Here is a 230,686-nt window from a genome sequence, read left to right on the forward strand (position 1 = left end):
CCAAAGTGATTAGGAATGAATATTCAGTTTATTACAATCGCGTATTAACGCACTTACTGAGTATCAAATAATGCCTAAAGTCAATTTATTGAGACCAAGTTAACTTTTTGAGATAAGATTATTGAGACAAGTTAAGTAAATATTCAAATTTTAGTAGATAAAAATCACAATTTAACAGCAAAATATCGGTTATATTCGCTGAATAATGGATTATTTTTATAATGGATGTCGTTTACGATGATTAAATTCCTTAGAAATTTGGCAGTGATACAATGCATTGCGATTACCATTTTGGCTATTGTTCTTTACCTATATTAAATGCTGATCATCACTGCCTTAAGAAAAATAAAGCTGTTTATTTTACCGCACTAAATTGATCAACCAAGTTACGACTTGCTTCATTCATCCCTATAATTTCAACCTGAATGTTATTTTGCAGAAACTTGTTTTGTACCTGATTGAGCATACTGACAGAGGTAATATCCCAAATATGGGCATGGGTTAAATCGATAATGACATGATCAACAGATTCATTAAAATCGAAAAACTGAAAGAATTTTTCTGAACTGCTAAAGAAAATTTGCCCAAAAACTTCATATTTACGGGTCGCGCTGTTCAATAGATGAGACTGGACACGCACTGCATTTTCTAATTTATTGACCAAGAAAAGTGCAGATAAAAGTACACCAATCAACACGCCTAAAGCTAAGTTATGTGTCATCAGTACAATGACCACCACCGCAAGCATCACGCTATTGCTTTGTTTGGGATGTTTTGAAAAATTTTTGACTGAGTCCCAGTTGAATGTAGTAAAAGCCACCATAATCATAATTGCCACAAGTGCAGCCATTGGAATATAAGACAGCCATTCTTTTAAAAAGACCACTAAACACAGTAAAAAAACACCAGCAACCAAGGTCGATAAGCGAGTTCGTGCACCAGAAGACACATTGATAATCGATTGCCCAATCATGGCACAACCTGCCATACCCCCCATAAACCCACTGACCATATTGGCGATGCCTTGCCCACGGCATTCTTTATGACGATCGCCTTCAGTTTGCGTCACTTCATTAACAATTGTAGTTGTCATCATGGTTTCGAGTAAACCCACGGTGGCTAAAGTGATGGCATAAGGAAAAATAATTTTTAAGGTATCCACGTTAAGTGGAATGTCTGGAATCAGAAATAGTGGTAAAGTGTCTGGAAATTTTCCTAAATCACTAACTGTACGCATATCCGCACCCAAAAATAAGGCAACTAAACTTAGTACAATAATGCACACTAAGGGTGAGGGAATGAGTTGACCGATTTTGGGAATATAGGGAAAAAGATAAACCAACCCTAAGCCAAAGGCGACAAATAGATAAGCCGTCAGATCCATACGTTGTAATTCAGGAATCTGTGCCACAAAGATGAGAATGGCCAATGCATTAACAAAACCATAGACGACAGACTGTGAAACAAAACGCATCAGCTTTGCAACTTTAAAATAGCCAGCAAGAATCTGAATAATTCCAGTCAAAATTGTGGTGGCAAATAAATACTGTAAACCGTGATCTTTGACGAGGGTAACCATGAGCAATGCCATCGCGCCTGTGGCTGCGGAAATCATTGCAGTACGTCCACCGAAGAAAGCAATGCTCACTGCAATACAAAATGATGCATACAGACCAACTTGTGGATCTACACCTGCAATTGCAGAAAAAGCAATTGATTCAGGAATAAGTGCTAAGCCCACGACCATTCCAGCAAGTACATCTGTACGAATATTGGAAAACCATTCCGCTTTTTTTAGACTAATCACTACAAACCTTTCATCATTCTTTAAAGATGCGTATGTTAAAACATCTCTTAGTGAAAAAGCAGTTAACTTTGACTTGAAAAAGTCTTCATTTTGTTGAATATTCAAGTTATAGCTGATTTTATAAATTTATGCTTTTTGCAATTTTATGTTTTACGACTTGAAATTGTGATCTGAGCCATTTACAACTTAAACAGTCATATAACAAGGATTAGATATGAAATTATATTATTCACCAGGTGCATGTTCTTTAGCGGCCCATATTTTACTCAACGAAATTAATGTTGATTTTGATCTAGAACGTGTTGATTTAAAAACGCATAAAACAGAAAAGGGCGCAGATTATTACGAAATCAATCCAAAAGGCTATGTACCCGCATTAGAAATCAATCCAGGGTTACTTTTAACTGAAAATGTTGCAGTACTGCCTTTTATTGCACAACACGATCCTAAACAAGATTTGATCCCACCATCAGGTTTGGGACGTGCTAAAGTTTTAGAATGGTTGGGTTATTTAAACTCAGAGTTGCATGATGAATATGCTGTCTTCTTTGATCCAGCAATCACTGAAGATGAAAAAGTACGTGGCTATGCAACCATAGATAAGATGTTGAAATATATAGATGACTATCTTGCCGAGTCTGAATACGATTATTTGGTTAATGACCGCTTTGGTCCTGCTGATGCGTACTTGTTTGTACTGACAAATTGGTCGAATTCAATTCATCATGATCTAACTCCATTTACCAATATTGTGGCATTACGTAATAAAGTTGCTGAACGTCAATCTGTACAGATTGCAATGCGTGATGAAGGTTTAATTCCTTAAGTATAGTGGAATAGAGCTACAAAGCACCTACGGGTGCTTTTTTATTGAATTGATTAAAGTGAAATGGGCAGAAGCAGAAAGAATTAGATATTTATTGTTGATTTTTAATCAATAATGTTTTGTTTATTTTTGCGTTTTTTGGAATAAAAATAAGCTCTATAGTTGCGCCATAAATCAAACGTATTGGCAAAACATAGGTAAACAATGAGTAATATCTTAATCGTAAATGGTGCAAAACAGTTTGCACATTCAAAGGGTGAATTAAACGATACTCTGACTGACTTGGGTAAAGCAGTACTTACCGATTTGGGGCATAGTGTAAAGGTGACACGTACTGATGCAAATTACGATGCTCAAGAAGAAGTGGAGAAATATCTCTGGGCTGATGTAGTGATCTATCAAATGCCAGGTTGGTGGATGGGTGCACCGTGGACCATGAAAAAATATATTGATGATGTTTTTACCACTGGTCATGGCCGTTTATATGCCAATGATGGTCGTAGCCGTTCTAATACTGCCAAGAAATATGGTTCAGGTGGTTTAATTCAGGGGAAAAAATATATGTTGTCATTAACTTGGAATGCACCCTTGCAAGCGTTTGATGATCCTGAGCAATTTTTCCATGGTGCTGGTGTAGATGGTGTTTATTTACCTTTTCATAAAGCCAATCAATTTTTAGGGATGGAAAGCTTAGAAACATTTATTGTCAATGATGTGATTAAAGCACCGCAAATTGCGCAATATGAACAAGCATATCGCCAGCATTTGCAGCAGCTTTTTGCTTAAATTAATTGGTATTTTGAATATCTCATTTAAAAATTTAAGGAGTTTAAAATGTTGACCATTGTGGCTGAAATCCGCGCATATCCAAATGGATTACACAAAGATAAAATTATCCAAGCATTTAAGAAAATCACCCCAACAGTATTACAAGAGCAAGGTTGTCATGGCTATCAGTTATTGGTTGACGCTGATGTTGATGTAAGTTATCAAATCAAGGATTGTGATTTGATTGTGATGCTTGAAAAGTGGGAAAGTATTGAGCTTCTCAATGCACACTTGCAAACTGAGCATATGCAAGCTTATCAACTTGAAGTAAAAGAGCATGTTGCTGATGTTAAAATCCGTATTTTAAACAATGGATTTTAAAATTTATACATTGCTGGATAGATTAAAAATATATAAATCAAAATGTCGAGCTTGATTATTGAATCTAATACTAAAGTCAACCCAGCCGAGTTGGAGCGAAGTAGTTTAGTTTACTTTTGTGGGGGAGTGTTGGCCTTATTGCTTTTGTATGGAAGATACAGAGTATCTTCCATACATTCTTCCCCAGCTTTATGAATCGTTGGTAGATGTGAAAAGTGTTCTATTCAAATTCACCGTAGTCTTTAAAATTAATCTGCTCAAGTTTAAGTGAATAACTGTTCTTTAATTTAGACCAAGAAACTTGCTTAGCTTGATCCTGATTTTCAAACGCACTACCTCCCGTAGTATTTTTAATTTTACCTGTTAGAAAATTGATACTTTTCGCACTGGTTTCACCAGAAGCGCGATGGAAGTAATCTGTATCGTAACCAATTAGTTTAAAAGACTGGTTTTGATAACGAAAAGTAAAAGCGTTGTTATAGACAGACCATGAACCGCAACTGAGCCAATAATGTAAATTAATTTTAACTAATCCATTTTTGATGTTGAGTGGATCGCTTTCACCTAAAGGGTCAGTAAGACAGGGTGATTCTTGATCTCCCTCAGTAGGAAGCAAGGAATTACTTGCAATAAGACGATAGCCTTGAGGGCCTTTAAATAAAATTAATAACTTTCGATTGTTTAAATTCAGCTGAGGATTACCTAATCCCTCATTTGTCACAATATTTTTTGGATCTGTATTTTCAATAATTAAAGCAAGATCCGCTTGTTGATCACCATTTAAATCACCTTGTGCTTTACTCAGTACTTTCCAGTTTTTGGGGACAAATGATTGATAGTCAGCTTTGGTATTGGTGTCTGCCCAAACCAAAGCTGAGCATATTGTTAATGTACAAAATAAAAGTAACCCAGTTTTGTTTTTCATTATTTTTCTCCAATAAATTTAACGCTAAAGTTATGAATAAATTCTTCACTATCCCAAGGGATATTTTCCAAAGTATAGCCTGTCGAAGTTCTCAGTGTTTTCCAAACAATTTTGGCTGGCGTTTCAACTTGTGCAAAGATATTTGGAGTTGTGGTTACTTTGGCTTTGTTGCTTAGAAAGTTAAGGCTGGTTTCTTTTAGTTTGCCACTAATTTTATCTAAATCATAAACATCAAATCCAATGAGGTGGAATTGATTGTTCTTCAGTTTAAACCCATAGGTATACATCAAGCCATATGTATTGCTACAAGATGACATGGTATTGAATAACACATCTAAGCGTTGATTTTCTATCGTCAACGTAGAATCATCTAAAGCATCTTCGATACAGAGTTCTTCTGAACGATAGGTCCAGTTAGAAATTTGCCGACTTAGCTTGAGTTGTAATTGTTGATCTTTTCGAAACAGCACTAATAGCTTTCGATTGTGCTGGTTTTTATTTTTGGGTTGAATGATGATAGCAATATCCTGTCTACCATCCTGATTCAAATCACCCTCTGCTTGAGCAAGAATTTCCCAATTATTTGGAATAAATTTTTGTAATGAGTTGGAAGGTTGATTTGCAAAACTTAGCGATGAATAAGCGATCAGGAGAAGGGTGGTATTTATTATTTTAGTCATGATCTCTCTCAATGAATGTATCAAGATATTTTGAGCCTAAAAGTACTTCGGAAAATCCTTTTAGGCAATTCAAACTATTATTTAAAGAAATAACCTGTTTCAGGTGAGCTTGCATTTGCCATACGTTTACGTGGCATACGACCCGCCAAATACGCTTCACGTCCAGCTTCAACCGCTTTCTTCATTGCTGATGCCATTAAAACTGGATGCTGTGCAGCGGCAATCGCGGTATTCATGAGTACACCATCGCAACCTAGTTCCATTGCAATTGCGGCATCGCTCGCAGTACCTACACCAGCATCAACCAAAACTGGCACTTTGGCATTTTCTTTAATAATTGAAATAGTATGTGGATTTAAAATGCCTAGACCAGAACCAATCAAGCTACCTAAAGGCATAATCGCAACACAACCCATGCTTTCGAGTTCTTGGGCGACAATAGGGTCATCTGATGTATACACCATCACTTCGAAGCCATCTTCAATCAATGTGCGAGCAGCATCAAGTGTTGCTGTTATATTGGGATAAAGGGTTTTCTCATCACCTAATACTTCCAATTTGACCAAGTTATGACCATCTAAAAGTTCACGTGCAAGCATACAAGTACGTACTGCGCTATTGGCATCAAAACAACCGGCTGTGTTTGGTAAAATGGTATATTTTTCAGGAGGAAGTATCGACAGTAAGTTGGGTTGATCTGGATTCTGCCCAATATTTACTCGGCGAATCGCAACAGTCACAATTTCAGCGCCACTGGCTTGAATTGCTAAATCAGTTTCTTGCATATCTTTGTATTTACCCGTACCAACAAGAAGGCGTGATTGAAAAGTACGAGAACCGATAATAAGAGGGGAGTTTTCAGTAGGAAAATCTAGCATGGGAGAGCTCCAAATTAGCCGCCACCGACAGCGTGAATGATTTCAATACGGTCTTTTTCAGTAATAGGGGTAAGTTCAAGTTTACTTTTTGAAATGATCATTTCATTCATTTCTACGGCAAAGCGTTTACCTTCGAGTGAAAGTTCCTGAACCAGTTGTAAAAGATTTTGGCAAGCGGTTTCTTGAGGCTCACCATTTAAGAAAATTTGCATATACATTCCATTCGATTGCGCAAATTGTGAGGTCTAAAATCAAAATAAATTTATTTAGCGTATTTCAATGCGTTCCATGCAAGAACTAGCCAACCTGCAATCATGAGTGCTCCACCAATGGGTGTAATTGCACCTAAACCTCGTGGTAAACCTAGTGCCATGACATAAAGCGAACCGCAGAAAAATAAAATACCGATTTGGATGAGTAAGAAGCTAGCTTTGATTGGAAGTGGTGGAATGACTTTACCGAGAATCGCCAATGCCAATAGACCTAGTGCATGGTAGAAAAAATAATCGGTTGCTGTTTGCCACCATACCAACTGAGCTTCAGTTGCATGAGCTTTTAAACCATGTGCGCCAAATGCACCTAAGATTACTGCAAGCGCTAAATTCAGTGCTGAAATTGCAATCCACATAAGCCAGTCATCTGCATTAATTTGCGCATAACATTAACACAATTTCAAAGCGGGATTAAAGGCAAAATCTATTAAGAATAAAGATTTGACAAAAATATCTGGCAAAATAAAAGGGCATGTCGCCCTTTTATTGAAAATTTAAATTTTATCTTGTATGTAGACAGTTTTGAAGATTTAGTTGGATGACATGGCAACTTTAATTTTGTCCATAGCATTTTTTTCTAACTGACGAATACGTTCAGCAGATACATTGTACTCTGCAGCCAGTTCATGCAAGGTCGATTTATCATCATCTAACCAACGGCGCTGTAAGATGTTGCGTGAGCGATCATCTAACTGTTCCATGGCATTATGCAAAGCTGATGTACTTTGTTCTTCGTAATCTTCTTCTTCGACTAAACGGGCAGGATCATAGCGGTTATCTTCAAGATAAAGTGCTGGTGCAACATGGGTTGAGCCTTCGTCATCGTCATCGCCTTGAGCTTCAAATGCAGCATCATAAGCAGTTAAACGACCTTCCATTTCCAAGACTTGTTCAGGTGTTACATTTAAGTCGTTGGCAATCGATTTTGCTTCTTCAAGTGTGAGTTTTTTACTCGATTTTTTTAGGCTACGTAAATTAAAAAACAATTTACGTTGCGCTTTGGTGGTCGCAATTTTGACAATACGCCAATTGCGAATCACATATTCATGAATTTCAGCCTTAATCCAGTGCACAGCAAAAGACACCAAACGTACACCCATATTCGGGTCAAAGCGTTTGACTGCTTTCATTAAACCGAGATTACCTTCTTGAATTAAATCACCTTGTGGCAAACCATAGCCCGCATAACTGCGCGCAATATGCACCACAAAACGTAAGTGAGACATCACTAACATTTTCGCAGCATCTAAATCTTGATCGTAAAAATAGCGATCAGCTAACTCTTTTTCTTGTTCAGCTGTCAAGATTGGAATCTGATTTACGGTGCTGATATAAGCACCTAAGTTAACACCTGGTGCAGATAAGGACAGGGGCATCAACTGATTGCTGCTGTCACTCATGGGTTCTCCTTATAGGAATTTCGTTGTATAGCTAATGTATTCATCTTAATTCGAATATTGTACATAAGTAAGGAAATTTGGGTATCGAAATGTAAAAATATATGCAAATTTGCAAAAAATAATTTGAATCGAAAATAATTAAGATTCAATTAAGTAATGAAATTCATGCTCTGATCGTTTAGTCAATTGGCAAGTTATCTTATTGATCTCGCAATAACGAGTAATGTCAATTTCGCTGTGCGGATCAGAGGACATTAAGAGAAATATTTGATTAGGCAATGCTCTTTTTAGTTCACGTTTTAACATTAATAGAGGCATTGGGCAGGGTTTGCCCATACAATTTATTTCAATAGGTGTCTGACCTAAAGTTTCATTCATTTTTTGGCAAGATAACAATAGGGTGATGGAACGCATATTTTACCAAGTTTATTGAAACACCCCAACAAAAATTGGAAGATTCTTCAACAAATAAAAAATAATCGTGAAGCTGTTTAAAAAACACGCTTGATATCGAAAATAATTATCAAAAAAAATTCTATTAATTGTCATAAACCCATGTTAAGCTCGTTGCGTATTTAGGATTTATCAGAAACAATTCTTGTTTTGAAACCCTATTACAAGATGGATGTAACCGGGATTTTGTTAATAGTTTTACAGAATGATTACAAGCTTTGAAATTAGAAAATATTTTAAAACTTTGTTTGCTCTGCTGTTTGCAACACCGGGTGGTCCCTTTTTCTTAATAACTGAGGATTAACTTATGACAGCTCGTGAACAAGGCGTAGTTAAATGGTTCAACGACACTAAAGGCTTCGGCTTTATCCAACGCGCAGGCGGTGATGACGTATTCGTTCATTTCCGTGCTATCCAAGGTGACGGTCATCGTTCACTTCGTGACGGTCAACGCGTTGAATTCAGTGTTGTGCAAGGTCAAAAAGGTTTTCAAGCTGAAGAAGTTCAGCCTTTAGACTAATCTTAAATTTTTAAAATTTAAGTGGCGCTCCAATTTCTTATAAATTGGGGCGTTTTTTGTTTATAATGGGCGCAATTAAAAGTGTCTACAGTTAGAGCTCGTATTTATGTCATCAGGTTTCGAAACCCTTAATTTACATCCGCAACTTAAACAAGCGATTGATGCTTTAGGGTTTAAAGAAATGACCCCAATTCAGCAAAAAGTATTGAAATATACTTTAGCAGGTCATGATGCAATTGGTCGTGCTCAAACCGGCACAGGTAAAACAGCAGCATTTTTAGTCAGTATTATTAATGATTTGCTCACAAACCCAATTCAAGAACAACGTTTCCGGGGCGAGCCACGTGCATTGATTCTTGCGCCAACACGTGAACTGGCAATTCAAATTGAAAATGATGCAAAAGATTTGGTCAAATATACCAATCTAAATGTCGTGACTTTGGTTGGTGGTGTAGATTTTGATAAACAAAGAAAGCAATTGGATCAAGGTTTTGTCGATATTTTAGTAGCAACCCCAGGTCGTTTAATCGATTTCACCGAACAAAAAGAAGTTTGGTTAGATCAAATTGAATTTTTAGTGATTGATGAAGCTGACCGTTTATTAGATATGGGCTTTATTCCATCAGTTAAAAGGATTGTGCGTTTTTCTCCACGTAAAGAACAGCGTCAAACGTTAATGTTCTCGGCAACATTTAGCTATGATGTTCTCAATCTTGCACAACAATGGTTATGTGAGCCAGTTACAGTAGAAATTGAGCCTGAAAAGAAAACCAATGCTGATGTGGAACAACGTGTATATGTGGTCGAAAAGAAAGATAAATATCGATTATTACGTGAAATTTTGGCAGATGAACCCATTGAAAAAGTGATGATCTTTGCCAATCGGCGTGATCAAGTTCGTAAACTTTATGACCATTTAAAAGCTGATGGTTATAAGGTGGTGATGCTATCTGGTGAAATAGCGCAAGATAAACGTTTGAAAATGTTGGATCAATTTAAAAATGGTCAACATAATATTATGATCGCAACAGATGTTGCGGGTCGTGGTATCCATGTTGATGGCGTATCTCATGTGGTGAATTTCACTTTACCTGAACAGTCAGATGATTATGTACATCGTATTGGGCGTACAGGTCGTGCAGGTACGCAGGGTGTGAGTATTAGTTTCTTATCTGAAGATGATGCATTTAATTTACCGACTATTGAGAAAGCGATTGGACAAAAATTGCCTTTAACTCGACTAGAAGGTTATTGCTAGGTTTTTTGTTTCTTTATCGGATTGTGCGTAAAAAACCCACTTATTTAAAGTGGGTTTTTTAATGGCTATTTTTAATTTAGAAGACTAAACGGATTAACTTGCTTTACAGCTAAAGGTCAGAGTTGTTTGATAGTCAGTATCTTTTTCAATACCGTAATTTTTGCCCATCACTGAACCTAATACGCCTGCTGCTGCAGTGATCATTTTTCCAGTTTGTTCATCGACTACACCTTTTAAGCTGCCATGGTATTCAGTTTTTTCATCAACCAAGACGGGCGCACCTTTTTTACCACAAGCCTTGTTTGCTGCAGTAATGGCATTGTTTTTTGCCGTAATTTGATCTTTACCTAAGCCAGTAACTTCATACTGGTTATCTGCTTTTTGAATCGCTAAAGTTTGTGTTGGATTTGATGCACATGCTGTGAAGAGTAATGCTGAACTAGCAAGTAAAGTGATCGTTGTTAATTTATTCATATTGATTCTCAAATTCCTGTACTAAAAATTAAAAAGATAGTGCTTTTAAATTAGTTATAATTTGAGCATAGAATGTGGGCTAAATATTGAGAAACATGTATAAATTTTGCAGTTTTTTTTGAGTTTATTGATGATTTGGCTTTATTTTTAAAGCCACAGGGTATTGAAGGCATTTTTTTTGTGAGCAATCATGATCATTGATAACCTAACAATAAGTTGTATGCATTATTGATAGATGCTAAGTAAATTTTGTTGGAGATAGCTTAATGATTTTAGATTATGCTAATCTTGAAACAAGTGAAATTAACTAGATAATAGATAGGTCAATGTCAGATTTAAATTTCAAAGCAGTACATGACAATATTCATCAACGTCAATCAGTCGGTCATTTGGTTGAACCAGCACCTTCACACGAACAACTGAATATTGCATTTAAAGCCGCTTTAACAGCACCCGATCATCATCGTTTAAAGCCAACACAATTTATTGTAGTGGATGTTGAACAACGTGAAGCATTTGGCGCATTACTGGCACAATCTATTGCTGACTTAGGTGAATTAGATCCAGCCCAAGTTGAACGAGTAAAACTTCATCCTTTTAGAGCACCTATTTTAGTACTTGCTGTGACTAAATTCCAAGACCACCCTAAAGTGCCTTTTTTTGAACAAACGCTGAGTTCAGGGGCAGCAATTGAAAACTTTTTATTGTCGATGCAGGCACAAGGTTTCGCAACAATGTGGCGGAGTGGGGCTGTTGTTGAATCTAAATTATTAAAATCAGCATTGGGTTTAGCTGAGCGAGATTTGATTTCAGGCATTATTTATGTTGGCACAGCGGCAAAAGCGATTGCCTCGCGTGCAGAGGTTGAAACAACACAATATGTTCATTTTTGGCAAGCTTGAGTCAAAAAAATATTGATATTTTCAGATTGAAAAAATCATTGGGTTATTAGGATAAGCATTTTAGGATAACAATAAATGTCGGATTTACAATTTAAAGATTTAGTTGAACCTATTGTATTGGGTCAGAAAACAGCATTACGAGTGACTGTACTGGGTGGCGGTAGTTTTGGTACTGCAATGGCAAATACAGCAGTACGTAATGGTTGCGACACCATGATCTGGATTCGTGATGAAAGTATAGCTGCCGAAATTAATGCAACCCATGTAAATAAACGCTATTTACCTGATTTTCAATTGGAGACGGGCTTACGTGCTGAGTCAAATCTAGAAGATGCAGTGCGTGATCGCGATATTATTCTGGTCGCAATTCCAAGTCATTCTTTTCGTGATGTTTTACGTCAAATTAAACCTTTTATCAGTGCGCAAGCCGTTGTTTCATTAACCAAAGGGATTGAAGCAAAAACCTTTAGTTTTATGAGTGACATCATTCGTGAGGAGCTTCCTGAAGTTCCTTATGGTGTTCTTTCAGGGCCAAATTTAGCCAAAGAAATTGTTGCAGGACAACCTGCGGGTACAGTGATTGCCAGTGATAGTGAGTTAGTACGTTATGCCGTACAACAAGCACTGCATAGTGCCTTGTTTCGAGTATTTGGCAGTGACGATGTGCATGGTGTCGAATTGGGGGGGGCACTTAAAAATATTTATGCTGTTGCAATGGGAATGGCGGCAGCTTATAAAGTCGGTGAAAATACCAAGAGTATGATTTTAACCCGTGCCTTGGCTGAAATGAGCCGCTTTGCAGTTAAGTTGGGTGCAAATCCTTTAACCTTCTTAGGCTTGTCTGGTGTTGGTGATCTTTTTGCGACCTGTAATAGCCCGTTGAGCCGAAATTATCAAGTTGGTTTTGCCTTGGGTTCTGGAAAGACACTGGAACAAGCAACATCTGAACTGGGTCAAACCGCTGAAGGGATCAATACCATTGTACAAGTCAATGCACGTGCAAAGGAGTTGGATGTCTATATGCCAATTACAACTGCGTTGTATGAGGTTATTTTTGACGGTGCACCACCACTCAATATTGCTGTTTCTTTAATGAAGAATGGGCATCGTAGTGATGTAGAGTTTGTCCTTCCACATAACGAAGTTTAATGGCATGTTGTTAGGACAATATTTCAAGCTTTAGAGATGGATTTGTAACAAAGCCTCGTTATAATCAGTGCAATATTTAAAAGGAAATCTTATGCAACTGACTTTGGTGCGTCATGGTGAAGCAGCTCCACCCGTCAATGGGGTGGACAGTAAACGACCTTTAACACAACGCGGGCATTTACAAGCAGAACAAACGGCTAATTTTTTAAAACAAAACGTACAGCCTGATGTATTTGTTGTAAGTACTTTATTGAGAGCACAAGAAACATTGGCGCACATACAGACTTACTTCCCAGATGTATCAGTATTAGTCTGTGATAAAATAAAGCCAGATGATGATGCAAAATTAGCAATCGAGTGGTTGTCACAATTGCCATTTGAACGTATTGTTGTGGTATGTCATATGAATGTTGTTGCACATATTGCTGAACAGTTGACACATGAACATTTTAATCCTTTTGCCTTGGCAGAGGCTCGTATCTATGAGCAAACTGTGATTGCAAATGGTCTATCTACACAAGATAAAGCCTTTATTCCAACTGTATAAAAGCATTGTTAAAAGAACTTAACGGCAGAAAACGATAAATGTTGTACTTATGGATGCCTGAAGCCAATGGGGTTTGGCAGTGGTCTCGAGGAAGTGATTGGACTAAATCTTCGACCCTAGAACAATTAATACAAGATATTAAACTTTACCAAGGTGAAGAAGCTGTGGTTTTCTTCCCCAGTCGTGAAGTGCAAATTCTTCAACAGAAATTTAGTAAAACTCAATATAAACAATTGGGTGTAGATGGTGTCAAATATTTATTAGAAGAATATGTGATTTTGCCGATTGATCAGATGAAAGTGTTTTCATACTTTCAACAACCGGATCAGGTTTCAATATTGGGGATTCATCAATATGCTGTCACAACAATGCAGCATTCCTTGTCATTGATTCCGTTAAAAATCGTATCTTTATTACCTGACTTTTTGATGCTGCCCGCACCAGAAGCTGGACAGACGATTTTGGCCAATATCAATGGGCAATTATTGGTTCGAGAAGGTGAGTTTCTTGGTAATTCGATTGATGATATCAGTGTATATTTAGATTTTGCTGATCGAGAAAAAAATTATCTATATAGTGGATTGACAGATGAGCAAGCGGTCAGCTTATTTGCCATTGCTACAGCGGATCAACGTGAGCCTTTTGATTATCAATTTAGTGAAATCAAAAAAACTAAACAACATCCTTATAATGTATTGCCAAAAGCCAAGCAAGCCAATCAAGGTGTTTCTCGTTATTGGCAAGCCTGTGCAGTATTGGTGGTTGTGTTGATCATTGCGCAATTGAGTTATGATGCTTTGCGTTGGATTAAACTAAAGAAAGTTGCGGATCAAACTGCTTTAATTGCAGTGGATCAGTACAAAAAGTGGTTTCCAAATGAGCAACGGATTACAGAAGAGTCTGTAGAGCGTCAGTTTAAAAATAAATTAGCACTTAGTCAGAGTGCCAATACGCAAGCTTTACAATTACTCAGCCGTGTTGGGCCTATTCTGATGCAACATCAGATCATTGCCAGTCGTGTGAATTATGATACAGCTGTGTTAAATATGGATCTGGTGGCGAAAAATGCTGAAGGCTTACAGACCTTGGTAACGCAACTGAATCAACAGGGCTTTAAAGCGGAATTAGGTAATGTTCAGACGCAAGGTGCATCTGTCGTTGGTTTGGTGAAGATACAATAATGAAAACAATGGAAAATGTGCAAAATCGACTGGATATATGGTCTGAGAAAATCGCAGATAATTTAGAAAAAATATCACCACGTGAACGTGTCATGGTTATTTTCACTACGATTTTTGTCATTGTGGCAATTGTGGGTGCGGCATTGTGGTACACCCATAAAGCTGCCGAAAAACAGCAAGCACGTTTAAATCAGATGAAAGATCTTGTGGTTTGGATGCAAAGTAATGTGGTGACTATGAAGCCTGCAGATGACTTGGCTTTAACCACCGCAGATAAAATTCAACGTGTAGCACAACAACAAGGGCTTTCGGTTGCCTCGCAGCAAGTGGGTGAGCAATTTCAGATTATTGCACAACATCAAAACTATGCCGTTTTAGCAAACTTTTTAACCCAAATTGCCCAAATGGGTGTAAGTTTGGAAAAGATGGAGTTAGCCAAAGAAGGTGGGCAGATTAAATTAACAGCGACGGTACAGTAGTAGCGAAAATAAACACAGTTCAAGCATAGCCTTTTCAACATACTGTGCCTATAATATGGCAACTTAAAAAGCAGTAGACTTTTGTAGCTATGATGTATTCACTTGCTCGCCCTTTGTTGTTTTCTTTAGCACCAGAGCGTGCACATGAACTCACATTATCCATGCTTAAATCTGCCCATAGAATGGGGGCGATTCGTCAAACTGTTGCTGCCAAACCAGTCACTTGCATGGGAATTGAGTTTCCAAATCCAGTTGGCCTAGCAGCAGGACTAGATAAAAATGGCGCTTATATCGATGCCTTAGCGGGTTTAGGATTTGGTTTTATTGAAATTGGAACCATTACGCCTAAACCACAAGAGGGCAATCCCAAGCCACGCCTTTTCCGTATTCCCCAAGCCAAAGCAATTATTAACCGTATGGGGTTTAATAATGATGGTGTGGATCAATTGGTTGAGAATGTTAAAGCCGCAAAATTTAAAGGCATTCTTGGTATCAATATTGGTAAAAATGCCACAACACCAGTTGAAGATGCAGTTTCTGATTATTTAGTTTGTCTTGAAAAAGTTTATAACTACGCATCTTATATTACTGTTAATATCTCATCTCCAAACACCAAGAATTTACGTTCTTTACAAAGTGGCCATGCCCTCACTGAACTTTTGGAAACACTGAAAAAACGTCAGTTAGAGTTGGCAGAAGAATTGCAACACTATGTTCCTTTAGTGTTGAAAGTTGCACCAGATCTAGAATCTTCAGATATTGAATTTATTGCATCACAATTGTTGCAGTTTAAAATTGATGGATTGATTGTGACCAATACAACATTATCCCGTGAGGGGGTTGAAGGTTTACCATTTGGTGATGAAGCGGGTGGTTTATCCGGTGCGCCAGTATTTGAAAAGAGCACGGCATGTTTAGCGGCTTTTTCAAAAATTTTGCAGGGGAAAATTCCTTTAATCGGTGTTGGTGGAATTTTATCTGGTGAACAAGCTGTTGCAAAACAACAAGCCGGCGCAAGCTTAGTCCAAATTTATAGTGGTATGATCTATACAGGTCCTATACTCATTAAAGACTGTGTTGACGCTATGATTTAAAATATGAATACCTTAGACATTATTATTCTGATTCTATTGCTCATTGGAGGGCTAAACGGTTTGCGACAAGGATTCGTGAAAGCCTTTGCGAACTTGATAGGATGGATATTTGCACTGATTGTCGGTGCCAAATATGCCAATATCATCGCACCTTCAATGTCTGCACTCAGTCAGGATCCTGTGGTGCAGAAGATTGCTGCATTTGCTTTTATTGTCTTGGTCATTATTGTTTTAACATGGATTGTCACTGCTTTACTTAATCAGATTTTAAAAACTTTAAAACTCGGTCCATTAAATCGTTTAGCTGGAAGTGCTTTGGGTGCCTTGAAAGGTTTGTTCATCGTCCTCATTACTATGCAAGGTTTAGGGCCGTGGGTTGAAAGTTCTCCAACTTGGAAACAATCCAAATTCATTCAGACGCTTTTACCATTTGCACCTTTGGCATCTGAAATCTCTAAAGATGCTGCAAATGAAGCATTACATCATATACATTCAGAAGATCGTTCCGATGATGCTTCTGTAACGAAGACTGATCGATCATCGGATATTCAAAACGATGAAAAATCAGCACATTCGACAAAGAATCCGTTTTATTAGTCCTAGCTGGTCTGCGAGGTAGTTATGTGTGGAGTCGTTGGTATAGCAGGTAAAGCACCTGTAAACCAAATGTTATTTGATGCGTTGACGATGTTACAACATCGTGGGCAAGATGCGGCTGGGATTGTGACTTGTCATAATGGACGTCTTTTTCTAAGAAAAGATAATGGTATGGTACGTGATGTATTTCATACTCGCCACATGCGCGCGTTACTCGGTAACTATGGTATTGGTCACGTGCGTTATCCAACTGCTGGTTCTTCAAGTAGTGCAGAAGCGCAGCCTTTCTATGTAAACTCACCGTATGGGATTACTTTGGCTCATAATGGTAACTTAACCAATGCAGCTGATATTCACGATGACTTATTCAAAACTGACTTACGTCATATGAATACGGACTCAGACTCAGAAGTATTGTTGAACGTTTTTGCTCATGAATTGCAAAAATGTGCATCATTAACGCCAATGCCTGATGATATTTTTCATACGGTTAAACGTGTGCATGAGCGTTGTAAAGGTGCTTATGGCGTCGTTGCAATGATCACAGGGCATGGCATTGTTGGTTTTCGTGATCCGAATGGTATTCGTCCACTTATTTATGGTTCACGTTTAACTGAAAATGGTGAAACAGAATATATCATCGCATCGGAATCTGTTGCAATAACAGCATTAGGATTTAAGGTAGAGCGTGATATTGAGCCTGGTGAAGCGATCTTTATCAATTCAAAAGGTGAATTCTTTTCACAACAGTGTGCTGCAAATTCGCGCTACCGCCCATGTATTTTTGAATACGTTTATTTTGCGCGTCCAGACGCAATAATTGATGGTATTTCGGTATATAAAGCACGTTTGAAAATGGGTGAAACCCTTGCGAAGAAAATTCTTCATGAATGGGGTGATATGCATGACATCGACGTGGTGATTCCAATTCCAGATACAAGTCGTACTTCTGCTTTAGAGTTGGCGAATATGCTGGGTGTGAAATTCCGTGAAGGTTTCATGAAAAACCGTTATATTGGCCGTACCTTTATTATGCCGGGCCAACAACAACGTACCAAATCCGTACGTCAAAAACTCAACCCTGTAGAGCTTGAGTTTAAAGGTAAGAACGTTTTGTTAGTTGATGATTCGATTGTACGTGGTACGACTTGTAATGAAATCATTCAAATGGCACGTGATGCTGGTGCAAAAAAAGTCTATTTTGCCTCTGCTGCACCTATGGTGAAATATCCAAATGTGTATGGTATTGATATGCCAGCAAAAGCAGAATTGATTGCTTCACATCGTAGTGTCGAAGAAATACAGGGAATCATTGGCGCCGATCGTTTAATCTTTCAAGACTTGGATGATCTAAAAGCTGCAGTAAGAACCAGTAAGGTTCCTGTAGTGCAAGAGTTTGATTGTTCAGTGTTTGATGGTGTTTATGTGACAGGTGATATTGATGAACAATATTTAACTGATCTGGAGCAAAGTCGTAGTGATACTGCTAAAAAAGAGAAAGATGGTTATATTGATGTCAATATCGATGCTGCATCTGTTGATTTGAGTGGTATCAAAGAAGAAATGTAATCAACTTTGATTTACATTGAGAAAAAGCGGGAAGTTCCCGCTTTTTTCATTTATAGTATTTTGCAATGTAATGAGGAATTTTACATTGAAAGATGTCAGTCATTATTTGATAAAAAACAAAAATATGTTGTGGTCTGCAAGTATTTGTTTACTTGCGGTCATTTTGACGATTTTTATTCTAAATACTGTTTTAGGGTTGCTAGTTCACTATGCAGACCCAGATCAAGAGATTTGGTGGAATATTCTCAGCCCATACTGTGTAGGCTTGATCATTGTCATTATTGGATGGTCAATCGCATATGAATTTTATGTCTTCCGTACAGGTGGTCATTCACTTGCAAAGCAATTAAAAGCCCGTCGTTTAAGTCAAATTGAAAGCACACCTGAAGAAAGTGTAGCATTAAAACTAGCAGATAAATTTGCGGAGACTTTTGAAATTGATGCACCTACATTATATGTTTTGCCAGATGAAGTTGGGGTTAATGCATTAACTGCTGGATTCCATCCAAGAGATACAGTGATTATCCTGACTTGGGGTGCATTACAGAACTTGGATGAATTAGAACTTTATGGTTTGCTCGGTCATGAGTTTAATCAAATTTTGTCAGGTGAAGCACGTGAAAATACCCGACTTAAAATTTTATATAGTGGTTTAATTACCTTTAGCCAGTTGGGAAGTAAAATCGCAAAACAGGGTTTTAATCGTTATAACGCCAAGGGAAATCAGCATAAATTTGAAACCAGTTTTGTTGCTGTTGGTGGCGTGATTTGGCTGTTAGGTAGTATGGGGATTTTAATTAATCGTTTGATTAAATATTTCACTTTAGGGGGGCGTACTTTTTATAACGATTATAAAACTAAAAAGTTATTGTTAAATAATGCCAATGTACAAACGTTATTACGGATCTATGTGCATCACGCAGGTTCTCAAATTCATAGTGAGTTTTCAGAAGCCATTGCGCATATGTGTTTTGCTAATTCATTAAGTCCGCAAAGTTGGTTAAATATCCATCCAAGTATTGAAGACCGTATTTATGAGTTAAATCCAACACTATTACAGGATTTACAGCTCGAAAATTTAAAAAAATTACGCAGTCAGCCTTTATTTAGTTTGTTGCGACCTTTGGAAGAATCAACAGGGGATGTTTATAACCCGTGGGTATCTCCACAGCCGCTACCTCTGTTACGATTATCGCCGATTAGTTTTGCTTTAAACGATGCAATTAAGCCTTTAAATCCAGAAGTACGCCGTCAAATTGAGCGTTCTGACTTGATTCAGCGCGCTATGCAAACAGCAACGGGTTCTCGTGAGGTGATGGTCGCCATCTTAATGATTCGACAGTATCGCGAATTTATTCCATCTGATGCAGAGGTGAGTCGTGCAATTATTGACTCACTTTTGAATTTAGATGGTCGGGTGCATATTCAAATTTTCCATGATGCCTGTGAAAATCTTGGTAATATGCCTGCGACCAGTGCACGTCAATTTGTGACCAAGCTAGCGAAAATTATTCAAGAAGATGGCGAGATTGGTTTGTTAGATGCATTGCTGATTGAACGTGTAAAGGCTGAATTGCATTTGCTGCCGATGCATACACCCTCATCATTGGAAACGGTGAAGCCGCAAATTGTGCGCTTGATTGATGCATTACTGCACGTACAGCAAATTAACAGTGCCAATCAGCTTGATGTACGTTATGAGATTTTAGAACGGGTTTTGTCTAAGGATGAGTTAGAACTGTTTGAGGAAATCTCAGATGAACCTATTGATTTGGGAGAAATCTTAAATGATATTGCAGGGTTATTATTACGTGATCGCCTAAGTATTTTGGGCGTGGCTGAAATTTGTTTGTGGAATGATCGAATTATTACGCAAGATGAACTAGATGTACTGCAATTGCTGTATTGGCGACTTGGCTTTGCCACAGATGATATCGTAGATCAAATGCAGAAAAAGAATAGTGTGATGATTATTTAACAAATGTAAAGTAAGTTGTAGTGACGTAATCATAGAAAGTATAATAAAAAGAATCAAATGGGAAACGCGAACACCCCTTTTTTCTGAAGTGGTGTTCACGAAACTTTGAATTAACTCGCCATGGCATCGACAGAAAGCTCAGCCACTGTTGGTTTGGCTTTTTCTGCTTTTAAACCTAACTTATTAAACAGTTGTTTGTCTTTACCTTCGCCTGCATTCGGTGTGGTTAATAATTTTTCACCACTAAATAGCGAGTTTGCACCTGCCATAAAGGCTAAAGCTTGATCTGAGTCAGTGAGAGATTCACGGCCAGCAGAAAGACGGATATAGCTGTGTGGCATGATAATACGCGCAACCGCAATAGTACGAATCCATTCTGTGACATCAAGTTTTTCAACATCTGCAAGTGGCGTACCTTCAATTGGGACAAGCATGTTGATCGGTACAGATTCAGGATGAACAGGCAAGGTTGCTAATTCATGTAATAATCCAATACGATCATTACGATTTTCACCCAGTCCAACAATACCGCCACTACAGACTTTCATACCTGCATTACGAACATGATCCAAGGTGTCTAAGCGATCATCAAAAGTACGGGTGCTGATAATATGTGAATAGTATTCACGAGACGTATCTAAGTTATGGTTGTAATAATCTAAGCCTGCTGCATGTAAACGTTCAGCTTGTGATTGGTTAAGCATACCCAGTGTCATGCAGGTTTCTAAACCTAAGGCTTTAACTTCACGCACCATTTCGAGGACATAAGGCATATCACGCTCATGTGGGTTTCGCCATGCTGCACCCATACAAAAACGCGAAGAACCTGATTCAATGGCTTCTTTTGCTTCACTGATTACTTTATCAACCGCAATACGTTTTTCAGCTTCTAATTTTGAATCATAGCGTGCAGATTGCGAACAATATTTGCAATCTTCAGGGCACTTACCAGTTTTAATTGAAAGTAAAGTACTGACTTGGATGGTATTGGCATCAAAGTGTTCACGATGAATTTGCTGTGCTTTGAAAACTAAGTCTAAAAAAGGCTGTTCATATAAAGCTTGAATTTCTTCACGAGCCCAGTCATTACGTACTGTCATTAATTAAATCCATGATAATCATTATCTATCCCTGTATATAATACATAATTCATGCCAATTCTATAGGGCAAAAAAGTACAAATATGATGGTATCTTACGATTAAAATGATCAAGAGTATAGAGAACTAAAATTATAAATATAGTTGCAAAGTTAATCACATTTCTTGTGATTTACTCACAAAATTTTAACTTTAATTTTTGTTAACTTCAGTGTATTGGTTATTAAAATATTCAAAAATTACGAACTTTGTAACGATCTGAAAATTATAATTTGGCACAATTTAAGGGCATAAATGAGCTTGAATTTAGCCTTGTTTAGAGCTTTGCTCTTTAATAGCCCAATCAATATGGACTTGCACAACTTCATCATGTAGGGCTCTATTTTGGGTCAAAGCTGTAATAATTTGGGCTGAATACGGTGCATTACCTAAGCCGATTGCAATATTGCGCATAAAGCTTTGAAAGCCTGTACGTCGGATGGGACTTCCTTCAGTACAGTTGAGGAAGGTTTGCTCATCCCATTGCCATAAATCTAATAAATTAATATTGTCTAAGCCATGACGTGGATTAAAGTCTTCAATTGAGGCTTTTTTGGCAAAACTGTTCCAAGGACAAATCAGTTGACAATCGTCACAGCCAAAAACACGGTTACCAATACCACGTCTTAACTCTTCAGGAATAATTCCCTTATATTCGATGGTTAAATAGGCGATACATCTGCGCGCATCCAGCATATACGGCTCAACGATCGCTTGTGTTGGGCAAATATCGATACAGGCTGAACATGAACCACAATGAGGCGTTGACGGTTCATCAAAGGGTAAATCAAGTGAAGTAAATAATTCACCTAAAACAAAAAAGGAACCCGATTTTTTATGAATCAATAAAGTATGTTTACCCGTCCATCCCATTCCTGCACTTTCTGCCAGTGATTTTTCAAATACTGGTGCCGAGTCCGCAAAGGGGCGAGATTCAAACGGACCAACTTTTTCTTTAATGAGGGTTGCCAAGGTTTTTAACCGACCACGCATGATTTTATGATAGTCACGTCCACGTGCATAACGGGCAATAATGGCTGAATTGGGTTCATCTGGGACATAACGTGGTTTTGGTGTTTCAACCAAATAGTTCATTCGTACACAGATGATACTTTTCGTGCCTGGAACCAATAGTGTGGGATCCGCTCTTTTTTCTAAATTTTCTTCTAAAAACTTCATATCGCCATGGTATCCGCGTTTTAAATATTCTTTAAATCGTGGTAATTCAGCTTGAGCATCAGGACGAGCAATGACACAATCAGCAAAGCCCAGTTGCAAAGCCTGTTGTTTGATCCAAGACTTTAGTTCTTGAAGATCAAGCTGTTGCAAGGGAATGGATTGCAAAGTTAAAGTTGCCGACATAATGAATCAATGCGCTATAAAATAGTGAGAAGAAAAGGACAGAATGATGCATCAGCAAGTTTATCACAGCCGTGAAATACAAGCATGGGAAGCGCGTTGGTTTGCTCAGCAAAATAGCACTTTTGGTTTAATGCAACAGGTGGCTTGGTCGATTGCGCAACACTTAAATATTTTGTTTCAACAAGCTTCTCCCTCAATTACTACTGTTGCGCTGTGGTGCGGTGCGGGAAATAATGCTGGTGATGGCTATTGTGTTGCTCATTATTTGCATCAATACGGTTATCAAGTCGAAATATTTGCAACTGAAGCAGGGCATTCTCAGCAGTTGAAGGCGGCAATTGAATTAGCACAGGCAGATCAACTCAAAATCCATCCACATTTTAATATCCAAAAGCGGTTTGATTGTCATATTGATGCATTGTTTGGTATTGGTTTAAATCGTGATTTGGATGATGCATTGCAAGCGATTATTCAACACTATAATACCCAATCAGGTTTAAAAGTAGCCATTGATATTCCGAGCGGTTTAAGTGCCAATACAGGACAACCTTTACCTGTGGCGGTAAAAGCAGATCAAACATTGACTGTTTTAGGCCTTAAAGCGGGTTTGTTTACAGGACAAGGTCGAGAATATACGGGGCAAATTGAGCTCATTTCAGTCGTCCCAGTAGACTCGCAATTAAAAGCAGTCGCACAGTTGTCACCCAAACAGATCCAATTGCCACAACGCCAAGCGTTTGGTCATAAAGGCAGCTATGGGCATGTTTTGGTAGTTGGTGGGCATGCAGAGATGGGGGGAGCAGTCATGTTAGCTGCTGAATCTGCATTTAGTGCGGGTGCAGGAAAGGTCACGATTGTATGCCATGCCAAACATCACACTGCAATTCTGGCACGCTCTCCTAATATCATGCTGAGAGATATCAATGCTTTAAATGATTTAGATATTCAAGATTTATTAAGCCATGTGGATGCTGTTAGTTTTGGCATGGGTTTAGGACGTGATGCTTGGGCAAAACAACAATTTTCAAAATGGTTTTCACCTATCCACTTAAACCCACCGCTACAAGTGGTTTTAGATGCTGATGCTTTATGGTTTTTAGCTGAACAAGCTGTTCAACTCAATCAACGAACTTACCTGACCCCTCATCCTGGTGAGGCTGCTAAATTATTAAATTGCTCAGTGGCAGAAATTGAACATGATCGTATTGCTGCGATTCAAAAACTTCAGCAAAAATATTCAGGCCAGTGGGTACTTAAAGGTTCTGGAAGTTTGATTTTAGAAAAACATCTATGGATCTGTACTGCGGGGAATGCAGGCATGGGCACTGGTGGAATGGGAGATGTTCTTGCAGGAATGATTGCTAGTTTAAAAGCACAGTTTGATGAAAATATTCATTTACATGAAATTGTCACCTTGCATGCTTTGGCAGGTGATAGGCTCGCAAAAAACGGTATGCGCGGTTTACAGGCACAGCAAATGCGTGATGCTGTCTACTATGTGGTCAATCATTGTGAGGAGTGAGTTTGCGATGAAAGCGGTTAAATTGTTAATTCGTGGTAAAGTTCAAGCTGTAGGTTACCGTCGGTGGTTTGAAAAAGAAGCTTTACAATTGGATTTAAAAGGTTATGTGAAAAACCTAACTACAGGAGAGGTTGAAGCTGTTGTGATCGGAGATGAACAAGCGATTTTAAGTTTGATTCGTCATTGCTATGTTGGTCCGTTACGTGCTGATGTGAGCAGTATTGAACAACAAAACCTTAATCATGGTTTAGACTATACTGATTTTAAGATGATTCGTTAAAGAGATTATTTAGAATAGCAACCACATACTGATATCAATCAATATTACATATGATGATCAACAAAATTTTATTAAGCTGTATTTTGATTTGCGGTATTCATACTGAGCTTGTCGCACAACCAGTAGATGCTGTGACAAATAAGAATAAGATTGCTTTAAAAAATTTGGACTTTAAAACTGTGATGAAGTCTTTTTATCAAAAACAGATCCAATATGTCAAAATCCCTCAATTAGATCAGAGTAACATACAGTATGTCGGGATTAAAAATCCCGAATATACCCATGTCTTTGATCGTGATGATGCTGTAATTGTATTTAGCCCTGCGAGTGCTTATCAAAATGCTCAAAATGAGTTGCGCTATCTTATAAGTACGACAGAAGTTTCGATAGATAAAAATAATGAACTACTAAACTTTTGTGGTGTATGCGCAACATTTACTAAAATCTACCTATTTAAGAAAAATGCTTTAGGTCAATTTGAGTTAGTGAGCCAGAGTCAGGATGAAAATAGTTGGATGAATGCAGATTTTAATTATTTGCCTTATCCGACTGAAAATATAGTTAAAAATATTCGAAAAATTGGTCCGAGAATAAAAGGCTATGTTGAAGAACAAGCCTATAGTCGACAAGGCTATTCAACGAGCACGCTCTATATCATCCCATTTGATGAAAACCCTGCAATGGTCAAATTGGAAGTTGCAGAAATTGGGAATGACAATGAAGTGACAGGAAGTGATAAAATCTACAATACACAAGCTGATTATCGTTTTTTAAGCACTGAGCATGAGGGTTTGTACGATATTGAAATTCACTATTCTGGTACGCAACAAATCTATGTTGGTGATATCGCTAAAATTGTGCCTATAAATGAAACCCATGTTTATCAGTATAATGAAAAACAGCAGAAGTATATTCGAGTGAAATTACATGATTGATAAATATTTAGTTGTTGGAATTGTATTTGCTGCGTGTTTGGTATTGATTATTTATACCCAACTCGATAGTGGAAAAAAAGAAGATAAGTCTTTGTCATTTAAAGCAAAGTTGCAAAAAGAATTTCCAAGTTATACCATTCTTGAACGGAATCAAAATTTCATAATATGTCGAGAAGGGAGTAATCCACGTATCCCTGAAGAGTTGGTGTTGATTCGTGTTGATTCTGAACAGAAGAAAAATTTAAGAACTTCTGGAAAAATGTTAATTGCAACCTATACGAAGCAGCCCAGTATTCGTGAGATTCGAAAAGATACTTTGCCTTATTTAACTTGAGATGGGCTGTACCATCTCAATAAATAAAAACGCTTTGAATTCACCTTTATGACTGATATAGCTTGGGCTTAGACATGGGTAGAGCGAGGCGTTTTGGTGGAGTATATAAATTAACGTCGACGACTACTATTGCGACTCCGCCCACGAGCCATACCGCCTAAAGCATTCAGTACAGCTAGTTTGCTCATACTGCCAGAAGCATGGGCATGGCAAATTGCTGCAGCGAGTGCATCGGCAGCATCTTGTTGGGGTTGGATTGATAAGTTGAGTAACTTCATCACCATCAACTGAACTTGTTCTTTGTCTGCAGCACCATAGCCCACAACAGATTGTTTAATTTGACGAGCTGTATATTCTGCAACTTGTAAGTCTAAATTGACCAATGCGGCAATTGCAGCACCACGCGCTTGCCCAAGTTTTAAAGCAGAATCAGGGTTTTGTGCCATAAATACTTGCTCTACAGCAGCTTCTGTAGGGCCATGAAACTGAACAATGCGTTCAACTCCAGCAAAAATTCGTTTGAGTCGCTCAGGCATTTCAGTTGTTTCAGTGCGAATTGTACCAGCATCAACAAAAGTAAGTTTTTGACCATCTTTTTCAATGATGCCATAACCTGTTAAGCGTGAACCGGGGTCAATTCCAATAATTAAAGGCATAATACTGCTTATCGTAAGTCTTGCTTCAATTATATGATTCTAAAAATGAATTGTAAGTAAAATTTTCACTTAGTTGTATAATCAAAGTACACATCAGTATTATTTCCTATAAGCACAGTGCGAGGGTGCTCATTATTTGTAAAACCTTAGTCAATAAATTGCACAAATATACAAAATCGCTGTTAGAACACAAAATTACCCTTTAAAATTTTTTAACTGCCCATATAAATGATAGAAGCAACGAAATTCATTGTTTTTATATGTGAATTTTCAAGCTCACTTTTAATTTATCTTTGAGATGCCTTGTTTCGATGAAACTTTTTCCTATTATTTTAATTGGTACGATTCTTGAAATTGCTGTATGGATTGGTGTAGCCCAGTTCATTAGCGGTTGGTACGTATTTTTCTGGTTTATCATTGCTTTTGTAATTGGTTTAAACTTGTTGCGCTCAAGTACCGCAACAATTATGCCGCAATTACAACAAATGCAAATGACAGGAATGATGGGGAATGATCCTGCAATTGCCAAAAAAATGGCGACAGCATTTGCGGGTATTTTGTTGATGATTCCAGGTTTAATCACCGATGTCTTGGCGCTACTGGTTATTCTTCCACCTGTACAGAATGCAATTAAAAATGCAGGTATGAAATATATGGCGAAAAAGCAACAAGCCATGATGAACAATATGATGGGTGGAATGGGGGACATGGGTGGTGCTCAAGGTCAAAACCCATTTGCAGATTTGATGCGTCAAATGCAGGATATGCAAAACCAGCAATCTGGGCAACATCGTGATTCAACCATTATTGATGGTGAAGCGCATGAAGTTGAACCGCAGCATAAACAAATTGAATTGAAAGATATAAATAAAAAGTAAAATACAGTCTACGATGTTGAATAGAACGCTGAATCAATGATTCGGCTTTTTTATGCCTGAAATCATAGGGTCTGTGGACAATTCGTCTACGTTTGCGACTATGAGTGTTTTTTAGGCGATACTAGGCACGAAATACGAAATTTAGTCATTCTAAATGATAAGAAACGTCGTTTCGCAAGGTAACGACGTAGAGGCAAAAAACACGCTAGTCCCCGCTGCGCCTTGCGCTGCAAACAAAGCCGTGCTTTGTTCTTGCTCAGGGTTGTGGCTAAAATTATCTCAGCCTTCGTTATGAAACTCGAAAATAGTCTCGCTATTCTCTTCATGCTTTACGACGTATACGTCTCATGCTCAATTTTAACCTACAACGCAAGCCATTTATGAAATGTCAACAAACCCTAAAGCAAGCATAATTTCTTAAACATATTTTTGATCAAACGATATAATCACTGAGTCACAATTTCTAAGATTTTATTATGTCGATGTTATTGACTATTTGTGCACTACACTTTGTTGCACAGTTGAGTCCTGGTCCAGATGTATTACTTGTCGCTAAAAGCTCAGCATCGACAACACGTGCCAATACTTTAAAAATCATTCTAGGCATCTCTGCCGGTGTGGTGGTATGGGTTGCTTTAACTTTGCTTGGTTTTACGGTTTTATTGGAACAATGGCCGTGGATTCAACAGGTCTTGATGCTGATCGGAGGCCTGTTCCTTGCCAAAATGGGCTATGCAATGTTGAGAGGCGGCATTGCAACACTTAAACAAAATACCAATTTAGATGGCGTGATCGAGCAACCCCCTAAAAACTATTTTCTATTAGGGCTTTATACCAATTTAGCTAATCCTAAGATTGTGATTTATTTCAGTAGTGTTTTTTCATTGGCATTGAGTTCAACAGCAGGTGCAGATTTAAAACCGCAATTGGCAGTGATTATTCCCATTCAAACATTTTTAGTTTTCAGCCTATTGATGATGATCATGTCAATTCCTAAAATTAAGCGCATTTATCAAAAATCTGGAAGTTATATCGATATTGTTTCAGGAAGCTTTTTCTTATTATTTGCTATTTTCCTGTGGGTCGATGTTTTGAAAATGTTTTAATGGTCAGGATGTGGTTGAGATTTTAAAAGCTGTTCTTGTGACGGTTGATCATTGCGACTGTGGTTCGGATCTTGAGTGGTATACCGATGCGGATCTAAGGTTTTCATATTATTCTCAGATTGCGTGTATTTACGACTGCGATTTGCACGTTCTCTTAATCCGCCTTTTTTAATCAGCTGTACCAAAATAATCTCCAAAACAATTTCTTTCACTTCGTAGATTATAGCCTGAATCAGTGTGATACAGAATATTGAATGAATGATCCACAATTAGATAGTATTGATTTATAATCATTTATTTTTATTATGTAAATTTAAGTTGTTGAATTTATATAAGAATATATTGAAACAAATTTGTCTTGTCAAAAGATGCGAATCATGTACACTAAAAAAAGAAACAGATTTTTTGCATTACATATATGGATATAATTGTAGTGTAATAATTAAAAACAATAATAGTGCCTAAAAGGAGATCTGAATATGATTCTACAATATCATTGTGCTTGTTGTGATGAAGCGGTCAGTTCAACACAAAAAGTTTGTCCAAAATGTGGCTCTCAACATATTAAAAGCCCATATGGATTATGGACGTTTTGTCTTGTTGCTTGTTTGATTGCAGCAGTAACGTTTAAAGTGGGACATATTTATTTGCAAAATCACAATACAGAAACCCCAGCACAAGTTTCTTTATTAAGTGTGTTACAGCCAGATTCTAAATCAGATGGTCAATAATTCATGTACGTGTAGATGGTAGGTTTAATTGTATAAAGGTTTGATTTTTTAAAAAACAATAAAATTAGATCATGCTAATGATTAAAATAAACAAACCATTAGAGCTGTTTTAAGTTATAAATATCGATAGGATATTTAACATATAGAAATTCAGTGGTGTAGAGGAGGAAAAATTTTGAGGTATTCATCCCGATAACATTAATTCAATAAAAAAGCTCGCATTTGCGAGCTTTTTTAGATTTAGATCTTAGGCTAGAATTACAAATTTGCAGAAGCTTTAAGCGCTTCAACTTTATCTGTCTTTTCCCAAGTAAATGCAGTATCTGAACCTTCTCGACCAAAATGGCCATAAGCAGCGGTTTGCTTATACATTGGTTGAATCAAGTCAAGCATACGTGTGATACCGTATGGACGTAAGTCAAAATGCTCACGAACCAATTGGATAATCAATTCATCAGATACTTTACCGGTATTAAATGTGTTGATCGAAATGGAAGTCGGCTCAGCAACACCAATTGCATAAGACACTTGAATTTCACATTTATCCGCTAAACCTGCTGCAACAATATTTTTTGCAACATAACGGCCTGCATACGCTGCAGAACGGTCAACTTTTGATGGGTCTTTACCCGAGAAAGCACCGCCACCATGACGCGCCATACCACCGTAAGTATCTACAATGATTTTACGACCGGTTAAACCACAGTCTCCCACTGGACCACCAATCACAAATAACCCTGTTGGGTTGATGTGAAATTTAGTACCTGCATGGAACATTTCAGCAGGGATAATTTTTTTCACGATTTCTTCAATCACAGCTTCTTTAAGATTGGCTTGCGAAATTTCAGGATCGTGCTGAGTTGAAAGAACAACTGCATCTAAGCGAACAGGTTTGCCATTTTCGTAGGCAAATGTTACTTGGCTCTTTGCATCGGGGCGTAACCACGGTAGTGCGCCGTTACGACGTAATTCAGCTTGTTTTTCCATTAAGCGATGTGCATATGAAATCGGTGCTGGCATTAACACATCAGTTTCACGGCTTGCATAACCAAACATTAAACCTTGGTCACCAGCACCTTGGTCTTCTGGTTTCTGACGGTCTACACCTTGTGCAATTTCAGGTGATTGTTTACCCACCATGTTAATCACAGCACAAGTTGAACCATCAAAACCTAAATCGGTATGGTGATAGCCAATTCCATTTACGGTATTGCGGACAATAGTTTCAAAATCGACATTTGCAGTCGTTGTAATTTCACCTGCAAGAACGACTGCACCAGTTTTTACTAATGTTTCGCATGCAACCCTAGCGTATGGGTCTTCTTTTAAGATTGCATCCAAGATAGCGTCACTGATTTGGTCAGCCATTTTATCTGGATGGCCTTCGCTCACAGATTCCGAAGTAAAAACAGCATACTCGCGCATGAAAGTCCTATCACAGTAATTTATAAAGACGCAATATGTTACATCGACTTCAGCCTGAGGACTAGCATTACCTGACTAAAATGCATGAATTAAATTCATTTTCATGTGTTTTTAATTGATATGCTCATGAGTAAAATTGATAAAAGATTGCGATTGGGTATTGTTTCTGGGCAAATCACCAAAAGTGTGGCAGTTTGAATTCAAGTTATCATGATTTTTTATCGCGTGAAACGCTTTAGCGAGATCTTGTTCTATTGAATAATGATCAGCATGAAATTTTCAAAATTTAGACTGAATTGGATGGTGAAAGAATGTCCGAATGTAACTGCATCGCTTAAACATAATCAAATTTGTTTTGCTGATGTTGATATGTTCGATGTGAATAAGAAAAAAGACCGTTTTTAACGTTGATTTAAGACTATTCAGTATATTTTTTAATTAATTTGCAACCTAAGCGGATAAATATAGACTTAAGTCTTTACCCTGATCGCTTTTTTTAAGACAATACATCCCAGTTTTTGAATTTTCTATTCATCTTCCTATATTTTAATTTATTGGACTCTGATTTATGACAACCCCGCTGAATGAACGTCGTATAGCTAACGCAATTCGTGTATTGGCTATGGATGCTGTGCAAAAAGCTAATTCTGGACATCCAGGTGCTCCAATGGGGATGGCAGATATCGCTGATGTCGTATGGCGTGAATTTTTAAACCATAATCCAAGCAACCCACAATGGGCAAACCGCGACCGTTTTGTATTGTCAAATGGTCATGGTTCAATGTTGCAATATGCTTTGCTTCATTTAACGGGTTATGATCTTTCTATTGAAGATATTAAACAATTCCGCCAGTTACATTCTAAAACTCCTGGTCACCCAGAATTAGGTTATGCACCAGGGATTGAAACGACAACAGGTCCACTTGGTCAAGGTGTTGCCAATGCTGTAGGTTTTGCACTTGCTGAGAAAACTTTAGCAGCACAATTTAATAAAGAAGATATTCAAGTTGTAGATCACTTCACTTACTGTTTCTTGGGTGATGGTTGCTTAATGGAAGGTATTTCCCATGAAGCATGTTCACTTGCTGGAACATTAGGTCTTGGAAAACTCGTTGTTTATTATGATGACAACGGTATTTCTATTGATGGTGAAGTAGAAGGCTGGTTCTCTGATGATACAGAAGAACGCTTTAAAGCTTATGGTTGGCAAGTACTTCGTGCAGACGGTCATGATGCAGATGCAATTCGAGCTGCAACAGTTGCTGCGCGTGCAGAAAGCTCGAAACCAACGTTGATTATCTGTAAAACGATTATTGGTTTAGGTTCGCCAAACAAACAAGGTAAAGAAGATTGCCACGGTGCGCCACTAGGTAATGATGAAATTACATTAACTCGTGAAGCATTGGGCTGGAAAGAAGAGCCGTTTGTTATTCCTGCCGATGTTTATACAGCTTGGGATGCAAAAGCAAAGGGTTCAGCCTTAGAAGCTGCTTGGAATGACGTTTTTGCAACCTATGCTGCAAAATACCCAACAGAAGCGGCTGAGTTAAAACGCCGTGTCAATGGTGACTTGCCAGCAGAATTTTTGGCACAAGCGGATGCTTATATTGCTGAAGTGAATGCAAAAGGTGAAACCATTGCAACACGTAAAGCAAGCCAAAATGCGATTCAAGCATTTGCCCCTTTACTACCTGAAATCTTAGGTGGTTCTGCTGACTTGGCTGGTTCAAACCTTACACTTTGGAAAGGCGCGAAAGGGGTTGAGTCTGATCCTGCGGGTAACTATGTACATTATGGTGTGCGTGAGTTTGGTATGACTGCAATTGCCAATGGTGTAGCATTGCATGGTGGTTTCATTCCTTATGTAGCTACATTCCTTATGTTTATGGAATATGCTCGTAATGCAGTTCGTATGTCTGCATTGATGAAACAACGTGTGATCCATGTTTATACCCATGATTCGATTGGTCTAGGTGAAGACGGTCCAACACATCAACCTGTTGAGCAAATTGCATCTTTACGTGGTACACCAAATTTAAATACGTGGCGTCCATGCGACACAGTTGAAGCGTCTATTTCTTGGAAATCTGCTTTAACACGTAACGAAGGCCCTACAGCGTTAATTTTCTCTCGTCAAAACTTACCATTCCAAACACGTACTCAAGCTCAGATTGAGAATGTTGTGAAAGGTGGTTATGTATTGGCTGAAGAAAAAGGTGAATTAAAAGCGATCATCATTGCGACCGGTTCAGAAGTTTCATTGGCGATGGAAGCATATGCACAACTTGAGGGTGTGCGTGTGGTGTCTATGCCATGTGCGGAAGAATTTGTTAAGCAAGATGTTGCATATCGTGAAGCGGTATTACCATCAAATATCCGTGCACGTGTTGCAGTTGAAGCTGGACATGTAGATTACTGGTGGAAATTTGTAGGTTTAGACGGCAAAGTCATTGGTATGTCAACTTACGGTGAGTCTGCACCAGCCAAAGATTTGTTCCAATTCTTTGGTATTACCACTGAAGCAGTTGTTGGCGCTGTAAAAGAATTGACAGCTTAATTCTTACATTGTTTAAATATAAAACGCCCCAACAGGGGCGTTTTTTTACCTTTGTTAAATCTTTTAAAATAACAGACAATGGCTTTTTTTCCTTAAAACTGAATTATTAATTCTAGGGTAACAAGCTGGCAACTTTTTAAAAGCGAAATGGCAGCGTAACAGCAACAGTTAGAATAAAACCCCATCCACCTAAATCGAAAACTTTTGATACTGCAAAAGATGCAAAAGCTTGGGTAAATACATTAATCTCCACTCCATCTACAAAAACAAATGATTTAGCTTGGATAGTCGAAGCCAAAAAACATTTAGGTTTAAAAGAAAATACAAGCAAAACGGCTCATAATCCGACAGTTTTAAAATGGCTTAAATCACTTGGTGTCTGGTGGCAAGAAGATGAAACACCATGGTGCGGTACATTCGTGGTGTGGTGTCTAAAATCTGCAGATGTGGCTTATCCAAAAACACTTGTATCATGCACTTGATTATGCGAACTATCGATCTAAACTTACTATAGCTGCTTATGGCTGTGTAGCAATCAAAACTCGCAGTGGAGGGGGCCATGTCTTTTTTGTAGCTGGATGGGAGAGTAAGTCAGGTAAGTTGGTTTGGATTGGTGGAAATCAATCAAATATGGTTTGTTATGCGTTATACATTGAATCTGATTTTCAGGAATTTCGCTGGTATGGTAAAACGAATAGACCGGCTGAGTCGCGGTATAAGTTGCCAGTGTTGAATGGGGTTACTTCTACGAAGGTGACGGAATCGTAAAGGCAAATGCCCTCAATTGAGGACTTCTGTTTCATAAAGTAGGTTTAGGGGGAAGTGTATTTGGTATTAATTTTGCAGATTGAGCTGATACAAGTTCACATGCTTTATTACCAGAGTGCCCCCATTTTGTTACTTTACCCATTTCAATTAAAAATTTTGCTTCACAATAACTATCTTTTCTTGAATTATAAATATTGTATGACACAATTCGTGAATTACTGGAAAGGGTGTAACTACCATCTGGAACATCCCACTGACTGATAAGATCTTGTTCAGCAATTCCAACTTTATTATGCATTCTATCGTTAATTACTTCCCATCGTTCACTCCCAATCTGTTTCTCACCATTTGGCAATACAAAGTGTGTGTATCCTGATAAAACCAAGATCAAAGCAGTTAAACAAAATATTTTTTCATAATTAGCTCTCATTTTTGCATAAAATTATTTGTATGTTAATAACTCAATATTAGTAATTCATAGTTAAAATTAAATGCTGTACTACTATTTACTATTACGAACAGCCCTAGAAAGGCCAAGATATTCTGTTTAATTAATAGTAGGAGCTAAAAAACCAATTTTAAATTCTACGTGCCATGCTTTGTATTTGTAATCTATAGGTTTCCAAGGATATGATGTATTAGACCAATATTCGCCATTAGGTGGAGTATTAGGAAAAATATTAGTATCTAAAGTAGGACGGTTGGGGCCATCAGCACAGTTTTTAGGTACCTTTTGTCCAGAAGGCAATTTCTTCATTTCAAGTTCATGATCTTTTCCATATTTTCTTCGTTCTTGTTCTGGCAATTGTATTTGCCCTATTTTTCTCCAACCATTACTACATTTACGAATTGTTACTAGTTCTTTTATTTTGGGTATGCGCCAGTTATTTTTATCTGCAAAGCCTCCATTGTTATTTATTTGATTAAAGGTGATTTTGAGCTTCTTCCCAACTTTTGAATTTTAAGGGTTCACCTGCACAAGTAGAGCCTGTCCATGTTTGCCCAATTGAACAGCGCATCCATACTAAACCTGTTGCATGATCACGCCATTGTCCTGATTGTATTAATTGTTCATCGGTTTCTGCATAAACACCCATAGAGTTCGCTGAAAAAATGCTGGAATGAACTCTTTAATTTGCATAAGAACAACCTTAGATTGGTTAAATAGTTTCATGTTCTTTTATTTAATGTTCAAGGAATAATTCTCTTTAATTTACATTCACCACTATTCGAAGTAAATGTAGATAAGACATAAAACCCTATTAAAGTTCATTAAGATTCTCAGTGATAAAAAATTTAATTTTTTGTTCTTAAAAAAGTAGACCTTAAGTAGCAATTCGAGAGAATATCTTTGAATTCACTAATATCAACAGTAAAAAAGCAGTGGATGCAGAAAAATTGATTAAAGCATGGCCCTCTAAGTGAGGGCAGATTCGGAAAACGGTCATTATTTTAAATGATTCATGATATTTAATCAGTTTAAGAAATTTGCTTCAAGACCACCCCTTTTGACGATTACGAACATAAGGAAGAAGTGAAGCTAATGCCAATACTGCCAGCACTGCACCAATCCATAAGCCTGAACGTAGACCGTAACCATTCGTAATTGCTAGACCTCCAATATACGAACCGCCACCTAAACCTATATTAATCACGGAGGTGTGGACTGCATTGACCATAGGACCTGGATGCGCAACACTGACAATTCTTGCCATCATTGCTGGATTCATTGGAACACCAGATAATCCAATTAAAATTATTGTGATAATTGCTACGGTTTTATATTCGGCAAATATTGCAAAAGCGAATAAGGAGATACTTAATACGGTTAATCCGATAAGCATGATTTTTAGGCTGTGGTCATGTGCTAAACGACCAGTAATAGTATTTCCCACAATATTAGAAAAACCAAATGCCATTAAAATAAATGGAATAACTTGCATGCTAAATCCAGTGATATCGACTAAAACAGGAACGAAATAACTAAATGCAGCAAAGCTTGCCCCAAGAATTAAGCAACTTGTTGCACATGCTTTCCAGTAAGCTTTATTTTTAAAGGCTTTAATCTCTTCTTCCATTCTGAGTTGCCCACTGCTTTTCACTTCGGGTAAAAGACGTAATAGAGCAATCAGACAAATGAATACCAATACTGCTACTAAACCAAAAGTTACACGCCAGCCCCACTGTTGGTCGATCATAGTCGCAAGTGGGACACCAAATACATTGGAAATCATAAAACCACCAATAACAATAGCTGCTGCTCGTGGGCGATTATGAATAGGAACCATGGCCATACTTGTGGCAAGTGAAAGACTTAAACAACCTGCACATAAGACGCCAGTGATAAAACGGATTGCAATCAGAATATCATGGCTAGAGATAAAGGCACTTAGGCCTTGGATCACTACATAGAGTGCAAAAAGAATCAGTAAGACTTTACGATATTGAACTTTATATTTGAGGAAGAAAAAGGTGAGTACAGGTCCACCTAACATGACACCAAAGGCATAATATGAAATTAAATGTCCAACCTCACCTACACTGATTCCAAAGGCTTGGGATAAAGTGGCGGTCATACCAGCGACCATCAATTCTGCTGTACCAATTGAAAAAATCGCTAGACCTAATATATATACTGCTAATGGCATTTTTTGAATAAATTCCTATTTCTTGAACGTTCATTACAAAATGAAAGGGTTTAGTATCTTTAGCACTAAGTATGCGGTTATAAATTAGCTAAGAGACCATTAACTACATCTTTCAGAAAGCTTTTATCTGAAATATTTTTGTTCAGTACACGCAAACCGTAGTAGCCAGCTAAAAATCCTCGAGCCATTTCAAGGGCAGAGGCTTTGCTACTGAATTCTCCACTTGCTTGTCCTTCGACAAATACTGTGAAGAGAGAGTTCTCTAGGCGCTGTCGATATTCTAGATTCAAGCTGGAAACAACCTGATCTTTATCACCCATTTCTAAAGCAGAGAATAAGACCATGGCTTCGTGCTGTTCTGACTGTGAAAGATCCTCAGCAATCCCCCAAAGTAAAAGGGATCGTAATCTTTCTTTGAACAGTCCTGATTGTGTGAGAATGGATAATTGAGCAGCCATGGTTTGTTCATGGCTATGCAACAAAGCTTGTTCATATAAAGCTTGTTTGCTACCAAAGGCGTTATATAAACTTCCGCGCCCTAATCCAGTAACATCACATAAATTTTGTGCAGAAGTACCTGCATAGCCATTGCTACTAAATACAGTTATAGCAGCATCAATGATTTCTTTATCTTCAAACTGTCTTGGACGGCCTGGATAATTGGATTTGTCATCACTCATGGGTGAGCCTGAGTGGGAGTGAACTATGAGGAATACTAGATATTATGGAACGAGTTGTCAAATATTAAATTAAATTTTAAAAGTAATAGATTACTTATAGATGGCTTTGTTGCTCAAAGGGGTTGGTAAGGTCTGATTCAGTAATATAATTTCCGAATGAATAAGTCTGCACCTAAAACCTATCGTACAACGAATTGGTCTTCTTACAACCAAGCTTTGGTGAATCGAGGGAATCTCTCGAACTGGTTTGATCCTACTACCCAATGGTATGCGCCATTAAAAAGCAAACAAGGATGAAATCAAACCCACTCCGATACAGCAATTCAATGCTGTTTGATGATCAAATTTCTATTTCGTTTAACTTTACGAATGGCCTTGGGATTTATTTAAAACCTCATTCAAAGTTGTGGTTTAGATTGGGCTGCACCAGATTACTCAACTCTTTGCAGAAGACAAAAGCATAGTGATTTGCGATTGGCTATCAAAAAAGCAGTAATGGATTACATCTACTTGTAGATTCTACTGGTTTAAAGTTTTTAGGTGAAGGTGAATGGAAAAGGAAGAAATACCAACCCGATTATCGTCGCCAATGGCGTAAATTACACATAGAGTTAGATGCCAAAATCCTGCAAAGACGTGCAGTTCAGCTCACAACGAACAATCTCAGTGATTCACAGGTAGTCGGTGATTTACTTCATCAAATTTCACAAGAAGAACAAATAGACTCAATCTATGCCGATGGTGCTTATGACACTAAGATTTGCCGTCAATTGATTGCATCTAGAAAAGCTCATGTCGTTATTCCACCAAGAAAGAATGCGAAGCTGTGGAAAGATATAAAAACTCATTCACTAGAAAGAAATGAACGATTAAGCATTTGGGCAGGACGATATGGAAAAATTGGGTAGGCTATCATCGAAGAAGTTTAGTGGAAACTAAGATGCACTGCATCAAACTATTAGGAGATAAACTGACTGCTGGGAACTTACAAAGCCAAGTAAATGAGATTCACGCACGCGTAGCAGTGCTCAATAAATTTAATGAATTAGGTCGTCCATATACTAGAGTTGTGACTTAAATTTGTGTCACTTAGGAAAACTCTAGTTTTTAAGACTATATGCAACAAAGCCGCTAAAACTATAAAAAGATCAATGGAGTTGTTACAAGCAAAAGCATGGCAATATGAATTAAATGATAACCAAATAAATTAAAGTCTTAACACGCTCATCGAAATGTGAGGTTTTTTCTTAAAAAATGTAAGGAATAGATGCTATTTACGCTTAACCAGAAGTATTATGGCACAAAGAACTTAGATCAATTTTTGATATTGGAGTTTTTTTATTTCTGCTTCTCATTTATTATAATGTTGTACAAAACCAATGCTTTTAAATTTTTAATCTATTTTTTGACAAGTTCAGCAATACTCAATAATGTAATTTTTTATTTATATATTAGTTTAAAAGTAATAATTGTTTATCCTTAATCAGATTGAACTTATAATTTTGCTTTATTTTTTTAGGATCAAAAGTGAAAATTTATAAGGGATTTCTTAATCTCATTGGTTGCACATGTTTAATCATCAGCTCTTCAGTGATAGCAAAAACAAGCATTAGTGTTTTTTCACCTAAAAAAGGTGTGATTTGTGATAAATATATTTGTGCTGATAAGAAAGGTGTATCAAAATCCCTTACGGCCAAATATTTAGGGACTAAGAAAGCGAGTAAAGCTTTTTCACAAAGCAATTTTGACACATCAGCATTTACACTTTCTAATGGGGTATTTTGTGATACAAATACAAAAAGATGTCATGTAGATCGATATTTTGAGAACGGACATAGAAGTAAAGTTGATAAAAGCATGACTGATAAGCTTTTTAATTATAAATAGTTCTTTGTCATAAATAACTTAAAGAGCTCGTCTAAAGGTGAGCTCTTTTATGATCGAAATGTGGAAATTAACCAATATAATATTCTTAGCAAAAAAGAAAACCATAAAATAAACCAAGAACAAGGGCGTTACAAAAGGCAAAGCAAATTTAATTTGAAGTTAATGGGCACAAATTGGAACAGATGAAATTTTCTGATTAAAAAGAACCCAATATATAGAAATTATTTTGAGTGAACATAAAATTTTAAAAGAAATAATCATTGAAATTTGTATATTCCCATGATTATGAAATCAATTATTCAATAAATTTTTGTTATCTGATATGAAACAAAATAAGAATGATTATCTACATCAAATTAGATATGATAAGGGCAACTATTAATTTATCAATATAGATGAAATTACAAAAGACAATTGTAGAAATTTTATAACTTTAAAAGACTATGGATTGCATATTTCAAAGATTGTATTTAAGAGTTGAATAAATAATACATGTAAGATTTTTATAATTATAAAACTGTTGATTACAGTTAATAAAGTATCAGAAAAATCATTATGAATTACATTAGTCGTCATAATTGATATAAATAAGACCAAAATTAAAACATAGAATTTGCTATTAAGATATTGATTTGTCATGAAAAACTCATTCTTTAATTGTTATATTGTAACATTTATCTCTAGAGACTTGTATATTAGATATGTCATGAAATGAAAAGAATTATTTATTTGTAGAAATAATAAAGCAAAAATAATCGTAAGTGTAAGTTAATTAATGAAATTTTAACATTAAATTTTAATAACTATAAGCATTTATGAAGAACTTTTATAAATAAAATTAATATATATATAAGAAAACTTGATTATTTTTGTTTTGGGTGTACAATAAACTTAACTAGAAAAAGTCATGTTTGGTAAATCTTCTCTAAGTACCGCAGTATTAGTCATAATCCTTCGTTTTTTTCAGATTTTAAGCTCCATTCTTTATTATTTCGATGTTACAGAATAGTCAATAAAATGGCTAAATTTTTAAAAAATAGGATTTATTATGTCTAATTCAAATGTTATGAAAGGTACTGTTAAGTGGTTTAATGAAGCCAAGGGTTTTGGTTTTATTCAGCCAGAATCAGGTCCAGATGTTTTTGCTCACTTTAGCGAAATCGCTAGCTCTGGCTTCAAAACTCTTGCTGAAGGTCAACCCGTTGAATTCAGTATTGCACAAGGTCAAAAAGGCCCAAATGCTATAAATATTGTTGCTGTATAAGTAATTGTAAATAGTAAAAAGAAAAGCACTAATTAGTGCTTTTTATTTTCTCTTAAAATTAATTTTAAGATTGTTAATAAGTTTAAATTTAGGATGTAAATTGTTAAAAATAAATGATTTAATTGCAAAATCTAAAAATGGTACAGAAATTCTTGTGTCTTTGATTCCTCTAAATAAAATACAAAACACACGTGAAGGCTTTAAAACAGTAGAGGTTGGAAAAAGAGTTCTTCTTTCCTCTGGAATTGAAGTTGATTTGAATTTAGATGGACGGACCTTCTATGCCTCTTTAAATCAACTATTTAAATTAAATGATAGAGTTATTTAAAAAACTCAATTAGTTACTGAAAACTTAGGTGGATTCTTCATTTCTGCCAAAATTTTATTAGGATATCGTAATGCTTAAACATAGTATCAGTGTTAAAGACCAGTTTGGAATTAAATATCTCATTCAGGCAACCGTGGATAATTATTTCGCTAATACCCAATGTTTTTCAAATTTAAAATACATTACAGTTGAAGGCGAAGACATACGACCGAGTTTTGAAATGTTTTTTCAAAGTAAGCTCACTGGTAAAATTTTTAAAATTGATAAAATCTCTTAGTTATAATGAATTTAGTGTTTTAAAGGGGATGAAGAGCAAATACCTTAATTAAAGTGGAAGCAGGTATTTACATCGCTTATTTCAACTTGCATTTTAAAAATATTAGTGTATTTATAACGTATTCAAATTTATTTGAAATTTGTTATTTCCGTGAAAGTGCAACAAAATTGCAACATTCTAAATTATTTAATTGATTTATAAGCAAATTATTTGCCCCAATTGGGGCGGTTTTATTTTGTGAACTTGGTTTGTAAATTAACTAAATTTTAGTAGCAGTTTTTTGCAATAGGTATATAGTTGTGCCATTCATTGGGTATTCATGAAACATGGTGATACATATCCCATAAGTGAGGAAAATATGAGCCTTTATGAACAAATTAGTGATGAAATTACCTTGATGGATGCAGGTGAGCAAAAGTGGATTGGGCAGGATTTGCCGCTTGAATCTATGGTTGCTGTTGAGTTACTGCTACAAGATTTTCAAGAAGATAAGTTGATTAAGATCCGCCGTAAAAACCATGAAAAGCACTCTGGTTTAAAACAGGTTGATCGTGTCTTGGTTGAGAAGTTATAAGTTTAAAAGCCCCGTAAGGGGCTTTGATATTTTAGAAATATTTTGCAGAACAATCGTACAAAAACTGACTCAAGTAAATTAGTTATAAATAAAACTTTGATAATTCAAATGATATTAACCTAGAAAATTTAAGATAAACGATCCATCATATTTTTAATACGTTTTTCAGCATCGCCAAATGAAATATCATGATAAAAATCATCTACAAATGGATGTTCCTTAGCGAGATATGGAATCAAAATAGTTCTTAAATTTCCAGTTTGGGTATGAACAGACATCAGTGTCGAAGAATCACCAAATTTATATTCAGAAAGAAAATTACACAGCGACCAAAAAAGTGATTTCATGATTTTCTTTATTAAAATGATCTTAATAATCTTGAAAACTTTTTTCACCTACAAATACCCATAAGCCAAATTCGAGCTCACAACAACGAATAATAACTTTTTTTAAATACAAGGTATAAAATGGTTAACTTGATCATGGTGTGTAATCACACAAAAGTCATTATGGATAACAGCTAGATTACTTTTAGCTTCCTCTGAAAGAATTGCAAAATAATTGGGATTAGAAAAACAAAGTGTAGGCCATACGGATTGATGTAATTGCCAACATTTTTGACAGGACGTTTTGTATCATATTTTTACGCTACTATTATGAATATGTGCTTGTCCTATGCTTAGCATTTAGCATTCAATTCCCAACTCTGTTTGAATTTGAATATTTGAAGTCAATAATTTATGAACAGGACAACTTTCTGTAACTTTAAGCAGGCGTTTATGTTGCTACTCGGTGAAATCACCTTTAAGAAAAATTTTCCTTGAAATATTATTCTCAACTACTTCAGGGTTTAAAGCTCAATCTAATTGTACATGTTCAATTTTAGCCCTTTATGATTTGAATACATTTCTAAGTTGCTCACAGTACAAGCAGATTATGTAGATAATAGAAATTAAATCGGATTCTGTGCTGTATCTTGAACACCCTTATCGCTAGGTTTATCGGCATACCATGTATGTCCTTGGGGATGGGTGAGTGTCACACGATAAGGTGTCTGTGTACTTTCTACTTGAGCAAGATTTGCCATAAAATGTTCATCAGATAAAAATAGACCAGTATCATCAATATAAAATTTTCGGAAAAGTTTTCAGTTTAATTTATTGCTTTATAAATTTTAGATTTGAATGTGACCTATAGTCAATGTTTTTCTTAATTACTTTTTAAAAAATAAATAATTATAAAACAAAGTCTTGTTTTGTTTTTTTAGGGTTGGATTAAGTTTTTAAAATGGTCATTATAGAATCGTTGCATATATGCAACATATCGTATTATCAATAACAGTGAATTTATACGGGAAGTGTATACACTAATATCCATTCGATAGCGAGAATATAAAGATGAACTTTAAAGCATTAACATTGGGTTTGGCCGTAGCATCAGTTACAACTTTCAGTATGGCAAAGCCTGTAGATTACAAAATTGATCCAACACATACTGCAACAGTATTTACTTGGAATCATTTCGGTTTTTCAACACCTTCAGCAAACTTCAGTGACATTCAAGGTACGATCTCTGTTGATAATGCAAAACCAGCAGACTCATCTGTCAATGTAACTATTCCATTAGCTAGTTTAAATACCAATGTAGCAGCATTAGACGAACATTTAAAAAAGGCAGATTTCTTTGATGCTGAAAAGTATCCAAATATCACTTTTAAAAGTACTAAAGTTCAAGCTTTAGGTAAAAATAAATACAAAATCACAGGTAATTTAACTGTGAAAGATGTGACTAAACCAGTTATTTTAGATGCTGTTTTAAACAAACAAGGTGAACATCCAATGACTAAAGCGCAGTCAATTGGTTTCAATGCAACGACATCATTTGACCGTTCAGCATTTGGTGTTGGAGCATACGTGCCAAATGTAGGTGATAAAATTACTGTAAATATTACAACAGAAGCGTCTGTAGCAAAGTAATATTTAAATAGATCAAAGGCTTATAAGGTGGATATAACTTGCTTTATAGGCCTTTTTTATCGCCTAGATAAAAGTTGCATCAATCTAATCAGTACGGATATCTAAATATTCAATATAACCAGTACCTTCAACTGGACTCCCTTTGAATGTACCTTTGTATTGATAGCTTCCCGCATAGCCTCCAGCCATGCCATATTGAAAATCTGCATTTGTTAGACCATCAATACGTATTAACGAATTTCCATTATTATCATTCACGCACCATGAGAAAGTACGAGGTAAACGCATTGATAAACCATTCGGTGTTATAACACGTTGAGCTTGAAATGCATGGACATTAAAATTAAATCCATTTGAATGAATACTGCCATGATCATCTGTAGAACGAATATATACTCGACGTTGCAATACAAGATTTAATGGGCCAAGAACTTCGACAAGTAGGACTTGAGTTTTCTCATCGATATTTAAAATATGATAAGTAAAATAATTGATATATAAATTTACATCTACTGCACGAGCATATTCATAAGTACAAAGTCCTTGAACTGAGGTTTTCTTACCTTGATATTCAAGAAATCCTTCATATGTACATAATAATGCCCAGTGATCATATAAACCTAATGACATTTGTGCAAAATGTGCAATTTTATCAGTCGCACGAATCTTTAAATCAAAATTGAAATCATGACCTTCACGATGCGCATGAAAATTTGGATATGTGCCTTTTAATAACAAGTCATTCCCAAATTTTAAGGATGAACCATTACTTTCCAATTTACAGTCATTTTCTACACTATAGCCATTAAAGTGTTTGTCTGTACCCACTGCTGTGCCTATTAATACATTTGCTGTATCAAGCGCAGTGGTTTGGATCAAATGTTGATTTCTAAAAATTTTTACACGTGGTTGACCAACCACAATTAAAAGATTCAAAAAATTAAATGGTGCATTAAGATTCGGAATTATAACCCCATAATGAACGCAAGAATATTTTCCTCGTGGTGTATGCGTTGGCGTATTCACCTCAAAAGGTTTTCCGTTGATTGTCTCTGAACAATCGATAAAATTATGTAAAAACTTTGGCGCAGCAATGTGTTTGGGTAATAATCGTTTCATCTAAATGATCCTTAATACTTTATTTGTTAAAATTTACAGTTCTAATGAGATGCCTTGACGAGCACTTTTTATATCCAATGCACTCTTAGAAGTAATTTTAAGATATGATTTTGCAAATATTTTCTGTGATGTCTTGTTTAGGATTATTTCAAAATTTTTAGGTAGATTTATTCCTAGAGGATTGCTTTCTTTAATCGAAAGCTCAGTAAAAACACGTGTTCCCATAATATAATCAAACCACGGACGTGTAACACACCAATTGGCATTTTGATTACTAGCCATATGATGATCATAGTGCCAAGGGATCCGTTTACGCGCATATTCAGGGTCTAGGTGAGATTTTGCATGTACTCGCCAATAATTCCAAATCCCATAATATAAGCCGGCAGTAAAAAATGGTGCAATGGGTAAAAATACAGTTGAAACCGCGGCTATACCTAACAATGCGGTTTTTTCATTATAAATTTCTGCATTTTTAAACATAGATTCACGATATCCTTCATCATGAAACACATGTGTTCTGGCACGTTTATGATGTGCTATATGTGTGAAGAAAGGGCTATTACGGTGTTTACTTGGAAATTCATGCAACCATACCTTATGTGCATACCATTCAAATCCATTCGCAACTAAAAGGCCAATTGGAAAACCTAACATCTCTAATCCTTTTCAATTAAGAAATAAACATCAGTGTAGAAAAGAACAGCTCATTTTTTTTGACTGAAAAGCTAATTCGTTAAATGTCATTAGAATCAAGTTATAGCTAAAAAATTATTTTTGCTTACGCTGGCGATAATAGGATGGCGTTTCATTTGTCCAGCGTTTAAAGGCACGTGAAAAGGCGGAAGGCTCAGAAAAACCAAGTAAATATACAACTTGATCTATGCTTATATTGGGATTCATCAATAGTTTTTTGGCCATTTTTTCACGGTAAGTTGCCAAAACTTTTTCAAAAGTCGTATTCACTTCTTTAAGATCTGCACGAAGTTTTCGTGGCTGCAGCCCTAAATGTTGGGCAATTAATTTTAAATCTAATTGACCTGATTCTAATAAACCGGAGCTGAGTAAGTTTTCTATATCATTAATTAAATAATATTTATCGACAACTTTCACCTGCTGTTTAGCAACATGCTCATGTATTTTTAATAGCATTGGTTCAGCTGATGCTGAAGCTAAGCTCAATATTTCAGCATCAAAAACTATACAGCCGTGCTGCATACCTAAACGAGTAGGGCATTTCCAGATACGTTGATATTCATCTAAGCTCGCACCTTGTTGGTATGGCAACCATATTTCTTTGGGATTAAAATGATTGTTAGTTATATAGTTCAAAAAATTAAGCATAACGCTTATGGCGCATTCTAGATAATGACGAACTGGGTGCTGAAGATTCGTGATCATTGCATTTTGATTTTCAATGTGTAAATGAGCCACAAAAGCATCAGTAAAAATTTTTTGATAACGCAAAGCTCTTTGTAAGCCGTCCCCAAATGTAGGACTACTCATAAAAATGTATTCTAATATTTCGCCTCTAAAAATGGGGAAATGTTCACCTACATGAAGTCCGATATTTTGATCAGCACTGATTTCTTCAGCTATTTCCCAAAAGCGTTGTTGGGTCGAATTATCTCGCCGAATGGTTTTGTCAGGTGGTTGTTCTGATAATCTTATTTGTGAAAATATCCGATTTGCATCCAAATTCATTTTATTTAGGGTGTGATATGTTAACCAGAGGAAAACACCAGAATCACTAGATTTGTTTTGATCCATAAATCAAAAATACCGATTTCAACATATACAATTAATACTCATAGATCAGGCTACAAATGTATAAAAGTCATGAAAATTTAAGCTTGTTTTATCATCTTAGAGAAAGCCATTTGACTGTTCAATGTCATTGCGTGCTAATTTTAATTATTGTTCTACAATCTAATTTAGCTATTCAACAAATACGCCTAACAATCTTTTTAAAATGTCTTTTATTTCTGAGCTGCCTTCTCAACTAGTCGCTTAAAGCTAGGGCATTGCAAATGCGATGGTGCAGGGCAGTCACCTACGTGGCGAAGTATGTCACGGAATGCGATCAATTTATGAATTTGAAGATCAATCTCATCGGCTTTTTGATGAATAACACTTGGAGAAAGATCAAGTGCGCCACGACTATCGAACATTGCTGCGATCTCTTTAAGCGAAAAGCCCGCCGATTTTCCCATTGAAATCAAAGTGAGTCGTAACAGAACTTCAGAAGAAAATTGTCTACGTAATCCATGACGAGAAATTGAGAAAATCAAACCGATTTCTTCATAATAGCGTAGTGCTGAAGGTTTAATTCCACTTTTTGCTGAAACTACACCAATATCAAGAAATTTCATACTTGACCTCAAGTCAACTTGAATTAGTAGTATGTGATTAAACACCACTGCTGACAAGAGCGCAACATGACAGAGCAGACAGAATCGATAAACAAGACCCAAACTGGAATCACCATCACTTTGGCGTTATCCATGCTATTGGCATCGCTGGGGACAAGCATTGTCAATATCGCCTTACCCACACTTGCTGAGGTATTTCTACTGCCATTTAATCAAATACAGGCTATTGTAATTGGATATCTTGTCTCGCTGACGCTCTCTGTTGTCATTGCTGGACGCTTAGGTGATCGATATGGATGTAAGTCTATGCTGATCGTTGGACTGATTATATTCAGTTTGGCTTCACTGCTATGTAGTGTTGCACCTAACTTATTGATATTGGTTGCTTCACGATCATTTCAAGGAATAGGTGCGGCATTCTTAATGACACTTGCAATGGCACTGACACGTCATACCGTCAGTAAATCACAGTTGGGAAGAGCAATGGGAATGCTTGGAACGATATCAGCTTTAGGTACAGCACTTGGACCAGTGTTGGGTGGGTTTCTGCTTGTTGTGAGCGGTTGGCAAGGCATTTTTGGATTACAGTTTATACTTGCGGGTATCGCGATTATTCTGACTTGGGTACTGCTGCCTAATGATTACATTAAAAAAGAAATTCCTGCACTAACTTCTTTGCAACCAGACACGAACATAACACAAAACCTCATGGTTAATTTGCTGGTTGCCGCCGTTATGATGACCACACTTGTCATTGGACCTTTTTATCTCAGTCTTGGTCTAAACTTGAATCAAATACAAGTGGGTTTGATTATGGGGATTGGGCCAGTGGTTGCTATCTTAAGTGGGATTCCATCGGGTCGACTTGTCGATCGTTGGGGCAGTCGCTATATCGTCACTACAGGGTTGATTTTTCTGATTATCGGTAGCTCGATGCTCGCTATCTTACCGAAATTGATGGGTATAAGTGGCTATATTATGCCGATCATTATTTTGACTTCGGGTTATCAACTGTTTCAGGCAGCCAACAATACCATGACCTTGGCAGATGTTCCCAAAGCTCGACAAGGGATGGTATCAGGACTTCTTAGCTTATCTCGTAATATGGGCTTAATTATCGGGGTTTCAGTGATGGGAGCTATTTTTTCATTTGGTGTCGGCACAAATCAACTCACTCAGGCAACGGCTTTAGCAATCATTGATGGGATGCAATTTACCTTTTTGTGTGCTGGAGCATTGATGATTGTGGGGGTGCTCATCAGTTTTGTCTCATTTCGTAGACAATATTGATAAGAAGGATTTGTAGCGTAATCGTATAAAATGAGCTAGATCTAACAAGCCCTTTTAAGGGCTTGTATGCGTTTATTTTTGTTTGGTTTCAATTAAATCACTTAAATTATAACCTAAGCTTTTAGCATAATTTAAATATTCTTCAGTTGTGGCTGGATCAAGCTGTGGAGATCGACTGAGTAACCATAAATATTTTTTGTTGGGTGTACCGATCAATGCAACTTGATAATTTTCATCCAGCTTTAAAATCCAATAATCACCACGCCCCACAGGTAACCAACGAAGTATTTTTGGTAAAAAACTTACTTTTAATTTGGAGTTCGTAGGCGCGTTTTGTACATATGCTTCGCCAATTGATTGTTGAAGCTTGCCATTTTTATCGTAACAACGATTATCTACTTTGATTGAGCCATTTTCATTTAAGGAATAATCAGCAGTAACGTTATAATCGCATTTATTTTGAAAATACATTGGCTTGCGTGCAATTTCATGCCAAGCACCCAGATACCTCTTTAAATCTACATTTTTAACGGTTTGAATCTTTTCATTTTCTGCATAAGCAAATGCCGCAACACTAAGTAATGCTATTCCACCGACGAGCGTTAATATTTTAAACTTGTTGTTCATGACATAGCCCTATATTTAAGTATTTAATATATATATTCATTATGTCGCGCCTGATGCGGGGATATTGTAATTTTGCTTACAAGTCATGTAGTTTTTTCATATAAAAATCTCTTCTAAGCAGTCCAAGTTGTCTTTTTCTTGCGATAATTTCATCATGCTGGTAAGGCAGTATTTCAGCCAATTGATCAACAGTTAAATGGTTGTTTTCAATGAGAAAGCAATCTTGATCTGTTGACCAAGCAGAGGATAACAATTGTTTTGTGTTTGGCTTATTTCTATAGGACATGGGATTAAATTCTTTACACCTTAAATGGCTGACAATCAATAAAATTGCGAGTGATTGAATTTTAACGCTCTGCACTTTTAGCGATATAAATTTGATATATTTATATCAAATTTTGATTTTGTTACTTAATCAAGATTTTAATATGTACTTTAGAAAAACTCAAATTTTAATTGTTATCGATAAATTGAGAGGGTGATATAAGATATAAATAGTTTATGATCAGCTTAACCTAAGAACGATGAAGCAAGTTTATGAAAAAAATAACAATGGTATTATTGCTTATGCTTACAGGTTGCATTACTCCAAATCCTCATAGTTTGGTACTGATGAAACAAGAAAAACCCATTAAAGTCATGCATGAGCAACTGGATGATGAAAATACCAGTAATGAGGTAAATAGAGCATTATTATGTGGTGAATATGAGCGTGTCTATAAAACAGAATACCTGCCTGCTTTAATGAAATATGATAAATCATTAGGGCAAGAAAAACCAAAACAGTACTATTTGGATGAATTAAATAACACCATTTCTCAATATTTAGAACTGAAAAAAATAACCTGTTAAGGCTTTTTAGTTTGTTCAGTATTTATGTTGAGTTTCTTCCATTTTCTGATTTGAACTCTAAAATTGGTAAAAGGGGGCGACAGTGTTGATATGAATCCATTTATACAGTGGCCAGTTGGCAGGTGTGGTTGCCCATTTACGTTGATTTATTTCAAATAGTTCTCCATCTGTTAGATTTTCAATCCAGTCTGTGACTTCTTTGACCTGTTTAGATAATAACCGAGTATTTTCTTTTAATGAATGCTGGGCATGGGTTTGATAAAAATTTTGATATAGACTTGCTAAGTTATTCCATTTATAGCCTTCTTTCGGCATTGAAACGGGGAAACCTGCAAGTTCTTTGCTTTCCCATTCTAATAATAAATTTACCCATCCCAATTGATAGGATAAATTTTGGGCAGGGGTTTTATCTACAGTTGCAACTTTATGATCTTTTAAGTCTTCGGATATTTCTTCAAATTCTGTTAAATATTGATTTAATGAATTATTGATTGCAACAATCAGTTCCTGTTTAGATTGATAGGTTTTCATCTATTCAATATTCCCAAAATAAATACAATACTGTTTATATTTAGTGCAAGTTTAGATCTAATTTATTTTAATTATGAAAAGGGTGGAGCAACTCATTACCGTAGTGAATATATAGTAATGAGTCTGAAATTAATGCCAATAGAAAATGAGTCATTCAAGAAGGCTTGTCTATTGTTTATATTCCGCAGCGATTATTCAAAATTATTTAGCAGCAGCTTGCACATCGCCTTGTGCACTTCTAAACAACTTCCATTCATCAACCACTGTTCCATTTGGAAGCTTACAATATCCTGCTTCATTTCCTAATGCATCTTTTTTAATCTGAGACTCGCCTCCCATTTTTTGACAATACACACTTGCGGGATTAGCCATGCCAAGCGGTTTAGCATTTTGAGTATTTACTTCAGGGGTAGAACAGGCAGAAAGAAGTGTTGTCATGAGCACAGATGTGCCAATATATATTTTATTCATTGCAAATAAAGTCTTTGTTTTAAAGTATGAAGTATAATTAAATTAGCAAGTTTTAATGTATCTACTCTGTATAATCCTGTAGCTCAAAATAATGATGAGTACGACTTAGTATAAAGTTTAATTAAATAATATTATGTATAAATAAAGAAAATCTTTTAAATGTAAATGGTATAGTCAGTTAAATATAATAGTAAGTTAAATATGGGCAACGCAGTATTGATATTACACTTACACCAACACCGTATTTATGGGTGGAGACTAAATAGGGTATAAAAAGCACGAAACAGTAAAGTCTATTTCATGCTGATATAGATAAACAGATTATACATTTAAGTGTTTGATAAAATGCTCTAAAACCAGGGGTGATTTTAATTCTAGATTTGGCGCATATTTTTCATTTTCAGTTCGTAAATGAGGAATATTTAAGGCAGCTTTACGCAATTCACAAGTATGACCAATCAGCCATTTTTCCATATCCTCTGCTGCAACTTCGACATGGAATTGTAGTGCTAAGATATTTTGACCAACTCTAAATGCCTGATTTGTATAAATTGCAGAGCTTGCAAGTAATTCAGCCTGTACTGGCAAGTCAAACGTATCACCATGCCAATGTAAAACTTCGGTATTTACGAGTGGCAATAATGGATTATTTTGAGCCAGATTTAGCTTCAATTGACTCCAGCCAATTTCTTTTTGATGGCCTGCATAAACCTTTGCACCCAAAGCATGTGCAATCAATTGTGCACCTAAGCAAATACCAAGCGTTGGTAAATTCTTGGCTAAACGTTGTTTAAGATAAGTGATTTCATCATTTAAAAAAGGATAATCCTCAGTTTCATAAACACCAATTGGACCACCTAGAACGACGACTAAACCTTCAAATGCAAATGCTTGCTTTAAATCATCTATACCTGCTTCAAAATAACGTATGCGATAGCCCAAATCATAAAAAGTGTCTTCAAGAATACCTAAATCTTCAAAAGCTAAATGTTGAATGGCATAGATTGTCTTCGGCAAAGCGTATGTGGAGGAAGTCATGGTTTTATGATGATTTAACGAGAATATCGCTAATTTATACTAGATTCTATTGGGTTGAAAACTAAATTTATGATGTGATTTGCAACATAGAATAAATACAGTGTTTGCTTGATTCCAAAATGGTCGATTTAACCGAATCATCAGAAACACTTCTTGCTATGAGTATAGCACCTACCAGTTGACATAAGACGCCCCAGGCTTTTTCTTCACTTCCGAGGCGTTGAGTAAATAGGGCATGACCGCGCTGTAATTCTTGTTGATAGCGTTGTTTAATCTCCTCATCAGAACGTGCGACTTCTGTGGCGAGTGTTGGCAGTACACAACCATGATTTGGATGTTCAACATGAGAGAGGGTTAAGTAACGATTGAGTTCAAATTCAATCCATAACTCAGCCTGATTATGGGGATTGCTTTGCCACAGCTGAATGCTATTTTTAAGTTCATTTTCAACCAATGCTTTAAACAAATCCTGCTTGGAAGAAAAATGTGAATAGAATGCACCACTGGTCACGCCAGCAGCTTTCATAAAGCCATCTACACCGGTTGCAGCAAAGCCATCTTTTTTGGCAAGCTGTCCACTGATTTTTAATAGTTCTTTTCTTTTTTCTTCTTTATATCCAGATTTGTATCGCATATTTTCCTCGATCAAATTTTCCTTGACGCTCTTGTAAAACTATAACATAGTGATCGTTATAATAACGATCGTTATGCAAAAAGGGAAGCATGATATGCAAGATGAAATAACAACATCAAATCAGAAAGTTGCATTGATTATTGGAGCAGGTGATGCAACAGGTGGCGCAATTGCGAAACGTTTTGCCAAAGGGGGATATATTAGTTGTATGACCCGTCGCAATGCTGACAAGTTACAACCACTGATTGATGAAATTGAACAGGCTGGCGGGACAGCATATGGTTTTGCATCAGATGCTCGAAAAGAACAGCAAGTTATACAATTAATCGAAGAAATTGAAAGCAATATTGGTGAAATAGAGGTATTAGTTTTTAATATCGGTGCCAATGTTCCATGTAGCATTCTTGAAGAAACAGCGCGTAAATATTTTAAAATATGGGAAATGGCCTGTTTTTCTGCTTTTTTAACTGGTCGTGAAGTGGCGAAACGAATGGTAAGCCGACAACGCGGGACATTGATCTTTACAGGTGCGACTGCTGGTCTACGTGGTGCTGCTTATTTTTCAGCATTTGCAGGGGCAAAGCATGCACTTAGAGCTTTGGCACAGAGTATGGCGCGTGAACTTGGTCCACAGAATATTCATGTGGCTCATGTGGTAGTTGATGGTGCAATTGATACAGATTTTATTAAAAACAGTTTTCCTGATCTTTATGAGAAAAAAGACCAAGATGGTATTTTAAATCCTGAACATATTGCTGAAAATTATTGGCATCTTGCCCAGCAACCGCGTGATGCATGGACGCATGAACTAGATTTACGTCCTTGGATGGAAAAATGGTAAGTTACTTTATATTGGTAAGTAGGCTTGTATGAGTTGGTTAATATAGCTAGATGACTTATCTCGATATAGCGAGAGTAAGAAGTCATGATTTAAGTTTTTTCTAGAATCATTTTTACAGTAGTACGATAAAAATATGATCAGTACAGTTAAGGAATAACACTGAATGAAACAGGTAGAATTTTATTTTGATTTGGGTAGCCCATATAGTTATTTAGGCTTTTATCAGATTCAAAAAATTGCAAAACAAAATCAAGCACAAGTGATCTGGAAGCCGATCTTGCTTGGTGGCATTTTTAAAGCCACAGGGAACAGTAGTCCAATGGCTGTGCCAGCAAAAGCCAGTTATTCGATGATCGATATGGGGCGTTGGTCAAAACTCTGGAATATTCCAATACAAATGAATCCCTATTTTCCAATTAATACTTTAAATCTGATGCGCGTGATTACAGCAGTTCAGCTTTATCAAGCTGAAAAATTCTTAACAGTGTTAAACGCTTTATTTGATGCAATGTTTGGGCATCCGCGTAATTTAAATGATATCAATGAATTTATTACCTTGCTTCAATCATTGGGTTTTAGTACAGAGCAGGTTCAAACTTGGCTTTCAGATGAACAGGTTAAAGCCCAACTAAAAAATATCACAGAAGAAGCCATTGGGCGTGGTGTTTTTGGTGCACCGACATGGTTTATTGGAGATGAAATGTTTTGGGGTGTTGATCATCTTCACTTTGTTGAGATGGAATTGGCTTAATCTTGATAAATACGCTTTTAAATTCTGATTCTATTATTTAGATGCTAGCATGAGAGAATTGCATTGTATTGTGTTACAGCTAGCCATGCCGCACAGTTATTCTATAGAAAGCCAAACTGCATTGAATCAGAAAAATATTTGATGAAGAAAGCTAATCGTAAATATAGAGGATTAAACATAAAAATGCTGTAATAGTGCAAGGATTAGTGCCAAAGTGAATACGGATAAAAGTGTTTGCATGCTGATGCTTGCTGCCATTAATTGATGATCGCCGTTTAATAGTTTGGTTAAGATATATGCGGAAGATGCGGTTGGGATAGAAAAGAAAATCATGATAGCAATCACGGCGGCATGACTTAGCTCAAAAAACTGCAAACAGATAAAGGCAATAAGCGGGATCAGCAATAATCTGATTAGGCTAATGAGCAAAGACTTTTTCAGATAAATTCTGAGGGTCGAAAATTGAATTGCTGTTCCTACACATAATAAGCCTAACATCAGACTACTACTTGAAAAAGCATTTAACAGGTTTGCAAAGCCAGACCAAATAGGGATGTTTAAAAGATTAAATGTAATTCCCAATATACAAGAGCTGATCAGTGGGTTTTTGATTAAAGACCAGAATATATTTTTAATGTTCAGTTGATCTTTATCTGTCAGAGAAAGGATCGAAATAACATTAACTAAGGGAATTGCTATAGCAAGGATATTTACCAAGATACTTTTGATTTCAGCATTATTAAGTGTTGTGGCAATCGAGAGTCCGAGATAGGTATTAAAACGAATCAAGCTTTGGACATATACACCGATCTGGGCAATAGGTGTTCGGTTTAACTTTGCAAACAGATAAACGCCAGCAATGATCATGGCCATAATTAAAAAAATGACTGTAAGAATACTGTTGAGATGCCCCATATTCATATCTGCATTTGCAAGAGAACTAAACAATAAGGCTGGAAATAAAATATAGTAATTTAGCTTTTCTGCGCCATTCCAGAATTTTTCATCAAGTATATGTGACTGGAAAAGATAAAAACCTAAACCAATCAAAGCGATGGATGGGAAAAGAATAGTAATCATTTGTAGCATGATGAACGCTCTATGCAGAACCTAATTCGACCAAGTCCCACCCACTGATTTTTTCATCTGTAAGCTAAACCCAAGTAAATTTTAATCAAGAATATGACTTATGCCTATTCATGGTAAAATGAGTCTTTACTCATGGATAGAGTGGCGATGACATTTACTCAACTGACTATTTTTGCCGTGTTAGCTGAACAGAAAAGCTTTACTGTTACAGCTCAGCGTTTGCAAATTTCTCAATCTGCGATTTCTCATGCAATTAAATGCTTAGAACAAGATTGGTCGGTCACATTGTTTTATCGCAATCATAATGAAGTTGAGTTAACTGAATCTGGCATACGGCTTTTAGTGCATGTGAAAGAAATTTTGAATATTTCTAATGTACTAAAACAAGAAATCTCCGATATACAAGGATTTCATTCTGGAACTTTAAGAATTGGATCTTTTGGTGCTTCATCTTCTAATGTACTTATTCCCTTAATTCTAGAAAAATTTAGTTTAAAATATCCAAATATTGAAGTGTTTATTAAAGAAGGAACGGATAAAGATATTACTCAATGGATTCATGATCGTACTATTGATGTTGGATTTGTAGTTTTACCCGAAGAACGCTTTGATACTTTTCCTGTGATTGAGGATATTTTTGTAGCACTTATTCCAAAGTCCTATGCACGATCACAGCAAAGTGCAGTTCGATTGGATGAATTGGCAGAATATCCTTTTTTAATGACCTCAGCAGGCAGTCAAAACCATGTCACAGAGATGTTTAGAAAAGCCAATCTGAGTCCAAAAATTAAATGTTATTTTTCTCAAATTTTGACCATTATTAATATGGTGAACAATGGTGCAGGTGTTTCAATTGTTGCTGATATGGCATTGAATAAAGAGTTAATGACACTGTTTCCCAATGTGCAAAAATTACCTTTATCACCCAATATTAAGCGGTCTATTAGTCTGGCAGTGAAGAATAAAAAACAGATGAGTCCAATTACGCAGGCATTTATTGATATTGCACAAATGGTTTAGCATTTTATCGTGAACGTTTCGCAGAAGAATAAATGACGAGTCTAAACACAGCATGAATGATTTGATTTATAAATTCATAGAACGTCCTAAAACAGCATTTATACTATGTCGCTGTGTTGCTAACCTATCCTTATGGGCAATTAGTCATATCAAAAATTTTAGTATTTTATGGGTAATATGCTTCTTTGTTTTTACCGCATTTTCTGCATTGTTTTTGTCTGTTTATTTGATGGAATTTGTTGTGAAAAAACCAAGATACAAGATCTACTTTCAACTGTTGTTTTATATACTTTTGATCATTTTATATTTAGCATTGAATACTTATAAATCTGTTTTAGATCAGAAATTTCTTCCACAAAGTTTAGTGATGTCTGTGATTGTGTTTTTCACAATGTTATTGATGATGAATTTAAGAGTCGTGGTTGGATATAGTTTCGAACATATTAAAATGTTATGGAAAAGACCTAAATAATTTTGCTGCTGATCTCAGTATATCTATTTGAACGCATTGGTTTATTCAACTAAACAAACAATACGAAACAGGCAATAAAGGAATGTGTTGATGAATTTAGAAACATTACAAAGGCAAATTTGCAAAAAATATGAATCAAAATATATGGAATTTAATCTGTCGGATAGGGTTGCAATTGCATTACAGAGTCTAGGCCAACAACCGATTTATGCAGTTCGAGTTGCGCTTAAAAAACAAGACAATGTTTCTTGGTTTATTCACTGTGGAGAATATTCTTCAGCTGATGATTTTTATCAACCGCTGCATGCCTCACATTTACAGCAATATTTACCTGAAATTTTACCTTATTTGGCGCTTGAGCACGGTTATCATGTCATTATTGATAAGCATGGCTATGAAGATGTTTGGATGAATCCAACAACCGACTAAATTTAGCGAATCATCGCAATCTGTATAAAATAATGAATGAATTGACAGTTATAAGGATTAAACAGCATCTTAATCATGACTAAAAAAAGCGAACCGAAGTTCACTTTTTTAAAGTGTAAATCAACTATAGAACTTAGAAGAAGCCCATTGCTTTGGTTGAATAGCTAACCAATAAATTCTTGGTTTGTTGATAATGATCAAGCATCATCTTGTGGTTTTCACGGCCAATACCAGATTTCTTATAACCACCAAATGCTGCATGTGCAGGGTAGATATGGTAGCAGTTGGTCCATACACGACCAGCTTCAATCGCACGACCCGCACGATAAGAGGTATGCGCAGAACGAGACCATACACCAGCGCCTAAGCCATACATCGTATCATTGGCAATTCTGATTGCATCATCATAATCTTTAAATGTTGCTACAGAGAGAACTGGTCCAAAAATTTCTTCTTGGAAAATCTTCATACTGTTGTCGCCTTTGAAAATGGTAGGTTCAATATAGAAACCTTGACCGACTTCCTGACGATCGCCACCCCCTGTAAGCAGTTGAGCACCTTCAGCACGACCTGTTGCAATACAACCCAAGATTTTGTCTTGTTGCTCTTGAGATGCCTGAGCACCAATCATGGTGTCTGTGTCTAAAGGATGTCCAGTTTTGATGCGTTTTACACGTTCAACTGCCATTTCAAGGAATTTATCTGCAATACTTTCTTGAACCAATGCACGTGATGGGCAAGTACATACTTCACCTTGGTTTAAGGCGAACATGGCAAAGCCTTCAAGCGCTTTGTCTAAATAATCATCATCTTTATCCATGACATCTTCAAAGAAAATGTTTGGTGATTTACCACCAAGCTCAAGCGTTACAGGAATAATATTTTCAGTTGCATATTGCATGATCATTTGACCAACCGCAGTAGAACCTGTAAAGGCAATTTTAGCAATACGTGGATTGGTAGCCAGTGGGCGACCCACTTCAACGCCGTAACCATTGACAATATTTAAAACGCCTGGCGGTAAAATATCTTGAATGAGTTCTGCAACTACTAAAATACTTGATGGTGTTTGTTCAGCAGGTTTAAGTACAATACAGTTACCCGCTGCAAGTGCTGGTGCAAGTTTCCATGCTGCCATAAGAATAGGGAAATTCCATGGAATGATCTGACCCACTACACCTAAAGGTTCATGGAAGTGGTAAGCAATGGTATCTTCATCAATTTCAGAGATACCACCTTCTTGTGCACGTAAACAACCTGCAAAATAACGGAAATGGTCAATTGCTAAAGGAATATCGGCTGCCAATGTTTCACGAATTGGCTTACCATTTTCCCATGTTTCTGCAACCGCCAGTAATTCTAAATTTTCTTCTAAACGATCTGCTATTTTCAGTAGTACATTTGAACGTATTGTTGGAGATGCTTTGTTCCATGAAGCTTTGGCTTTATGTGCTGCATCTAATGCAAGTTCGATATCTTCCGCGGAAGAACGTGGAATTTTGGTAAAGGCTTTACCATCTACAGGAGAGACATTATCAAAATATTGCCCTTTAACCGGTGCTACCCATTTGCCATCAATAAAGTTTTCATATTGGGCTTTGAACTGTACTTTTGAACCAGGCTGATTTGGATCTACATAACGCATAAGAGTATCCCTTTACTTATATTCATGATCATTAATGATGTGTTTAATATGGCATGTATGAACAATGATTGTTTACATGATGGATTGAGCATAGAGAGTCAAAGGTAGGGAAAAGGTTGGATGAAATCCTAGAGTCATTTGCGCTATGCTTTAATCTTTGGCAATATTTTCTTGTTTATTAGAAAATTGCTAAATATTGGAAAAAATTGGTTTTATTCTACAGCTTTGGTATGAGTTGTGTTGACTCAGGTTAAGCTCACTATGTTAATGTGCTAGAGTAATTTATAAGCAGGTCCGCTGGATAAAAACAACAGAGAAAGGATAGGATATTTTTTAACGAATTACAGAGGAAGTAGCGTATGTTAAGCCAACAAGAGTTATCAAATAAACGGAGTTTAATTGAGCAGTTACGCCAAAGCAGTAGTTTGTCTTTAAAACATGCTGATCAACTCGGACAGAGTATTGCAAGTTCATGGCAACGTTCCAACTCAGCTGCGATTCCCAAAGATCGTGATGCTGCACCTTTGATGAATGTAAAACAAGAAAGAAAAACGCTGTTAGAAAAAGCAATAGAACATTGTCGGGATGAATTAACTCATATCGCAGAACAGTCAGCAATGGTTGCTGCAGTAGGGGATATCGGTAGTACTATTATTTGGTCAGCCGCAAGTGGGCAAATGCGCAATGCTGCAGAACGTGTCCATTTTATTGCTGGTGGACAATGGCGTGAAGATTTGGTGGGAACTAATGCTTTGGCACTGTCATTAAAAACCCAACAATCCAGTTGTGTGTTTTCCAACGAGCATTTTATGTCTTCTGTGCATGACTGGGTTTGTTATGCCTCTCCAATTATAGATCCATATTCCAAACAAGTTTTAGGGGTCATTGATCTTTCAACCACATGGAATCATCACAATAGTTTGGGATTATTGGCGGCTGAGCGCTGTGCCTCGATTATTCAATCGGCATTGCTAGAGTTTCAACAACAACATTTATTTATCCGTGCTTTTGCTGTGCCACAAGTGTTGTTCAATGGCAAGATTGTGGTATTGACACCACGACAAATTGAAATTTTGACCATTCTTGCGTTGTGCCCTCAAGGGATGAATCTGGAAAATTTACATCAAGCGTTGTATGGTGAACGAAAAGTGAGTGTCGGCACATTAAAAGCAGAAATGTCGCAGTTGCGTGATATCTTGGGCGGCATGCTGGGTTCACGGCCTTATCGTTTATTGGCACATGTTGAAGCAGATTTCTTGCAAGCAGAGAATGCTTTAGATGCGGGTTATACCGAATCCGCTTTAAAATTATGTAAAGGTGTATTTTTAGCTAAAACCGAAAGTCCTTTTTTATCTGCATGGCGAGACTGCCTCGAATCACGCCTAAGTGAAGCGATTTTTAAAGCCAATGAAACAGATGCTTTATTAAAACACCTTGCACATTTTCCAGAAGCGATTGATGCCGTTGAACGTCTAATTGAACTTACACCAGACGGGCATCCTGCTCATCAAATTCTAATGAAATATAAAGATGAGCATTGATTTTGCAGGATACTTTTAACTGATCATTTGCTTGCAAAGAAAAATGGATTTGAGCCTTTAAGGTTGCTTTTGAGCTAACCATGAAAAAAGTTGATGATAAACTTCTCTTCTGACTTCTGGTGCCGATAAAACCAAGTCATGTAGTCCATTTTGAATGGTCATGACATTAACATCGCCCTGTATTTTACCTGCATCTCTGACGATGTCTTTGACCTCTAAAATAACATCAGTGCTTTGAGCATCTCGGTTAAATTTCTTAGGATAGGTTGTTCTGTGAGAATGCATCACTAAGGTTGGTACATTGATCTGTACACCTGCATGAATTTCTTTTTGCGCTTCAAAAATTGCATGCACAAAGCTTAAATATACTTTGGGGTAAGTTGGTTTTTTCCACTCTAAGCTGAAATCCCATTCGCCTTGCAAATCTTTATGCAGACTGGTGACATACCATTTATTTAATTCACTTGGAAACTTTAAATTAGGTAAGCGTTTGCCCATTGCGCTGAGTTTGGGGAGGGCTAATTTTTTCTTCCAAGCAGGCATATTAAAGTCATAAAAAGGACTATTGCACCATAAGGCTTGAATAAGGGGATGTTGTGGATAATGTGCTGCATATAATGTTGCGATCAATCCACCTGTAGAATGTCCTGCCAGTAACACCTCAGTGTGGCCTTCCTGACCAATAATCTTTAATGCTTGCGTGATTTCTTCATCATATTCATTCAAATTTAGAACATAATAATATTTTTGATGTGGTAGGTAAGAACGACCATATTTTCTTAAATCAAGTGCATAAAAATCATAATCATGTTGATTAAATTGTTCAGCCATTTCTGTTTGAAAGAAATAATCGATAAAACCATGGATATAGAGCACCGCTTTCTTGGTCGCTTGAGCTGCTTGTTTACGTACCAAAGTCGCAATGACTTTACCATCATAGTCATTTGGTAAGTTTAAGGTTAGTTTTTCATAACCCGTACCAAGGGTATCAGGTTGATATTCAATAGATTGAGTGGTCATAGCGTATTCCTGAATTTTATAGAAAAATGAAATCCGAAAAATTACAGATAGTCTTTTACCAGCGCATAGGATTCATCATATAGTTTTTGTGCCAACTTTATATCTTTGGCCCTGCCTGATTTAAACGCTGGAGTTTGTAAACTCACATAATCACCATTTCGCTTTTCCCATGACGGATCAAAAGCAATTTTTTTAATTAATTCGGCAGGCTTAGATGGTGGAATAAGACCAAGTTTAATGATTGCATATTGCCATTTGGGTAATTCACGATAAATCTCAGAATCTACGCCACCTGGATGTAATGCATTGCTGGTGACATGACTTCCATATAGTTGTTTGGCGAGGATATTACTAAAGAGCAGATTAGCTAATTTACTATTGCCATAGCTCAAAACACCATTGTATTTCTTCACTTGATCCGCGTTAAAGTTTTCAGGTTGGATACGACCTAAAAGATGCATCATTGAAGCCAAATGAATTACACGACCTTGTTGGGCTTTTTGAACCAATGGAAGAAGTTTCAATGTCCAAAGAAAAGGCCCCAGATAATTTACCCCAAACTGTTTTTCAAAACCATCAGCTGTGGCCTCAAGATCAGGTGTCATCATGCCAGCATTGTTGACTAATACATCAATTTTTTCATATTTGGCAATAATTTCATTGGCTGCTTGGTTAATTTGTTTAAGACTATTTAAATCAAGGTGAATTACGTCTACTTGACCTGTACCGAATGACTCTAAATGTTGCTGTGCTGTTTTGGCTTTTTCTAGATTACGACAAGCAATGATCACATGGTGACCATCCTTAATAAAGGTTTCTGCAGTTGCAAGCCCGATTCCGGTATTTGCACCCGTGATGATGATGGTTTTACTTGTTGTTGTCATTGCTGAAATAATCCGCTGATGTTTTAAGCATCATAGTCATAGATTGTGACTTTATCAATATATCTGACAATAATGATTGTCATTTTTTATAAGCGTATAAAAAAGGAATATTACCAAAGTAATATTCCTGAGTATCAAGCACACTTCATTGTATTTGGCCTAAAAGGTTCTCAGGCTGAGTAGAACGAAAGCGGATCATTTTACATTGCTGATTCAAAAATTTTAATGACTTGAGCATCAGTTGCTTTACGTGGATTGGTCAACATACAGGCATCTTTTTGCGCATTTGAGGTCATCACTGCATGATCTTCCGCTTTGACACCCAGTTCAGCTAAGCCAGAAGGGATACCAATAGATGATGATAACTCACGAATTGCATCAATCGCAGCAAAGGCAGCCTCAGTAACGGTTAAACCCTCAGTATTGACACCCATTAATTGGGCAATTTTTGCATAACGGTTTGGGCAGGCGATTAAGTTAAACTCACACACATGCGGTAATAGAATTGCATTACATACGCCGTGTGGAAGGTTATAGAAGCCACCTAATTGATGAGCCATTGCATGTACATAACCTAAAGACGCATTGTTAAATGCCATACCTGCTAAATATTGTGCATATGCCATTGCATCACGTGCTTCAAGATTTTCGCCATTGGCAACAGCAGGGCTTAACCATTCGCTAATCATTGAAATGGCTTTTTCTGCACATGCATCAGTAATTGGGTTTGCAGCAGTTGAAACATAAGCTTCTACAGCATGAGTTAAAGCATCCATACCCGTTGCAGCAGTTAAAGCAGCAGGTTTTGCAATCATAAGTTTAGGATCATCAATTGCAACAAGCGGTGTACAACGCCAATCAACAATTGCCATTTTTACATGGGTATCAGTATTGGTGATAATACAGAAACGAGTCATTTCGGAAGCAGTTCCTGCTGTCGTATTGATTGCGACAAGCGGTGTCATTGGGACTTTACTTTGATCAATCCCTTCATAATCACGAATATGACCGCCACCTGCGGTAACTAAGCCGATTCCTTTTGCACAGTCATGAGAAGAGCCACCGCCCAAAGACACAATAAAGTCACAACCATTATTGTTATATTCGTTTACGCCATTATGTACGTTAATGTCTGTCGGGTTTGGTTCCGCCCCAGGAAAAATATGACTGTCTACCCCAGCATCTTTAAGATATCCAACAATAATGTCTGCAACACCAAATTTGAATAAGCCGGCATCAGTGACGATGAGGGCTTTTTTTGCCCCTAAATTTTGTGCTTTAGCACCGACTTCTTTGGCACAACCTGGACCAAAAAGTGAGACGCAAGGGATGTAAAAACCGTTTGTTTGATCTGCTATATTTTTAAAAGCCATGGTGCGATTCCTTCTACCATTGTTATTTCATCATTCCAGAAAGGTGATGATCACCTTGAGGTTGAGTATCTGTTTTGAGGGCTAGATTGAATACCTACTAAACACCTACCAAACTTTAATAATGCAAACCTTAAACTAAGTGTTTGATATTTTTTATTTAAAATAAAGTAGTGAAGTTTTTCTTTATAATTTTTAAGGTGAAAATTATACTTGAACGTGAGTTTTGATTAAAAAGTACAAAAAGCTATTTTGTTGGGTGTTTTTTGCTCTAACAATTCATTTTATTTTTAAAAAGTGAATCGTTGAGTTTAATTTTGGGCATACATTTTAAAATCCATCAAAAATAGAATGAATTATCAATTTATGAGAATGTGTATTGATAATTAAAAAGTTAAAATTATGTGAAAAATTTGATATTTATATAATAGTTCAGCAGGGGCTTAAATAGACTTTTTAAATATACCTTTACTGTTAAATTATGCTAAATGATAAAAATAAAACAATGATATATATCATTAATAAGTATTATAAAAAATTTAAAAATAAAATTACCTATATTTTTTACGGCTGAGTGAAAATGCTATTGATCAGAATTTTATACATAAAGATTGTTTTTTATGTATGTTTTTTAAACAGGTTGCCACGGTTCGGTAATCTCATATTTTAAGGATAAAAAATGAAAAAAATATTAACGTTAAAAAATATTGTCATAACAAGTTCATTGTTCGCGATTACCAGCATGAGTTTTGCGGGGGAGTATAAACGCTTTTCAGTATCTGCAGGTTGGTTACATGTTATGCCTCAGGGAAAAGCCAATCCCTTTAATATTAATACCAGTGTTAAAAATGGTACTAACGCAACAGTCGGAAGTATCTCTACAACCAGTTTTTTAAACTCAGTTGATCCTAATGCTATGGGGGAAGACTTAGGCGGAGTACCATTTAATCAGAAAGAGGTTTTAACTGAATTTCTCAATGATGCATTTATGCAAACCCTATTGACCGATGGTAAGGGTAATATTTTGCCAGAGGTCGCAGGAACAGCAAATATTCATGGCTTGGAAAATTGGCAAGCTAAGGGAACAGGGCTTGAAGTCGATGATGTAGATACCCTTGGTATGATGTTAAATTATTACATTAATGACAATGTTTCTTTGCAACTCATTGGTGGAATTCCTCCAAAAGTTGATATTAAAGGTAAAGGGGAAATCTTGGCACCCCTCACCGGATTAGCCACCTCGCCAAGTGACCTAGTCGGAATTTTATTTCCAGATGGTATAGATTTAAACCAAGCAATTCCAATCACCAATTTAGGCAACAAATCTAAAGCAGCTTCAGTCCGTGCATGGACACCAGCGCTTGAAGCGCAATATCAGTTTGGTCAGTCTGGTGTCAATAAATTGCGTCCATATATTGGGGTAGGGGTGATGTACTCTCATTTTACTGATATTAAATTGAACTCACAGATCAAAAGTGATCTGGTCGCAGCGGGACACATGATTCAAAACGTTTTAGATGGAAAAGCAGGGGCTGCGTTGGATGGCAAACCTTCCAGTGCAAATCCTTATGTAAGGGTTAAAACGACTGATGCAATTGCACCTATTGTAAGTTTGGGTGCTACTTATGATATTAATGAAAACTGGTTTGGTGTGGCTTCTGTTTCTTATGCCAAGCTCAACAATCAGGCTAAGATTGATGTTGTTGATGCCAAGACTGGTAAGCGACTGATTAATTCCACCACAAAAGTTGATATAGATCCATTGATTACTTATGTTGGTGTGGGGTATCGCTTCTAAAATCAACACTATTTTCCCTAAGAATAGTGAAGATTTTAAATGGTTAGCTTCGGCTAACCATTTTTTATGTTGAGCAGAATGGTCTATGCAAATTTTTTTAGCTAGATGTAGATTGATGAGCAATAAAAAAGCATCCTAAATGGATGCTTTTTTGAGAGTATTGTACAAATCAGAGAATTTATTTCTCTACGATTGCAGTTACACCTTGACCACCAGCAGCACAAATCGAAATAAGTACACGACCTGAACCTTTTTGATTAATCAATTTTGCAGCAGTTGCCAAAATGCGACCACCTGTTGCTGCAAATGGATGACCAGCAGCTAAAGAAGAACCTTTAACATTGAGTTTGCTACGGTCAATTGAGCCCAATGGTGCATCTAGCCCTAAACGTTCTTTACAGAACTTAGGATCTTCCCATGCTTTTAAGGTAGAAAGAACTTGTGATGCAAAAGCTTCATGAATCTCATAGTAGTCGAAGTCTTGAAGCTTAATACCTGCACGAGCCAACATACGTGGAACAGCATAAGCAGGCGCCATCAATAAACCTTCTTTCTTATTCACAAAATCTACCGCAGCAGTTTCAGTGAATGTTAAGTAGGCAAGGACTTCATGACCATTTGCTTTAGCCCATTCTTCAGAGGCTAATAGAACAACTGAAGCACCGTCTGTAAGTGGGGTAGAGTTACCTGCAGTCATTGTTGCAGTATCACCTTTACCAAATGCAGGTTTAAGCTTAGCCAATTTTTCAACTGAAGAATCAGGACGCAAGTTATTGTCTTTGTCTAGACCCATAAACGGCGTGATCAAATCATCGAAGAAGCCTTCATCATATGCTTTGGCCATTTTTTGATGTGAAGATGCAGCAAGTTCATCTTGAGCTTCACGCGGAATACCCCATTCTAAAGCAGTAATCGCTTGGTGATCACCCATAGATAAACCAGTACGAGGTTCACCATTTTTTGGTGCATCCATCAAGTCTTTAACATTGATTTTAGCTAAAGCTTTTAAACGGTCTTTACCTGTTTTTGCAATGTTTAATTCAAGCAATGCTTTACGTAAGCCGTCACCAAATGCGATTGGTGCATCAGAGGTAGTATCCACACCACCAGCAATACCCACTTCAATTTGGCCTAATGCAATTTTGTTTGCAACAAGGAAAGCTGCTTGTAAGCCAGTACCACATGCTTGTTGAATATCATAAGCAGGGGTTTCAGGTGCAAGTTGAGTATTTAAAACACATTCACGTGTCATGTTGAAATCACGGCTATGTTTTAGAACTGCACCAGCAACAACTTCACCTAAACGTTGACCTTGAAGGTTAAAACGTTCAATTAAACCGTTTAAAGACGCAGTAAGCATGTCAATGTTTGACGCTCGGAAATAAGGGCCATTTGAACGTGCAAAAGGAATACGGTTACCGCCAATAATTGCTACGCGACGTACAGTGTTTTGACTCATAATTTTATCCTGCTGACCAGAAGTTTGAGTTTTAGAAGATGAAGCTGTTGTAACTTTTTTTGCCGTCGATGCTGTTGCTTTACTACGTGAAGCAGCTGCTGGCGCACGAGTCGGTTTTTTAGTCGTGTTGGCTGCATTGGCATTTGTAGAATTTGTGTTGCTACTTTTACTCGTACGAGTACGAGCTTTTGATGTATTTGACACAGTTTCTTGTACAGTGCTTTCAGCGTTTGAATTTTCTTGAGTTGTTTTGCTCATAAGGCTTTTCCAAGCATGTTCGCAATATTCTTAGGGCTTACATTAACATAATTGGCTATGACTCGAATTGACTATAATGACATTTGCATATTCTTTCAGGTCAAGTCATCATTTTGGCAACTCAAGTATGATTTAACTGAAACTTATGGGTCATATAGATGATAGCGTTGTTGACGATTCCTCTAAGTCTTGCGCGAAGACCAACGCAAGCCATTTAAGAAAGCGTAACACAGCTAAATATCTGAGATTATACTGAAGTTAAAAGATAGCTTAAGCCCCATACAAAATTAATTTGATGAGAGATAAGAAACATGTCTGACCAATACCAAGCATTTGCTAAATCTCCAATTGGTAAATTTGTCATAAAAAATTTAGGTTTACCATCACCAATCCAGCTAGACCGCTTTGAGTCAGCCACTCCTGTCGTTAAAGGTGCTGTATTATTTGGTGCAGCTCCAAAGAGTCATTTCACTGGTGAAGTTGCGCAGGTTCTTAGTAATATTCATGCCAACACTTATGCAGGGAATAACGCAGAGTTACAACAAGCTGCGGCAAAATCTGGTTTGAATGTGGGCGCTTTTAATGAAGGCGATAAAGAATCAAAATTCAAAGCAGTGATATTTGATGCATCAGGGATTCAAAATTCAGAACAATTACATGAACTACACAAGTTTTTTAATCCTGTTGCCCGTCAAATTGCAACATCAGGTCGTGTAATTATTATTGGTTTAACACCGGAAACTGCACCAACGATTAAACAAGCGATTGCACAACGTGCATTAGAAGGATTTGTTAAATCGGTTGGTAAAGAGTTTAAGAAAGGAATTGCTGCAGATCTTATTCAGGTTGATGCAGATGCTGCACAAAACTTGGAATCAAGTTTACGTTTTGCAATTTCTCCACGTTCAGCATACGTATCGGGTCAAGTGATTCGCGTATCTAAAGGTGATGTGATTGATATCGATTGGGCAAAACCGCTTGCAGGCAAAACTGCACTAGTAACAGGTGCAAGCCGTGGTATTGGTGAAGCGATTGCACATGTATTGGCACGTGATGGTGCACATGTAATTTGTTTGGATGTGCCCCCACAACAAGCAGACCTTGACCGTGTTGCAAGTGAAATCGGTGGTTCTACACTTGCAATTGATATCACTGCTGCTGATGCTGGTGAAAAAATCAAAGCTGCGGCAGCTCAACAAGGTGGTTTAGATATCATCGTACATAATGCGGGTATTACACGTGACAAAACTTTGGCAAATATGAAGCCAGAGATGTGGGATCTGGTGATTAATATCAACTTATCTGCTGCTGAACGTATTAACGATTATTTATTGTCAAATGATGGTTTAAATGTAAATGGTCGTATCGTTTGCGTATCTTCAATTTCAGGTATTGCTGGTAACTTAGGTCAAACCAACTATGCGGCATCAAAAGCAGGTGTCATTGGCTTGGTGAAATTTACTGCGCCTGTGTTAAAAAATGGTATTACCATTAATGCTGTAGCGCCAGGTTTCATTGAAACTCAAATGACCGCGGCAATTCCATTTGCAATCCGTGAAGCGGGTCGTCGTATGAACTCAATGAGTCAAGGTGGATTACCTGTTGATGTTGCTGAAACAATTGCTTTATTTGCATCTTCAGCATCTACAGGATTAAATGGTAATGTTGTGCGTGTTTGTGGTCAAAGCTTATTGGGTGCATAATCACGCATAAGTGAAATCCTGTTTCGTTTAGGGGATTACCGCGAAGAGATTATTTGTGTATTTAAATAACGCTTTCGCTGGCTTTCTCTTGAACGAAATCAGGATGTTTAAGCTGTATCATCCGTTAATTTCCAACTGAAATGTTGGATTTTTTAAATGTTGAATAAGAATTAATTTTTCAAAGGTCCAGTATGAATACTCGCCATTTTAGTCAACTTCCTAAGCCATATTTAGCTTATCCAAAAGTGATTCAGGGTTTAATTTTTAAAAAGCCAAAAGGTGAAAAAGTTCTACCGCAAGTTGAATATGTGGTTGATTCATTCAAAATTGATCCAAATCATTTAAAAGCATATAACGAAGTGTGTGGCTTTAAAAATAATGGGTATATTCCCGCGATTTATTTAGCTGTTTTATCGCAAAGTTTACAAATGCATATGATGACCTCTGAAGCATTTCCTTTTGCAATCTTAGGCTTGGTGCATATTCGCAATCAAATTAAGCAAACACGTAAAATTGGGGTCAATGAACAGCTGACTTTATCTTGTCAATTTGGTGAGCTAAAGCCCCATGATAAAGGGGTTCAGTTCGACTTCATCACAACAGCCAAAGTTGGCGGTGACGTGGTCATGCAAGGATTAACCACCTATCTAGCACGTCAAAAAACCGATGGTTCAGTTACAGAAAAACCAAAAGATAAAAAAGAACCAAATTATCAAGTTCAGGCGGTTTGGGAAGTTTCTGAAAATACTGGTCGTCGTTATGCTATGACATCAGGTGACTTTAACTTGATTCATATCCATGCATTAACTGCAAAAGCATTTGGTTTTAAACAAGCGATTGCTCATGGGATGTGGAGCAAGGCGCGCGTTCTCGCTGGGCTTAAATTACCAGAAGCTTATGAAGCCGATGTATTGTTTAAATTGCCGATGTATTTACCTTCAACAGTAGAATTTTTAACTGTACAAGATGGTACAACAACTGACTTTTTGATTCGTAATCAAAAATCACAAAAACCTCATGTTTCTGGTGTGGTTAACGCTTTATAAGATAAAATATAAAGCCTGAGTCGAGATGATTCAGGCTTTTTTAATTAAAAAAGTTATGATTAAAAAAATAGGATAGGGCAATGAGCAGTTTAACGGACATTATTTTTGCGAGTACGAAAAATTATCAGGGCTATGTGGATGAGCGTTTTCAAGATCTCGCTATTCAATTTAGTCGTTTGCAGGATGGTCGTAGCGAAAATGGTGGTGCTGCTTTAACTGTTTATTTTCAAAATGAAAAAGTTGTCGATATATATACGGGTAAAAAATCAAAAACTGAGCAATGGAATGAGCGAACCTTGTCGGTTTGTTATTCCACAGGGAAAGGTGTACTGGCCACACTCGCACATATTTTAGTGAGTGAAGGTTTCTTAGACTACGATACGCCTATAGTCAATTTTTGGCCTGAATTTGCTCAAAATGGTAAAGAGAATATGACACTGCGTCATATTTTAAGTCATCAAAGTGGCTTATACGATATTCGAAATATTATTGCTGGTGCCCTTGAAATGGCAGATTGGCAGCATATGCTCAAGGTAATGGAGCAGGCCACACCTCGTTTTGCTGTAGGAACTGATATTGCATATCAGGCATTAACATTTGGCTGGTTGGTGGGTGGTGTTTTAGAGAAAGCAACGCATCAATCTTTAACACAGTTAATGCAGAAGTATTTGGTTGAACCCCTACAACTTGATGGTGCCTATTTTGGTGTGCCTGAATCTGAGTTAAATCGTGTGGCGCGTTTAATTCAAAAAGCAGTGCCAGTACAAAAAACAGAAACAAAATCCAGTAAGAGCAAAGCTAAGAAGCATCATAAAACGTCATTTTCAGATAAATTGGTTGAATTAACCGGACAAAATCCGCAAGATTTTTTAGATGCTATGGTACCGAAAGGGATGCGTGATTTTAGTTTCTTTAGTGACCAAGGGCTTCAAGCAATTATTCCAGCGGCCAATGGTGTATTTAGCGCCAATAGTCTTGCAAAAGTTTATGCCATGATGGCAAATAAAGGGGTTTGGGAAGGAAAAGTTTTAATTAGCCCTGAAATATTTACAGAGTTAAGTCAGATCCAATCGATTAAACGAGATCGCGTGATGCCAATTCCTATGAAATGGCGTTTAGGCTACCATCGTGTGATTAGTATGGGTAAACGTGCTAAGCAAGGCTTTGGACATATTGGATATAATGGCTCTGGGGCGTGGTGTGATCCGCAACGAGGGCTTAGTTTTGCCTATACTCATAATTTTGCCATTGGTTCAATCACAGGCGATTATCGTCTTTGGGGACTGACCCAAGAAACATTACGTTGCGCTGATGGTTTACTTAAGGGAAGTAAAGGCTGGTTTTAAATATTAAGATCAAAGCGATTGAAATTTCATAGAAGGTTAGATGGCTGAGTCTTATAGTGCAAAAGAATTAAAAATAAGGACTTTATACAGCGGCATGTAGATCCATCTATATTTTCTTAGGCAAGTAACTCCATTTTTAAGATGGTTTCAACATGATGTTTAAACGAGTGTTGGTCTAAACCTTTTAAGCCAAGTTGATAGATTCCTTCTAAACCACAAACAAAAGCAATCAGTCGCCATGCAATGTCTTGACTGCTGCTGACTGTAGCAATTTTAAATTCTTGTTGGGCGAGCCCATGTTCAATTGCAGTAACCAACGAAGCATGCCACTGTTCCATGGTAATATTATAAGCTTTTTTAATTTCTGGATCTTGGTCGATTAAAATTTCAGCCTCATTCCAGAGTCGTAAGTAGGGTTGAGTTTGTTCAATATTTTCAAAGCCCAGCGATAGAGATAAACGTTCAAAGCTACTGTCGGTTTTAATTTGATCTTCTACTTTATTGAGTTGATCCATCAACTCAATAAAAACCTCTGCCTTTAAATGCGAACTTGATTGAAAGTGATGATGTACTTGCCCTGTTGAAACTTGTGCTTCTGCGGCAATACGGCGCACAGTTAATCCATTCAATCCATCTTGTAATGCAACACGCTTTGCTGCATCCAAAATCATAGTACGACGTTGTTCTCGGTTTAAATAATTCATCACTTTTAATACAACAAAATTTACAAAACAAATATTAAACAAAGTTGGACGTTTGTTCAAGTCTGCTTATAATGATGAAACTTGAACAAGCGTCCAACTTTAATTAGGTGTGTTATGTACCGCAATTGGGTGATTTTGGCAATCATCGTTTTAATTTATTTACCGGTTTCAATTGATGCAACGGTTTTGCATGTTGCCATCCCAACATTGAGTGCTGCTTTATCACTATCCAGTAATGAAATGCTCTGGGTGATTGATATTTATTCACTGATCATGGCAGGCTTGATTTTGCCCATGGGGGCATTGGGGGATCGTATTGGCTTTAAACGTCTGATGCTGATTGGTGCTGGTATTTTTGGTGTGGCTTCTCTCATGGCTGCTTTTGCGAGTTCAGCCTATATGTTGATTGCGGCAAGAGCATTTCTTGGTGTAGGTGCTGCCATGATTTTACCTGCAACCTTGGCAGGTGTTCGCAATACCTTTTTAGATGAAAAACAACGTAATTATGCTTTAGGTATTTGGGGAACTGTCGGTGGTGGTGGAGCCGCTTTTGGTCCACTGTTGGGTGGTTTTATTCTGGAACATTTTTCATGGGGAACCGTGTTCCTGATTAACGTGCCAATTATTATTTTGGTCTTGGTATTGACGACATGGCTGGTGCCAAAGCAAGTAGTACAAACCAAACAACCTTTAAATCTATTACAAGCGCTCATTTTGGTCACTGCAATCTTAATGCTGATTTATTCAATTAAGACCTCTATCTATGCGTTTAGCCTAGGGATGATTTTGATTTTTGTGCTTGGATTGGGATTGTTGGTGGGATTTATCCGCCATCAATTAAAAACAACCCAACCGATGATCGATTTTAGTCTGTTTAAGAATCCTGTGATCTCAACCAGTATTGTGATGGCAATGGTGGCTATGATAGCTTTAGTAGGTTTTGAGCTACTCCTTTCACAAGAATTACAGTTTGTGTATGGATATAGTCCATTGGAAGCAGGTCTGTTTATTTTGCCCTTTATGATCGCTATTAGTATTGGAGGACCTTTTACCAGTATTTTAATGAATCATTATGGTTTACGACCTGTTGCAACTATTGGGATGCTGATGTGTGCCTTATGTTTCTTTGGCTTGGCCATGACCAATTTTGATATCGATTATATTCAAGCTTGGGTTTGGATGGTGTTGATGGGAATCAGTGTTGAAATCGCGTTATTATCTTCCACGGCAGCTATTATGTCTGCTGTACCTCCACAAAAAGCAACGGCTGCTGGTGCAATTGAAGGCATGGCGTATGAGTTAGGTGCAGGTCTTGGGATTGCGATTTTTGGACTGTTGCTGTCTATATTTTATGCGCATTCAATTGTCTTGCCTGAGCATTTACCGCTGAATATCGCAGCTCAAGCAAGTTCTTCTATTGGTGAGGCATTATTGTTGACCAAGCAGTTAGAACCTGCATTGATGCAAGAGGTAAAACAAGCAGCTTTTGAAGCGTTTATTTATTCACATAGTAAAGTCTTGGGCATTTCGGGTCTGATGTTTCTGGTTTTATCTGTATTTGTTTGGCGTGCTTTACCTGCAAAGAAACAGATTACTGTCTAGAATATTGCGCATGATTTAAATTATGCGCTTGTTTTTATATTTATAGTCAAGCAACTAATTGTTTATACAAGTGATTTTTATGTAGCCATTGATCTGAAATGAAGCTTTTATTTTGGTATGAACTTTTAGAAACTATTTATTGCTTATCAATTCATTTTTGAAACTTTTGAATTATAGATGGTTGTCCTACCGTGGGGCGACAGGGATGTCGCCGTTAGGCGGGGGTATATGAGCAAAAATAAAGCACTGCTTTGTTTGTAGCGCAAGAGTGAGGCATAGCCTTCGCAAAGCTATTTAAACCTTGAATGTAAGGTGTGGCATTGCAGGCTTTTTTATAATCAAAAATTTTTTCCATATAATTGATTTAATTAAAAATATTGATTAAGAGAAATTCTATTCTTGTATCTGAGTTTTTGACAGGTTGACTATAGGTTTTACGGTGTAATATAAAAGTTTGGAGAAGCGATTGAAAAACTATAGCAGCCCAAAATGTGATTTGTTTAACACTGCCACGTCAGTGTTTTTTAAAGTAAAATTAGCTATTGTGTGTTTTTAAATCTATTTAAGCGATAGATAAACTTTATATTGTAGAGCACAGTGTCAAATTAGAAGAAATTGATCGAATTATCTCTAATAAAAAATAACTCTACAGTTCTTCATTCACTAATCAGTAAAAAAACAGTATCCTTAGACCTGTAACTAGGAGCTTCCATGTATCAGGTACTTGCACGTAAATATCGCCCACGTAACTTTAATGAATTGGTCGGACAGAATCACGTTTCACGTGCACTGACCAGTGCGTTAGATCGTGGACGTTTACACCATGCCTATTTATTTACTGGAACACGTGGGGTGGGGAAAACCACGATTGCTCGAATTTTAGCGAAATGTTTAAATTGTGAAACAGGGGTAACCTCTACACCTTGTGAAGTTTGCGCAACTTGTAAGGCGGTAAATGAAGGGCGCTTTATTGACCTGATTGAAATCGATGCTGCTTCACGGACAAAAGTTGAAGACACACGTGAGTTGCTCGACAATGTACCTTATGCACCGACCCAAGGTCGATTTAAGGTATATTTGATCGATGAGGTACATATGCTGTCGACGCATTCCTTTAATGCGTTATTGAAAACATTAGAAGAACCGCCTGAACATGTAAAATTTTTATTTGCGACCACAGATCCACAAAAATTACCAATTACGGTGATTTCACGTTGCTTGCAATTTACTTTACGTCCATTGGCTGTAGATGAAATTACCCATCACCTTACAGACATTTTAAATAAAGAAGAAATTGCATCAGAGCAAGATGCGATTTGGCAAATTGCTGAATCTGCCCAAGGTTCGTTACGTGATGCATTGTCTTTAACTGACCAAGCAATTGCTTATGGTCAAGGCGCAATTCATCATCAAGATGTCAAAGAAATGCTAGGTTTGATTGATAGAACCATCATTTATGATTTGATCTTGGCAATTCATCAAAATCAAAATGCACGGGTTAGTCAGTTATTACTACAATTTAGGCAACAGGCTTTAGATGTTTCACTGGTTTTAGATCAGTTTATTTCAACTTTGCATGAGTTGGCGATGTTGCAATATTTGCCTGATTTAAGTCTAAAATACAGTGCTGAAATTAATCAAAAAATTATGCAGTTATCAAAAATTGTCTCTGCACAAGATTTACAGCTTTATTATCAAATTGCCTGTAAAGGTCGAGCGGAGCTACAACTTGCAGTAACACAAGAGCAAGGCTTTGAAATGACAGTATTGCGTTTACTGGCATTTAGACCGATGCAAATCAATGAAATTGTAGTCTCTCAAGCTGAACAACCACAAAACAATCAAAATATCGCTCAAGTTGCTGTGTCACAGCAACCGCATCAAGCATCTGTTCAAGCCGGGATTATTCAAGAAGCGCAAATTCAGCAAGCACAGATTCAACAAGAACCAGCTCATCAACAGCAGGCTCAGCAAGCACCTGTTGAAAAAAATAATGAACAACAAAATGCTGCTTTGAATGTAATTCCGCAACCAGAAAGTTACGCGCCATTAACAGAAGTACAGCAACCGCAGGTTGAGATCAATTCGCAGCGTGTAGTGAATGATTTAGATCCAGCTTTTGACGAAATAGAAGAGCTGCAAACTCAACAGCAAAGCGTTGATCATGAACCCAGTAGTGATGACTACTTGGATGACTTTGCTGAGGAAGTACAACAAAGCGCTGTAGTTGAATCAACTGTTCATAATAATCAAAATATTGAAGCGCAGTCGCCAACTGTTCAAGAGAAAATTGCAGTAGAAAATGCTGAACCAAGTTTAACTTTATTTGGTGCTGATTTGAGTCAACCGAAAAATTCTACGTCTCAGTCTAGTTTAAATAAAGATGTATTTTTTTTAGCACCTGAGAATCAGGATCAAAATGTTGAAATTGATTTAGTTGAGCCTATTCATTCTCAAACAGATACTCCAGCTCAAGTTTCTAATATTATCCCTGAAATAGAACCAGGATCTTCTGGTGAGCAACAAACGCCGCAACAGATACTTGCCTTAAAATTACAGGTCTTAGAAGGTGAGTGGACAGTTGAGAAATGGGAATATTGGTTTAGAAACAGCTCACTTTCTCCTGCTGTTCAAGAACTCGCACAGCATGGATTAATGACTGGGGATGTGAATGGTCAATCTATTTTTCAAATTTCGCAAAAATATGAAAAAATACTGAATCAAGCACAACATGATCTTGAGGCAAAATTAAAACAGCAGTGGCCGAATACTTTATTTACAGTGCAATACGGTGAAGTTGAGTCGACCACACCCTATATGATGCAAAACGAGCGTAAGCTTCGAGCTTATGATCGTGCGAATGAAATGCTTGAAAAAGAACCTTTGGTCAAAAGTTTAATTGAAGCATTGGATGGGAAGTTGGAAAATATTCAGCTCAAAGCTTAGGGGCTGTAGACATTTCATAAATGGCTTGCGTTGTAGACTAAAATTGAGCATGAGACGTATACGCCGTAAAACATGAATGAGAATAGCGAGACTATTTTCGAGTTTCGTAACACAGGCTGAGATAATTTTAGCCACAACCCTTCGGGACTTGTGTGTTTTTTGCCGCTACGTTGTTACCTTGCGAAACGATGTTTCTCATCATTTAGAATGACTAAATTTCGTATTTCGTGCCTAGTATCGCCTAAAAACACACGTAGTCGCAAACGTAGACGAATTGTCAACAGACCCTAATTTTAAAAAACATTTAGATTAAATATCATTTTAAATAAGCTCAATTTCACTGGAATTGGGCATGTTTTTATTTGCCGAAATTTAAGGAATATTCACAATTCCTTTCTGCCTGTGCCAAGATAAATCATTTTAAAATCTCATCAGGTTCTCAATTTATATAAGAATTTTAATTCAAATTATGATGATCAATCTGGCATTTATAGACGTTGTTATGCTGAAAATCACTTGTTTTAAATATTTTTATGGTTATAATTGCGGCAACTTTAATTAGCGGAGACCCTAAGTGGCAAATTGTTCATCGAGGCGCTGTAGTTTACATACAGCCATTATTCGTATCTGAGCAAGACAGCACTGCCTTTAGGAAAGCTGTCTTGCAATGAGACAGTTATAATCTGACTTTAAACTACATCCCCATTTTGACGTGAAATAGCTCAATTTTGACTTTAATTAGTTCAATTTTGGCTTGTTTTTGTGCGCACTTAGATTCATGCCGCCTCAGCAATGAGGATTACGGATGGTAATCAATCAACTTTGTATGATAGAAACAGTACTGATTACAGGCTGCTTTTTATTATTTATTATTCATAAATCAGCATATGCCGATCCTGTATTAATTACAGATGATGCAAGTGTTGCTGATCTATATACCTGTCATTTTGAAAGTAATATAAACTTTTATAAACATCAGGAGGTTAACTCCAGTTTTTCTCCAATATGCGGTATTGCCAAAAATTTGGAATTAAGCTTTCAATTGGATGATCATCTTCAAAATAAGAATCGTCATGATGTGATATCAGCTCAATTCAAACGGAATTTGAAAGCGGTGGAATCGAATAGTTGGGGCGCGGCTGTATCCCTAACAATAAGCCGAAATATGTATGGTGATAACCACTCCAGTTGGAAAGTGAATCTGCCCGTAACGTATTTATTACTGGATGATCGTTTATTTTTAAATGGCAATATCTCCTATGAACATCAGGGTAATACTCAGTATGTTTTAGCTGCAATTTCAAGCAATTATTGGATCACTGCTAAAACCTCTCTCAGTGCAGAAATCTTTAATCAAGATCATCAGTCTGTATTTTTTCAAACCGCATTTGGTTATGAGTTGATTCAAGATTTTGTTAGGGTCCAAGTGGCTTATGCAGATCGATTTGACCACCATCATGATCGCTGGTTTGGGCTGGGAGCTGAGTTGCTCACTAATTTTAAGCTCATAAAAAAATCATCTAATTCAATTCCTGTTCAATAGGAAGAAATCTTTATTGCCAAAAAAGGAGAACACTATGCTTCATAATCTATGGCAACGTTTATTTTCTAATTTCATCAAAAAATATCATATTCAACATTTATTTGAACGTCATCGTTCATTTAAAGAATTACATCAAGCAAGTTATGCCAGTGAAATTAGTAAAAAAATTTCACAAAGTTTGATCAATGCTTCCTATGTACTTTCAGACCAATTGCTCAATCATTTAAATACAACAGAGCATGGTCTGTCAGCAAAACAGGTTGAACAACGACAAGAACAATTTGGATTAAATGAGCTTGCGCATGAAAAACCACTGCCGTGGTGGAAGCATCTTTGGTATGCCTATCGCAATCCATTTAATATTTTACTTACAATTTTGGCTCTGGTGGCTTTCTTTACTGATGATATAGAAGGCACAATCATTATTACATCCATGGTTGTACTTTCTACTGTGTTGCGCTATTGGCAAGAGTTTAAGTCAAATAAAGCGGCCGCTGCATTAAAAGCCATGGTGAGTAATACAGCTACCGTGATTCGTCAAGTAGATTGGGATGATCCAGATTTTGAAACCATGCAAAATGACTTAGATCAAGGATCTCAACAGATTGAACTTACCATCCAAGATTTGGTCCCTGGCGACATTATTTTATTGTCTGCTGGTGATATGATCCCAGCAGATTGTCGAATTATCTTTGCAAAAGATCTCTTTGTTTCGCAAGCGTCGATGACGGGTGAATCTATTCCTGTAGAAAAGTTTGCTGATCAAAAAGATCACACTCTGCAAAATGCATTGGAACTGGAAAATATTGTTTTTATGGGAACTAATATTGTGTCGGGTTCTGCAAAAGCGGTGGTGGTAAATACTGGCACACAAACCTATTTTGGGGCATTGGCACACCGAGTATCACATGCAGATCGTGCAACGACCTCATTTCAAATGGGCGTAAATAAAGTCAGTTGGTTATTGATTCGATTTATGTTGATCATGGCGCCAATTGTATTATTTATCAATGGGTTTACCAAAGGTGATTGGAGTGAAGCATTGCTGTTTGCTTTATCTGTTGCTGTGGGTTTAACACCTGAAATGTTACCGATGATCGTGACCTCAACATTGGCCAAAGGTGCAGTATTCTTATCTCGTAAAAAAGTTATCGTTAAACGTTTAGATGCGATTCAAAATTTCGGTGCAATGGATGTTTTATGTACAGATAAAACAGGTACATTGACTGAGGATAAAATTTGTTTATCACAACATTTCGATGTAAATGGCAAGTCATCACAACGTGTACTGGTACAGGCGTACTTAAATAGCTATTACCAAAGAGGGCTGAAAAATTTACTGGATGCTGCAATCTTGGACCATGCTGCACAAGACTTGCAAGATCTAAATTTTAAATTTAAGAAGCTGGATGAAGTACCATTTGATTTTGTGCGTCGACGTATGTCAGTAGTGGTCCGCACCTTACAAGGGAATGCACGCATTATCACTAAAGGTGCGGCAGAGGAAATGTTGAAAGTCTGTTCGCATGTAGAGATAAACGACAAGATTGAGCTATTAACGCCAGAGTATCTTGAAGCTATTCAAGAAAAAATACGCCAATTTAATCTTGAAGGTCTACGTGTTATTGCCATCGCATATCGAGATTTTAATGATAGATCAGATCACTTTTCTGTCGCAGATGAAAATAATTTGATTTTAACTGGATATCTTACTTTCTTGGATCCTCCTAAAAAATCTGCTGCACCTGCTCTAGCTCAATTGGCAGCCCATGGCGTCAATGTCAAAGTGCTTACAGGTGATAATGAGTTTGTTACTCAAAAAGTCTGCGAAGAACTTGGGTTGGATTGTGAACATGTACTTTTAGGTGGGCATGTTGAGAATATGACTGACGAAGAACTAAAATTTGCAGTTGAATATACTCAAGTATTTGCCAAATTAAGCCCAGTTCACAAAGAACGTATTGTGATGCAGCTGAAAGAGAATGGACATGTGGTTGGATTCTTAGGAGATGGTATCAATGACGCGGCGGCTATACGCAGTGCTGATATTGGAATTTCGGTGGATACAGCAGTGGATATTGCCAAAGAGTCAGCAGATTTAATTTTACTTGAAAAAAGTTTAATGGTGCTTGAAGAAGGCGTGCTAGAGGGACGACGTACATTTGCCAATATGTTGAAATATATCAAAATGACGGCAAGTTCAAATTTTGGTAATGTTTTTTCGGTATTAGTAGCGAGTGCTTTTATTCCGTTTTTACCGATGCTACCAATTCATTTGCTTATACAGAACTTACTTTATGATGTATCACAAATCGCCATTCCATTTGACAATGTTGATGATGAGTTGATCGAGAAACCGCAAAGCTGGAAACCAAATGAAATTGGGCGTTTCATGATTTTCTTTGGACCGCTTAGTTCGATTTTTGATATTTTGACTTTTGCACTCATGTGGTTTGTATTTCATGCAAATTCGCCAGAACAGCAAACCTTGTTTCAATCAGGCTGGTTTGTGGTCGGGCTACTGACACAAACGTTAATTGTACATATGATTCGTACGGAAAAAATACCCTTTATTCAAAGTCGTGCAGCGATGCCTTTGCTGGTCATGACCTTGGTCATTGTGGCTGTTGGTATTTTCTTACCAATGGGGCCTTTTGCTGAGTATTTAAAACTACAAGCTTTACCATTAAGTTATTTCTTATTTTTACCATTAATCTTGCTTGGTTACATACTGGTTGTCCAACTGATGAAAAAAATTTACATCCGTCGTTACGGTTGGTAATGGAGAACGCCAATGCAACTCCAATTCATGCAACATCTAGAATTAGCGAATATGTTAGATTCTTTGATTAGTTTACTTGGCGCTTTTATTTTAGGAGGATTGATCGGGTTTGAGCGACAGTATAGACAACGTACTGCAGGTTTAAGAACCAATGTGTTGGTTGCACTTGGCGCTGCTATATTTGTTGATATTGCCAATAACTTAACAGGTGCTGATGGCTCGGTACGTGTGATTGCTTATGTGGTTTCTGGCATTGGATTTCTTGGCGCAGGGGTAATTATGCGTCAAGAAGGGAATATTCAAGGACTTAACACTGCTGCAACCTTATGGTGTTCTGCTGCCGTCGGTGCTGCGGCAGGCTGTGACCGTTTGGTGGAAGCAATATTGGCGACGATATTTATTTTGGCAGCCAATACTTTATTGCGTCCTATTGGGCACATTATCGACCGTAAGCCTTTAAATGTTGATTCGGAAATGCAACATGAAATTTATGTGGTTTGTCAAAAAGAGCACAGTAAATATGTTATGGATGAGCTGAATAAAGCTTTAAAGCGTTATCATTTTCCAGCCAAAGATTTTGATGTAGAACCTTTTGGTGAGCAAGATGTGGAAATTAAAGCGATTTTGATTGCGAATTCCGTTGAGGAAAAAGAAATTCAGCCCATTATTGAAATGTTAAATCAAATGCCAGAAGTGAGTCAGGCTTTTTGGGATCAAAATACGCTCGCTTGAAATGATAGTTTATTTTGAGGATGTTGGGGATGAGTTTTTTAAGAATTAATTTTGTCTTAAATGATATAAAGTGAACTCGACTTATCTTTAACTGATTGAGAACAATGATCTTGACAGTGTCTTATTGAGCTTTCATTCAATTTCAGGGTCAGCCTGCGGCATGCCCTACTTTTTTTCGGAGGGAGGAGCTAAGCTTCGCATGGACAAGCATCTTGCAAAGTCTTGCTCCTCACCGCAAAAATCGTCGACAACCAGCTACACATTCAATAAATCGTAGAAAGAAGACTTTATGAATGAAGTCCTGCCTCAGACTATTACGGATGACGTTTCTGAGTAGCATATTTAATCAAGAACCTATATTGAACTCAGATTATATAGTTTTGCAAAGAATCTCGCATTTTTTGTGGAATCGGGGTGCTTTTTTTTGTTTCACGTTCTACAAAAACATGGATAAAGTGACCTTGTGCTGAAGCATCATTTTTACCTTGTTTGAAAATTGCCAGATCATAACTAAGTGATGTATTTCCAATTTTTGTAATCGCTACACCAACTTCAATAATTTCAGGGTAGGTGAGTTCTTCTAGAAAATGGCAAGAAGAATTTACCACCAAACCAATGATGGGTGAATGATGTATGTCAAAGTCTGCTTTGTGGATCAATAGCGCATTTGCAGCAGTATCAAAATAGCTATAATAGGTCACATTATTGACATGTCCATAAATATCATTGTCCGCCCAACGTGTTTGGATGGGTAAGATAAAGGGATATTGGCTGCGTAATTTTATTTCTGGTTTCATTTTGATTGATTCATTTCTATAGATTAAATATTTAGAATATTTTCGCTGTCAATCACGAAGTCAATTCTTTATATGGTTTTATAAACAAGTAACTTTATAGATGAATTTTGCATTTTTTTACAAGTGTTTTGGTTAAAACATTCACGATCAAGTTTGGGCAATAAAAAAGCTCATTAAGTATAACTTAATGAGCTTTTCAAATTTACAACTGATTCAGTTCAAATTGATTAGAAACGATAACCAAGACCTAAATAAGTCACGATTGGTTTAATTTCAATGCTGCTTTGGCCTGAAATTAAAGTTGTTGGTCCGCCTAACGTTGTACCATTTACATTTAATTTTGCTTTTGTTGTCAGATGCGCATATGAAACAGAAGCAGTTGCATACCAATTTTTATTGATATTGAAATCTGCACCTAGAATTGCAACAGGAGCAAACGCATCATCAACTTTAACTTTACCTAGTTCAGGTCTAAACGCGCCGATAGGTGAAGCTTTTAATGCATCATTGATTGCTGGATCAGTCTCAACATTTGAGAAATGAGCATACATCAAGCCAGCACCCACATAAGGGCGGATCTTGTTATTGATTGAACCAAAGTGATAACGAGCTGAAAGCGTTGGTGTATAAGCATCTGTTGTTGCAGCTTTATCAAATTTATTCAAATCAACTACAGTTAGGCCATGAACTTTAATGCTACCTTGACCAGCAAGTTCCATTTCAGGAGGAGCACCTAAAGTTAATTCAAGTGAAACGTTATCATTGACAAAATAATCAAGCATCAAGCCTGCAGTATCTGCATTTTGTACTTCAAAACCTGCATCAGGGTTATTAGCTTGTATATTTGCCAGAGGTCCTAAGAAAGGACTATTACCAGTTTTACCATTGACGCCTTGTCCTTTACTTTGAGGCATAACATGCAACCAACCAGCAGAAACACCAAAAGTCTTACCATCTGAAGTTGCTGCGTGAGTAACGTTGCTTAATCCAAATGCTGCTAATGGCAGAATCGCTAATGTAAGTTTTTTCATAAAATGATTTTCCAATACTATCAGTTGTCTTAATTTTCCGATTAAGATCCGGCGCGATTTTAGAGTAATTATTTTAAAAATTAAATAAAAATTAAATAAAAACTCATTACTAGGCAGTCATAAAAATAGTCATCTAATAGAGTATTTTTTTGAAAATTAATGAATTTTAAATTTTTTCATTAAAAAAACTTTAAGTTTAATTGATTAAAAAATATAACAAACATTATAAGTCACGTTGATTTTTCACATATTAAGAATAACCAACTTCAACTTTAAAGTAGTTTTTGCGTGGTTACATTTTGAGTTGAAATGTAGTCAAATTGATGAGATATACCCTATGTGCATACTATGGTTTATGTTTGTATAAGTTATATAGAAGATATTTGAAAATAAAACACGAAGATGAAATATACTAACTTATCTCAATGTTTTATTTAGAAATTTATTTAATGTATGACTTCGTAAATGAATACTGATAACTTTTAATAAATCGTTTGATAAATTTTTAACGCATCTAAGTGGCTTAGCGGTCTTGGATTATTTTGTAAAAGACGTGTCTGAAGCATTGCATCGGATGCCAATCTGTCGAGTTGGTGTTCTTGTACATTTAAATCTCGTAACTTCAAAGCCAACCCACTGTGATCCAAATGTCTCTGCATATGATCAATAAATAAATCACACAAGCCGTCTGTGCTACCTTTACTATATGGATCAATCCATTGCATTAATTCTGCGTAATGTATTTTTGCTTCAGGCGCATTGAATTTTAAAATTTCCAATAAAACTAAAGCATTGGTATGTCCATGTGATAAATGAAAATGACCGCCCAACGGATAAGCTAAAGCGTGAACAGCACCTACTGGAGCATTGGCAAAAGCTTGTCCTGCAAGCATAGAGCCAAGTAACATATTCTGACGAGCTTCTAAATTTGTACCATCAGTTAATACTAATTTTAAATTTTTATTTAAAAGTTTAAGTGCTTGTTTAGCAAGCATGTCTGCATAAAAATTCTTTTTAATTTTAGAAGTATAGGCTTCAATTGCATGCACCATAGCATCGATACCTGTTGCTGCTGTGATATGTGCAGGTAAGCCTGAGGTAAAGGTTGCATCTAAAATTGCGACATCTGCATATAAAATTGGAGAAACAATTCCAGTTTTGGTTGTTTCACCTGTCGTGACAATAGAAATGGGCGTTACTTCAGAGCCTGTGCCTGCTGTGGTTGGAATAAGAATTAAAGGAAGGCGAGGGCCTTTGACATTATTAACCCCATAGATTTCCTGAATACTTTGTGATTGCTTTGGATTTGCCAATATCGCAATGAGTTTGGCAACATCCATAGAGCTACCACCACCGAAGCCAATAACCACATCTACTTGATTGTCTTTGGCGAATTTAACTGCCGATAAAACAATTTGCTCTGCTGGATCTGCCTGTACATCGGCATAAATTTCATAGGTTAAATTGCATTGCGCTAAAATTTTTAATAGCGGCAAATGCAATGCGTGTTGAATCATGCCTGCATCTGTCACAATTAATGCTTTGTGGTATTGATTGCCTAATACTGTACTGAGTTCTTGGATTGATCCTAAACCTGAAATAATATTGGCTACAGTTTGGAATTGAAAATGACTCATATGTATTATCCTTAATCTATCATCACAAATTAAACATTATTGTTTTAAGGTTCTATAGGATTCGCCTGCTAAATAACTTAACATAAGACTTTATAAAAGAAATGATCATTTGAGGTTGTTATGTCATCCAAAATGCCATACAAAGTTTTATGTGTGTGCTTAGGAAATATTTGTCGCTCACCCACAGCAGAGGTGGTTTTACGACACTATTGTGATGAAAAACGATTAAATGTAATTGTGGATTCAGCTGGAACGAGCAATTATCATCCAAATAAATCACCCGATAGTCGTAGTCAAAAACATGCAATAAAAAGAGGCTATGATCTTTCTAGGTTACGTGCTAGACAATTAAAAATACAAGACTTTTTAGAGTTTGATTTGATTCTTGCCATGGATCATGAAAATCTTGCGGATATACAGCATTTGTATAACCAAGCCAGTAGCCAATTTGGTCTTGCTCAAATTAAAGCTAAAATTGCTTTAATGAGTGAGCACGATTGTATTTATCCACAACAGGCGCTTCCAGATCCTTATTATGGTGAAGCTGATGGATTTGAACGTGTACTTGATCAGTGTGAATCAAGTAGTTCGGCTTGGGTACATGTGTTTCAACAACAGTTTTAATGCACGTGATTGAAATATTTTTAGGAAATAAATTTAAGTTATGAATATTGAATCACAGGTTCAACTCAAACCTTTCAATACATTGAGTTTGAGCTCGATTGCATCACATTATGTCAAAATACAATCTATTGTAGATCTTCAGCAAGCATTACAGTTTTCTAAAGCACATGATTTAAACGTTTTACTGCTTTCAGGGGGCAGCAATATAATGTTGCCTGAACATATCCATGCGCTTGTTGTTGCTATAGATATACAAGGTGTTGAATTTTTAAGCGAAGATGCAAGAAGCAAAACAATCAAGGTGGGTGCTGGGAAAGTTTGGCATGATTTTGTGTTGTGGACGACCACACAACAGCTTTATGGTTTACAAAACCTGGCTTTAATTCCTGGTTTAGTCGGCGCATCGCCTGTGCAAAATATTGGCGCGTATGGTGTGGAAGTCGGTGAATTTATTCAATCTGTGGAAGTCTATGATCGTCTATCAGCACAAACTCTTTCAATTCAAGCACGAGATTGCCAGTTTTCTTATCGACACAGTATTTTTAAAGATAATCCAGATCGTTATGTCATTACCCATGTAATTTTTAAATTACTTAAACATGCTGATTTAAAAGTAAATTATGGAGATTTAAAAAATGCGATGATGGGAGATATGAGTGCTGAAAACTTACAAAAGCAAGTGATTCAGATTCGTCAAAGTAAGCTCCCGAACCCGAATGAATACCCAAACGTGGGAAGTTTCTTTAAAAATCCAATTATTAAGCAACAAGAGTTTTCACAATTAATTGCAAAATTCCCTAATATTCCACATTATCCTCAAACAGGGAATCAAGTTAAAATTGCAGCGGGTTGGTTGATTGATCAATCAGGCTGGAAAGGTAAACAGCTTAATCAGGTAGGAATGTTTCATAAACAAGCTTTGGTATTGGTGAATTATGCCGATGCAACACTGAAAGATGTACGCGCAACGTATCAGGCAGTACAAAAAGATGTTTTTGAGAAGTTTGGTGTGCACTTAGAACCTGAACCTGTGCTTTATGATGAATTAGGGTTAATCGAAAACCATTAGATTGAGTAAATATATGGTCAAACCGCATTGGATGGTCAGATTTCTACGAATAATTGCCATATTATTTGTATTGTTCGGCTGTTTGGTCGTTTTTTGGTATACGCCATTTTATTCGACAATGATGGTTAAAATCCTAAATAGTATTGTTCCCGTTGAAGTGAATCGGGTGGCAGCAAAGAGCCAACAAAATGCTGCGCTTTCGGAGGCTGAAAACTTAGAACCTGGTTCTGATTTATGGATTGCTCGACAAGCCTATCTTAAGCTGATGGATGAAGCGATTAAGAGTAAAAATGCACAGGATTTAATCTTACTTCAGTTACGATATAAAGCCTTACAAGAAAAAATTGCTAAAGAGCAAAAAAATGAAGAACTACAACAAAATAAACCCGTAATTCCTTTAGTTTCTGAACGTGCTGCATCAGATGTTGTTGAAAATCAGTCGAGTGATGTTGTTAAAAACTTATTGGATTTAAATAGTGAAGACAATAAAGCACTAATGGATGAATATTTAACATTCTTAAAAAAACATAAAATTGATGAAAAATTACTTCAAGAAAACTCACACACATTGGCAAATGAATTGTCCAGTTCGCAGGTACAAGAAGATCTTGAGAGTTTGCCAACCAAAACCAATGAACAACCGAAGCCCATCAGTCAGCCTTATGCAATTGTAGTCTTGGGTGGTGGTTTAACTTTAGATAAAAATCAAAAAGATATTATTGTTAATGACTATACTAGGCTAAGACTTGAGACAACCTTGGCCTTAGAAGAAAAAAATAAGCTTCCTATTGTACTCAGCGGTGTAGAAGCGCCCTATATGCAAAAATGGTTGTCTGACCGTGGTGTTCAAGCAAAATTATTAGAAAATAGGAGTATGAACACATGTGAAAATACACGTTTCAGCTCATTACTTTTACAAAAGAAAGGTGGTGCACCCACAGTATTATTAATTACCGATCGTTATCATATGCCTAGAACACGTCGGTTATTTGCATTAAATGGTATAGAAACAATTCCTGTCAATGCACCTATGCCAACTCAATTAACAGCATGGCAGCCTAGCAAACAAAATTATGATCATAGTCGTAGAGCCAATTATGAAACTTTAGCAACAATCCGAGATATGTTGTTTGGTTCGAGTGGCTGTAGAGAGGTGCCTTAATGGCAGATATTCCATTTTTAAATCCAACAATTCTAAAGCAACTCGATTTACCTATACCAAGTCGAGATACAACACCACAACTATTAGAAGCCTTAAACTTAAATCGTGAATATATTCCAAATAAAGAAATAAAATCCTATCAACGTCTTTATGGTTTTGATCAACTGGACTGTTTGCAATGGCAAGGTTTTATTGATATGCCATTGTTTAAATTACATGTGCAAGTATTCAAACCTAATATAGATAAAATAAAGGGTTCTGTGTGTTTATTGCACGGTTATTTAGAACATAGTGGTATTTATCAGCCGATTGTGAAAGAAATACTTGAACAAGGGTTTAGTGTGATTACTTATGATTTGCCTGGGCATGGGCTAAGTAATGGTTCTCCTGCAAATATTCAAAATTTTGATCATTACCAACAAGTGTTACATGCGGTCTATCAATATGTAAAAAATGCAGAGCAGCTTCCGAAGCCATGGTTGGGAGTGGGGCAAAGTACAGGTGGTGCAATTTGGATGCATCATTTACTTGAGTATGCACAAAAACGTGAGAATCCCATTGTGGATCGGGTATTACTGCTTTCACCATTAGTACGACCGGCAAAAACAGCGTGGTGGCATAATTCTATTGGTTTAGGAATTATTCGAAGAATTAAAAGAGAAGTCCCTCGTCATTTTAAAAGAAATAATCATAATCCTGAGTTTTTAAGATTTGTACGCCTTAAAGATCCTTTACAGCCCAGAATGATGGGAATGGATTGGATTTTGGCAATGTCTAAGTGGATGTTAGAAATGGAAGCTTTTCCAAAGTGCCGCATTCCAGTTTGGTTGGCCCAAGGCGCACAAGACCAAACTGTAGACTGGAAATATAATATTGATTTTGTACGTCGACAATTTAGATTACAGACCCTATTGATTCTTGAAGAAGGATCGCATCAATTGATTAATGAGCGGGCAGATATACGTGCAGCATTAACGGGATTAATTCCTGCGTTTCTACATGCACAATCTTCTGGTGACTATTTTGAATGATCGATTTAGCTTATTTTTAAGCTGAATTTCTCAAATTGCTTAAAAAATGAGTGAATTATGCGGTTTTTTGAGTATTTAGATTAAAAAATAATCACACAATGCATTTTGTTGAAAATAGGGCTTGCGCTGGTTTAAAATCTGTATAGAATACGCAGCATCCCGACGCGATACAGCAAACGAACTTAGCTTAGAGGGTTAAGTTGTTAAATGTTTATTGCGTCTTATTTATCACTGACGAAGTGATAAATTAATCATTAAGAGAATATGAAGAACAACTTGTGTGGATTTTTACTGATTGATTGATCGAAATATTATCATTGATTGATTGGTTTAAATTACTCGAAGTTTATTTGAGAGAATTTGTCAGTACATTGATGAGCCAGAATTGTGACCTTAAGTCACTAATGATTTTTAACTGAAGAGTTTGATCATGGCTCAGATTGAACGCTGGCGGCAGGCTTAACACATGCAAGTCGAGCGGGGGAGATTGCTTCGGTAATTGACCTAGCGGCGGACGGGTGAGTAATACTTAGGAATCTGCCTATTAATGGGGGACAACATCTCGAAAGGGATGCTAATACCGCATACGCCCTACGGGGGAAAGCAGGGGATCACTTGTGACCTTGCGTTAATAGATGAGCCTAAGTCGGATTAGCTAGTTGGTGGGGTAAAGGCCTACCAAGGCGACGATCTGTAGCGGGTCTGAGAGGATGATCCGCCACACTGGGACTGAGACACGGCCCAGACTCCTACGGGAGGCAGCAGTGGGGAATATTGGACAATGGGGGGAACCCTGATCCAGCCATGCCGCGTGTGTGAAGAAGGCCTTATGGTTGTAAAGCACTTTAAGCGAGGAGGAGGCTCTTCTAGTTAATACCTAGGATGAGTGGACGTTACTCGCAGAATAAGCACCGGCTAACTCTGTGCCAGCAGCCGCGGTAATACAGAGGGTGCGAGCGTTAATCGGATTTACTGGGCGTAAAGCGTGCGTAGGCGGCTTTTTAAGTCGGATGTGAAATCCCCGAGCTTAACTTGGGAATTGCATTCGATACTGGGAAGCTAGAGTATGGGAGAGGATGGTAGAATTCCAGGTGTAGCGGTGAAATGCGTAGAGATCTGGAGGAATACCGATGGCGAAGGCAGCCATCTGGCCTAATACTGACGCTGAGGTACGAAAGCATGGGGAGCAAACAGGATTAGATACCCTGGTAGTCCATGCCGTAAACGATGTCTACTAGCCGTTGGGGCCTTTGAGGCTTTAGTGGCGCAGCTAACGCGATAAGTAGACCGCCTGGGGAGTACGGTCGCAAGACTAAAACTCAAATGAATTGACGGGGGCCCGCACAAGCGGTGGAGCATGTGGTTTAATTCGATGCAACGCGAAGAACCTTACCTGGTCTTGACATAGTAAGAACTTTCCAGAGATGGATTGGTGCCTTCGGGAACTTACATACAGGTGCTGCATGGCTGTCGTCAGCTCGTGTCGTGAGATGTTGGGTTAAGTCCCGCAACGAGCGCAACCCTTTTCCTTATTTGCCAGCACTTCGGGTGGGAACTTTAAGGATACTGCCAGTGACAAACTGGAGGAAGGCGGGGACGACGTCAAGTCATCATGGCCCTTACGACCAGGGCTACACACGTGCTACAATGGTCGGTACAAAGGGTTGCTACCTAGCGATAGGATGCTAATCTCAAAAAGCCGATCGTAGTCCGGATTGGAGTCTGCAACTCGACTCCATGAAGTCGGAATCGCTAGTAATCGCGGATCAGAATGCCGCGGTGAATACGTTCCCGGGCCTTGTACACACCGCCCGTCACACCATGGGAGTTTGTTGCACCAGAAGTAGGTAGTCTAACCGTAAGGAGGACGCTTACCACGGTGTGGCCGATGACTGGGGTGAAGTCGTAACAAGGTAGCCGTAGGGGAACCTGCGGCTGGATCACCTCCTTAACGAAAGATTGACGATTGGTAAGAATCCACAACAAGTTGTTCTTCATTGATGTATCTGAGGGTCTGTAGCTCAGTTGGTTAGAGCACACGCTTGATAAGCGTGGGGTCACAAGTTCAAGTCTTGTCAGACCCACCAAGTCTACTGAACACAGAAGAGCAGATATATTAAGATCTTAAGCTGGGGACTTAGCTTAGTTGGTAGAGCGCCTGCTTTGCACGCAGGAGGTCAACGGTTCGACTCCGTTAGTCTCCACCACTAATTACAGACTAAGTGATTACAGAACTTAGTAAGCCGATAGCTTATTAAGTTCTGTGATTTATCACAGTTAACTACTCGCTGACGAGGCGGTAGTGAATCATTAACAGAATATATTTGAGTTGAAATAATTGTTTAACTCGTTTTAGTTGATGTTAGCAAGCAATTGTTAATATTGAATGAAATGAGAACTAGCGATAAAACTGAATCAAGCGTTTTGGTATATGAATTAAATTGAAGCTGTATAGTGATTAAATTCACAGGCAACAAATAGAAGTGGTTGAATCCATATTGTTGATCCTCCTTGTAGGGATTAGCGACTGTTTGGGGTTGTATAGTCAAGTAATTAAGTGCATGTGGTGGATGCCTTGGCAGTCAGAGGCGATGAAAGACGTAATAGCCTGCGATAAGCTTCGGGGAGGCGGCAAATATCCTGTGATCCGGAGATTTCTGAATGGGGAAACCCACTTACCATAAGGTAGGTATCGCATGATGAATACATAGTCATGCGAGGCGAACGAGGGGAAGTGAAACATCTCAGTACCCTTAGGAAAAGAAATCAATTGAGATTCCCTCAGTAGCGGCGAGCGAACGGGGATCAGCCCATTAAGTTATATGTGTTTTAGCGGAAAGCTCTGGGAAGTGCTACCGTAGAGGGTGATAGTCCCGTACACGAAAGGGCACATATAATGATGACGAGTAGGGCGAGGCACGTGAAACCTTGTCTGAATATGGGGGGACCATCCTCCAAGGCTAAATACTCCTGACTGACCGATAGTGAACCAGTACCGTGAGGGAAAGGCGAAAAGAACCCCTGTGAGGGGAGTGAAATAGATCCTGAAACCGCATGCATACAAGCAGTGGGAGCCGACTTGTTCGGTGACTGCGTACCTTTTGTATAATGGGTCAGCGACTTATATTCAGTAGCAAGGTTAACCGTATAGGGGAGCCGTAGAGAAATCGAGTCTTAATAGGGCGTTTAGTTGCTGGGTATAGACCCGAAACCGGGTGATCTATCCATGAGCAGGTTGAAGGTTGGGTAACACTAACTGGAGGACCGAACCCACTGTCGTTGAAAAGCCAGGGGATGACTTGTGGATAGGGGTGAAAGGCTAATCAAACTCGGTGATAGCTGGTTCTCCCCGAAAGCTATTTAGGTAGCGCCTCGGACGAATACCATAGGGGGTAGAGCACTGTTTCGGCTAGGGGGTCATCCCGACTTACCAAACCGATGCAAACTCCGAATACCTATGAGTACTATCCGGGAGACAGACTGCGGGTGCTAACGTCCGTAGTCAAGAGGAAAACAATCCAGACCGCCAGCTAAGGCCCCAAAATTATAGTTAAGTGGGAAACGATGTGGGAAGGCATAGACAGCTAGGAGGTTGGCTTAGAAGCAGCCACCCTTTAAAGAAAGCGTAATAGCTCACTAGTCGAGTCGGCCTGCGCGGAAGATGTAACGGGGCTAAAACTATATGCCGAAGCTGCGGATGTATACTTAGTATACGTGGTAGGGGAGCGTTCTGTAAGCCGATGAAGGTGTATTGAGAAGTATGCTGGAGGTATCAGAAGTGCGAATGCTGACGTGAGTAACGACAATGCGAGTGAAAAACTCGCACGCTGAAAGACCAAGGGTTCCAGTCCAACGTTAATCGGGGCTGGGTGAGTCGACCCCTAAGGCGAGGCCGAGAGGCGTAGTCGATGGGAAATTGGTTAATATTCCAATACTTCTGTGTAATGCGATGAGAGGACGGAGAAAGTTAAGTCAGCCTGGCGTTGGTTGTCCAGGTGAAAGGCAGTAGGCATGCATCTTAGGCAAATCCGGGGTGCTCTATGCTGAGAGCTGATAGCAAGCTAGTTTACTAGCGAAGTGGCTGATACTATGCTTCCAGGAAAAGTCTCTAAGCTTCAGTTACACAGGAATCGTACCCGAAACCGACACAGGTGGTCAGGTCGAGTAGACCAAAGCGCTTGAGAGAACTCTGCTGAAGGAACTAGGCAAAATGGTACCGTAACTTCGGGAGAAGGTACGCTGCTGACGGTGATAGGACTTGCTCCTTGAGCTATTGGCAGCCACAGAAACCAGGCCCCTGCAACTGTTTATTAAAAACATAGCACTCTGCAAACACGAAAGTGGACGTATAGGGTGTGATGCCTGCCCGGTGCTGGAAGGTTAATTGATGGGGTTAGCGTAAGCGAAGCTCTTGATCGAAGCCCCAGTAAACGGCGGCCGTAACTATAACGGTCCTAAGGTAGCGAAATTCCTTGTCGGGTAAGTTCCGACCTGCACGAATGGCATAATGATGGGGGCGCTGTCTCCAGCAGAGACTCAGTGAAATCGAATTCGCCGTGAAGATGCGGTGTACCCGCGGCTAGACGGAAAGACCCCGTGAACCTTTACTGCAGCTTGACATTGAACTTTGATCTTACTTGTGTAGGATAGGTGGGAGGCTTTGAAGTAGTGACGCCAGTTGCTATGGAGCCATCCTTGAAATACCACCCTGGTAATATTGAGGTTCTAACTCTGTCCCGTTATCCGGGACGAGGACCATGTCTGGTGGGTAGTTTGACTGGGGCGGTCTCCTCCTAAAGAGTAACGGAGGAGTACGAAGGTGCGCTCAGCGTGGTCGGAAATCACGCGTAGAGTATAAAGGCAAAAGCGCGCTTAACTGCGAGACCCACAAGTCGAGCAGGTACGAAAGTAGGTCTTAGTGATCCGGTGGTTCTGTATGGAAGGGCCATCGCTCAACGGATAAAAGGTACTCTGGGGATAACAGGCTGATACCGCCCAAGAGTTCATATCGACGGCGGTGTTTGGCACCTCGATGTCGGCTCATCTCATCCTGGGGCTGAAGCAGGTCCCAAGGGTATGGCTGTTCGCCATTTAAAGAGGTACGCGAGCTGGGTTTAGAACGTCGTGAGACAGTTCGGTCCCTATCTACCGTGGGCGTTGGAAATTTGAGAGGATCTGCTCCTAGTACGAGAGGACCAGAGTGGACGAACCTCTGGTGTACCGGTTGTGACGCCAGTCGCATCGCCGGGTAGCTATGTTCGGAAGGGATAACCGCTGAAAGCATCTAAGCGGGAAGCCTACCTCAAGATAAGATTTCCCTAGGACTTTATGTCCTCTAAAGAGCCGTTGAAGACTACGACGTTGATAGGTTGGATGTGGAAGTGCGGTGACGCATGAAGCTGACCAATACTAATTGCTCGTGAGGCTTGACTATACAACACCCAAGCAGTTGTATACGAACTTCGAAAGAAGTAAGCATCATTTGATTCATAAAAGATCAAACATACTTGATTTAGTTGTAAAGCTAGTTACAATACCCAACTCAAATGTTCTGTTAAACTCATTTGGTACGAAGTAAGGCATTTAAATAAGACCCGAACAAGTCCATAACAGTTTGCTGGCGACAATAGCAAGAGTGAACCACCTGATCCCTTCCCGAACTCAGAAGTGAAACCTCTTAGCGCTGATGGTAGTGTGGGGTTACCCATGTGAGAGTAAGTCATCGCCAGCTTTTAAATCTAAAACACCCCGGTCTCTAACGAGAACGGGGTGTTTTTTTATGTGTGAAAGAAAATAATAAATAGTAAGAATAAGATGTAAATTTTGTTGTTTTATATCCTCCTCAAAATATAGAAAAGTAGGATAGAGTTCCGACAAACTATAGTTATGGGTGACTTAAGCAGAATAGGATAAAAGATGAAATTTAAATAATTCATAATAATTTTTCTATTAGCTCGGAAGAATTTGTACAGGAATTTAAAACCTATCTATCCTTCAACGTATTTCCTTATTTTTTATGAAATTTGCTTTGCTTTGACATAGCTTAAAAAATGAAAGCATCAACTGAATAAATTTATGCAATATACAGTTAAATGAATTGAGCTTAAAATTCAATTTTATTTCTGTTAGGTGTTCTTATGCAATGGGTGGTCGCTGAAACATATTCATTTCCTTACGAGGCTCAGATTGCCAAAATACAATTAGAAGCAGCTGAAATTCCAGCACGTATTGAAAATGAACACACCATTAACATGGATTGGCTTTACTCCAATGCTTTGGGTGGTGTGCGACTGTTAGTTCCTGAAAGCTATGCAGAAGAGGCTAAAGGATTACTTACCCAAGATTTTAGCCAAGAATTAGAACAACAGTTTGGAGCAAGTGAAAGTTGCCCAAATTGTGGTAGTAGTGATATACAGTCATATACACAAGGAAAACGTCCCGCTTATTTGGTTTTTTTATTGCTTGGTTTTCCACTCTTTTTTTATAAAAATGGAACGAAGTGTAAAGAGTGCCAACATTTTTGGAGCTAGTGCTATATTGGTAAATTGGCAAGATATTTTAAATAAGCAAACTTTAGATCAAATAAATCACTTTCTAGAAAATATCGCAAAATTTGATCAATAAAACCAATGCATCATTCAACAGGATTTTGAAGTTGGAGGGGGGTAAAGAAAATGTGGATTTTCATATTAAAGAATTAGGTGATGATTTTTTATTTTTACCAAATTATATTTAACAGGGCGTGGGCTTTATCCAGATGGAAAATATGATACATCATATTTTACCATCTTTGATTATACTGTTAATCAGAAATTATCTGATCAGCTGATTGTGGTCAAAATAGATCATCAAGGTCATTTAGACCATCTAAGTATCTAAATTGGGAAAGTTGAAATATAGAGCTAAACCTAACATGTTCATATTTTTGTTAAAATGTAACAAAGGCTAAGCTTTGAACTTGATATATTCTATGTAGAGTTTATTTGCACAATCATAAGTACTTATATTTGCTGAAATCTGAACACTGCAATTTACAAATAATGGATGAACATGGATAGAAATACTCCCATTTATGTTTCTTTAATAGGTACAAATAGCCATCAGATAAAAATTCCAGCAGGGCAAGGAAGCCTCTCAATTGGTCGAATCGGAATGGACAAGAAAAAGGTTGATGTTCTTGTCGATGAAAATGCTGTAATCAATTGGGATGCTTTTAATATTTTTTATACGCCACATGGTCAACAAAATCCGCATTTGTATCCTTATGGAAATTGGCCGAGATTTTTTTATTATTGGGGAAATGATCAGGGTTTTATTGAATGGTCGAAGAAAAGAGTAATAGAAGATTTTTCTTGGCGACCTACGCAAGCGATTTGTCTAGATTTAAGTCATGCTCAAATTCATAACTTTTCAATCAAAGCAGACGAACATCCAATCATACTGGATTTAAGTCATCCTGATGATGAGAATAAGAAGGCGTTATATTCGCTTCATTTGGCTGGTCATATTGAGCATTTTGAAATTATTACCACCGCACCATATCCCCATATTAGAATAGAGCCAACAACAAACCAAGATCCAATGATATCGGCATACCATCTTCCTGTTATGAAAAATTTAGCGGCAATAACTTCGTTAGATTTAACTGTTAAACCTTTAGGCCAAGCTTTTGATTGTGGAAGTTTATTACAGTTTCCTAACTTAAAAAATCTAAACTTAACTGGGAATATAACCAATACAACAAGTTTAAAACAACTTCACCGACTTGAACGTATTGGGATACGCTATGCCGTAAATTTGGAAGGCTTTCCAGCTTTAAATACTTGGGAAAATTTAACCTCCTTCATTGGATGGAATATTGATGAAAAAATAGGGAAAAGGTTAAATGCTGAATTAAAGCATTTAGCTAAAGAAAAGCAATTGGATTATTCTTCGGTGTCTAAATTGAGGAGTTTAATATGGTTTACCAATGAATATGGGATTCCATTTGAAAATTGGGAAAGCTGTAATGCAAAAATAGCGATCAAAGCATATAAATTTGCTTTAAAAGAAATCTCCAAGGCGAAGACGAAGCAAGATGTGGAGGAGGTAATTATTGAACTTGTAGCGATGGTTAATACATTGCCCAATATTGAAACTGTTGAAAGAGAAGATATTGGTCTTGCTATACAGCAACTGGTTGAAGCTTCAACATTAGAAATAGATCAAGAAACAGTGAATACTTGGTTTGATGAAATACGAGATTTTTAAAATATTTTATTGTTAAGTAAAAAATGACAAGATTTCTTGCTATTTTTAAGATTAGGATTAGAAGTTATATTCCATAGCTAAGTTGATAACAGTTTTTGTTCTCTATATGCAACTGTCTCATTACTTTTTTTAATTAATAATTGCGTAGAAGCGAGCTTGCTTATTGATATTGTAGTCAACGCTAATTCCATAACTTATGATCGCCATGGCCATTTTTTTGTCATTGCAAAAATATATTTAACTTTAGTTGAATTGGTATAAAAGGAATTGCATATGCAGAGAAATTCATTGAATTATCAGTGCCACACTGTTTAATTATTCCAATTCCGTATGTCTAAAAATTGGATTTGGTTAGGCTTGAGAGATAATGCTATGCTAATAAAGACTTAAAATAAGGCAGTAAAATAAAATGACAAAACAGCAAGAAAAACATAGTCCGTTACAAATTGAAAATCTATTAAAAACTTTAGAACAGCGCTTTCAACAGCATATAGAACGACATGCACAAGTGAGCTGGGATTTTATACAAAGACAACTTTTGCTTTGTCCTGAAAAGCTACCGGCTTTACAACAAATGGAAATGACTGGCGGTGAGCCTGATGTGGTTGTTTTACCGAATACAGAAGGTCTGTATTTTTTTGATTGTGCAATTGAGTCGCCAAAAGGGCGGCGTAGCATGTGTTATGATCGAGAGGCGTTACTCAGCCGCAAGGATCATCCTCCTGAAGATACGGTGATCGATTGGGTGCAGAAGCATGCTTTAGCGCTAATGACTGAACAACAGTATTATACCCTACAACAAATATTCAATTTTGACTTAAAAACATCCAGTTGGGTCGAGACACCAAGAGTATTACGTGAGCAAGGTGGCGCGATCTTTTGTGATCAGCGTTATGGGCGTACATTTACTTATCATAATGGTGCTGCTTCATATTATGCGAGTCGTGGTTTTCGAACCTATATTAAACTTTAACCGTTTAAAACTGAGATAGTGAAATCCTAAGATTCTATCGAGCTTGTTTTTATTTTTTTGTTTAGAATATAACTCCTGTCATAGCCTATAGTCAGCTTGTCGAAAACTCAGACACAAGAATATAATTTCTCTTAATTTATATTTTTAATTAAATCAATTGCATGAGTAAATAAAGTGTTTCATTATAAAAAAGCTTGCAATACCGCACTTTACATTAAAGTTTAAATAGTTTTGTGTAGGCGATGCCTCACTTTGTAGAGGATGCCAAACCTTGCGCTTCAAACAAAGCAGTGCTTTGTTTTTGCTCATGGGCGAGGGTACCACCTGTACCTCCCCCCAACGGCGACATCCATGTCGCCCCACAGTAGGATAACCGTCTATGATTCAAAAGTACAAAAAATGAATCGATAGCTAACAGTTTCTAGGAGTTCATACAAAACATAAATTTAATGATTTTTAGTTTTCGTTTAAGAAACTGTATGCCTATCCAATGATGAAATTGATGTTGCTAAATGACAGGTCTGTCATGGATGATTAAACGTATGTGCTATTTATAAAAATGCTGAATTTGTATTATGGTTACTTCATTAATGAATATGAATTTTATAAAATTAGTTTTTTATTGTTGAGTCGAAATAAAAAACGGCAAGATGACTTACCGTTTTTATAAAGATTAGGATTAGAAGTTATATTCCATACCTAAGCCAATAACAGTTTTCTTTTTCTCTGGGGTAGATGTCGTTGACCAATCACGTTTTTGTTGACCAACAACACCATAGAAGCGAGCTTGTTTATTGATGTTGTAGTCTGCGCCAATTCCGTAAAGGTCTTGTTTACGATCATCACGCCCATCGAGTTCTGTTGTTGCAGAAATATATTCAGCTTTTAGCTTAATTGGTGTAGAAGGAATCGCATATGCAGCAGTGATGCCATAAGCATTTTCTTTCAAGCCTTTGAACGATGTTACTGTAGTACCAGAAGTGGTTGCAACAGTGTCATCAGTTGGTTTGGCTGTTTGCCATAATGCACCGAATACTAAGCCATCAAGACCCGCAGGTTTCAAGTCTACAGAACCTGTAACACGGATTGCGTCAGAGTAGATTGTGTTACTACCTAATTCAGAGTTATATGCATTATATTTAGATGCAACACCGAAGTTACCTGCAACAGCAGCAGCTAAACCGTAATCTTTGTTGTCATAAGTAAGTGAGGTAGAGATACCATCACCGAAACTATCACGACTACCTTTTTGGCCTTTAGCATCATTTTTTAAAGCAGATGATTCTTCACCTTGCTGGAACATGATGTTGAAAGCTAAACCAGCCAATAATTTTTTATCAGTTTCAAAACCGATCACGTTTTTTAAACGATCTTCACCAACTAAAATCGCAGTCATATCGAGTTCATTGTGATCGTTGAAGATATCTTGGTTGTTACCAGCAGCATTTTTGAAATATGAATCAAACTGACCCACTTTTAAAGTTGCGATACCGTCTGATTTAATCCCCACGAAACGGTTACGGTTAGTAAAAGCATCGCCATCACCATCAGCACTGATTTGCCATTCTGCCAAGTAAACTGCAGACAATTTATCTGTTAATTTCTCTTCGCCTTTAACACCAATGCGAGAAGCGTTAGAGTTTACTTTAGTTACGCTTTCGTCTTTAAAGCCATTATTATCGATTTGATCTAAAGTTACGTTGAATTTACCATACAATGTTGGCGCTGCTTGAGCTGCGCTTATGCTAAGGGTGGCGATTGCTGCAGCGAGTAGCACTTTTTTCATTGAGATTTCTCCAAAACATGTTCAATGGGTTTGCAGTTACTTTTTTTATTCAGTAAGTGTGGATTTGTGCACTACTTACTAACTTGCATGCAGTATCTGTAAACTTTGTTACATATCAGTGAAGAAAAAATGACAATTTAATGACGTGAATTTAACATTTGTGTAATTTAAATAAAAAAATGAGGCCTGATTAGCCCCATTGATTCTAAAAAGATTTTAATTAAGCCAGTGCAATCTTAATTTTTTCAGCAAACCCTTTAATTTTTTCCTGATCACCCATTTGAATAGCGTGACGACCTAATTCATGCACCGAGCTCGGAATTAAATGAAAGTGTACATGAGGTACGGTTTGTCCAGCAGAAGCCCCAGAAAGTTGCATCAATACAATACCTTGAGTATTCAAAGCTGTTTCAATTGCTTGCGCTATTTTTTGCACAATCTTGATTGTATAAGCTGCAATTTCAGGATCTAAGTCGAGCAATGTGATAGCAGGAGCCTTCGGAATAATCAGAGTGTGCCCATCGGCTTGCGGCATGATATCCATAAATGCAAGCACATGATCATCTTCATAAACTTTAATTGCAGGAAGTTCACCACGTAAAATTCGTGCAAATATATTCTGATCATCATAAGCCATGTTTATTTCCTTGAAAGTGTGAATGTGATTATTTACAGTTCAATTCTTTCTGACGTTCCTTGATAGAGTCAAGTTTTTGCTGCTCTTTTTCAGAAAATTTAGGCTTACTTGTATAACAATTGTCATTATTATATTTTGCTTTTGCTTCAGGATCTTTAAAACAGAACCCTTTTGATGCATAAATGACATTGTAATCATCTTGCAATTTTTTACATTCTTGGGTGTTATCAGCAAAAGCGTGACTAGCGACTAAAATAGATAAACTAGAAAGTGTAGCAATTACATATTTATTCATGATACGACCTCGAAATTGACATATTTACATGTCACTTAATGTGATTATAAGGTTTAGTTGTGATTATTCAATGACGAAAAATTAATCTAATGTAATTTTGCTCCATGATTCATACATTTTTACGGCGGTAGAAAAATCGCTATCAGGCTCTGAAAGACTATTGGCTACGGTAATTAAGCTTTGTGTTAAACCAAGAATAGGTGCTGATAATCTTGCATCACGAACTAAATCAATGGCAATACCGGTATCTTTTGCCAATAAGGGTAAAGCAAAGGTCAGTGGAAAGCTACGATTGAGGATACGTTGCGGTAGTGCGGTTTCAGTCACACCACTTTTACCACTGGATGCATTGATACAATCAAGTGCTTCATTTAAATCTACTCCATGTGCTTTCAGTGTGGTAAATCCTTCAGCAGCCGCACATAAATGAACCGCCATCATCATATTATTTACAGCTTTTACTGCAAAGCCTGCACCTGAGTCACCAACACGTTTAATTAATTTACCCATCGCTTGCATTGCAGGTAGGGCAATTTGAAACGCTTCTGCCGAACCGCCGACCATGAAGGTCAGTGTTGCATTTTCAGCGCCAATGGTTTGACCACTTACAGGTGCATCCAAAAAGTGAATATTATTTTTGAGAAGATACTCAGACTGTTTACGCGCAGCATCAGGTACACCACTGGTACAATCGACCCAAATCGCGCCATTTTTGATCTTTAAATCTTGGATTAAATCATCAATATCTTGGCTAGTCGGTAAACATGAAAAAATAATATCAGCTTGTACTGCTTGATTAAGTTCGACCGCTTGAGTACCAAACTGAGTTGCATGTTGCTTAGCCTTTGCAAAATTTCGATTCCATACATATACGGTATCAAAATATTTGGGTAAATGTGCTGCCATACGATAGCCCATTGCGCCTAAACCAATAAATGCAACTGTAGTCTTCATATCTATCTCTTAAATTTTTGTCGATCTTTGTTCTAACCATCTGGACAGAGTAGGCCAAAATTCATCTGCACTTTTTTGACTAGACATTAGCCCTAAATGTCCCCCAGGAATAAGAGTAAACGTGACATCACTACTCTTTGTCAATTCACTTAAAGGCTTAACTGCATCTGCGGTGACCATTTGATCATTTTTTCCAGCTCCAATCATCAGTGAACAGTCGATATTTCTAAGTTCAATTTTATGGTTACTGAGCTGAATCGCCCCATTTTTCAGTGGATTTTGCAGCCAAACATTAAATAACATGTCTTGATTGACACCACCGGGGTAATCCACCATGTGATTTAAAAAATTTCCAAGGGTGGCGTGTTCATGCAAGAGTTCTTTGTCGTCTAAATTTAGTAACAATTGTTTATGACCCTCATACCAACCCTTTGGATCTAAAATCTTAAAACCAATGGCATTGAGTAAGCCGGGGGTATGTATCAGTTTTTTCGGTAAACCACCTTTATATAAAGTATCTTTCAGTTTTTGACTCTTTATAATCAAATTATTTATTTTTTGATAAAGTTTACCAATGCCACCCGAGGCGTAACTGTCAATTGGACTGGCCAAGATAATTAAGTTTTTAACATAATTGGGTTGGCGTAATGCCGTGTAAAGTAATACAAAAATGCCAGCCATACTCCACCCATGAAGGGATATTTGCTCACTTTGAGCATGCTCTCGAATTTTATTAATGCATAACGGCATGGCTTCATCAATAAAATATAAGAAGTTTAAGTTGCGATCTTGATAACTGAGTTTTCCCCAGTCCAATAGATAAACATCATAACCTTGTTCAGTAAAATATTTAATGAGTGAACGATAAGGGTAGAGATCATAGATTGCCATATTGATAGACAATGGTGCTGTAAAAACCAAAGGTTCCTTAAATTTTTTTTCAACAGCTGCATAGTAACGCACTTTGGTTTGATGATGCTCTGCAATAATTTTATAAGGAGTACTTTGAGATAAAACCAATGACTTACCATTGAAGATACGTGTGGTTAGATTCTTCAATTTGGATTTGCGCTGTTGGAACTTAGCTGATACTTGTGTCATAAGCGGTGTTTGTCTCATTTTTATGCAGATTTAAGCGAAGTGTATGTGATAATTTACGATTTTACCTTGACCTTAAATACATAGGACGCTCAAAATGTTGGCAATATTTTACAAAGGCAGTTTTTGGACTGAGTAGTTGAAATGAGCCAGCACGACGACATTGAATACCAACTTGATACTTTAGCGATTCGTACAGGTCATACACGCAGTTTTGAAGGTGAACATAGTGAGCCGATTTTCCTCACTTCGTCATTTGTGTATGAAAATGCAGCGGAAGCAGCAGCAAAATTCTCTGGTGCTGAACCAGGCAATATTTATTCACGTTTTACCAATCCAACAGTAGCAATGTTTGAAATGCGTTTAGCTGCACTTGAAGGTGGTGAACGGGCTGTGGCAACAAGTTCGGGTATGGCTGCCATTATGGCAGTTGCAATGTCGTTCTTAAAAGCAGGTGATCATGTGATTTGTTCGCGTGCTGTTTTTGGTTCTACTGTTGCATTATTTGAAAAATATGTCGCCAAATTTAATGTCGCAGTGACTTTTGTTGATTTAACTGATTTAACAGCTTGGCAAGACGCGGTTCGTCCTGAAACTCGCTTACTGTTTGTTGAGTCACCTTCAAATCCCTTGGCTGAAGTCGCTGATATTCAAGCACTATCAGATTTAGCACATGCAAATGATGCTTTATTGGCTATCGATAACAGTTTTTGCACACCAATTTTACAGCGCCCATTACAATTTGGTGCAGATTTAGTGATTTACTCTGCCACCAAATATCTAGATGGACAAGGTCGTGCACTGGGTGGGGCTGTGGTCGGAAATCACAAATTACTTGAAGAAGTATTTGGTTATGTTCGTACCGCTGGTCCATCGATGAGTCCATTCAATGCATGGGTCTTTTTGAAGGGTTTAGAAACCTTAAAACTACGCATGAAAGCGCATTCTGAAAGTGCACAAAAAATTGCCGAGTGGCTAGTTGCTCATCCAAAAGTGGAAAAGGTTTATTTTGCTGGATTAGCAGACCATGTTGGGCATGAGTTAGCAGCCAAACAACAAACTGGTTTTGGCGGAATCGTTTCTTTTGAAGTGAAAGGTGAGCGAGAAGGTGCATGGAAAGTTATTGACCACACACAATTTATCTCAATTACAGGCAATCTGGGTGATGCTAAGTCAACAATTACTCATCCTGCGACAACGACTCATGGTAAGCTTTCTCCTGAAGCTAAAGCAGCAGCGGGTATTCGTGAAGGTTTAATCCGTTTGTCTGTTGGTTTAGAAGATGTCGATGATATTATTCGTGACCTTTCTCATGGATTAGATTTAATTTAAGATAAGCATAATTTGTGAAAGAGTTTGTTTCATTTTCTTCTAGGCATTTAAAAAAACTAGTCATGAAAGTGCAAGACAGAGATTTAATTTAGGACTTTTGTTCGGAGTATTTTATGAACATTAATATGCTTATGCAGCAAGCGCAACGTATGCAGAAAGATATGGAAAGCAACGTTAAAAAGGCAAAAGAACAACTTGCCCAAACTGAAGTGAATGCTGAAGCTGGTGGCGGTTTAGTAAAAGTAACAATGACATGCCGGAATGTTGTTAAGCGTATCGAAATCAGTCCAGATTTGTTACAAGACGATCCAGATATGATTGAAGACTTGATAGCAGCAGCAATGAATGACGCGGCTCGCCAAGCTGAAGTTATTACAGAAGCGAAGATGAAAGAAGCTAATTCAGGTATGGGTTTACCACCAGGTCTTTCAGGTTTGTTCTAAGGAATCATAGGTGTTTAGCGACCGTTTTGACCAACTCGTACAAGCTTTACGAATCTTACCTAGTGTTGGGCCGAAATCGGCTCAACGTATGGCACTCCATTTGATCATGAAAAATAAAGAAGGTGCTATTGGTTTGGCGCATGCGCTAAATGAAGCAACCTCTTATATTCATGAGTGTAGTGTTTGTCATTCTTTAACTGAAAATGAAGTCTGTGATATTTGTTGCTCAAATGATCGGGATGATCAACTGCTTTGTGTGGTTGAGTCCCCAGCAGATGTGATGGCAATAGAGCAGTCTGGTAGCTTTAGAGGAAAATATCATGTACTTGGTGGACATTTGTCGCCTTTAGATGGTATTGGTCCTGAAGAGATAGGTATTCCATATTTAGTGCAACGTTTAACTGATGGTAAAATTACTGAAGTAATTTTAGCCACCAATGCAACTGTAGAAGGGCAAGCGACTGCACATTATCTTGTAGAAGCAACAAAACATTTGTCTTTGCAAATGACACGAATCGCACAAGGTGTTCCACAAGGTGGTGAATTGGAATATGTGGATAGTCATACATTAAGTCAGGCTGTTCATAATCGTATGCAAATGAAATAGTGATCTTAGGTTTTGTAGCATTTAGAGTTTGTTGGGCTTGGATGTTTAGCGCAAATGCGATAACGATTAAAAGATCAACAAACTCTGTTTAATTTAAAAATTATTTACATTCATTCTAAATTTTTTATGTACACTCAAGCTAAATCAATGATTAGCCTGGTTATTTATTACTTTAAAATATGCTTTTATTAAGTTGTAAAACCTATATATAAAATAAATATTCACAAGAAACTTTATTGAAAAATAAGGTGTTTACGGAGAATTAGTTTAAAAATATTATATTTAAATTTTATATATTAAGGTAAAATCATATTTCATTTGAATGTAACATTTTGACTTAAACTGACATGTTTCAATTTATTAATCAACAGACCGATCTCGAACATGTGTTGAATTTGATGCAACATACTTCGACTTATGGTCTAGATACTGAATTTATTAAAGTCGACACACTTTGGCCAAAACTCGGTGTATTCCAAATTAATGTCAATGGTCAAGTATTCTTGCTCGACGGTACAACTCTAAATTTAGATCAATTTTGGTTTGAGCTTTTTAAAGCACAGCAAAATGTTTTTCATGCCTGTGGGGAAGATATTGATTTAATTTATCATTATGCAGATAAAAAAAACCTGAATAATGTGTTCGATACGCAAGTTGGGCTGTCTTTTTTAGGCCATGGTCTACAAGTCAGTTATCAAAATGCTTTGAAATTAGTCTTAGATATCGATATTGATAAAGATCAGACACGTTCAGATTGGTTGGCTCGACCACTAACGGATGAGCAAATGAATTATGCTGCTAATGATGTTTTATACATTATGCGTCTGGCTGAAAAAGTAAAAGCTGAATTGGTCGAAAAAAGTTTATACTCGCATGTGCTTGAAGATTGCCAAAATTTGACCTTTGAAATTGCTTCTGAAACCCCGAAAGACAAATTGTATTGTGATATTGGTAATTACCGTCATTCCAGAAAACAGCTAATGCAATTGCAACAGTTGAGTGTTTGGCGTGAAGAAATGGTTAAAGCACTGAATCAACCGCGTAGCTTTATTCTCAAAAGTGCCACAATGATTGATTTAGTTGAAGTCAATCCAAAAAATAATTTTCAATTGTCTTCTGTTAAGGGGATACGTCCCAATATTGTTCGTGAGCATGGAAAAACAATTTTAGATTTATTGAAATTCCTGCCTGAAACAGATGAGTGGCCACTTCGTATTGCTCGCCCAATCAAACATTCATCTCAGGGAATCACGGTTGAAGTAGATGAGTTGATTTCTCAGGTTTCATTTGAAATGCAAGTACCCAAAGAAGTACTTATGCGTAAAAAATGGCTGAATGCCTTGTATCATCATGTGGTATTTCATGGTAATGAGCAAGATTTACCTGGGTATTTACTGGGATGGCGCTATGAATTGCTCACTCAGCCGCTTATCCATTTACTACAAGAAGATATTAAATTTTTAAGTATGCAGATGAAAGTAAATGAGTGATTGGAACTGGTTCTTTTGAGCTATTGTTTAGGGGAATAATCTTCAAGACTATTGCGTTACTATTGATCAAAGAATTAGCAATTGAGCCTAAATAACGACTGATGCGTTAACTTTCGATAATGTCTCCATTGTTTTTTTCATGTATGCTGTCAACTAAGTTTTACTGAAGCTGTTGTTTAAAATGCATTGTGATATTTATAAATCGAGCAAAAAAGATGAAATGTATCTTTATGTGGCTCGTCCAAATCATCCAAATAAAGATGAAAGTGCAGATCCCTTAGCGGCTCTTTCTGAGCCTCTACGTATTGCCTTTGGTCGGGCTACGCATGTAATGCATCTTGAACTAAGTGAAACTAGACCATTGGCACGTGTAAATGTGTTACATGTAATCGATTCACTTAATACAAAAGGCTTCTTTATTCAAATGCCGCCAGAAGGTTTAATTAACCCAAATGCGGTTGAACCAGAGGGACTACGTGGTGCTTGATCAGTTATCAGGAATATGGGCAAATTTTTTAGATCTATTTGATTCTATCCCAGAAGATAATATTGCAATATCCGTCTATATTCTTGGGACGCTGTTGATTTTATGGTGCTGGTATTCGATTTCAAAGCGATTGCCATCGCCACTTGGCGGTATTACATGGATCATTGTATTTGCCGTTCTAGCAACCCCGACCATTTCTGAAGGACCAAACTCAGCGATTGCGCCAGCAATTTTTGGACTGTTATTTGGTATTCTTACCAAGGATTCACCATTGATTTGGTCAAATCTTGCCTTAATTACATTTGTTATGGGTATTGGTTTAGTCATTGGATTTTTTTGGTCTAAATACAAAACTACGAAAAATGCCCAAGCAAGCGCTGTAGCAAAAAATATTTCACCACTTTAAATAAAAAATAAAGGTAAGTTATGTCTGTAGATTCTCAACAATTCACAGGTACTGAACAGTATATCGCAACGGATAGTTTAAAACTGGCTGTAAAAGCAGCTCGAGCATTGCAAAAGCCATTATTAGTCAAAGGCGAACCTGGTACAGGTAAAACCTTATTGGCTGAACAAGTTGCTGAGAGTCTAGGTCTTAAATTAATTACTTGGCATATTAAATCTACAACCAAAGCACAGCAAGGTTTGTATGAATATGATGCAGTTTCTCGTTTACGTGATAGCCAGTTGGGTGATGACCGTGTTTACGATATTAAAAACTACATCAAACCAGGTAAGTTGTGGGATGCATTTACCAGCGAAGAGCGCTGTGTATTGTTGATTGATGAAATAGACAAAGCCGATATTGAATTTCCAAATGACTTGCTACATGAATTAGACAAAATGTCATTTTTTGTCTATGAAACAGGTGAGACCATTACTGCAACTCAACGTCCGATTGTGATCATTACTTCAAATAATGAAAAAGAACTGCCAGACGCGTTTTTACGTCGTTGTTTTTTCCATTATATTGAATTTCCTGATGAAGAAACGATGCGTGAAATTATCGCAGTTCATTTTCCTGATATCTCCGGAACACTGGTTTCAGAAGCATTACAAGTCTTCTTTAAATTACGCCAAGTGCCTGGCTTAAAGAAACCTCCTTCAACATCTGAATTAATTGACTGGTTAAGCTTGTTAATGGCAGATGATATGCCTGAAGACATTTTGCGTAATCATGATAAATCAAAAGCGATTCCACCTTTATATGGCGCATTGATTAAAAATGAGCAAGATGTACAGTTGCTTGAACGCTTAGCCTTTATGTCACGTCGTTAATGAGGAGATCGCAACATGTTTGTGCGATTATTTTATACCCTCAGGAAATATGGTGTTCCAGTTTCAACACGTGAACTCATTGATCTCAACCAAGCAATTAGTGAAGGATTAGTTTTTGCCGATCAAGATGATTTTTATCAATTAGTAAAAACAGTCATGGTCAAAGATGAACGCTTCTTTGACAAATTTGACCGTGCCATGAAAGATTATTTTGAAGGTATTCATACTTTTGATATCGATGATCTGCTCAGTAAAGTTCAAAAACTTCCCAAAGACTGGTTTGATTTAGAGTTACTTGAAAAACATTTAACACCAGAACAACGTGCTGAATTGCTGAAAGCAGGTTCGCTTGAAGAACTGATGAAGATGTTGGAAGAGCGCTTGCGTGAACAACACAAAAAACATCAAGGCGGCAACCGTATGGTTGGCACAGGTGGAACTTCACCGTTCGGTGCTTTTGGTGACCATCCTGAAGGCGTGAGAATTGGCGGCCCGAGTCGCAAAAATTCAGCCGTAAAAGTTTGGGAACAGCGTAAGTTTCAAAATTTGGATGATGAACAAATTTTGGGTACTCGACAAATGCAAATGGCTTTACGTCGTTTACGTAAGTTTGCTCGTCAAGGTGCTGCAGAAGAATTAGATATTAACAGCACTATTTATGAAACTGCCAAACAGGGCATTCTAGATGTACAAATGGTGCCTGAACGGCGTAACCGTATTAAAGTTTTGATGTTGTTTGATGTGGGTGGATCGATGGATTCACACATTGCGCAATGTGAAAAACTGTTTAGCGCGGCAAAAACTGAATTTAAAACTTTAGAGTATTTCTATTTCCATAACTGTCTATATGACTATGTGTGGAAAGATAATCATCGTCGTTCGTCTACCCGCATGAATACATGGGATTTATTTAATACCTACGGGAAAGACTATCGTGTAATTGTGGTAGGTGATGCAAGTATGGCACCTTATGAGCTGAAATCGGTTGGTGGTTCTGTCGAATATATGAATGATGAAGCTGGGGATGTATGGTTACGTCGCTTACGCAATCATTTTGAAAAAACAGCATGGTTAAATCCAGAAGAGCAAGGTTACTGGCATTACACGCAAACCATCGCACTTATTAAACAATTATTCGACGATCATATGTTTCCAATGACCCTTAAAGGTATTGAGGATATGACGAAATATTTGTCACGATAAATTATTCTCAAGCAAAGTTGTTATTCATAAATTCAACAGCTAATTTATTAAATAGGGAAAGAAATGGATCATCAAATAAATGGTATTGCATTACCAAATGAACAAGGCTTTTTTGGTGAATATGGTGGTCAATTTATTCCACCTCATTTAAAAGAAGCAATGGATGAAATCAATATTGCATATGAAGAAATTCGTAAAACGTCTGAATTTCAAAATGAATTGGCTGATTTATTTGCCAATTATGTAGGTCGTCCTAGTCCTTTATACCATGCAAGACGCCTTTCTGATCAATTGGGTGGTGCACAAATCTATTTAAAGCGTGAAGACTTAAATCATACAGGCGCACATAAAATTAACCATTGTTTGGGCGAAGCTTTGCTTGCCAAATATATGGGTAAAACCAAAGTAATCGCAGAAACAGGTGCTGGTCAACATGGCGTTGCACTTGCAACAGCGTGTGCTTTGGTCGGTATTCCATGTGAAATTCATATGGGACAGGTGGATATTGAAAAAGAGCATCCCAATGTCGTGAAAATGAAGATTTTAGGTGCAAAACTGGTTTCAGTCACTCAAGGTACTGCAACACTCAAAGATGCTGTAGATAGTGCATTTGAAGAGTATTTAAAAGATCCTAAAAACTTTATTTATGCGATTGGTTCTGTGGTTGGACCGCATCCTTTCCCAAAAATGGTACGTGATTTCCAATCTATTATTGGCAATGAAATTAAAGTTCAAGCCCAAGATCGCTTTGGCGCACAACCTGATTATGTAGTTGCATGTGTAGGCGGTGGCTCAAATGCAATTGGCGCATTCACTGCATTTTTAAATGATGCAGAGGTTAAACTTGTTGGTGTGGAACCAGCAGGTCATGGTCTGGATACTCAACAGCATTCAGCAACATTGACTTTAGGTAAACCAAGTCAGATTCATGGTATGGCATGTTATGTGCTTGAAGATGAACAGGGCGAACCCTTGCCTGTGCACTCGATTGCATCTGGTTTAGATTATCCAGGTGTAGGCCCTCAACATAGCTTTTTAAAAGATTTAGGCCGCGTGGATTACTCTACAGCAACCGATCAAGAGTGTTTAGATGCCTTTATGACCCTTTCACGAATAGAAGGGATTGTTCCTGCATTAGAAAGTTCTCATGCTGTGGCGTGGGCAATTCGCGAAGCGCCTAAATTAGCGAAAGAAATTAAAATTGTTGTAAACCTTTCTGGACGTGGTGACAAAGATGCCGACTATGTTGCTGGAAAGTTAAATCTAAACTGATTAAAAATTGATTTGATCTAAAAACCTAGCATTGGCTAGGTTTTTATTTTGTCGTTAAATTTGAAATTCAGGTTTAGCTTCTGCTTAATGAAGTAAATTGTTTATAGCTATATTAATTAAAGACATGCAACTCAAAATAGATGATTATTTGTAATATATTAAAATAAAAAAATTTGATATTTTATAGCTAATCTGTAAAAAACTCAGACATAAGAGTAGAATTTCTATTAATTAATATTCAAATAAATCAATTGCATGAGAAAAATAATTTATTTGAATATAAACACGCTTGCAATGCCACACCATACATTCAAAGCTTAAATGCCTTTGCGTAGGCGATGCCTCACTTTTCGTAGGAGTTGCTAAACTTTGCGCTGCAAACCAAGTAGTGTTTTGTTTCTGCTGATGTTAGGCGAGGGGTACGTCCTTTAGGTCCCTCAACGGAAACATCCTAGTCGCCCCTTAGAAGGATAACCATCTAGGGTTCAAAAATACCAAAAATGAATTGATCCCCCAACAGTTTTTAAAAGTCCATACAAAAAATGTGCTTCATTTCTGATCAATGACTTGATGGAAGTCATTTGTTTGAATAAATAGGCAGTTTTGATTATAACTTAGCTGTTAGTTTTCTAAGCACAAGAAAAAACCCTCCACATGGAGGGAGGGTTGTATTTTTATAATTTAACTTAACCTGAAATATATTGTCTTAACTGTTCAATCAATTTTCTTTGATCTTCCATCGTAGCTTTGACTAAATCGCCAATAGAAACAAACCCAACCAGTGTTTCGCCTTCAATTACAGGTAAATGGCGTAGGTGTCCGTCAGTCATTAAATTTAAACATTCTTCAACGGTATGGCCACGGGTCACAGAAATCACTCTAGAGGTCATAATTTCAGCGACTGTTGTATGGTCAGATGTACGCTGCATAAGCGCAATTTTACGTGTATAGTCGCGTTCAGAAAGAATTCCAACGACCTTTGTATCTTGAGTGACAACCACAGCACCAATACCTTTGTTTGCCATAAGTGTAATGGCTTCTAATACTGTGGCAGAGGGTGAAATCGTATAAATTTCACGACCAATCTTATCTTGGATTACTTGTGCTACTGTCGTCATAATTATTCTTCCTTTTCTAGGGTACTTACCAATCTGCACACCTTTAAATTAACTGTATTTTTTAACTTTGCAAATACTTGGCAGTCATAAAATATAAAGTTTATTTTTTACAACAATTTTAAACCGATAAAAATATATCTTCGCCTTTAAGTCGTTTGAAATTGAACATGACTATGAAAAAAGAAATGTTCCATTTGAGACGTTGAGAGTTTAAATTTTCGAGATGAAGAATTAAACAATGCTGGCATGATATTGAGCCGTGTTAACGTGGGTAACAGCGAGTCTCTAAAATCTTTAGGTGTTATTCTACGTGGGGTGTAGTGGGGCCAATGAATCTTTGCATACTGATGGGCTTGAACAGCATTTAGCCAAAAAGGAAAATAAACTTCATTTGAACCAGACTTCATTGCCCAGCCATCATGGTAAAGTCCCCAAAGTACACCACAATACATGAGTGATTTTAAAATAGAAATTTTAATAAACAATTCATTCGAAATGGGCTGAAGATGAATATACTTTTTCATAATTAATAATCTTATTTAGTACATTGCCTATTGTAGTTGAAATTCTTATAAGAACTGTTGGTGCTTTATGCTCAATCGTAAGCATTTATTAAAACAATAAAAAATGTATTGAAAACGTAATGATTTATTAAAAAATAAAAATGATAGGGCAAAAAAAACGCCACCTAAGTGACGTTTTATTATGCTTGCATGGTTGCCATCTTTTGCCAATATTGGGCTTTTAGAGAATCACGTTCAACGCGGAAACCTTGGTAGTAAAGTTCTGCAAGAAACATTGCTGCTTTACCATGGCCAGCCTTCGCCGCATCTTCTAATGCTTTTACTGCTTCTACAAAGTTCATTTCACATTGGATTGTATTTACAGCATCTGCATAAACATGTTCTAAGTCTTGGTGAGAGATCTGATGAATCATATATAACTCCTTATTGTAATTATGATCTTTTAACATAGCTCCCCAACGGAGCTTATACTTAACTAATCTAACTTAACTTTATTAAACTAATATTACAATTAGCCTTGTTTGTCAAGTGATTTGAAATCTATGCTTGACGAAGATAAGATTACATGATTAAACATTAATCAGAAATAATATTTATTAAAATCAATATGAGAATTAAGACAAAGGGAGAGCAAAATGACAAACACTATAGATGGCTTTATTTTTGATGTACCCGCTGCTGAGTCTCAGATCGTAGAATTAGCTCAGTATCACCGTAAACAACTGGATGAGGCAATTTATCATCAAGAAATCCATCTTGGGGATTATTGTTTAGCCCAGCGTAAACGCGTGTACGATTATACCCGAAACTTAAATCCAGTGCAAAAAGCAGGTTTTTACCGAATCTATGATGGCGAATTGAGGCGTCTTGCTGATGATGATGATTTGCACCCTGCGCATGCAGAGGGTGGAGTGAGTATCTTTGCTGTCAGCATTGCATTGGCAATTATCGCGATTATTTTGTATTTCGCATTCTTACGTGCAACGATCCTTTAATTGGTACTAATATTGAAGTGATTCACGAGTTGCTTAACTTTACTCAAGCCCTTTTCTTGAATATGAGAAGAGGGCTTAAACTTTCATCTCTACACGCTATGATATCTATGCTGGGATTATTAAGCGCTGTCGTACTATCTATCAATTTTGATCTTAAAGATCATCTTACAGCCGATCTTCAGATGTCTTGAAGAAAGCCCTATATTTTTATGGTCAGGATGATAAACTATCTGTAATTAGAGGTAGTTCATGCAAAAATTCAAAGATTATTTTCAAAAATTATTCTATTCATTCCCTGTGGAAAAAATCTTGAATTGTTTTGTTGCTGTAATCATCGCATTGATGATTTTTCTTGCAATACTGGCTTTAACACGCCCAATTAATCCAAATCAATACAAATATGTTTTGCAATATTCACAACAAGCAAGCAATCCAAAGACACAAAAGATTGCCAATCAATTACGCAGCCAAGATCGTATTTATGTGGTTGAATATTTACGTCTATTACGTGCCTACCATTTTGAAAATCAACAAGTAAAACGATATCCAGCTGTGGATAGTAAAGATCCGCAATAATGGATAATATTTATTTGACTGATCCAGCTTGCGTACGAATAGTTTTTTGAATGATCAAAGTCGGGACATCCGGCATGGTATGCGTATCCATTTGCTGGTTTTGATTTGAACTGGATTGCTCTGGGGTGGTTAAATCAGCCTTCAACATGTCTTTTAACGCATTCTGATCCAGTATCGGTGCAACAACAACCAAAGTGAGACGGTCTGCACGAAGATGTTTTTGAATAGCTTTTTGAACTTGTTTGGTGGTAACTTGACTCAATTGCTTTTGATATTGGGTTAAATAATCCGCAGGAAGTTGATAAAAGCCAATCGATGCGATTTGTGCATTGATATTGGCATTGGAGCTGAAGGTCATTGGGAAAGAACGTAACATGCCTTCCTTAGTTTCTTCGAGCTGTTTTCTTTGTATTGGATTTTTTACAAAATCGCGTAAGGCCTGATGTGTAACTTTGATACTCTCCATCAATTGATTTTGTTCAGTGGAATAACTCAAGCTGAAGAAACCTTGAGCCAATGTGGAGGTCAAATTGCTATAAGCTCCATAGGTATAACCCCGTTTAACTCGAAGTTCTTTCATTAAAATGGAATTAAATCCACTTCCGCCAAACATTTGATTGGCGACTTCTAGTGCAACACGATCTGGATCACTGCGCTGAATCGCCAAGTGTCCCATCATTACGTTGGCTTGGGTTGAGTTAAACGGGATGTAATGGATATTAAAATCATCTTGATCTTGTGGTTCAGGAAGTGCTTGTGCAGCTTCACCTTGGGTGAGGTTTTGACTGATTAAATTGGCCAGTTGAGTTGCATCGGCTGAAGTTAAATTACCAGTAATAGCAATATTCATGTTTTGGGCAACAAGCAGTTTTTGTCGATACGCTCTAAGTAGTTCTGGAGTAATTTTTTTTAGGCTCCCATTGGTGCCAACAGTGGGCTCGGCATAAGGATGTTGTCCATACAGAGCACGATAAAAGCGAATATTCATAATCCGACTTGGATTTTCTTGAATTTGCTTCTGCCCAACTTTGGTATTGTTTAATACAAGATTTAAACCCGATGGATTAAATTGTGCATGATTCAGCACATGTAGCATGGTATTGATGGCAGGGTTTAATTTTTCAGGATCTGATAAGACCCGAAGTCGGACGACAAACATATCACGGTACGCCGTAACACTAAATTGAGCACCTAATCCTTCAAATGTTGACGCAATTTGTTTTGCTGTATATTGATCTGTCCCTTCAGTGATCAGCTTGGCTGCCATATTTGCCATACCATACAAGCCTTTTCCTAGTGCTTCATCTTGTGACGAACCTGCATTAAAGGTGAGTTGAATATCCACAATAGGCAGGTCGGTGGCTGAAACAAAAAGTGTCCTGACTTTTTGGTTGTTGGAGAGGTCTTGAACAAATGGCGCTTGATACAGTTGATGTTTATCTAAATTTTTTAAGCTTTGTAAGGTCGAATTTGCTTTAAGTGTTGAATCATCTACAACAACCTCCGTTTCATCATGATTGTCTAATTCAACCTCCGCATGGTTAAGGGGGGAGTAGAGTAAGCTGATGAACACAAACAAGGGTATTTTTATCGAATAGGTCGAGAATGGATTAAAATTCATGAGAGATCCTTTTTTATTCTTTTGTACTTTCAGGCATTAAATACAAACTACTCAGATTGGCTTTGACAAAATAAATATTGGCAATTCGTTGTAAATCTTGTGGTGTCACTTTGTCATAATGTTTAGGTAATTCATCCATTAAACGAAAACTTAGGCCATTTACTTCCAAATTCCCAATCATATTGGCTTGTCCACCAATATCATCCTGACTATAGATTAAATTTGAAACAAAGTTGTTTTTGACACGATCGAGTTCAGTTTGATTGACCAATTCTGTTTTAAATAAATTCATCTCTTTTTCAATCGCTTTTTGTGCCTCATCCAGAGAAACATCATCACTTGGGATCGCGGAGATCATAAATAAACTGTCGCCACGATTATAGGGGTCATAACTGACACTGATTGCGGTCAGCACTTTCTTATCTCGAATCAGATGGTCTTGTAAACGAGCGGAGATTCCGCCATCCAGTAAGGACTGGATAATGGTTAGTGCGTAGGCATCTTGTGGGTTTTTTGCTGTGGCAATGGATTTGACATTCCAAGCCATAAATAAGTTGGGCACTTGTACTGGCAACTGCACTTCCATATGCCGATACCCCATTCGGTCAAACTCTAAAACATCATTACGGTCTGGAAGTTCCTTTTTGGGAATTGCTGCAAAATATTTTTCAACTTGTTTAAGTGCCTGTTCTGCATTGACATCTCCTACAATGACTAAAGTCGCATTATTGGGCGTGTACCATGTTTGATACCAATGTTTAAGATCATCCAGACGAATATTCTGTAGGTTTTTCATAAAGCCAATCACAGGTTGACGGTGGTGACTGGTTGGATAGGCGATCCATTTAAAGCGTTCGTAGGCAAGATTTCGTGGATTATCATCTGTCCGTTGGCGTCTTTCTTCCATAACCACTTTGATTTCAGGATCAAAGTCTTGTTGTTTGAGGACCAGATTTGTCATACGGTCTGCTTCAAGTTCCAAAGCCAATGGAAAATACTTCTTGGGGTAAAGCTGATAATAGTTGGTGTAATTTGTATATGTGGCAGCGTTGGTGCGGCCACCATAAATACGACTTAAACGTGCAAACTCATCATCTGGAACCTTTTTAGTTCCTTTAAACATCATATGTTCAAGTACATGGGAAATACCAAGCACATTACCAGACTCATCACTACTGCCAACACCATACCAAATTTGAGTCATGACAATTGGAGAGCGATGATCTTCTCTGATAATCACTTTTAAACCATTTTTAAGTGTGGTTTCGAAAGTAGTCCTTGAAAGTTGGCTTTGAGGTGCTGCCTGAAGTTGAGTATTTATCGTGCTTAATGATAAAAAGAAGATTGGCGCAATGATAACTTTGGATTGTCTAAGAAGATTAAAGAATCTAGATTTCAGAATATACACAGATAACCCAAAAAATTATTTTAAATTTAGAACTATTCTTAAAAAATTAATGATTTAAAGCAAGGTTAGAATGTTGCATTTTGGTTTGCTTGTTTTATCGCTGCTTTAACTCTAAAAATGATGCAATCTATGCTAAACTCATTCTTTTTTAACGCTATGCTTTTCAAGGAATCGGCATGCAAGAACAGCAAAATAAATTCTTGATTGATGCGGATATCGGGGATGACGATGTCACATTACCTAGTTTACCAGCCGTCAATGTGCCTATTATTGAAAATAATGTAGAAACACCTAAAGCGGAACCTATTCAAACTGAAAGCCAAGCCGCACAGATTGAATCAGCTGATGAAAAATCCAAAGGTGGCTTTTTTAGTCGCATGAAAGAAGGTTTGACCAAATCGCGTAAAAGCCTTGCCGATGGTATGGTTAATATCCTGATTGGTGGTAAAGAAATTGATGATGAGTTGCTTGAAGAGGTAGAAGAGCAACTTTTGGTTGCTGATATCGGGGTAGAGGCGACTAAAACCATTATTACGAACTTGACTGAGCGTACGGAACGTGGTGATTTAATTTACTCACATTCATTGTATAAAGCGCTACAAGAAGAGCTAGTTGCTTTACTTGCGCCTCGTGTAAAACCATTGCATATCGATCCCAATAAAAATCCATTTGTGATTTTAGTGGTGGGTGTAAATGGTGTAGGTAAAACAACCACGATTGGTAAATTAGCCAAACGTTTACAAGGCGAAGGCAAGAAAGTCATGCTTGCAGCAGGAGATACCTTCCGTGCAGCAGCAACTGAACAACTTCAAATCTGGGGTGAACGTAACAATATTGCTGTCGTGGCTCAAGGCCATGGTGCAGATAGTGCTTCAGTCATTTTTGATGCCTTTGAAAGTGCTCGTGCCAAAGGTGTGGATGTTTTAATTGCCGATACAGCAGGGCGTTTGCATAACAAAAGTAACTTGATGTCTGAATTGACCAAAGTAAAACGTGTTATCCAAAAAATTGATGCAACTGCGCCACATGAAGTGATGTTGGTGGTGGATGCTGGTACTGGTCAAAATGCGATTAACCAAGTTGAAATGTTTGATGAAGCTGTAGGTTTAACTGGTTTAACCATTACCAAATTAGATGGAACTGCAAAGGGTGGTGTGTTGTTTAATATTGCCAGCCGTACCCATGTACCAATTCGATATATTGGTGTCGGGGAAAAGATAGATGATTTACGTCCATTCTCTGCAAAATCGTTTGTCGCAGCATTATTTGAAACAGATAAGTAATTTAGAAAACTATTTATCTTCAATGAGACTCCGCTTTATGCGGAGTTTTTTATTTTTTTAAGACTGGGGCTCTTGATAGTATGTTATTGGAAGAAGGCATTATAAGAATGTCATTGAGTTGTATTTTAATACTATGTCTAGAATCGTATGTCGAAATTTGCATATTTTTACCACAAAATAAGTAATGAAAAGCCCATAGGAAATTTGACATATTCTTATCGTTTTAAAGTACAAAGTACCTTAAAAAGGGGTTACAGAAACACGATGGCATTTTAAAAGACCCAATTTCACATATTGTTCTAAATATAGAACACATTGTTATGTATATAAGCATGACGAAACTAAGAATGATGCAATACACTCAAACCATGTTAAATAACACGACCCATTTGGTCATAGAAGGATTAACACCATGTCATTTTTAAATCAAATCAAACAACGCCGTACAATTTATGCAATTGGTAGAGATTTAAGCTTAGACCAAGCGAAAATTGAAGAAATCATCAAAGATGCAATCAAGCATAGCCCATCTTCATTTAACTCACAGTCTTCTCGTGCTGTGATTTTATTTGGTGATTCACATGTTAAATTCTGGACAATCGTTTTAGAAACTTTACGTAAAATCGTTCCAGCTGAAGCATTTGAAGGAACTTCGGGTAAGATTAACAGCTTTATCGCTGGTGCTGGTTCAGTGTTGTTTTATGAAGATTTAAGTGTGATTAAAGCTTTACAAGAACAATTCCCATTATATGCAGACAATTTCCCAGTATGGTCTGAGCATTCAACAGGTATTGCACAATTTGCAACTTGGACTGCATTGGCTGAAGCGGGTATTGGTGCATCTTTACAACATTATAATCCAATCGTAGATGAAGAAGTGGCGGCAACATTTGATGTGCCTGCTGACTGGAAACTTCGCGCACAATTAGTATTTGGTTCAATCGAAGCACCAGCGGGCGAAAAAACATTTATTGATGATGCAACACGTTTTAAAACTTTTAATTAAGTGAAGCATTTAGTTTTAAGTTGAGGTCTATCTCTTATTTAGCTTAGACCTTGCTATTCCAGAAACCTGTTTAGAATGAAAATTTTAAACAGGTTTTTTATGTGTAGCACTTTATCCGTGCTTGTCGCCAGATAATAGATAGACGCTGTATGATTAAAAGAGACAAATGTGTTTGCACAGCCACGTATTAGAATGAAACTTTAAATTTAATTTGTGTAGGGGATACCCCAGCTACACCTTGTAGGATTAAATAATGTAAAAAAGCATAAGTGCTTTAAAAAATTATGTGATTCCACCTTGTTGCTAAAGATTCTAATCATCTAAATTGAAACAATAAGATGAGATTTGAACAAACAGAAAAAAATATAAGTGAGTCGAACAATTCTTTACACAGAATTATGGATTGGTTTTATCGACATTTAGCGCTATTCATGGCTTAATCTTTGCTCAAGGAATAAAAGTGTATAAAAAATGGAGAAATTAGGGTTGATTCAGCACTTTGGTCTAATTTAGACATTTTAAAAAATTTATACACTGTTAAAAAGCGATTTAAGTTGATGATTTAGTTGATGGTGTTGCTGTATTTTTGATCGTTATTTTTTAAGTTAATATAGCTATTTTTTTAATTAAAATGATCACTATTTAGCAATGTGATAGTACTATTCAGCATGGTTTAAATCGGTATACTAGAAACTCTTGTTATAAAAAGTAGCAATATCAGGAAAGACAATGACTGCACGTATTCAAAAAGGCAAGTTAGCGATTGCTAAAGAACTTTACGATTTCATCGAAAATGAAGCACTACCAGGTTCTGGTTTAGATAGTGAAACATACTGGAAAAACTTTGAGCAAGTTGTTGTCGATCTTAGTCCTAAGAATAAGGCGCTTTTAGCGAAGCGTGACGAGATTCAGGCTAAAATTGATGAATGGCACCGCAACAATAAATTTGAACTTCAAGCTTATAAAGCTTTCCTAAAAGAAATTGGCTACTTATTACCAGAAGTAGAAGATTTTCAAATCAGTACAGAAAATGTAGATGAAGAAATCGCATTATTGGCTGGTTCGCAATTGGTGGTACCTGTGCGGAATGCACGTTATTGCTTAAATGCGGCAAATGCGCGTTGGGGTTCTTTATACGATGCACTTTACGGTTTTGACGTGATATCTGAAGAAGGTGGCGCAGAAAAAGGTAAAGGCTATAACCCAGTTCGTGGCGATAAAGTTATCGCATTTGCAAAGAATTTCTTAAATGAAACATTCCCATTGGCGAATGGTTCACATGCAGATGCAACAAAATATGCTGTTGAGGGCAAAAAACTTGTTGTCACACTCAAAGATGGTTCAACCTCGACTTTGGCGAAAGAATCACAATTTGTCGGTTTCAATGGTGACGAATCTGCACCCGTTGAAATTGTACTTTTAAATAATGGCTTACACGTTGTTATTGAAATTGATGCAAATAGCCCAATAGGCAAAACTGATGCAGCGGGTGTAAAAGATCTTGTTTTAGAAGCTGCTGTTACCACGATTCAAGATTTAGAAGATTCGATTGCTGCTGTAGATGCAGAAGAGAAAGTAGAAGGCTACCGTAACTGGTTAGGTCTAATGAAAGGTACGCTTGAAGAATCAATTGAGAAGAACGGTAAAACCGTTACGCGTACATTAAATAAAGATCGTACGCATAAGAACTTGATTGGTGGTGAAACAACACTTCATGGTCGTTCATTGATGCTTCTTCGTAACGTTGGTCATTTAATGACAAACCCTGCAATCCTTGTAGATGGTGCTGAAATCTACGAGGGTATTATGGATGCTTTAATCACACCATTACTGACTTTCGCAGACATCAAAGGTCAAAACGAAAACAAAAACTCACGTAAAGGGTCAATGTATATCGTTAAACCAAAAATGCATGGTCCAGAAGAAGTTGCATTTGCTGTCGAATTGTTTGAACGTGCTGAACAAGCGCTTGGTTTACCAGCGAAAACTTTGAAAATCGGGATTATGGATGAAGAGCGCCGTACATCTGTAAACTTGAAAAACTGTATTGCACAAGCAAAAGACCGTACAATTTTCATCAATACTGGTTTCATGGATCGTACAGGTGATGAAATTCATACCTTTATGGAAGCAGGTCCGTTCGTTCGTAAAGGCGAAGTGAAAAGCCAAATTTGGTTCCCAGCTTATGAAAACCGTAATGTTATGGTGGGTCTACAAGCAGGTTTACGTGGCAAAGCGCAGATTGGTAAAGGTATGTGGCCTAAACCTGACATGCTTTTAGACATGTATAAAACCAAAATTGAACATCCTGAAGCGGGTGCGAGCTGTGCATGGGTTCCTTCACCATCAGGTGCAGTGATTCACGCGATTCATTATCACCAATGTAATGTCTCAGCACGCCAACAAGAGTTATTGAAAACTGAAGCACTTCCGTTAGATGACTTGTTGACACCGCCTTTAGCGACAGATACAAACTGGACTGAAGAAGAGAAGACCAAAGAACTTGAAAATAACCTTCAAGGGATCTTGGGTTATGTTGTTCGTTGGGTTGATTTAGGTGTAGGTTGTTCTAAAGTGCCAGACATTAACAATGTCGGTTTAATGGAAGACCGTGCAACTTTGCGTATTTCTTCTCAACACGTTGCAAACTGGTTGCGTCATGGGATTGTGACTAAAGCGCAAGTTGAAGAAGTTATGCAGCGTATGGCGAAAATTGTTGATGAACAAAATGCCAACGATCCTGAATATAGCAACATGGCGCCTGGTTTTGATGGTTATGCATATAAAGCTGCTTATGATTTAGTATTCAAAGGTGGTGAACAACCGTCTGGCTATACTGAGCCATTATTACATGCATATCGCTTAAAGTTAAAAGGTTATACAGGCGATTAATTTTATCGTCTAATTTATTTTGTTTGATTATCAACAAAGCCTCTTCGGGGGCTTTATTCTTTTTATTGTTTATTTTAACTGTTGCTATGCTTCCATATATAAAATTTGTAGACGTGACTTTGAGTTTTAAGCCAATGATATAAAATCTCTGATACAATTTAAGGGAATTAATCATTAAGCTGAATTATAAATGACATCAATTCTGAAATTAGATGCGTTGAAGAATGCTGAAGTTGCGAGTACGCCATATCCGTATTTTGTAGTTGAAAATGCTTTGGCAGATAGTGAAGTCCAGGCAGTAATCCAAGACTTTCCTAAAATTGAACAAGGCGGAAGCTTTAACATCGAAGATGTAGAAATCAAGCCTAATTTTGATCGCTTGCTAAAATCATTGGATACACCAGAATTTCGTCAAATTTTAACAGATAAATTTGATGTCAACGTTATGGAACATCCGATGATGATTACTTTACGTGGCTACTCTCGTCAAAAAGATGGCCGGATTCACAGTGATTCAAAAAGCAAATTGTTGACGGTTTTAATCTATTTAAATGAATCTTGGGATGCGCCGAATGGACGTTTACGTATTCTCAATGACGATAAAGACATCAATAACTATGTGACAGAAATCAATGCAGGACCAGGTTCACTGGTTGCATTTAAAGTGACTGATAATGGTTGGCATGGCTATATTCCTTATGAAGGGCAACGCCAATCCATTCAAATTAATTTTTTGACTAGCGAAAAAGCCAATGCAAAACATAAGTTTTTTCATGGTTTAAGCGCCAAAGTGAAAAAGATTTTTGGATAAAAGCAATGAGGGTAAACTTCGGTTTATCCTCAATTGAAATTGTGAACTGTTTCAATTTTTTATCAATGTCTAATGTTGTTATCAATAGATAGCGCGATAGATAAATTCAACAATTATAAGTCAGTATCTTAAATCTTATTATCATGTGTGCTAATTTTAAACCGATCAGCTTAATACAAGTTCAGCAGCTTGGCTTGCCTGCAGTTCCTTTCCCGTATGAAGAAGAAATATTTCCCAGCTTTCAAACGCCGTTGCTATTTAAATCCAATCAAGCGATTGAATGGCGTTTAGTCAACTTTGGTTTAGTGCCAAAATGGGCTGAGGATAAAGATGTTGCAAAACATACATATAATGCAAGAAATGAAACTCTGATGGAAAAACGCAGTTTTGTCGAGGCTTTTAGCAAGTGCCAATTTGGTGTGATCGCCGTGACAGAGTTCTATGAATCCAAATATATCAATGGTCGACCACAACGATGGGGTGTACGGCGTAAAGATGGTCAGGCTTTTTATATTGCTGCACTTTATGAGATTACTCGATTAAAAACTGGTGAAGTTGTTCGTTCAGCCGCCATGATTAGTATGGATGCCCACCTGCATCCGATGATGAGTGAGTTTCATGAACCTCGGACAGACAAACGTTCGGTGGTAGTTATTCCACATCATCGACTTGATGAATGGTTGGGCTTACAGCAGCCCAATATTTTGAGTTTTATTGAAGGGTTCCCTGTGGCTGAGTTTGAGTGTTTTTATTGCCCCAAAAGATCGAATAACAAAAACTCGCCACAGTTGAACATCTTCGATGAATAGCCTTAAATATTAATGTGCAAGGTTCTTAAAAATAATTTTTAAGTTTTCCATGGTTTTTTCAATTTGAAGTGGTGTTAGACCTTCAAATGACTTTTCAAGTACAACACTCATTAAGTCATTTATTTTTTGCGTCATTTGTTGTCCAGCTTCTGTTAAATGTACTCTTGTGATACGCGCATCATTTTCACACGAGTAAGTATCAACAAATCCTTCCTCTTTTAAGCGATAAACAATTTTGGTTATCGTCGACATTTTTGAAACGATCATTTCTGAGAGCTCAGAGACACTTGCATCTGGTTTGGCTTCTAATGCAACCAACAATCGTCGTCTAGAATGGTCTACCCCATACTTCTTAAGTACGTGATCTAAATTTAAAACATACTGCGAATGTACTTGAGTGATCCAGTAGTATGGGAAATTTTCGATATTAAAATTTTCAGCTGCAGGTAAAAATTTTGCATATTTTTTAGTCATTTAAGGGTCCCTGTTTTTGTAATTATTGCCATATCTTAAGCGGTAATCATATTTTACTTTGAATACTTGAATCAATATGTGATAGATCACTTAAAGAAAAAAACAAGTAAAATCGACGAAATGTAAATTTTGCTTGAACTAAACTTAAGTTAAAGTATTTAGTAAAGGCATTGTACGACTGTCTATAGATAGATGGAAATCAGTAATACTTTGCGAAAACTTAGTCGCTTCTTCATGCAATTTAGAATGAATATAATTCATTCTCTAGTGTTGCCGTGGAATAGAAAGTTTTAAACCAACCCCAAAGGCAGATTTTATTAAATGTTAATGAAAGTCCTTGTGTCATAGTACGATCCTAAGTATTTCAGCTTGCCTAATTATGAAAATTACCAATAAGATGTTGTTAAAAGCAAGCTCATTAGTTAAAAAAAATAACATCTTATGTTATTTTAACTGAAAAATAAAAGAAATCAACTTGGCTTAGCTCTAAATATTTTTTTTTGTTAAAATTTATTATATAAATTTATCAATTTTTTACTCCGTTAGTTGCCCTTATATCTAATTGAAAATAATTGATTAAATATAGTTATGATTAATATAGTCTACTAATTTAAAGGCTTCTACAAACATAGTTATACGTAATTTTTTACGAAAATACCAATGACATTTCTGTAATATTGATTGAAAAATAATTTGAATATGATGTATCGATATCTGTTAAAGACTATATTTGTAAAATGATGATTAGAAATACAGGAAATTTGCAGGTATCAGTCAGCTATACATATATAAACTTAAATAAATGTAAATTTTTTATGAAAAATAATTACAAGCCTAAGATATTGTGCATAATTATAGCAATTTAGTTGAAAAGGTATCATTCATGGATCCGTCGTCTTGTAGGTCGAATTTATTTTTCTCCAATTTATATATTTATAATAATAAGCAGGAGATCTAATAATGGAATTTTTATTAGACCCTGGAATTTGGGTTGGTCTTTTAACCCTAATAGTTTTAGAAATTGTACTGGGTATTGATAACTTAGTCTTTATTGCCATTCTTGCAGATAAACTTCCTCCTGAACAAAGAGATAAAGCACGTATCATCGGCTTATCTCTAGCATTAATAATGCGTTTAGGTTTACTGTCTATTATTTCTTGGTTAGTGACATTAACTAAACCTCTGATTGAAATTGGTGGTCTCTCTTTCTCAGGACGGGATTTAATTCTATTATTTGGCGGGTTATTCCTCGTCTATAAAGCTGTCACTGAACTGCATGAAAAAATAGAGGGTAAGCCCGAGGTTAAAAGTTCAGGGGCTGTCGTTTATGCAAGCTTTTGGGCTGTTGTTGCCCAAATCATTGTTTTAGATGCTGTATTCTCTCTCGATTCAGTGATTACTGCGATTGGCATGGTCGATAATATTTACGTAATGATGGCAGCAGTAACAATTGCTGTTATTGTGATGCTGATTGCTTCTAAGCCATTAACATCTTTTGTCAATAAGCATCCTACTGTCGTGATTCTGTGCTTAAGCTTTTTATTATTGATTGGTGTGAGCTTAATTGCTGAAGGTTTTGGTTTCCATATTCCAAAAGGTTATATTTATTCGGGTATTGGTGTAGCTATTTTAATAGAAGCTTTTAACCAGTTTTCTAGCCGCAATGTTGAAAAACATCAGTCGAAAACACCATTGCGTCATCGTACTGCTGACTCAATTTTGAAATTGATGGGAAGCAAACTTGATGCAGATTTATTACAAAACCCTGAGACTTTAGCAGCACAAAAAGCCTTTGGTGATGAAGAGCGTTATATGGTCGGTGGAGTGTTAACGCTTGCAGAACGTTCAGTTGCATCAATCATGACCCCTAGAAATCAAATATCTTGGATTAATCTTGAGGATGATGCAGAGAGTATTCGTCAGCAAATTTTGGCTGTACCGCATAGTTTATTTCCTGTGTGTCGTGGACAATTAGATAAAGTGGTTACGGTTGTACGCGCTAAAGAGTTAATTGATGTACTGGATGAACCAGAGCAATTACAAGCCTTGCTTAAACGTAGTCGTCCGATTTTTATTTTTGAAAAAATGAAAGTGATTGATGCTATTCATACTTTAAGAACGTCTAAGGGTTCTTTAGTCTTGGTGAGTAATGAATTTGGTAATATCCAGGGTTTGATTTCTCCATTGGATGTGTTTGAAGCAATTGCTGGTGAATTCCCTGATGCAGATGAGCAGTTGGAATTAATTAAACTGGATGATACGACCTGGAAAGCCTCTGGCATGCTGGATTTGTATCAACTTGAGCTGGAACTTGGTATGTTGGATCTAGTTCAGGAAGACTCAGGCTATTTTAGCGTGGCAGGTTTGATTTTAGATAAAACCCAAGGCGAAGCAAAAGTAGGCACTCAGATTGAACAAGAGGGCATTTGGTTTGAAGTCATCGAAATGGATGAAAATCGGATCAAAACGGTAAAAATTACCCGTCCAGAGCAATTTTCGTAACTGTTTTGCGATTAAATCGTAAGCAGATATAAAAGACTAAAAAATGCCTCATTAATGAGGCATTTTTTTGAATAAAAAGAGCACTTAGATAGGATTACTTATCTAAGTACTTAAAACTAAAAATTAATTAAAAATATTTTTTGTCATAATTGGCCATAAATTTTGATGTGACTTCCTAAACATTAACATATGACCAATGGCTTTATGACCTGTATCTTTCGGTTTAAGCTCTATCATTTCAGTGGGGGCTTCTGGATACAAACGAAGTAGGTCTTTGACATTGGCTTCAGTGGCGATCTCATCGTCCGATGACCAATACACCGTAATTGGGCATTGAATTTCGTTGTGATAGTCCTCGAAAATAGTTTTACCTATAGCGTTCATCACATAACCGGGTTTACTGCAAAATTCCGCCCATTGTTTTGCAACATTTTTGGGTAAATTTTCTCCCATTCCTAAAAACTTAGTAGCACCATAGCCTTTGACTAAACTTGAAATAGGAAAGATCATGTTAAACATGACAGGTGCCATACGTTTGGTTCTCCCTTTAAGTCCTTTTACATGTCCTGTAGAGCCTGAAATTGCAATCACTTGAGCTACTTTCTTGAAGTTGGAAACAATGCCTAGTAATTGCCCCCCAGCACTATGACCTAAGAGTATGACTTGTTCTTTGCCTGTCTTATTCAGCAAAGTTTCAATAGCAGCAGGAATATCCAGTTGTCCCCAATCTTGGATACTTGCTGTGGACTGACGAATAGGACCATGTAAGGAGTCACCTATACCACGGAAATCGAAAACCAGTACATCTGAACCTTGTTGAGCAAGCCACTCTATAAAGTGATGATAAAAGCTCTGAGTAATACCTGTGGCAGGACAAACCAAAATAGGCAAACGATTAGTTGATTGTTTTGCCGGATAAAAACGTGCAGTTAAGCTATAGCTATCTGCACAAGTTATGGTTAAATTTTCAAATGTATTCATAACAATTCTATGAGTATGCTTTAATGATTACTTTACACAAGTTCCAAAAAGAAACTTGTTAAAAGTATGACTTCTGAGTCAAATGCAATAAAAAATATTTTAAGTAATTTGAATAAAGGTGTTTTAAATGGATTTGGTGAGTTTGGATTTGTCGGTAAAGTTAGCGTTAATATTTAGTGGAATTTATCTATGGGTAGGCATGTTGACAGGCGTTTGGAAGTATTACCAAATCAGCCGTTCAGAAATTGCCCGAGCGCATTATTATGTTGATATCGCACATCGCAGTAGTTTGCTTTATGCTCCAGCCACTTTGATTTTAGCGGTGATGGCCTATTGTTCAAGCTGGACTGAAACAATAAATTTGATATTTGTTTTGGTCAATTTATTCTTTTTTAGTTTTTCAATCGCCAGTTATGTTTTGCATGGTTTCTTGAAAGATACGACCAACCAATTTAAGCAACCACATCAATTAGGAACAGTGCAATTACCGAAAATATTGTTACGTATAGCAATGCTATTGTTGGTGTTAGGGGAGATTGTTGCGACTGGTGGATTATTACTTGGAATGTTTATTACTTTATTTTAATAGTTAATTTTTATAATTTTCTTATTTAAGATGGATGCATGGCATCCATCTTTTATTCTGTAATCTTCGCAAGTTTACGAGATTTATGGTCGACTACATCCCAAACATAGAAGGCAGCAGAAACGACTAATGCATAGGCAAAAAATTCAGGTTTTAAATTTCCTTGAATGAGTCCATGAATTAATAGTGTCATTAAAAGTGCAAGCGTTGTACTTAGATAGATGACCAGTTTCGTATTTGTCTTCAAAGAATTAATGAAGACTTGCTTATTGAAATGTATTGATAACATCTCCATCCCTCCTGTCTGCTCGACAAAAACCACATTGTTTTAGTCTGGATTGGTTTATTCAGTTGTACCATATCTAATAATTATTTCAAGAGCAAATACCTCTATTATTTAAAATAATTATGACATATTTATTACAAGTGATGATTATTTTATAAAAAATGAAAATATGTGTAATTTTTTTGATAAATGGCGTAATAGTTGTTGAAGTAGTGTGAGCTAGTTATCAAAATAAAATACAATAACTTAATAGGTCTTGAAAGTGTTTTCGACTAAAGTTGATAAAAAATTATGCAATATTTATGCAAAAATCGAAAAAAAGACAATTTTTTTTCAAAATAATTCAATTTTAGCAAGAGATAGGTGTTAAACCAATAAAAAAAATGCAAGCGTCTACTGAATTTAGCTTTATGAAGAGAAAGTTGAGTTTTTCAATTTTTCGACAAATGTTCTTATACACATAGAGCAAAACTTGATTTGATCTATTTAGGTACATTTTATGAATACTTGAAGTGCTAAGATGGATCAAAAAATGTTTTAAAAATTGTGTCGCAAACAATAACGGCCTGTGGGGTAAACATGACAATTATTGATCACTGTTAAAATAAGATTTGGGTAAAATCAAATTTTAAGGATGATAATTAAAAAGCTTTATTTTTTAATTTTATCAATTACGACACAGATGATTAACACGATCAATGATGGGATCACCCATGCAAGGTTCTGTTCATTTAATGGTAAGTTTTGAATCATCAAAGGTAAGCTATCTTTAAAGCTTGTGACCTTAATTCCTTCAATAAGACCAAATAAAAATGCAATGCCAGTGACAGGTGCGATAACCGTGGTTGGGTTATTGAATTTACCCCAAAAGAAGCTTAATAGAATGACCACAATCGCGGGTGGGTAAATTGCACTGAGTACAGGCACTGAAAAAGCAATCAGTTTGGTTAACCCTAGATTTGAAATCACCAATGAAAATAACACCAAAATAATCACTAAAACTTTATATGGAATTTTTGTCAATTCAGAGAAGTATTCAGCACATGCGCAGGTTAAGCCAATCGCAGTAACCATACATGCAATAAAAATCAAAGCTGTCAGGAATAAAGAGCCTAAGTCACCAAAAGCATGTTGAACATAAGCATGCAGGATCACTGCGCCATTCTCAGCATTTGGAGCAGCATCATGACTGCCTAAACCTAGTTTAAATAAGCTGAGATAAACCAGCGTTAAACCTACACCAGAAATCAAACTTGCAATAATGGCATATTTGGTTACGAGTTTTTTGTCTGTTACACCACGAGAATGGATGGCATGAATAATAACAATACCGAAAACCAAAGCACCTAAAGTGTCCATGGTTAAATAACCATTCACAAAACCTTCAGAAACAGGGCTGGTTGCGTAATTGTTGATTGCAGGAGAAATTGAACCAGTAGGGATCAGAAATGCTGCAATACCTAAAATTGCGAGTGCAACAATTTTTAGTGGTGCAAGAATATGACCCACTGTATCCAATAATTTATTTGGATAAAGAGAAACTAAAGTCACAAATGCAAAATAGATAACACTATAAATAAATAATGCTGTACCACCATTGCCAAAGTATGAGGAAAAACCAATTTCATAAGAAACAGTTGCGGTACGTGGTGTCGCGAATAATGGTCCAACCGAGAGATAACATACTACGGTCAGTATTAAACTTGCGACTTTACCTAAAGGCGAGCTTAAAATCGCAATAGAACCTTCAGTTTTAGAAAGTGCCATAATGGTAATAACAGGTAAGCCTACAGCCGTGATTAGAAAACCAAGCGCTGCGAGCCATACATGTTCACCGGCTTGTTGAGCAACAATGGGTGGAAAAATAATATTGCCTGCCCCAATAAATAAGGCAAAGGTCATAAAGCCTAAAGCAATAATATCCTTGGTACGGAGATTAGTCATAAACTGTGGTTGAAAAAGCAAAACAGCGATTTTAGTAGAAATAGCTTATTTTTTGTATTTTATTTTATGGATAATATTCCCATTTTTTATAAATTTTAACCAATTAGTTATATTGATTATATTTATGTGGATGATTCACAGTTAATTTTCAAAAATCAAAATTTTTAAAAAATATAGAGTGTGAAAGAACATTATAGGGAGAAATTATACTTATTCTAAAATTTGTGTGCTTGATTTTGCATTTTTATTGAATATGATAGGCGGTAAATTGCCCTAAACGTATTGAAAAGGCATATAATATTTTTTCACTTTTGCGGACAGATCCAATGAAAGCTTCTACAGTCACCATTAAAACCGAACAAGACCTTGAAAAATTAAGAGTGTCGGGGCGTTTAGCTGCTCAAGTTTTAGCAATGATTGGTGAATATGTGAAGCCAGGGGTGACGACTGAGTATTTAGACGATATTTGCAATGATTTTATTGTCAATACGTTGAAAGTGATCCCTGCAAATATTGGATATTATGGTTATACCAAAACCACCTGTATTTCTCCAAATGAAGTGGTCTGTCACGGTATCCCATCAAAACACAAGGTTTTAAATGATGGTGATATTATCAATATAGATGTTGCGATTATCAAAGATGGTTATTTTGGTGATACCAGTCGTATGTACTATGTGGGTACAGTTAAACCTGAAGCGAAAAGACTGGTTGAAACGACTTATGAAGCGATGGTGGCTGGAATTCATATGGTTAAACCCGGTGCAACACTTGGGGATATTGGTCATGCGATTCAACAAGTTGGGCAACGTGAAGGTTATACGATCGTTCGTGAATATTGTGGTCATGGGATTGGTAAGATTTATCATGAGCAACCTAACGTATTACATTATGGTCAACCCGGGCAGGGCTTAGTGCTTAAAAAGGGTATGGTTTTTACCATTGAACCGATGATTAATGCGGGGAAATCCAGTGTCAAAGAGTTGAAAGATGGTTGGACTGTGGTCACTGCGGATAAGTCACTGTCAGCGCAATGGGAACATATGGTTGCAGTCACAGATACGGGCTTTGAGTTGCTTACACCGTGGCCTGAAGGCACTGGAAGCTACCCGGAAATTTGAACTTTAGACTTTAGTCTATTGAATGAATTGTGATCGATGATTTATTGTTTTTTTATCTTTAAAAATGATATTGTTATCACTTTATTTAATAGAAATGTGACTATTTCTGGGGATATTTCCGTTTAAGAAATATCCAATAAGTGTTTTTAAGTATTGGTTTAAATATTAACCAATCGCTAAGATAGCTTCCAGATTCTCGCTGTAGTTTCTATTGTTGTTCCAAGCTTTCTAGCTTACCCATCCTAGGGTAAGCTTTTTTTTGTCTATCGCTTCTCGATTTGCTTTGATTCGACAATTGAAAATTTAAAATAAGATGAATGAGCCTCCATTCATCTTATTGATCAAAATGCTATTTTTTAAGTTTAAAGTTTAAAATAAACGAAACAGCGAAGCCAAATAGGAGTCCCCAAAAAGCGGAACCAATCCCAAAAAACTGAACACCTGATGCACTGAATAAGAAGGTGAGCAGTGCGGCTTCACGATCTTTGACTTCATGAAATGCAATCGCAATATTATGGCTAATCGTACCAAACAAGGCGATCCCCGCTAATGCCACAATAAAAAGATGTGGAAAAGACATCAATAGACTTGTCAATGTTGCCGCAAATAGCCCCATCAAAATATAAAAGAAACCACAGCTCATGCCAGCAATATAGCGCTTCGCAGGGTCTGGGTGAACTTGGTCATCCAGACTGACTGCAGCACTGATTGCAGCAATATTCACGGTATAACAGCCAAATGGTGCAAGCAAAGTCTGCGCTGTACCTGTCCAACCAATAAGTTGGTTAACATGGGGTTTATAGCCATAACTTTTAATCATCGCAATCCCTGGTAAATACTGAGATGCCATATTGATTACAAATAAAGGCAGTGCCAATCCGAGAATTGCAGACCATGTGAACTCAGGTGTCATCCATACTGGTTTTGCCAATCCCCACTGTAAGGTTGGAACATGAAACTCCATAAAAAATGGACAAATGATAATTCCTGCGATCACGGTAATCACAATACAATAACGAGCCCATAGCCGTTTAGTGACGATATAAACCGTCAAAAGGCTGAGAATAAATGCCCAGTCGTTTTGCATACTGGCAAATAGAGCAATACCAAACTTGAGTAATACACCTGCCAGCATGGCACTGGTCAAACTCTGAGGAATATACGAAATAATTTTTTCAAATATGCCTAAAAAGCCTAGTGTGGCGGTCAGTAAACCACTCACTAAGAAAGCACCAATGGCTTCATAGAGTGAGTAGCCGCTGGCAGTGGCAATGATGAGTGCAAGTGCAGCGGTTGACCATGAGGTGGCAACAGGATATTTGAATTTCCAAGAAAGAATTAATCCTGAAAGACCTATACCTAAACCGAGTGCCCAAAACCAAGAGGTAATTTGTTCAGGGTTTGCGCCAAGTAATTGAGCTGCTTGTATGACGAGTACAGCCGAAACACTGATACCAATTAAAAAGGTAATGAAACCTGCAAATACAGCAGGTATAGAGAAGTCTTGGAGTAACTTTTGCATGATCCCTTGCTTTTAAATTTGATTGAATGGTTGAAAATGCAACCATCATACAGGGATCATTTTAAAGCTTATAGGGTTAATTGGAATTAAATATAAAAAGTAAATATAAAACTGATTAGATTATCATTATGGGAGAATATGGCTTTTTTAATCTAGAACTATCTTAGTTGAAAACAATGTATAGTCAAACCACCTAATTATTCATATAAGTGATTTGCACCAATTCATTTTTGGTACTTTTGAATTATAGTTGGTCATCCTACTGTGGGGCGACATGGATGTCGCCGTTGGGCGGGGGTACAAGACGTAGCCTTCGCCCAGCAAAAGATTTTTGTCCCTTTTTATCCCTAAAAAGGGAGGCATCGCCTACGCAAAGGTATTTAAACGTTGAATGTAAGCTGTGGTATTACAAGCTTTTATAATCAAAAATTCTTTCCATGTAATTGATTTAATTAAAAAATAATTAATTGAGAGAAGTTGTATTCTTGTGTCTGATTTTTTTGACAGGTTGACTATAGATTACCCATTGATAAAAATTAGATATTGCCTTGAATAGAAAGCGCAGTTTATTCAAAAGAACGATTTAAAAAAGAATGTTTTAATTGGGAGATTTATTTAACTAAATCAGCTTACATTGTTGAAACAGCAAGCTTTATTCCAAAAGCACAGAACAGTAAACCTACACAGGCAACACAACCTGCAGCAATTTTGTAGCGTGTATTGAAAAAAGTGGCGAGCTTAACGCCTGAGAAGATCAAGATCGTCAAATAACTCATACTGATGATTTGCAGAATCACAGAAAGTGCCGCAAAGCTTAAAGCGGGGTAAGGGTAATCGGGATCAACAAACTGAACAAAGAACGAGAGATAAAATAAAATTGCTTTTGGGTTGAGTAAGCTAATGGTTAGCGCTGTTCGAAATGGATGGAATTGTTCGTGAGTTGCAGTATTGGATGTATTTGTTTGCAGCGTTTGTGGTTTGTTTTGCCAAGTTTTGATACTTGCGATCAGTAAACGAATACCGAGATAAGACAAATAGCTTGCGCCTACAACTTTGAGAATGATAAATAACCAGGGAAAGGCGTGTAGTAAAGAGGCAGCACCTAAAACAGTACAGAGAATCAGAATTAAATCTCCTGTAAATACGCCTAAAGCACCGATATAGCCCGTTTTAATTCCAAATCGAGAGGCAATTGACATGACATACAATGAGTTGGGACCGGGTAAAATGACGATAAAAATAGTCCCTAGTATATATGTCACTATATCGGTAATACCAAACACAACATTCTCACTGTATAAATAAGAAAAGCGAAATAAAAAAGCCGAGTGGTTATGATAACAAACTCGGCTTTAGAGTGTGAGCGATTTTAGTGCAATTTTACCCAAAAGCGCATCTACAATTTAGATTTATATAAATCCTTCTAAATACATAGATTAGTCAATAAAATCAGCATCTAGACCAAAAGATTGGCGCAATAATAATGCAAGTTGTTCACGCGCTTTGATAAAACCGTCAATCCCGCTTTGCAATAATTGGAATGCCATTAAATCAGCTTCCAATTGTTGTTTAAATTCAGCTTTAGAGATCTCTTGATGTTCTTGAGCAGTCTGTTCAGTGTCTAAGCTAAGTTGAGAAACCACATGACGTTGATCATTTTTCAATTTTTCTAGCAGACCCGGTGCAACGGTTAAAAGGTCGCAACCTGCTAAACCTAAAACTTGGTCAATGCTACGGAAGCTTGCGCCCATCACTTCAGTTTTGATTTGATGTTGCTTGTAGTAATGATAAATTTGTTTAACAGACAATACGCCTGGATCTTTCTCAATTGGATAGCTCTCTACATTTTCAGCTTTTTTAAACCAATCTAAAATACGACCGACAAATGGAGAAATCAAAGTAACCCTTGCATCTGCACATGCTTTGGCTTGATGTAAACCAAAAAGTAGCGTTAAGTTACAATGAATGCCTTCTGCTTCTAGCACTTTTGCTGCTTGAATACCTTCCCATGTAGAGGCAATCTTGATCAGAATACGATCTTGGTCTATCCCATATTCTTTATACAATGCAAGTAGCTCTTTGGCTTTGGCAATGGTTTCTTCGGTATTATAGGAAAGGGCTGCATCCACTTCTGTTGAGACACGACCTTCTACAATATTTAAAATTTCGACACCCAGTTTGACGGTGAGAATATCGATGGTGCGTTCAACGAGTGCATCTAATTCATAACCTTCTTTTTTTGCTTGAGTATAGGCATCTTCAATCAGCTCACGACTTTCAGGCTGTTGTGCTGCTGCTGTAATGAGTGAAGGGTTAGTCGTTGCATCCAAAGGGCGAAATTGTTGAATTGCGTTTAAGTCACCTGTATCAGCAACGATAGTGGTTAAGCGTTTTAATTGATCTAATGCAGATTGTGTCATTACCGATTATTTCTTAGTTAAAATATTTGTGATTTATTTATAACACAATGCGATTTGAGCAAAACAGGAAAATGTACTGAAAGGCCTATTATTTTGTATGAATTCTTTGATTTCGAATGTGATTAATCAAAAAACGAGCAGCTGAGCCTAAGTTGCTCTCACGACTCCAGACTAAGTCGACAAAATATTCAAATTTTGGTGTGAAATCGAGCAAATCTAAGATTTTTAACTTATGTTTGAGCTCTGGATTTTCATTAAACATTTCTAAGGGAAGTACCCCCCAACCCAGTTCTTTTAAAATTAAAGCACATGCTGAGTGGTGATTGTCTGTCCGCCAATAGTTTTTAGAATAGAGTAATTCGGGTTTAATGGTTCGATCACGACTTGCCACGACAATTTGTCTGGATTGTAGGATTTGTTCAAAAGTAACTTGTTTATGTGCTGATAATGGGTGATGAATAGCTGAAACAGGAACCAAGGCTTCTTTTTTAAATTCGACAAATTGCTCACGGCTTTCAAGTATTTCACGTTCAAACATCAATGCCAGTTGTGCCGTCTGATTCATCAGCATTTTCAGCGCATCTTCTTGTGGTGCTGAGAAGATATTAATTTCTAAAGTTGGAAAGTGCTCTCCCAGCAGTGCAATGTATTCAGCCCAGTCTGTATGCAATAATTCTGAAACCACCACGATATTTAATGAGGATTCCAAGCCTTCGCTAAGCGCAATCGCTTGTTGTTTCCACTGATTCATTTCTACCAGCAGTTGTTCAGTTTTTTCATATAAGCGTTGAGCTTGAGGTGTGGGTATTGGTTCACGGCCTACACGATTAAAGAGTTTTAGATTTAAGTCTATTTCCAAGTTGGCGATAGACATACTGACAGCGGAGGGAACTTTGCCAAGCTGTCGTGCTGCTGCTGAAAATGAACCTGTTTCCATCACCGTTTTAAAGATGGTGAGTTGTTCTTGGTTGATATTCATGCGCTTGGCACCATTATGTTTAGTTTTTCAGTCATTAAATTTACTCCAATTCACTCAACCTTTCAATAAAATTGAAAGAACCTGACTCGATTGATCAATATTATAAAAATATAATGCATCCATCGAATCAAAAAAGAGTAGTTTTAAATGATGATTTCCAAAAGAAGGGTTATTCATGCATTAAGCTATGAAGTCATCCTATTGGTGATCATAGCGATTGCATTAAGTTTTATTTTTGAAGTGCCAATGGAAGTTACTGGTGTATTAGGTGTTGCGATGGCCGTGACTTCAGTGGTTTGGAATATGGTGTTTAACCATTTCTTTGAACAATTTGAACGTAAGAGAAAACTTAAACGTACCATTGGTGTACGTATTTTACATGCCATTGGTTTTGAGGGTGGTTTGATGTTAGCCACGATTCCAATGGTTGCTTACGCAATGGATATGTCTTTGTGGCAAGCAATTTTATTGGATTTTGGAATGACCACCTGTATTTTGGTGTATACCTTTATTTTCCAATGGTGCTATGACTTGATTGAAGAGCGTATGGGGGCAAAGCCTGTACATTCTTAATTAAGCCTGCAATGCATTTATTTTAAATTTTAGTGAAAATTTCAAATGTGTTGCGATAGAGATCCCCTTAGTTTTTTTGAAAAGTAAGGGGATCTTTTTTATAAAAATTTAATTGAATAAATAACATATAATTAAAATAGATTTTAAATAATGAATAAAGAATGGATAAATTAGAATCAATAAAGATAAAACCCGTTACACGATCACAGCTCAGTTTAAACAAACTTTTGCAAAAGATAATTGGAATTCAATTTGTTTTGTAAAATTGTTCGCCTACAATAGGGTCTGTTAACATTTCATAAATGGCTTGCGTTGTAGGCTAAAATTGAGCAGGCAAGGCATGAAACGAAGAGAATAGCGAGACTATTTTCGAGTTTCATAACACAGACTGAGATAATTTTAACCATAACCCTTCGGGACTAGAGTTTTTTTGTCGCTACGTCGTTACGAACTACTCATTTAGCTGACTAAATTTCGTATTTCGTGCCTCGAATCGTCTAAAAAAACTCGTTGTCGCAAACATAGAAGAAGTGTCAACAGACCCTAATAAATTCAATATATGTAAGAGATGGATTGAGGCAAATATGGTGCAGACAGTTCAGGAGCAGCTGCCAGATAGACACCAGCTTGCTGCTCAAGAATTACTTCAGGTTTCAGCAAATTTAAATAAGATTTATCTTGATCAATTTGACTATTTGTCCGAGATTACTGCGCACAACTTTTTCCAGTTTGATCAACAGCAGCATAAATTCAGTCTGGCAAATCAGTTACTCAATATCTACTTTGATGAAGAAAAGGGTTTAATTTTTGATTTAAATTTTGAAAAGTTACCGCGTTGTTTAGAAAATAAAATCAATATCAATCGTTTTGTTCAATATTTCTCAGAAAATATTTATTTTTATACAACAAAATATCATGAGATACATCCAACTGATTTAAAGACCAAAGCCCAAATCATCCGCCAAACGCTGATTGAGCAGGTTTTTGAGTGGGTGGATGGTGAAAATCGGGTAGAGCAGTATTTATATAATATTAGTGAAGCAGATGCAGAGCGTATTGATCAAATTTTGCTGCACTATGAATATTTTGATTATGCCTATGTTTCTGATTTTGCCAAATATGGTAAAGCGATTCCTTTAAGTGTTGAAATTAACATTAAGCATTTAGTGCTGATTAATTCTGTATTGGGTCAAGAGTTTTTACCGATTCAGTCATTGGTACCCAAATTTCAACAGGCCATTTTTTCTTTAGATCAGTTTATTCCAGCGCATTATTTGCGTATTTTAAAGATTTTTCACCCAGAATCATTACGCTTAAAAGAACTCAGCCAGTATTTTGCAAGTTATCAATTGCTGGCGGTACATGCTCAACAACAACCGCAAATGCTTGCTTATACAAAATATATGAAACGCGGTTTTTGGCAATATCAGGATTTATTGAGCAAGCAGCACTTTTTACAAAAAGATGCTGAATATTGGGAACAGGATCAAGTTCCACAAATTCCAATTTGTAGTCTTAAGCGCACTGCAAATTGGCTATTTAAACAAGATGAACAGGTCAATGATTGGATTAGCCGACATATAAAGGACCCCAATGTCCGGATCACAATCACAGCATTAAGTTTGATTGATACTTCAAAGATTTATCCTGAAGTCACTGTAAGTGTTTTAAAGTATTTTAAAAATATTGCAGCACGGCTATTTTTAATTGAATGCCATTCCTTTGCAATTACAAATGAATGGCAAAAAAACCCAAAGAACAATCGTTATAGTTTTTTAAAAACAGAGATTGAAAATAAATCGAATAAGAAAACGATTTCTCATTCTTATTTATATATCGAAGAATGGTTGGATTTTGCTGCGTTGATGTTGGCAGATCAACCGCAGATGTATAAAAAAATATACCTTAAGATAAATCGAATCATTCAAGCATTTATGCTGTTTGTACAACACATTGCTCAGGGCTTGCCCAAACAACTGATTAAATTTATTGATCCGCAACGACAACAACATGCTGAATTCTTTATTCAGTTGCAAAAGCAAAATATAACAGTCGATGATTTTCGTAAAAAACTGAAACACATGCAGATCGGTCGTGCATCTAACCCTAGTATATACGACAGCTTTGTTTTGGACTATGTGATGCATTTATTTAATGATCATCACGATATAGAGCGAAATGTCACTTGGTCTGGTCTATATCAGCAAGCACAGCGTTGGCATCAACATCATTATTTTGTTGATACCTTATCGACACTTAAAGAAAAAATAGATGTAGATCATTGGGATCGCGTTGCACCAATGCAAAAGATTTATTTTGATGAGTGGTGCTATGAGGAACTGAATAGCCTAAAACGAATTATTCAAGAGTCGTTGGTGTTTAAACACTGTTTGGCATTGTCCTATTGTGCGCGGATTGTAGATCGAGAATATGTAGCATTTCATGTATCGAAAGTTGATGATGCGACGCAGGAAATGACTTTGGGTTGTTATTATAAATTAGGACGTTTGGTCTTTGATCAATTGCGTTTACCCAATAATCTTATTCCTGATGAGTTCTATATATTGAAAGCTCAAGCTTTTATTGATGATGTAAATCAGCATTTAAAATGGAAAAGCAGTATTCAACCCAATGAAGAATTGGGAAACTTATAGTTTGACGCAGATCATTTTTAAGTGGGCTGCTTGGCTTTAATTCACTTTTCGTGATGCATTTGGCTTAACTTTTTATACAAAAATCGTTAGGCTATAGCCGTCCCATCCTGTTTAGGTAATTCAAGGCTGTTATGAAACAAGAAACTGCACTCAAACTTATGAAAGCGGGTGAAAATGTCTTTTTGACTGGATCTGCTGGTGCAGGAAAAACCTATACGCTTAATCAGTACATCAATTATTTAAAAGCACGCAAAGTCCCTGTTGCAATTACAGCATCTACGGGGATTGCAGCAACACATATGAATGGTATGACGATTCATACTTGGGCAGGTATTGGGATCAAAGATACGCTGACTGATGATGATTTGAAGCGTATGAAAGAGCGTAAATACTTAAAAGAGCATTTAGAAAATGCCCAAGTCTTGATCATTGATGAAATTTCAATGTTACATGCCAAACAGCTAAATTTAGTCAATCAAGTTTTAAAATATTTTAAAGAATCTGATGATGCTTTCGGTGGAATTCAAGTGATTGCAGCCGGAGATTTTTTCCAGTTGCCACCTGTAGGTAAAAACAGCGAACTAAATCGAGATAAATTTTGTTTTATGTCAACCGCTTGGGTTGAAGCAAAATTTCGTGTTTGCTACCTGACAGAGCAGCATCGTCAAGATGATTCGGCATTGAATGACGTACTCAATGCGATTCGTGCCCAGAATATTCAGCCACAGCATATTCAAGCGCTACAAGACACCCGTAATCAAGACATTGGTGATACCTACACGCGTTTATATACCCACAATATGGACGTGGATAGCATCAACTTTCAGCATCTCAATGCGATTGAAGGGGATGATCATCAATTTGTAGCGGTGACAGATGGTAATGAAAAGCTGATCGAAACATTGAAATCTTCTGTACGTGCACCTGATGAGTTGACGCTTAAAAAGCATGCCAAAGTTATGTTCGTTAAAAATAACTTCGATATGGGCTATATCAACGGTAGTTTAGGTGAAGTTATTGGTTTTGAAGAAGACGATGAACTAGGAATGTTGCCTAAAGTCAAAATGACCGATGGTACAACCTTATTGGTTGCGCCAGAAACGTGGTCTGTTGACAATGAAGGTGGTAAAACCATCGCCAGTCTACAACAAGTGCCATTACGGTTAGCTTGGGCGATTACTATTCATAAATCACAAGGGATGACCTTGGAAGCCGCGGAAATCAACTTAAGCCATACCTTTGAAAAAGGTCAGGGTTATGTGGCTTTATCCCGGCTTAAATCGATTCAGGGTTTAAGATTGTTAGGTTTTAATGATCAGGCGTTGGAACTGGATAGTCTTGCAATTAAAGCAGATCGCCGTTTTCAAGAGTTATCCAATGAAGCTGAAGTGCATTATGCAGATTCAGACTTAACCACACAGCACAATGCCTTTATTCGTCATTGTGGCGGGACGTTAAATACCACTGAAATTGAACGTAATGAAAAGAAGCTGGCGCGTAATAGTGGTAAAACCAATTATGCTTCGGCAACACTTGATGAAACACGTGAATTGTTTGAAAGTGGCTATGAGATTCAGGATATTGCGGTTGAACGTGGATTAACTCCTGCGACGATTATCAATCATTTGGCTCGTTTACATCGAGAGCAAGGTTTAGATATCTCGATTGCAAATCCTGGTGAAGAAGTTGTAGAAAAAATTCGTGTGATCTATAAAAAATTGAAGAAACGTCAAGATCCAAGTCATTTTAATGATGATGGTGCGATTAAATTGCGTCCAATCGTTGATTTAACCAGTCCCAAAATGGGCTATGATCAGGTACGTTTGGCATTGTTATTTGTTGAGTGATAGATGTTTTTAGTGATGAATTAATGGCTAAATTTGAGAAAAAGTTATTAAGTCCACGTTTAGCTATTTTGTCTAAATGCAAATATTCTAATAGTTATAATCTCAGCTTTCAGTTGTGCCCATTTTATTATGCGCATGAATTGATAGATTCAAATATTTCTTTTGAAGGGTTGGAGCTACCATCTCCATTTTTAAAAGATTTGCTTGGGTTGACGTTGGTTTTTGATGAAAATGAATGTGATGCATTTAATGGGTGTTTTACCATTAAAAGTATCCATAATCCTGTCGATTTATACCAATTGGCATTTATTGAAAGTCGTGACGGTTATCTAAAAGTGATTGCGAAAATCAAGATCGATTTTGAGTTTGAGCAATTTGATGATTTTGAAAATCTAGAATTGGTGATCAATGCTACTGTTGCATCTCAGATCTTATGATTCAATCGTTTTAAGTGAAAAAGAATGCATTAACACAGATGTTTATTGATGATTTTGTTAAGGTCTATCAATAGAATACAATAGATGTCGTGCTTTGAATGAGATAAAGAACCATAAAGCGCCCTAATCCAGAAATGTTTCATCTCATGGTTATTCTTATTCTAAAATTAAAGTGAATTTCAGCATCGTATAGCTGTGTAGTAAATTTGGATGCTATACTCGCACTTTAACTTCCTTCAAAACCAGTGCTTTTTTATGACATTTACGCCACCTTAAGTTTATTTACCTCTTCTAATTTGTAAATAACTCATCACTGTCTAGTGATGTGGTGTAGTCGTTTGTGTGTCGTATATCACATCACTAGCCTATCAAAAAATCAAAAAAATAGGCGCTATTTATGTTATCTAATATCCGAGAACAATGGTTCTCTAACATCCGTGGGGATGTGCTTGCTGGACTTGTTGTGGGGCTTGCACTCATCCCCGAAGCTATTGCTTTTTCAATTATTGCTGGTGTAGATCCAAAAGTGGGTTTATATGCATCATTTTGTATCGCCGTCGTGATTTCGTTTGTTGGAGGGCGTCCAGCAATGATTTCGGCAGCAACAGGCGCTATGGCATTGCTTATGGTCATTTTAGTAAAAGAGCATGGCCTTGAATATTTACTTGCTGCAACAATTTTAACGGGTGTGATTCAAATATTTGCAGGCTATTTGAAGTTAGCGAAGTTAATGCGGTTTGTTTCTAAATCTGTAGTGATTGGCTTTGTGAATGCTTTAGCTATCTTAATTTTTATGGCTCAGTTGCCTGAATTTGTGAATGTGACGTGGCATGTTTATGCTTTGGTTGCATTAGGTTTGGTAATCATTTATTTATTTCCGCTCATTCCAAAATTAGGAAAAATACTGCCTTCACCGCTTGTGTGTATTATTGCAATTACGATATTGGCAATGAGTCTTGGATTTGATGTGCGAACAGTTGGGGATATGGGGGCTTTGCCTGATACGCTTCCAATATTTTTACTTCCAGACATCCCTTTGAATGTTGAAACATTGAAAATTATCTTGCCGTATTCATTCGCATTAGCGGCAGTTGGTTTACTTGAATCTATGATGACAGCGACGATCGTGGATGAAATGACTGATACACCAAGTGATAAATATCAGGAATGCAAAGGGCAAGGAATCGCGAATATTGCATCTGGTTTTATGGGAGGAATGGCGGGTTGCGCAATGATCGGTCAATCTATGATTAATGTGAAATCAGGCGGTTTTTCTCGCTTATCAACATTCTCAGCGGGTATTTTTCTTCTTATTCTTGTTGTATTTATTAGTGACTGGCTCAAAGTGATTCCGATGGCTGCATTGGTTGCTGTAATGATTATGGTCTCTATTAGTACCTTTGAATGGCGTTCTCTAACTAGCTTTAAAGCAAATCCTAAAAGTAGTAATGCTGTGATGATCGTGACCGTCATAGTGGTCGTGGCTACTCATAACCTCGCATTAGGTGTACTCAGTGGCGTTTTGCTTTCAGCGCTATTTCTTGCCATTAAATTAGAAGATGATATTCAGGTGAAGTCTACTTTTGAAGGTTCAGCACGTTTATATGATTTAAGCGGTCAGATTTTCTTTAGCTCTTCTGAAAAATTTATGCAAAGTTTTGACTTCAATGAGAAAATTTCAGATGTCATTATTGATTTGACTCACTCCCATATTTGGGATGTCACATCTGTTGCGATGTTGGACTCTGTTGTAAGCAAATTTCGTAAGAATGGAATCAACGTCACAGTACGTGGTTTAAATGAAGCGAGTTCAATTATGATCGATAAGTATGGCACACATGCCAGAATTTAAATTAAGGAGACTCTATATTTATGTAGAGTCTCTAAAATCGGTATAATCTTAATTATGCAAGTGCTTCGTAATATGAATTAGCTAAGATTCATTTATGGGATATATGCCACAAATGCTAAAACTAAAATCAGCAAGTGAGAATGGTTTTAGCTTGTGGAATATTGATACAGCTGAAAAATATAATCAATGTAGTGTAAAAAAATAAAATTTTTGAAATAATTAAGATGCTAACTTAAGCCCAATGTCTAGCTTTTAAAAAAGATTCAAACTTAAAGTAATATTTACAGATTAAAATCAACGAAATATAGATTAGTATTTGATTTATCTCGAATTCCTTATCATTTAGAAAATTTAGTATTTGGAAGTAAATTTGTAGAGCTAAAAGTAAGCTAAAAAAAATAACACCTCTACGACTTGCTTTTTCTTTTACCGTTCTCATAAATCTAAGCGCTAAAATGTTAATTTAGCGTTAATTTTACAGTTTTTTTATATGTTAATGCTATAATTCTTATCAATATCTAGTGCTTTCAAACGGTTAATACCATGCCACAAATGTTTATTGATTATTCTGACAATATTCAAAATTTAGATAAAAAGAAATTGATGTTGGGCTTAAATCATGCACTGTTTGATACAGGTTTAGTGGGGCAAGCACATGATATTAAATCCCGTATTCAATCAGTTTCGGATTATTTGATTGGCTTTGGGGATGAAAGTGGCGAGCAGAGTAATCAAGCATTTATTTTCGTACGTTTACAAGGTCTAAGTGGTCGTACTGAACCACAAAAAGATTTAATGACTGAAAATTTATCGCAATTTTTACAGTCATTTGAAGATTATTCTGCACAGGGTTTAGAAATTCAGCTCTGTGTAGAGTTTGCTGAAATGCCACGAGAAATTTATAAAAAAGTTTTCGTGCAAAAATAATCAGATTGGGCTTAAAAGATAAGCCCCAATCTTTTACTTATTTATTTCTAAGTTCGCATATTGCTTTAACCAGTTTTGGATATCGTGCTTGTAACTCAACACCATTGAGTAAATCTCTTTCAATCTTGCCTGCTGCAAAATCATAGTGATGTTCTGGATGTTGTAAATATACTGCATCACGAATCTCAGACTCTTCTTCATTTTCATAATGAACGCTATATGCTTCATCAGCAACATAGAGTAGACCCTCAGCCCAAGTGTCGCCTATATCAAAACTATATTTTCTGCTAACAAAGTTTTGAATATCTTCTTGTATGTCATCAAAGAAATCCTTGCCTTTGAGGATTAACCAACATCTAAAATAAATAAAACCATCATCTGATAGATAAGCATCGAAATTGAAAATACCATCTTTTTCAGTAAATTCAGATTCTAGAATTGTCGAGAGTTCTGCGATTTCAGCGCTATAGAGTTGTGAGAGTTTGAGCTGAAGTGTTTTTTCAAAAATAATCAGTTGTTGTTTATCCAACTGAGATAAATATTGCACAAGATCTTGTAAATGCTGGTCAATATCATAGTCAGACTAGTGAGCATCTTTGTTGTGGTTCGACTGGTCTATTGCGTCCCAAAACAATTTTTCTTCTTGTAATGACATATGTGGTTTCATAATCGGTTTAAGCTTAATTTTAATGATTAAAAGCAAGTTTATATTTGTACTCTAAAGACTTAAGACTTCTATATCAGCATATTGCCAAATTTTATCCGCACTCATTTGATGTATTTCATCTAGAAATGCGACATTAAAGCTCCCAACAGATTGGGCTTTTTCAAAAGCTAATTTTCCTGCAATCGCAAAATGGATATGTGCAGAGACTGCTGCGATCGTGACTGTTGTGACTGCACTATACGCTGCAATTAATGCGCCTAAAGCGCAACCTGTTGCCGTAACTTTAGGCTGTAAAAAACTTCCGCCATTAACCTGAATCACGCTATTGAGCTGTTTAGAAAGAATAAAGTCAGATTCACCAGAAATTGCAACACATTCAGTATGGGTTAAAAGTGCTAAAGCTTGCAAATAGACTTCATTACTCGAAACAGTACTGTCTACACCTTTGGATTCAACCTGATTACCGGCAAGTGTACTGATCTCTGAAGCATTGCCACGAATAATACTCGGTTTAAGCAAAACCAATTGATCGACCATTTCACTGCGCCATTTGAGAAATGCACCATAACCAACAGGGTCGAGAACCCACGGTATATTTTTACTTGTTACAGTTTGTGCTGAAATCTGCATGGCCTGCATTTGTTCAGACGTAGGCGTTCCCACATTGATACTTAATGCTGCAGCAATAGACGCAAAGCTTTCAGCCTCAAATGGGTTATCAATCATTGCCGGTGAAGCCCCAGCAGCTAACAAGACGTTGGCAGCATAATTTGCTGCAACACTATTGGTAATACACTGGACTAAGGGCTGTTGAGTTTGCAACTCAGTCCAAGCATCCACAACTTTTTGCAAAATGACATCAGTGCGTGTATGAAGTTGATCCGTTTGAGAATGGGTAATATTTTCAGGATGATTCATAGATGCTCCTTACTGAGTAAAGTAGTGGTCTTGGTGTTTGCAACTGCGACAAAATAATGTCACATAATTTTGTGCATCGTACTCAACTGTCAATTCGTTTGAGCCACAATACATACAGCGCTTTTGTGAATAGAAATTTAACCGGGGTTCGATCTTTTTCCATGATTTCCACACAGGTTGAAAGAAGATACCTTCATCGTAGCCTAAAAACCGATAAAACAGTATTTCACTCATTCTACTCAATGGAATATTCGGTGGGCGTGGCAGGGTTGAGGTTTCCCATTTTTCTGCAATTGCACGTTCTCTATATTGTTGTACTGTTTTTTTGAGAATATTGGTATTTATAAAGTTTTCGTTACGAACTTGTAGCGCCTTTTTTTGATATAAATATTCAAGCGCAGTTTGAATAAGATAGAAAATTTGCCCAACGGCCAATGTGTCGAGTAGGTGATAACAGAAGATTTGGAAGTTTTTATTACCCGAAATCTGGATACCCCACGTGCGGCAATAATGTTGGGTAAACTGTACAATTTCTTGATACAGCACAACATAGAGTGCATTTTTCACTTCATCGGATGTTTTAAATGGGATACCTTGGCTTAGATTCTCATAGAACCAATGGCGTAGTTGTGTTGCAATACTAAACATACTCGGTTCAGAATAACCATCCAAACGAACGTTGATATAGTATTGGTGGGCATCATCGCTAAAATCTTTGGCGACAAAAACATTATCTTTAATCAGCTGATTGAGAAGTTGACTTTGAAAATAGTAATTGGGTGTAATGGGATGATATTTAATTACTTCCCAATCAATAAACTCTTGATGGTTGGTATTTTCATGCACCTGATTGTCTAAAATACTCAGTAAAAATAATTTATGTAAAAAACTGAGCTGGTCTAAACCTAATTCAAAGTTATCTTTTTTCTTTAGCTTACGGGTTTCTTGCAAGCGAGTTTCTTTAATCAGTTTACGCCGTTTGCTTTGACATGTTTCACAATGACAGTTACGTTGATTGTTTTGAAAAACTTGATGATTGCAATGGCTACATTGGTGAAAACTGACTTCTTTCTCAAATTCTTCAGCTTCAACATAATACATACTTGCCTGACAAAGCGGGCAAAATGTACTTTCATCCAGCTGTTTTTGCAGAATTTGAAGCATAGAGATAAATGTATAAATTATTAAGGACTTTTCATTATACACATCTATATAGATGAAAGCTGATTGCTTAAATTGAATGTTTTATAAAATATACATATTCGATCATGATTGAAGCCATTGTATTGTTATTCAATGATATTCAAAAAACTAAATCTCAACGATTCAATCCAGTTGAGTGCAAGTTTAGATGTTTCTAAATGAGATCATTTTTTAATCTTTCCCTCTGGTCCGTATGTAGAATGCTGTTATGGTATTTTCTTGCTCAAAGAACTTAAAATATTCAAAATGACCCGATTGAGAACCGTTATATTGGTCGCTTCGTTGCGTCAAAACATATTGACCATTCAGAATTATTGCAGGACAAATAGCGCAGTCTGACTTGTATTATCATTTTGAAAAGCAAATATTTATAATCCCATTGCAAAAGTAACGATGTGGGGCCTTGGAGAACTGAAGCTTGTATATGGTTTAAATGCGGTAAATAGAACGTATCTATTGATTCTATTTACCGATAAAAGGTGATTTAAACAATAATCCTAATGGTTATATGCCTTAGTAAGCAGCAGGACACGGTAATTCAGAATCCTCAAAATGCTCCATTTTAGCTTGAAGCAATGCCTTGGCTTTTTTAGCTGGAACTCTGTGCTGTCCTAGCATTTCATATTCCTTTAAAAGCGCAGTCACTTCACTGCTTTTTAAAGGAATGCCTTCGCAAGTCATAAACATCGCAATAACTTGATGATCTAACTTAGCTTTATCCAGCATCTGCATCGTTTTAATGTTTTCAACACGAACTATATGGTCTTTAAAAATCATGTTGCACCTCATTTTTTGTTGAGTATTTTTATTGTGCGATATACACGATATTAAACAAGCAAGAACTGTGCTCAAAATGTAGTCGCTTTGAAAAAAGTGTAATGTTTTGCATTGTGACGGTTTAGGATTTATCGTGCACCTAAGGGTTGTTATAAGCCATTACCCTTGCCAATATGCAACTGATGGTTGGATTCCATGACACAAAGAATATCTTTTGTTTCCATTTATTCAGTACATTGAAACCATTACGTACAATCGCAATACGATGTTGCACATTGGCCAGATTGGTTGCGGTGAGTGGTGCTGGAATAATGAGATAGGGGTGAACATTAATTTAAATTTATTGATGCCCACAAGGATATCACCACGTAAGCCTAAATTTTTTAAACAGAGTGACACTATAAAATCGTTAAGTTTAGCAAAATCGCGTATTAATGACTTATCCCACATCGGTTGTAGGATTTTCTCTTGTTCATGAATACCAAAGCTGATGGTGTATTTTTAGCCATTTTTTTAAATTTTGATGAATAAATGCCTAATCGAAGTGTTTCTTCATCCGCAATTTTTGTAATTGAAACGCTTGTGTCAGGGTAGGTCTATAGCCAGTCAGATATTGTGCGCATCATAATGTTGATGCATGATACTGAGTCCACCAGTATCTGCCATAACATTGGCTTGTCCATTAAATTCATTCATCATTGGCTTGGGCAATGGTGGCCTTTAATGTCGGTACATTCATCCCTCTAATAATGATGTTTTGACTATTGGTGACATTTAAAGAGGGGTCAAAGCATTAGACAATGAGGAGTTTGATTCATAGGTAGAACGGACCTTATTGACTAAAAAACACTCAGATTTGACCAGAAGAATTTTAGGTTATATGACTGAGTGCATCGTAATACATCAAAATAAAGGCATTGGTTGCTAGCACTATTTTTTATTTTGATTAGTGATGACTATATGTATTTATAGCTAATTGCCTAACTGTGGCCAATTTTTCTACGGGTATTTTTTGAGCGTTGTACAGGGTTAGCTTGAGTGGCGTAACCGGTTGCTACTATATATAGTTTGTGTGGCATAAGCTACGACAAACAGCTGTAATAATAATGATATATCTCGTTATTATTGCTTTAAATCAGGATATGGTTTTCTTATTCATGGGGAACATCCTTTTAATTTGTTTTTAGAGTTATGCTTATTCTGAATGTGTGCTATTCAAAGGATCTAGTTTTAGATAAGAAGAAATAATTTTAAAATGTGATTTCAGGACAAGCAGATGAATGATTTTATTCCAGTAAATGAGAAATTATGTGATAAGTAAAATGAAAATATTTTCATTATAAAAATTAGAACAAATCACCATTGTCATAAAACTGTCATCACGACATTGCATAGTGCAATAAATTTTACATATTTTTGACATAAGAGTAGAGCAATATGGCATTTAAATACGGCGTTGCTGCATTAGCTTTAATGCTAAGCGGATCAGTTTTTGCAGCAGTCACCTTATCTGCGCCAGAAGAAATTGTAGTATTGGCGGTGAACGATCAAGAAGTGAATTCAGGTTTAATCCGTAAAAAGAATGAATATAAAGTCGATGCAGGTCAAGTTGCAGTAAGTGTTCGTTACCAGCAATATTTTGAACATTTAAATGGTGAACACGATATTTTAAAATCGGGTGTAGTCACAGTGACAGCGCCAGATTTAAAAGATGGTCAAACTTATAAAATTGCTTTAGTGAATCCGCCTCAGCGTTTTGAAGATGCAAAAAAGTATTCAGAACAACCAACGATTGCGATTTATGACAATAAAAATCGCCTCGTGGTACAACAGACTGGTGTAAATACTGAAGCGAAGCCTTGGTTAGGTTCTGGGTTATTTGGCAAAGTGATTGATTTAACTTCAAGTAAGAAAGCGCCAGTAAATCAACCAGCGGCTGTATATGCAACAACGACAAGCCAGTCACCAGCAGCAACCACAGTTACTAAGACCACTCAAGCCTTAAGTGATGCCAATTCAGCAGATCGCCAATTGATTCAAATCTGGCAAAATGCAAGTAAGGCGGAACGTCAGAAGTTTATGACTTGGTTAGCTGAGCAATAATTTTGAGTACATGTGAAAGACCATTTCGATGGTCTTTTTTTGTATTTAACTGAATAATACAATTTTATAAAAGTTAGTTTATAGTTCTGTGGAGTTTGCACTTCCCCATCTTTTCTTGAAAATTTAAATATCTTTGTGTAGGCAATGTCTCACTTTTGTAGGGAAATACCAATCTTGTGCTACAAACAAAACTGTACTTTGTTTTGCGTTTGTTTGGCGAGGGGGGGACGTGCAATACCCCCGCATTTTCACAGATAATGGGCGACATTGATGTCGCCACATGATAGACACACCAGATATGATTAAATAGTGCAAAAGCATAAATGGTTTGATTGATATAATATTCATCATCTTGATGATTATAAATTATTTTATGGGTAAGACGGAATGGAGTGAGAATAAGGCTTTTCTCGCTACCATTTTCGTTTTATAAAGTACTTTACTCAGCTTTAATATGACAGAAATAAAACTTGATAAAATATCAGCTTAATTTTAGAACAGTACGAATATCTGACATTACACATTTAGTTGATCTGATTAATTCTGCCTATCGGCAGCAAGAAGGTCGTAGTTGGACAAGTGAATCAGAAATTGTCGCGGGTGATCGTATCAATGCCAAGCAATTAGAACAAGCATTGACTCAGGATAATTTTCAGTTATTTGTTGCTGAATTGGAGGAGCAAATTGTCGCATGTATTGGTCTGACTTTTACCCAGCATGATGTGGAAATCGGCACATTTTGTATTGCAGCTCAATTACAGAATCAAGGTATTGGCAAATACGTTTTAGATTTTGCTGAACGGTATGTGCATGACAAAGTTCTATCCAACCCTTGCCATTTTACGCATTTCGTTATGTGGGTTTTAAGTGTACGTTATGAATTGATTGCTTATTATCAGCGCCGTGGCTATGTTCAAACGGGTGAAGTGGCGGATTATCCTTTAACTGCAAATGTAGGCCTACCTATTGTAGATTTGCATTTAATCGAAATGAGAAAGAGTGTTAAAAGTAGCGTTTCATCTAATTAAAATAAAACCCTAAATAAATCAGGGTTTTATTGTTTCAAATTTTGGATTTAGCTCAAGAACCAAGTGTAATAGCCCCATAGCATGAGTGGCCATGCAACATAGGGGCTAAATAACCATTTCCATAACCAAAACTGTGGTAGAAATCCTACCCCATGTATAAAGCCACCTGAAATACCAATCATCACCATCATGAGCGCACTATGGTTATAATGACCATTGGCATCAAGCATTGCGCCAGGGTGAATCAATAATACCGCAGCAAGAGGCAATGCCATCAAAAACGAAACGGCCATTGCAAACTTATTCGGCTTTCTTTCTTTTGTTGTCATTGCGATCTCTGTCATGGTTTATTCCTCATCCAAATCTTGATGATGTTCAATATAGAGTGCGCTTAACACACCTGCAAAACACGCCATCAAGATCCCAAGAATCCAAGCGAAATACCACATAAATATTCTCCTATTTGCTTAGACACAGCCTTAGTACAGGCTGTGTGAGTTATCTTGAACATGTTTGTTGGTGATAACGCCCCACATTTTGTAATAACACCATGTGGTATAGATTAAAATAATTGGCACAAATATAGAAGCAACCACAGTCATTACTGTTAATGTATTCTTACTCGAAACCGCATCCCACATGGTTAAACTTACAGTTGGGTTGATACTCGATGGCATTAAGAATGGGAATAGTGCAAAACCAGCAGTTAAAATTGAACCAGTCACTGCTAAGGTAGAACCTGTAAAGCTCACGCCAGCTTTGTTTTTACCAGCACCAAAGATAATCAGGATTGCACCAAGGATTGCAGAAATAGGTGCAAGCATGGTGATCGGGTAAATTGAATAGTTATTCATCCAACCATGGTTACCCGTTGTTAATACTTCTTTCGCAAGCGGATTAGCAACAGCATTGGTATTAAATGGTTGTACCAAAGTATATCCTTCGATGCCACCAAAATATAACCAAGCACCAACGCCCAAGAAGGTAACTAAGAAGAGAATGCCCATCAATTGTGTGGCTTTAGCAGAACGTTGACGTAATACACCATCTGTACGCAGCATTAACCATGCGCCACCATGTGCACACAGCATCGACAAGCTTACTATACCGCAAACCAAGGCAAATGGGTTGAGTAGGGCAAAGAAGCTACCTGTATAAGTTGAACGTACAGTCTCATCTAAAGTAAACGGTACGCCTAAGAACATATTACCAAATGCAACACCGAAAACCAGCGCAGGTACAGCTCCACCGATACATAAGCCCCAATCCCAAGAATTACGCCATTGAGTATTTTGAAGTTTAGAGCGATAGTCAAAGCCAACAGGTCTAAGGAAGAGTGCAAATAAGACCAGCAAGAGCGCCCAGTACATACCTGAGAAGGCCGTTGCATAAACCATAGGCCAAGCAGCAAATAGTGCACCACCCGCAGTCACGAACCAAACTTGGTTGCCTTCCCAATGCGGTGCAATGGTATTGATTGCTGCACGGCGTTCATCATCAGTTTTACCTACAAATGGCATGAGTGCCATTGAGCCCATATCGAAACCATCTGTCAGGGCAAAGCCAATCAGTAGAACACCGACTAAAACCCACCAGATAATTTTGAGAAGTTCATATTCGATCATGATTGATTCTCCCCAGTTTGAGCTTGCTGAGCTTCAAGTTTCTCGAAGTGATATTTGCCTGTATGTAAAGAACTTGGTCCTAAACGTGAGAATTTGATCATTAAATACATTTCAATAATCAATAACACCGTATAGAACGCGGCTAATGCAATGATTGATCCCCATACATCGCCAGTGCTTAAACTTGATGCAGACAGATGTGTAGGCAACACTTCACCAATGGTCCATGGTTGACGACCGCCTTCAGCCACATACCAACCTGTTTGTGCTGCAATCCAAGGTAATGGCAGTGCAAACAATGCAAATTTAAGTAACCACGGTTTATTTTCTGCATTACGTTTTGCCACAGCAAATGTTGCAAGAATAAACAGGAGTAGCATCAAGAAACCAGAAGCGACCATTGCACGGAAAGAGAAGAACAATGCGGTTACATTTGGAATCGTATCTTTTGTTGCTGCTTGAATATGTGCTTCAGAAGCATCCGTTACATTTTCAGTATACTTTTTGAGAAGTAAGCCATAACCTAAATCTTTTTGGTTTTCTTTGAACGATGCCATAAGTTCAGGCGAACGGTCACCAGCACGAAGTTTTTCGAGTTCGCTATATGCGACCATACCATTACGGATACGGGCCTCATGCTGAACCATCAAATCTTTAAGACCTGTGACTTCTTTATCGAGTGAACGTGTGGCAATAATACCCATTGCATACGGGATTTTTATAGCGTAGTCAGTACGTTGTTCTTCCTGATTTGGAATACCAAATAAAGTAAATGGCGCAGGCGCAGGATGTGTTTCCCACTCAGACTCAATTGCTGCCAACTTAGTTTTTTGAACGTCACCAAGCTCATAACCAGATTCGTCACCTAGTAAGATTACTGAAAGTGTAGATGCTAAACCAAAGATTGCAGCGATGGCGAAAGAGCGACGCGCAAATGGTAAATCACGTTTTTTCAATAAGTAATAACTCGAAATGGCAAGAACAAAGATTGCACCAGTCACATAACCTGCAGACACCGTATGAACAAATTTCACTTGAGCAACTGGGTTAAAAATCAAAGCACCAAAATCGACAAGTTCCATACGCATGGTTTCAAAATTAAATTCTGAACCGACAGGATTTTGCATCCAACCATTGGCAACTAAAATCCATAATGCGGATAAATTCGAACCCAGCGCAACTAGCCATGTCACACTTAAATGTTGAACTTTTGAAAGGCGATCCCAGCCAAAGAAGAATAAACCAATAAAAGTTGATTCTAGAAAGAATGCCATCAATCCTTCAATGGCAAGTGGCGCACCAAAAATATCACCCACATAGTGAGAGTAGTACGCCCAGTTTGTACCAAACTGGAATTCCATCGTCAGACCAGTGGTTACACCTAAAGCAAAGTTAATACCAAAAAGTTTGCCCCAGAATTTGGTCATGTCTTTATAAATTTCTTTACCAGAAATCACATAAGTGGTTTCCATAATGGCAAGAATAAAAGCCAGACCTAGAGTAAGTGGTACAAATATAAAGTGATACATCGCGGTCATTGCAAATTGGAACCGCGAAAGATCGACCACGCTTTCAGAAATCATCAACGTGTCTCCTTGATTTGGGAAGGACTGCCAGCAATACGCTCAGCAACTTGGTTATCAAAATCTTTAGGAATAGTCGGAGCATCAAACCAGATATGTTTGATCGTCATTAGAAGAGCAATCTTAATTATTAATATGACTGCAATTTCTCTGACAAGCCGACGGTTTAAATCGTTAGGTTTTAAGCTCATGCGTTAAGCCTATTATTTAAATATGCTTATATTATTAAACAAAACGCAACAAGAAATAAATAGATAAAACAGTTAAAATAAAAATATATTATTAAATTTATATTAAACAAGTAGTTAAAAATTTACTTTGTTAAAAAATATACTAAATTTTATTGATTTTAAAGTTGATCAAAACACTTAGAATTAATAAAAATAAAACCAACTAGAATGGTATTGTTTAGATTTTATTAAACCAACTAAATTAGTTTGATTTAGTTTTTTCTTTAAAAATTAATCTGATTAAAAGAGTTGGTTTTAAATTTTTATAATTGTGCTGTAAAATAAATCAACCACTTGAATTCTTACACAAGTACGATTTTATGTTTTAGTAAATAATAGACTTTTTACTAGAATTTTACTTAAAGTAAGAGCCCCATTGGCTCATGTAAAAGATGAAAGAGTAAAATATCGGATTGTGGTTTCATGTTTATTCTAAAGAGTAAATTCTAATTTTTGCGATGTCGTAAATTAGGGGGGATGTTATGCAATATTTAGTGGGTTATAAAGTGGAGCTATCAGTGTGAAGGGTGGTTTTCATCTCGTAGAACATGTTTAAATTTAGCTATAGATCTCTGAAATTATTGCTGATTAAGTTTAGTTTTCGCTTAGACTATTGCATTAAATTCTGCTTCATTTCTTGATGTAAAGTTATTATTTTATTAAAGTTTATGGGGGAGAACAAGATATAAAAATATAGTGAGTAATTGTACTAATACGTCGCACAAAAGAATGTTGACTTAAATGAACAAATTATGAATTAATATTGGTCTGAACTAAATAGATGATTTGAAATTGAAATCTTCTTCGCAATATAATGGGATTTTCTAAAACGTATTAAGATAATTTGAGATTGAAATTCTAATTCACCAAATTCTGGTTCGACTTGGATATAGTGAAGCTGTCCATTTTCATCACGTACTCGTGCTTGAGCTGAAAAACCTGGGCGTGCATTACCACTAGAAACAGTAGCTAATCGTCCAAGCAAGTCAACTTGATTCAATGCAACTTTAGGTTTTATCACCTGATCCAAACAATGAATCATAAACACGGTAAAGAAGATTGCAATCACCAATGCGGGTAAAACCACATAATACCAAGCGGCAAAAACTTGTTTGCTGGCAAAGATAGATAGCTGTAAAAAATAGCCTGCAAAACTAAAATTCAATAATAAAAAAACGAAAATAAGAACTTTGGAAAATTTAACTTGTAGTAAGGGGGATTCGATGAGCCAATCTGGTGAAATTTTTTTCAGAAAGGTACTTGGCCGTAAGCCGATATAGTAGCCAAAAGTTTCTGCCATACTCAGCAGAATTAAAGCCAAGACACTGAGGTGAAAGGGCATTAATTCATGTTCAAATAAAAATCCAAGCATGGCAGTTTCCAATCTTATTCGTCCTCGATGTAAATACCACCATCTGAATGGACTGAAATATTTACTTTTTCAAGTTTATCACCCAGACATGGTCCTGAAATACATTCACCTGTTTCAACTTCAAACAAAGCACCATGTGTAGAGCATTGAATATATTCGCCATCTTGGTCTAAAAACTGATTTTCAAGAAATTCTAACTCAGTTTGTAGGTGTGGGCAGACGTTTTGATAGGCATAAAATGCACCATCACGTTGAGTGATAAAAATTGTATCACCTGTCATTGTGTCAAACGCACGTGCCTTACGCTCTTCAATTTCATCGGTCATTGCAATTTTTTCAGACATTTATGCACATTCCTTTTTGAACGTTTCGAGTAGATTTGCGTATTCTGCAACGTCTAGACGTGGCCCAAATTTAGACACCACTTCACTAGAAATAAGAATAGCAAGTTGTGCCGCAGTTTGTAAATTTTCACCATTATTTAAAGCATATAAGAAAGCACCTGAGAATGCATCACCAGCGCCATTTGCATCGACTGCATTTACTTTACGACCTTGAACATAAAAATGTTGTTTTTGATCTGCGACCAATGCACCTTTTTCACTCAAGGTGATGACCACATCAGTACTTAGCATTTTTAACTTATTGAGCGCAGCTTCTACAGAGTCAGTTTCTGTATACATCATAGCTTCTTGTTCATTACAGAAAATTAGATCTACACCATCATCGATTAATTCATTTAAACCTTGACGTGCATATTGCACCATAGCTGGGTCTGATAGAGTTAATGCGATTTTAACCTTGTGATCACGTGCAATTTGACGTGCTTGATTTACTGCAGCTCGTGCTGAATCACTTGTAGACAAATAACCTTCGATATATAACCATTGTGCTGTCTTTAAAGGTTCAAAATCCATTTGTAGATCTGAAAGCTCAGCAGTAATACCGAGATAAGTCTGCATCGTGCGTTCTGAGTCCCCACTGACTAAAACCATACAGGTGCCCGTAACGCCTTCACTGATGGATTTTTTAGAAGTTTTGATGCCTGCTTCATTTAAACCATCGAGATAAATTGTGCCTAGATCATCATTTCCAACACGACAGGCATAAAATGCTGAAGAACCTAATGCACTAAATGCCACTGTTGTATTGGCAGCTGAACCACCAGATGCTTGACCTTTATAATTTTGGCTAGCTTTTAAATTATTGTATAGCTGAGTTTGGGACTCACCATCTGCGAGTTGCATGGTGCCTTTTTGCAAATTTTGTTCAGCTAAAAAGTGATCTGATACTTTAAATTCTTGGTCAATGAGCGCGTTACCAATTGCAAAAAGGTCAACTGTAGCCATGTTCTTCATCACATCAATGTTAAAAACATAAAGTTTACACGAATGCTCAGCTTTACAGTAGTTTGTTGAAAAAAATTCAATTACATTTGTCAAATATGGTTTGTTGGAGTTTTATAATCTGCTTGTGTGCTGAACAAAACTGTTTTTGAGATGATTTTTGCTTCATTTAAGCCATTGTTTTTATCAATGTGCGTGATTAAATTAGATTGCTAGGTTAGGTTTTGTTTGGAAATAAACATAGGCATAAAGTTAAAACTGTCTACAGACCCTAAACATATTGGAGGTTGAGTGAATATTTTAATTCAACAGGTAGATCAATTGCCTGCGCAAATTCAAGATTTAGCTATAGTTGCTGAGAAAGAAGGGTTTCATTTTATTCAACGGTTGGTTGATGAATTTCAGAAAGGAACCAATAAATTTAATCGACATGGTGAATTTTTATTGGTTGCGTTTGATGGAGATAAACTGGTTGCATGCGGTGGTTTAAATATTCAAATCAGTGAAGATGGTGATACAAAGCATAACCCTGAAACTCAGCATAAAATTGGTCGGGTACGTCGTTTTTATGTATTGCCTGAATACCGCAAAAATGGATTAGGTAAAAGTTTATTGCTTGAACTTGAAAAAAGAGCAAAACCCAATTTTTCTGCATTGTGCTTAAATAGTGAAAAAGATGCAGCGCCATTTTACCAAAAGCAAAATTATGTTTTTGTCTCAAATCACCCAAATTATAATTACTTTAAATATTTAATTTAGTGAATTTGGAAATCCTTTGGTCTCTAATCTGTAATGTTACGCAACAACATAATTTGAAAATGCTGCTGGATTACAAAGATAGGCTTTAAGGTCATCTTGATTTTTGGAGACGAATTTGTATTGATCTCCAAAAATAGTTTTCTTGGTAAACATACTAAAAATAGCCTAAGTAATTCTTTTCTACAAAAACCTAAACATAGATAAGCCATATTTAATCAGTTTTTGTAAAGTCATGATAAGTACTAAATACAAATCTTACTGAGTCTTTAAGAGGGTTAAGTGACTTTTTTCACATTTTAATTCTATTTTAAGTCGAAGTATAGACTATAGCTTTTAACGCATAATTGCTGAATATGTGAAATGAAGCAAAATGATTTAGATGTGCTGATTGCAAAAGTTCCGCAAGTCACATTACTATTTTGGATCACCAAAATCTTTGCAACCACTTTTGGTGAAACGGCCGGTGATGCTGTGTCAATGTCGCTTAATTTAGGGTATTTGCTAGGAACCTTTATCTTTGCTTTTATCTTTATCGCTTTTGTCTATTTTCAAATTCGGGCTAAGGCTTTTCACCCCTATTTATATTGGTTTACCATTATTGCAAGTACGACAGTGGGGACCACATTAGCAGACTTTGTCGATCGCTCACTGGGTATTGGCTATTTCGGTGGAAGTACGTTATTACTCAGTTTGGTATTGTTGACTTTATATGCTTGGTATAAGGTTGAAGGAACAATTTCACCACATATTAATCAGCCCCGAGCAGAACTGTTCTATTGGTTAACCATTACCTTTTCGCAAACTTTAGGTACAGCATTGGGAGATTGGTCATCAGATACAGCAGGACTGGGTTATAGCGGTGGGATTGTGTTATATGTGGTATTGATTTTAATCGTCATCACTTTGTATTTATTTACAAAAATATCCAGAGTTATTTTGTTCTGGAGCGCATTTGTGCTTACTCGACCATTAGGTGCTGTGGTTGGTGATTTTCTAGATAAACCAATTGATCATGGTGGATTAGCCCTGAGTCACTTCATAGCATCAGCTGTATTGTTGAGTGTAATTTTGATCTGTATTTTTATTGCTCAGCGTTGGGATACAGAAAAAACATAAGCATCACTAATTTAAAAATATTGAGTAAAAAAAGTGAAGTTTTACAGTGATGATCGAATCTTTTGATCATCACTTTTTTTATTTATCCCATTGCTCATTCTTGATATTTTGACAGTAATTCGCGATTAATTCTGATTGATTTACTAAGAATTAGTTTTAGGAATGAATCGCATTTATTTAAGTTTCGGTTATACTTAAACGTATAGATAAATATTTAATATTGGAGATCGCATGACTGTAGATGTCACTGAAACCTTATCTCAAACTGTTCATCCTGCGTTTCAGCTGGTACGTCAACACCATGTAGAAGCTTTAGACATTTTAGTGTCTGAATATAAACATAAAGTGACTGGTGCGATGCACTACCATTTAGCAACAGATCATGACGAAAATGTGTTTCTAGTTGCTTTTCGTACTCAACCGATGGATTCCAAAGGTGAGGCGCATATTCTTGAACATACAGCGTTATGTGGTTCAGAGAAATTTCCTGTACGTGATCCATTCTTTTTGATGATTCGTCGTTCATTAAACACATTTATGAACGCATTTACGGCAGCAGATTGGACGGCTTATCCATTTGCAACACAAAATAAAAAGGATTTCCAGAACTTATTGGAAGTCTATTTAGATGCTGCTTTTGCTGCCAATTTAAATCCATTGGACTTTGCTCAAGAAGGTATTCGTATTGAGCTTGAAAATGGTGAACCTGTTTATAAAGGCGTGGTATTTAATGAAATGAAGGGAGCGATGAGTTCGCCTTCAGACCAGCTTTATCATCAGCTTGCACATCATTTGTTCCCGAAAACAACTTATCATTATAATTCTGGTGGTGATCCAAAGGATATTCCAGACTTAACTTATGAAGAGTTAGTAGCGTTTTATAAATCACATTATCACCCAAGTAATGCTGTATTTATGACCTTTGGTGATGAGCCTGCTTATAAATTGCAAGAACAATTTGAAAAGTTGGCGCTGTCCAAATTCAGTAAAGGTGAAACGATTTACTCTAAAGAAGAGCAGCGCCTCACAGCACCAATTGAAGTACAAGAAACCTATGCTGTTGATGCAGAAGATTTAAAAGAAAAGACGTACCATATTTTGTCTTGGTTATTGCCGAAGACCAGTGATGTTAAACTTCGCTTGGGTATGCGTTTAGTTGAAGGGATTCTTTTAGAAAATTCAGCTTCGCCATTGCGCCATTATTTAGAAACATGTGGTTATGCGCAGTCTACGGGTCCAATCATGGGTGTAGATGATTCAAACTATGAAATGACGTTCTATTGTGGTGTTCAAGGTTCAAACCCTGAGCATACTGAAGAATTTAAAAATGGTGTACTCAATATTCTTCAAGATGTTGCTTCAAAGCCTATTGATAAAGAAATGGTTGATGCAATTTTGCACCAAATTGAATTACATCAACGTGAAATCAGTGGTGATGGTACACCGTATGGTTTAACGCTGATCCTCAATGGTTTGGGTAATGCAATTCATCATAATGATCCAATCCATGCCTGGGATGTAGATACTGCCATTGCAGAAGTAAAAGAAGAACTCAAAGATCCGATGTGGTTATCTAATTTGATTCAAGTTCATTTATTGGATAATCCACATCGTGTACAAATGACTTTAGTTCCAGATGCAAATAAATCTGCTCAAGAAGCAGAAGATGAAAAATCACGTTTAGCGAAAATTGGTGAGGCTTTGTCTGAAGCAGATAAAGCTGAAATTATTGCTCAGACAGAAGCTTTAAAAATCCGTCAAGAAACACCAGATGATTTGAGCTTATTGCCTAAAGTCGGTTTGGAGGATATTCCTGCTGAATTGGCCATTGTTCAAGGTCAATTGCGTGAAGTGATTTGCAATGGGGTAGATACACCATTACATCTGTACCATGCAGGTACAAACGGAATTTACTACCAACAAGTATTGATTCAAATTCCAGATCAAATTGTAAAATCGCCTTATTTCAACTTACTGTCTGTTCTCATGGGAGAAGTGGGGGCGGGCGAATATGATTATCTTGAACTTCAACAGTTACAGACTGCTGTCAGTGGCGGCTTGGGAATGGGCGCTTCGCTTCGTTCTAAAACCGATGACAAAGGTCAAATCAGTGCATGGTTGACTTTAACAACTAAATCTTTAACTGATAAATTTGATGCCATTCAGTTGCTTAAACTGGCTTTTGAGCAGTTACGTTTTGATGAAAAAGATCGCATTATCGAACTTTTACAACAACGTAAAACCAGTTGGGCTTCTCGTTTATCTGGTTCTGGCCATAGTTATGCGATGCAAATTGCCTCACGTCATATGAGTGCGTTAGCAAAACGCGATTATGACAATACAGGCCTAGGCGCATTGAATTGGCTAGGTGATTTGATTGCAAAAATTGAAAAAGATGATGCGGCATATGATGCGTTTATAGATGAGTTAAAATCAATTCATAAAGGTTTAATGCTTGCACCAAAACAATTTTTATTGGTGTGTGAAGAGCATCATTCAGAGCGTTTAGTTGAAGAGGTTCAAACTGTTTGGGATAAGCTTAAGGTTGATCAATCTCATGTTTATTTAACTCAAGTGGCTATGGATGAGAGCGATGCAGATCAAGCATGGTTAATTCAAGCCAATGTTCAATTTTGTGCTTCTGCTTACCAAGCTGTAGATGTTGCACATCCAGATGCTGCGCCGTTAATGGTACTTGCAGGCTATTTACGGAATGGTTTCCTACATAGTGCCATTAGAGAAAAAGGCGGAGCATATGGTGGTGGTGCAAGCTATGACGGCAATGCTTGCTCGTTCAGATTCTATAGTTATCGAGATCCGCGCCTTGCAGAAACATTCCAAGACTTTGAGGCAAGTCTAGATTGGTTATTACATAAAGAGCAGCATGATTATCAACTTGAAGAAGCAATTCTTGGTCTAGTTTCGAGTATGGATAAACCTGGATCACCAGCAGGTGAGGCCATTACTGCATGTTATGCATTGCTTCATGGACGGACACCTGCGTTTAGAAAGCAATTACGCGAACGCTTATTAAACGTTACTATTGATGACCTTAAGCGTGTCACACAAACTTATTTACTTGAGCAAAAGCCTGTAAGAGCTGTAGTCGCTCCAGTTGTAAAAAAAGACGTGTTGGAACAATTAGGTTTTGAAATTAAGAAAGTAAATTAACCCTATAAATTCTTTCTGGAGAATTCTATGTCGTTCAAAAATTTTGAACGTACACCATTAAATCTGAGCATCTTAATGATGCTCAGTTTTGGTTTGGTGACCATTGTACACGCAGATGATACTGCACAAGTAAATCCTGCAAGTACACAAGCCTGTGTTGCACTCGAATCTAACGCTGATCGTTTGGCTTGTTACGATAAAATATTTAAAACGCCTGCGGTTGCTCCGCAAGTTTTGGTGTCAGAGCAACGTGCTGCCTTAGATATTCAAAAAGCCAATGTTGAACCTGAAACACTAAAAGACAAAATTACCCAGACAGCTGAAAATTTATTTGCAATTCATGGTGATAAAATTGATCCCAACACCTCATTACTTGATCGACGTTGGGAGCTTTCAGAAGATAGTAAGTTAGGTACATGGAATATTCGGGCGAATCAACCTGTATATTTACTTCCTGCATTTTGGACCAGTAAGAAAAATGAATTTCCACAGAGCCCAAACCCCCAAAATACAGTGGAAGAAGATCAAAATTTAAAGTCTATGGAAGCAAAATTCCAGATTTCTTTAAAAACCAAAGCTGCTGAAAACGTGTTTGGAAATAATGGTGATGTTTGGGTAGGATATACACAATCTTCTCGTTGGCAAGTTTACAACAGTGAAGAGTCCCGTCCATTTCGTGAAACAAATTACGAGCCTGAAGCAAGTTTAATTTTTCGAACCAATTATAATTTATTGGGTTTAAATGGACGTTTATTAGGTTTGACGTTGAATCATCAGTCAAATGGACGTTCTGATCCACTTTCACGTAGCTGGAATCGAGTAATTTTAAATCTTGGATTTGAAAAAGATAATTTTGCTTTGATGGTGCGTCCGTGGTATCGCATTGAAGAAGATTTTCAGGATGACAATAATCCTGATATTAAAAATTATATTGGTCGTGGTGATTTAACCGCATTCTATCGTTGGAATGACAATGATTTTTCTTTGATGCTACGTCATTCTTTAAAAGGTGGGGATGATTCACATGGTGCAGTGCAGTTTGATTGGGCGTTCCCTATTAAAGGGAAGTTACGTGGTCATTTTCAATTGTTTGATGGATATGGCGAAAGTTTGATTGATTATAATCACCGTGCGACCTATGTTGGACTAGGTGTTTCATTAATGAACTGGTATTAATCATTTAAAATAGCGTTGATTGGCTAGATTTAAATAAGAAGCTGTCTTTATATAAGGCAGCTTTTTTGTTTTTGATTTATACGGAAAAGTTGTTGTTTTATCTGGATAAGTAAGCGGAAAGCTCAAGAGTACTGTTTTTATATACTAGTTTAAATATTGCAATAACATAAGTAATAATTTGAGTACAAATGATGGAGGGTACTTAATCATATCAAAATAATCAATTCTGTTGCCTCGTCAAGCCGATTAATTCTTGATTCTAAAAATATAATCATTGAACTGCATGTTGTAGCTAAAATATATCCAAATAAGGCTATGATGTATGCTTAATCAATAGAATAGACGCAATAAAAAACCACGCTATTTTTAACGTGGTTTTTATAATTTGGCTATTTAAACGCTTTATTTATGAAGCGCTGACTGTTGAGTCTTCATCTTCAGTGGTTTTCTGTTCAGGTTCAACTAAAAAACCACCCGTCTGCCTATGCCATAAATGCGCATAAATACCATTTTGTGCAATAAGCTCTTCATGGGTGCCTTGTTCTGCAATTTGACCTTGATCTAGCACAATCAAACGATCCATTTGTGCAATGGTTGAAAGACGATGGGCAATCGCGATCACGGTTTTCTTTTGCATTAACTCATCTAAGCTTGATTGAATTGCAGCTTCAACTTCGGAGTCTAAGGCACTGGTTGCTTCATCTAAGATTAAAATTGGCGCATCTTTTAAAAATACACGTGCAATGGCAATACGCTGACGTTGACCACCCGACAGTTTTACTCCACGCTCACCAACATAAGCATCATAGCCAGTACGACCTCTTAAATCTGAAAGTTGTGGAATAAACTCATCTGCTTTGGCTTTTCTTACTGCTTCATACATTTCTTCATCAGTCGCATCAGGACGACCATATTTAATATTTTCCGCAACTGTACGATGTAGCAACGAGGTATCTTGGGTAACAAGCGCGATATTTTTTCTTAAACTGTCTTGAGTGACTTCCTCAATATTTTGACTATCAATGGTAATTTTTCCCTCATTAATGGTATAAAAATGTAGAAGTAATTGAATTAAGGTGGATTTTCCCGCACCAGAACGTCCAACAATACCAATTTTCTCACCTGGTTGAATGTTTAAGTTGAAGTGATCAATTATTTTTTTGCTATTATAGGCAAATGTGACATCACTAAATTTAATACTGCCTTCAGTCACAACAAGTGGTTTGGCATCTTCTTTGTCTTGGATATTGATCTGACGGCCTAAGGTTTGCATACCATCTTGAATTGTTCCGACATTTTCAAACAGGGCAGAGGTTTGCCACATCATAAATTCAGCCATACTATTGAGTTTAAGAATCATGGCTGTTGTTGCCGCAATGACACCAATCGCGGCTTGCCCCTGTAACCATAACCAAACAGCAGTGCCTAGAACTCCAAAGAATAAAACGGCGGTCAGCAAATTGATGCAAAGTTCGTATGCAGTGCCTAAACGCATTTGTTTGAACACAGTACGCATAAATTCTTTCATTGATTCTTTTGCATATTGACTTTCACGGCCAGCATGGGCAAAAAGTTTCACTGTCTGAATATTGGTATAGGCATCTGTTACTCGTCCGGTCATCACCGCACGCGCATCGGCTTGTTCTTTAGATATTCGTCCTAATCTTGGAATGTAAAATAATGCTGCACTCACAAACAGTGCCAACCACAATAAAAGTGGAATCAATAGAATAGGGGAAATTGAGCCCAATACTATACTGATGGTGATGAAGTAGATGACAACATAAGTCACCATATCGCCTAAAATCACCCAAAACTCACGTACTGCTAGCGCTGTCTGCATAACTTTTGCAGATAAACGACCTGCAAAGTCATTATGAAAGAAGTCTAAGCCTTGGCGTAACATAAGATTATGAAATCTCCAACGCAAACGCATTGGAAAACTACTGTATAAAATCTGATGTCTGATAATAGATTGCATACTGGCAAAAAAGATATTTGCCAATAAAATACAGCTTAAAAAGATCAAATTTTCACGATGATTCACTAAAAAGTCTTGAGGTTTTGACTGAGTCAACCAATCGACTAAATGTCCGATTTGTGAAAAGAATAAGGCTTCAAAAGATGCTGTTGCAGCAGTGAATAATATTAAAATCAATAAATAACGCTTAACACCAGTCGCAGCTTGCCAAACAAATGGAAAGAACTTAGTGGATAATGGTTCGTTTAAACCTTTCGACGGATATGGATCTACTAACTTTTCAAACCATTGCAGCATAGTTTACCTAACTTTATGTGAATTACTTTAACAATTATGAGTTTGCAAAAATTTACTTTCTAAACAAGATCTTACATGAGATGCAAGTTTAGTTTTGAACATGTGAAAACCTATGTGAATAATAAGTTTATTACGCCAATATTTACGCCATAATTAATAAAGTAGGAATGGCGTAAATAATTATGGGTTCAATTAGACAAAGAAGTCTTACCGATGGCACTATTCGTTATCGAGCTGGAATTAGAACTAACAGAAAAGTCTATCTAGTTTTCATTGAAAGCAAAACATTTAACCCTCGTAGAATAGCAGAAAAATGGATTGAAGATCGTAAAAAAGCGATTAACCTTAATCCTAATATATTAAATGGTCATTCTGATCTGATAAAAATGAGTTTAGGAAATGTTATAAAAATATTTAGAAGAAGTAAAAGGTGTATATATTATCTCAAAAATAAATACTTTGAAGCAGATACAGAAATTTGCAATTGCTAAGTTAACTATTTCAAACTTAAGATCAATTGATATATCAAACCATGTTAATTTGCGAAAAAATGGTAATGTCGAATACATTTGATAACTGTTGCTTGAAGTACAATTCAAAATGAACTAATACTAATAAGGGGAATTCTGACTCATGCAATGATTATGTGGGAATCGGTAATATATTGATGATAAAAATGCCAATCAAATTGATTGGCATTTTTGAAATAGCAAATTAATTTAGGTAAAGCCTACAATGTTTGCCACTGATTTCTTACTTCTTCTGAATTTTTATTCAAAATTACATTTCCATCTTTAATTTCACTCACCCAACTTAATGGAATCAGATGATGTTCATTATGTTCATCATCACTTCGTGTCAATTTAATGGAATCTTTTCCCTCAAGATGATCGACTTTACCGATCTGTGTACCACATGAAGCAATTACTGAAGCATGTTCTTTAATATCGTTAGCATTAACGTTACTCATAATGTTTGCCTATTTATTGTTCAAGTTGAGATACCAGTCTAAAACTTAAAAAAAGATAATGATGTAAGTATTTTTAAGCTTTAAGTTTTATTGAGTTAAGAATGTAAGGTTTAAAGAGTTATTTAATTTAAAAAATTATATTTGTAAACAGATATAAAACTAATGGTAATGTGATTTTTTTCTCACTTGCTTTGATATATTATTTTTGGTTCCTTTATTTTTTGTGATGCAATTATAATTTAAAAATTTTATTGAGAAGTATATGATTATTCGCTTTGATTTTAATGATGTTGTTGAGATATTTTATTTTAACTTTATGTTTTATAATTATTTATTTTTAATTTATCAAAGTGAGGTTTTAGTGTTTTATATTGTAATTTAATGTTTTTTATTTAAGAAGTTTTAAAAACGATAATATTCAACAGTGCTGTGGTTTTGAACATGTTTTATTTTAATTTACTTAATTCTGTTTTATACAAACTGCTCTTCAAACTATAACAAATAGTAATATTGAATGAAAATAATTAATCTAGGATGATTATCGTTGACTGAGTATCTGGATTAATAATTTTTATCAAATAGAGGATTAAATATGTCAAATTCTAATATAGATAATGAAGTTGTTCAAAATATGAGTAAAGAACAACGTAAGCAACTAAATGCTGACCCTATTTCAGGTGAGCCAGGAGCTCACCCAATTGGCACAGGTGTTGGTGCAGCAGGTGGCGCAGCAAGTGGTGTAGCTATTGGAGCCGTTGGCGGACCTGTAGGTGCTGCAGTCGGGGGAGTAGTAGGAGCAGTTGTTGGAGGATTAGCAGGGAAAAGTATTTCTGAAGCTGTAAATCCAACAGATGAGGATATTTATTGGCGTGAGACTTATAATACGCGGCCTTACTTTAAAGACACGGTTAACTTATATGATAATGTAGATTACGATCGTGATTATCGTGATGCCTATCAACTAGGGTACACTTCTAGAAGCAATTATCCTTATGAAACAAAATTTGAAGAAGTTGAAGCTGATCTTAAGCTTCAATGGGAAAAGACTAAAAGAGAGTCTCGTTTAAAATGGGAAGAAGCAAAACATGCAGTTAAAGATGCTTGGGAAAGAGTAACACGTTAACAGACGCTCGAAAAAGTAGTCCTTCAATGTAAGGGCTATTTTTGTCAAGCATTTGTTTTCTAGCAACATTTCATATTTTCACCTACTTCTATAAACAAACACAAGTAATCAGGATGTTTCTGTGCCATGCTTGCTAAATCATAATCTCCATTAAATCGCTTTCCCTTTTTTGCTTTCTGATTAGCGATATTTGCTTCTGTTTTGTTGGAACCAATTCATACTGAGACAGGCAATCCGCTTCATTGTTGAATACGTTCGTGCATTCCTTGGCGATAATCAATCACCAAGATTATAATTATGCTTAAAACTTGATAGATCTAGAAAACACTCATCAATTCAATAAATCTCGAGTTCGGGTGGTGCGAAATAACTGGCAAAAAATGAATGAAATCGACGTGACATCTCAGCATATATCGCATAGTTACTTGAAGGAACTTGAAAACAATTTTTCTGGACAGCATCTTTGATTTGAAAAAATGGAGGCTCATTTTAATCCCAATAGCCTTGACTTAGTTACTTCGAGCTACTGCGCAACCATTGTTATTTAATAAAACTATCACCAAGACATTATTTAGCTTCGGGTTAAAGAAACGCTCACACCAGACATAGCAATTATTGATATCAATAAGAACAAATATCTTTTCTTCATGTATCATTTAAAGTTCTTAATAATTTTGGTGACAACACCCCAAATTACTAATTCTTGTTCATTGCGGGGGAGGATTGGTTTGTACTCAATATTCTCAGGTTTGAGCCACACTGCAGGCAAATTTCTAAGATCATTTTCATTATGAAAAATATTAAACAATTCATCATGTGACATCCGTTGTGTAATCATCATTCTTTTCACAGTGAAATCATTGTCAATGAATGCGATAACAATATCTTGGTGCTGTGATCGAGTACTTCTATCGACAATCAAATAGTCAGTGATATCAATTCCAATGTCTTTCATCGAATACAACTCAACTTGAACAATGAATGTAGCTTCCTTATTTGAAATAAGCAGATCATCCATGTCAACAGTTTTGTCTATATAATTCTCAAATACTGAGGAGGAATCTGCAGTAATTTTATTTAAAACTAATGGAATAGAATACTTAGTGATTGCCTGAAATGACGATATTCTAGATAGGTCAGATGGACATTTTAATTTAGATGAATGTGCTCTGATATCAATAACTTTAGAGCTTTTCAAGTGATCTAGACTTGCATCTTTAAGCTTTTGAAGTTTAGCTTTCGATAATTTTGAATTTAATTCAATATTCATAAAAAATACCACTTGAATAAGTTACGTATTCAAGGTATTAAATGTAATAGTTTTTAATTTCAAATTTAAACTATGTGGATAAACAGTCTTAATTTAAAAAAGGTCACTTTGTTTGGCTACTTCAGATGAGTGTTCACGAGGGAAAGCGGAAAATCATCACGCATTTCAAAGAAATTTTCGTGTGCATTTTCTTTATCAATATTCAAGCAGTCTTTTCGATATTCTCTTGATATGACTATGATTGATCTTTTTTCATCGGTAGGCGCATAAAATTGCTTCATGAAAGGATGATTGTCAGAATTGATTGCAATCATTGAAAAAATATTATTATTTTTTAATTAACTAATCATCGTGAGTTTCTGCAACAGCGAATGGTAGTCGTTCTTACGGTGAATTCTGTACAAATGGCTTTTACCATCGATGCACTTGAGATCATCAAATTCTTGAACCGGCACAAAGTAAAACTTGCTATAAGTCAAGCATGTCGAAAGTTAGGCTTCTCAACTATAGTTTCAGTTCAAGTATTATAGGTGTGTCCCTAACTTTGTATCATCAGCCCATTTTAGAATTAGTGCAAATCTTCATAAATCTAGGTTAAACTCTTTCATAATAATTGGAGCAGGGTATAACGGATAAACGTGTGACTTTAAAGGATAATCCATTGCATTGAGTTCGATTCCTAATTGAACAAATGCTGTTATTTTTGGAGTTTGATAGTTTGAGCACATGAGTTAATCAATTTATTATAAATTTTAAATTTCGTTTTTAATTGTATTACAATAATTTATTGGTTAGTTATTTAATATATAAAAATTAACTGGATAAAATAATTTCATAAGAGTTAATTGATATTTAATATCAGTACATTGAACAAAATTAAGAAAAATTAGTTTACATATTTTATCTGAAACCATATTTAAAAAAAAATTAAAAATAGGTTATATTCCTAATCAATTAAGATCGACGGAAATCTTCTATTGGATATTCAAGAAATAGTACTTCAAGATGAAAATTTTCATTTACATAAATTGGTAAAAGTTAAAGATACCACTTATGACCCTATAAAAAAGGATAGGTCTATTTTATGGTTTTGGATTTACTCTGAAACTTCTGATTTTTTTCACTTTGAATTGTGGGATCAATTAGACCGTGCTGTGGTAAATCAAAATATTACTCATAAAGATTACCAGTTCAAAGTTGTAAGCATCAATGATAACAAAAAAATAAATTATTCATGAATAATAATTTTTTATCATATAATTAAAATATTTAATTAACACTAAGAAACTATTTAAATTTTTATATTGAGGAGATATTGGTATTTCAATTTACATGAGAATGTTAAAATTGGAAAATTTAAAAAATGATTATGTCTCAATTAATGGAATTGCAGAATGTGTCCAAGATTAAGAGGTGCTTGATCAATTGTGGTCCGCTTCGTATGGAACTTTTTTTGAACAAGGAAAGTCGGATCCAAATATTCAATTAGTACGTGTAATATGTAATGGTGCACAATACTGGAAAGGTGCAGGAAAATTTGTAACTCTTTTCAAAGTAGCAAAAGCGTCAATATCACATGAAACAGAGCAGCTTGGAACAAGTCATTCTGTTAAGCTATAAATTTTTGTAAAAAAGACGAACTTACGTTCGTCTTTTTTTATTAAAGAAAATTAGATATTCCACGTTGGTTTAAACCAACTCGCTTTCGAAGCCGAGTCTGCTTTTCATTTAAGAGTTCATTTAAGAAGGCATCTAAATTGTCTTCGGTTAAAGCAGTAGGAGTGAACGAGTCGTAACCTAAACGATTAAAGAAGACCTCTGCTTTTGAGCACTTTTGAACATATTTCATTGACCAGTTTTTAAAACTAATTTGGTCAATTTCTACATTTTTGAATTCAATAATATCTTTATGCCTAGCGTCATTTCTAATGTTATGGAATAGCTCTAGTACAGTTGATCTTTCACCTTCAAGACACTGGAAAAAAAAGTTATTAGCATAGTAAAGCACACCAAAAACATTGTTTTTCGAATTAAAATCTCGAGCAGTATTCAAAATATCATTTAAATCTTCTATGAGGTCATTAGTTGATTCATTTCTTGTACTTGCGTAGCACAAACGAATCATGATTTATCATCTAAATTAACGTTTTCAAAATAGACTAATGAATTACTCATCGATTTCAAAATTATATGGTTCATGAGCATACTCCGAAGCTAAAAGGTCTATGAATGAAGGAATAGTGTTACTTGAAAGAAGAAATGGGTTAAAATCATCAAGATGGTGTTCTTGAAAAAAGTCACCTAATCTTTTGTTAACAGGTGCAAATTTCATATTCCAATGTTTGAATAATCCAACATCGCATTTCTCATGATAGAGAATTTCACAATTTTGATGACGTGGATCTTTTAAAATGCGGTTATAAAAAAGATCATTAACTTTACTCTTGCTACCTTCAAGACATTGGACAAAATATCCATGTCCATAGTAAAGAACTCCTGTAATCTCATGACGAGAATTAAAATCAACAGCAGTGTTAAGAATATCAATTAGATCAGATTTAAGTTCAGGGTGCGCTTGTGTCGCTTTACTAGCGTATAAAACCCTTACAAATTCCATTATGAATTCATCCAGTTTGATTTGTTACTGATGGTGTGTGATAACTATTTAATTTTATTAGTAAACTTTATGTTTCCACATAGAAAGAATAGTAACTTTAAAAGTTTACAACATAGTTAGGATTCAAGCCAATTTAAAATAAAAACGATCAAAAAAAAATGTAATGTAAACTTTTTTTACTTTTACTTAAGCTAATTGTTAATATATTGTGTTGAAGTAATAGTTTATTAAAATTAACTTTATGAAAATAAATGAAATAATTATAATTTTTTAAATATTAATAGGTTAAAAAATAAACAAATGTACGAAATTTCTCACAATCATGTAAGCCAGAGATTACAGCCTGAATTTTTGATTTATATATACTGCGTTCATACACCATACGTGTTCATTATTATTAATATACAACTGAATATTAGTTTAAGATGTGGTCGCTTACACTTAAATTAGAATAAGAAGTTATAAAATTAATGAGCATAATAATAGATGGTGTATTGGGGTAGTCTTCCCCCTTAGTTGCTCTACTAAGGGGGAAGCATTTTATTAAATCTAAAGTAGAGGAAATGAAATGTTAATTTTAAAAAATTTTTTTATATTTATTATCTCAGTTTTAATTATATGTTTAATAATCATAATTTTTGACAAGTTAGGAATACATAAAAAGTTTAATGTATTCTTTTCGGCAATGTTATATGGTCTTATTATGACCTTATATCTAAAAAAAGTATTTTTAAGTCTTTTATTTTTCTTTGGCTTTTATAGTCTATTATTCATGATTAGTTATTCAATTGAAGTTATAGGAATGCTTCTTATTTCCTGTTCAGTTCTTTTTTTAATTAAGATTGTTATGCCAAAACTAAAGAATCAAGAAATAAATAGGTTTTTTATTTCTGATAAGCTATATAAAGAATAGGTTTTTATATAGATTGATTTAGATAAATTTTATTTAAATCAAAAAAAATTAAATATTTTAGGAGTAATAATGTATGTTTCGTTGGGCGATAATTTTTGCAGTTATAGCATTAATTGCTAGTTTATTAGGTTTTGGTGGAGTTGCTGGTCTATCGAAAGATTTTGCTGTAATTCTACTAGTTGTAGCTGTTATTTTAGCAATTATTGGTTTTATATCTCGTGGAAAATCATAGTATTTTATATAGCCAACTATCGAATATATTTGTTCTATAGTTGGCTAATTTCTTTACAGTAAATTATCTCATTAATAATCTATAATTAAGGTTTTTATGAAAAGTAGTAACTATATGTGTGTTTTAGAGCAGATCTATAATTTTTTACTTTTGACACCGGACTTCAAGAGTAAGACCAAGTCCGAGAAAATTGTTGCATATTTCAAAGCTTTAAATGAAGGAGATGAAACTGACTTTAAATTTAATAATTCTAATAAAGTATCCGGTAAGTTTGGAAATAAAAAAAATATTTTAATAATGAGTGCACCTGAAATAAGTAATAAATACAAATTCTTATCTTGGGTTGATGAGCAAGTAAATTCATAGTTTTTAAAGTAAGGTGTTTATATGCATCAAAGGCGCAAGCGTAAAAAAGTTACAATACTTCCTGAATGGTCTACAGATCAAGACTGTTTTTTAATTGAAAATAGTTCATTGCCTATAGAGTTATTGGTTGATTCATTGTCATTTACTGAAGATGAAATACTTGAGAGAAAGATACTTTTAGGGTTAGTAAGGAGGCACAGACAGATGATGAAAAGCTCTTAAATCAATTAATTCTGTCTATTTTAATTTTTAAAAATCTACTTCGATTTAAGCTGAGTGCAGAATTTCTAAGAAAGGGAATTTCATAGTTTGAGTACACTCACGGCTTCATTCATTGTTAAAATATAATTATTTTCAATATCATCAAAAAATTGAAATAAATAAAAATAATTTTACGCTATTTATTGCACTAAGATTTGTTTAAATTTTTTAAATCATTGATTGTAAATTAAAATTGAATCAAACCATTGCAGCAACATAAAATCCTCGGGGAAATTTTATAGATTGATTAAATTGTAAAATATTGAAATGCAGTTACAACCTGAACAGCTTAAATTATTTTAAGACAAATTCTGCAGAAATTGGGAGAATAGCGGTGTAATGTAGATTGTGTATTTTTCGTGGAAATACACCAGTTATTTATATCGAATAAAAACGATTTACATTGCGCCTAAACCTTGTTAAAAAAATTTATCGGTTCAATCAGGATTGCCCAATGAATTATAGCTTAGCCATTGAGCATCCTAAAAAACTAATCAAACTTAGCTAGCAGTATTAAAACGCTAGATGTCTACTTTTTAATTTTGGGTTTTAAGTCATTTACAAAGAGTATCAATCCAAACAGTATTGGGCTACTCAGTATACATAAGGCCACAAAAGAGATGCTATTGCCATAATTTACACTGAATAAAAATAAAGCCGAGATGATCAACGCAAACGCGATAACTTTTACCAGTTTCACATGTTGCGCTAAAACAGACAATTTACTTTTCTGAGTCTTGGTGATCTGCTTTGAACTGATCAAATATAAGCTATAACTGGCAATCAGGATCAGGAGAAATGCAAATGCCAATATCATGATACAGATTCCTGTGATTGTTTTTGTTCTAGCTTTTTCTTGATCTTAGCCACAGCTTTGTTTTGAATCGGTGTGATTCTTTGATGTAAAAAAATCGCTAAAATGGCAAATAACCAGATCATTAAGTCCACACGTAAAAATAACCAATAGTCCTGTAATGAATGAATATATTGATTAGAAATCAGATAATAGACATTTAAAATAGGCAAGGCTAATGTCATGGCAATTAGCAGCTTGAGCTGAGTTTTCCAGAGATATTGTTGTTTTGTGCAGAGCGCAATAATAAAACTGAATAACCACAAAGTAAAAAATGTATAGACTTCATAATTCGGTGTATCTGATTGAAGTTGTACAAAACGATTGGCATACAAATAACCCAACATCGCAATGGGTAAACCAATAATCATCGTGGTATTGAGTCGGTTTACCAGATAATGCCCAACGTGAAAATGATCATTTTTCTTTTGTAATTGTCGTTTTAAACTCCAGAGCAATAAGCCAGAAGCAATCATTGCACAACCTAAGAGGCCAGAGAAAAATAAGCCTAAACGCAATAAAGGTTGGGCAAAATTCGCCATATGCAGTCCGTACATACTGGCATTTAATGTTGCAATTGCACTGTTATTACGGGTATTCCCAATTAAACCACCTGTAGCGCCATTAAAGCTAAGTTGTGCTTGATTACGAGTAATCGAATGATCTTCTAAGGCAGTAATCGTGAGCTTAGCAAGCTGTGTATTGGGTTGATCTACGGTAATGTTATCAATATTAGTTTTTCCCCATTGCTGTTGGGTTTGTTGCAGGAAATGTTGAATAGATAACATATTCTTCGGCTGTGCGTGTTGAGCCTTGTTTGCAGTTGAAACATGACGAATTTCATCAAAATACTGATATGGATTATCTGGATAGGCTTTTTTCATCCCTGCGGGGAAAAGCAGATAGAAAAAGATCGCTAAGCCGGTAAATGTAATGGTTAAGAAAAAGGGCAATGCTATTACCGAACTTACATTATGAAAATCTAAATATGAACGCTGACCTTTAAATACTCTTAAGGTAAAGAAATCTGTAAATATCTTTTTATGGGTAATAATGCCTGAAATCAAGGCTATAAACATAATTAACGCTGCAAAGGTGACAATCAAACGACCAATCGAGTAAGGCATTCCATAAAGCTGATAATGAAACCCATAGAAGAAATCACCGCCTTGTGTGGCAGAAAGACTCAATTCTTTACCTGTATTGGCATCTAAAGTTTTACTTTCATAACCACCATCGGCTTTTTGCCAATAAATTTTATTTGCAGGGGTATTCTGATTTGCAACGCCGATATACCAACTTTTTGCATCTGGGGCATTTTTTTGCAAATAAGCAAACGCAGACTGTATAGCGGATTCCTGTTTGATTTGCATACTTGCGAATTGTGGTTGCATCCACATACTAATTTCATGGCGATAATATGTTGCAGAACCTGTCAAAAAAATTGCAAATAACAGCCAGCCGAAGGTAAGCCCGATCCAAGAGTGTAACCATGCCATAGATTGACGAACAGATTTATGCATGAGTTAACCTATAAACTTGGAAAATAGGAAAAAAGTAGCGACCAGAGCTAGGCTGATCAGCGTAAGCTTCTTTAAAGAATGAATACAAAAGCTTAGAATCACAAAAAAAATGTAAAAAATAAGTGCGCTAAATGCTGCCAAATAAATAGATTCAGCCTTGGCAAAATAAGGATAAAACACGTCAATTAAAGTTAAGGATACTAAATAACTGCACAGATAGCCCATACCAAAAGCCAGTATAAAACGAAAGAGCACTGATAAAGGGTAGAGCACAATCTGCATAACGATCACTTTCTTGCAATTGAAAACGCCTTAATCATAAAAAGATTAAGGCGAGTTCAGATTAGTATTTAAATTTTACAGCAACACTATAGTTTGTAGATGGGCCATAAAAAGCCTGACCATCAGGAAAGCTATATAAATATTTTTTGTCTGTCACGTTGTTTACATTTGCCTGTAGCGAAATATGCTTATTCAAGTCATAGCTACTCATCATATTCACTAAAGCATAAGCATCTTGGGTAATTGTACTCTTTACCGAAGAATCATACTGCTTAGTCGCATCTTGCCATTGTAAAGCTGCACCAATTTTCAGTTTAGGTATAGCAGGAATAGTATAAGTCGTTAAAAGATTAATGGTTTGGTTCGGGTTGTAAGTACGAGCCTCTCCACCATTTTTTAAATCTTTTAAGCTAAATTGGCTATAACCAAATGCAATATTTAAGTGATCTGTTAATTGCCCAGCCAAACCAACTTCTACCCCTTGAGAGCGTAAATCACTGGTTTCAACTTTTCGATTGAGAATATTTCCATCTGAATTGCGCAAAGGGTAATTACTTTGTTCTGTTCGAAACACCGCCAAAGTTCCAGTGAGCTTGTCATCTAGCCATGAACTTTTAATACCTGCCTCATAGCTTTCACCTTCAACTGGTTTGAGTGCTTTATTATCAGTACCCACTCCAGATTGTGGGCGGAAAATAGAGGTATAGCTTAGATAACCTGTGTATTCAGGGCTAAAGTTATAGGTAATGCCAGCATAAGGAGATACTTTGTTTTCATCATAGGCCATTGATGAACCGTAACTTTCACCTTCACTTTTAGCTTGAACATAATTTAAACCGAGTAAAAGTTTCAAATCATCGTTTAAGTGTAGTCGTGTTGCCGCATATACAGAATTGAGCTTTTGGGTATAGTTTGCCGCATCACTAAATGCTGACCAAGTGACTGATTGAGGTGTCCAGCTTGCCCAGTCTGTGGTTTGATTATTATTGATATTGTTGTCATTAATTGTGCCTGACGTCTGTTGATCATACTGTTTATTTTGTAGATAACTATAACCCAGTGTCGCTTCGTGTTCACGGCCAAATAATGAATATGAGCCTTGTAGATTTAAGTCGGCAAAATGACTTTTTAGACTTTCTTTTCCGCCCCAAGCGGTGAGGGCTACACCTGCTCCATTTTGATCAGGATAACCGAAATAATAGAGTAAGTTACTGTTATGGTCGGTTTGGGTGTAGTTATAACTCAGCTTAGCTGTCCACTTGTCATTAATTTTTTGCTTTAACTCAGCAAAAGCATTTTGTGACTTATTATCCCAATATGTCCAATCTGGATTGGGATTATAATTACGCTCATAGGAAAGTTGTTTCCCATCTGCACCGAGAAGTGGTAAAGCACCCCAATTATTTGCATTAGGTTTATTCTGTTGTTGGCTATAACCGACAGTTAATAACGTGCTATCACTTAAATCCGCATCAATGATGCCAGAAAATCCATTTTTCTCAGATGAATAACGGTCTAGATAAGAATCTCCAGTTTGCTCATAACCCATCAAACGTCCGCGGATGCTGCCTTCTTTATTTAATGCACCTGAAACATCTGCTTCATAGCGTTGGGTATTCCAAGAGCCATAACTTAGCCCAGCATTGGCTTGAAATTCTTGAGTAGGACGCTTACGGATATAATCGATTGTTGCGCTTGGATCACCAAAAGCATTGGTTAAGGCATCTGCACCTTTAATCACGTCAATACGATCATAAAAATATGTATCAGGATTGGTATTATTATAATTGTAGCTGCTAGAAGGGAAGCCAACGCCATCTGTTAAAATATTTGATATTTCAAAACCACGGGCAGTGTAGGTTGAACGTTCGGTTTCTTGACTGCTGACAGTAATACCTGGGGTATTACTTAAAGCTTCACGTGCACTATTGAGTGCAAAATCATTTAATTGCTGACGTGTAACAACATTCACTGTTTGTGGTGTTTCTTTGACAGGAATATTCAGCTTGGCAGCACTTGCAGATTTTTTAACGATATAAGATTTTGATTGTTCGGAGCTTAATTCAGTTTGATCAGCTGTGGCTTGAACTGAAATTGTGGGTAGATTTTCAATATCTTCAGCAAAACTCTGCTGGGCAATGAGTACCGCTAAACTAAGAATAGAGAACTTAAAACTGTGTAGGAGAGGATTTAGCATTGCTTATCTTAAATGATAATAATTATTGCTTAGTTTATTGTTAGTGAGGTGGGCTTACAATAGTCGTGCAATTGAAAATATAAATAGAAAATAAAATAACGATAGAAAATTAGATGAATTGTTATATAAATTTCCCCATTTTCCAAGCCAGCATCCAGTTTGAGTATTCACGATTAAATCCTATGAATATGCTATGATGCGCTTATAGTGCTGATCAGGAAGAATATCTTGCAAAATCGAAAGCTTAAAATTGGAATTGTCGTAGGTGAGGTATCAGGGGATACTTTAGGCGCAAAACTTATTCGCAGTTTTCGTGAACAGGGTATTGATGCTGAATTTGAAGGGATTGGTGGTCCTCAAATGATTGCAGAAGGATTTAACAGTTTTTATTCAATGGATATTTTATCTGTGATGGGGATTGTTGAAGTACTTAAGGATTTAAAAAAATTATTTGCTGTACGTGATGGTCTGGTCGAGAAATGGTCTGCCAATCCCGTAGATGTTTTTGTCGGTATTGATGCACCAGACTTTAACTTACGCCTTTCAAAAAGCATAAAACAGAAAAATTTGCCGATTAAAACGGTGCAATATGTCAGTCCATCTGTATGGGCTTGGCGACAAGGACGGGTACATGGCATCAAGGCCAGTATAGATTTGGTGCTTTGTCTATTTCCTTTTGAAAAAGGCTTTTATCAACGATATGACGTACCAGCAGCCTTTGTTGGACATCCACTGGCAGGTCAATTACCATTACAAAATCCAATTTTGGATGCAAAGCAAGAGCTTGGTTTAGATATCAGTCAAAAGCATATTGCCTTGTTACCAGGAAGTCGGCGTGGTGAGATTGAACGACTTGGGCCGTTGGTTTTGGATGCCGCAAAAATTCTTTATCAAAAATATCCAGATTATCAGTTTTTAATTCCTGCAATTAATGAGTTACGCAAACAGCAAATTCAGGAATTATTAAAGCATTATCCAAGTGACTTAGTCGCAAAAATTCATTTACTGGAAAATACCGATAAAGAATCAAAAATTGGTCGTCAGGTCATGAATGCTGCCAATATTGTGGCTTTGGCATCGGGGACAGCGACACTTGAAGCATTATTGTTACATCGTCCAATGGTGACTTTTTATAAGTTGAATTGGTTAACTTATGTAATTGCTAAATTTTTAGTGAAAATTCCGTATTATTCATTGCCGAATATTATTGCGGGCAAAAAAGTGATTCAAGAGCTTATTCAACAAGATGCCACATCAGAAAATTTGGCCAATCAAATTGAAAAATTAATGAATATTGAAACTGCACAAATTCAGGTAATGCAATTAATCACCATGCACAAACAACTTTTGGCTGGAAATAGTGAAGATCCGGCTCAGGCGATTTTAGCAATTTTAACAGCTTGATTTTTAATGCTAACAACTGATTAAGCAAATATCCGTTTGCTTATCGAGCTGCTGGAAATTTTTATTAATCGCCCTATTGTCAAAGCATCTAATTATTCAAACCAGTGATTTTCATCAAGTTAGTGGGGGATCGCCTACGCAAAGGTATTTAAACTTTGAATGAAAGGTGTGGCATTGCAGTTTTTTTAATCAAACAATTTTTTTATTTCATCTAATTGATTTAATTAAAAATATTAATTCGGAGAAATTATATTCTTTTGTCTAAGTTTTTTGACAGGTTGGATATAGAAAACCTTTAACCAATAAAAACTCCTCTAAATCTGGGATAAAGAGGAGTATGTATAAATCAATTTCTGGGTTTGGGTGTGAAAAATTATTCCGCCCGAACTTTAAGTTCATAACCTGTATATTTACGAATATTGATGACACCGGTATCCATAATCAAGTATTGGCCTTTAATTCCTTGTAGCTTACCCCGAATGATTGGGGTTTTATCTAAATTGTGTGATTTAACTTTTTCAGGATAAATGTCGACAGGGTAGATGAATTCACGGGGTAATTCATTTTCTAACAATTCGACCGTTTCATTAAACTCAAGATTTTGCGCAAACTCATTGCGAATACTTTGAATCTTTGGGGAAAACTCTTGAATCAATTCATTACGAATTTCAATTAGATCAATCGGTTCAGATTCACCTTTAAGCAGTTTACGCCAATCCGTTTTGTCCGCAACCTGCGTTCCAAACATGACTTCAAGCTGACCAGAAAGACGCCGCGAACCGACTTTTAAAATAGGTAATGCTTGGGTCGCACCTTGATCTAACCAGCGTGTTGGCATTTGACCTAAACGAGTTATTCCGACTTTTAAAGCGCTTGAATTTGCTAGATATACAATATGCGGTTGAAAGCAAACTTCATGAGCAAAATCATCTTCACGGCAAGTACCTAAATGATAATGACAAGTTTCAGGCTTCATGATACACATGTCGCAAGATGCCTTGGTTTTCATGCATTTAAAGCAGTGGCCTTGAGAGTAAGACTTTGGTGTTTTAGCTCCACAAGAAACGCAATAAATATTTCCTGTCGCTTCAATCTCGATTTCCTGGCCTAAACTAAATGGTAGCTCGGTTTCTGAGCGATCTAATATAAATTTATATTCAACATTTGCCTTATGTGTTTGTTGATCAGTTACACTAAGGTCTTTAAGACCTGCATGCATTTTATGACAAATGCCTTGTAGTTCCATGTTTAATTACTCGCTTCAAAAAAGGTGCAGTTATGGCTGAGCAAAATGTCATCACTTCAATGCTAGACGATTTATCGCAAGAACAGCCAATTCAAACTGCATTATGTATTGGGCAAAATTTGGCGCAATACCCAACAAATTATTCGATTCAATGGTCCTATTTTAACGTATCTGAGTTTTTAAGTCTGCCTTTTACGCAACGATATGATTTAGGATTTGTACTTTTAGATACAGATGAAATGTCTGGGATCACCGATTTACAGAAATCCCAGTTATTGGTCAAGTTACGTGATTTACTGGCAAAACGAATTGTTGTCGCATGTCAGCTAAAAGATGAACGGTTGCTCAGATCGCTTGGTTTTACCCAACTGATTGATAAAACATTACATCAAAATGATTTTGCACTTTGGCAATTTAATATTTTGACCTATAAACATGTACCAGATTGGTTTAACGCTAAGTTTTGGGCCAATCCAGAAAACTGGAATAAATTTCGTTGGTAGTGGGTTTATTTTGCCTATAAAACTAGCCTTAAGCTATTGCAAAATTTAACAATTCCAATTTTGGTGAATCTGATAAAGCCAAGTATGCTGTACTTGTCTCATAAAACTTAAAAAAGGAAAACTCATGACAGATTTAACCAATATTGTGGAAATTCTGGCAAAGCAAGCACTTGGCGGACAACAACAATCACAAGGCGGGCTAGGTGGTGGATTGGGCGGGGTACTTGGTTCAGTACTCGGTGGCTTGGGGGGACAGCAACAACAATCACAAGGTGGATTGGGTGGCGTACTTGGTTCAGTTTTAGGTGGTTTGACAGGTGGACAACAACAAGCACCACAAGCGGGTGGCTTTAATGCCTCTTCTTTATTGATTGCAGTTGTGCCATTGGTCTTAGGTTGGATTCAACAAAATGGTGGCCTACAAGGTGCTTTAGCTAAATTGCAAGGCGCAGGTTTAGGTGGGCAGGTTCAAAGCTGGGTCGATCCGTCACAAGGTAATGGAGCGGTAAATGTAGAGCAAATCCAGAGTTTATTTGGTGGTCAGCAAGTTGAACAAGTTGCCCAACAAGCCAATGTTCCGACCAATGAAGTGTATGGCGCAATATCTACTGTATTACCGCAAATTATTGATTCACTGACACCACAAGGTGATGCAACAGATCACACTGAAGCCAATGGTGATATTCAAAATGTTATGAATTTGGTATCAGGTTTTTTAAAGTAAAATCGAACATAAAAATGTTCAAAGCCAGTCAATAAATGTTGACTGGCTGATTTAAATTAAGGTTGTGGGTCATCACCAATTGCTTCGCTACTTTTTACGTCACCATTCTGTTTCTTTTTAACGTATTTAATTTGTCCATACCCTTCAGCATACCATTCATCCAATGTTTCATCTCCAATTTGAGAAATGAAATGACAGGCATTATCAAACTTTAATGTATTGTTATCATTGTCAATTAAAGTCAGATCTTCAAATCCTACAAATACTAAGTCAATCGTCTTATTGTTTACAGACTTATCATTGTTATCCATTTGCGATTCAATAACCGCGTTATAAGTCATCTGGAATTTTTGCTGTGGTTTAAGATTAGATGGGAATGTTGGGAGCGGGGCTTGGTAAGTGGTTTTTACCAGCACATCATTTGGATTTGATCCGAGTGCGGCAATACCATAATCCAAGTTTGCAAGCATGGTACGCCCAGTTAAATCGTAGATATAATCTGTACGCACACCTGCACCTTGTCTAACGATTGCTATCACATTCTGATTGTTGAAGGTTGTGGGAACAATTTGTATTTCTGTTTCTTCATTGTTGTTCAGGGTAAACTGTTTGTTGGGTTCTAATTTAAAACAATCATCTGAATTAGCTACTTTATGTGCTTTTTTAATCGCTGGTACTTCTGCTTGATGTTCAGAACTGTCATGCGGTTTATTTTTAGAGCAAGCAACACTAAAAATAGAAAGTAAGCCAATTGCAACAACAGTTTTCTTCATGTTTACCCTAGACGATAAAGTTTAAATTTCACGAGGCTATTTTTCACTATGAGCCAATAAAAAACAACCATATTCTTACGAAATATGGTTGGAGTAAACTTTATATTTATGAGTCGCTTATTATTCTGCTAAGACGGTTTTATCTTCCTCTTCATCATCTTCAGCAGAATCCATACCTAATTCTTTGAGTTTGCGGGTTAAAGTATTACGCCCCCAGCCTAAAAGTTCAGCAGCATGACGTTTACGGCCACGGGTTTGTTGAAGCGCTGCTATGATCAAAGTGCGTTCAAACATTGGTGTGGCAATGTCTAAAATTTTCATTTCACCATTTTTAAGCTTTTGAATTGCCCATTGTGCCAGTAACTCATCCCAATGATGTAACGCAATGCGGTCAATACCAGCTTGCGCTTGTCCCTGATCATCAGATTTATTGATTGGAATTTGTTTTAATTCAGAAGGCAAGTCTTCAGGATAAACTTCACGGCCTGTGATCATTACAGTTAACCAGCGGCAGGTATTCTCTAGCTGACGTACATTGCCGGGCCAAGGCAGTTTTTGAATATATTCTTGCGTTTCTGGGCGTAAAATTTTCGGACTAACCCCGAGTTCTTTACCCGCACGTGCCAAGAAGTGTTGCGCCAACATCGGAATGTCTTCAGAACGATGAGCAAGTTTAGGAATATGAATACGAATGACATTTAGTCGATGATATAAGTCTTCACGGAAACGCCCATCATTGACTAATTTTTCTAAATCTTGATGTGTTGCTGCCACGATACGAACATCAACACGAACTGGAATATGCCCACCCACACGGTAGAACTCACCATCTGCCAAAACACGGAGTAGACGTGTTTGGGTTTCAAAAGGCATATCACCGATTTCATCTAAGAATAAGGTACCGCCATTGGCTTGTTCAAAACGACCTTGGCGTTGAGTATTGGCACCGGTAAATGCACCTTTTTCATGGCCAAATAATTCAGTTTCAATTAAATCTTTTGGAATAGCAGCCATGTTTAAAGCAATAAATGGTTTACTGCTTCTTGGTGAGTGTCGATGTAAAGCATGTGCAACTAACTCTTTACCTGTTCCAGATTCACCGTTGATCAATACGGTAATGTGCGATTGAGATAAACGTCCAATGGCACGAAAAACTTCCTGCATTGCAGGGGATTCACCAATAATTTCCGTAGATTGAATGGGGGTGACTTTGGCCGATTCTTGTTGTTGCAGTTTGTTGATGTGCAAAATGGCACGATTCACCAGTGCTAGTGCTTCGTCAATATCAAATGGTTTTGGAAGATATTCAAAAGCACCCGTTTGATAGCTCGATACCGCAGATTCTAAATCTGAGTGTGCTGTCATAATGATCACAGGCAGATCAGGATAACTTCCTTTGACTTTTCCTAGGAAGGTTAAACCATCAATGCCGGGCATACGAATATCAGTGAGAATGACGTCTGGGGCATTGCTTGGAAGTTGATCCAAAGCCGATTGTGCCTCTTCAAAACTGGTAACATCGAAGCCTTCCTCTTTAAAGGTTTTTTCTAAGACCCAACGCATAGCACGGTCGTCATCGATCACCCAAATTTTATTATGCGACATTGTTAGACTCCCAAGGTAGATATAAGCTAAATACTGTTTTTCCAGGAATGGATTGGCATTCAATCATTCCATTGTGTTGATGCATGATATTTTGAGCGATGCTTAAGCCAAGACCTGTTCCTTTGGCACGGCCAGTCACAAGCGGATAAAACACGGATTCTAAAATTTCTTCAGGGACACCAGGACCATTGTCTTCAATATCAATACGAATGGCTGATTTATTTAGTACACCATTAATCGTAACCAAACGTTGAATGCGTGTACGCAACATCAGTTCAGGTTGATGATCAATAAAAAACTCACGATTCTCAGTCATCGCCTGTACCGCATTGACACTAATATTAAGCATCACTTGAATTAGTTGATCGCGATCTGCTTTGACATCAGGCAATGAAAGGTCATAGTCTCGTGTGATTTTAATTTTTTTCTTGGTCTGATTTACAATTAAAGAGCGAACACGTTCAAGCGGTTCATGTACGTTGACCAACTCGTAGCTGGGAAGTTGACGCGAACCCAGCATAGTATCAGCAAGGTTTCTTAAACGATCGACTTCACTGATAATAATATCGGTGAATTCTGCGTATTGTGGATCATTTAAACTACGAGCAAGCAGTTGAGTCGCACCACGAATTCCGCCCAAAGGATTTTTGATCTCATGTGCAACACCTCGAATAAGTTGACGTGCAACTTGATGTTGTTGAATTAAGTTTTCTTCTTTAGAGATTTTAAGCATCCGATCAATTGGATTTAACTCAATTAATAGTAATGGGTGATAAGGTCTTCCTGTATTTAACTGCGACACTGAATAATCAACATGCATGTCTTTAAAGTTAACATTGATAATTGCTTCACGGCGTGTATAGGCTTGACCTGTTTTTATTGAGTTGTTTAATGCTTCCAATGTATTAAAGCTGTCATTTGGTGCGTGTAAAATATTAATCACTGGCTGACCTGCCGCACGAAGCAAGCTAATATCAAACAATGCTTCGCATGATGAATTAAGATAAAAAATATTTAAATTACAATCGACCAAAAGAATTGCAGTGGTTAAATTATCCACAAGCAATCTATAATCAATTGTTGGGTATTGATCCATTAGCAGAGCTTTCCTGTCTTTAAATAGCGCAATGGCATCTGCACCTCGTTTTCTATTTTCCCGAACAAGGGGATTGAATCGGTATAAATCGTGCTGATATAAAGCAAGATGTACGCCAACTTTTATATGTTGCGCAGTTTTCTTACATGAATGATAAAAATTGCGCATTTACTGCGCTTTATTCAAGTGTAAAAACTAGCATTCATATTACGCTATCATCATATTGTTCCAAAATAGTGCATTGTAGTAATTTAATTATTTGATTGGATGTATTTTGGTGCATTATACAAAGAGTGCAGTTTCCACCTGTTTTTATCTCTTGAAAAGTCATACAATACGCGGATTATAGTGGAGCGCAGATTCATGAAGTCCCCCAAAGTCGGTTTTGTATCTTTAGGTTGTCCTAAGGCATTGGTAGATTCTGAACGCATTTTAACGCAGTTAAAGACTGAAGGTTATGATGTTGCATCAGATTATGAAGGTGCTGATTTAGTTGTTGTGAACACCTGTGGTTTTATTGAATCTGCAGTACAAGAGTCTTTAGACGCAATTGGTGAAGCCATGAGCGCCAATGGTCGTGTGATTGTCACAGGCTGTTTGGGTAAAGATGAAGATAAAATTCGCCAGATGCATCCAAATGTCTTAAAAGTGACAGGTGCGGCGGCGTATCAAGATGTGATGGAAGCTGTCCATCAATATGTTCCAGAACCACCTAAACACAATCCTTTTGTAGATCTTGTGCCTGAACAAGGTATTCGTTTAACACCTAAGCATTATGCTTATTTAAAAATATCAGAAGGCTGTAACCATCGTTGCACATTCTGCATTATTCCAAGCATGCGTGGTGATCTTGTGTCACGTCCTGTTGGCTCTGTATTAAATGAAGCACAGGCGTTAAAGAAAGCGGGTGTAAAAGAGGTCTTGGTGATTTCTCAAGACACTTCTGCTTATGGTGTAGATACCAAATATAAGCTTGATTTTTGGAATGGTCAGCCTGTTAAAACCAAATTCTATGACATGTGCGAAGCGCTCGGTCAGTTAGGAATTTGGGTGCGATTACATTATGTTTATCCCTATCCGCATGTGGATGCAGTTATCGATTTGATGGCACAAGGTAAAATTCTTCCGTATTTAGACATTCCTTTTCAACACGCCAGTCCGCGCATCTTGAAATTGATGAAGCGACCAGCTCATAGTGAAAATACCTTGGAACGTCTAAAATTATGGCGTGAAAAATGTCCTGAATTGGTTATTCGTTCGACATTTGTCGTTGGTTTCCCTGGTGAAACTGAAGAAGATTTTCAAATGTTATTGGATTGGTTGCAAGAGGCAAAACTTGATCGTGTGGGTTGTTTTACCTACTCACCTGTAGAAGGTGCAACAGCCAACGATTTGCCTGATCATGTTCCTGAAGAAATTAAGCAACAACGCTATGAACGTTTTATGGAAGTTCAACAAGCGATTTCTGCTGAAAAATTGCAAAGTCGTATTGGTCAAACCATGACGGTTTTAGTCGATGATCTTGAAGAAGAATTCCCAGTCGCAGTTGCACGCTCTTATGCAGATGCACCTGAGATTGATGGTAATGTTTTTGTTGAAGATATTGATAAGTCAGTGATTAAAGCTGGTGATTTACTTGAAGTCGAAATTACAGATGCAGATGAATACGATTTGTTTGCCAAGTTGATTAGCGTTAAATCAGCTTAAAAGTTGCCGATTTCGATTTGATTAAATACGAATAAAATTGTAGATATAAGTATTGGAGTTTCGTGATGTTAGATTCTAAAAAGCCACGCTATGAGCGAATTTTGCTGAAACTTTCGGGTGAAGCGCTTGCGGGTAATAAAGACATGGGGATTGATGCTCAAGTCTTAGATCAGATGTCTTTATCTATTGCTCACTTGGTTGGTTTGGGTGTGCAAGTGGGTATCGTGGTGGGTGGTGGTAACTTATACCGTGGTAGTCAATTACAAAAAGATGGTTTGGTTGGCCGTGTAACGGGTGATCAAATGGGTATGCTTGCTACAGTAATGAATGGTTTGGCATTACGTGATGCTTTAGTTCGCCGTAACATTAAAACCCGTTTAATGTCAGCACTTCCAATTGGTGCAGTAGTTGAAGCATATTCAAGTCGTGATGCAATTCGTCATTTAACCCAAGGTGAGGTGTGCGTATTTGTTGCTGGAACAGGAAATCCATTCTTTACAACGGATACAGCGGCTTGTTTACGTGGCATTGAAATTGAAGCAAACCTTATTTTAAAAGCCACTAAAGTTGATGGTGTCTATAATAAAGACCCAAGTAAATATGATGACGCTGTTAAATATGATCATTTAAGTTTCGATGAAGTTTTAGATGAGAAACTTGGTGTAATGGATTTAACTGCAATTTGCTTATGCCGTGATCACAATGTGCCACTTCAAGTATTTGATATGAACAAGTCTGGTGCTTTGCTTTCTGTAGTAATGGGCGAAAAAGAGGGCACTCACGTTACAAACTAATGTACGTGAGTAGTAAAGCTCTTTATACTACTGCAATTTTAGATTAGGGTGTATTGACACTTCGTCTGTTTATGAAATGTCACTAGACCTCATACACATTTAGATAAATAAGTAAGGAAGATCATATGATTAACGATCTTAAAAAAGACGCAGAAGACCGTATGAACAAGTCATTGGAGTCTTTGGAACATGGTTTTGCAAAGGTTCGTACAGGTCGTGCGCATCCATCTATTTTGAATGGGGTTATGGTTCCTTACTATGGGTCTGACGTGCCGTTAAATCAAGTAGCTAACGTGGGTGTTGAAGATTCGCGTACCTTATTGGTACAACCATTTGAACGTTCAATGGTTTCTGCAATTGATAAAGCTATCCGTGAATCGGATTTGGGTTTAAATCCAGTAACGGCTGACGCGATTCGCGTGCCAATGGCGGCTTTAACAGAAGAAACACGTAAAGATATGCAGAAAGTTGCGCGTAATGAAGCAGAAAATGCCAAAGTTGCGATTCGTAATATTCGTCGTGATGTTTTAGGCGATATCAAATCATTGTTAAAAGATAAAGAAATTTCTGAAGATGATGAGCGTCGTGCAGGTGATGATATTCAAAAAATTACGGATAAATTTGTTGCTGAAGTAGACAAACGTCTTGCTGCGAAAGAAGCTGAATTGATGAAGGTCTAAGATTTAATGACCACATCTGAAGACAATCATCTTCCAAAACATGTTGCCATCATCATGGATGGCAACAATCGTTTTGCAAAAAAGAAACAACTGCAAAAAGGTGACGGACATCGTGAAGGTAAAAATGTCCTTGATCCGATTGTAGAGCATTGCCGTAAAGTGGGTGTTCAGGCGCTTACTGTATTTGCTTTTTCAAGTGAAAACTGGAATCGACCACAGTATGAAGTTGATTTGTTGATGAAGTTGTTGGAAGACACAATTAATGAACAAATTCCACGAATGGAAAAATTTGAAATTTCGTTGAGATTTATTGGTGATCGTAGTCGACTTTCTCCACAGCTACGTGAATTAATGTTGCATGCTGAACAAAGGACTGCTAAGTTCAGTAACATGACTTTAACGATTGCAATTAGTTATGGTGGTATGTGGGATATCGCAGATACTGCTCGACAACTTGCACAACAGGTTAAAGATCAACAAATTGATGTGAATCAAATCAATACTGAGTTATTTGCACAACAAATAAGTTTGGGGGATTTGCCACCCGTGGATTTATTGATTCGTACAGGCGGTGATTACCGATTGTCTAATTTCTTGCTGTGGCAGGCTGCATATGCTGAGTTATACTTTACTGAGACATTATGGCCAGAATTTACAGTACAAGAGTTGGATCATGCGTTCAATATTTTTTCAGGGCGTGAAAGACGTTTCGGAAAAACCTCTGAACAAATTCAACAAGAACATATAGAGAATTTATAATGTTAGAGCGGATTATAACCGCATTGGTCTTGGTTGCCGTTGTGCTGAGTTGTATGTTTGCAACTAAATCTCAATATCCAATGTTAGTGTTAATGATTATCGCAGCTGGGGCAGCAGGTTATGAGTGGTTTAAACTCATGCCACATGAGTCTGACCATGTGAAGAAAATTAAAGCTGCCGGATTTGGTTTATTGACCGCTTTTTTTTCGGGGTTAGCATTATATTTTAATGATTTGGCGCTTATTCTTTGGAGTGCCTCTATTCTCACTTGGTTGTGTAGTCTGTATTGGGTTAAACATTATCCTGAATACGATGGCTGGTATAATATTACTTTAAATATTGTTGGCTTGGTTTTAATCAGCGCAGCAGTTACTGCTATTTTTGAAGTTTGGAAAAGCTCGCCTTGGTGGTTAATGTATCTGTTCTTGTTGGTTTGGGGCGCAGATAGTGGTGCATATTTTGTTGGGCGAAAATTTGGTAAACGTAAACTTGCACCCGATGTGAGTCCAAACAAATCAATTGAAGGCTTGTTTGGTGGGATTCTCACTGTTGCGATTGTGATCATTGTTGTTCAATCAATTTACCTACATTTAACGCTTCCACAACATATTCTTTTCCTGGTTTTGTCTATTGTGACTGTGTTTAGTTCTGTGTTAGGTGACTTGTTTGAATCTATGATCAAACGTCGTGCAGGAATTAAAGACTCAGGCCGTATCCTTCCAGGGCATGGTGGGGTGCTTGATCGTATCGATTCATTGCTTGCTGCGGCTCCGTTCTTTGCAGCTGGTATGTATGTTTTAAAACTTATTGGTGTAGATTTATAGATGTCACAATCTGTTTGTATTTTAGGTGTTACAGGTTCTATTGGGCGCAGTACTTTAAAAATTTTACAACAGCATTCGGACCAGTATTCTGTTTTTGCGGTAACTGGATTTAGTCGAATAAAAGAACTTAGTGAAATATGCAAACAGTATCGACCGAAATGTGTTGTTGTACCATCAGATAAAGTAGATGAGTTACAACAACTACTAAATACACATAATATTTTTGATATCGAAATACTGACAGACGAGGCAGGGCTTATCACCGTATCGGAACATCCTGATGTGGATGTAGTGATGGCTGCAATTGTTGGTGCAGCAGGTTTATTGCCTACTTTAGCCGCAGTGAAAGCAGGTAAGCGCGTTTTACTTGCAAACAAAGAGGCTTTGGTGATGTCTGGTGACATCATGCTTCAAGCGGCTAAAGAGCATCATGCTTTATTGCTACCAGTGGACTCTGAACATAATGCTATTTTTCAATGCCTTCCTCAAAACTATTTACAGATTCAACCCAATGGTGAGCCTCAATTAGGGGTGAAGCAAGTATTGTTGACTGCTTCAGGCGGTCCATTTTTAAATTTTAGTTTAGAACAATTAAAAACTGTAACACCTGCACAAGCCTGTAAGCATCCAAATTGGTCTATGGGTCAAAAAATTTCGGTAGATTCTGCAACCCTGATGAATAAAGGTTTAGAATTGATCGAAGCATGTCATTTATTTTCAATTAAAGAACAATTTGTTACAGTTGTTGTTCATCCACAAAGTATTATTCATTCAATGGTTCAATATGTGGATGGTTCAACTTTGGCACAAATGGGTAATCCTGATATGTGTACGCCGATTGCGCATGCACTTGCATGGCCTGAGCGGATTCAAACTCATGTCCCGCCTCTGGATTTATTCGTCCATTCACAACTCGACTTTCAAGCGCCAGATATTATTCGTTTTCCATCGCTTAAGCTGGCTCGACATGCGATGCAGGCGGGCGGATTAGCACCCTCTATTCTCAATGCTGCAAATGAAATTGCTGTTAGTGCTTTTTTACGGCAAAAAATTGCATTCTTAGAAATTTCACAAGTGGTTGAACATACATTAAATCAAGTTCAAAATGGTTTAGCAGATTCGATTGAGACGATTTTGCAGACAGATCAACTTGCACGCCAAGTTGCTTCACAACGCATTACACAATTGGGAAGCTGATCATGAATGTTTTATTTATCATTGTTGCTGCCATATTTTTACTTGGTCCACTGATTGCGATTCATGAGTTTGGGCATTATTGGGTTGCGCGTAAGCTTGGTGTAAAAGTACTGGTCTATTCTATTGGTTTTGGTCCAACTTTGTTGAAATGGACATCGAAAAAATCAGGTATCCAATATCAACTTTCGGCATTACCACTGGGTGGCTATGTCAAAATGTTAGATGAGCGTGAGGGTAATGTTAGTGCGGAAGATTTACCGTTAGCATTTAACCGTCAAGCACCATGGAAACGTATAGCGATTGTTGCTGCAGGACCATTGATCAATTTAATTTTTGCAATTTTCTTGTTTTGGATTTTATTTCTTCCTGCGCAAGAGCAATTAAATACTCGTGTTGGTGCTATTTTGCCCAATACGCCTGCTGCAACAGCTCAAATGCAGATTGGTGATAAAATTGTTGCTGTAGATGGAACAGATACCACGACTTGGGAAAAACTTAATTATGCAATCGTTGATCGTGTTGGTGAAACCGGTCATATCGATGTTCAAGTTGAGCGTAATGGTCAGCCTCAAAGTTTTGCTCTACCCATCAAAAATTTCTTAAAAGATCAAAGTCAGTCACCTTTTGACGTACTGGGTTTTACCCCATATCGTCCGCAAATCCCTGCAACTGTTTATAAGTTAAGTAGCGATGGCGCTGCGTTTCGTCAAGGAATGAAAGAGGGTGATCAAATCATTTCAATCAATCAAGTGAAAATGAAAGATTGGTTTGATGTGGTAGATGTGGTACAAAAATCACCTGAAAAGTTACTTAAAGTTGATGTGTTGCGCCAAGGACAGATTGTACATTTACAAGTAATGCCACAAGGTAAACGTGACAATATGGGAAATGTAACAGGTATGTTGGGTGTACAAGCGCAGACTGATAAACTGACAATTCCTACTGAATATAAACAAACAATTCAATATAATCCTGCTGAAGCATTTGTTGTTGCTGTTGAAAAGACCGGGCAACTTTCTGCAATGATTTTGAATTCTATGGTGAAGATGGTTCGTGGTTTAATTGGCTTAGATAATTTATCAGGTCCAATTACAATTGCCAAAGTCGCCGGTCAAAGCGCTGAAATGGGATGGCAGACATTTATTTCGTTTATGGCTTTGATGAGTGTGAGTTTGGGGATCTTGAATTTACTACCTATTCCAATGCTAGATGGTGGTCATTTGGTTTATTACATTATTGAATTAATTCGTGGTAAGCCTGTTTCTGAACAAATACAATTGGTTGGGTTAAAAATTGGTATGGTACTGCTAGGTAGCATGATGCTTCTAGCAATATTTAATGATTTTATGCGTTTATAACGCAATTGTGGATTAACTTACTGGAAAATAATAGGCATGCAGCACTCACATTTATTTATGCCATTAGCGCTCGTTAGTGCGATGGCAGCTGTACAGCAAGTACAAGCGGCAGATGAGTTCATTGCACGTGATATCCGTGTGGATGGCTTGGTTCGTTTAACGCAACAAAATGTTCTTGCACTTTTACCAATAAATAGTGGTGACCGTGTCAATGATCCTGCAATTGCGGATTCAATTCGTGCTTTGTATGCTTCAAATCTTTTTGATGATATACAAGCATCTAACCAAGACGGTATCTTGGTGTTTAAAGTGATTGAACGTCCAGTAATTTCAAAAATTAATTTTAAAGGAAATAAACTGATTCCCAAAGAAGCCTTGGCGGATGGTTTAAAGAAGATGGGCTTGGCTGAAGGCGAAGTGCTTAAAAAGTCTGCATTACAAACCTTAGAAACTGAGTTAGAGCAACAATATGCTCAACAAGGTCGTTATGATGCAGATATTAAAGTTGAACAAGTTGCTCAGCCAAATAACCGCGTCGAATTGAATATTAATTTTAATGAAGGGAAACCTGCAAAAGTTTTTGATATCAATATTATTGGTAATACCGTATTTAAAGAAGACGAAATTAAACAAGCGTTTGCGGTAAAAGAAAGTGGCTGGTTATCGGTAATTTCTCGAAATGACCGTTATGCACGCGAAAAAATGTCAGCAAGTCTAGAGTCATTGCGTGCGTTATATCTCAATAAAGGTTATATCAATTTTGATATTAACAGTTCAAATTTGAATCTTAGTGAAGATAAAAAACATATCTTTATTGAAGTTTCAGTGAATGAAGGCGAGCAGTTTAAATTTGGTGAATCTAAATTTTTAGGTGATGCACTTTATAAAACTGAAGATTTGAAAGCGTTGCAAATCTATAAAGATGGGACAACTTATTCTCAAGAAAAAGTGAATGCTGTAAAACAGTTACTTTTACGTAAATATGGTAATGCAGGTTACTATTATGCAGAAGTAAATGTAGTTCCTGAAATTAATAATGAAACGCATGTAGTTGATTTAAATTATTATATTAATCCTGGTCAACAAGTAACTGTACGTCGTATTAACTTTACTGGTAATACCAAAACTGCGGATGAAGTATTACGTCGTGAAATGCGTCAAATGGAAGGTGCTTTAGCGAGTAATGAAAAAATTGACTTGTCTAAAGTTCGTTTAGAACGTACTGGTTTCTTTAGTAAAGTTGATGTTAAGCCTGTTCGCGTACCGAACTTGCCAGATCAAATGGACTTGAATATTGATGTTGAAGAACAGCATTCTGGTACCAGTACATTGGCAGTGGGTTACTCTCAGAATGGTGGTATCACATTCCAAGCAGGTTTAAGCCAAACTAACTTTATGGGAACAGGTAATCGTGTTGCTATCGATTTATCTCGTTCAGAAACTCAAGATTATTATAACTTAAGTGTGACAGATCCATACTTTACCATAGATGGTGTTAGTCGTGGTTATAATATGTACTATCGTAAAACCAAGTTAAATGATGACTATAACGTTAACAACTATGTGACGGATAGTATTGGTGGTGGTATTACTTTTGGTTATCCAATTGACGAGAACCAAAATATTAGTGCGGGTCTAAACATTGACCAAACTAAAGTAACTACCGGTGCTTATGTTTCAACTTATGTGCGTGATTATTTGCTAGCAAATGGTGGCAAGCAAACGCATACTTCAACATATTGTACAGTTGATTTAGAACCACTTTATGAGGATCCAAAAGATCCTAGTAAAATAACGGGTTATAAAGACTGTCCTGCTGATAAGTTATCTCCATATGGTGATGCATTTGAAGGTAAATATCTAACTTATAATTTAAATTTAGGTTGGTCATATAATACATTGAATCGTCCAATTTTCCCTACCAATGGTACAGCACATCGTATCAATGCTGAAATTGCATTACCAGGTAGTGATGTTGAATATCAAAAAGTCACATATGATGCGCAAACTTATTTCCCATTAGGTCGTGATTTTGTATTACGTGGCTATGGTAAGTTAGGTTATGGTAATGATTTACCCTTCTATAAAAACTTCTATGCAGGTGGTTTTGGCTCGGTTCGTGGTTATGACAATAGTACATTGGGACCCAAATATCCTGGTGTAACGTATAATGAAAGAAAAACCAAAGATTACGATCCTGAAGAAGTCGGTGGTAATGCTTTAGTACAATTTGGTACAGAGTTGGCTTTACCAGTGCCATTTAAAGGTGATTGGGCACGTCAGATTCGCCCTGTGATTTTTGCTGAAGGTGCGCAAGTTTTTGATACAAATTGTAGTACTGCTACAGGTAAATTATATTGGCAAGGTGGTGACACTGATCAAGGTGTTGATGCTAAAAAGTACTGTAAAGATAACTATGATTTTGACTTTGGTAACATGCGTTATAGCGTGGGTGTAGGCTTTACTTGGATTACCATGATTGGCCCGCTTTCGTTGAGTTATGCATTCCCACTGAATGACAAACCGGGCGATGAAACTAAAAATATTCAATTCGAGATTGGTCGTACTTTCTAAGTGTGATCTTTTTACGAGATTTAACTTAATATAAGGAACAATGATGAAAACAATGAAAATGGCCATTATGGGCTTGGGTTTAGGTTTTGCTGGATTGGTTCAAGCAGCTGGTTTTGGTGTAGTTGATCTAGAAAAAGTTGTAGAAAGTAGCAGCTACTTAAAGCAACAGAATGCAAGTTTAGAACAATCGGTTAAACCGCAAACCACGAAGCTTGAACAAATCACCAAAGATATTGAAGCATTGAAACAAAAAGCACAGGCTCAAGGTGCAAATGTTCAGCAAATTAATGCGCAGTATCAAGCAAAAGTGAATGAATTCCAAACGATTCAGCAAGGTGTTCAGGCTAAAGTACAAAGTACAATTCAAAATACTAATGCGACTTTTGAGGCTCGTGTAAAGCAAGTTGCTGAACAATTGCGCCAAGAAGGTGGATTAGACTTTGTTTTGAATAAAAATTCAGCACTAGCTTATGACGCAAAGAGTGATTTAACTGCTAAAATGATCCAAAAGGTTAATGCAATTAAATAATCAATGAAATCAAATCGTTTTCATCTCGATGAATTAGCTCAGCTTGTACAAGGTGAGCTAATTGGTCAAGCCAATTTTGTTTTAGATGGGCTTGCAAGTTTAGAACATGCGCAATCCAATCATATTTCTTTTGTAAATAACGACAAATATTTGAATGAAGCTCAAAACTCTAAAGCCGGTGCTTTGATTGTCACGGCCGAGTTAAAAGAACAGCTTACAAATTGCCAGAATTTTATTGTTGTTGCCAATCCCTATCTCGCTTTTGCAATTTTAACCCATCAATTTGAAGTTAAAATAAGTAAACGGGGGATCGAAAGTACTGCACAAATCTCTCCTTCAGCAATTATTGCAGATGATGCGTATATTGGTCATTATGTTGTGATTGGTAATGATTGTGTGGTGGGTGCAAATACAATTATCCAATCGCAAAGCAAAATTGACGATGGTGTTGAAATTGGCAAAGACAGTTTCATTGACTCTCATGTGCTGATCACAGGTCAAACAAAAATCGCAGATCGTGTTCGAATTCATTCTAATACCGCTATTGGTGGAGAGGGCTTCGGTTTTGCTCCCTATCAAGGAAAGTGGAATCGTATTGCTCAATTGGGTTCTGTACGTATTGGAAATGATGTCCGTATAGGTTCAAATTGTAGTATTGATCGTGGTGCTTTGGACGATACAATCATTCATGATGGTGTCATTATTGATAACCTTGTGCAAATCGCCCATAACGTGCAGATTGGCGAGAATACTGCCATCGCAGCTAAGTGTGGTATTGCGGGAAGTACCATTATTGGCAAAAACTGTGTTCTTGCGGGTGCTGTTGGTATCGTAGGGCATATAAAAATCACGGATAATGTTACGATTACTGGAATGTCAATAGTCACAAAAAGTATTTCTGAAGCGGGTTCTTATTCTTCAGGTACTGGACAGTTTGAAACAAATCATTGGAAAAGAACGGTTGTTCGCTTAAGACAATTAGCAGATGTGCCATTGACCAAACTGGTGAAACAAATAGATCATATGCAGGCTCAAATTGAGTCCATTGAATCAACTTTAAAGTCGCGTAAATAATTATGACTGAGTCTAAATCTCTACCTTTTACGGTTCCTGAATTACCAATGCAAACCCAAACGATTCGCGAATATTTGCCACATCGTTATCCATTTTTGCTTGTCGATCGTGTAACTGAAGTTACAGAGAATGGGATTGTAGGATACAAAAACGTTTCAATTAATGAAGAATTTATGCAGGGTCATTTCCCAGGCTATCCAATTATGCCGGGTGTTTTGATCGTTGAGGCGATGGCACAAGTTTCTGGTGTGCTCGGTTTTATCATGAATAATGAAAAGCCAAGACCAGGTTCTTTGTTCTTATTCGCTGGTGCTGAAAAAATACGATTTAAAAAACAAGTCGTACCAGGTGACCAACTCGTGCTAAAATCTGAATTACTCATGCAAAAACGTGGCATTTACAAGTATTTATGTACTGCCAGTGTTGACGGCGTGGTAGCAGCAACAGCTGAAATTATCATTTCTCATCAGAAATTAGAGCAGGCATGAGCAGTAACGACTTAATCCACCCAACCGCTATTATTGACTCTTCTGCAGTGATAGCACCAGATGTCCAAATTGGACCATATTGTATTATTGGTCCGCAAGTGACGATTGGTGCTGGTACCAAACTTCACTCACATGTTGTGATTGGAGGTTATACACGTATTGGTGAAAATAACGATATTTTCCAATTCGCAAGTGTAGGTGAAATTTGTCAAGATTTAAAATACCAGGGTGAAGAAACTTGGTTAGAAATTGGCGACAATAACAAAATCCGTGAACATTGCAGCTTACATCGTGGCACTGTTCAAGATCGAGGTCTAACCAAAATAGGGAACAATAACCTATTGATGGTGAATACACACATTGCACATGATTGTTTGATTGGAAATAACAATATTTTTGCAAATAATGTAGGCATCGCTGGTCATGTGCACATTGGCGATTTCGTCATTGTGGGCGGGAACTCAGGTATCCATCAATTCTGTAAGATTGATTCTTATAGTATGATTGGTGGCGCATCATTGATTCTTAAAGATGTTCCCGCTTATGTCATGGTTTCAGGCAATCCTGCGCATGCCTATGGTATGAACGTAGAAGGGATGCGCCGTAAAGGCTGGTCTAAGAATGTGATTCAAGGCTTAAGAGAGTCGTTTAAATTGATCTATAAAGAGAGTTTAACCACTGAGCAAGCCATTGAAAAAATTCGTCAAGAGATCCTTCCAGAAGTTGAAGAAGTCCAGTTATTGATTGATTCAGTATTAGAATCTAAGCGCGGTATCGTGCGTTAATTGTTAATGATTCCAAAAAATGCCTCATAGTTGAGGCATTTTTTTTGTTTAAGCTATAAATAAGATTGTTAGCCTTTTTTGAAAAAACCAGCTTCTTCTGATTTAGGGTAAGTGCTTAACAGTTTATTTTTATAGACATTCGCAGTTTGGGTATTCTTGTTGACATCTTTGGCAATACTATAAAGTTGGTATAAGGCACGTGGTGCTTTAGATGAGTTTGGAAATTTAGCTGCCACAATTTCATAGTTTTTCTTGGCGTCATTATAGTTTGGCGGATCGATTGCCAATTGAAACTCAGCTAACCAGAAATAAGCATTTCCAGTATAAATACTGTTTGGATAGTTTTTAATAAAGTTTTGCATAGGAGCAATGGCTTGTTTTGCACCGCCTTTTTTATACGCATCTAAAGCGATAGTATAGGCAGCTTTTTCGAGTGCAACAGGATCGCTGGTATTATTGCCACTATCGGTGGTTGGTGTTGCTGAATTTTGTGCCGTTGTCGGTACTGGGCTATTTATCGTAGCTTTGTTTGTCGAAGTTGTTTGATCAGTTGTGTTTGAACTATCGACAGGCGCATTTTCAGCGGGGGCTTGTTCTGGTTGATTGCTCTCAGGTTCAAGCTTTTGATTGAGAAGTTCAAGACGCTGGTCTAAATCGGTATAGCGGTTGGTGAGTTCTTTGTTTAATTGATCGATGGCATGATCTTGTTCTTCAATCTTGCCACGTAATTCACGAATTTGATTTTCTAATTGTTGATTCTTTTGTATTAAATCCCAATTCATATTTCCAGCAATGGGTGCTGGTGAATTTGCTACATCATTTCGCGATGATGCAGTATCACTTAATCCACGAGATTCTATAGGAATTGCATATAAAGATGCTGAACTGAGTAAAGCAATAGAAAACAGAGCATGCTTTTTTAGCATAATTTAAAATCCATCAAAGTCAAAATTTTTCAAATAGGTTGATATGGGCTATTTGAAAATCAATAATTGTTATCATTAAAAACGGCTAGGGGCGGAATTGCAAGATGCTTTTACAATCTTCAGCTAATTCTAATGCAATATGAAGCTTTTTTGTATTTTAACGCTTGTAATTTATGAAGTAGTGCTGAGAAAAAAATCAGTAAAATATTGACGGATGCTTGATAAGTTTAATGGGCTATTGAAAAGAAAGTTAGAATTACTGTTAAAAATTAACCATATTGATGATGAAATAAGCAAACGAATGAATAACTTGAGAAAATCACAATGTTAGGCTTGAAAGAAAATTAAAAATCTCTATACTCTGTTCTTGCAATGGTAGCCCTGCTGGTGGTTTCGCAATTGTACTCTGAAAACCCCGCCAGGACCGGAAGGTAGCAACGGTATCAGAAATACGATGTGCCGAGATTTTGCTAGTAGGGCTGCCACCAGATTTCTAAATTTACCAATAATAATAACTCAATATATCCATTCAATTTATATGCTACATTTTAAAATCATCTCTGTTATTTAATCCCTGAAAATTTATATTCTCAATCTTTAGACCCTCTTATTTAATTCAACCATCATTTTTTAGTCGTGATTAAAGATCTATCATCCTTATTGAGCTTGTATTGAAAATACGCATATAGTTTTATGGATGAATGAAATGCTAGCTTGTGCAGGGTTAAAAGATATTGCATCTGCTTAGAATTTATAAGAAAACAAAAGTGAGAAGGGAATTCTATCAATAGATTTTCAGCCTAAGATTTTCAACCTACCTTTAAATGAAAAGTTTATTTGGAATTGTATCGACTGACCATCATCAATCATCACTTGGTTTTTTTGAAATTGCTTTCATAATCGCATCCATTTCAAACCCACGATATTGTAAAAAGCGAATTTGTTTGGCTTTAATTTTTGGATCCTTGCTGACCTCCGTACCATATTTCTTAACTTTCAATTGATAGGCTTGTTCATACCAATCAATTTCTGCAATATCCTCTTGTACCAAGGCTTTATCCAGTTGTTTGGCACGTAAAGCCAGTTTGATTCGATTCGGGCCTTTACCTCTACGGACTTGGCTACGTACAGTCATTTCCGCTACGCGTTGGTCACTTTGGTAGTTATTTGCTGACAACTCATCAACCAAAGTTAAAACCTCTTCACGGCTTTGTGCATAGGTCATCAGCTTTTCAATCAGATCAGCTTTGGAATATTCTTTTCGAGTCAACACAGCAAAAGCATAAGAACGCAAACGAGTACCGGTCAAGCCCTGTGGTTTGGGTGCAAGATCCTGTGCTGCATTAAAAGCGTGTTCATCATTTGCAATATTAGATTCAGGTTCTGCAGGTCGAGATGTAGAATGCTGATACTCTGTTGCTTCCTGTTCACCAAATTGCTGTTTGAGTTTTTGGTAATCTAACAATTTGGGAAATTTTGCTCGGCTCATAGCTATTGATAACAATCTATTTATTTCAGAGATAAATGCTAGTTTAGCTTTAATTCATTTTTTTAACAGTGCAAATGCTATACAGATGAATTTTACTCCTCCTAAATATCAAAGAGTCTAAGCAAGTATTAGAGGGGGAAGATAAATAAACAGATATGAGGATTTAAATTTTTATTTAAAACGCTTCATGTCGAAGCTTAATAACGCCTAAACTGGCTTACCGATACTATCCGTTTCTATTCGGTCAATGATTCGAATTGATTTAGGGCGAAGGTAGCGAGGCGTTTGGCCGCTAATCCATAATTGTAATTCTTCAATATTCAGTACCTGATAGAGAATAATGTCTACTGCCAAGCATTGTCCAAGATCAGTATCATCTATAGCATAAGCGCGTGCATAGCTAATTGCGCTATGGGTATATAAAATATTTTCCAAGTCAATCGGGTAAACATTGACTCCACCGCAAATTAACATATCATCAGAGCGACCTTTTAAATAATAATAACCTTCAGCATCTTGTACGGCTAAATCACCGCACTGTAGCCATTGATTCGGTGTAATTGACCAAGCACATTTGCTCCATAAGATACCGATATTGCCATTTTCTAAAGGCTGACCCGTAGAGTCGGCAATTTTAATTTGTACACCTTGAATAGCTTTTCCTATACTTTCTGGATTTCGTTTTAAATCAGTTGTTGTTGCCAAGAGGTTAATACCACTTTCAGAGCTGCCATAGAGATTGAACAGTTGTAGCTGAGGATAGTGTAGTAGCGCGTGTTTGACCAATTTCGCGCTTAAAGGCGCGCTACCTGTAATGATGTATTGTACTGAGCACAGAGGAGCATTCAGTTCAATTAAACGGTATAAAATAGTGGGCACTAAGTTTAAACAATCAATTTGATGGTGTTTAATCAGTTGCTTGGCAGATTGTGGATCAAAACGTTTTTGCAAAATCACAGTTTTATGAAAGCTCAGTGCCATCAAACTGGCAGTTAAACCTGCCGCATGGCAGAGCGGTGTCATCACAAAAATTTGCTTAATTTTAAAAAATTTTAGTTTCCTGAGCATGAGGTCTAACAAAGGTAAACTTTGTAGTGGTTTAGATTGCCTTGTCGCAACTTTAGGAATTCCTGTTGAACCAGAAGAACAGACACTTATTTTATTAAAATAAGTCGGTTTTATACGAAATTTCTGCTGAGTACTTGGTGGAGGAATAAGCGTAAAATTTTGGATATTGAGTTGAGTGAATGTATCTAAACCGCCAATAAGATGCAGTTGTTTCTGGTCATTTAAAGCTTGAAGTTTATGCTGTACGAGGCTGGGGTTAACGATAATGATATCTTTACCTAAACGGCTCAGTGCAAACAAGGCCGCCAAGCTATCTAGGTCTTGTTGCATCATTAAACCAATCTGTTGCGGAAGTTGCTTTTGCTTATGTGTTTTTTGCCATTCACAAATAAGTTGGTCAGTTCTACATTTTAATTCTAAAAAGCTAATTTGACGATCATCAATAATAAATGCTGTTTTATCTTTTTGAATACGTGTCTGTGAATCTAAAATACTATATAAATGAATACCATGTTGAATAGTGCTATAGCATAAACTTATGCACCATCTTAACCAAAAGAACCATTTCATCTTATAACTTTCGCTTGAGTAAATTTTTATAGAAATAATAAATCGGTGTGATCAACAATATTGAAGCAATCTGTGCAACTCCTAGCCACCATGGTTGCCATTGTCGTTTACGATAAATTAGGCACGCAAGAATTGCTTGAGCGGCGTCTTTTGCTTGCATCGCTGGCATTTGCTGATATTGTTTAGTGGGTAAAATCATTCGTGTACGGACTAAGGGTAAGTAGACTAAGCCTGCGTGTACTTCATAAACCGCCAATTCTGGTTGAATGGCAAGAATCCACTGTTGCATTGCTGTTTTCGAGGCTTGATAGGTTGACCAAAATGGCGGGGCAAATAGTTTGGTGTTGATGGTTGAAACCACAATAATTTGCCCTTGCTTGAGTTTTAAATCAGTTAACAATAAACGGGTAAGTTGGGCAGGGTTGATGTAATTAATTGCAATGGTTCGATCGATATCCTGTGGGCGATCTAAGCTATCCCAAATAGAGCGCTGAATTGATTTTCCTGCATTATGGATCAATACATCAATCTGAATATTGCGCGCTGTTAGGCTTTGAAAAATATGTTCTGCTGCATCGGATTGATATAAATCTGCACAGATGATTTCAATATGGCACTGATTAGATTCTAATTCACTTTTGAGTTGTACAAGCTTATCTGTACTACGTGCAATCAGCACAAGCGTGCATTGTGTATTGGATAACAGCCTTGCACATGCTTCACCAATCCCAAAACTTGCACCTGTAATTAAAATCGTTTTATTGCAGAAATGTTGATCCAGTATATTTTCTTGAATTTGTGGGGCTCGAAAAAATAAAAATTCAGTGATTGTTCTGATTTTTTTATACATGATAATGATTAAGTCTGATTTATAGGGCTTTCGTTTAGTTATAACTGAAATTTATCTTAAATCAAAATGACTGTTGTTTAATTTGGTTTTTAGCATAAAAAAGCGCCTCGAAAGGCGCTTGATAAACTTAAAATAAAGTTTTAATTTAAACATCTAAAAGATCAGGTTCTTCTTCTTTATCTTCTGCAGGTGCAGCATTGGCTGTGGTTAAAAGTTTTTCACGAATCATACGATCAAGATCTTGAGCCAATTGAGGATTTTCCTCTAAATGTCGAATGACATTGTTTTTACCTTGACCGATTTTGTCACCTTGATATGAATACCAAGCACCCGCTTTTTGTACGAGTTCTTGTGCAACAGCCAGATCAACTAATTCACCTAAATGGTTCACACCTTTACCATACATAATTTGGAAAAGTGCTTCACGGAAAGGAGGCGCCATTTTGTTTTTAACAACTTTGACTTTGGTTTCAGAACCTACAATTTCATCGCCTTCTTTAACTTGTCCAATACGACGAATATCTAAACGTACAGAAGCATAGAACTTCAATGCGTTACCACCAGTTGTGGTTTCAGGGCTACCAAACATAACCCCAATTTTCATACGAATCTGGTTAATGAAGATAACCATACAGTTTGAACGTTTGGCATTACCTGTGATTTTACGTAAAGCTTGGCTCATCAAACGTGCTTGTAGACCCATGTGAGAGTCACCCATTTCGCCTTCAATTTCGGCTTTAGGGGTTAACGCTGCTACAGAATCGACAACGATCATATCGACTGCACCCGAACGAACCAACATATCTGCGATTTCAAGTGCTTGTTCACCATTATCTGGTTGTGAAACTAAAAGGTTGTCTATATCTACCCCAAGTTTACGTGCATATTGTGGATCTAAAGCATGTTCCGCATCAATAAAGGCACATGTTCCACCTGCTTTTTGGCATTGCGCAATGGCTTGTAGCGTCATTGTCGTTTTACCAGAAGATTCAGGACCGTAAATTTCAACGATACGACCTTTTGGTAAGCCCCCAATACCCAATGCAATATCAAGTGTTAAAGAGCCTGTAGAAACTGCTTCAACCGCTTGAACAGTGTTATCACCTAAGCGCATCACTGTGTTTTTACCAAATTGTTTCTCAATTTGGCTCAGTGCCGCATTCAGTGCCTTGCTTTTGTTATCATCCATCTCGTAAACCTCAAACGATGTAATATCACTAATATCTTAAGTGGATGTCATTAAATTTGATCTTTCGTCCACGGCAGTAATAGTGACAGAAAATAAAAAATGGTTCTATATTAAAAAACATTAGTACGACATAAGATGTCGTACCCAACCTAAACGAATTCAGTCATCATCATAGGACCAAGATTGGTCAAATTGTTGATCATTTTCTTGTTTAAATTTGCTAATTTGTCGTCGATCTTTTTTACTTGGTCGATGATCAGGGCGTGCTAGATTATGCAATTTTCTTTGGGATGAAATCAACTCTCTACGTGCCACACTCACCTCAGTTTCTTCATAAAGTTGTTGGGCGATCGGTGCGCCGCCACGAACAAAGGAGAGTGCTTTAATCACTACCGTTTTACGATCAAAACCTTGTTGTATGGTGAGCTCCATTCCAACACGAATCTCTTTTGAGACTTTAACACGTTCATTATTATGATGAACTTTACCACCCTCGATTGCATCTTTGGCAATAGAGCGTGTTTTAAAAAAACGTGCAGCCCAAAGCCATTTGTCTACACGCATTGTTTCAAGTTGTTGTTTCTCAGGCTGTTTTGACATCGACATCCTTATGTTCTAAATCTGTTAACTGTAAATTTGCTAACACTACGTTTTTCAGTAAAGGTAAAAGCTCAGTTAAATGATTGATTGCAGGATATTCCAATTCTAATTGATGACGCGCAGTACGACCACTGGAAGGTTGGGTAATCGTGATTAAGTGTGCTATACCAAACTTTTCAGCACCTTTTAATACTGGGATAGTGTCATCCACAAAACATGCATTTTGTGGGTCAAATGGATGCTTTTGCTGTAGGATTTGCCAAAACTCAATAAACTCTTTGGAATAGCCAATTTCTTCACTACTGATCATTACTTCAAAATAAGGGCTGAGATCAACATTTTCAAGTTTAAGTTTTAAGCCAGCACAATCTGCATTGGTCAGTAACCAACAACGATAACCTTGTATTTTTAATTGTTTTAATAAGTCAAAACAGCCCGTTCTTGGGGTGATTTTATCTTTAAAATCATATTGTAACTGGAGGACATCAACCCCAACTTTTTCAGACCAATATTTTGAAGAATACCAGCAGAGGGTATGATTATGTTGTTGATAAAATGCATTTAGAATATTTTGACTGTGCTCTAAACTACATTGATGGGTTTCTGCATGACGTTCGGGGAGTTTGGTATTCCAGATCAGATCATCGAAAGCTAAATCAAGGAGTGTGCCGTCCATATCAAAAAAGATGATCGGTTTTTGCATTCAAGAAACTCCTAAGTTTTTTAAAGTTTAGCAAAGACATGATGAGTGTGTAAATTTTAATAAAATAAATGTGGGATGATGAACTGGATAGCTTACTATTTTCGAATTTCTTTATTGGTCACTAATCGCTAGCGATGGTTTCAAAATTTGAGCCAACTACATATATTACAATCTAAAGCATTAGATCTAAATGCTATAACACTTAGATCCAAACGATATAAATGAGAATTAAATGAACATATTAGATATTATAAATTCTGAATTACATTAAGCAGCGATGCTATTAGATAATATTTCAGGAAAAATCCAAGAAGCACCAGAATTGGAAAATAGGGAAAATATTTTGCTTATCGGCAAAGTGCTCAGTCATATTTTTGAACTGCAAAAAAATATATATGAACATAGACCCGATTTAAAAAATATTCATGAACAAAAAACGATTAAAATTCAACACATCTGAAGCCTGAATTTTAAAGGTGTGAGGAATTATATAAATACAATTAATAAAAACAATATGTTATTGGTTAATTTATCCATATTAAAATGGATTTCATTGGATAAAATTTTAAATAGATTGAATAGACTTGGAGTAATCTAAATCAAATGAAAATTTAGAAGTCTATATAGTGTTCGAAAAGCACATCTAAGCTCAAGATATTTATTACTTAAAAGTTATTGTTTTCATGCACTCAACATAAAAAAATGGTAGGCTTGTGGACAAAAATCAGACATCCTACAGGTCGGATCAATGTTTATTACCACTCAAGCACCACAAGATGAACAAATTTTAAAATTAGTTCCAGTTTTGGCATCTGCAAGTCAGATCTTGCTCGAGGAATACCAAAATTATTGTGCTGGAAATGCGTTTAATATTGATAAAAAGGATGATCAGTCACCAGTTACCCAAGCTGACTTAAAAGTAAATGCCTATTTAATTGAACAATTAGCTAAAATTACCCCTGAAATTCCAGTCCTATCAGAAGAGAGTGATTATTCTCAACGACATACATGGAATATTTGCTGGATGCTGGATCCTTTGGATGGAACAAAAGAATTTATTCATGAACGTGATGAATTCACCATTAATTTAAGTCTAATTCACAATCACCAAACCATATTCTCAATCATTGCTGTACCTACTGAACAAGTGATGTATTTAGGTTATTTAACAGAATTGCCTTATAAATATTGCTTTATTCATAATACTTGGGAACGTTATTGCAAATTTAAAGCGGTAGAGGAAGATGCAATTCAAATTGGGCTCAGCCATAGCAGTAAAAACCCAAAGTATCAGCAATATATTGATTATATTGAGCAAGAGTCACCTGTAATTAGACGCGAGGCTGGCAGTGCCTATAAGTTTTGTATGATGCTTGAAGGTGAAATCGATATTTATCCAAGATTCCATCCTACCTCTGAGTGGGATACCAGTGCAGGACAAGGATTATTGGAAAGTATTGGTGGCGGATTACTGAGTTTAGCTGCGGTACCATTTACCTATAATCAACGTGATACCGTTTTAAATGATGGATTTATCGCATTTCGGAACATCGAAAATAAAGAAATTGCTTTAGAAGCATTAAGCAATGTGAGCTTTTAATCTGATATACATATGCATTTTATAGATAATTTAACACTTTGAGATTAGATTGAGCGTTTGGTTGCATATGTTATAGTAAGCTTGTATAAAAATGAGTTTTAAGTTGATATGGCCTTAGATTTATTGCCGAACAGTATGCTAAAAGCAATAGATTTATTGCCCGATGCGAAAACACCTGTAACCTTATTCACGCGTCATTCAATTCGTGAGGTTGTGAATGGGCAGGGGCTGGCAGGTTATGATCTGCAATTAACTTCCCAAGGTCGTGATCTAGCCCAAGCTTGGGGCTGTTATTTGATTGAAAATACGGATCGAGTGATCCAACATTGTATTTCAAGCCCCATTCAGCGTTGTGTCGATACCGCGGCTTTGATGATTCAAGGCGCTGACGGAATTTCTCCTTATCCGAATACCCATCATATCGAAATTGTAGAAAAGGGCTTATTGGTTGAGCCGGGAAGCTTTGTGCTGGATATTAAACAGGCTGCTCCCTATTTTAGAGCACAAGGTGCTTTAGGTTTTATCAACAGTTTTGTCAATAATGCCTTACCTGGTATGAAGCATCCGATTACGGGTGTGGTGGATGTGCTTGAATTAATCTATGAAACACATCCTACGCTAAACAACGGTATTAGTTTGGCTGTGAGCCACGATACGATTCTTGCTGCGATTATTGCGGTGATTTCAAAACGTACCTATATCAGTCAAAGTGATTGGCCTGAGATGATGGAAGGGCTATTTGTTTGGTTTGAAGGTGAACGTTTTGCAGATAGTCGTTTAAAATGGATTTGGCGAGGCGAACGTGGTGAATTGTCGATACGAGATTTTCAGCAATAGTTGTTTTTAAATCCAAAAATAATTATGTTGAGTGAATCATATTGATCTTGAAAGTTCCTTCTCTCTTTGTGTAGGTGATGCCTCATCTTGCACTACTCAATCTGTATCCCCGCATACCCACACACAATGGGCGATACCCCCAATCGCCACGCGATAGCGCCACGGTGCCGATAAATAACAACCTAAGACTCAATAAATCCATAAAAGTAAAATTTAGGGCAATATGTCCTTTTTATATTTTTTAAATAAAAAAACACATGATTATAATCTGTGTGATATATTTAAACTATTGAAATATATAATTATTTTAATTTAATCTCAAAAACCAAGGATAGAGATAAGTCGTTATAAATATGGGGAAGATATGTGATGCAATTACGGTTTAAATATTTAACAATTTGTACGCTTTCAGCAATGCTTATTGCATGTGGGGGTGGTAGTGATAGCCATGCAACAAATGATCAGCCATCGAATATACCGCAAAACCCTGGCGATGGTACAAATGAGTTACCTGGAGATGGTACACCAGAAACCCCAGACAACGGTTCAGGGGGGTCAAATAGCGGTACGACTTTGCCTCCAGAGAATGGTTCGGGTGGTTCAAATGGTGGATCAACTGAGACTCCTCCTGAGAATGGTTCAGGCGACTCAAACGGTGGCACGACTCAGCCTCCTGAGAGTGGTTCGGGCGGTTCAAACGGTGGCACGACTCAGCCTCCTGAAAATGGTTCAGGTGGCTCAAACGGTGGCACGACTCAGCCTCCTGAAAATGGTTCGGGTGGTTCAAATGGTAATACAGGGACAACACCACCTATAGTAGAAAAATATCCAGAACCAGTTAAAAATAAAATCTCAAGCAGTGTATTAGGCTTTTATGATTTTAATGCACAGGGTGGAAATCGCTTATTGCGCAATGATTTAAATGGTGACTTTGCTGCAATGCTACAGTTTGCCCAAAGCCATGTGGTAAATCCGAAGAATAATGAACAGGATAAAATGCCACGCTTAACAACGCAAAAAGATGCATTGTTATTGGTTACACCTTTAGTTTCAATGGGAGATGTTGATAAATTACAAGCGGAAATCTATCAAGGTAACCAACTGATACGTACCGTAAATCTAAAAGAGCCTTCACGTCTTGCTGCTTCCGATCAATCTAATCAGGATGATCGAGCGCGGGTGATGTACTCTAAACAGGCATGGTCAGCAGCATTAAAGTGGGATGAGGTACGTTCAGGATTATCCATCCGTATTATAGATCCTGTAAACAATCGCAGTGGTTCTTTAGCTGGGGCAGATATTGATTTTGCAGCACCAGGCGAGTTGGTGGTACAAAGTATTCGTTTAGGTTTATTGACTGATGCACCTAAATCCAATGGTCACTATATGCTGTTGGAACCTGAAAAAGCAGGAACCGATTATTTCCAAACCATCCCTGCTGCAAAAATGATTGTCAGCAAATACGATGAAATGAAGCTTAATCGGGTCATGGTTGCAAGTGGTGTCATTTACGATTCTGTCAGTGCAACCAATGGTGGTGTCTATGATGGAGATATGCGTGAAAATACTGCTAAATCAACATTTAGTGTGGGAATTAACTTAGCGAATTGGGGTGTCACCAGTTCATCGATGCAAAGTCAAGAGCAACCACAAGTGACTCAAAGTGTGGTGATTCATCATGCCAGAGGTAAATATGCCAATGGTGAGTCCAATCACGGCTTAAGTGGTGGAAATGGTATTTTGACATTGATCGATTCGGTGGGGAATGAATTTAGCCATGAAATCGGGCATCACTATGGTTTAGGGCATTATCCTGGCTCAGTTGAAACAAGTGGAAGTCCAACAAATTATTTCTGGTCTGCACATCATGCTGATAGTGGCTGGGGATATATTGCATTTCGAAATAAAATGCGTGGCAATTTAAATTGGGGCAATACCAATTTAGGTGATGGTAGTAATGGTGTACCAAACTTCCAAAATCTCTATGCTTATGGTTGGGATGCCATGAGTGGTGGATCTAGCGCCAGCTCGATTTCCAAATATACCCACTATACTGGTTATAGTATGTGGTTAAAAATTCAACCTGCTTTTGATAAATACGTTTGGGATCCAAATTCTACGACAGGTTATAAAAAATGGAATGCAGCAACGCGTGAAATGGTAGATGCACAACCTAAAACACCAAACTCAGGCAATGTTTGGTATAACAGTGCCGATGGTAACTTTTTAAAACCACGTTTATTTAGTGTGCCTGTTTATACGATTTTAGGTGGCTATGATCCAATCAATCAGGTGGGGATTATTTATCCTGCAGCACGAGGTAATTGGGGCAATGTCTTTAATCTACCTCAGGCCAACTCGGCTGGCACTGCTGCAAATTGTTGGTTAAATGTGCAGTATGTCAATAAAGTAGAAAATATTGCACTTGCACCACAACGGGTAAACTCAGGTAGCAATGCCAATAAGTTCCATATCAATCTTGCGCAAAGTGATGCCCCTCAAAATATTGATCTTTACTGCCAAAAAGCAGGCCAGCAAGCAGTGAAATTGTCGAATATCAATATCCCAGTCACTACACAAGCAATGACACCTTTTGTTTCTATTGGTAAAGAAGCAGAGTATTCGGCATTAAGAACACTTGAAATACCACAACTCGAACAAGCTTTGCTGAATAATAAAGGTAAAGAGGTGGTCAGCCTAGATGCGGATTCACGCTTATTATTTGACTCTTATCGTCAATTTAAAACTGAATTGTCAGCGGACGCGCAGACAGAAATGGTTCGTTATACCCAACAGCAAATTAAACTTTATCGTTTAAATCGTTGGATAAATGCATATCGAACTGATCTCGAAAGTGGCAATGTTGAAGCGATTGAGGCATTTAATCAGTTTGTGGCAAAGTTGGAACTAAGTACTGATTTCAATTTAAACCATGTTTCCAGTATTAAAAATGGGACAAATTGTTTAAAAGTTGAAACACTGGCTAATGGCAAATTGAATGCCTATATCAGTGGTAAGAGTGGCTGTACGGGTGATGACACTGAACAGTGGATCTACGATGCAATGGGTAAAATCCACAGCAAAAAATATATGGATCAGTGTTTAGCCAATCAGGGTGGGGTGATTAATCTAAGCTCATGTAACCTTGATGCAGCAAGCCAAGTGTGGGCGATGAATGCCACACTGCAACGTATCGAGCAAGGTTCAAAATGTTTTGATTTGGAATATGGTTATTTAAGCAATAACCGAGCACGTTTGATTAGTTATAATTGCGGTACTGGTGGGAATCAAAAATGGACAAATCTTACTGCCAATAACAGTTTGATTTTGGCTGCAACCCGTGCTGAAAATTTAGCTTTGATCAAGCAGCTTCTAATCAAGTAACCATTGATCAAATAAGCAAATCAAACATTAAGTTATCACAATAAAATAAGCGCCATAAGGCGCTTATTTTTGTTCATGTTGATGATTTTACTTAAATACATCAATGATTGAACTGTTGTTAGGCTGGTTTAAGAAAACTGATCCGCATTCATCAAAGAGTGTTGTAAATCTTCAGTGGCTTTACGCCCTTGTAGTTGTAACGCAACAGCATGTATTAAACCAGTCCAAGTTTCATTGGGTTCCCAAATTTGATGCATCAACTCTTGTGCGGCTGGCATATCGATATCCATATAATATTGGCGATATAAATACATCAAACAACTCACCTGCATATTCTTCGCACAATGTACCCAAACGATTTTTTCCTGTACCAAATGCGCGATCAAATCTAACACAAATAAGCATTGATCATCTGCTGGTGTATCCCAATGGATTGGAATTTGAATGTAGTTGAGTCCAAACTCAGCACAGATTTTATCTTCATGTTCAAGGTGTAAGCTGGCATCTGTAAATGCCAGATTGATGATTGTATCTACGCCGTATTCTTTAATCTGTTTCAGTTGTTCAGCACTCGGCTGACCTGAAGTCAGTAAATGTTCGTGGACAAACTGGAAGTTTGCGATTTGACAGAGTTCTTGTTCAAGTTCGTTCATAGCATTCTTACAGAAAATGTTTAATAACATCATAAACAAAAACGCCATCTATGTAGATGGCGTTTTTATATTAATTAACGATTTGGTAAAATTTCTTTTAAAGCTGCATCCATTTCCAGAAGTGCTTTTTCAGTGGTTTCCCAATCGATACAGCCATCAGTCACAGATTTACCATATTCTAAATCAGCCAGATTTTCAGGAATATCTTGGCGCCCACCTTTGATATGGCTTTCAACCATAATGCCGACAATAGATTTGTTGCCATCTAAAATCTGTTCGGTGATATTTTTCAACACAAGCGGTTGTAAATACGGATCTTTATTTGAGTTGGCATGACTGGTATCAATCATGATTTTATTGCTGACTTTGGCTTTTGCTAATGCATTTTCCGCTTCAGCAACAGAACCCGCATCATAGTTCGGCTTACCATTACCGCCACGTAATACAACGTGTGCATAAGGGTTACCACTAGTACGAATCACTGAAACTTGGCCTTCGTTATTTAAACCCAAGAAACTATGACCATGTTTAACAGACTGCATAGCATTGGTTGCAACGGTTAAACCACCATCTGTACCATTTTTAAAGCCTACAGGTGACGAAAGACCAGAAGACATTTCGCGATGTGTTTGGCTTTCCGTTGTACGTGCACCAATTGCAGACCATGAAATAAGATCTTGGTAATATTGTGGTGAGTTTGGGTCAAGCGCTTCAGTTGCACAAGGTAAGCCTTTATCGTTTAACTCAAGCAATAGTTTGCGCCCTAAACGTAGACCTTTTTCAATATTAAAAGAATCATTCATATCTGGATCATTGATCAAACCTTTCCAGCCAACGGTGGTACGAGGTTTTTCAAAATAAACACGCATGATGATATATAAAGTATCTTTTACTTTTTCACTTAATACTTTTAAACGATTTGCATAATCATGTGCTGCAACAGGGTCATGAATAGAACAAGGGCCAATCACAACAAATAGACGTTTATCTTTACCATCTAAAATATTACGAACAGTTTCCCGACCATGAAGTACAGTTTGGTAGGCATTTTCATTTAATGGTAATTCAGCTTTAAGTTCCGCTGGGGTTACCAGCGTTTGAATGCTTTGGACATTCACGTCATCAATATCTGATTGAGTAATTGGATTTGAATTTAATGTATTCATTGCCGTCACTGGGTATTAGAAACATACAGAAAGTATTTTTAGTGGTCAGAATATAACACGAATTGGCCGAAGTTTTGTCATAAATAAATCATTAAAACTTTGCGGTCAATTCATAACTATTAGTTATTAATAAAAGCTTAATTTTAAACCTGTGGTTGTTGGACGGATGGCGTCACCATTGCAACCTGTGGTTTTTCTACAGGTTTGGATTTAACTGGGTTTAAGATAAAGTTAATACCCAATGCAAATAGGGTGATCCCCAAAACCTTGCGAATCATTTTTTCTGGCATTTTAGAACTGATTAAGGTTCCCACCACAATTGCAGGAATTGAGCCCACCAACAACCATCCAAGCAGATGAAAATCTACATTGCCAGATGTCATATGTGCAAATCCAGCAACAGAGGTTAATAAAACAGCATGTACAACATCAGAACCAATGATACGAATCATGGGTAAATTTGGAAACATGAGGATCAGTGCCATGATACCAAATGCGCCAGCACCTACAGAAGAAAGGGTCACAAACACACCCAGTACAATCCCCATAATCACCACATAAGTGCGTTTTCCTTCAATGTTGAAATTATTGGCTTCATGAAAATCTTGCTTTTCTGCACGAAATTTGGCAAAGAATTTTTCAATTCTAGAACGGAACACGATAGACAAGCCTGTTATGGTCAGCATAAAGCCTAACACCATGGTTAAAATGGCTTTGTAGTGCGTTGAACTGCTGAGATAATTGTCTAAAACCCAATGGGTGATAAATGAAGCAGGGACACTGCCTAAAGCTAACCAGAGAACAATCGGCCAAACGATATTCAGTTTTTTAGCATGAACCATTGAGCCACAAAATTTAGAAATAGCTGCATAAAGTAGGTCTGTTCCGATTGCGATGTGTGGTTCTATTCGAAATAAACTAATCAAGATGGGGGTCATAAGTGAACCACCGCCTACACCAGTAATACCTACACAGAAGCCGACTAAAACGCCAGCTAGAATAAACTCAACAGGACCAAACATGACTTATATTGCCAGATATCAAAAAACAGGCATATCTTATGACTTTTTTGTATAAGTGGTTGTCTTGATTGTTGATTTGCTTATGCAAAAAAATGCTAAAGTCTTTTAACTTTAGCGTAATGCAGGTTTTTATATCTATCTAATTGATTATTATTCTAAATTTTGATTAGGTCTCTTTTGTAGCTTGAAGATGATCATTTGAATTAAATCATATTAGTATGAAACTTCTTCCTTCCTTTGGGAGGAAGGCTAGGATGAGGGTGCTTTTACATCGATTTATGCTTTTAAAAAGACTTGTGAAAGAAACCTAATAAATATACGAATTATATGATTTATCTTACAAAAGTAAACTTTATAACTTGGAACTTATACTTCTCTATGGAAATGAATATTTATGATTGAAAAGCTTATAATGCCCTACTTTACTATTGGCGCTTAAATAGGTTCACGTAGTCGATGCCTCACTTTTGGCAAGGGATGCCAAACCTCGCACTGCAAACAAAGCTATACTTTGTTTTTGCTCATGTTGTGCGAAGGGTACGTCCTGTAACCCCCGCATTCCCACGCTCAATGGGCGAGAGCCGTCGCCACGCAATAGCCCGATCATGTATAATTCATCAATATAAAAGCAACTCATTGCATACTAGTTCAAAATATGACTGAGTATTGAATGCTCATTTTTTAGTAACTCAAAATCTAATAATCAGCTCTAAAATAAGCCTTATTCTGAAATAAATATTCACATCAGTACCCGATGTTTAATGGGAATATTCAAGCAGATAAAATTTATAATAGAATGCTTTGATATTTAGATGCCCAAGGTTGCGCTAGCTCCAATTGTGCCGCCAGTTGTAATAACACATCCTCACGTCCAAAAGGGGCAATAAATTGTGAACCTAAAGGTAGATTATCTTTATTCCAATATAAAGGTACTGACATGGCTGGTAAGCCCGTGATATTGGCCAATTGAGTAAATGGAACCCACTGCAAATTATTTTTAATCATTTGCTCAACTAACTTACCTTTTGCCAGTAAGTGGGCTTGATCAACTTTGAGCAAGGCTTTTAAAATCGGAACCTGCCAAGATGGTGTTTTTACCTCACCATTTTTCGGTGCTACTGAGGCTGTAGACGGGATCAAAAATAAGTCATAATGCTCAAAGAAATGGTTCATTTTTGCAACATAAACACCCCAGTTATTGAGGTTGTTAATATAGTCCACAGCAGAAGCCTTGGCCCCAAATGCGGCAATTGCCAGTGTATCTAATTCAAAATCTTGATCTGTTGCGCCAAATTTCTGTTTGACTTGATTGACCGTATAAGCGCATTGACTAAACCATGTGGTAATAAAGTCTTTGGCAAGAGACATACCGTCAATTTGAGGCGTTGCCTCTTCAACAATATGTCCTAAAGATTCTAAAAGTTTGCTAGTCTTTTGGATAGCTTGAACTGCATCTTTTGAAACTTTGGTTCCAATTGGGGAAACAGTGGAAAAACCAATTCGCAGACGCTTTGGAGCTTTTTCAATGATGTCTAAGTAGCGTTCAGTCGGGCTTTGGATGTTGAAAAGAGCAGTGCGATCTGAGCCTTGAGTGGCATCTAACATGGCTGCACTATCACGGACTGATTTGCACAAAACATGTTGCATCGCAGCACCATGCATTGCTTCACTGATTTCAGGTCCCCAAGGCGTACGTCCACGACTTGGCTTTAAGCCAAATAGGCCACAATATGAAGCTGGGATTCGGATAGAGCCACCTCCATCACTTGCACCCGCAATCGGTACGATACCTGCTGCAACCCCAGAAGCGGAACCTCCAGAAGAGCCGCCACTATTGTGTTTTAAATTCCATGGATTTTTGCAACTGCCCCAAGCTTCAGGTTCAGTGATACCTTTAATGCCAAATTCAGGCGAATTGGTTAATCCGAAAGTGACTACCCCAGATTTCACCCAGCGATTGACGATTTCTGAATTTTCTTTAGCAATATATTGCGCATTTTTAAACGATTTGGAACCAAATGAAGTTGCGACACCTGCATATTCTTGATGTAGATCTTTGAGTAAAAATGGTACACCTGAAAAGGGACCAGTCGCATAATTTTGGGTGTTTTTTAATGCATGTTCATAAATCGGAATAACGATCGCATTAATTTTAGGATTAACTTGTTCAGCACGTTGAATTGCGATTTCTAATAATTCATGTGCTTGTACTTCCTTGTTTTTTACAAGTTGTGCTAAACCGATACCATCATATTGAATATATTCTGAAAACTTCATAGCTTTTCCTTGCTGTTTTGAGTTATTGGGCAAATATGTTTTGGTTTTGTTCGATGGTTTTTTCTAAACAAAGCTGATTTCTACCTTTTTCCTTGGCTAAATACAAAGCATCATCAGCTCGTTTTATCAGCTGTTGAAAAGGTATGCAATAGGGTAAAGTCTGATAACTTAAGCCAATACTGACGCTGATATTTAAGCTACGTTGATCATCTAAATGAATCGGGGTATTGAAAACGCTATTACAAATTCTTTGTGCAATGGCAATACTTTGATCTAAAGATAGATCTTTTAATAATATAGCAAACTCTTCGCCACCTAAGCGACCAAATAGATCATTCGTGCGAATTTGTGCTTTGACTTGATGGGTAAACTCTTGCAAAACATAATCGCCGATCACATGGCCATATTGATCATTAATTTTTTTAAAATGATCTAAATCTAAAACCAAAATTGTGACACTGTGTGCTTGTTGTTTTTCAACATCCTCAGCAATGGTGCGTTCACTTTCTTCATAGAAATAACGACGATTTAGTGTGGTGGTGAGGCCATCATGATTGGCTAAGTATAAGATTTGGTGATAAAGCTTTTGTCGATTTAAACTGATAATAGCGAGGGTTAAAGGCCCCAAAGCCAGCATCATTAAACCGATGCGTACAGACAGTGTGGTACCCAAATAGGCATCGGGTGACTGAGCAATATAATATGCAGTCAATGCATTATAGAGCAGCATACACACTATACAGTTAATGATAGAGACAAAAAATAAATTATAGCTTAGTGCAGCCCAGACTAGCGCTGCAATTGGGAACATGATTGCACCTGGACCCAGAAAAAAATGAGTCAGAATGACGGAGAAAATCACGCCTAATAGCGGAAGAAATTTTTCGTATTGAAAAGGCTGTTGTTTAAATTGTTGGATATGGTTTTGAATGGCTTTTTTATCTGGGATTGCCAATATAATCGGTAAAAAGGCAATAACATTGAGGATTTCACCCGTCCACCACATACCAAAATCGATCCAGATTCTATCCATAATCATAAAGGTGTTTGGTAAATAAGGGACAGTTAAACTTGCGACGATTGGCGAGGCTAAACAACCGCCAAAGGCACTGATTGCAAATAAGTATAAAAATGTTAGACCTTTATTATATTGTTTATAATCTAGTTTAAAAAAACGAATCAGGCCTAATGTGACCACGGCGTGAGTTAGATTGGCTAAAGTCAGAAAGAAGGTGATTAAAAATGAATTGCCAGTAAGCAGATCTGCAAGCATAAATGCGATAAATGCACCAATCCATCCAACTATATTTTTTAAGCGATGAAACCTTAAAAAGAGCCCAAGTAAAACAGCATTTGCGGGCCAAAAAATGGCAAGAAAAGATAAGGGTCTACCCAATATTCCAGCCAATGCACAGACAAAAATAATCATTGCAATAATAAAAAATGCAGAGATGTTGTCTTTAAGCACTTGACTTAAATATGCGAGAGCTCGAGGCAATTTACTAACCTATTCTAAAGAGGGATTAATCTCTAAGCCAATATTTTATCTGGCTCTGCTAAGGTATTAATCAGTAATCATATCTATTTGTATCGATAAATCAATAGTTTTAGTTACCTTAATTCGGGCTCGTCACAAAAATGTTTTTTGCATAGATTACACAAGAAAGATTGTTCATATATGGTTAATTTTACATGTTTTATTCTAAATCTATGCTAATTTATGTCTGATGAAATATTACATACAGACTTGGTATGAAAAAAACAGCACTTATAATTTCTTTATTGCTTAGCCTTTCACCTTTTGTGAGAGCTGAAACAGTTCAACCTCAAGCAACCAATCCTACGACTGTGGCTGCAACCAATACCACAAGCACAATTCGTATAAATACTCGCCCTGAAATTTTAGGCTTATGGGGTATGGAAATTCCAGAAAATAAGAAATGTACAGAATATTATAATTTCCGTGGTTCCAATGAAGTGGTGGTGAATAGTGCCAAAGAGTGGTCAACTGGTCTGTTTGATTATCAACCTTCACCGGATAATACGTTGGAAAAGCCACCTGCATTAATCATGCAAATTCGCTATGAAAATAATGAAACAGATTGTTCAGGACGTAAAGAAGATCAGTCTGGTGAAGTTACCCAATATTTTGTGAAGTGGATTAATAAGAACACCTTGAATTTTTGTATTTCTGACAAAGGGGATCAGTGCTTTGCTACTTTACGCAGAGTCTTGCCTTAAGTCGATTTAAAGCATCAATGCTTGTCTAAGTAATGAAGCATTTGCTTTAAAATGAAAAACCTCTGATTTTACAGAGGTTTTTTATTGGGTTTTTACGGGATTAGAGAATGTATATTAAGCTTCTTTTTCATGTCCTTGAACTTGTTTTAATAAGTGTTTTTCAAGGTAGTGAATATCCATTGCTTGTGAACAGAAGTTTTTATCTTCAAGAATCAGATCTTTATGTAATGGAATATTGGTTTTAATTCCAGTTAAGATCATCTCATCCAAGGCTTGTTTCATACGGGCAATCGCGGTTTCACGATCTTTACCATAAGAAATCAACTTTGCGATCATTGAGTCATAATACGGAGGAATGCTATAGCCTTGATAGATATGAGAATCTAAACGGATACCCGCACCGCCTGGCGCATAGAATGATTCAATTTTACCTGGTGATGGTAAGAAGGTTGACGGATCTTCTGCATTGATACGGCATTCAATCGCATGACCTTCGATTTTAATGTCTTCTTGTTGAAGATTTAAACCTAGACCTGCAGCGATACGTAATTGCTGTTCAATAATATCAACACCAGTCACTTGTTCAGTCACCGGATGCTCAACTTGAACACGAGTATTCATCTCGATAAAGAAGAACTCACCATCTTCAAATAAGAACTCAAAAGTACCAGCACCACGGTATTGCATCAACTTACATGCATTGACACAAGCTTCAAGAATATGTGCACGCGCTTCTTCTGGTAAACCTGGTGCAGGTGCTTCTTCAAGCACTTTTTGATGGCGACGCTGTAAAGAGCAGTCACGGTCATATAAATGAATCGCTTGGCCATTACCATCGGCTAAAACTTGTACTTCAACATGACGTGGTTTTTGTAGGAAACGCTCCATATAAACCGTATCATCCCCGAACCACATTTCAGCATCACGTTGTGCAGCTTGAACAGATTCAAGTAATGTATCAACACGCTCAACAATACGCATCCCACGCCCACCACCGCCTGAAGCAGCTTTTACAATCAATGGGAAACCAATTTCTTTGGCTTCAGCCAATGCATTGTTTGGTGTGACCGCATGAGCAGAACCAGGAACTGTTGGAACACCTGCTTTACGCATCGCCGTAATTGCGGAAACTTTATTTCCCATCAGACGAATGTGTTCGGGACGAGGTCCAATGAAAATAAATCCTGAGTTTTCTACAATTTCTGCAAATTCAGCATTTTCAGATAAGAAACCATAACCTGGATGGATGGCATCTGCGCCTGTAATTTCTGCTGCGGTAATAATGGCTGGAATATTTAAATAGCTTTCACTACTTGCGCCAGGACCTATACATACGGCTTCATCACAAAAACGTAAATGCATCAAATCTTTATCAGCATCTGAGTAGATTCCGACAGTTTTGATTCCCAAAGTTTTACAAGCACGAGTGATGCGTAATGCAATTTCACCTCGGTTTGCAATTAAAACTTTTTGCAACATATCAACCCCCGAGGTATTACGCGCGGTAGCGAAATAAAGGTTGACCGAACTGGATTACATCACCATTTTTTACTAAAATTTCTTCAACTACACCACTTTGAGTTGCTTCAATAGGGTTCATAATTTTCATTGCTTCGATGATACCTAAAGTTTCACCCGCAGAAACAGTCTGACCAATATTCACAAATGGTGCTTCACCCGGACTTGGTGCTGAATAGAACACACCAACCATTGGAGACGTTTCTACTGCACCACGAGAGGCAGCTTTAACTACAGGCGCTTCAGCGGTTGGAAGGGCAATAGGTGCTACACCAGCAGCAACCACAGGATTACGGCGAGTTAAAGCAATCGATTGATCGCCTTCTTTCACTTCAATTGCTTGAAGATCAGATTCGATCATCAAATCGATGAGCTTTTTAATTTTGCGAATATCCATGGGTTCGTATTCCTAAATTATGATTGGGTTGAAGATTTAAGTTTTTCGATGGCGAAATCAAGTGCAAAAGAATAGCCTTTGGCACCTAAACCACAAATGACGCCAACAGCTTTATCTGATAAATAAGAATGATGTCTAAATGCTTCACGTGCATGAACATTAGAAAGGTGTACCTCAATAAATGGAATCGCAACGCCAAGTAGAGCATCACGTACAGCAACTGAGGTATGGGTCAGCGCGGCAGGATTAATAATGATAAATTTTATGCCGTCTTGTTGTGCTTGGTGAATACGATCGACCACAGCTCCTTCCCAGTTGCTTTGAAAAGTATCTAAACTCATATTAGCTTGTCGTGCTTGGAGACTCAGTTGTTGGTTAATGTCATCCAATGTGAGGTGACCATAGACCTCAGGTTCGCGCTTTCCTAGCAAGTTTAAGTTTGGTCCGTGAATGACCAAAATGGTCGAACTCATTGAGAGTGCTCCAATTCAAAAGTCGCAAAAAAAATTGCAAGATGTCTGCAAAGTTTGCATATTATGGCATATTTTTCCACAAATACTTTATATTTTCTTTGAATCGTCGCGGAAACGCAGTGCCTTGTATGGGCTATATAATGTTAATTTTGTCTGTAAATGGCAATGTTAAAATATGACATTTTTAGCAGATGTTTTACAGAGACTTCATTTTAAACTGAGTGACCAAAACTATTCATTTGATTTGTGTAACAGCCATATGGCTATCATCAATACATAAGATGTCACTACAACGTGTTGTATAGCTTGGAGAACGATTTTGCTGACGCATTTTCCATGTTTCTTTGTCGGAATGATAACCTACTTGAATACAGTCTGAGCCAAAGCGTTGTTTCATACTGGAGAGTGTATCCATCAGTTGATCACGTTGCTGAATAAAGTCTACAGGATGCCATAAGTCATTGATGTGCTGGCTTTTGCCATGCAGTGCTGAGAACATGACGGCGACTTTTACATACTTTAAATTTTCTTTAAATAAAACATCAATTTGCTGTAATGCTGACTTGGTTAAAATCATCAAATCGTCTGTTGCATACATCAAGCCAATGACACTACTTTGTGCCTTTTTATAGGGTGCTTGAGCAACTTTTTCATATAAGGAAACATGCACAACTGCACACAGTTGGCGTTGCTTGCTTAGTCGTTGATGTGCACGATTGACATGGAAAATAATGGCTTGTTTAATAATCTCAACATTATTTAGAGCAGATGCAAAACTGCGTGACGAAAGGATACGTTTTGAGGGAATGTCTGCATCGTCCAAAGCAATACAGGATTGACCTTTTAGCTCACGAATGGTGCGTCCAATGACCACTGAAAACTCGCGTGCAAGGTAATGTTCATTGGCAAAAGTTAAGTCATAGCAATTATAAATATTATAAGCTTGTAACCGTTTGCTGGTTTTACGTCCAACACACCAGACCTCAGCGACACTGGTTTCAAGTAGTAAACTTTCAAAACTGCACAAATCTAAACCAGTCAGGTCACAGACACTATCAAAGCCGCGCCGTTTCTTGGCAAAACTATTGGCAAGCTTTGCTTGGGTTTTACTATAGCCAATACCAATACAACAGGGTAGACCAAGCCATTTTTGGATGGTTTCGATGAGTTTTCTACAGTAATCCTGTAGAACGAATAAGTCTTGATAGGAACTGAGATTGATAAAACACTCATCAATAGAGTAGGCTTCCAAATCCTCATCTTTAAAAAAAATCTTTAAAATTTTAAAAAAACGATCTGAAAAATCACCATATAAAGCATAGTTACTTGAAAAGGCGAGTACTCCGGCTTTTTGGGCTTGTTGTTCAACTTCATGCCAAGGGATAGCCATATCTATATTTAACGCCTTGGCTTCGTTGCTTCGTGAAACGACACAACCATCATTATTGCTTAATACGACAACTGGTTTGTTATTTAAACTGGGGTTAAATACGCGTTCGCAACTGACATAACAATTGTTAATGTCGATCAAAGCAAAAATTTGTTCACTCATGAGATATCTTGAAAAAGTTACAAATTCAAGTTAAATATTAAAAGATGTTTAAAATAAATTCAAATCAAATGTGGATTTATTCATCATTTGGACGGGATGATTTCAATAAAGGGATTGGCGAGATACAAAACTTAATAAGCACTGTTGAGCTTCGTAGTGGTTTAAGTAATTTAGGTAAAAATGCTGAATAGAGAAGTGATTCTTTTAAAAGGTATATCTTAAATTGCAACTTACAATGTCGAAAAATGAAACATCTCAATCCTTGTATAGAAAACTGAAAGGGCTAAATTAACAGTTGTCGTAGATTTGTACGGCATATCCCAATATTGAAAAGGATGGATATGAAAATGGCTAATCAACAACAGAATCAGCAGAACGACCAACAAGGTCAGCCCAATCAATCTAATCAACAGCAGAAGCAACACAGTCAGCAAGATCAACAATCAAATCAACAAAACCAGCAAAAGCAACAATCCAACCAACAAGCTCAACAAAATCAGCAAAACCAACACAAGCCTCAGCAAAAATAGGGCTTTGAACTAAACTCAATCGTAGCTTTTAATGACGAAACGCCTCAACTTAGGTGTTTTGTCATTTTAGATTTAGATAGAGTTAACCTGTAAAAAAACGCATACACAAGAATATATACAGCTACATATTAGAGGGGAAGTTTAAATTTAATTTGCGTAGGCGATGCCTCCAAAAGATAATAAACTTTGCACTGCAAACAAAGCCGTGCTTTGTTTTGCTTATGTTGTGCAAGGGAACGTCCTGTACCATCGCATTCCCACCTTACAACGATAGGCGATATTTATGTCGCTCCACGGCAGGATAATCCTCTAGAATTCAATAATACAAAAACTTATTCATAACCAAAAAACTTCATACAAAACATAAGCTTTATTGATGATCAATGACTTGATGCAAATCAATTGTATGAATAATTAAGTGGTTTGACTTTATTATGCTTTTAAAGCATTTTGATTTTAAGCTTACGTTACCTATCACTTGAATTGTTTCTTGCTATGATCAAGAATTTTATGAAGACCTTCATTTATATTTATACATTGATTAAATTGGGCAAAATGGTGTATTTCAGTGTTTAGTGTGCTAAAAAAATGCGCTGGATCCGAAATAGTATGATTAAGATGATAGGGTTCAAAATGTAGGCTGATGACTTCAAGTTGATTTTTTGCCCGATGTGCTTTGCAATCTATACGTCCCACAATTTGATCCCCATATAAAATAGGTAGACAAAAATAACCAAATATACGTTTAGGTGGCGTCACATAACATTCCAATCGATAATCAAATTTAAACAGGGTATTTAGACGTTCACGATGTATCACCAGATTGTCAAAAGGAGAGAGAAGTTTGACTTTCAACTCAATAGTCGGGATCCGTTCTAAGGCATCGGTTGGGATATAAAGATTTTGACTATCTTTGTCCCTACTGCCTAATTGAGCTAAAGTGGTGATTACACCCGCATCTAATTTTTCATTGACAATGTCACGCATTGCCTTACGGATCTTTTGTCCAACTTTTAAATGCAACAATTGCTTCCATGTAAACACGCCATGTGCACGAAGCGTGGTATTGAACAAGTAGTAGGCATATTCCTCTAATGTAGGAACACTCAGATCAAGCTGACTTGGAATACAATATTCAGTCAGTTGATAGACTTTTTCCATACCATTACGTTCAGAAATCATCAAATCGCCTTGCATAAACAATTGTTCAATAGAACGACGCGCTAAACTTGAGTTCCACCAGCCCCCCGAATTTTGCTTATTGCCTTGTTCAATGCTACGTAATCGAATACTGCCTTCAGCTTTCGCCCGAGCCAGAATCTCATTCATAAAAGCTTGATCACCGTGCTTAAAATAACGATGCTCTCCATTTCTAATCGATGTCATATGAGGAAGTGCATAGCGATAATCCTGCATCGGTAAATAAGATGCTGCATGAAACCAATATTCAAAAATATGTTGTTGTTTGATCAGTTGATTTAAATGGCTTTGTTGATAATCCGGAACACGGTTCCATAAAATATGATGGTGGGCACGTTCTACTACTGAAATTGTATCAATCTGGACATAGCCAAGATGTTCAATGGCATGGCGTGTTCCAGATAACCCTGTACCGAACGAAGTAGGTGAAATTAGACCCTGATGAGAGAGTGCTAGGCGTCTTAATGATTCAATCATAACAATTATTTTTTTAACCTATTTTTAGTGAGTATTGGCTTACAAGAGTATCGCAAATGAAACTTTAAGATGATTAGCATAAACCAGTGCTGCCACTTTTAATGATCATTTTAATTTTTTAAGAATATAAGTAACTACGCCCCAAATCATAATTTGTTCTTCACTGTGTGGGTGAATATCTGGAAAATCAGGATTTTCTGCTTTGAGCCAAATATCATAAATTCCTGTAGATACTTTAACTTGCATAAAGCGTTTGACTGTAAATTCATTGTTGATTAATGCCAAAACAATATCGCCATGTTCAGCCTCTAGACTACGATCAATTAAGATTTCATCTCCAATTTCAATACCTGCATTTTTCATTGATAAGGAGTTAACTTTTAACATAAAGGTTGCAATAGGGTTATGAATTAAGTGTTCATTTAAATCAATTTTCTTTTCAGTATAGTCTTGGGCGGGTGATGGAAAGCCTGCTGCAACAGTTTCTAAAGGATAAGGAATGCGAATGTTGCTACGAAATTCAATTGTAAGTAGATCTTGCATTGAAATAGACTCGATAACAGAGATGAGGGGATTCATTGATTTAAATCTTTCCCTTACAGTGCTATCACTTAATTTCGATGGAGAATTTAAATTTGGCTTCATCACGATTCAACTTGATAATGTAACATAATCAAGTTTAACAAAATAAATGCTTGATGCAAGATTCTTTTGGTGAATTGATTGTGATTGTCAAACTGTCAGCTTACAATTTGACAAAATCCAATCGCTCGGAAATGTACATGTTGCAAGATTTTGTAGAAGAACAGAAATTAGTGTGTGAAGAATTTGACTCTCGCTATATCAAAGTCAATGAAACGGATCTCGTGGCTATCGCTAAGCAAACATTAAATAAAGAACCGATCGTGGGTTTACGTAAACAGCCAGATGCTGAAAACGTGTCATGGTTTATTTATGGTGGTGAGTTGGAAGAGGGTGAAGATTTTTTTGATGTGATCAGTGTAAAAGAGCTTGAAGAGGTTTTTCCTGATGCGATTCCTTACCTTGCTTTAGAAGAAGGCTTTAGATTTATGATAGATGCTGATGAATACGAAGATGTATGGAAAGCAGATATTTTATAAAAAAGGTTTGCTCAAGCATGATCTATAGATTTATTTTGACCCTCTGCAGTATTGTTCTGAGTAGTGTATTCAGTACCCCAAGTTTTGCTGAGCAATCCACGCAAAAACTCACTCAAGAACAATATGATCAGCGTATTCAAACCTATACTGATCAAGTCAATGTAACCAAACATATCTTGGATGAAGATCAGAGCACGATCACTGCAGCTGAACAGCATAAAGCATTTTGTTCGCGCTTAGATGCTTATCAAATGATTGCTAGAATTTCGAAAGAAAATTTAGAGCTCGATACGGCCAATATGATGTTAATGATTGCCAACAATTATTTAGATCGACAAAAGCAAAGTATTGAGCAGTCAGGAATGACGCTTGAGCTATTTTGTTCGATTAAGAAATAAGCAAAATGTCATTTAAGCCTTATTTTAGTCAAAAAATGATATTTAATTGGCTGAAAATGATAAGTTGTTTTTTTTAAAATGATCAATAATAGACGCATTAAAGCAATACAAGATTTGATTTTCCCTGGTCTGTATTTTGTTTGGCTTTAAGCATCAATCATATGACTGATGCACCCTAAACTCGCTTAATTGCGAGTTTTTTAATGCGTGTGTTTTGTTCTGGCTTTGAATTCACACTAAGATCGTAAAAGATTACAAGCCAATTAAAAGAAATATGACAACTCAAATCAAAAGGAAACAAGAGTTCACTTTTCAGCAGAATTTTAAAAAATAGAAGAGCAATCAAGATTGCGCATAAAGCCAAATAGGTTTAATTACTCTAAGCAAAGCTAAAAATTTTCTTAAATATTAGAATGATGTAAGTAAATTTAATTTTTGATTTTATTGATTTTTTATTTTATCTAAGGGGGCAATGTTTTCATTTTTGAGCAGATGTTGTTACTGTGAGACTGTTATCCTGATCCGTATATATTTTTTATTATCACTTTCTAGTAAAGAAAATATGGGTTTATATGTATAAATTTATCAGTAAAAGTGTGATGTCGTTGCTGATATGTATTGAATAAATTCTTTAATTAATCAAGTGATTAATCTATCTGTTAATTTTTTATTTAAAGGGTTTTTATGAAATCTATCCGTTTATCGCCATCGTTTACTTTAGCATTGTTACAAGCCCGAGAAGCAACAATGACTCATTTTAGATCAGTATTAAATGAAATGGATTTTAACTGAGCAGAAATGGCGGGTGATTGCTGTACTTTATCAATATGATGAGCTTGAAAATAACCATTTGGCTGATTTGGTGTGTATTTCAAAGCCCAGTTTAACGGGAATCTTAAGTCGTATGCTTGATCGAAACTTGATTAAGAAATGCAAAATCTCCATGATCAACGGGTGAGTTTGATTCGGCTTAGTGAAGAGGGTAAACAATACTTTGAAACGCAAGCGAATAAAATGGAAGAAATTTATATAGATATTCAAATGCAATATGGTACAGAGAATATCCAACAACTTATGGGATTGTTAAATGATCTTTCGAAAATAAAACCATGATAAATTTTAAATTATCAGATCGCAAGTGAAACAATGGTTTAGGGATTAAAATAAAACTGCATGTCACTCAATTCATTTTAAATATGCAAAACACTTTAATCAAAAATGAGTGGGTTTTAATCACTCATTTTTTATCATTGCTTAATCAAATAACTTTTTAATGTCTTTCGGTGCGCCTTGCTGGCTTTGAATTTCACCTTTTGCATCTTTCCATACCATTGCTGGGGTAGCGTAAAAGCCGTATTTATCCATCAGTTTGGTATTTACATCTAACTTTTCAGATAATGCATTAGGAATACTTTTCATTTCCACCAATTTATTCTTACCGTTGCTTAAATTGTATTGTTTGAAAATTTCGGCAGGATTGGTGTGATTTAAAATCGTTGCGGCTTGTCCTTTACTGCTTGGACGAATTACCCCAACCATAATATGTCGTAATTGAACTTTTCCTGAATCTACAAAAGGACGCGCTTGTTGCCAAAAGGTATGACAGTAGGGGCAGTTTGGGTCGTTAAATACATAAACCACTTTAGGAGCATTGCTATCGCCGTCTTGAATCCAAGTCGATTTTTCGAGGCTCTTCCAAATTTCATCTAATACTGCACCTTTAACATGGGTATTAATTGCTTCTTCAGTTAAGTTTTTACCTGAAGCATTAAATAGATCACCAACGATATAGTGCTTTTGATCTTTTGAAATAAATATCGTAGATGGATATTCATCTTTATAACCTGTCCAACCCTCTAAACCTTCGGGTGCACTTATTTGCTTAACAAAGTTATAACCTTCTTTTTCCAATTTATTTTTAAGGAAATTTGCATCAGCAGCAAACAAAGAGCCACTTAACACCAAACCAAGCGAATAAATACCGAGTGTTTTTAAATCAATCATCAATATGACTCCTTAAGTTAAAAGCAATATTTCTTCAATCAATACCAATGAAATACATTATTCTGAAACTATCCTTTGAACTTTTTGGTGAAGCGCAGCATGGGTAAGTTCCCCCATATGTGTATCGATTAATTTGCCTTGTGCATTAAAAAATAAGGTGCTGGGTAAGCCAAACATTCCCATTTTATGTGCCGTTACACCGTCAAAGTCTAGTAGAACCCAATGCAAATTAAGTTTGTGTTGTTGCAAATACGTTTGCACTGCTTTGGCATCTTCATTTTGATTAATAAAGACAAATTGCACATTGGGATATCGTTGTTGCGCATCATTCAACACTGGCATTTCACGTCTGCATGGCGGACACCAACTGGCCCAAAGATTAATTACTGTGGGTTTGCCGAGGAATTGAGTCAGCTCAACATGCTCTTGTTGAAGACTCACTAAATTGACTTGAGGAAATTGTTGGTATTGCAATTGTACTTGTTGATAGAAATATTGACCTGAAATGAAAAACAGGGCAAAAGCCGCAAAAAATAGTGCAATAAAGCTTTTCTTCAGAGATCTGTTTTTCCAAATCATCCACAGGCCAGCACAAGCAATTCCCACATAAAGATGAAAACCTTTATCTTGAATCTTCCATATTTCAACTGGATGCTCTAAATAAACATCTAAGTTAAGTAAGACAAACCCAAGTCGTGCAGATAGCAGGCCAACCAAGAATGCAGACCAAATCGAGTCTTTAAACGCAGACCATTGTAAATTTGATACAGCAAAATATTGAAAGCAAAACTTTCCAATCACCACACTCATCAGTATCGCAAGCATGAGGATGGTTAATCCCCATGGCAACATAATCGGTCCTAAATGAATTGCCTGTGCAGTGATCATGGAAGTTTGTTTAACGTCCTGTGTGTATTTTTTCAGTTTGTTGAATAAGTTGTGGTGCTGAGAAGGTTCCAGTAAAGCGCAATTCACGGATTTCTTGCGCATTACTATTTAAAAACAACATGGTGGGTGGACCTAAAATTTCACGTTGTTTTAAAATAATATCTTGCGAGGCGTTGTATTGCGTTAAGTCTAATTGGATGAGCGTGAAGTTTTTCAATGCATCTTGTACATCTGTACGCGGGAATACTTCTTTTTCAATTGGTTGACACGCCACACACCAGTCTGCATAGACATCAATAATGATTGGTTTGTCTTGCTGTTTTGCATTGACCAATGCCAGTTCTAATTGTTCAGCGGTGGTCACTTTATTCCAAACTAAATGTTCTGCTTGGCTATGTTGAATTTGATAAGCAGAATAACTTTGTTGAATATTCCAAAAACCAGCAACTAAACTGGCTATTGCGATGATGGCTAGAATAACTTTATTGACT

217 protein-coding genes, 2 tRNA genes, 3 rRNA genes, 1 other RNA gene and 6 pseudogenes (1 of these 229 only partly in view) are annotated in these 230,686 nt (G+C 36.9%); 121 read left to right on the top strand and 108 right to left on the bottom strand.

The features are described from left to right. Nucleotides 1–355 precede the first annotated feature (355 nt). Complete coding sequence (locus AC2G3J_RS07545) at nt 356–1,807, bottom strand: SulP family inorganic anion transporter (RefSeq protein WP_483770898.1); 1,452 nt, start codon at nt 1,805–1,807, stop codon at nt 356–358. Between the two features lie 214 nt (nt 1,808–2,021). On the opposite strand from AC2G3J_RS07545, the gene AC2G3J_RS07550 reads away from it, so the two are divergent. From AC2G3J_RS07550 to AC2G3J_RS07560, 3 genes are all read left to right on the top strand, one after another. Then, nucleotides 2,022–2,633 carry a glutathione binding-like protein gene (locus AC2G3J_RS07550; RefSeq protein WP_004719407.1) on the top strand — a complete coding sequence of 204 codons (612 nt, stop codon included), beginning with the start codon at nt 2,022–2,024 and terminating at the stop codon, nt 2,631–2,633. Nucleotides 2,634–2,837: 204 nt separating this feature from the next. After that, nucleotides 2,838–3,419 (top strand): NAD(P)H-dependent oxidoreductase, encoded by a 582-nt coding sequence (locus AC2G3J_RS07555; RefSeq protein ID WP_336954267.1) that lies wholly within the window; start codon nt 2,838–2,840, stop codon nt 3,417–3,419. 48 nt (nt 3,420–3,467) lie between these two features. Continuing rightward, nucleotides 3,468–3,782, top strand: coding sequence for a putative quinol monooxygenase (locus AC2G3J_RS07560; protein WP_419820284.1), 315 nt, complete (start codon nt 3,468–3,470; stop codon nt 3,780–3,782). Between the two features lie 220 nt (nt 3,783–4,002). On the opposite strand, the gene AC2G3J_RS07565 is transcribed toward AC2G3J_RS07560, so the two are convergent. The 7 genes from AC2G3J_RS07565 to AC2G3J_RS07595 all read right to left on the bottom strand — a co-directional run bounded on the left by AC2G3J_RS07565 (nt 4,003) and on the right by AC2G3J_RS07595 (nt 8,315). Then, the gene (locus tag AC2G3J_RS07565) at nt 4,003–4,707 is read right to left on the bottom strand and encodes a hypothetical protein (RefSeq protein WP_336954265.1); all 705 of its coding nucleotides are present in this window, start codon (nt 4,705–4,707) and stop codon (nt 4,003–4,005) included. Beyond that, the gene (locus tag AC2G3J_RS07570; protein WP_336954264.1) at nt 4,707–5,387 is read right to left on the bottom strand and encodes a hypothetical protein; all 681 of its coding nucleotides are present in this window, start codon (nt 5,385–5,387) and stop codon (nt 4,707–4,709) included. The genes AC2G3J_RS07565 and AC2G3J_RS07570 overlap by 1 nt, the downstream gene beginning before the upstream one ends. A 77-nt stretch (nt 5,388–5,464) precedes the next feature. Further along, on the bottom strand, nt 5,465–6,265 hold the full coding sequence (locus AC2G3J_RS07575; protein WP_336954263.1) for a thiazole synthase: 801 nt from the start codon (nt 6,263–6,265) through the stop codon (nt 5,465–5,467). Nucleotides 6,266–6,279: 14 nt separating this feature from the next. After that, nucleotides 6,280–6,477: a sulfur carrier protein ThiS gene (gene thiS, locus AC2G3J_RS07580; protein ID WP_336954262.1), complete on the bottom strand. Its 198-nt coding sequence runs from the start codon at nt 6,475–6,477 to the stop codon at nt 6,280–6,282. 50 nt (nt 6,478–6,527) lie between these two features. Continuing rightward, the gene (locus AC2G3J_RS07585; protein ID WP_483770899.1) at nt 6,528–6,893 is read right to left on the bottom strand and encodes a DUF423 domain-containing protein; all 366 of its coding nucleotides are present in this window, start codon (nt 6,891–6,893) and stop codon (nt 6,528–6,530) included. Between the two features lie 174 nt (nt 6,894–7,067). Then, nucleotides 7,068–7,937, bottom strand: coding sequence for an RNA polymerase sigma factor RpoH (rpoH, locus tag AC2G3J_RS07590; RefSeq protein WP_336954260.1), 870 nt, complete (start codon nt 7,935–7,937; stop codon nt 7,068–7,070). A 138-nt stretch (nt 7,938–8,075) separates the two neighbouring features. Beyond that, nucleotides 8,076–8,315: a sulfurtransferase TusA family protein gene (locus AC2G3J_RS07595; RefSeq protein ID WP_419327820.1), complete on the bottom strand. Its 240-nt coding sequence runs from the start codon at nt 8,313–8,315 to the stop codon at nt 8,076–8,078. 382 nt (nt 8,316–8,697) lie between these two features. On the opposite strand from AC2G3J_RS07595, the gene AC2G3J_RS07600 reads away from it, so the two are divergent. Beyond that, complete coding sequence (locus AC2G3J_RS07600) at nt 8,698–8,910, top strand: cold-shock protein (protein ID WP_004822370.1); 213 nt, start codon at nt 8,698–8,700, stop codon at nt 8,908–8,910. Nucleotides 8,911–9,016: 106 nt separating this feature from the next. Further along, a complete protein-coding gene (rhlB, locus tag AC2G3J_RS07605; protein WP_336954259.1) occupies nt 9,017–10,168 on the top strand; it encodes an ATP-dependent RNA helicase RhlB in 1,152 nt (383 codons plus the stop codon). Between the two features lie 93 nt (nt 10,169–10,261). Here rhlB and AC2G3J_RS07610 read toward each other — a convergent pair whose 3' ends face one another. Beyond that, nucleotides 10,262–10,642: a hypothetical protein gene (locus tag AC2G3J_RS07610; protein WP_004719430.1), complete on the bottom strand. Its 381-nt coding sequence runs from the start codon at nt 10,640–10,642 to the stop codon at nt 10,262–10,264. 326 nt (nt 10,643–10,968) lie between these two features. Here AC2G3J_RS07610 and AC2G3J_RS07615 point away from each other — a divergent pair, with 326 nt between their 5' ends. The 9 genes from AC2G3J_RS07615 to AC2G3J_RS07655 all read left to right on the top strand — a co-directional run bounded on the left by AC2G3J_RS07615 (nt 10,969) and on the right by AC2G3J_RS07655 (nt 20,138). After that, nucleotides 10,969–11,544 carry a nitroreductase family protein gene (locus tag AC2G3J_RS07615; RefSeq protein WP_336954258.1) on the top strand — a complete coding sequence of 192 codons (576 nt, stop codon included), beginning with the start codon at nt 10,969–10,971 and terminating at the stop codon, nt 11,542–11,544. Nucleotides 11,545–11,619: 75 nt separating this feature from the next. Continuing rightward, on the top strand, nt 11,620–12,693 hold the full coding sequence (locus AC2G3J_RS07620) for an NAD(P)H-dependent glycerol-3-phosphate dehydrogenase (RefSeq protein ID WP_336954256.1): 1,074 nt from the start codon (nt 11,620–11,622) through the stop codon (nt 12,691–12,693). Nucleotides 12,694–12,784: 91 nt separating this feature from the next. Then, nucleotides 12,785–13,240: a SixA phosphatase family protein gene (locus AC2G3J_RS07625; RefSeq protein ID WP_336954255.1), complete on the top strand. Its 456-nt coding sequence runs from the start codon at nt 12,785–12,787 to the stop codon at nt 13,238–13,240. 38 nt (nt 13,241–13,278) lie between these two features. Beyond that, a complete protein-coding gene (gene gspL / locus AC2G3J_RS07630) occupies nt 13,279–14,421 on the top strand; it encodes a type II secretion system protein GspL (RefSeq protein WP_336954254.1) in 1,143 nt (380 codons plus the stop codon). Then, entirely contained in the window at nt 14,421–14,900 is a 480-nt protein-coding gene (gspM, locus tag AC2G3J_RS07635) for a type II secretion system protein M (RefSeq protein ID WP_419820286.1), read from the top strand. The genes gspL and gspM overlap by 1 nt, the downstream gene beginning before the upstream one ends. Nucleotides 14,901–14,989: 89 nt before the next feature. Beyond that, complete coding sequence (locus tag AC2G3J_RS07640; protein ID WP_483770900.1) at nt 14,990–15,994, top strand: quinone-dependent dihydroorotate dehydrogenase; 1,005 nt, start codon at nt 14,990–14,992, stop codon at nt 15,992–15,994. Between the two features lie 3 nt (nt 15,995–15,997). After that, nucleotides 15,998–16,591 (top strand): CvpA family protein, encoded by a 594-nt coding sequence (locus AC2G3J_RS07645; RefSeq protein ID WP_336954249.1) that lies wholly within the window; start codon nt 15,998–16,000, stop codon nt 16,589–16,591. A gap of 24 nt (nt 16,592–16,615) precedes the next feature. Next, a complete protein-coding gene (gene purF, locus AC2G3J_RS07650; RefSeq protein WP_336954248.1) occupies nt 16,616–18,160 on the top strand; it encodes an amidophosphoribosyltransferase in 1,545 nt (514 codons plus the stop codon). Between the two features lie 85 nt (nt 18,161–18,245). Further along, nucleotides 18,246–20,138 (top strand): M48 family metalloprotease, encoded by a 1,893-nt coding sequence (locus AC2G3J_RS07655; RefSeq protein ID WP_419359585.1) that lies wholly within the window; start codon nt 18,246–18,248, stop codon nt 20,136–20,138. 110 nt (nt 20,139–20,248) lie between these two features. Here AC2G3J_RS07655 and bioB read toward each other — a convergent pair whose 3' ends face one another. Both bioB and queG read right to left on the bottom strand, forming a co-directional pair. Then, entirely contained in the window at nt 20,249–21,238 is a 990-nt protein-coding gene (gene bioB, locus AC2G3J_RS07660; protein ID WP_336954246.1) for a biotin synthase BioB, read from the bottom strand. Between the two features lie 305 nt (nt 21,239–21,543). Beyond that, nucleotides 21,544–22,638 (bottom strand): tRNA epoxyqueuosine(34) reductase QueG, encoded by a 1,095-nt coding sequence (queG, locus tag AC2G3J_RS07665; RefSeq protein ID WP_419820287.1) that lies wholly within the window; start codon nt 22,636–22,638, stop codon nt 21,544–21,546. 46 nt (nt 22,639–22,684) lie between these two features. On the opposite strand from queG, the gene AC2G3J_RS07670 reads away from it, so the two are divergent. Genes AC2G3J_RS07670 through AC2G3J_RS07685 form a run of 4 tightly spaced genes read left to right on the top strand, consistent with a single transcriptional unit; the run spans nt 22,685 to nt 25,709 of the window. Further along, on the top strand, nt 22,685–24,160 hold the full coding sequence (locus AC2G3J_RS07670) for an NAD(P)H-hydrate dehydratase (protein WP_483770901.1): 1,476 nt from the start codon (nt 22,685–22,687) through the stop codon (nt 24,158–24,160). Nucleotides 24,161–24,167: 7 nt separating this feature from the next. Then, on the top strand, nt 24,168–24,440 hold the full coding sequence (locus tag AC2G3J_RS07675) for an acylphosphatase (protein ID WP_419359589.1): 273 nt from the start codon (nt 24,168–24,170) through the stop codon (nt 24,438–24,440). Nucleotides 24,441–24,490: 50 nt separating this feature from the next. Further along, nucleotides 24,491–25,375 (top strand): hypothetical protein, encoded by an 885-nt coding sequence (locus AC2G3J_RS07680; RefSeq protein ID WP_336954239.1) that lies wholly within the window; start codon nt 24,491–24,493, stop codon nt 25,373–25,375. Beyond that, on the top strand, nt 25,368–25,709 hold the full coding sequence (locus AC2G3J_RS07685) for a hypothetical protein (RefSeq protein ID WP_336954238.1): 342 nt from the start codon (nt 25,368–25,370) through the stop codon (nt 25,707–25,709). Before AC2G3J_RS07680 ends, AC2G3J_RS07685 begins: the two co-directional genes overlap by 8 nt. Nucleotides 25,710–25,819: 110 nt before the next feature. Here AC2G3J_RS07685 and ruvC read toward each other — a convergent pair whose 3' ends face one another. Then, the gene (gene ruvC, locus AC2G3J_RS07690) at nt 25,820–26,365 is read right to left on the bottom strand and encodes a crossover junction endodeoxyribonuclease RuvC (protein ID WP_336954237.1); all 546 of its coding nucleotides are present in this window, start codon (nt 26,363–26,365) and stop codon (nt 25,820–25,822) included. Between the two features lie 311 nt (nt 26,366–26,676). Between ruvC and AC2G3J_RS07695 the strand changes: the two genes are divergently transcribed. Both AC2G3J_RS07695 and AC2G3J_RS07700 read left to right on the top strand, forming a co-directional pair. Continuing rightward, on the top strand, nt 26,677–27,243 hold the full coding sequence (locus AC2G3J_RS07695) for an FxsA family protein (RefSeq protein WP_336954236.1): 567 nt from the start codon (nt 26,677–26,679) through the stop codon (nt 27,241–27,243). Nucleotides 27,244–27,719: 476 nt separating this feature from the next. Then, on the top strand, nt 27,720–28,349 hold the full coding sequence (locus AC2G3J_RS07700) for a LysE family transporter (protein WP_166782296.1): 630 nt from the start codon (nt 27,720–27,722) through the stop codon (nt 28,347–28,349). Here AC2G3J_RS07700 and AC2G3J_RS07705 read toward each other — a convergent pair. Beyond that, a complete protein-coding gene (locus AC2G3J_RS07705; RefSeq protein WP_336954290.1) occupies nt 28,346–28,534 on the bottom strand; it encodes a hypothetical protein in 189 nt (62 codons plus the stop codon). The two genes, AC2G3J_RS07700 and AC2G3J_RS07705, sit on opposite strands and share 4 nt — an antisense overlap. Nucleotides 28,535–28,828: 294 nt before the next feature. Here AC2G3J_RS07705 and AC2G3J_RS07710 point away from each other — a divergent pair, with 294 nt between their 5' ends. Further along, the gene (locus tag AC2G3J_RS07710) at nt 28,829–29,080 is read left to right on the top strand and encodes a hypothetical protein (RefSeq protein WP_336954235.1); all 252 of its coding nucleotides are present in this window, start codon (nt 28,829–28,831) and stop codon (nt 29,078–29,080) included. Between the two features lie 258 nt (nt 29,081–29,338). Here the strand turns inward: AC2G3J_RS07710 and metK are convergent, their stop codons facing one another. Next, the gene (gene metK, locus AC2G3J_RS07715; protein ID WP_004719464.1) at nt 29,339–30,505 is read right to left on the bottom strand and encodes a methionine adenosyltransferase; all 1,167 of its coding nucleotides are present in this window, start codon (nt 30,503–30,505) and stop codon (nt 29,339–29,341) included. Between the two features lie 270 nt (nt 30,506–30,775). Here metK and AC2G3J_RS07720 point away from each other — a divergent pair, with 270 nt between their 5' ends. From AC2G3J_RS07720 to AC2G3J_RS07730, 3 genes and pseudogenes are all read left to right on the top strand, one after another. After that, nucleotides 30,776–30,910 carry a hypothetical protein gene (locus AC2G3J_RS07720; RefSeq protein ID WP_336954234.1) on the top strand — a complete coding sequence of 45 codons (135 nt, stop codon included), beginning with the start codon at nt 30,776–30,778 and terminating at the stop codon, nt 30,908–30,910. A gap of 163 nt (nt 30,911–31,073) precedes the next feature. Continuing rightward, a complete protein-coding gene (gene tkt, locus AC2G3J_RS07725) occupies nt 31,074–33,062 on the top strand; it encodes a transketolase (RefSeq protein ID WP_336954233.1) in 1,989 nt (662 codons plus the stop codon). Nucleotides 33,063–33,295: 233 nt separating this feature from the next. Beyond that, nucleotides 33,296–33,830, top strand: a pseudogene (locus tag AC2G3J_RS07730) (NlpC/P60 family protein); the annotation flags it as partial. A 31-nt stretch (nt 33,831–33,861) separates the two neighbouring features. On the opposite strand, the gene AC2G3J_RS07735 reads toward AC2G3J_RS07730, so the two are convergent. The 5 genes from AC2G3J_RS07735 to AC2G3J_RS07755 all read right to left on the bottom strand — a co-directional run bounded on the left by AC2G3J_RS07735 (nt 33,862) and on the right by AC2G3J_RS07755 (nt 37,158). Further along, on the bottom strand, nt 33,862–34,260 hold the full coding sequence (locus tag AC2G3J_RS07735; RefSeq protein ID WP_483770902.1) for a hypothetical protein: 399 nt from the start codon (nt 34,258–34,260) through the stop codon (nt 33,862–33,864). Nucleotides 34,261–34,377: 117 nt separating this feature from the next. Continuing rightward, nucleotides 34,378–34,764 carry an Lcl domain-containing protein gene (locus tag AC2G3J_RS07740; RefSeq protein ID WP_483771069.1) on the bottom strand — a complete coding sequence of 129 codons (387 nt, stop codon included), beginning with the start codon at nt 34,762–34,764 and terminating at the stop codon, nt 34,378–34,380. Continuing rightward, complete coding sequence (locus AC2G3J_RS07745) at nt 34,754–34,927, bottom strand: hypothetical protein (protein WP_483770903.1); 174 nt, start codon at nt 34,925–34,927, stop codon at nt 34,754–34,756. Before AC2G3J_RS07745 ends, AC2G3J_RS07740 begins: the two co-directional genes overlap by 11 nt. A gap of 396 nt (nt 34,928–35,323) precedes the next feature. Beyond that, nucleotides 35,324–36,478 carry an MFS transporter gene (locus tag AC2G3J_RS07750; RefSeq protein ID WP_483770904.1) on the bottom strand — a complete coding sequence of 385 codons (1,155 nt, stop codon included), beginning with the start codon at nt 36,476–36,478 and terminating at the stop codon, nt 35,324–35,326. 77 nt (nt 36,479–36,555) lie between these two features. Further along, a complete protein-coding gene (locus AC2G3J_RS07755; RefSeq protein ID WP_483770905.1) occupies nt 36,556–37,158 on the bottom strand; it encodes a TetR/AcrR family transcriptional regulator in 603 nt (200 codons plus the stop codon). 156 nt (nt 37,159–37,314) lie between these two features. Between AC2G3J_RS07755 and AC2G3J_RS07760 the strand changes: the two are divergent. From AC2G3J_RS07760 to AC2G3J_RS07785, 6 genes and pseudogenes are all read left to right on the top strand, one after another. Then, nucleotides 37,315–38,236 (top strand): annotated as a pseudogene (locus AC2G3J_RS07760) (IS5 family transposase). A 479-nt stretch (nt 38,237–38,715) separates the two neighbouring features. After that, nucleotides 38,716–39,045: a YcgJ family protein gene (locus AC2G3J_RS07765; protein WP_419327821.1), complete on the top strand. Its 330-nt coding sequence runs from the start codon at nt 38,716–38,718 to the stop codon at nt 39,043–39,045. Nucleotides 39,046–40,093: 1,048 nt separating this feature from the next. Next, on the top strand, nt 40,094–40,309 hold the full coding sequence (locus AC2G3J_RS07770) for a cold-shock protein (protein ID WP_336954225.1): 216 nt from the start codon (nt 40,094–40,096) through the stop codon (nt 40,307–40,309). Between the two features lie 100 nt (nt 40,310–40,409). Then, nucleotides 40,410–40,637, top strand: coding sequence for a hypothetical protein (locus tag AC2G3J_RS07775; RefSeq protein ID WP_336954224.1), 228 nt, complete (start codon nt 40,410–40,412; stop codon nt 40,635–40,637). A gap of 70 nt (nt 40,638–40,707) precedes the next feature. After that, complete coding sequence (locus tag AC2G3J_RS07780) at nt 40,708–40,914, top strand: hypothetical protein (protein ID WP_419327793.1); 207 nt, start codon at nt 40,708–40,710, stop codon at nt 40,912–40,914. Nucleotides 40,915–41,272: 358 nt separating this feature from the next. Next, the gene (locus AC2G3J_RS07785; RefSeq protein ID WP_336954222.1) at nt 41,273–41,488 is read left to right on the top strand and encodes a hypothetical protein; all 216 of its coding nucleotides are present in this window, start codon (nt 41,273–41,275) and stop codon (nt 41,486–41,488) included. 128 nt (nt 41,489–41,616) lie between these two features. Here AC2G3J_RS07785 and AC2G3J_RS07790 read toward each other — a convergent pair whose 3' ends face one another. From AC2G3J_RS07790 to AC2G3J_RS07800, 3 genes and pseudogenes are all read right to left on the bottom strand, one after another. Further along, entirely contained in the window at nt 41,617–41,835 is a 219-nt protein-coding gene (locus AC2G3J_RS07790; protein ID WP_483770906.1) for a hypothetical protein, read from the bottom strand. Nucleotides 41,836–41,937: 102 nt separating this feature from the next. Then, nucleotides 41,938–42,051, bottom strand: a pseudogene (locus AC2G3J_RS07795) (hypothetical protein); the annotation flags it as partial. Between the two features lie 123 nt (nt 42,052–42,174). Beyond that, nucleotides 42,175–42,575: pseudogene (locus AC2G3J_RS07800) on the bottom strand (OsmC family protein). A gap of 310 nt (nt 42,576–42,885) precedes the next feature. Between AC2G3J_RS07800 and AC2G3J_RS07805 the strand changes: the two are divergent. Beyond that, nucleotides 42,886–43,464 carry a YceI family protein gene (locus tag AC2G3J_RS07805; protein WP_336954219.1) on the top strand — a complete coding sequence of 193 codons (579 nt, stop codon included), beginning with the start codon at nt 42,886–42,888 and terminating at the stop codon, nt 43,462–43,464. Nucleotides 43,465–43,548: 84 nt separating this feature from the next. Here the strand turns inward: AC2G3J_RS07805 and AC2G3J_RS07810 are convergent, their stop codons facing one another. The 4 genes from AC2G3J_RS07810 to AC2G3J_RS07825 all read right to left on the bottom strand — a co-directional run bounded on the left by AC2G3J_RS07810 (nt 43,549) and on the right by AC2G3J_RS07825 (nt 46,955). Then, nucleotides 43,549–44,583 carry a DUF6670 family protein gene (locus AC2G3J_RS07810; RefSeq protein ID WP_483770907.1) on the bottom strand — a complete coding sequence of 345 codons (1,035 nt, stop codon included), beginning with the start codon at nt 44,581–44,583 and terminating at the stop codon, nt 43,549–43,551. A 33-nt stretch (nt 44,584–44,616) separates the two neighbouring features. Further along, nucleotides 44,617–45,240: a sterol desaturase family protein gene (locus tag AC2G3J_RS07815; RefSeq protein WP_419359609.1), complete on the bottom strand. Its 624-nt coding sequence runs from the start codon at nt 45,238–45,240 to the stop codon at nt 44,617–44,619. A 114-nt stretch (nt 45,241–45,354) separates the two neighbouring features. Then, nucleotides 45,355–46,353, bottom strand: coding sequence for an AraC family transcriptional regulator (locus tag AC2G3J_RS07820; RefSeq protein WP_483770908.1), 999 nt, complete (start codon nt 46,351–46,353; stop codon nt 45,355–45,357). Nucleotides 46,354–46,562: 209 nt separating this feature from the next. Further along, nucleotides 46,563–46,955, bottom strand: coding sequence for a helix-turn-helix domain-containing protein (locus AC2G3J_RS07825; protein WP_483770909.1), 393 nt, complete (start codon nt 46,953–46,955; stop codon nt 46,563–46,565). Nucleotides 46,956–47,021: 66 nt separating this feature from the next. Here AC2G3J_RS07825 and AC2G3J_RS07830 point away from each other — a divergent pair, with 66 nt between their 5' ends. After that, nucleotides 47,022–48,245, top strand: coding sequence for an MFS transporter (locus tag AC2G3J_RS07830; RefSeq protein WP_419327798.1), 1,224 nt, complete (start codon nt 47,022–47,024; stop codon nt 48,243–48,245). Nucleotides 48,246–48,317: 72 nt separating this feature from the next. Here the strand turns inward: AC2G3J_RS07830 and AC2G3J_RS07835 are convergent, their stop codons facing one another. Next, entirely contained in the window at nt 48,318–48,872 is a 555-nt protein-coding gene (locus AC2G3J_RS07835) for a lipocalin family protein (RefSeq protein ID WP_483770910.1), read from the bottom strand. 76 nt (nt 48,873–48,948) lie between these two features. Then, a complete protein-coding gene (locus AC2G3J_RS07840; protein WP_336954212.1) occupies nt 48,949–49,158 on the bottom strand; it encodes an acyl-CoA thioesterase in 210 nt (69 codons plus the stop codon). Nucleotides 49,159–49,409: 251 nt separating this feature from the next. Here AC2G3J_RS07840 and AC2G3J_RS07845 point away from each other — a divergent pair, with 251 nt between their 5' ends. Continuing rightward, nucleotides 49,410–49,724, top strand: a complete 315-nt coding sequence (locus tag AC2G3J_RS07845; RefSeq protein ID WP_336954211.1) for a hypothetical protein — start codon at nt 49,410–49,412, stop codon at nt 49,722–49,724. A gap of 57 nt (nt 49,725–49,781) precedes the next feature. Here the strand turns inward: AC2G3J_RS07845 and AC2G3J_RS07850 are convergent, their stop codons facing one another. The 4 genes from AC2G3J_RS07850 to AC2G3J_RS07865 form a co-directional block, all read right to left on the bottom strand. Next, complete coding sequence (locus tag AC2G3J_RS07850) at nt 49,782–50,255, bottom strand: ClbS/DfsB family four-helix bundle protein (protein WP_483770911.1); 474 nt, start codon at nt 50,253–50,255, stop codon at nt 49,782–49,784. A gap of 201 nt (nt 50,256–50,456) precedes the next feature. Next, nucleotides 50,457–50,726, bottom strand: a complete 270-nt coding sequence (locus AC2G3J_RS07855) for a putative hemolysin (RefSeq protein ID WP_419359615.1) — start codon at nt 50,724–50,726, stop codon at nt 50,457–50,459. A gap of 321 nt (nt 50,727–51,047) precedes the next feature. Further along, nucleotides 51,048–51,764 carry a glutamine amidotransferase gene (locus AC2G3J_RS07860; protein ID WP_336954208.1) on the bottom strand — a complete coding sequence of 239 codons (717 nt, stop codon included), beginning with the start codon at nt 51,762–51,764 and terminating at the stop codon, nt 51,048–51,050. Nucleotides 51,765–51,831: 67 nt separating this feature from the next. Then, on the bottom strand, nt 51,832–52,398 hold the full coding sequence (locus AC2G3J_RS07865; RefSeq protein ID WP_336954207.1) for a TetR/AcrR family transcriptional regulator: 567 nt from the start codon (nt 52,396–52,398) through the stop codon (nt 51,832–51,834). A gap of 94 nt (nt 52,399–52,492) precedes the next feature. Between AC2G3J_RS07865 and AC2G3J_RS07870 the strand changes: the two genes are divergently transcribed. Further along, entirely contained in the window at nt 52,493–53,239 is a 747-nt protein-coding gene (locus AC2G3J_RS07870; RefSeq protein ID WP_096734377.1) for an SDR family oxidoreductase, read from the top strand. A 163-nt stretch (nt 53,240–53,402) separates the two neighbouring features. Continuing rightward, complete coding sequence (locus tag AC2G3J_RS07875; protein WP_336954206.1) at nt 53,403–53,990, top strand: 2-hydroxychromene-2-carboxylate isomerase; 588 nt, start codon at nt 53,403–53,405, stop codon at nt 53,988–53,990. Nucleotides 53,991–54,161: 171 nt separating this feature from the next. Here AC2G3J_RS07875 and AC2G3J_RS07880 read toward each other — a convergent pair whose 3' ends face one another. Continuing rightward, nucleotides 54,162–55,079, bottom strand: a complete 918-nt coding sequence (locus AC2G3J_RS07880; RefSeq protein WP_483770912.1) for an AEC family transporter — start codon at nt 55,077–55,079, stop codon at nt 54,162–54,164. A 147-nt stretch (nt 55,080–55,226) separates the two neighbouring features. Here AC2G3J_RS07880 and AC2G3J_RS07885 point away from each other — a divergent pair, with 147 nt between their 5' ends. Together AC2G3J_RS07885 and AC2G3J_RS07890 are read left to right on the top strand one after the other, a co-directional pair. Then, nucleotides 55,227–56,099, top strand: a complete 873-nt coding sequence (locus tag AC2G3J_RS07885) for a LysR family transcriptional regulator (protein WP_336954288.1) — start codon at nt 55,227–55,229, stop codon at nt 56,097–56,099. A gap of 562 nt (nt 56,100–56,661) precedes the next feature. Further along, nucleotides 56,662–57,000, top strand: a complete 339-nt coding sequence (locus AC2G3J_RS07890) for an immunity protein Imm33 domain-containing protein (protein ID WP_336954202.1) — start codon at nt 56,662–56,664, stop codon at nt 56,998–57,000. Nucleotides 57,001–57,133: 133 nt separating this feature from the next. Here the strand turns inward: AC2G3J_RS07890 and exaC are convergent, their stop codons facing one another. Next, nucleotides 57,134–58,645 carry an acetaldehyde dehydrogenase ExaC gene (gene exaC / locus AC2G3J_RS07895; protein WP_483770913.1) on the bottom strand — a complete coding sequence of 504 codons (1,512 nt, stop codon included), beginning with the start codon at nt 58,643–58,645 and terminating at the stop codon, nt 57,134–57,136. A 359-nt stretch (nt 58,646–59,004) separates the two neighbouring features. Here exaC and AC2G3J_RS07900 point away from each other — a divergent pair, with 359 nt between their 5' ends. Further along, complete coding sequence (locus tag AC2G3J_RS07900; RefSeq protein WP_336954201.1) at nt 59,005–60,186, top strand: sigma-54-dependent transcriptional regulator family protein; 1,182 nt, start codon at nt 59,005–59,007, stop codon at nt 60,184–60,186. Between the two features lie 57 nt (nt 60,187–60,243). Here AC2G3J_RS07900 and AC2G3J_RS07905 read toward each other — a convergent pair whose 3' ends face one another. The 3 genes from AC2G3J_RS07905 to mdh all read right to left on the bottom strand — a co-directional run bounded on the left by AC2G3J_RS07905 (nt 60,244) and on the right by mdh (nt 63,463). Beyond that, nucleotides 60,244–61,206, bottom strand: coding sequence for an alpha/beta hydrolase (locus tag AC2G3J_RS07905; RefSeq protein WP_419327803.1), 963 nt, complete (start codon nt 61,204–61,206; stop codon nt 60,244–60,246). A gap of 41 nt (nt 61,207–61,247) precedes the next feature. Beyond that, nucleotides 61,248–62,090, bottom strand: a complete 843-nt coding sequence (locus AC2G3J_RS07910; RefSeq protein WP_483770914.1) for an SDR family oxidoreductase — start codon at nt 62,088–62,090, stop codon at nt 61,248–61,250. A 200-nt stretch (nt 62,091–62,290) separates the two neighbouring features. Continuing rightward, nucleotides 62,291–63,463, bottom strand: coding sequence for an iron-dependent methanol dehydrogenase (gene mdh, locus AC2G3J_RS07915; protein ID WP_483770915.1), 1,173 nt, complete (start codon nt 63,461–63,463; stop codon nt 62,291–62,293). Between the two features lie 676 nt (nt 63,464–64,139). Between mdh and AC2G3J_RS07920 the strand changes: the two genes are divergently transcribed. Then, nucleotides 64,140–65,258, top strand: a complete 1,119-nt coding sequence (locus AC2G3J_RS07920; protein WP_336954197.1) for an OmpW/AlkL family protein — start codon at nt 64,140–64,142, stop codon at nt 65,256–65,258. Nucleotides 65,259–65,436: 178 nt separating this feature from the next. Here AC2G3J_RS07920 and AC2G3J_RS07925 read toward each other — a convergent pair whose 3' ends face one another. Next, nucleotides 65,437–66,975: an acetyl-CoA C-acetyltransferase gene (locus AC2G3J_RS07925; RefSeq protein ID WP_483770916.1), complete on the bottom strand. Its 1,539-nt coding sequence runs from the start codon at nt 66,973–66,975 to the stop codon at nt 65,437–65,439. 311 nt (nt 66,976–67,286) lie between these two features. On the opposite strand from AC2G3J_RS07925, the gene AC2G3J_RS07930 reads away from it, so the two are divergent. The 3 genes from AC2G3J_RS07930 (at nt 67,287) to AC2G3J_RS07940 (ending at nt 71,070) form a co-directional block, all read left to right on the top strand. Further along, the gene (locus AC2G3J_RS07930) at nt 67,287–68,678 is read left to right on the top strand and encodes a 3-oxoacyl-ACP reductase (RefSeq protein WP_483770917.1); all 1,392 of its coding nucleotides are present in this window, start codon (nt 67,287–67,289) and stop codon (nt 68,676–68,678) included. Nucleotides 68,679–68,869: 191 nt separating this feature from the next. After that, a complete protein-coding gene (locus AC2G3J_RS07935; protein ID WP_336954195.1) occupies nt 68,870–69,724 on the top strand; it encodes a MaoC family dehydratase in 855 nt (284 codons plus the stop codon). Between the two features lie 80 nt (nt 69,725–69,804). Continuing rightward, the gene (locus tag AC2G3J_RS07940; protein ID WP_483770918.1) at nt 69,805–71,070 is read left to right on the top strand and encodes a serine hydrolase domain-containing protein; all 1,266 of its coding nucleotides are present in this window, start codon (nt 69,805–69,807) and stop codon (nt 71,068–71,070) included. 116 nt (nt 71,071–71,186) lie between these two features. Here the strand turns inward: AC2G3J_RS07940 and AC2G3J_RS07945 are convergent, their stop codons facing one another. Continuing rightward, nucleotides 71,187–71,774, bottom strand: coding sequence for a TetR family transcriptional regulator (locus AC2G3J_RS07945; RefSeq protein ID WP_483770919.1), 588 nt, complete (start codon nt 71,772–71,774; stop codon nt 71,187–71,189). A gap of 114 nt (nt 71,775–71,888) precedes the next feature. Here AC2G3J_RS07945 and AC2G3J_RS07950 point away from each other — a divergent pair, with 114 nt between their 5' ends. From AC2G3J_RS07950 to AC2G3J_RS07970, 5 genes are all read left to right on the top strand, one after another. Beyond that, complete coding sequence (locus AC2G3J_RS07950; protein ID WP_483770920.1) at nt 71,889–73,376, top strand: MFS transporter; 1,488 nt, start codon at nt 71,889–71,891, stop codon at nt 73,374–73,376. A 711-nt stretch (nt 73,377–74,087) separates the two neighbouring features. Then, nucleotides 74,088–76,322: a DNA polymerase III subunit gamma/tau gene (gene dnaX, locus AC2G3J_RS07955; protein ID WP_483770921.1), complete on the top strand. Its 2,235-nt coding sequence runs from the start codon at nt 74,088–74,090 to the stop codon at nt 76,320–76,322. Nucleotides 76,323–77,127: 805 nt separating this feature from the next. Continuing rightward, nucleotides 77,128–77,865 carry a PA4824 family protein gene (locus tag AC2G3J_RS07960; protein ID WP_336954189.1) on the top strand — a complete coding sequence of 246 codons (738 nt, stop codon included), beginning with the start codon at nt 77,128–77,130 and terminating at the stop codon, nt 77,863–77,865. A gap of 34 nt (nt 77,866–77,899) precedes the next feature. Further along, a complete protein-coding gene (mgtA, locus tag AC2G3J_RS07965) occupies nt 77,900–80,647 on the top strand; it encodes a magnesium-translocating P-type ATPase (RefSeq protein WP_483770922.1) in 2,748 nt (915 codons plus the stop codon). A 12-nt stretch (nt 80,648–80,659) separates the two neighbouring features. Then, nucleotides 80,660–81,379 carry an MgtC/SapB family protein gene (locus AC2G3J_RS07970; RefSeq protein ID WP_336954187.1) on the top strand — a complete coding sequence of 240 codons (720 nt, stop codon included), beginning with the start codon at nt 80,660–80,662 and terminating at the stop codon, nt 81,377–81,379. A 365-nt stretch (nt 81,380–81,744) separates the two neighbouring features. Here AC2G3J_RS07970 and AC2G3J_RS07975 read toward each other — a convergent pair whose 3' ends face one another. The 3 genes from AC2G3J_RS07975 to AC2G3J_RS07985 form a co-directional block, all read right to left on the bottom strand. Beyond that, the gene (locus AC2G3J_RS07975) at nt 81,745–82,176 is read right to left on the bottom strand and encodes an acyl-CoA thioesterase (RefSeq protein ID WP_336954186.1); all 432 of its coding nucleotides are present in this window, start codon (nt 82,174–82,176) and stop codon (nt 81,745–81,747) included. A 227-nt stretch (nt 82,177–82,403) separates the two neighbouring features. Next, complete coding sequence (locus AC2G3J_RS07980) at nt 82,404–83,207, bottom strand: OmpW/AlkL family protein (protein ID WP_336954185.1); 804 nt, start codon at nt 83,205–83,207, stop codon at nt 82,404–82,406. Nucleotides 83,208–83,689: 482 nt separating this feature from the next. After that, nucleotides 83,690–84,844, bottom strand: coding sequence for an iron-containing alcohol dehydrogenase (locus tag AC2G3J_RS07985; protein WP_419327816.1), 1,155 nt, complete (start codon nt 84,842–84,844; stop codon nt 83,690–83,692). 120 nt (nt 84,845–84,964) lie between these two features. Here AC2G3J_RS07985 and AC2G3J_RS07990 point away from each other — a divergent pair, with 120 nt between their 5' ends. The 12 genes from AC2G3J_RS07990 to AC2G3J_RS08045 all read left to right on the top strand — a co-directional run bounded on the left by AC2G3J_RS07990 (nt 84,965) and on the right by AC2G3J_RS08045 (nt 97,953). Continuing rightward, nucleotides 84,965–85,468: a low molecular weight protein-tyrosine-phosphatase gene (locus AC2G3J_RS07990; protein ID WP_483770923.1), complete on the top strand. Its 504-nt coding sequence runs from the start codon at nt 84,965–84,967 to the stop codon at nt 85,466–85,468. 40 nt (nt 85,469–85,508) lie between these two features. Beyond that, nucleotides 85,509–86,537: a UDP-N-acetylmuramate dehydrogenase gene (murB, locus tag AC2G3J_RS07995; protein WP_336954181.1), complete on the top strand. Its 1,029-nt coding sequence runs from the start codon at nt 85,509–85,511 to the stop codon at nt 86,535–86,537. 13 nt (nt 86,538–86,550) lie between these two features. After that, nucleotides 86,551–87,699, top strand: coding sequence for a YdcF family protein (locus tag AC2G3J_RS08000; RefSeq protein ID WP_483770924.1), 1,149 nt, complete (start codon nt 86,551–86,553; stop codon nt 87,697–87,699). Next, the gene (locus AC2G3J_RS08005) at nt 87,699–88,730 is read left to right on the top strand and encodes an alpha/beta hydrolase (protein WP_419359653.1); all 1,032 of its coding nucleotides are present in this window, start codon (nt 87,699–87,701) and stop codon (nt 88,728–88,730) included. Before AC2G3J_RS08000 ends, AC2G3J_RS08005 begins: the two co-directional genes overlap by 1 nt. A gap of 412 nt (nt 88,731–89,142) precedes the next feature. Beyond that, nucleotides 89,143–90,681: ribosomal RNA gene (locus AC2G3J_RS08010) — 16S ribosomal RNA — on the top strand. Nucleotides 90,682–90,740: 59 nt separating this feature from the next. Next, nucleotides 90,741–90,817, top strand: a tRNA-Ile gene (locus AC2G3J_RS08015). A 44-nt stretch (nt 90,818–90,861) separates the two neighbouring features. Further along, nucleotides 90,862–90,937: transfer RNA gene (locus AC2G3J_RS08020), tRNA-Ala, on the top strand. Nucleotides 90,938–91,273: 336 nt separating this feature from the next. After that, nucleotides 91,274–94,164, top strand: a 23S ribosomal RNA gene (locus AC2G3J_RS08025). A 182-nt stretch (nt 94,165–94,346) separates the two neighbouring features. Continuing rightward, nucleotides 94,347–94,461, top strand: a 5S ribosomal RNA gene (gene rrf / locus AC2G3J_RS08030). The 16S, 23S and 5S rRNA genes sit together here with 2 tRNA genes alongside, the layout of an rRNA operon. A 406-nt stretch (nt 94,462–94,867) precedes the next feature. Continuing rightward, entirely contained in the window at nt 94,868–95,260 is a 393-nt protein-coding gene (locus AC2G3J_RS08035; protein ID WP_419359954.1) for a putative signal transducing protein, read from the top strand. Nucleotides 95,261–95,780: 520 nt separating this feature from the next. Continuing rightward, entirely contained in the window at nt 95,781–96,980 is a 1,200-nt protein-coding gene (locus AC2G3J_RS08040; protein ID WP_483770925.1) for a hypothetical protein, read from the top strand. A 409-nt stretch (nt 96,981–97,389) separates the two neighbouring features. Next, a complete protein-coding gene (locus AC2G3J_RS08045) occupies nt 97,390–97,953 on the top strand; it encodes a DUF4256 domain-containing protein (protein WP_419327357.1) in 564 nt (187 codons plus the stop codon). A gap of 679 nt (nt 97,954–98,632) precedes the next feature. Here AC2G3J_RS08045 and AC2G3J_RS08050 read toward each other — a convergent pair. From AC2G3J_RS08050 to AC2G3J_RS08070, 5 genes are all read right to left on the bottom strand, one after another. Continuing rightward, entirely contained in the window at nt 98,633–99,739 is a 1,107-nt protein-coding gene (locus AC2G3J_RS08050) for a porin (RefSeq protein ID WP_336950728.1), read from the bottom strand. Between the two features lie 220 nt (nt 99,740–99,959). Further along, nucleotides 99,960–100,376, bottom strand: a complete 417-nt coding sequence (locus AC2G3J_RS08055; protein ID WP_336950729.1) for an HIT family protein — start codon at nt 100,374–100,376, stop codon at nt 99,960–99,962. 28 nt (nt 100,377–100,404) lie between these two features. Beyond that, a complete protein-coding gene (locus tag AC2G3J_RS08060) occupies nt 100,405–100,671 on the bottom strand; it encodes a YARHG domain-containing protein (protein WP_004719576.1) in 267 nt (88 codons plus the stop codon). A gap of 81 nt (nt 100,672–100,752) precedes the next feature. Further along, a complete protein-coding gene (locus AC2G3J_RS08065) occupies nt 100,753–101,625 on the bottom strand; it encodes an NAD(P)-dependent oxidoreductase (protein ID WP_336950730.1) in 873 nt (290 codons plus the stop codon). A 9-nt stretch (nt 101,626–101,634) separates the two neighbouring features. Further along, on the bottom strand, nt 101,635–102,726 hold the full coding sequence (locus AC2G3J_RS08070; RefSeq protein ID WP_336950731.1) for an alpha/beta fold hydrolase: 1,092 nt from the start codon (nt 102,724–102,726) through the stop codon (nt 101,635–101,637). 141 nt (nt 102,727–102,867) lie between these two features. Between AC2G3J_RS08070 and AC2G3J_RS08075 the strand changes: the two genes are divergently transcribed. The 9 genes from AC2G3J_RS08075 (at nt 102,868) to trpB (ending at nt 110,835) form a co-directional block, all read left to right on the top strand. Next, a complete protein-coding gene (locus AC2G3J_RS08075) occupies nt 102,868–104,055 on the top strand; it encodes an O-succinylhomoserine sulfhydrylase (RefSeq protein ID WP_419327355.1) in 1,188 nt (395 codons plus the stop codon). Between the two features lie 113 nt (nt 104,056–104,168). Next, nucleotides 104,169–104,498 (top strand): YbaB/EbfC family nucleoid-associated protein, encoded by a 330-nt coding sequence (locus AC2G3J_RS08080; RefSeq protein WP_004719585.1) that lies wholly within the window; start codon nt 104,169–104,171, stop codon nt 104,496–104,498. A 10-nt stretch (nt 104,499–104,508) separates the two neighbouring features. Further along, entirely contained in the window at nt 104,509–105,105 is a 597-nt protein-coding gene (gene recR, locus AC2G3J_RS08085; RefSeq protein WP_419359958.1) for a recombination mediator RecR, read from the top strand. A 347-nt stretch (nt 105,106–105,452) separates the two neighbouring features. Next, nucleotides 105,453–106,595, top strand: coding sequence for a ribonuclease D (locus tag AC2G3J_RS08090; protein ID WP_336950734.1), 1,143 nt, complete (start codon nt 105,453–105,455; stop codon nt 106,593–106,595). 181 nt (nt 106,596–106,776) lie between these two features. Then, complete coding sequence (locus AC2G3J_RS08095) at nt 106,777–107,082, top strand: YcgL domain-containing protein (RefSeq protein WP_336950735.1); 306 nt, start codon at nt 106,777–106,779, stop codon at nt 107,080–107,082. Next, on the top strand, nt 107,075–107,488 hold the full coding sequence (locus AC2G3J_RS08100; RefSeq protein ID WP_419359960.1) for a hypothetical protein: 414 nt from the start codon (nt 107,075–107,077) through the stop codon (nt 107,486–107,488). The genes AC2G3J_RS08095 and AC2G3J_RS08100 overlap by 8 nt, the downstream gene beginning before the upstream one ends. A 20-nt stretch (nt 107,489–107,508) precedes the next feature. Beyond that, entirely contained in the window at nt 107,509–108,360 is an 852-nt protein-coding gene (locus AC2G3J_RS08105; protein WP_336950737.1) for an AAA family ATPase, read from the top strand. Nucleotides 108,361–108,375: 15 nt separating this feature from the next. Then, complete coding sequence (locus AC2G3J_RS08110; protein ID WP_336950738.1) at nt 108,376–109,563, top strand: vWA domain-containing protein; 1,188 nt, start codon at nt 108,376–108,378, stop codon at nt 109,561–109,563. A 63-nt stretch (nt 109,564–109,626) separates the two neighbouring features. Further along, nucleotides 109,627–110,835 carry a tryptophan synthase subunit beta gene (trpB, locus tag AC2G3J_RS08115; RefSeq protein ID WP_483770926.1) on the top strand — a complete coding sequence of 403 codons (1,209 nt, stop codon included), beginning with the start codon at nt 109,627–109,629 and terminating at the stop codon, nt 110,833–110,835. A 686-nt stretch (nt 110,836–111,521) separates the two neighbouring features. Here the strand turns inward: trpB and AC2G3J_RS08120 are convergent. The 3 genes from AC2G3J_RS08120 to AC2G3J_RS08130 all read right to left on the bottom strand — a co-directional run bounded on the left by AC2G3J_RS08120 (nt 111,522) and on the right by AC2G3J_RS08130 (nt 112,890). After that, nucleotides 111,522–111,953: a CBS domain-containing protein gene (locus AC2G3J_RS08120; protein WP_004822228.1), complete on the bottom strand. Its 432-nt coding sequence runs from the start codon at nt 111,951–111,953 to the stop codon at nt 111,522–111,524. A gap of 146 nt (nt 111,954–112,099) precedes the next feature. Further along, the gene (locus tag AC2G3J_RS08125; RefSeq protein WP_336950740.1) at nt 112,100–112,477 is read right to left on the bottom strand and encodes a DUF2750 domain-containing protein; all 378 of its coding nucleotides are present in this window, start codon (nt 112,475–112,477) and stop codon (nt 112,100–112,102) included. Between the two features lie 179 nt (nt 112,478–112,656). After that, nucleotides 112,657–112,890 carry a hypothetical protein gene (locus AC2G3J_RS08130; RefSeq protein ID WP_004719607.1) on the bottom strand — a complete coding sequence of 78 codons (234 nt, stop codon included), beginning with the start codon at nt 112,888–112,890 and terminating at the stop codon, nt 112,657–112,659. A 222-nt stretch (nt 112,891–113,112) separates the two neighbouring features. Here AC2G3J_RS08130 and AC2G3J_RS08135 point away from each other — a divergent pair, with 222 nt between their 5' ends. Beyond that, entirely contained in the window at nt 113,113–113,472 is a 360-nt protein-coding gene (locus AC2G3J_RS08135) for a hypothetical protein (protein ID WP_004822225.1), read from the top strand. A 249-nt stretch (nt 113,473–113,721) separates the two neighbouring features. Beyond that, nucleotides 113,722–114,048 (top strand): hypothetical protein, encoded by a 327-nt coding sequence (locus AC2G3J_RS08140; protein ID WP_336950742.1) that lies wholly within the window; start codon nt 113,722–113,724, stop codon nt 114,046–114,048. Nucleotides 114,049–114,058: 10 nt separating this feature from the next. Here the strand turns inward: AC2G3J_RS08140 and AC2G3J_RS08145 are convergent, their stop codons facing one another. Together AC2G3J_RS08145 and AC2G3J_RS08150 are read right to left on the bottom strand one after the other, a co-directional pair. Continuing rightward, entirely contained in the window at nt 114,059–115,669 is a 1,611-nt protein-coding gene (locus AC2G3J_RS08145) for a M16 family metallopeptidase (RefSeq protein WP_483770927.1), read from the bottom strand. Nucleotides 115,670–115,682: 13 nt separating this feature from the next. Beyond that, a complete protein-coding gene (locus tag AC2G3J_RS08150; protein ID WP_483770928.1) occupies nt 115,683–117,077 on the bottom strand; it encodes a M16 family metallopeptidase in 1,395 nt (464 codons plus the stop codon). A gap of 176 nt (nt 117,078–117,253) precedes the next feature. On the opposite strand from AC2G3J_RS08150, the gene ftsY reads away from it, so the two are divergent. The 5 genes from ftsY (at nt 117,254) to AC2G3J_RS08175 (ending at nt 123,878) form a co-directional block, all read left to right on the top strand. Beyond that, nucleotides 117,254–118,360 (top strand): signal recognition particle-docking protein FtsY, encoded by a 1,107-nt coding sequence (gene ftsY / locus AC2G3J_RS08155; RefSeq protein ID WP_483770929.1) that lies wholly within the window; start codon nt 117,254–117,256, stop codon nt 118,358–118,360. A 412-nt stretch (nt 118,361–118,772) separates the two neighbouring features. Further along, nucleotides 118,773–119,366, top strand: a complete 594-nt coding sequence (locus tag AC2G3J_RS08160; RefSeq protein WP_004719619.1) for a nitroreductase family protein — start codon at nt 118,773–118,775, stop codon at nt 119,364–119,366. A 729-nt stretch (nt 119,367–120,095) separates the two neighbouring features. Further along, complete coding sequence (locus AC2G3J_RS08165) at nt 120,096–122,258, top strand: malate synthase G (RefSeq protein ID WP_483770930.1); 2,163 nt, start codon at nt 120,096–120,098, stop codon at nt 122,256–122,258. 190 nt (nt 122,259–122,448) lie between these two features. Next, nucleotides 122,449–123,069, top strand: a complete 621-nt coding sequence (locus tag AC2G3J_RS08170; protein ID WP_483770931.1) for a 2OG-Fe(II) oxygenase — start codon at nt 122,449–122,451, stop codon at nt 123,067–123,069. A 143-nt stretch (nt 123,070–123,212) separates the two neighbouring features. Beyond that, the gene (locus tag AC2G3J_RS08175) at nt 123,213–123,878 is read left to right on the top strand and encodes an SOS response-associated peptidase family protein (protein WP_483770932.1); all 666 of its coding nucleotides are present in this window, start codon (nt 123,213–123,215) and stop codon (nt 123,876–123,878) included. A 9-nt stretch (nt 123,879–123,887) separates the two neighbouring features. On the opposite strand, the gene AC2G3J_RS08180 is transcribed toward AC2G3J_RS08175, so the two are convergent. Next, complete coding sequence (locus tag AC2G3J_RS08180) at nt 123,888–124,352, bottom strand: MarR family winged helix-turn-helix transcriptional regulator (protein ID WP_336950748.1); 465 nt, start codon at nt 124,350–124,352, stop codon at nt 123,888–123,890. Between the two features lie 960 nt (nt 124,353–125,312). On the opposite strand from AC2G3J_RS08180, the gene AC2G3J_RS08185 reads away from it, so the two are divergent. Next, complete coding sequence (locus AC2G3J_RS08185; protein WP_336950749.1) at nt 125,313–126,854, top strand: TerC family protein; 1,542 nt, start codon at nt 125,313–125,315, stop codon at nt 126,852–126,854. 123 nt (nt 126,855–126,977) lie between these two features. Here the strand turns inward: AC2G3J_RS08185 and AC2G3J_RS08190 are convergent, their stop codons facing one another. Then, nucleotides 126,978–127,835 (bottom strand): alpha/beta hydrolase family protein, encoded by an 858-nt coding sequence (locus AC2G3J_RS08190; RefSeq protein WP_483770933.1) that lies wholly within the window; start codon nt 127,833–127,835, stop codon nt 126,978–126,980. A 127-nt stretch (nt 127,836–127,962) separates the two neighbouring features. Here AC2G3J_RS08190 and AC2G3J_RS08195 point away from each other — a divergent pair, with 127 nt between their 5' ends. After that, complete coding sequence (locus AC2G3J_RS08195) at nt 127,963–128,421, top strand: hypothetical protein (RefSeq protein ID WP_336950751.1); 459 nt, start codon at nt 127,963–127,965, stop codon at nt 128,419–128,421. 52 nt (nt 128,422–128,473) lie between these two features. Here AC2G3J_RS08195 and AC2G3J_RS08200 read toward each other — a convergent pair whose 3' ends face one another. Together AC2G3J_RS08200 and brnQ are read right to left on the bottom strand one after the other, a co-directional pair. Beyond that, nucleotides 128,474–128,710: a hypothetical protein gene (locus AC2G3J_RS08200; RefSeq protein WP_336950752.1), complete on the bottom strand. Its 237-nt coding sequence runs from the start codon at nt 128,708–128,710 to the stop codon at nt 128,474–128,476. Nucleotides 128,711–129,358: 648 nt separating this feature from the next. Next, the gene (gene brnQ / locus AC2G3J_RS08205; protein WP_483770934.1) at nt 129,359–130,651 is read right to left on the bottom strand and encodes a branched-chain amino acid transport system II carrier protein; all 1,293 of its coding nucleotides are present in this window, start codon (nt 130,649–130,651) and stop codon (nt 129,359–129,361) included. Between the two features lie 326 nt (nt 130,652–130,977). Between brnQ and map the strand changes: the two genes are divergently transcribed. After that, nucleotides 130,978–131,772 carry a type I methionyl aminopeptidase gene (gene map / locus AC2G3J_RS08210; RefSeq protein ID WP_151802897.1) on the top strand — a complete coding sequence of 265 codons (795 nt, stop codon included), beginning with the start codon at nt 130,978–130,980 and terminating at the stop codon, nt 131,770–131,772. 349 nt (nt 131,773–132,121) lie between these two features. On the opposite strand, the gene AC2G3J_RS08215 is transcribed toward map, so the two are convergent. The 4 genes from AC2G3J_RS08215 to aceR all read right to left on the bottom strand — a co-directional run bounded on the left by AC2G3J_RS08215 (nt 132,122) and on the right by aceR (nt 136,693). Further along, entirely contained in the window at nt 132,122–133,294 is a 1,173-nt protein-coding gene (locus AC2G3J_RS08215; protein WP_483770935.1) for a benzoate/H(+) symporter BenE family transporter, read from the bottom strand. Between the two features lie 629 nt (nt 133,295–133,923). Continuing rightward, on the bottom strand, nt 133,924–134,577 hold the full coding sequence (gene leuE, locus AC2G3J_RS08220) for a leucine efflux protein LeuE (protein ID WP_336950755.1): 654 nt from the start codon (nt 134,575–134,577) through the stop codon (nt 133,924–133,926). 153 nt (nt 134,578–134,730) lie between these two features. Next, the gene (tal, locus tag AC2G3J_RS08225; protein WP_483770936.1) at nt 134,731–135,714 is read right to left on the bottom strand and encodes a transaldolase; all 984 of its coding nucleotides are present in this window, start codon (nt 135,712–135,714) and stop codon (nt 134,731–134,733) included. Nucleotides 135,715–135,802: 88 nt separating this feature from the next. Beyond that, on the bottom strand, nt 135,803–136,693 hold the full coding sequence (gene aceR / locus AC2G3J_RS08230) for an HTH-type transcriptional regulator AceR (protein WP_034618362.1): 891 nt from the start codon (nt 136,691–136,693) through the stop codon (nt 135,803–135,805). 147 nt (nt 136,694–136,840) lie between these two features. Here aceR and aceI point away from each other — a divergent pair, with 147 nt between their 5' ends. From aceI to AC2G3J_RS08260, 6 genes are all read left to right on the top strand, one after another. Next, nucleotides 136,841–137,266, top strand: coding sequence for a chlorhexidine efflux PACE transporter AceI (gene aceI, locus AC2G3J_RS08235; RefSeq protein WP_004822192.1), 426 nt, complete (start codon nt 136,841–136,843; stop codon nt 137,264–137,266). Between the two features lie 584 nt (nt 137,267–137,850). After that, on the top strand, nt 137,851–139,920 hold the full coding sequence (locus AC2G3J_RS08240) for a hypothetical protein (RefSeq protein WP_483770937.1): 2,070 nt from the start codon (nt 137,851–137,853) through the stop codon (nt 139,918–139,920). A 131-nt stretch (nt 139,921–140,051) separates the two neighbouring features. Then, nucleotides 140,052–141,767, top strand: coding sequence for a DEAD/DEAH box helicase (locus tag AC2G3J_RS08245; protein ID WP_004822190.1), 1,716 nt, complete (start codon nt 140,052–140,054; stop codon nt 141,765–141,767). Between the two features lie 23 nt (nt 141,768–141,790). Beyond that, a complete protein-coding gene (locus AC2G3J_RS08250; protein WP_262086329.1) occupies nt 141,791–142,204 on the top strand; it encodes a hypothetical protein in 414 nt (137 codons plus the stop codon). Nucleotides 142,205–142,601: 397 nt separating this feature from the next. Further along, nucleotides 142,602–144,056, top strand: coding sequence for a SulP family inorganic anion transporter (locus tag AC2G3J_RS08255; RefSeq protein WP_483770938.1), 1,455 nt, complete (start codon nt 142,602–142,604; stop codon nt 144,054–144,056). Between the two features lie 543 nt (nt 144,057–144,599). Continuing rightward, nucleotides 144,600–144,983: a 5-carboxymethyl-2-hydroxymuconate Delta-isomerase gene (locus AC2G3J_RS08260; RefSeq protein WP_004719658.1), complete on the top strand. Its 384-nt coding sequence runs from the start codon at nt 144,600–144,602 to the stop codon at nt 144,981–144,983. Nucleotides 144,984–145,020: 37 nt separating this feature from the next. Here AC2G3J_RS08260 and AC2G3J_RS08265 read toward each other — a convergent pair whose 3' ends face one another. From AC2G3J_RS08265 to AC2G3J_RS08280, 4 genes are all read right to left on the bottom strand, one after another. Next, a complete protein-coding gene (locus AC2G3J_RS08265) occupies nt 145,021–145,530 on the bottom strand; it encodes a DUF4240 domain-containing protein (RefSeq protein WP_483770939.1) in 510 nt (169 codons plus the stop codon). Nucleotides 145,531–145,701: 171 nt separating this feature from the next. Beyond that, the gene (gene thiM / locus AC2G3J_RS08270) at nt 145,702–146,568 is read right to left on the bottom strand and encodes a hydroxyethylthiazole kinase (protein ID WP_483770940.1); all 867 of its coding nucleotides are present in this window, start codon (nt 146,566–146,568) and stop codon (nt 145,702–145,704) included. Nucleotides 146,569–146,577: 9 nt separating this feature from the next. Next, nucleotides 146,578–147,732 (bottom strand): hypothetical protein, encoded by a 1,155-nt coding sequence (locus AC2G3J_RS08275; RefSeq protein ID WP_336950764.1) that lies wholly within the window; start codon nt 147,730–147,732, stop codon nt 146,578–146,580. A 552-nt stretch (nt 147,733–148,284) separates the two neighbouring features. Beyond that, nucleotides 148,285–148,548 carry a hypothetical protein gene (locus AC2G3J_RS08280; protein ID WP_336950765.1) on the bottom strand — a complete coding sequence of 88 codons (264 nt, stop codon included), beginning with the start codon at nt 148,546–148,548 and terminating at the stop codon, nt 148,285–148,287. Nucleotides 148,549–149,985: 1,437 nt separating this feature from the next. On the opposite strand from AC2G3J_RS08280, the gene AC2G3J_RS08285 reads away from it, so the two are divergent. Further along, nucleotides 149,986–150,651, top strand: a complete 666-nt coding sequence (locus tag AC2G3J_RS08285) for a YccT family protein (RefSeq protein ID WP_336950766.1) — start codon at nt 149,986–149,988, stop codon at nt 150,649–150,651. A gap of 470 nt (nt 150,652–151,121) precedes the next feature. Beyond that, nucleotides 151,122–151,679 carry a GNAT family N-acetyltransferase gene (locus AC2G3J_RS08290; protein ID WP_336950767.1) on the top strand — a complete coding sequence of 186 codons (558 nt, stop codon included), beginning with the start codon at nt 151,122–151,124 and terminating at the stop codon, nt 151,677–151,679. 47 nt (nt 151,680–151,726) lie between these two features. On the opposite strand, the gene AC2G3J_RS08295 is transcribed toward AC2G3J_RS08290, so the two are convergent. From AC2G3J_RS08295 to AC2G3J_RS08330, 8 genes are all read right to left on the bottom strand, one after another. Continuing rightward, a complete protein-coding gene (locus AC2G3J_RS08295; protein WP_483770941.1) occupies nt 151,727–152,023 on the bottom strand; it encodes a cyd operon YbgE family protein in 297 nt (98 codons plus the stop codon). A 3-nt stretch (nt 152,024–152,026) separates the two neighbouring features. Next, the gene (gene cydX, locus AC2G3J_RS08300) at nt 152,027–152,128 is read right to left on the bottom strand and encodes a cytochrome bd-I oxidase subunit CydX (RefSeq protein ID WP_002120988.1); all 102 of its coding nucleotides are present in this window, start codon (nt 152,126–152,128) and stop codon (nt 152,027–152,029) included. Nucleotides 152,129–152,158: 30 nt separating this feature from the next. Continuing rightward, nucleotides 152,159–153,304 (bottom strand): cytochrome d ubiquinol oxidase subunit II, encoded by a 1,146-nt coding sequence (gene cydB, locus AC2G3J_RS08305; RefSeq protein ID WP_004719675.1) that lies wholly within the window; start codon nt 153,302–153,304, stop codon nt 152,159–152,161. After that, nucleotides 153,301–154,887, bottom strand: a complete 1,587-nt coding sequence (locus AC2G3J_RS08310; RefSeq protein WP_004719676.1) for a cytochrome ubiquinol oxidase subunit I — start codon at nt 154,885–154,887, stop codon at nt 153,301–153,303. The genes cydB and AC2G3J_RS08310 overlap by 4 nt, the downstream gene beginning before the upstream one ends. Beyond that, nucleotides 154,887–155,078, bottom strand: coding sequence for a cytochrome oxidase putative small subunit CydP (gene cydP, locus AC2G3J_RS08315; RefSeq protein WP_004719678.1), 192 nt, complete (start codon nt 155,076–155,078; stop codon nt 154,887–154,889). Before cydP ends, AC2G3J_RS08310 begins: the two co-directional genes overlap by 1 nt. A gap of 796 nt (nt 155,079–155,874) precedes the next feature. After that, on the bottom strand, nt 155,875–156,489 hold the full coding sequence (locus AC2G3J_RS08320; protein ID WP_336950769.1) for an OB-fold-containig protein: 615 nt from the start codon (nt 156,487–156,489) through the stop codon (nt 155,875–155,877). Nucleotides 156,490–156,503: 14 nt separating this feature from the next. Further along, a complete protein-coding gene (locus tag AC2G3J_RS08325; RefSeq protein ID WP_162242519.1) occupies nt 156,504–156,815 on the bottom strand; it encodes a Rieske (2Fe-2S) protein in 312 nt (103 codons plus the stop codon). Nucleotides 156,816–156,833: 18 nt separating this feature from the next. Beyond that, nucleotides 156,834–157,838 (bottom strand): adenosine kinase, encoded by a 1,005-nt coding sequence (locus tag AC2G3J_RS08330; protein WP_336950770.1) that lies wholly within the window; start codon nt 157,836–157,838, stop codon nt 156,834–156,836. A 288-nt stretch (nt 157,839–158,126) separates the two neighbouring features. Here AC2G3J_RS08330 and AC2G3J_RS08335 point away from each other — a divergent pair, with 288 nt between their 5' ends. The 4 genes from AC2G3J_RS08335 to AC2G3J_RS08350 all read left to right on the top strand — a co-directional run bounded on the left by AC2G3J_RS08335 (nt 158,127) and on the right by AC2G3J_RS08350 (nt 164,057). Beyond that, the gene (locus AC2G3J_RS08335; protein WP_336950771.1) at nt 158,127–158,594 is read left to right on the top strand and encodes a GNAT family N-acetyltransferase; all 468 of its coding nucleotides are present in this window, start codon (nt 158,127–158,129) and stop codon (nt 158,592–158,594) included. A gap of 360 nt (nt 158,595–158,954) precedes the next feature. Continuing rightward, entirely contained in the window at nt 158,955–159,710 is a 756-nt protein-coding gene (locus tag AC2G3J_RS08340; RefSeq protein WP_336950772.1) for a COG4705 family protein, read from the top strand. 231 nt (nt 159,711–159,941) lie between these two features. After that, on the top strand, nt 159,942–162,881 hold the full coding sequence (locus AC2G3J_RS08345; RefSeq protein ID WP_483770942.1) for an insulinase family protein: 2,940 nt from the start codon (nt 159,942–159,944) through the stop codon (nt 162,879–162,881). A gap of 27 nt (nt 162,882–162,908) precedes the next feature. Beyond that, nucleotides 162,909–164,057 (top strand): phospholipase A, encoded by a 1,149-nt coding sequence (locus AC2G3J_RS08350; RefSeq protein ID WP_336950775.1) that lies wholly within the window; start codon nt 162,909–162,911, stop codon nt 164,055–164,057. A gap of 406 nt (nt 164,058–164,463) precedes the next feature. Here the strand turns inward: AC2G3J_RS08350 and AC2G3J_RS08355 are convergent, their stop codons facing one another. Continuing rightward, complete coding sequence (locus tag AC2G3J_RS08355; RefSeq protein WP_336950777.1) at nt 164,464–166,335, bottom strand: ABC transporter ATP-binding protein; 1,872 nt, start codon at nt 166,333–166,335, stop codon at nt 164,464–164,466. A 182-nt stretch (nt 166,336–166,517) separates the two neighbouring features. Here AC2G3J_RS08355 and AC2G3J_RS08360 point away from each other — a divergent pair, with 182 nt between their 5' ends. Beyond that, nucleotides 166,518–166,826 (top strand): hypothetical protein, encoded by a 309-nt coding sequence (locus AC2G3J_RS08360; protein ID WP_336950779.1) that lies wholly within the window; start codon nt 166,518–166,520, stop codon nt 166,824–166,826. A 239-nt stretch (nt 166,827–167,065) separates the two neighbouring features. Here the strand turns inward: AC2G3J_RS08360 and AC2G3J_RS08365 are convergent, their stop codons facing one another. Continuing rightward, nucleotides 167,066–167,305: a DUF2171 domain-containing protein gene (locus tag AC2G3J_RS08365; protein WP_336950780.1), complete on the bottom strand. Its 240-nt coding sequence runs from the start codon at nt 167,303–167,305 to the stop codon at nt 167,066–167,068. Between the two features lie 592 nt (nt 167,306–167,897). Here AC2G3J_RS08365 and AC2G3J_RS08370 point away from each other — a divergent pair. Further along, on the top strand, nt 167,898–168,428 hold the full coding sequence (locus AC2G3J_RS08370; RefSeq protein WP_483770943.1) for a hypothetical protein: 531 nt from the start codon (nt 167,898–167,900) through the stop codon (nt 168,426–168,428). 652 nt (nt 168,429–169,080) lie between these two features. On the opposite strand, the gene AC2G3J_RS08375 is transcribed toward AC2G3J_RS08370, so the two are convergent. Together AC2G3J_RS08375 and AC2G3J_RS08380 are read right to left on the bottom strand one after the other, a co-directional pair. Beyond that, on the bottom strand, nt 169,081–169,698 hold the full coding sequence (locus tag AC2G3J_RS08375) for a LexA family protein (RefSeq protein WP_483770944.1): 618 nt from the start codon (nt 169,696–169,698) through the stop codon (nt 169,081–169,083). A 93-nt stretch (nt 169,699–169,791) separates the two neighbouring features. After that, nucleotides 169,792–170,426, bottom strand: a pseudogene (locus AC2G3J_RS08380) (SOS response-associated peptidase family protein). Between the two features lie 249 nt (nt 170,427–170,675). Here AC2G3J_RS08380 and AC2G3J_RS08385 point away from each other — a divergent pair. Together AC2G3J_RS08385 and AC2G3J_RS08390 are read left to right on the top strand one after the other, a co-directional pair. Then, a complete protein-coding gene (locus tag AC2G3J_RS08385; RefSeq protein ID WP_336950783.1) occupies nt 170,676–170,936 on the top strand; it encodes a hypothetical protein in 261 nt (86 codons plus the stop codon). 175 nt (nt 170,937–171,111) lie between these two features. Beyond that, entirely contained in the window at nt 171,112–171,318 is a 207-nt protein-coding gene (locus AC2G3J_RS08390; RefSeq protein WP_483770945.1) for a pyridoxamine 5'-phosphate oxidase family protein, read from the top strand. 40 nt (nt 171,319–171,358) lie between these two features. Here the strand turns inward: AC2G3J_RS08390 and AC2G3J_RS08395 are convergent, their stop codons facing one another. Both AC2G3J_RS08395 and AC2G3J_RS08400 read right to left on the bottom strand, forming a co-directional pair. Further along, entirely contained in the window at nt 171,359–171,826 is a 468-nt protein-coding gene (locus AC2G3J_RS08395; RefSeq protein ID WP_336951462.1) for a BLUF domain-containing protein, read from the bottom strand. A 39-nt stretch (nt 171,827–171,865) separates the two neighbouring features. Beyond that, nucleotides 171,866–172,315 carry a BLUF domain-containing protein gene (locus AC2G3J_RS08400; protein ID WP_336950785.1) on the bottom strand — a complete coding sequence of 150 codons (450 nt, stop codon included), beginning with the start codon at nt 172,313–172,315 and terminating at the stop codon, nt 171,866–171,868. A gap of 986 nt (nt 172,316–173,301) precedes the next feature. Here AC2G3J_RS08400 and AC2G3J_RS08405 point away from each other — a divergent pair. Together AC2G3J_RS08405 and AC2G3J_RS08410 are read left to right on the top strand one after the other, a co-directional pair. Further along, the gene (locus AC2G3J_RS08405) at nt 173,302–173,460 is read left to right on the top strand and encodes a DUF1328 domain-containing protein (protein WP_336950787.1); all 159 of its coding nucleotides are present in this window, start codon (nt 173,302–173,304) and stop codon (nt 173,458–173,460) included. 96 nt (nt 173,461–173,556) lie between these two features. Further along, nucleotides 173,557–173,826, top strand: a complete 270-nt coding sequence (locus AC2G3J_RS08410; RefSeq protein ID WP_336950788.1) for a hypothetical protein — start codon at nt 173,557–173,559, stop codon at nt 173,824–173,826. A 790-nt stretch (nt 173,827–174,616) separates the two neighbouring features. Here the strand turns inward: AC2G3J_RS08410 and AC2G3J_RS08415 are convergent. The 4 genes from AC2G3J_RS08415 to AC2G3J_RS08430 all read right to left on the bottom strand — a co-directional run bounded on the left by AC2G3J_RS08415 (nt 174,617) and on the right by AC2G3J_RS08430 (nt 178,942). Continuing rightward, nucleotides 174,617–174,904 (bottom strand): hypothetical protein, encoded by a 288-nt coding sequence (locus tag AC2G3J_RS08415; protein ID WP_336950790.1) that lies wholly within the window; start codon nt 174,902–174,904, stop codon nt 174,617–174,619. Then, nucleotides 174,901–176,463 (bottom strand): PepSY-associated TM helix domain-containing protein, encoded by a 1,563-nt coding sequence (locus tag AC2G3J_RS08420; protein WP_336950791.1) that lies wholly within the window; start codon nt 176,461–176,463, stop codon nt 174,901–174,903. Before AC2G3J_RS08420 ends, AC2G3J_RS08415 begins: the two co-directional genes overlap by 4 nt. Before the next feature lie 3 nt (nt 176,464–176,466). Beyond that, complete coding sequence (locus AC2G3J_RS08425; RefSeq protein ID WP_419327333.1) at nt 176,467–176,745, bottom strand: hypothetical protein; 279 nt, start codon at nt 176,743–176,745, stop codon at nt 176,467–176,469. Between the two features lie 61 nt (nt 176,746–176,806). Next, entirely contained in the window at nt 176,807–178,942 is a 2,136-nt protein-coding gene (locus AC2G3J_RS08430; protein WP_483770946.1) for a TonB-dependent siderophore receptor, read from the bottom strand. A 228-nt stretch (nt 178,943–179,170) separates the two neighbouring features. Between AC2G3J_RS08430 and lpxB the strand changes: the two genes are divergently transcribed. Beyond that, nucleotides 179,171–180,346, top strand: coding sequence for a lipid-A-disaccharide synthase (lpxB, locus tag AC2G3J_RS08435; RefSeq protein WP_336950794.1), 1,176 nt, complete (start codon nt 179,171–179,173; stop codon nt 180,344–180,346). Nucleotides 180,347–180,719: 373 nt separating this feature from the next. Here the strand turns inward: lpxB and AC2G3J_RS08440 are convergent, their stop codons facing one another. Next, a complete protein-coding gene (locus AC2G3J_RS08440) occupies nt 180,720–181,592 on the bottom strand; it encodes a DUF2797 domain-containing protein (RefSeq protein WP_483770947.1) in 873 nt (290 codons plus the stop codon). A 32-nt stretch (nt 181,593–181,624) separates the two neighbouring features. Between AC2G3J_RS08440 and AC2G3J_RS08445 the strand changes: the two genes are divergently transcribed. Together AC2G3J_RS08445 and AC2G3J_RS08450 are read left to right on the top strand one after the other, a co-directional pair. Continuing rightward, nucleotides 181,625–182,095 carry a DUF6231 family protein gene (locus tag AC2G3J_RS08445; RefSeq protein ID WP_336950796.1) on the top strand — a complete coding sequence of 157 codons (471 nt, stop codon included), beginning with the start codon at nt 181,625–181,627 and terminating at the stop codon, nt 182,093–182,095. Between the two features lie 124 nt (nt 182,096–182,219). Further along, a complete protein-coding gene (locus tag AC2G3J_RS08450) occupies nt 182,220–182,819 on the top strand; it encodes a YidB family protein (protein ID WP_096734314.1) in 600 nt (199 codons plus the stop codon). A 56-nt stretch (nt 182,820–182,875) separates the two neighbouring features. Here the strand turns inward: AC2G3J_RS08450 and AC2G3J_RS08455 are convergent, their stop codons facing one another. The 3 genes from AC2G3J_RS08455 to glnL all read right to left on the bottom strand — a co-directional run bounded on the left by AC2G3J_RS08455 (nt 182,876) and on the right by glnL (nt 186,293). Further along, nucleotides 182,876–183,592, bottom strand: coding sequence for a hypothetical protein (locus AC2G3J_RS08455; RefSeq protein ID WP_483770948.1), 717 nt, complete (start codon nt 183,590–183,592; stop codon nt 182,876–182,878). 120 nt (nt 183,593–183,712) lie between these two features. Beyond that, nucleotides 183,713–185,197 carry a nitrogen regulation protein NR(I) gene (glnG, locus tag AC2G3J_RS08460; RefSeq protein WP_004822147.1) on the bottom strand — a complete coding sequence of 495 codons (1,485 nt, stop codon included), beginning with the start codon at nt 185,195–185,197 and terminating at the stop codon, nt 183,713–183,715. After that, on the bottom strand, nt 185,187–186,293 hold the full coding sequence (gene glnL / locus AC2G3J_RS08465) for a nitrogen regulation protein NR(II) (RefSeq protein WP_336951463.1): 1,107 nt from the start codon (nt 186,291–186,293) through the stop codon (nt 185,187–185,189). The genes glnG and glnL overlap by 11 nt, the downstream gene beginning before the upstream one ends. A gap of 363 nt (nt 186,294–186,656) precedes the next feature. Between glnL and rimO the strand changes: the two genes are divergently transcribed. The 12 genes from rimO to lpxA all read left to right on the top strand — a co-directional run bounded on the left by rimO (nt 186,657) and on the right by lpxA (nt 199,062). Then, a complete protein-coding gene (gene rimO, locus AC2G3J_RS08470) occupies nt 186,657–188,000 on the top strand; it encodes a 30S ribosomal protein S12 methylthiotransferase RimO (RefSeq protein WP_336950798.1) in 1,344 nt (447 codons plus the stop codon). A gap of 65 nt (nt 188,001–188,065) precedes the next feature. After that, on the top strand, nt 188,066–188,794 hold the full coding sequence (pyrH, locus tag AC2G3J_RS08475; RefSeq protein ID WP_004719725.1) for a UMP kinase: 729 nt from the start codon (nt 188,066–188,068) through the stop codon (nt 188,792–188,794). Nucleotides 188,795–188,919: 125 nt separating this feature from the next. Further along, nucleotides 188,920–189,474 carry a ribosome recycling factor gene (gene frr / locus AC2G3J_RS08480; protein ID WP_004719727.1) on the top strand — a complete coding sequence of 185 codons (555 nt, stop codon included), beginning with the start codon at nt 188,920–188,922 and terminating at the stop codon, nt 189,472–189,474. A gap of 6 nt (nt 189,475–189,480) precedes the next feature. Further along, complete coding sequence (uppS, locus tag AC2G3J_RS08485; protein ID WP_336950799.1) at nt 189,481–190,233, top strand: polyprenyl diphosphate synthase; 753 nt, start codon at nt 189,481–189,483, stop codon at nt 190,231–190,233. Beyond that, a complete protein-coding gene (locus AC2G3J_RS08490) occupies nt 190,233–191,057 on the top strand; it encodes a phosphatidate cytidylyltransferase (protein WP_419327330.1) in 825 nt (274 codons plus the stop codon). Before uppS ends, AC2G3J_RS08490 begins: the two co-directional genes overlap by 1 nt. Beyond that, on the top strand, nt 191,058–192,254 hold the full coding sequence (gene ispC / locus AC2G3J_RS08495; RefSeq protein ID WP_483770949.1) for a 1-deoxy-D-xylulose-5-phosphate reductoisomerase: 1,197 nt from the start codon (nt 191,058–191,060) through the stop codon (nt 192,252–192,254). Nucleotides 192,255–192,256: 2 nt separating this feature from the next. Beyond that, nucleotides 192,257–193,612, top strand: a complete 1,356-nt coding sequence (gene rseP, locus AC2G3J_RS08500) for an RIP metalloprotease RseP (RefSeq protein ID WP_336950802.1) — start codon at nt 192,257–192,259, stop codon at nt 193,610–193,612. Between the two features lie 36 nt (nt 193,613–193,648). Next, nucleotides 193,649–196,186 (top strand): outer membrane protein assembly factor BamA, encoded by a 2,538-nt coding sequence (gene bamA / locus AC2G3J_RS08505; RefSeq protein WP_336950803.1) that lies wholly within the window; start codon nt 193,649–193,651, stop codon nt 196,184–196,186. A gap of 43 nt (nt 196,187–196,229) precedes the next feature. Next, nucleotides 196,230–196,715: an OmpH/Skp family outer membrane protein gene (locus AC2G3J_RS08510; protein ID WP_336950804.1), complete on the top strand. Its 486-nt coding sequence runs from the start codon at nt 196,230–196,232 to the stop codon at nt 196,713–196,715. 3 nt (nt 196,716–196,718) lie between these two features. Further along, nucleotides 196,719–197,789 carry a UDP-3-O-(3-hydroxymyristoyl)glucosamine N-acyltransferase gene (gene lpxD, locus AC2G3J_RS08515; RefSeq protein WP_419327327.1) on the top strand — a complete coding sequence of 357 codons (1,071 nt, stop codon included), beginning with the start codon at nt 196,719–196,721 and terminating at the stop codon, nt 197,787–197,789. A 2-nt stretch (nt 197,790–197,791) separates the two neighbouring features. Next, entirely contained in the window at nt 197,792–198,277 is a 486-nt protein-coding gene (gene fabZ, locus AC2G3J_RS08520) for a 3-hydroxyacyl-ACP dehydratase FabZ (RefSeq protein WP_004719745.1), read from the top strand. Further along, nucleotides 198,274–199,062 carry an acyl-ACP--UDP-N-acetylglucosamine O-acyltransferase gene (gene lpxA / locus AC2G3J_RS08525; RefSeq protein WP_336950806.1) on the top strand — a complete coding sequence of 263 codons (789 nt, stop codon included), beginning with the start codon at nt 198,274–198,276 and terminating at the stop codon, nt 199,060–199,062. Before fabZ ends, lpxA begins: the two co-directional genes overlap by 4 nt. Nucleotides 199,063–199,130: 68 nt before the next feature. Here lpxA and AC2G3J_RS08530 read toward each other — a convergent pair whose 3' ends face one another. Then, nucleotides 199,131–199,988: a YbgF trimerization domain-containing protein gene (locus AC2G3J_RS08530; protein WP_419327326.1), complete on the bottom strand. Its 858-nt coding sequence runs from the start codon at nt 199,986–199,988 to the stop codon at nt 199,131–199,133. Nucleotides 199,989–200,370: 382 nt separating this feature from the next. On the opposite strand from AC2G3J_RS08530, the gene ffs reads away from it, so the two are divergent. Beyond that, an RNA gene (gene ffs, locus AC2G3J_RS08535) (signal recognition particle sRNA small type) lies at nt 200,371–200,467 on the top strand. 383 nt (nt 200,468–200,850) lie between these two features. Here ffs and AC2G3J_RS08540 read toward each other — a convergent pair. The 6 genes from AC2G3J_RS08540 to AC2G3J_RS08565 form a co-directional block, all read right to left on the bottom strand. Then, nucleotides 200,851–201,477 (bottom strand): regulatory protein RecX, encoded by a 627-nt coding sequence (locus AC2G3J_RS08540; protein ID WP_336950808.1) that lies wholly within the window; start codon nt 201,475–201,477, stop codon nt 200,851–200,853. Between the two features lie 207 nt (nt 201,478–201,684). Then, nucleotides 201,685–203,115: a class I adenylate-forming enzyme family protein gene (locus tag AC2G3J_RS08545; protein WP_483770950.1), complete on the bottom strand. Its 1,431-nt coding sequence runs from the start codon at nt 203,113–203,115 to the stop codon at nt 201,685–201,687. A 1-nt stretch (nt 203,116) separates the two neighbouring features. Then, on the bottom strand, nt 203,117–203,965 hold the full coding sequence (locus AC2G3J_RS08550; protein ID WP_419327324.1) for an SDR family NAD(P)-dependent oxidoreductase: 849 nt from the start codon (nt 203,963–203,965) through the stop codon (nt 203,117–203,119). A gap of 145 nt (nt 203,966–204,110) precedes the next feature. Beyond that, a complete protein-coding gene (gene recA, locus AC2G3J_RS08555; protein ID WP_336950811.1) occupies nt 204,111–205,154 on the bottom strand; it encodes a recombinase RecA in 1,044 nt (347 codons plus the stop codon). A gap of 159 nt (nt 205,155–205,313) precedes the next feature. Then, a complete protein-coding gene (locus tag AC2G3J_RS08560; RefSeq protein WP_336950812.1) occupies nt 205,314–205,754 on the bottom strand; it encodes an Hsp15 family ribosome-associated heat shock protein in 441 nt (146 codons plus the stop codon). Next, nucleotides 205,738–206,457 (bottom strand): HAD-IA family hydrolase, encoded by a 720-nt coding sequence (locus AC2G3J_RS08565; RefSeq protein WP_483770951.1) that lies wholly within the window; start codon nt 206,455–206,457, stop codon nt 205,738–205,740. The genes AC2G3J_RS08560 and AC2G3J_RS08565 overlap by 17 nt, the downstream gene beginning before the upstream one ends. 277 nt (nt 206,458–206,734) lie before the next feature. On the opposite strand from AC2G3J_RS08565, the gene AC2G3J_RS08570 reads away from it, so the two are divergent. The 4 genes from AC2G3J_RS08570 (at nt 206,735) to AC2G3J_RS08585 (ending at nt 212,278) form a co-directional block, all read left to right on the top strand. Further along, nucleotides 206,735–206,917: a hypothetical protein gene (locus tag AC2G3J_RS08570; protein WP_483770952.1), complete on the top strand. Its 183-nt coding sequence runs from the start codon at nt 206,735–206,737 to the stop codon at nt 206,915–206,917. 288 nt (nt 206,918–207,205) lie between these two features. Further along, on the top strand, nt 207,206–208,057 hold the full coding sequence (locus tag AC2G3J_RS08575) for a 3'(2'),5'-bisphosphate nucleotidase CysQ family protein (protein ID WP_336950883.1): 852 nt from the start codon (nt 207,206–207,208) through the stop codon (nt 208,055–208,057). Between the two features lie 108 nt (nt 208,058–208,165). Beyond that, nucleotides 208,166–208,894 carry a histidine phosphatase family protein gene (locus AC2G3J_RS08580; RefSeq protein ID WP_336950884.1) on the top strand — a complete coding sequence of 243 codons (729 nt, stop codon included), beginning with the start codon at nt 208,166–208,168 and terminating at the stop codon, nt 208,892–208,894. Between the two features lie 369 nt (nt 208,895–209,263). Next, nucleotides 209,264–212,278 carry a M66 family metalloprotease gene (locus AC2G3J_RS08585; protein WP_483770953.1) on the top strand — a complete coding sequence of 1,005 codons (3,015 nt, stop codon included), beginning with the start codon at nt 209,264–209,266 and terminating at the stop codon, nt 212,276–212,278. Nucleotides 212,279–212,406: 128 nt separating this feature from the next. Here AC2G3J_RS08585 and AC2G3J_RS08590 read toward each other — a convergent pair whose 3' ends face one another. The 6 genes from AC2G3J_RS08590 to AC2G3J_RS08615 form a co-directional block, all read right to left on the bottom strand. Then, complete coding sequence (locus AC2G3J_RS08590) at nt 212,407–212,931, bottom strand: protein tyrosine phosphatase family protein (protein ID WP_419327363.1); 525 nt, start codon at nt 212,929–212,931, stop codon at nt 212,407–212,409. A gap of 74 nt (nt 212,932–213,005) precedes the next feature. After that, nucleotides 213,006–214,097, bottom strand: a complete 1,092-nt coding sequence (locus AC2G3J_RS08595) for a 3-deoxy-7-phosphoheptulonate synthase (protein ID WP_004719768.1) — start codon at nt 214,095–214,097, stop codon at nt 213,006–213,008. Between the two features lie 143 nt (nt 214,098–214,240). Next, nucleotides 214,241–215,119 carry a sulfite exporter TauE/SafE family protein gene (locus AC2G3J_RS08600; protein ID WP_336950886.1) on the bottom strand — a complete coding sequence of 293 codons (879 nt, stop codon included), beginning with the start codon at nt 215,117–215,119 and terminating at the stop codon, nt 214,241–214,243. Nucleotides 215,120–215,564: 445 nt separating this feature from the next. Beyond that, entirely contained in the window at nt 215,565–215,726 is a 162-nt protein-coding gene (locus AC2G3J_RS08605; RefSeq protein ID WP_419327318.1) for a hypothetical protein, read from the bottom strand. 179 nt (nt 215,727–215,905) lie between these two features. Beyond that, entirely contained in the window at nt 215,906–217,396 is a 1,491-nt protein-coding gene (locus AC2G3J_RS08610) for an amidase (protein WP_483770954.1), read from the bottom strand. Between the two features lie 22 nt (nt 217,397–217,418). Continuing rightward, nucleotides 217,419–218,894 (bottom strand): GGDEF domain-containing protein, encoded by a 1,476-nt coding sequence (locus tag AC2G3J_RS08615; RefSeq protein ID WP_483770955.1) that lies wholly within the window; start codon nt 218,892–218,894, stop codon nt 217,419–217,421. 254 nt (nt 218,895–219,148) lie between these two features. On the opposite strand from AC2G3J_RS08615, the gene AC2G3J_RS08620 reads away from it, so the two are divergent. Next, the gene (locus AC2G3J_RS08620; RefSeq protein WP_336950891.1) at nt 219,149–219,637 is read left to right on the top strand and encodes a hypothetical protein; all 489 of its coding nucleotides are present in this window, start codon (nt 219,149–219,151) and stop codon (nt 219,635–219,637) included. A gap of 114 nt (nt 219,638–219,751) precedes the next feature. Here the strand turns inward: AC2G3J_RS08620 and accC are convergent, their stop codons facing one another. From accC to AC2G3J_RS08640, 4 genes are all read right to left on the bottom strand, one after another. Then, complete coding sequence (gene accC, locus AC2G3J_RS08625) at nt 219,752–221,116, bottom strand: acetyl-CoA carboxylase biotin carboxylase subunit (RefSeq protein WP_336950892.1); 1,365 nt, start codon at nt 221,114–221,116, stop codon at nt 219,752–219,754. A 16-nt stretch (nt 221,117–221,132) separates the two neighbouring features. Further along, the gene (locus tag AC2G3J_RS08630; protein WP_336950893.1) at nt 221,133–221,552 is read right to left on the bottom strand and encodes an acetyl-CoA carboxylase biotin carboxyl carrier protein; all 420 of its coding nucleotides are present in this window, start codon (nt 221,550–221,552) and stop codon (nt 221,133–221,135) included. Between the two features lie 17 nt (nt 221,553–221,569). Beyond that, on the bottom strand, nt 221,570–222,025 hold the full coding sequence (gene aroQ / locus AC2G3J_RS08635) for a type II 3-dehydroquinate dehydratase (RefSeq protein ID WP_336950894.1): 456 nt from the start codon (nt 222,023–222,025) through the stop codon (nt 221,570–221,572). A 235-nt stretch (nt 222,026–222,260) separates the two neighbouring features. After that, nucleotides 222,261–223,577, bottom strand: coding sequence for a Y-family DNA polymerase (locus AC2G3J_RS08640; RefSeq protein ID WP_336950895.1), 1,317 nt, complete (start codon nt 223,575–223,577; stop codon nt 222,261–222,263). Between the two features lie 347 nt (nt 223,578–223,924). Between AC2G3J_RS08640 and AC2G3J_RS08645 the strand changes: the two genes are divergently transcribed. Further along, nucleotides 223,925–224,107, top strand: a complete 183-nt coding sequence (locus AC2G3J_RS08645) for a hypothetical protein (RefSeq protein WP_336950896.1) — start codon at nt 223,925–223,927, stop codon at nt 224,105–224,107. A gap of 474 nt (nt 224,108–224,581) precedes the next feature. Here AC2G3J_RS08645 and AC2G3J_RS08650 read toward each other — a convergent pair whose 3' ends face one another. After that, nucleotides 224,582–225,784: a winged helix-turn-helix domain-containing protein gene (locus tag AC2G3J_RS08650; RefSeq protein WP_336950898.1), complete on the bottom strand. Its 1,203-nt coding sequence runs from the start codon at nt 225,782–225,784 to the stop codon at nt 224,582–224,584. 105 nt (nt 225,785–225,889) lie between these two features. Then, entirely contained in the window at nt 225,890–226,327 is a 438-nt protein-coding gene (locus AC2G3J_RS08655; protein ID WP_336951464.1) for a LexA family protein, read from the bottom strand. 239 nt (nt 226,328–226,566) lie between these two features. On the opposite strand from AC2G3J_RS08655, the gene AC2G3J_RS08660 reads away from it, so the two are divergent. The 3 genes and pseudogenes from AC2G3J_RS08660 to hpaR all read left to right on the top strand — a co-directional run bounded on the left by AC2G3J_RS08660 (nt 226,567) and on the right by hpaR (nt 228,416). Next, nucleotides 226,567–226,905: an immunity protein Imm33 domain-containing protein gene (locus tag AC2G3J_RS08660; RefSeq protein WP_336950899.1), complete on the top strand. Its 339-nt coding sequence runs from the start codon at nt 226,567–226,569 to the stop codon at nt 226,903–226,905. A 17-nt stretch (nt 226,906–226,922) separates the two neighbouring features. Beyond that, the gene (locus AC2G3J_RS08665; RefSeq protein WP_483770956.1) at nt 226,923–227,303 is read left to right on the top strand and encodes a hypothetical protein; all 381 of its coding nucleotides are present in this window, start codon (nt 226,923–226,925) and stop codon (nt 227,301–227,303) included. A 684-nt stretch (nt 227,304–227,987) separates the two neighbouring features. Next, nucleotides 227,988–228,416, top strand: a pseudogene (hpaR, locus tag AC2G3J_RS08670) (homoprotocatechuate degradation operon regulator HpaR). Between the two features lie 141 nt (nt 228,417–228,557). Here the strand turns inward: hpaR and dsbG are convergent. The 3 genes in view from dsbG to dsbD are tightly spaced (at most 57 nt apart) and all read right to left on the bottom strand, a layout consistent with a single transcriptional unit that may run on beyond the window. Further along, the gene (dsbG, locus tag AC2G3J_RS08675) at nt 228,558–229,307 is read right to left on the bottom strand and encodes a thiol:disulfide interchange protein DsbG (protein WP_336950901.1); all 750 of its coding nucleotides are present in this window, start codon (nt 229,305–229,307) and stop codon (nt 228,558–228,560) included. Nucleotides 229,308–229,364: 57 nt separating this feature from the next. Then, nucleotides 229,365–230,195 (bottom strand): prolipoprotein diacylglyceryl transferase family protein, encoded by an 831-nt coding sequence (locus AC2G3J_RS08680; RefSeq protein WP_336950902.1) that lies wholly within the window; start codon nt 230,193–230,195, stop codon nt 229,365–229,367. Between the two features lie 10 nt (nt 230,196–230,205). Then, nucleotides 230,206–230,686: the end of a protein-disulfide reductase DsbD gene (gene dsbD, locus AC2G3J_RS08685; protein ID WP_336950903.1), read on the bottom strand. The gene runs 1,553 nt beyond the window's last position; the window shows 481 of its 2,034 coding nt (coding positions 1,554–2,034); the start codon falls outside the window, past its right edge; it ends in the stop codon at nt 230,206–230,208.

The organism is Acinetobacter legionensis, assembly GCF_057165765.1.

Coding starts and splice junctions, on each gene's coding strand:
- AC2G3J_RS07550 (WP_004719407.1), top strand. CDS start 2,022: ATGAAATTATATTATTCACCAGGTGCATGTTCTTTAGCGGCCCATATT.
- AC2G3J_RS07555 (WP_336954267.1), top strand. CDS start 2,838: ATGAGTAATATCTTAATCGTAAATGGTGCAAAACAGTTTGCACATTCA.
- AC2G3J_RS07560 (WP_419820284.1), top strand. CDS start 3,468: ATGTTGACCATTGTGGCTGAAATCCGCGCATATCCAAATGGATTACAC.
- AC2G3J_RS07565 (WP_336954265.1), bottom strand. CDS start 4,707: ATGAAAAACAAAACTGGGTTACTTTTATTTTGTACATTAACAATATGC.
- AC2G3J_RS07570 (WP_336954264.1), bottom strand. CDS start 5,387: ATGACTAAAATAATAAATACCACCCTTCTCCTGATCGCTTATTCATCG.
- AC2G3J_RS07575 (WP_336954263.1), bottom strand. CDS start 6,265: ATGCTAGATTTTCCTACTGAAAACTCCCCTCTTATTATCGGTTCTCGT.
- thiS (WP_336954262.1), bottom strand. CDS start 6,477: ATGCAAATTTTCTTAAATGGTGAGCCTCAAGAAACCGCTTGCCAAAAT.
- AC2G3J_RS07585 (WP_483770899.1), bottom strand. CDS start 6,893: ATGTGGATTGCAATTTCAGCACTGAATTTAGCGCTTGCAGTAATCTTA.
- rpoH (WP_336954260.1), bottom strand. CDS start 7,937: ATGAGTGACAGCAGCAATCAGTTGATGCCCCTGTCCTTATCTGCACCA.
- AC2G3J_RS07595 (WP_419327820.1), bottom strand. CDS start 8,315: ATGAATGAAACTTTAGGTCAGACACCTATTGAAATAAATTGTATGGGC.
- AC2G3J_RS07600 (WP_004822370.1), top strand. CDS start 8,698: ATGACAGCTCGTGAACAAGGCGTAGTTAAATGGTTCAACGACACTAAA.
- rhlB (WP_336954259.1), top strand. CDS start 9,017: ATGTCATCAGGTTTCGAAACCCTTAATTTACATCCGCAACTTAAACAA.
- AC2G3J_RS07610 (WP_004719430.1), bottom strand. CDS start 10,642: ATGAATAAATTAACAACGATCACTTTACTTGCTAGTTCAGCATTACTC.
- AC2G3J_RS07615 (WP_336954258.1), top strand. CDS start 10,969: ATGTCAGATTTAAATTTCAAAGCAGTACATGACAATATTCATCAACGT.
- AC2G3J_RS07620 (WP_336954256.1), top strand. CDS start 11,620: ATGTCGGATTTACAATTTAAAGATTTAGTTGAACCTATTGTATTGGGT.
- AC2G3J_RS07625 (WP_336954255.1), top strand. CDS start 12,785: ATGCAACTGACTTTGGTGCGTCATGGTGAAGCAGCTCCACCCGTCAAT.
- gspL (WP_336954254.1), top strand. CDS start 13,279: ATGTTGTACTTATGGATGCCTGAAGCCAATGGGGTTTGGCAGTGGTCT.
- gspM (WP_419820286.1), top strand. CDS start 14,421: ATGAAAACAATGGAAAATGTGCAAAATCGACTGGATATATGGTCTGAG.
- AC2G3J_RS07640 (WP_483770900.1), top strand. CDS start 14,990: ATGATGTATTCACTTGCTCGCCCTTTGTTGTTTTCTTTAGCACCAGAG.
- AC2G3J_RS07645 (WP_336954249.1), top strand. CDS start 15,998: ATGAATACCTTAGACATTATTATTCTGATTCTATTGCTCATTGGAGGG.
- purF (WP_336954248.1), top strand. CDS start 16,616: ATGTGTGGAGTCGTTGGTATAGCAGGTAAAGCACCTGTAAACCAAATG.
- bioB (WP_336954246.1), bottom strand. CDS start 21,238: ATGACAGTACGTAATGACTGGGCTCGTGAAGAAATTCAAGCTTTATAT.
- queG (WP_419820287.1), bottom strand. CDS start 22,638: ATGTCGGCAACTTTAACTTTGCAATCCATTCCCTTGCAACAGCTTGAT.
- AC2G3J_RS07670 (WP_483770901.1), top strand. CDS start 22,685: ATGCATCAGCAAGTTTATCACAGCCGTGAAATACAAGCATGGGAAGCG.
- AC2G3J_RS07675 (WP_419359589.1), top strand. CDS start 24,168: ATGAAAGCGGTTAAATTGTTAATTCGTGGTAAAGTTCAAGCTGTAGGT.
- AC2G3J_RS07680 (WP_336954239.1), top strand. CDS start 24,491: ATGATGATCAACAAAATTTTATTAAGCTGTATTTTGATTTGCGGTATT.
- AC2G3J_RS07685 (WP_336954238.1), top strand. CDS start 25,368: ATGATTGATAAATATTTAGTTGTTGGAATTGTATTTGCTGCGTGTTTG.
- ruvC (WP_336954237.1), bottom strand. CDS start 26,365: ATGCCTTTAATTATTGGAATTGACCCCGGTTCACGCTTAACAGGTTAT.
- AC2G3J_RS07695 (WP_336954236.1), top strand. CDS start 26,677: ATGAAACTTTTTCCTATTATTTTAATTGGTACGATTCTTGAAATTGCT.
- AC2G3J_RS07700 (WP_166782296.1), top strand. CDS start 27,720: ATGTCGATGTTATTGACTATTTGTGCACTACACTTTGTTGCACAGTTG.
- AC2G3J_RS07710 (WP_336954235.1), top strand. CDS start 28,829: ATGATTCTACAATATCATTGTGCTTGTTGTGATGAAGCGGTCAGTTCA.
- metK (WP_004719464.1), bottom strand. CDS start 30,505: ATGCGCGAGTATGCTGTTTTTACTTCGGAATCTGTGAGCGAAGGCCAT.
- AC2G3J_RS07720 (WP_336954234.1), top strand. CDS start 30,776: ATGAAATTTTCAAAATTTAGACTGAATTGGATGGTGAAAGAATGTCCG.
- tkt (WP_336954233.1), top strand. CDS start 31,074: ATGACAACCCCGCTGAATGAACGTCGTATAGCTAACGCAATTCGTGTA.
- AC2G3J_RS07735 (WP_483770902.1), bottom strand. CDS start 34,260: ATGAGAGCTAATTATGAAAAAATATTTTGTTTAACTGCTTTGATCTTG.
- AC2G3J_RS07745 (WP_483770903.1), bottom strand. CDS start 34,927: ATGGGTGTTTATGCAGAAACCGATGAACAATTAATACAATCAGGACAA.
- AC2G3J_RS07750 (WP_483770904.1), bottom strand. CDS start 36,478: ATGCCATTAGCAGTATATATATTAGGTCTAGCGATTTTTTCAATTGGT.
- AC2G3J_RS07755 (WP_483770905.1), bottom strand. CDS start 37,158: ATGAGTGATGACAAATCCAATTATCCAGGCCGTCCAAGACAGTTTGAA.
- AC2G3J_RS07770 (WP_336954225.1), top strand. CDS start 40,094: ATGTCTAATTCAAATGTTATGAAAGGTACTGTTAAGTGGTTTAATGAA.
- AC2G3J_RS07780 (WP_419327793.1), top strand. CDS start 40,708: ATGCTTAAACATAGTATCAGTGTTAAAGACCAGTTTGGAATTAAATAT.
- AC2G3J_RS07785 (WP_336954222.1), top strand. CDS start 41,273: ATGAGCCTTTATGAACAAATTAGTGATGAAATTACCTTGATGGATGCA.
- AC2G3J_RS07790 (WP_483770906.1), bottom strand. CDS start 41,835: ATGAAATCACTTTTTTGGTCGCTGTGTAATTTTCTTTCTGAATATAAA.
- AC2G3J_RS07805 (WP_336954219.1), top strand. CDS start 42,886: ATGAACTTTAAAGCATTAACATTGGGTTTGGCCGTAGCATCAGTTACA.
- AC2G3J_RS07810 (WP_483770907.1), bottom strand. CDS start 44,583: ATGAAACGATTATTACCCAAACACATTGCTGCGCCAAAGTTTTTACAT.
- AC2G3J_RS07815 (WP_419359609.1), bottom strand. CDS start 45,240: ATGTTAGGTTTTCCAATTGGCCTTTTAGTTGCGAATGGATTTGAATGG.
- AC2G3J_RS07820 (WP_483770908.1), bottom strand. CDS start 46,353: ATGGATCAAAACAAATCTAGTGATTCTGGTGTTTTCCTCTGGTTAACA.
- AC2G3J_RS07825 (WP_483770909.1), bottom strand. CDS start 46,955: ATGAAATTTCTTGATATTGGTGTAGTTTCAGCAAAAAGTGGAATTAAA.
- AC2G3J_RS07830 (WP_419327798.1), top strand. CDS start 47,022: ATGACAGAGCAGACAGAATCGATAAACAAGACCCAAACTGGAATCACC.
- AC2G3J_RS07835 (WP_483770910.1), bottom strand. CDS start 48,872: ATGAACAACAAGTTTAAAATATTAACGCTCGTCGGTGGAATAGCATTA.
- AC2G3J_RS07840 (WP_336954212.1), bottom strand. CDS start 49,158: ATGTCCTATAGAAATAAGCCAAACACAAAACAATTGTTATCCTCTGCT.
- AC2G3J_RS07845 (WP_336954211.1), top strand. CDS start 49,410: ATGAAAAAAATAACAATGGTATTATTGCTTATGCTTACAGGTTGCATT.
- AC2G3J_RS07850 (WP_483770911.1), bottom strand. CDS start 50,255: ATGAAAACCTATCAATCTAAACAGGAACTGATTGTTGCAATCAATAAT.
- AC2G3J_RS07855 (WP_419359615.1), bottom strand. CDS start 50,726: ATGAATAAAATATATATTGGCACATCTGTGCTCATGACAACACTTCTT.
- AC2G3J_RS07860 (WP_336954208.1), bottom strand. CDS start 51,764: ATGACTTCCTCCACATACGCTTTGCCGAAGACAATCTATGCCATTCAA.
- AC2G3J_RS07865 (WP_336954207.1), bottom strand. CDS start 52,398: ATGCGATACAAATCTGGATATAAAGAAGAAAAAAGAAAAGAACTATTA.
- AC2G3J_RS07870 (WP_096734377.1), top strand. CDS start 52,493: ATGCAAGATGAAATAACAACATCAAATCAGAAAGTTGCATTGATTATT.
- AC2G3J_RS07875 (WP_336954206.1), top strand. CDS start 53,403: ATGAAACAGGTAGAATTTTATTTTGATTTGGGTAGCCCATATAGTTAT.
- AC2G3J_RS07880 (WP_483770912.1), bottom strand. CDS start 55,079: ATGCTACAAATGATTACTATTCTTTTCCCATCCATCGCTTTGATTGGT.
- AC2G3J_RS07885 (WP_336954288.1), top strand. CDS start 55,227: ATGACATTTACTCAACTGACTATTTTTGCCGTGTTAGCTGAACAGAAA.
- AC2G3J_RS07890 (WP_336954202.1), top strand. CDS start 56,662: ATGAATTTAGAAACATTACAAAGGCAAATTTGCAAAAAATATGAATCA.
- exaC (WP_483770913.1), bottom strand. CDS start 58,645: ATGCGTTATGTAGATCCAAATCAGCCTGGTTCAAAAGTACAGTTCAAA.
- AC2G3J_RS07900 (WP_336954201.1), top strand. CDS start 59,005: ATGTTAAGCCAACAAGAGTTATCAAATAAACGGAGTTTAATTGAGCAG.
- AC2G3J_RS07905 (WP_419327803.1), bottom strand. CDS start 61,206: ATGACCACTCAATCTATTGAATATCAACCTGATACCCTTGGTACGGGT.
- AC2G3J_RS07910 (WP_483770914.1), bottom strand. CDS start 62,090: ATGACAACAACAAGTAAAACCATCATCATCACGGGTGCAAATACCGGA.
- mdh (WP_483770915.1), bottom strand. CDS start 63,463: ATGGCTTTTAAAAATATAGCAGATCAAACAAACGGTTTTTACATCCCT.
- AC2G3J_RS07920 (WP_336954197.1), top strand. CDS start 64,140: ATGAAAAAAATATTAACGTTAAAAAATATTGTCATAACAAGTTCATTG.
- AC2G3J_RS07925 (WP_483770916.1), bottom strand. CDS start 66,975: ATGAGCAAAACAACTCAAGAAAATTCAAACGCTGAAAGCACTGTACAA.
- AC2G3J_RS07930 (WP_483770917.1), top strand. CDS start 67,287: ATGTCTGACCAATACCAAGCATTTGCTAAATCTCCAATTGGTAAATTT.
- AC2G3J_RS07935 (WP_336954195.1), top strand. CDS start 68,870: ATGAATACTCGCCATTTTAGTCAACTTCCTAAGCCATATTTAGCTTAT.
- AC2G3J_RS07940 (WP_483770918.1), top strand. CDS start 69,805: ATGAGCAGTTTAACGGACATTATTTTTGCGAGTACGAAAAATTATCAG.
- AC2G3J_RS07945 (WP_483770919.1), bottom strand. CDS start 71,774: ATGAATTATTTAAACCGAGAACAACGTCGTACTATGATTTTGGATGCA.
- AC2G3J_RS07950 (WP_483770920.1), top strand. CDS start 71,889: ATGTACCGCAATTGGGTGATTTTGGCAATCATCGTTTTAATTTATTTA.
- dnaX (WP_483770921.1), top strand. CDS start 74,088: ATGTATCAGGTACTTGCACGTAAATATCGCCCACGTAACTTTAATGAA.
- AC2G3J_RS07960 (WP_336954189.1), top strand. CDS start 77,128: ATGGTAATCAATCAACTTTGTATGATAGAAACAGTACTGATTACAGGC.
- mgtA (WP_483770922.1), top strand. CDS start 77,900: ATGCTTCATAATCTATGGCAACGTTTATTTTCTAATTTCATCAAAAAA.
- AC2G3J_RS07970 (WP_336954187.1), top strand. CDS start 80,660: ATGCAACTCCAATTCATGCAACATCTAGAATTAGCGAATATGTTAGAT.
- AC2G3J_RS07975 (WP_336954186.1), bottom strand. CDS start 82,176: ATGAAACCAGAAATAAAATTACGCAGCCAATATCCCTTTATCTTACCC.
- AC2G3J_RS07980 (WP_336954185.1), bottom strand. CDS start 83,207: ATGAAAAAACTTACATTAGCGATTCTGCCATTAGCAGCATTTGGATTA.
- AC2G3J_RS07985 (WP_419327816.1), bottom strand. CDS start 84,844: ATGAGTCATTTTCAATTCCAAACTGTAGCCAATATTATTTCAGGTTTA.
- AC2G3J_RS07990 (WP_483770923.1), top strand. CDS start 84,965: ATGTCATCCAAAATGCCATACAAAGTTTTATGTGTGTGCTTAGGAAAT.
- murB (WP_336954181.1), top strand. CDS start 85,509: ATGAATATTGAATCACAGGTTCAACTCAAACCTTTCAATACATTGAGT.
- AC2G3J_RS08000 (WP_483770924.1), top strand. CDS start 86,551: ATGGTCAAACCGCATTGGATGGTCAGATTTCTACGAATAATTGCCATA.
- AC2G3J_RS08005 (WP_419359653.1), top strand. CDS start 87,699: ATGGCAGATATTCCATTTTTAAATCCAACAATTCTAAAGCAACTCGAT.
- AC2G3J_RS08035 (WP_419359954.1), top strand. CDS start 94,868: ATGCAATGGGTGGTCGCTGAAACATATTCATTTCCTTACGAGGCTCAG.
- AC2G3J_RS08040 (WP_483770925.1), top strand. CDS start 95,781: ATGGATAGAAATACTCCCATTTATGTTTCTTTAATAGGTACAAATAGC.
- AC2G3J_RS08045 (WP_419327357.1), top strand. CDS start 97,390: ATGACAAAACAGCAAGAAAAACATAGTCCGTTACAAATTGAAAATCTA.
- AC2G3J_RS08050 (WP_336950728.1), bottom strand. CDS start 99,739: ATGAAAAAAGTGCTACTCGCTGCAGCAATCGCCACCCTTAGCATAAGC.
- AC2G3J_RS08055 (WP_336950729.1), bottom strand. CDS start 100,376: ATGGCTTATGATGATCAGAATATATTTGCACGAATTTTACGTGGTGAA.
- AC2G3J_RS08060 (WP_004719576.1), bottom strand. CDS start 100,671: ATGAATAAATATGTAATTGCTACACTTTCTAGTTTATCTATTTTAGTC.
- AC2G3J_RS08065 (WP_336950730.1), bottom strand. CDS start 101,625: ATGAAGACTACAGTTGCATTTATTGGTTTAGGCGCAATGGGCTATCGT.
- AC2G3J_RS08070 (WP_336950731.1), bottom strand. CDS start 102,726: ATGACACAAGTATCAGCTAAGTTCCAACAGCGCAAATCCAAATTGAAG.
- AC2G3J_RS08075 (WP_419327355.1), top strand. CDS start 102,868: ATGAGCCAGCACGACGACATTGAATACCAACTTGATACTTTAGCGATT.
- AC2G3J_RS08080 (WP_004719585.1), top strand. CDS start 104,169: ATGAACATTAATATGCTTATGCAGCAAGCGCAACGTATGCAGAAAGAT.
- AC2G3J_RS08090 (WP_336950734.1), top strand. CDS start 105,453: ATGTTTCAATTTATTAATCAACAGACCGATCTCGAACATGTGTTGAAT.
- AC2G3J_RS08095 (WP_336950735.1), top strand. CDS start 106,777: ATGCATTGTGATATTTATAAATCGAGCAAAAAAGATGAAATGTATCTT.
- AC2G3J_RS08105 (WP_336950737.1), top strand. CDS start 107,509: ATGTCTGTAGATTCTCAACAATTCACAGGTACTGAACAGTATATCGCA.
- AC2G3J_RS08110 (WP_336950738.1), top strand. CDS start 108,376: ATGTTTGTGCGATTATTTTATACCCTCAGGAAATATGGTGTTCCAGTT.
- trpB (WP_483770926.1), top strand. CDS start 109,627: ATGGATCATCAAATAAATGGTATTGCATTACCAAATGAACAAGGCTTT.
- AC2G3J_RS08120 (WP_004822228.1), bottom strand. CDS start 111,953: ATGACGACAGTAGCACAAGTAATCCAAGATAAGATTGGTCGTGAAATT.
- AC2G3J_RS08125 (WP_336950740.1), bottom strand. CDS start 112,477: ATGAAAAAGTATATTCATCTTCAGCCCATTTCGAATGAATTGTTTATT.
- AC2G3J_RS08130 (WP_004719607.1), bottom strand. CDS start 112,890: ATGATTCATCAGATCTCTCACCAAGACTTAGAACATGTTTATGCAGAT.
- AC2G3J_RS08135 (WP_004822225.1), top strand. CDS start 113,113: ATGACAAACACTATAGATGGCTTTATTTTTGATGTACCCGCTGCTGAG.
- AC2G3J_RS08140 (WP_336950742.1), top strand. CDS start 113,722: ATGCAAAAATTCAAAGATTATTTTCAAAAATTATTCTATTCATTCCCT.
- AC2G3J_RS08145 (WP_483770927.1), bottom strand. CDS start 115,669: ATGAATTTTAATCCATTCTCGACCTATTCGATAAAAATACCCTTGTTT.
- ftsY (WP_483770929.1), top strand. CDS start 117,254: ATGCAAGAACAGCAAAATAAATTCTTGATTGATGCGGATATCGGGGAT.
- AC2G3J_RS08160 (WP_004719619.1), top strand. CDS start 118,773: ATGTCATTTTTAAATCAAATCAAACAACGCCGTACAATTTATGCAATT.
- AC2G3J_RS08165 (WP_483770930.1), top strand. CDS start 120,096: ATGACTGCACGTATTCAAAAAGGCAAGTTAGCGATTGCTAAAGAACTT.
- AC2G3J_RS08170 (WP_483770931.1), top strand. CDS start 122,449: ATGACATCAATTCTGAAATTAGATGCGTTGAAGAATGCTGAAGTTGCG.
- AC2G3J_RS08175 (WP_483770932.1), top strand. CDS start 123,213: ATGTGTGCTAATTTTAAACCGATCAGCTTAATACAAGTTCAGCAGCTT.
- AC2G3J_RS08180 (WP_336950748.1), bottom strand. CDS start 124,352: ATGACTAAAAAATATGCAAAATTTTTACCTGCAGCTGAAAATTTTAAT.
- AC2G3J_RS08185 (WP_336950749.1), top strand. CDS start 125,313: ATGGAATTTTTATTAGACCCTGGAATTTGGGTTGGTCTTTTAACCCTA.
- AC2G3J_RS08190 (WP_483770933.1), bottom strand. CDS start 127,835: ATGAATACATTTGAAAATTTAACCATAACTTGTGCAGATAGCTATAGC.
- AC2G3J_RS08195 (WP_336950751.1), top strand. CDS start 127,963: ATGGATTTGGTGAGTTTGGATTTGTCGGTAAAGTTAGCGTTAATATTT.
- AC2G3J_RS08200 (WP_336950752.1), bottom strand. CDS start 128,710: ATGTTATCAATACATTTCAATAAGCAAGTCTTCATTAATTCTTTGAAG.
- brnQ (WP_483770934.1), bottom strand. CDS start 130,651: ATGACTAATCTCCGTACCAAGGATATTATTGCTTTAGGCTTTATGACC.
- map (WP_151802897.1), top strand. CDS start 130,978: ATGAAAGCTTCTACAGTCACCATTAAAACCGAACAAGACCTTGAAAAA.
- AC2G3J_RS08215 (WP_483770935.1), bottom strand. CDS start 133,294: ATGCAAAAGTTACTCCAAGACTTCTCTATACCTGCTGTATTTGCAGGT.
- tal (WP_483770936.1), bottom strand. CDS start 135,714: ATGACACAATCTGCATTAGATCAATTAAAACGCTTAACCACTATCGTT.
- aceR (WP_034618362.1), bottom strand. CDS start 136,693: ATGAATATCAACCAAGAACAACTCACCATCTTTAAAACGGTGATGGAA.
- aceI (WP_004822192.1), top strand. CDS start 136,841: ATGATGATTTCCAAAAGAAGGGTTATTCATGCATTAAGCTATGAAGTC.
- AC2G3J_RS08240 (WP_483770937.1), top strand. CDS start 137,851: ATGGTGCAGACAGTTCAGGAGCAGCTGCCAGATAGACACCAGCTTGCT.
- AC2G3J_RS08245 (WP_004822190.1), top strand. CDS start 140,052: ATGAAACAAGAAACTGCACTCAAACTTATGAAAGCGGGTGAAAATGTC.
- AC2G3J_RS08250 (WP_262086329.1), top strand. CDS start 141,791: ATGGCTAAATTTGAGAAAAAGTTATTAAGTCCACGTTTAGCTATTTTG.
- AC2G3J_RS08255 (WP_483770938.1), top strand. CDS start 142,602: ATGTTATCTAATATCCGAGAACAATGGTTCTCTAACATCCGTGGGGAT.
- AC2G3J_RS08260 (WP_004719658.1), top strand. CDS start 144,600: ATGCCACAAATGTTTATTGATTATTCTGACAATATTCAAAATTTAGAT.
- thiM (WP_483770940.1), bottom strand. CDS start 146,568: ATGAATCATCCTGAAAATATTACCCATTCTCAAACGGATCAACTTCAT.
- AC2G3J_RS08275 (WP_336950764.1), bottom strand. CDS start 147,732: ATGCTTCAAATTCTGCAAAAACAGCTGGATGAAAGTACATTTTGCCCG.
- AC2G3J_RS08280 (WP_336950765.1), bottom strand. CDS start 148,548: ATGATTTTTAAAGACCATATAGTTCGTGTTGAAAACATTAAAACGATG.
- AC2G3J_RS08285 (WP_336950766.1), top strand. CDS start 149,986: ATGGCATTTAAATACGGCGTTGCTGCATTAGCTTTAATGCTAAGCGGA.
- AC2G3J_RS08295 (WP_483770941.1), bottom strand. CDS start 152,023: ATGACAGAGATCGCAATGACAACAAAAGAAAGAAAGCCGAATAAGTTT.
- cydX (WP_002120988.1), bottom strand. CDS start 152,128: ATGTGGTATTTCGCTTGGATTCTTGGGATCTTGATGGCGTGTTTTGCA.
- cydB (WP_004719675.1), bottom strand. CDS start 153,304: ATGATCGAATATGAACTTCTCAAAATTATCTGGTGGGTTTTAGTCGGT.
- AC2G3J_RS08310 (WP_004719676.1), bottom strand. CDS start 154,887: ATGATTTCTGAAAGCGTGGTCGATCTTTCGCGGTTCCAATTTGCAATG.
- cydP (WP_004719678.1), bottom strand. CDS start 155,078: ATGAGCTTAAAACCTAACGATTTAAACCGTCGGCTTGTCAGAGAAATT.
- AC2G3J_RS08320 (WP_336950769.1), bottom strand. CDS start 156,489: ATGCTTGGATTTTTATTTGAACATGAATTAATGCCCTTTCACCTCAGT.
- AC2G3J_RS08325 (WP_162242519.1), bottom strand. CDS start 156,815: ATGACCGATGAAATTGAAGAGCGTAAGGCACGTGCGTTTGACACAATG.
- AC2G3J_RS08330 (WP_336950770.1), bottom strand. CDS start 157,838: ATGGCTACAGTTGACCTTTTTGCAATTGGTAACGCGCTCATTGACCAA.
- AC2G3J_RS08340 (WP_336950772.1), top strand. CDS start 158,955: ATGAAGCAAAATGATTTAGATGTGCTGATTGCAAAAGTTCCGCAAGTC.
- AC2G3J_RS08345 (WP_483770942.1), top strand. CDS start 159,942: ATGACTGTAGATGTCACTGAAACCTTATCTCAAACTGTTCATCCTGCG.
- AC2G3J_RS08350 (WP_336950775.1), top strand. CDS start 162,909: ATGTCGTTCAAAAATTTTGAACGTACACCATTAAATCTGAGCATCTTA.
- AC2G3J_RS08355 (WP_336950777.1), bottom strand. CDS start 166,335: ATGCTGCAATGGTTTGAAAAGTTAGTAGATCCATATCCGTCGAAAGGT.
- AC2G3J_RS08360 (WP_336950779.1), top strand. CDS start 166,518: ATGGGTTCAATTAGACAAAGAAGTCTTACCGATGGCACTATTCGTTAT.
- AC2G3J_RS08365 (WP_336950780.1), bottom strand. CDS start 167,305: ATGAGTAACGTTAATGCTAACGATATTAAAGAACATGCTTCAGTAATT.
- AC2G3J_RS08370 (WP_483770943.1), top strand. CDS start 167,898: ATGTCAAATTCTAATATAGATAATGAAGTTGTTCAAAATATGAGTAAA.
- AC2G3J_RS08375 (WP_483770944.1), bottom strand. CDS start 169,698: ATGAATATTGAATTAAATTCAAAATTATCGAAAGCTAAACTTCAAAAG.
- AC2G3J_RS08400 (WP_336950785.1), bottom strand. CDS start 172,315: ATGGAATTTGTAAGGGTTTTATACGCTAGTAAAGCGACACAAGCGCAC.
- AC2G3J_RS08405 (WP_336950787.1), top strand. CDS start 173,302: ATGTTTCGTTGGGCGATAATTTTTGCAGTTATAGCATTAATTGCTAGT.
- AC2G3J_RS08410 (WP_336950788.1), top strand. CDS start 173,557: ATGAAAAGTAGTAACTATATGTGTGTTTTAGAGCAGATCTATAATTTT.
- AC2G3J_RS08415 (WP_336950790.1), bottom strand. CDS start 174,904: ATGATATTGGCATTTGCATTTCTCCTGATCCTGATTGCCAGTTATAGC.
- AC2G3J_RS08420 (WP_336950791.1), bottom strand. CDS start 176,463: ATGCATAAATCTGTTCGTCAATCTATGGCATGGTTACACTCTTGGATC.
- AC2G3J_RS08425 (WP_419327333.1), bottom strand. CDS start 176,745: ATGCAGATTGTGCTCTACCCTTTATCAGTGCTCTTTCGTTTTATACTG.
- AC2G3J_RS08430 (WP_483770946.1), bottom strand. CDS start 178,942: ATGCTAAATCCTCTCCTACACAGTTTTAAGTTCTCTATTCTTAGTTTA.
- AC2G3J_RS08440 (WP_483770947.1), bottom strand. CDS start 181,592: ATGGAACTACAAGGCATTTGTCATAAAATGCATGCAGGTCTTAAAGAC.
- AC2G3J_RS08445 (WP_336950796.1), top strand. CDS start 181,625: ATGGCTGAGCAAAATGTCATCACTTCAATGCTAGACGATTTATCGCAA.
- AC2G3J_RS08450 (WP_096734314.1), top strand. CDS start 182,220: ATGACAGATTTAACCAATATTGTGGAAATTCTGGCAAAGCAAGCACTT.
- AC2G3J_RS08455 (WP_483770948.1), bottom strand. CDS start 183,592: ATGAAGAAAACTGTTGTTGCAATTGGCTTACTTTCTATTTTTAGTGTT.
- glnG (WP_004822147.1), bottom strand. CDS start 185,197: ATGTCGCATAATAAAATTTGGGTGATCGATGACGACCGTGCTATGCGT.
- glnL (WP_336951463.1), bottom strand. CDS start 186,293: ATGGATCAATACCCAACAATTGATTATAGATTGCTTGTGGATAATTTA.
- rimO (WP_336950798.1), top strand. CDS start 186,657: ATGAAGTCCCCCAAAGTCGGTTTTGTATCTTTAGGTTGTCCTAAGGCA.
- pyrH (WP_004719725.1), top strand. CDS start 188,066: ATGTTAGATTCTAAAAAGCCACGCTATGAGCGAATTTTGCTGAAACTT.
- frr (WP_004719727.1), top strand. CDS start 188,920: ATGATTAACGATCTTAAAAAAGACGCAGAAGACCGTATGAACAAGTCA.
- uppS (WP_336950799.1), top strand. CDS start 189,481: ATGACCACATCTGAAGACAATCATCTTCCAAAACATGTTGCCATCATC.
- AC2G3J_RS08490 (WP_419327330.1), top strand. CDS start 190,233: ATGTTAGAGCGGATTATAACCGCATTGGTCTTGGTTGCCGTTGTGCTG.
- ispC (WP_483770949.1), top strand. CDS start 191,058: ATGTCACAATCTGTTTGTATTTTAGGTGTTACAGGTTCTATTGGGCGC.
- rseP (WP_336950802.1), top strand. CDS start 192,257: ATGAATGTTTTATTTATCATTGTTGCTGCCATATTTTTACTTGGTCCA.
- bamA (WP_336950803.1), top strand. CDS start 193,649: ATGCAGCACTCACATTTATTTATGCCATTAGCGCTCGTTAGTGCGATG.
- AC2G3J_RS08510 (WP_336950804.1), top strand. CDS start 196,230: ATGAAAACAATGAAAATGGCCATTATGGGCTTGGGTTTAGGTTTTGCT.
- lpxD (WP_419327327.1), top strand. CDS start 196,719: ATGAAATCAAATCGTTTTCATCTCGATGAATTAGCTCAGCTTGTACAA.
- fabZ (WP_004719745.1), top strand. CDS start 197,792: ATGACTGAGTCTAAATCTCTACCTTTTACGGTTCCTGAATTACCAATG.
- lpxA (WP_336950806.1), top strand. CDS start 198,274: ATGAGCAGTAACGACTTAATCCACCCAACCGCTATTATTGACTCTTCT.
- AC2G3J_RS08530 (WP_419327326.1), bottom strand. CDS start 199,988: ATGCTAAAAAAGCATGCTCTGTTTTCTATTGCTTTACTCAGTTCAGCA.
- AC2G3J_RS08540 (WP_336950808.1), bottom strand. CDS start 201,477: ATGAGCCGAGCAAAATTTCCCAAATTGTTAGATTACCAAAAACTCAAA.
- AC2G3J_RS08545 (WP_483770950.1), bottom strand. CDS start 203,115: ATGAAATGGTTCTTTTGGTTAAGATGGTGCATAAGTTTATGCTATAGC.
- AC2G3J_RS08550 (WP_419327324.1), bottom strand. CDS start 203,965: ATGTATAAAAAAATCAGAACAATCACTGAATTTTTATTTTTTCGAGCC.
- recA (WP_336950811.1), bottom strand. CDS start 205,154: ATGGATGATAACAAAAGCAAGGCACTGAATGCGGCACTGAGCCAAATT.
- AC2G3J_RS08560 (WP_336950812.1), bottom strand. CDS start 205,754: ATGTCAAAACAGCCTGAGAAACAACAACTTGAAACAATGCGTGTAGAC.
- AC2G3J_RS08565 (WP_483770951.1), bottom strand. CDS start 206,457: ATGCAAAAACCGATCATCTTTTTTGATATGGACGGCACACTCCTTGAT.
- AC2G3J_RS08570 (WP_483770952.1), top strand. CDS start 206,735: ATGCTATTAGATAATATTTCAGGAAAAATCCAAGAAGCACCAGAATTG.
- AC2G3J_RS08575 (WP_336950883.1), top strand. CDS start 207,206: ATGTTTATTACCACTCAAGCACCACAAGATGAACAAATTTTAAAATTA.
- AC2G3J_RS08580 (WP_336950884.1), top strand. CDS start 208,166: ATGGCCTTAGATTTATTGCCGAACAGTATGCTAAAAGCAATAGATTTA.
- AC2G3J_RS08585 (WP_483770953.1), top strand. CDS start 209,264: ATGCAATTACGGTTTAAATATTTAACAATTTGTACGCTTTCAGCAATG.
- AC2G3J_RS08590 (WP_419327363.1), bottom strand. CDS start 212,931: ATGAACGAACTTGAACAAGAACTCTGTCAAATCGCAAACTTCCAGTTT.
- AC2G3J_RS08595 (WP_004719768.1), bottom strand. CDS start 214,097: ATGAATACATTAAATTCAAATCCAATTACTCAATCAGATATTGATGAC.
- AC2G3J_RS08600 (WP_336950886.1), bottom strand. CDS start 215,119: ATGTTTGGTCCTGTTGAGTTTATTCTAGCTGGCGTTTTAGTCGGCTTC.
- AC2G3J_RS08605 (WP_419327318.1), bottom strand. CDS start 215,726: ATGATCGGGCTATTGCGTGGCGACGGCTCTCGCCCATTGAGCGTGGGA.
- AC2G3J_RS08610 (WP_483770954.1), bottom strand. CDS start 217,396: ATGAAGTTTTCAGAATATATTCAATATGATGGTATCGGTTTAGCACAA.
- AC2G3J_RS08620 (WP_336950891.1), top strand. CDS start 219,149: ATGAAAAAAACAGCACTTATAATTTCTTTATTGCTTAGCCTTTCACCT.
- accC (WP_336950892.1), bottom strand. CDS start 221,116: ATGTTGCAAAAAGTTTTAATTGCAAACCGAGGTGAAATTGCATTACGC.
- AC2G3J_RS08630 (WP_336950893.1), bottom strand. CDS start 221,552: ATGGATATTCGCAAAATTAAAAAGCTCATCGATTTGATGATCGAATCT.
- aroQ (WP_336950894.1), bottom strand. CDS start 222,025: ATGAGTTCGACCATTTTGGTCATTCACGGACCAAACTTAAACTTGCTA.
- AC2G3J_RS08640 (WP_336950895.1), bottom strand. CDS start 223,577: ATGAGTGAACAAATTTTTGCTTTGATCGACATTAACAATTGTTATGTC.
- AC2G3J_RS08645 (WP_336950896.1), top strand. CDS start 223,925: ATGGCTAATCAACAACAGAATCAGCAGAACGACCAACAAGGTCAGCCC.
- AC2G3J_RS08650 (WP_336950898.1), bottom strand. CDS start 225,784: ATGATTGAATCATTAAGACGCCTAGCACTCTCTCATCAGGGTCTAATT.
- AC2G3J_RS08655 (WP_336951464.1), bottom strand. CDS start 226,327: ATGCAAGATCTACTTACAATTGAATTTCGTAGCAACATTCGCATTCCT.
- AC2G3J_RS08660 (WP_336950899.1), top strand. CDS start 226,567: ATGTTGCAAGATTTTGTAGAAGAACAGAAATTAGTGTGTGAAGAATTT.
- AC2G3J_RS08665 (WP_483770956.1), top strand. CDS start 226,923: ATGATCTATAGATTTATTTTGACCCTCTGCAGTATTGTTCTGAGTAGT.
- dsbG (WP_336950901.1), bottom strand. CDS start 229,307: ATGATTGATTTAAAAACACTCGGTATTTATTCGCTTGGTTTGGTGTTA.
- AC2G3J_RS08680 (WP_336950902.1), bottom strand. CDS start 230,195: ATGATCACTGCACAGGCAATTCATTTAGGACCGATTATGTTGCCATGG.